Raw genomic sequence first — 230,686 nt, forward strand, 5'->3', positions numbered from 1 at the left:
CCGCTCTTTTTTTCTTCGCTTTCTACTTCCAGCTCTTCACCGGATTCGCCAATTTTTTCATCCTCAATTTTTTCTGCTTTGAGTTTGTCCATGATGCTTTTGCCTCGCCGTGAATGTCCTTTAAGCGTAGCGGTTTTGGGAAAACCAACGGCCATTTCCCGACAATTCGGAATCTTTTTGATCTGGCAGGTATCATTACTCCTTTTGGGGTAGCATTTCTGCCGTCTGGCATTTAAGGCCTGCAATCACTCTGTGTTATGATTCCTTGCCATTTCAGAAGGAGCTGTCTGGATGCTCGACGTCCTCAATCTCTCATGTATTCGTGATGAACGCGTTTTGTTTCGCGGGCTGTCATTTTCCCTGAATCCGGGTGAAATATTTCAAATCGCTGGCGTCAACGGCGCGGGGAAAACCTCGCTGTTACGCATACTTAGCGGCCTCGCTACCCCGGAAGAGGGTGAGGTGAAATGGCAGGGCGAACTGATCAAACGGGCGCGCGACAGTTTCCATCAACAGTTGCTGTGGTTGGGGCATCAGCCGGGTATCAAAGCGGTGCTAACGGCGGATGAAAACCTGCGCTTTTTCCATGCGGATTCGGCGATGAAAGCCCGCTGGGAGGCGCTCGCCGCCATTGGCCTTCTGGGGTATGAAGATGTCGCGGTAGGCCAGCTTTCCGCCGGGCAACAGCGCCGGGTAGCGCTGGCGCGGCTGTGGCTGAGCGCCGCAAAATTGTGGATCCTGGACGAACCGTTTACCGCGCTGGACCCGGCGGGTATTGAAAAACTCACCTGCCGCCTCGAAGCCCATGCCGCACAGGGCGGCAGCGTCTTGCTGACCACCCACCAGCCGCTGCGCCCGGTGAATTGCGCATTTCGCAAGCTGACGCTGCCGCAAGGGGTAGTGTCATGATGTGGCAAGTATTCACCCGCGAAATACATCTGGCCCTGAGAAAAGGGGCGGAGATCGTCAACCCGCTGTGGTTTTTCCTGATTGTTATCACGCTATTCCCGCTGGGCATTGGCCCTGAACCGCAACTGCTGGCGCGTATCGCCCCCGGCGTGGTGTGGGTGGCAGCGCTGCTGGCAGCATTATTAGGCATGGAACGGCTGTTCCGCGATGACTGGCAGGACGGCTCCCTCGAACAATTAATGTTGTTACCGCTGCCTTTGCCCGCCGTGGTGCTGGCGAAAGTGACCGCTCACTGGGTGGTGACTGGCCTGCCGCTGATCGTGCTTTCTCCGCTGGCAGCGATGCTGTTAGGGCTTGATGTACGGACCTGGTGGGTGATGGCCCTGACGCTGATGTTAGGCACGCCGACCCTGAGTTTTCTCGGCGCGGTGGGCGTTGGCCTGACCGTGGGATTACGTCGCGGAGGGGTGTTGCTGAGCCTGCTGGTGCTGCCGCTCACCATCCCGCTATTAATTTTCGCCACGGCGGCGATGGACGCCGCGTCAATGGCGTTACCGGTTGAAGGATACATGGCGATTCTGGGCGCGTTCCTGGCGGCGAGCGCCACGCTGTGCCCGTTCGCTACCGCAGCGGCGCTGCGGATCAGTATTCAATAATTGCCCGCAAAAGTGGGCGCTAACTTAGCTTTGTGAGCCAATAACTATGTGGAAATTTTTGCATCAGCTTGCGAAACCAGAGCGACTTTACCACCTCTGCGGGCGTCTGGTTCCTCTGTTTGCCGTGGTCAGCATCGTGATGCTGTTAGTCGGCGTGATTTGGGGGTTTGTCTGGGCCCCGGCGGATTATCAACAGGGGCAAAGTTATCGAATCATGTATATCCACGTCCCGGCGGCCATCTGGTCGATGGGCATTTATGCCTGGATGGCGATTGCCGCATTTATCGGCCTGGTGTGGCAGATCAAAATGTCCGACCTGGCGGTGGCGGCGATGGCCCCGGTGGGTGCGGTGTTTACCTTTATCGCGCTGGTGACCGGTTCCGCCTGGGGCAAGCCGATGTGGGGCACCTGGTGGATTTGGGATGCCCGCTTAACCTCCGAACTGGTGCTGCTGTTCCTGTACGTTGGGGTCATCGCGCTGTATAACGCCTTCGACGACCGCCGCCTGGCCGGGCGCGCCGCGGGCATTCTGGTGCTGGTCGGCGTGGTCAACCTGCCGATCATTCACTTCTCCGTGGAGTGGTGGAATACCCTGCATCAGGGGTCAACCAACATGCAAAAATCCATCGATCCTTCGATGCGTATTCCGCTGCGCTGGTCAATTTTCGGGTTCCTCGGCCTGTTCGTCACCCTGGCCTTAATGCGCCTGCGCACCCTTATCCTGATGCAGGATCGCCGTCGTCCCTGGGTTGAAGAGATTGCTAATAAAGGAAGGAGCCTGTGATGAACGTCGCCTTTGGTAGCCTGAGTGAGTTTTTCGCCATGGGCGGTTACGCCTTCTACGTCTGGCTGGCCGTGGCCTTTACCTTTATCCCGCTGGCGTTGCTGGTGGCGCATACCCTGTGGCAGCGTAAAGCGCTGCTGGCGGACGTGCGCCGTCAACAGGGCAGGGAGCGCCGGATTAAAAATGCCCAACATCCCACACAGGAGGTGACCGGATGAATCCGCGTCGTAAAAATCGACTCTGGCTGGCCGTGATGGTGTTAATGGGTATTGGCATCACGATTACACTCACGCTGTATGCGCTGCGCGCCAATATCGACCTGTTCTACACGCCGGGCGAAATCATCAACGGCAAAAACGAAACGCAGATCAAGCCGGAGCCGGGCCAGCGCCTGCGCGTTGGCGGCATGGTAATGCCGGGCAGCGTCAAGCGTGATAACCAGACGCTGAAAGTGAGCTTTAAGATTTATGATGCGCGCGGCGTGGTGGATGTCAGCTACGAAGGCATTCTGCCCGATCTGTTCCGCGAGGGGCAGGGCGTGGTAGCCCAGGGCGTGCTGGAGTCTGGCAATCTGATTGTCGCCAAAGAAGTGTTGGCTAAACACGACGAAAACTACACGCCGCCGGAAGTGAAAGCGGCAATGGAAGAGAATCATCACCGTCCGGCAGAAGCCTATAAGGATAACCGCTCATGATGCCGGAATTGGGTAATTTCCTGCTGTGCCTTGCGTTAGGGATTTCATTATTACTCAGCGTCTACCCGCAATGGGGCGCGGTCCGTCAGGATGTGCGATTAATGGCGCTGGGGCGGCCGCTTTCATGGGCGCTGTTTATTAGCGTTACCGCGGCGTTTTTGATTCTGGTTTACGCCTTTGTGGTGAACGACTTCACCATTATGTATGTCGCCAGTAACTCCAATGCCGAGTTGCCGGTGTGGTATCGCGTCGCCGCGACCTGGGGCGCGCACGAAGGCTCGCTGCTGCTGTGGGTGCTGTTGATGAGCGCCTGGACCTTCGCGGTGGCGGTGCTGAGCCGGGGGATGCCGCTGGACTCCGTGGCGCGGGTACTTTCCGTGATGGGCATGGTCAACTTCGGTTTCCTGCTGTTTATCCTGCTGACCTCCGATCCCTTTACCCGTACGCTGCCGGAATATCCTATCGATGGGCGCGATCTTAATCCGCTGTTGCAGGATGTCGGGCTGATTTTCCACCCGCCGCTGCTGTATATGGGCTATGTGGGTTTCTCCGTTGCGTTTGCGTTTGCTATCGCGTCGCTGATGGCGGGGCGTCTGGATACCGCGTGGGCGCGCTGGTCGCGTCCGTGGACTCAGGCCGCGTGGATTTTCCTGACTCTCGGCATCGTGCTCGGCTCCGCCTGGGCCTATTACGAGCTGGGCTGGGGCGGCTGGTGGTTCTGGGACCCGGTGGAGAATGCCTCCCTGATGCCGTGGCTGGCGGGCACTGCGCTGATGCACTCCCTGGCGGTCACCGAAAAACGCGGCAGCTTTAAAGCCTGGACGGTGTTGCTGGCGATTGCGGCATTTTCATTGTGCCTGTTGGGCACGTTCCTGGTGCGCTCCGGCGTACTGGTATCGGTGCACTCCTTCGCGTCGGACCCGGCGCGCGGCATGTTTATCCTCGCGCTGTTAGTGATCGCCATCGGCGGTTCGCTGCTGCTGTACGCGGTAAAAGGCAACAAAGTGCGTGCCAGAGTGAAAAACGATCTCTGGTCGCGGGAAACGTTCCTGCTCGGCAACAACATTTTGCTGATGGCCGCCATGTTGGTGGTGCTGCTCGGTACGCTACTGCCGCTGGTGCATAAACAGCTGGGCCTCGGCAGCATTTCTATCGGCGAGCCGTTCTTTAATATGATGTTCACCGCCATGATGATGCCGTTTGCACTACTGCTGGGCATTGGGCCGCTGGTGCGCTGGCGTCGCGATGAGCCGGGCAACGTGCTCAAGCGCCTGGGCGTCGCCGTGGTCATTACGCTGGCGGGGGCGCTGCTGCTGCCGTGGCTGATGCAGGATCGTATTGAAGCCATGACGGTGGTCGGGCTGATGATGGCGATTTGGGTCTTTGTGCTGGCGCTGATGGAACTGCACGAGCGCGCTACCCACCGGCATTCGTTCCTGAAAGGGCTAACTAAAATCTCCCGCAGCCAGTGGGGCATGGTATTCGGCCACGTTGGCCTGGCGGTGACTGTCGTAGGGATTGCGTTTAGCCAGAGCTACAGCGTGGAGCGCGACGTGCGTATGAAAGCGGGCGATAGCGTCGATATCCACCAGTACCAGTTTATTTTCAAAGAAGTGCGCGAGGTCAGCGGGCCGAACTGGCGCGGGGGCGTGGGCGTGATCGACGTACTGCGCAACGGCAAGCCAGAAGCCACCCTTCATGCCGAGAAGCGCTTCTATAACAGTAACATGATGATGATGACCGAAGCGGCTATCGATGGCGGCGTCACCCGCGACCTGTATGCGGCGCTGGGCGAAGAGCTGGACGACGGCAGTTGGGCGGTACGGCTTTATTACAAACCCTTTGTTCGCTGGATTTGGTATGGCGGGGCATTAATGGCGCTGGGCGGTTTGCTGAGTATGCTTGATCCTCGCTATCGCCTGCGTAAAGCATTGCAGGAGGCATAATGAAACGTAATGTGTTGTTTATTCCATTAATCCTTTTTTTACTGCTGGCCGCCGCGTTGCTCTGGCAACTGGTGCGCAACGCCAACGGCGACGATCCCACCACGCTGGAATCGGCGTTAATCGGCAAACCGGTGCCGGTGTTTAAGCTCGAGTCGCTGGATGAGCCGGGTAAAACCTACGACCAGGCGGCGCTGACCAGCGGTAAACCGGTGCTGCTGAACGTCTGGGCGACCTGGTGCCCGACCTGCCGCGCCGAGCATCAGTACCTCAACCGCCTGTCCGCCCAGGGCGTGCGGGTGGTAGGGATGAACTATAAAGACGATCGTCAGAAAGCCATCACCTGGCTGAACGAGCTGGGCAACCCCTACGCCATGAGCCTGTTCGACGGCAATGGGATGCTGGGCCTCGACCTGGGCGTTTACGGCGCGCCGGAAACCTTCCTGATCGACGGCAAGGGCATTATCCGCTACCGCCACGCTGGCGATTTAAACGAACAGGTCTGGCAGAGCGAAATCAAACCGTTGTGGGATAAATACAATCAGGAGGCGGGAGCATGACGCGTATCCTGACGCTGCTCGCCGCGCTGTTGGTGTCGTTTTCGGTGTTTGCCGCTATCGACACTTATCAGTTTAAAGACGAAGCCCAGGAGCAGCAGTTTCGCGAGCTGACGGCGCAGTTGCGCTGCCCGAAATGCCAGAACAACAGCATCGCCGATTCCAATGCCATGATTGCCTCGGATATGCGCCAGAAGGTGTATGAACTCCAGCAGCAGGGGCAAAGCCAGAAGCAGATCATCGACTATATGGTGGCTCGCTACGGCAACTTCGTCACCTATGAGCCGCCGATCACGCCGGGCACCGTGGTGCTGTGGCTGCTGCCGGCGCTGTTTATCCTCGGTGGGATTATCGTGGTGGTGCGCCGCGCCAGAAGAGGGCAGCAGGCTGCCACCCAACCGCTAAACGATCTGGAACAGCAACGCCTGAAGCAGTTGCTAAGCGAGAAGAAAAAATGACGTTAACGCTGCTGATTAGCGCCATGGTGGCGTTGCTGATTATCACCGCTGGCCTGTTGTTTGTTCCCTGGTCTGGCAACCGCAGCGTATCGCGCGATGTGCTGAACCGGGCGTTTTACCAGTCGCGGCTGCGCGAGCTGGAGCGCGAAAACAGCGCCGAGCGTGAGGAGATGGTGGCTGAACTCCAGCACAATCTGCTCGATGATATTCCTCAACAAAGCGAAAGCGCCCAAAAAACGCTGAGCCGCTGGGTTTTAGCGCCCGGCGTGGCGGCGTTAGTGATTGTCAGCGTCGGGGTGTTCTGGAAAACCGTCGATCTGAAAAAAGTGCTCGAATGGCAGGAAGTCACCCGCCAGACGCCGGAACTGTTAAACCGCGTGATGGACCCGAACGCGCCCGCGCTGAGTATGGAAGAGATGGCGCGTCTTGGCCTGGGGTTGCGCACCCGCTTGCAGGACGAGCCGAATAATATTGAAGGCTGGATGATGCTCGGTCGTATTGGCATGGCGCTGAATAACGCCACCACCGCCACCGATGCGTTTGAACACGCCTGGAAGCTCGCCCCGGACAATATTGACGCCAAACTCGACTATGCTGAAGTATTGATTCGTTCATCCGATCAGAATGATAACCAGCTTGGCGACAAATTACTGCGTGAAGCGGTGGCGGCATCGCATACCAATATTCGCGCCCTAAGCCTACTGGCGTTCAGTTCCTTTGAACAACAGCGGTTTAGCGATGCGGTGGCGGCGTGGCAGATGATGCTGCGTATCTTGCCGCAAAACGATAAGCGTCGGGCGGTGATTGAGCGTAGTATCGCTCAGGCCGAAGCCCAGACCGGCGTAGACAATGCGCCGCTGGCTGTTAAAATCACGCTTTCGCCGGAAGCTCAGCAAAGTGTGGCTGCCAACGGCACCGTCTTTGTTACCGTGGTGAGTGAATCCTCGCCGGTTCCCGTGGCGGTGAAAAAGTTGCCGGTTGGCCAGTTTCCGATGACACTCAATATAGATGACTCAAATACCATGATGCCGGGAGGTTCACTCTCTTCACTGCATCAGGGGTGGATTAAAGTGCATATCTCACAGGATGGCACACCTGCTGTGCAGTCAGGGGACTGGGTTGGTCAAAGCGCGCTAATTAAATTTGACCCGGCCCATCCGACGGAGGTGACGATTTCATCTCGTCAGCCCTGACAGCAGATATCAATAACAGGGAGACAGAGATGAATTTTCGCCTGACCGGCATTGCGCTGGCGACAACCTTACTGGTGGGGTGCGCCAGCTCGGGAGAACAACAGGGACGCTCGGACCCGTTCGAAGGGTTCAACCGTAGCATGTACAACTTCAACTTTAACGTACTGGATCCTTATGTTGTTCGTCCGGTCGCCGTTGTCTGGCGCGATTACGTGCCGCAACCGGCGCGTAACGGGATCAGCAACTTCACCAGCAACCTTGAAGAGCCCGCCATTATGGTGAACTACTTCCTTCAGGGCGACCCGTACCAGGGGATGGTGCACTTTACGCGCTTCTTCCTTAACACCCTGCTGGGGATGGGCGGCTTTATTGATGTTGCCGGGCTGTCGAACCCGAAACTACAGCGCGTTGAGCCGCATCGTTTCGGCAGCACGCTTGGGCACTACGGCGTGGGTTACGGTCCGTACCTGCAACTGCCGTTCTATGGCAGCTTTACGCTGCGTGAAGAGGGCGGCGATGCGGCGGATACGCTCTATCCGGTGCTTTCCTGGCTGACCTGGCCGATGTCGATCGGCAAATGGGCGATTGAAGGCGTTGAAACCCGCGCGCAACTGCTCGATTCCGATGGCCTGCTGCGCCAGTCTTCCGACCCGTATATTCTGGTGCGCGAAGCTTACTTCCAGCGTAACGACTTTATCGCCAACGGCGGCCAGTTGAAGCCAGAAGAAAACCCGAACGCCCAGGCGATTCAGGACGATTTGAAAGACATCGATTCAGAATAACGCCGCTGAACAGCGGCAATAAAAAAGGTGAGCCGCGGCTCACCTTTTTGCGTTTTGAGGAGAAGATTAGAACGCGTAGTTGAAGTTCGCGCCATACAGCCAGGCTTTACCTTCAGAACGGAAGGTGTACGGGCCTTCGGTGAACTCAACGTGCTGACCGTGCATATAGGACACGCCCACGTCCACGGAAGCGTCTTTGTTAAACGCATAGGTCGCACCGGTGCTCAGCCACAGGCGGTCCTGATCCGGGATGGAGATGGAGCGGTGGTCGGCAGGGACTGGGCTGTCATCAAAGGCGATACCGGCACGCAGCGTCCAGTTGTCATCCATAAAGTAGGTGGTCCCTAACGCGATGCGGTAAGAATCGCGGAAGCTCTCATCTTTATAGAACAGGGTCTGGCCATTGTTGCTGGTTGCTTTCAGCTCCTGGAACTGGCTCCAGCTGGTGTACGCCAGGCTATAGTGGATGGCCCACTGCGGTGCCACCTTGTTATAACCAGACAGTTCCCACATTTCCGGCAGGTTCAGCGTCAGGTTGCCGCCGATGGTGCTGCCGCCGGTGCCGTAAGGCAGGCCCTGGCTGGACAGCGCGGCGTTGATGGCCGGGCTGCTGCTCAGGTCGCTCTTATAATCGCCTTCGAAATCGATTTTGACTTCTGAACGATAGGTCAGGGAGTAACGGTTGTCCTGGTCAACTTCATACATGATCCCGGCGTTCCAGCCGTAGCCCCACTCGTCGCCTTTCAGGCGCGCGATTTGGGTATTGCTGTCCAGCGAGTTGGCATACTGAGCCAGACCACGCAGTTGCGCGCCCTGCGGGGTATTGGTGGTAAATGCAGGGTTACGGCTAAGCTGGGCTGCGGTCAACTGACCGAGGTCGCCAGCGTAACGCTCCAGTTTGGCTTTTGCATAAACGGCGTTAAAGCCCAGACCGAAGCTGAAGTGGTTATTCAGACGGTAAGCGCCGCTCAGGTTGAGGTTAAGGGTTTCCAGGTCGGTTTTACCGCCCATAGAACCTGCTGCATAGTCATCATTAAATTCGGTCGCCAGACCGTAGTTGGAGGTCACGGACGCGCCCCAACCAAATTGTTCATTAATCGGCGCAACAAAATGCAGGTTCGGCACCCACGCCGTCGGCGCGATGTTATCTGCATCCAGGCTGCGGCCTGAAGGCGAACGACCAGACACGTTAACATCCGGGTCAACGAAGATGGCACCGCCGGAGAACGTCGGGCGATCAAACATCATGATCGCCGCCGGGTTACGGCTGGCAGAGCCAGCGTTATCGGCAATAGCGCCTTCCCCTGAATAGGCACGGCCAAGGCCAGAGGAAGAAAACTCGTTTAATTGAAAACCTGCGGACCAGGCTTGAGAAGAGACGATTGCCACTGCGACTGCGAGAAGAGACTTGGTAAACAGGGTTTTCTGGCTCATGACCATAACCTCATCCATTTATTTTTATTTAAATAATGTTACTTACCGTAACAGGAGCGCGAAGTGTAGGGTCTGAGTTACGGCATACAAATCAGACCAGTGGCGAGAGTATAGGTCCGACCAGAGTGAATGTTGCAAGTTTGTTTATTAAAAATTTATAAATTGATCATCGAAACGAGATCGCCGTGGCAAAATTGGGGCCGATGTCTCTCGGCGAACAGGGTGATTTTTGTTTCAGATCATTTTTATCGCTGATTTCTAAATCTGTCGGGATTTGACGAAAATCTCGGGTGGAGCAGGTTTCAATCGGGGCGTAAAATAGCCGGATTGCTAACTGCACCCCAGGTGCGATGTACAGAGGAAATCACAATGAGTAAATGCAGTGCTGATGAAACCCCGGTTTGCTGCTGTATTGATGTTGGAACCATTATGGACAACACCGATTGCACCGCGTCCTACAGCCGCGTTTTCCCGGACCGCGCACAAGCCGAAGAAACCCTGGCAGCTCTGAGCGCCAAAGCCCGTGAAGTTGAATCCGAGCCGTGCCAGATCAACGCTAACTTCACGGAAGAAAGCGACGGCGTACGCCTGGATATCGATTTCGTTTTTGCCTGCCAGGCAGAAACCATGATTTTCCAGCTAGGCCTGCGTTAATCCCTTCGACGCCTTCCCGTTCCGGGAAGGCGTTCTCTCTGCGTAAATTCGTGTAACTCCTCGCACTTTTTCATTTCCCCGGTTGGCTAATTGTAAAAATTTGGTTAAGACTGTCGTCAGGTCCGACCACTTTTACGTTGTGTGTCCATTTTTACAGGGGAGTGTTATGAGTCAGGCGTTACCGCGTCTTGCCCGTCCGGGCGATCGTATTGCCATCATCAGCGGGTTGCGAACCCCATTCGCTCGCCAGGCGACCGCCTTTCACGGCATTCCGGCGGTGGATCTCGGCAAAATGGTGGTCAGCGAACTGCTGGCGCGCAGCGAAATCCCACCCGACGTCATCGAACAGTTGGTCTTCGGCCAGGTGGTGCAGATGCCCGAAGCGCCTAATATTGCCCGTGAAATCGTGCTTGGCACCGGCATGAATGTGCACACCGATGCTTATAGCGTCAGCCGCGCCTGCGCCACCAGCTTCCAGGCGGTGGCGAACGTGGCGGAAAGCCTGATGGCCGGGACGATCCGCGCCGGTATCGCCGGTGGCGCAGACTCCTCGTCCGTGCTGCCGATTGGCGTCAGCAAAAAGCTGGCCCGCGTGCTGGTGGACGTCAATAAAGCCCGTACCACCGGCCAGCGCCTGAAATTGTTCTCCCGCCTGCGCCTGCGCGACCTGATGCCCGTGCCGCCTGCCGTGGCGGAGTATTCTACCGGTTTACGTATGGGTGATACCGCCGAGCAGATGGCCAAAACCCATGCCATCACCCGCGAACAGCAGGACGCGCTGGCGCACCGCTCTCATGTGCGGGCCGCGCAGGCCTGGCAGGAAGGCAAATTTGCCGATGAAGTGATGACGGCCTATGTGCCGCCGTATCGTGAACCTTTCAGCGAAGATAACAATATTCGCAAAAACAGTTCCCAGGCTGATTACGCCAAACTGCGCCCGGCGTTTGATCGCAAACACGGCACCGTGACGGCGGCAAACAGTACGCCGCTCACCGACGGTGCCGCCGCGCTGATCATGATGACCGAATCACGCGCTAAAGAACTGGGCCTGACGCCGCTCGGCTATCTGCGCAGCTACGCTTTTACCGCCGTCGACGTCTGGCAGGACATGCTGTTAGGGCCAGCCTGGGCCACGCCGCTGGCGCTGGATCGCGCCGGGATCACCCTCGCGGATTTGACTCTGTTTGATATGCATGAAGCCTTCGCCGCCCAGACGCTGGCGAATCTGAAAATGCTTTCCAGTGAGCGTTTCGCCCGCGAGGTGCTGGGCCGCGCCCATGCCACTGGCGACGTTGACGACGCTATCTTTAACGTGATGGGCGGCTCTATCGCCTACGGTCATCCGTTTGCCGCTACTGGCGCGCGCATGATCGTCCAGACCCTGAATGAACTGCGCCGCCGTGGCGGCGGTTTCGGTCTGGTAACGGCCTGTGCGGCAGGTGGATTAGGGGCGGCAATGGTACTGGAGGCTGAATAATGGAAGGGCAATCCGCATTTCACATGCACGTTCGTCTGGATAACATCGCCATCGTCACCATCGATGTTCCCAACGAAAAGATGAACACCCTGAAGGCTGAGTTTGGCGGCGAAGTGCGCGCCATCCTCAAACAAATTCACGAAAACAAGCAGCTACAGGGCGTGGTGTTTATCTCCGGTAAACCGGACAATTTTATCGCGGGCGCGGATATCAATATGATCGCCAGCTGCCAGACCGCGCAGCAGGCCGAGGCGCTGGCGAAGCAGGGCCAGCAGATCATGGCCGATATTCAGGCGCTCTCCATTTCGGTGGTGGCGGCGATCCACGGACCCTGCCTCGGTGGCGGTCTTGAACTGGCGCTGGCCTGCCATCGCCGGGTCTGTACCGATGACGGTAAAACGGTGCTCGGACTGCCGGAAGTGCAACTCGGGCTGTTGCCCGGCTCCGGCGGCACCCAGCGCCTGCCGCGCCTGATTGGCGTCAGCACCGCGCTGGAAATGATGCTGGCGGGTAAACAGTTACGTCCGCGCCAGGCGCTGAAAGTTGGCCTGGTGGATGACGTGGTGCCGAAGTCGATTCTGCTGGACGCGGCGGTGGAACTGGCGAAGCAGGGCCGTCCTGCCTCGCGCCGCCTGCCGGTGCGTGAACGTGTACTGGCCGGGCCGCTGGGCCGTTCGATCCTGTTCCGCATGGTCACGAAGCAAACCCTGCAAAAAACCCACGGTAACTACCCGGCGGCCACGCGGATTATCGACGTGGTGCGTATTGGGTTAGAGCAGGGCAGCGCCAGCGGCTATGAGGCAGAAGCGAAAGCTTTTGGCGAACTCGCCATGACGCCGCAATCCGCCGCGCTGCGTAATATTTTTTTCGCCAGCACTGAACTGAAAAAGGATCAGGGCAGCGAAGTGCCGCCAAAACCGCTGCGCGCCGTGGGTATACTCGGCGGCGGGCTGATGGGCGGCGGGATTGCCTATGTCACCGCCACCAAAGGCAAACTACCGGTGCGCCTGAAGGATATTAACGATAAGGGCATTAACCATGCGCTGAAATACAGCTGGGATCTGCTCAATAAAAAAGTACGCCGCCGCCATTTAAAAGCGGTGGAGCGTGACAGCCAGATGGCGCTGATTAGCGGCTCCACCGATTATCGCGGCTTTCACCAGCGGGATATCGTGGTGGAAGCGGTATTTGAGGATCTGGAGCTGAAGCGCCAGATGGTCGCCGAAGTGGAACAGTACGCCGGGCCGGAAACGGTTTTCGCCTCTAACACCTCCTCGTTGCCGATTAGCGATATCGCGCAAAACGCCGCGCACCCGGAGCGGGTAGTAGGCCTTCACTATTTCAGCCCGGTCGACAAAATGCCATTGGTGGAAGTCATTCCCCATGCGGAAACCAGCGCGCAAACCATTTCCACCACCGTGGCGCTGGCGAAGAAGCAGGGCAAAACGCCGATAGTGGTGGCGGACAGCGCGGGCTTTTACGTTAACCGCATTCTTGCGCCCTATATCAATGAAGCCATGCGCTGCCTGCTTGAAGGTGAACCGATTGAGCATATTGATAACGCGCTGGTGAAGTTTGGGTTCCCGGTAGGGCCGATCCAACTTTTGGATGAGGTTGGAATAGACGTAGGTACTAAAATTATCCCCGTGCTGGAGCGGGCGTTCGGGGCGCGTTTCAGCGCGCCGAATGATGCCGTTGCAGCAATATTGAAGGACGATCGCAAAGGCAGAAAAAACGGTCGCGGTTTCTATCTTTATCCGGCAAAAGGGCGTAAAAGCAAGAAACAGGTCGACCCTGCGATTTATACGCTTATTGGCGTGAAGCCTGAGCAAAAAATGGCGGCGGAGGCGCTTGCGGAACGCAGTGTGATGATGATGCTGAACGAGGCAGCGCGAACGCTGGAGGAAGGCGTGGTGCGTTCGGTCAGGGATGGCGATATCGGCGCGGTATTCGGCATCGGTTTCCCGCCTTTCCTCGGCGGACCGTTTCGCTACATGGACAGCCTGGGCGCGGCAGAGGTGGTCGCCCGGCTGCAACGTCTGGAAAGCCGTTATGGCGAGCGGTTTGCTCCCTGCGAGCGGCTGCTGGCAATGGCGCAAACCCAGCAAAAATTCTGGCAAAGCCAGGCTGACACTGAGCCTGCAACGGTGACCGCTGATTAACCGGTTTTTTACCGGTGTGTCGGGGGTTGGTTAAATTGTAAACGGCGATTGACTATACTTACGCCATTAAGGTAAAACACAGCGTTTCATTCAACGTCGGGATAAGGCACAATGCCCGGCCGCGATGATCTCCCCACAGGCTTCGGGCCTGTTGGGGAACGTGGCGATTCTGGTTAACAAAAGCGGTGCACTATGCAAGTTTTCATTATGCGTCACGGCGACGCAGCTCTTGATGCCGCCAGTGATGCGGTTCGTCCCTTAACCCTCTGCGGGTGCGACGAATCCCGTCAAATGGCGACCTGGTTAAAAGGTCAAAAGGTGGACATCGAGCGTGTTCTTGTCAGCCCCTATCTGCGTGCCGGGCAGACGCTGGATGTGGTTCGGGAAGTGTTCACACTGCCGGAAAACGTCGATGTCCTGCCGGAGCTGACGCCCTGCGGCGATGTGCGAATGGTCGGTGCCGACCTTCAGACGCTGGCAGACGATGGCGTCAAATCGGTGCTGGTGATCTCTCACCTCCCGTTAGTCGGCTACCTGGTTTCTGAACTTTGCCCGGAAGAAACGCCGCCAATGTTCTCAACCTCAGCCATTGCCAGCGTAACGCTCGATCCACAAACCGATAAGGGCGTGTTTAACTGGCAGATGAGTCCCTGCAACCTGAAAATGGCGAAAGCCAGCAATGGGTAAACGTCCAAAAGCCGCGTAAAGCGGCTTTTTTGTATTTAAGGCAGTTCAGGCGGCCTGAACTCCTCCACCTCAATCAGCACCAGCAAAGCGGCATCGCCGCCGTACTCTTTCGATGCCTGATGAAAAGCCACTACGTGCGGATGCTGCGCCAGCCACAGCGGGGTTTGCTGCTTCAGAATATGTTTACCGTGGCCGTGCATCACGCAGGCGCAAAACACGTGTTCGCGCCGACAGGCGGCAATCAGCGCGCCTAATTCCTGTTTGGCCTGAAGCTGTGTCAGGCCGTGCAAATCCAGAAACAGTTCCGGCGAATAGTCGCCGCGGCGTAATTTCTTCAATTCAAAATGGCTGGTGCCTTCGCGCACGTAGCGCACCGGGCCTTCCGCCGCCAACAGCGGCTGGAACTCATCGGAAAAATAGTGGCTGGCGTCCACCTGTTCCTGAATCAGGCGTTTTACCGGCACTTCATTCGCTTTTTTACGCTGCGGGCGGTGGACAATGGTGTCCTGCTTAATTTTACGGGTGCCGCGCATCAGTTCCCGGAACAGCGTCTGGTCCTCCTCATTAAGCGAATTTTTCTTTTTCATTCTCTTCTCCGTCATTCTTATCGCAGGCAGTGTACCTGACTCCTTCGCCAGTGCTAAATAAAACGCGTTTTCACGCTGGCGGAGAAGGGTGGATGCTGATTTATCGCTGCCATCGTGGCAAACTAGCCGCCGTGTTTAACGCGTCGCGCGCGCCGGAGGAATAGTGGATAAAATTTTCGTCGATGAAGCAGTCAATGAACTGCATACCATTCAGGATATGCTGCGCTGGTCAGTCAGCCGTTTTAGCGCGGCGGGCATCTGGTATGGTCATGGCACCGATAACCCGTGGGATGAGGCGGTACAACTGGTGCTTCCATCGCTTTATCTGCCGCTGGATATTCCTGAAGATATGCGCACCGCGCGCTTAACTTCCAGCGAACGCCACCGCATTGTCGAGCGTGTGATCCGCCGGGTGAACGAACGTATTCCGGTGGCCTATCTGACCAATAAAGCCTGGTTCTGCGGCCACGAGTTTTACGTTGATGAGCGCGTGTTGGTGCCGCGTTCGCCGATTGGCGAGCTGATCAACAACCGTTTCGCCGGGCTGTTCGACGGCCAGCCTGAACATATTCTGGATATGTGCACCGGCAGCGGCTGCATCGCCATTGCCTGCGCTTATGCCTTCCCTGAAGCTGAAGTCGACGCGGTAGATATTTCTGCCGATGCGCTGGCGGTGACCGAGCACAACATTGAAGAGCACGGCCTGATCCATCACGTTACCCCGATTCGCTCCGACCTGTTCCGCGACCTGCCGAAAGTGCAGTACGACATCATCGTGACCAACCCGCCGTATGTGGACGAGGACGATATGTCCGACCTGCCGAACGAGTACCGCCATGAGCCGGAACTGGGGCTGGCGGCGGGCAGCGATGGCCTGAAGCTGGCGCGCCGCATTCTGGCCTGCTCGCCGGACTACCTGTCCGACCAGGGGATTCTGATTTGTGAAGTGGGTAACAGCATGGTACATCTGATGGAGCAATATCCGGATGTGCCGTTCACCTGGCTGGAGTTTGATAACGGCGGTGACGGCGTCTTCATGCTGACCAAAGCGCAGCTGATCGCGGCGCGCGAGCACTTCAGCATTTATAAAGATTAATCCAACGGGCTGCGGCCCGTTTCACATCGCTCAAAAACACAACAACGACAACGGAGCCGTGATGGCAGGAAACAGTATTGGACAATTCTTCCGTGTGACCACCTTCGGGGAATCGCACGGCGTGGCGCTGGGTTGCATCGTCGACGGCGTACCGCCCGGTATCCCGCTGACCGAAGCCGATCTCCAGCACGATCTCGACCGCCGCCGTCCCGGCACATCGCGCTACACCACCCAGCGCCGCGAGCCGGACCAGGTAAAAATTCTCTCTGGCGTGTTTGAAGGCGTCACCACCGGCACCAGTATTGGCCTGCTGATTGAAAATACCGATCAGCGCTCCCAGGATTACAGCGCCATCAAAGACGTGTTCCGTCCGGGACACGCGGATTACACCTACGAGCAAAAATATGGCCTGCGTGACTATCGCGGCGGCGGGCGTTCATCCGCCCGTGAAACCGCCATGCGCGTCGCGGCGGGCGCTATCGCTAAAAAATATCTGGCGCAGAAATTCGGCGTGGTGATTCGCGGCTGCCTGACCCAGATGGGCGACATCCCGCTGGAAATCAAGGACTGGGATAAGGTGGAACAGAACCCGTTCTTCTGCCCGGACCCGGATAAAATCGAGGCGCTGGACGAACTGATGCGCGCCCTGAAAAAAGAGGGCGACTCCATCGGCGCGAAAGTTACCGTGGTGGCTGACGGCGTTCCCGCCGGGCTTGGCGAGCCGGTATTTGACCGCCTGGACGCCGATATCGCCCACGCATTGATGAGCATTAACGCCGTGAAAGGCGTGGAAATTGGCGACGGTTTTGGTGTGGTGCAACTGCGCGGTAGCCAGAACCGCGATGAAATCACCCACGCCGGTTTTCAGAGCAACCACGCGGGCGGCGTGCTGGGTGGCATCAGCAGCGGCCAGCAAATCGTCGCGCACATGGCGCTGAAACCCACCTCCAGCATTATGGTGCCGGGGCGCACGGTAAACCGTTTCGGCGAAGAAGTAGAAATGATCACCCGTGGGCGTCACGATCCCTGTGTCGGGATCCGCGCCGTGCCGATCGCCGAAGCGATGCTGGCGATTGTCTTAATGGATCATCTGCTGCGTCAGCGCGCGCAAAACGCCGACGTCAGCACGTCGGTCCCCCGTTGGTAAACAGTATGAAACATTCCCTTATCGCCCTGGCGGCGCTGCTGGCGAGTTCCGTCACGCTGGCCGCTACGCCCTGGCAGAAAGTGCCTAATCCGATCCCCGGCGCGCCGCAGTCTATTGGCGCATTTTCCAATGGCTGCATCGTGGGGGCGCAGGCGCTGCCGCTAGCCTCCGATCACTATCAGGTGATGCGAACCGATCAGCGCCGCTATTTCGGCCATCCGGAACTGGTGAATTTCATCCAGCGTTTTAGTTCCCAGGTGAACGATCTCGGCATGGGAACGGTGCTGGTGGGGGACATGGGAATGGCCGCAGGCGGGCGCTTTGCTACTGGCCACGCCAGCCATCAAACCGGGCTGGACGTCGATATCTTCCTGCAACTGCCGAAAACCCGCTGGACCTCGGCGCAATTGCTGCGCCCACAGGCGCTTGATCTGGTGTCTGCCAACGGCAAATCGGTGGTAGCCAGCCGCTGGACCCCGCAGTTGTATAACATGATCAAGCTGGCGGCGCTGGATGACGAAGTGACGCGTATTTTCGTTAACCCGGCGATTAAACAACAATTATGCCTGGATGCGGGCACCAACCGCGACTGGCTGAATAAAGTGCGCCCGTGGTTTGCCCATCGCGCTCATATGCATGTGCGCCTGCGCTGCCCCGCTGACAGTCTTGAATGCGTAGAGCAAGCGCCGCCGCCGCCGGGAGATGGCTGTGGCGAAGAGTTGCAAAGCTGGTTCAAACCGGCGAAACCGGGTAGTCAGTCAACAGAGAAGAAAACGCCTCCGCCACCACCGCCTTCCTGTCAGGCTCTGCTGGATGAACACGTACTTTAAGGATTAATTCGTGGATCTGTTTATGCTTTCCCCGCTGGTGATGGTCGGTTTGTTTTTTATCGCCATGCTCGCGGGGTTTATCGATGCGCTGGCGGGTGGGGGCGGATTGCTCACTATCCCGGCGCTGCTGGCGACGGGGATGTCGCCTGCCCAGGCGTTAGCCACCAATAAACTTCAGGCCTGCGGTGGTTCACTCTCCGCTTCTATCTACTTTATCCGCCGTAAAGTGGTCAGCCTGAAGGATCAAAAGCTCAATATCCTGATGACCTTTATCGGCTCCACCAGCGGCGCGCTGCTGGTGCAGTTCGTGAACTCGGACATTCTGCGCCAAATCCTGCCGATCCTGGTGATCGGCATTGGCCTTTACTTTCTGTTAATGCCTAAGCTGGGCGAAGAAGACCGGCAACGCCGTCTTTACGGCCTGCCGTTTGCCCTGGTGGCGGGCGGCTGCGTCGGGTTCTATGACGGTTTCTTCGGCCCTGGCGCAGGCTCGTTTTACGCGCTGGCGTTTGTCACGCTGTGCGGGTTTAATCTGGCGAAATCCACCGCTCATGCCAAAGTGCTTAACGCCACGTCTAACGTCGGCGGCCTGCTACTGTTTATTATTGGCGGAAAAGTGGTGTGGGCCACCGGGTTTCTGATGATGGCCGGCCAGTTTATAGGGGCGCGGTTAGGTTCACGTCTGGTGCTCAGCAAAGGCCAGCAGCTTATCCGTCCGATGATTGTGATTGTTTCCGCTGTGATGAGCGCCAAACTGCTGTTCGACAGCCACGGCGCGGCGCTCCTTCAGTGGCTTGGGATACATTAATGAGCACTACACACCATTATCAGCAGCTGGTCGATATTTTCGAAGGCTGCTTTTTTAACGATTTTAATACCCGTCTGATTAAAGGCGACGACGAACCGATCTATCTTCCGGCTGACGCTGACGCGCCGTATCACCGGATTGTGTTCGCCCACGGCTTTTACGCCAGCGCGCTGCATGAAATTTCCCACTGGTGCATCGCCGGGAAAGCGCGCCGCGAGCAGGTAGACTTCGGCTACTGGTATTGCCCGGACGGGCGCGACGCCCAGACCCAGTGCCAGTTTGAGGACGTGGAAATCAAACCTCAGGCGCTGGACTGGTTGTTTTGTGAAGCGGCGGGTTTTCCGTTTAACGTTAGCTGCGACAACCTGGAAGGGGACTTCGAGCCGGATCGCATCAAGTTTCAGCGCCGGGTTCACGCCCAGGTGATGACGTGGCTGGAAGAGGGCATCCCGGCGCGTCCGGCCCGGTTTATCGCCGCGCTTCAGGACTATTATCAAACGCCGCCGCTGACGGCGGACCGTTTTCCGTGGCCAGAAGACCTGTCCTGAGCCATGCTTTTTGCAGTTGAACCCCATAATATGACGGGTAATTGAGGAAAGACGATGATCGCAGCATTCGAAGCACGCATTCTGGCGTTGATTGATGACATGGTTGAACACGCCAGTGATGACGAGCTGTTCGCCAGCGGCTACCTGCGCGGGCACCTGACGCTTGCCGTGGCGGAACTGGAAGGGGGTGACGATCACTCTGCCGACGCCCTGCACCAGAAAGTGACGGAAAGCCTGCAAAAAGCCATTGGTGCAGGCGAACTGACCCCGCGCGACCAGGCGCTGGTGTCCGGTATGTGGCAAACGCTGTTCGAGAAAGCCAAAGCCAGTTAATGCCCTGGCTTCATGCCCTCTTTTCAGCAGATGGCATGAAGCCTCCCGCCTTTTTCCCTTGTGTTTTATCCGCTTAGCGCTGCGCTGCCCATTAGCGTGACGTCACCGAGACCCTGCCGAAAAGGTTGCAACAGGTTTGCCTTGTTAAGGTGATCTTGTTAACAAACTGAAACAAAGAGTGATTGCAGGGCTGGTTTTCCCCGGTAGTGAGGTTGTTAAATCCTGCGGTTTGTTCTAGAAACAAATTGTAATGTATTGGTCGCTCCTCATACCTCTTAGAGACCCTGATTAGTTTGCGTTTCGCCGCCGCGTGCAGGCAACCCGAGCTATGACGGACAAAAAATGGAAAACATGATGAATAACTCAGGGAAATACCTCCTCTGGGCAGTGCTCTCCTTAGTGGGCGCATTTGCTTTGGGATACATCGCTCTGAACCGGGGAGAGCAGATTAACGCGCTGTGGATTGTGGTTGCCGCAGTCTGTGTCTATCTGATCGCTTACCGCTTCTACGGCCTGTTTATTGCTAAACGGGTGCTGGTCGTGGACTCAACGCGTATGACGCCTGCGGTGCGCCATAACGACGGTCTCGACTACGTGCCAACCGATAAAAAAGTGCTGTTTGGCCACCACTTTGCGGCAATCGCCGGGGCGGGTCCGCTGGTCGGGCCGGTGCTGGCTGCGCAAATGGGCTATTTGCCGGGCATGCTGTGGATCCTCGCGGGCGTGGTTATTGCAGGCGCCGTGCAGGACTTTATGGTGCTGTTTGTCTCTACCCGCCGCGATGGTCGTTCCCTTGGCGAGCTGGTAAAAGAGGAAATGGGCAACACCGCCGGGGTGATCGCGCTGGTCGCCTGTTTCATGATCATGGTGATTATCCTCGCGGTACTGGCGATGATCGTGGTGAAAGCGCTGACCCACAGCCCGTGGGGCACCTACACCGTGGCCTTCACCATTCCGCTGGCGCTGTTTATGGGCGTCTACATTCGCTATCTGCGTCCTGGGCGCATCGGCGAGGTGTCGGTTATTGGTCTGGTGCTGCTGATTTTCGCGATTATTTCCGGCGGTTGGGTGGCAGAAAGCCCGACATGGGCTCCGTACTTCGACTTTACCGGCGTACAGTTGACCTGGATGCTGGTGGGCTACGGCTTTGTGGCGGCGGTACTGCCGGTCTGGCTGCTGCTCGCGCCGCGTGACTACCTGTCGACCTTTTTGAAAATCGGCACCATTGTTGGGCTGGCAATCGGCATCCTGATTATGCGTCCGACCCTGACCATGCCGTCGATTACCAAGTTTATCGACGGGACCGGTCCGGTCTGGTCCGGCGACATGTTCCCGTTCCTGTTTATCACCATCGCCTGTGGCGCGGTGTCAGGTTTCCACGCGTTAATTTCCTCCGGCACCACGCCGAAAATGCTGGCTAACGAAAATCAGGCCTGCCTGATTGGCTACGGCGGCATGCTGATGGAATCCTTCGTGGCGATCATGGCGCTGGTGGCGGCATGCGTTATCGACCCGGGCGTGTACTTCGCCATGAACAGCCCAATGGCGGTGCTGGTTCCGGCGGGTGCCACTGATGCGGTGGCCTCTGCGGCACAGGTGGTGAGCAGTTGGGGCTTCCAGATCACCCCGGAAACCCTGACGCAAATCGCTAACGAAGTGGGCGAGCAGTCGATCATCTCCCGTGCGGGCGGTGCACCGACCCTGGCGGTAGGGATGGCGTACATTCTGCACGGCGCGCTGGGCGGCCTGATGGATGTCTCCTTCTGGTATCACTTCGCGATCCTGTTCGAAGCACTGTTTATCCTGACGGCGGTGGATGCCGGTACCCGTGCCGCGCGCTTTATGTTGCAGGACCTGCTGGGCGTGATCTCTCCGGGCCTGAAACGTACTGATTCGCTGCCTGCCAACATTCTGGCGACGGCGCTGTGCGTACTGGCGTGGGGTTACTTCCTGCACCAGGGCGTGGTTGACCCGCTGGGCGGCATCAACACCCTGTGGCCGCTGTTTGGTATCGCCAACCAGATGCTGGCAGGCATGGCGCTGATGCTTTGCGCAGTGGTGCTGTTCAAGATGAAACGCCAACGCTACGCATGGGTTGCGCTGGTTCCTACCGCATGGCTGCTGATTTGCACCATGACGGCGGGCTGGCAGAAAGCGTTTAGCCCGGATGCTAAAGTGGGCTTCCTGGCTATCGCCAACAAATTCCAGGCGATGATCGACAGCGGCAACATTCCGGCGCAATACACCCAGGCGCAGCTGGCGCGACTGGTGTTTAACAACCGTCTGGATGCGGGCCTGACCATCTTCTTTATGGTGGTGGTGGTGGTGATTGCGCTGTTCTCAATCAAGACCGCGCTGGCGGCATTGAAAGTCGATAAGCCCACCGCGAAAGAGGTGCCTTACGAGCCGATGCCGGAAAACTATCAGGATATCGTGACCCAGGCGAAAAGCGCCCACTAATGATTTCACTGAAAGTGAAGTAATCCACTCCCCGGCTTAACGGCTGGGGAGTTTTTGGCTTTATAGACAGAAGGAGACGGTATGTTTGATACCTTAGCCAAAGCCGGTAAATATCTGGGCCAGGCGGCGAAATTAATGGTCGGCGTACCGGATTACGATAACTATGTTCAGCACATCCGGCTTAATCATCCCGATCAAACGCCGATGACCTATGAAGAATTTTTCCGTGAACGCCAGGACGCACGTTACGGCGGGAAAGGCGGAGCCCGCTGCTGTTAAGGAAATGAGATGAACAATGCTGTTGCAGTCACCCTGTTAACCGGGTTTTTGGGGTCCGGTAAAACCACGCTGATTAACCATTTTCTCACCCACCACGCCGACGCATCGGTGGCGATTCTGGAAAACGAATTCGGCGCGGTGAATATTGACGGCGCGCTGCTGCGCGGCGGCGATAACGTTAACGTTGTCGAACTGTCCAACGGCTGCGTGTGTTGCAGCGTGCGCGGCGAATTTACCGCCGCCCTCACCGAACTGCTGGCCCAGCGCCAGCGCGGCGAATTAACCTTCGATCGCCTGATTGTTGAAACCACCGGCCTCGCCGACCCGGCCCCGATTATCCAGACCTTTTTTGTTGAAGAGGCGCTGCGTGAAGCGCTGCGGCTGGATGCGGTGATTACGCTGGCGGATTGTCACCATATTTCCCGCCAGTTGGATGAGCATCCGGTTGCCGCCTCACAGCTCGGTTTCGCCGATCGCATTTTGTTGACCAAAGCGGATACCTGCGATGAACATCAGCATAATGAGGCGCTGGCGCGCATCCATCAGATCAACAACAAAGCCGAGATCTACCAGATCGAAAACGGCGTCTGCCCGGCGGATCTGTGGCTCGACATCAACGCGTTTGAGTTGAGCGACGGCAATGGCCTGACCAAAGGCTTCCACGCGATCCGCCCAGCCGATCAATCTTCACCGCGCTTTACGCCATTTAAAGAAACCAAACGCTCCTGGGACGACGCCATTCAGGCGCACGTTTTTGAAGCGGGCTGGATGGATTTGCATAAGGCCGGGGCGTTTATGGAGCAGTGCGTAGAGCGCTACGGTAATGACATGTTGCGCTACAAAGGGGTGCTGGCGATTGCCGGAAATCCCCAGCGCCTGATTGTCCAGGGTGTGCATAAAGTGGTGGGCTTTGATTACGGCTCACCCTGGAATGAAAGCGAAACGCCCCAGTCGCGGCTGGTGATAATCGGGCGCTATCTGCCCGTTGATGAACTGAGAGCGGCTTTCGCTCAGGCGACCGCGTAAACACCGGCGGATGCGCTAAACCGCGTCCGCCGCTACCTTTATTTTACCGCTTTTCCCTTCAACAATTTTCGCACCCATAGTCGGTTTGGATTGAGCGCCGCCAGCGTTGGGCCGTCCATCGGTATCGGTTCACCGCACATCTGCGCGGCGAGGATCTCTGCGGCCAGCGGGGCGCTGCACAAACCACGCGAGCCTAACGCGCCCAGCATAAACAGATTCGGGTGAACCGGCGCAGCAGGCACATTTTCCGGTGTGGCGCTGTGCCGGGATAATGACGCGTACTGTTCCAGCAGGGCCGGGTAGTCGGCAACGTTGCCCACCATCGGCATATGATCGCGCGTGGCGCAGCGTACGCCAACCCGCGCGTCGCCTGCACTGACGTCCACCTCGTGGGGCCACGATTGATCGGGGAAACAGTCAATCAGCCGCTTGCGGTTATGCTGCTGATCCTCTTCGCTGTACCGCGCGTTTTCCATGCCACGATGATAGCTGGCGCCAATGCAGTGATGCTGGTTTTGCGGATTCACCGGCGTCAGATAGCCGTCATAACACAGCACCTGGCGCAGCGCCGACAGCGGCGGCGAGGTGGGAATGTGGCTCACCTGGCCCGCCACCGCGTATACCGGTTGCATCGCGGTTTGCTCAAACTGGCTCAGCTTGCTGCCGTTGGCGAATACCACCGCGTCATGTTCAGCCTGCTGCCCGTCGGCAAAGGCCAATTGCCAGCGCCCATCGTGATGAAGTTGCTTTACCGAATGCCGGTAATGCACCGTTAATCCCTGCTGCCTGGCCAGGACAATCGCCTCCGCCGTAAGCTGCGCCGGGCACAGCCAGCCACCGAGCGGGTATTCAATGCCACCGCAGCCGGTCTCAACGCCGCTGTGGATGAACACGTCTTGCGCGTCTACTGCGCGCGCTACATCAGCCGGCAAATCCAGCGCCAGCATTTCACGGATCTTCCCGGCGCTTTTTTCATCCCAGCCCAACTGCGTAACGCCGCACCAGTCATGGTCAAACTCAACGGGTAACGCATCATACAGGCGACGGGCGAAGGTAAACGCGGCCGGGAAAAAGCGCGTCAGCGCCGGATTGCTGTGGCTGATAAGCGGGTACAGCGCCCCCTGGCGGTTGCCGGATGCGCCCTGCGCCGGAGCCTCATCCTCGCAATACAGCGTTACGCGCTTGCCGCGCCGCAGCAGCGCTAATGCCAGCAGCGCGCTGGCGACGCCGCCACCGACAATCGCCACATCATCACCCTGCGCCGCCTGGCGCTGATACCAGGGCGTCAGCGAACGCGCGGGTAGGGGATGTTCCAGCACACCGGTGAGCATTTCACGCTTGCGGCCAAAGCCTTTGCTTTTTTGCATAGTAAACCCGGCGTCCTGCAACCCACGGCGTACAAAACCGGCGGAGGTAAAGGTTGCCAGCGTCGCGCCGGGCCGCGCCTGCCGCGCCATAGCGTTAAACAGTTGCGGCGTCCACATATCCGGGTTTTTGGCCGGGGCAAAGCCGTCAAGGAACCACGCATCCACCTGGCCCTGTAATGCGTCATCTAATTCGGGGATCAGTTCATTGACGTCGCCCAGCCATAAATCCAGCGTCACGCGTCCGTTATCAAATAACAGCCGCTGGCAGCCTGCCAGCAGTGGCGGCCACTGGCGATGCAGTTTTTCTGCCCAGGGTGCCAGCTCTGGCCACGCGGCGTGGGCGCGTGTTAAATCCCCGGCCTGAAGCGGGAATTTTTCGAAGCTGACGAAATGCAGCCGGTTCAGCGCCGCGTCGGGATGCGCGGCGCAAAATGCGTCAAACGCCTGCCAGAGCGTAAGAAAATTGAGCCCGGTGCCAAAGCCGGTTTCCGCCACGGTAAACAGTGTGCGCGGGTGCTGGGTAAAGCGCGCCGGTAGCTGATTACCCCCCAAAAAGACGTAGCGGGTCTCTTCCAGACCGTTGTCATTGGAAAAGTAAACGTCGTCAAAATCTCGGGAAACAGGTGTACCCTCATTATTGAAGTCAAGGGTGGCTGGTTTGATGGTGGAATGTTTCACGTAAGTTACTCGTCTGACAGGCAGTGGCACGATCTTAGCGATGTGGGCCGGGCGGCGCAAATTTACCGGCAAATCGTCTGATCGGACTTGTTCGGCGTACAACTGTACGCTATTGTGCCACTCGACTCTTATTATTAGCGCGACTGACAGAGGTATTAAATGAAACGTGCAGTGATTACTGGCCTGGGTATCGTATCCAGCATCGGTAATAACCAGCAGGAAGTCCTGGCATCCCTTCGTGAAGGGCGCTCAGGTATTACTTTCTCTCAAGAGCTAAAAGATTCCGGTATGCGTAGCCACGTTTGGGGCAACGTAAAACTGGACACCACCGGTCTGATCGACCGTAAAGTGGTGCGCTTTATGAGCGATGCGTCGATTTATGCATACCTCTCGATGGAGCAGGCAATTAAAGATGCGGGTCTTTCTGACGACGCTTACCAGAACAACCCGCGCGTTGGCCTGATCGCCGGTTCTGGCGGCGGCTCCCCGCGCTACCAGGTGTTCGGCGCTGATGCGATGCGCAGCCCGCGCGGCCTGAAAGCGGTCGGCCCGTATGTGGTGACTAAGTCTATGGCATCCGGCGTGTCTGCTTGCCTGGCGACCCCGTTCAAAATTCACGGCGTGAACTACTCCATCAGCTCCGCCTGTGCCACTTCTGCACACTGTATCGGTAACGCGGTTGAGCAAATCCAGCTCGGCAAACAGGACATCGTGTTTGCTGGCGGCGGCGAAGAGCTGTGCTGGGAAATGGCCTGTGAGTTTGACGCGATGGGCGCATTGTCGACCAAATACAACGAGACCCCGGACCAGGCGTCCCGTACCTATGACGCGGACCGTGACGGTTTCGTGATCGCAGGCGGCGGCGGTATGGTGGTGGTCGAAGAGCTGGAACACGCTCTGGCGCGTGGCGCGCACATCTACGCGGAAATCGTCGGTTACGGCGCGACCTCCGATGGCGCAGACATGGTGGCACCGTCTGGCGAAGGGGCAGTGCGCTGCATGCAGATGGCGATGCACGGCGTTGACACCCCAATCGACTACCTGAACACCCACGGGACTTCCACGCCGGTTGGCGATGTGAAAGAACTGGGCGCTATCCGCGAAGTGTTCGGCGATAAATCCCCGGCGCTGTCCGCGACCAAAGCCATGACCGGTCACTCTCTGGGGGCGGCAGGCGTGCAGGAAGCCATTTACTCCCTGCTGATGCTGGAGCACAGCTTTATCGCGCCGAGCATCAACATTGAGAATCTGGACCCGCAGGCGGAAGGGCTGAACGTCATTACCGAAACCACCGAGCGTGAACTCACTACCGTGATGTCCAACAGCTTCGGCTTCGGCGGCACCAATGCCACCCTGGTGATGCGTAAATACCAGGCGTAAGCAACGCTGAATAAAAAGGGCCTTCAGGGCCCTTTTTGCGTTTCTGAACGGCGGTTAAAGCACTATCAACACCACCACAATCGCCACCACCAGCGCGAACAGTACCAGGCCCGGACGGGCGGAAAGCTGGCGCAGCGGCTCTATTAACGACGGGATCAGCGGGCTGTAAATCGGCTGGATATCGCGGGTCTCGATCGGCGACGCGTGACTGTTAACGCGCAGCGCAAACACCTGGTTTAACACATCCTGAACTTGCGCCGTGGTCAGCACCGTCTGGGGCGTGGCCTGCCAGCGCTGCTGTGTGTAATCAACAATCTCCTGCCATTCGTGCGACGCCATCGGCTGGCGCAGGGCGGTTTGCAGGGAAATTAGCGTCGGCGCTGCCTGCTGAACTAACGTCTGGCGCGCCTGTAGCCAGGTATTCAGCGAGGCGAAATGTTTAGCCGGGATCAACTCGCCGGTTTTCACGCCCGCCAGTTCCAGCATCGACTGCCAGATAAGCTTTGGCGATTCGCCGGTGGCGGCGGCTAGTTTAATCACCTGCTGGTTGAGCGTATTGTGCTCGGCGGGCAGTAGCGGACGCTCCGTCGCCGGGCGCTGCTGCGGCTGCGGGATCGCCATCTGGCCGTTTTGTAGCAGTACCAGCACGCTTTTCAACTGCTCGGGCGACAGCTGGCTCAGCGCGGTCTGGCCGAACTGCTGGCGAATATAATCGCTCGCCGCCTTGCGGTTATTGCCAACGTTCAGCAACTCCGTCAGTTGCGACAGCAGTTGCCTGCTGGAATGGGTACTTTCCGCGCTGGTCAGACGCTGGTTAAGATTTTGCTCGGCGGCGGGAAAATGGCGTGACTGCAACGGCATTTCCTGTTTCAGCCCCAGATCGTGGCGCAGGGTGGCCCACACTTCACTGCTCTGCTGCTGCGTCAGCGCGATGATGCGGGTAATCAGCCGCTCAAGCTGGGTGCGCTGCTGAGAAGAGAGCGGGAGTTCACCGGCTGTTGTCTGCGGGGAGGGAGGTTCTCCCGGAGGGCGGGCGGGTGCGCCCTGGACTGGTTGCATCATAGTAAATCCTGACTTCGCCTTCGGTCTCGTGTATGACTAAGGGCGAGATTATGGCACACTTAGCGCCCATCTCCCGCACATTAACAGGTACTGTAACGTGAAAATTCTCGTTGATGAAAATATGCCTTATGCCCGCGAACTGTTTGCCCGTCTGGGTGACGTAAAAGCGGTGCCTGGGCGGCCGATTCCGGTGGCCGAACTGGATGATGCCGATGCGTTGATGGTGCGTTCGGTGACCAAAGTCAACGGTAAGTTGCTGGATGGCAAAGGCGTCCGCTTCGTTGGCACCGCGACGGCAGGCACCGATCACGTGGATCAGGACTATTTACACCAGGCGGGGATCGCGTTTTCTGCGGCACCCGGCTGTAATGCCATTGCCGTCGTGGAATACGTGTTTTCCGCGCTGCTGATGCTGGCGGAACGCGACGGATTCGACCTGACCGACCGCACCGTGGGTATTGTCGGCGTCGGTAACGTCGGCGGGCGCTTGCAGAAGCGCCTGGAAGCGCTGGGCGTGCGCACGCTGCTGTGCGATCCGCCGCGCGCCGATAACGGCGAGCCGGGCGATTTCCAGCCGCTGGATAAGCTGGTCGACGAAGCCGATATCCTCACCTTCCATACGCCGTTGTTTAAAGACGGCCCGTACAAAACCTGGCATCTGGCGGATGAAGCGCTGATTTCACGTCTCAAGCCGGGCGCGATTTTAATCAACGCCTGCCGTGGCGCGGTGGTAGATAACGCCGCCTTACTGAAATGCCTCGACGCCGGGCAGAAACTCAGCACCGTGCTGGACGTGTGGGAGCCGGAGCCGGATCTCAACGTGGCGCTGCTGGATAAAGTCGACATTGGCACCGCGCATATCGCCGGTTACACCCTTGAAGGCAAAGCGCGCGGCACCACCCAGGTGTTTGAAGCCTATAGCGCGTTTATCGGCAAACCTCAGCAAATCGCCCTGGACTCGCTGCTGCCCGCGCCGGAATTTGGCCGCATCACCCTGCATGGCCCGTTGGATCAGCCCACGCTGAAAAGACTGGTGCATCTGGTGTATGATGTGCGCCGCGATGACGCGCCACTGCGTAAAGTGGCTGGCGTAGCGGGTGAGTTCGATAAGCTGCGTAAGCATTATCTGGAGCGTCGCGAATGGTCATCCCTGTTTATTCAGTGTGATGACGCGGCGGCGGCAAAGCTGCTCTCTGCGCTGGGATTTAACGCCGTACACCATTCGGCGCGTTAATCATCTTCTTTTACGTTCCCTGCCTTTTGGGGCAGGGACGCTGTTCTATTTTCTGGAGTAAACCACCATGTCTGAAGGCTGGAACATTGCCGTACTGGGCGCGACGGGCGCTGTGGGCGAAGCCCTGCTTGAGCAACTTGCGGAACGTCAATTCCCGGTGGGAGAACTGTATGCCCTGGCGCGCAGTGAAAGCGCGGGCGAATCTCTGCGTTTCGCAGGTAAAACGGTGCGGGTGCAGGACGCCGCCGAATTTGACTGGACCCAGGCGCAGCTCGCATTTTTTGTGGCCGGTCCGGACGCCACCGCGCAGTACGCGGACGATGCCGCTAACGCGGGCTGCCTGGTGATCGACACCAGCGGTCTGTTCGCACTGGAGCCGGATGTCCCGTTAGTGGTGCCGGAAGTGAACCCCTTTGTGCTGGCGGATTACCGTAACCGTAATCTGGTCGCCATCCCCGATAGCCTGACCAGCCAACTGCTGGTGGCATTAAAACCGCTGATCGACGAAGGCGGCCTGGCGCGTATTCAGGTGACCAGCCTGCTGTCTGCGTCGGCGAAGGGCAAAGTGGCGGTAGACGCCCTGGCGGGCCAGAGCGCCAAACTGCTCAACGGCATCCCGGTTGATGAAGACGATTTCTTCGGCCGCCAACTGGCGTTCAACGTTCTGCCGCTCCTGCCGGATAGCCAGGGCAGCGTGCGCGAAGAGCGCCGCATCGTCGATGAAGTGCGCAAAATCCTACAGGACGAAATGCTGATGATCTCCGCGACCTGCGTCCAGTCGCCGGTATTTTACGGCCATGCCCAGATGGTGAATTTTGAAGCCATGCGCCCGCTGTCATTTGAAGAAGCGCGCGATGCCTTCGATCGCGGTGAAGAAGTGATACTGTCGCCCGCGAATGAATTCCCGACCCAGGTTGGCGATGCGTCCGGCAACGCCCAATTGTCTGTCGGCTGCGTGCGTAACGATTACGGGATGCCGGAGCAGATCCAGTTCTGGTCAGTGGCGGACAACTTGCGCTTCGGCGGCGCGCTGATGGCGGTGAAAGTGGCGGAGAAATTAGTGCAGGAGTATTTGTACTAATGTCTGAGCTTCAGGATGTGCCGCTGCGCAAAATCGCGCTCGGCATTGAGTACGACGGCAGTAAATATTACGGCTGGCAGCGCCAGAACGAAGTCCGCAGCGTGCAGGAAAAACTCGAAAAGGCGTTAACCCAGGTGGCGAATGCGCCGGTTAACGTGTTTTGCGCCGGGCGGACCGATGCGGGCGTTCATGCCACCGGCCAGGTGGTGCATTTCGAAACCCAGGCGATCCGCAAAGATGCCGCCTGGACGCTGGGTGTAAATGCGAATTTACCTGGTGACATCGCGGTGCGCTGGGTTAAAGATGTGCCGGACGATTTTCATGCCCGATTTAGCGCAACGGCTCGCCGTTACCGCTATGTCATCTACAATCATCGTCTGCGTCCTGCGGTTTTGCAGCAGGGCGTCACCCATTATCACCAACCGCTGGATGCTGAACGTATGCACCGTGCGGCCCAGTGCTTAATCGGTGAAAATGATTTTACCTCGTTTCGCGCCGTGCAATGTCAGTCGCGCACCCCGTGGCGTAATCTGATGCACATCAACGTCGCGCGATTCGGGGCGTATGTGGTGGTCGATATCAAAGCGAATGCCTTTGTACATCATATGGTCAGGAATATTGTTGGCAGCCTGATGGAAGTAGGGTGCGGCAACCAGCCGGAGAGCTGGATTGAGGAGTTGCTGGCGGTGAGGGATCGTACGCTTGCGGCAGCGACGGCGAAAGCGGAGGGGCTTTATCTGGTCAGCGTGGATTATCCTGACCGTTTCGAGCTGCCGAAGACGCCGATGGGCCCACTTTTTTTAGCTGACTAAAGGCTGTTGAGGATGTAACGCAGTATGGACATTATTCGCTTTGTGATCGATTTCATCCTGCACATTGACGTGCATCTGGCGGAACTGGTCGCCGATTATGGGGTTTGGGTTTACGCCATCCTGTTTTTGATTCTGTTTTGTGAAACCGGGCTGGTGGTAACGCCCTTCCTGCCGGGCGATTCGCTGCTGTTTGTCGCCGGGGCGATTTCCGCGCTGCCGACCAACGATCTCAATGTCCATCTGATGGTGGCGTTAATGATTGTGGCGGCGATTATCGGCGATGCGGTGAATTACACCATTGGCAGGCTGTTCGGCGAAAAGCTGTTCAGTAATCCCAACTCGAAGATTTTCCGCCGCAGCTATCTGGACAAAACCCACGCGTTTTACGAGCGCCACGGTGGCAAAACCATTATCCTCGCGCGCTTCGTACCGATTGTGCGCACCTTCGCGCCGTTTGTCGCCGGAATGGGGCATATGTCCTATCGTCATTTTGCGGCCTATAACGTGATCGGCGCGCTGCTGTGGGTATTACTGTTTACCTATGCGGGTTATCTGTTTGGCGATTTGCCGATCGTTCAGGAAAACTTAAAGCTACTGATAGTGGCGATCATCATCCTGTCGGTATTGCCGGGCGTGGTGGAAATTATCCGCCACAAGCGAGCTGCGGCACGAAACGGAAGATAACCATCACGTTCATGAAACAAGAGCAGGATCGCGCGGTTTGACCACTTTTTTATCCCAACTCGCGGTCTGTTATGTTTTAATGAGCACCATTTATGGTCTGTCGGCGGTCAGAATTTATTCGCTACCGACAGAAAAACTGGCATCGACCAGGTTCAGGCAGAAAGGTCATCAATGAGCTGGATTGAACGAATTCTCAATAAGAGCAATATCACCCCTTCCCGTAAGGCGAGCATCCCTGAAGGGGTGTGGACCAAGTGCGACAGCTGCGGTCAGGTTCTCTACCGCGCCGAGCTGGAGCGTAACCTGGGGGTTTGCCCGAAGTGCGATCATCATATGCGTATGGCGGCGCGTGACCGCCTGCACAGCCTGTTAGACGAAGGCTCAATGGTGGAACTGGGCAGCGAACTTGAGCCGAAAGACGTGCTGAAGTTCAAAGACTCCAAAAAGTATAAAGATCGTCTGGCAAGCGCCCAGAAAGAAACTGGCGAGAAAGACGCGCTGGTGGTGATGAAAGGCACTCTGCACGATATGCCAGTGGTTGCGGCGGCGTTTGAGTTCTCCTTTATGGGCGGCTCAATGGGCTCCGTGGTGGGTGCGCGCTTTGTGCGTGCCGTTGAGCAGGCGCTGGAAGACAACTGCCCGATGATCTGCTTCTCCGCATCCGGTGGCGCACGTATGCAGGAAGCGCTGATGTCGCTGATGCAGATGGCGAAAACCAGCGCAGCGCTGGCGAAAATGCAGGAGCGCGGCTTGCCGTATATCTCTGTGCTGACCGACCCGACCATGGGCGGCGTTTCCGCCAGCTTCGCGATGCTGGGCGATCTGAACATCGCCGAGCCGAAAGCGCTGATTGGCTTTGCCGGCCCGCGCGTTATCGAACAGACCGTGCGTGAGAAATTGCCTGCCGGTTTCCAGCGCAGCGAGTTCTTAATCGAGAAAGGGGCGATCGATATGATTATTCGTCGTCCTGAACTGCGCCTGAAGCTTGCCAGCCTGCTGGCGAAAATGATGAATCTCCCGGCACCAGGGCCGGATGCGCCGCTGGAAACCATTGTGGTTCCGCCAGCGCCAGACCAGGAACAAGAGGCCTGATCGTCATGAAGGGCAGGGCCATAACGGCGCTGCCCTTTTTGTTTATCCATCGCTAACACGTACAGGCATCATGGAAAAAGATCGTATTCCCCACGCCACGTCGCCCCTGGCTACGTGGCTTTCTTATCTGGAAAACCTGCACAGTAAAACCATCGACATGGGGCTGGAGCGCGTATCGCGCGTGGCGGCGACCCTTGACATTCAAAAGCCCGCGCCGTTTGTGTTTACGGTTGCCGGCACCAACGGCAAAGGCACCACCTGCCGCACGCTGGAAGCTATTCTGATGGCGGCTGGGCTGCGGGTTGGCGTCTACAGTTCGCCACATCTGGTGCGCTATACCGAGCGGGTGCGCATTCAGGGCGCGGAGCTTTCGGAATCCGACCATACCGCGTCGTTCAGCGCCATTGAGACTGCGCGTGGCGAGACCTCGCTGACCTATTTCGAGTACGGCACGCTGTCGGCGCTGTGGTTGTTTAAACAGTCGGCGCTGGATGTGGTGATTCTGGAAGTGGGCCTCGGCGGGCGTCTGGATGCCACCAACCTCGTGGATTGCGATGTGGCGGTCATCACCAGTATCGCCCTCGACCATACTGACTGGCTGGGGCCGGATCGCGAAAGCATTGGCCGTGAGAAAGCGGGCGTGTTCCGCGCCGGTAAACCGGCCATCGTCGGCGAGCCGGATATGCCGACCTCCATCGCGGCGGTTGCCCTGGAGAAAGGCGCGCTGCTGGCGCGGCACGGCGTAGACTGGGATTACCAGGCAAGCGAGACCGGCTGGCATTTCCAGGATGCGCAGGGTGAATTGCGCAACCTGCCGCTGCCCTTCGTCCCGCAGCCGAACGCCGCCACGGCGCTGGCAGCGATCCGCGCCAGCCAGCTGGCGGTGAGCGAAGCCGCCATCCGCCAGGGCATCGAACAGGCGCTGCTGCCGGGGCGTTTTCAGTGCGTCAGCGAGTCGCCGCGCGTCATTTTGGATGTGGCGCACAATCCCCATGCGGCAGCGTATCTGGCAAGCCAGATGCAGCGCCTGCCTGCGGGCGGGAAAGTGCTTGCGGTCATCGGGATGCTGCACGATAAAGATATTGCGGGCACGCTGGCCTGTCTGGAGCCGGTGGTGGATAGCTGGTATTGTGCCCCACTGGAGGGCCCGCGCGGTGCCACGGCTGAGCAACTGCTGGAACACCTGAAGCAGGGTGAACGCTATCAGAGCGTGGTGCAGGCCTGGGATGCTGCTATGGCGCAGGCTCAACCGCAAGATACCGTACTGGTGTGCGGTTCGTTTCATACCGTAGCGCATGTAATGGAAGCGATGGACGCGAGGAGGCGAGGTGGCGAGTAAATTTCAAAACCGATTAGTGGGCACGATCGTGCTGGTCGCGCTGGGCGTAATTTTGCTGCCAGGGCTGCTGGACGGCCAGAAAAAACATTACCAGGACGAGTTTGCGGCAATCCCGCTGGTGCCGAAACCAGGGGATACTGACGAGCCGGATATGCTGCCTGCCGCCACGCAGGCGCTGCCCGCACAGCCGCCGGAAGGCGCGGCGGAAGAGGTGAGGGCGGCGAACGCGGCGGCCTCGGCGATCGATACCGGGCGTCTGGCGAATAACGCCAATAATCTCGATCCGCTGCCGGAACCGGAGCCTGTCCCGCCGGGCAAACCGAAAGCGCAGGACACGCCGAAAAAACCGCAGACCAAACCGCAAAAAGATAAAACCGACGAACAACTGGCGATGCTGAGTGAAGAGGCACCGCCGAAGAAAGCCGAACCGGCTAAACCGGATACGCCGCCGACCGGCAAAGCTTATGTGGTGCAGTTGGGCGCGCTCAAAAATGCCGACAAAGTCAATGAAATTGTTGGTAAACTGCGCGGCGCGGGGTACCGGGTTTATACGTCGCCGTCAACGCCGGTACAGGGTAAAATCACCCGCATTCTGGTTGGGCCGGACGCCTCACGCGATAAGTTAAAAGGATCGCTTAGCGAGCTCAACCAGCTTTCCGGGCTGAACGGGGTAGTGATGAATTATTCCGTAAACTGATGGTCGGGGATGAGCAGACTTATCTGTTGATAAATAACAGATAAGACAAGAAGCTCTCCCTGAAACGCAGCGGGAACCGGGGAAAAAAGCACGGCGTTGAAGATTTTTTCAACGCCTTTTTTTATTGAGCAAGGGAAAGGAAATCCCTACGCAAACGTTTTCTTTTTCTGTTAGAATGCGCCCCGAACTGGACGTCAGGGCGATTTATCACAGGACACATTCATGGTCTGGATAGATTACGCCATCATCGCGGTTATCGGCTTTTCCTGTTTGGTAAGCGTTATCCGCGGGTTTGTGCGTGAAGCGTTATCGCTGGTTACCTGGGGCTGTGCCTTCTTTGTCGCCAGCCACTACTACACTTACCTGGCGGTTTGGTTCACTGGCTTTGAAGACGAACTGGTACGTAATGGGATAGCGATCGCAGTGCTGTTTGTTGCGACGCTGATTGTCGGCGCGATCGTCAACTATGTGATTGGCGCGCTGGTGGAGAAAACCGGCCTGTCGGGTACAGACAGGGTGTTGGGGATCTGTTTTGGCGCGCTGCGCGGTGCGCTTATCGTCTCCGCCATTCTGTTCTTTCTTGATACCTTTACCGGCTTTTCCAAAAGCGACGACTGGCAAAAATCGCAGCTTATCCCGCAATTCAGTTTCATCATCAGATGGTTTTTTGACTATCTGCAAAGCTCGTCAAGTTTCTTACCCCGGTAATTGTGCCGGGGGCAGTCTCTTAATGAGGAAAAGACAACATGTGCGGTATTGTCGGTATCGCCGGTGTTATGCCGGTAAACCAGTCTATTTATGACGCGTTAACGGTGCTTCAGCACCGTGGGCAGGATGCCGCAGGCATCATCACCATTGATGCAAACAACGGCTTTCGCCTGCGCAAAGCCAACGGCCTGGTGAGTGATGTATTCGAAGCCCGCCATATGCAGCGTCTGCAAGGCAATATGGGTATCGGCCATGTGCGTTATCCGACAGCAGGCAGCTCCAGCGCCTCCGAAGCACAACCCTTTTACGTGAACTCCCCGTACGGGATCACTCTGGCGCACAACGGCAACCTGACCAACGCGCACGAACTGCGCCGGATGCTGTTTGAAGAGAAGCGCCGCCATATCAACACCACCTCGGATTCCGAAGTTCTGCTGAACGTATTCGCCAGCGAACTGGATAACTTCCGCCACTACCCGCTGGAAGCGGATAACATTTTTGCCGCCATTGCTGCTACCAACCGCCTGATCCGCGGCGCATATGCCTGCGTGGCGATGATTATCGGCCATGGCATGGTGGCCTTCCGCGATCCGAACGGTATTCGTCCGCTGGTGCTGGGTAAGCGCGATATCGGCGATGGCCGCACCGAGTATATGGTGGCCTCCGAGAGCGTGGCGCTGGATACCCTGGGCTTCGAATTCTTACGCGACGTCGCGCCCGGCGAGGCGATTTACATCACCGAGAAGGGCCAGCTGTTTACCCGCCAGTGCGCCGATAACCCGGCCAGCAATCCGTGCCTGTTTGAGTATGTCTACTTTGCGCGCCCTGACTCGTTTATCGACAAGATTTCCGTGTACAGCGCCCGCGTCGGCATGGGTAAAAAGCTCGGCGAGAAAATTGCCCGTGAATGGGAAGATCTCGATATCGACGTGGTCATCCCCATCCCGGAAACCTCTTGCGATATCGCGCTGGAGATTGCCCACATCCTGAATAAGCCGTACCGCCAGGGTTTTGTGAAAAACCGCTACGTGGGCCGCACCTTTATCATGCCGGGCCAGCATCTGCGCCGTAAATCGGTGCGCCGCAAGCTCAATGCCAACCGCGCAGAATTCCGCGATAAGAACGTATTGCTGGTGGATGACTCTATCGTTCGCGGCACCACCTCTGAGCAGATTATCGAGATGGCGCGTGAAGCGGGGGCGAAGAAGGTTTATCTGGCCTCTGCTGCGCCGGAAATTCGTTTCCCGAACGTCTACGGCATTGATATGCCGAGCGCTAACGAGCTGATTGCCCACGGGCGCGAAGTGGATGAAATTCGCCAGATCATCGGCGCAGACGGGCTGATTTTCCAGGACCTGGACGATCTGATTGAAGCGGTACGCGCCGAGAACCCAGATATTCAGCAGTTTGAATGCTCGGTGTTTAACGGCGTTTACGTCACGAAAGACGTCGACCAGCAATATCTGGAGTATCTTGAATCCCTGCGTAATGACGACGCCAAAGCGGTGCTGCGCCAGAACGAAGTGGAGAATTTAGAGATGCATAACGAAGGGTAAAACGTCGATCCCTTCCGGACCACCGGGAGGGATTTTTCATTCCGTCTCTCTGCATTTCCCTTCAACGCCTGGCTAACTTGCATATCCCTCGCTGTTGCGGCAAAGTTTGCCCACGTATTTTCCGTTCAGGCAAAAACTAATGAAACGACTCATTGTGGGCATTTCCGGGGCAAGCGGAGCGATTTATGGGGTTCGGTTGTTGCAGGTGCTGCAATCGGTGCCTGAGGTCGAAACCCATCTGATCATGAGCCAGGCCGCACGCCAGACGCTGGCGCTGGAAACCTCGCTGTCGCTGCGCGATGTGCAGGCGCTGGCCGATGTGGTCCACGATGCGCGGGATATCGCCGCCAGCATTTCATCCGGGTCGTTTCGTACATCGGGGATGGTGATCCTGCCATGCTCCATCAAAACGCTCTCCGGCATTGTGCACAGTTATACCGATGGGTTGCTGACCCGCGCCGCAGACGTCGTGTTGAAAGAGCGCCGTCCGTTAATTCTTTGCGTGCGGGAAACGCCGCTGCACGTTGGGCATTTGCGCCTGATGACCCAGGCTGCGGAGTTAGGCGCGGTAATAATGCCGCCGATGCCTGCGTTTTATCACCAGCCCGCCACACTCAATGACGTGATTAACCAGACGGTGAACCGGGTACTCGACCAGTTGGATATCGAACTGCCGGAAGATCTTTTCCATCGCTGGCAGGGAGCCTGACGCATCTGTTCGGTGCGTCGAAATCTGAGCGCCTCATTTTGGGGCATTTTTGTAACCGCGATCAAATCCTGAAAATATAATCCCCGTTCACGCATTTCCGCTAAAGACATTCCCCTTCGTAATGCTATCTTTCACTACATCTACTTTATTGTAACTTTTACTTAACATCTGCCGGGGCTCGCCCGTTCCGCGAAAACTGGCACAGGAAGTGCAATGCAAAGTAGCAACACAACAATATAAACAACACAAAGAAAACCACTTGAGGGTAACGTATGAAGAAGAAGGCTATTGCACTGTCATTGCTGCTGGGGCTCTCCGTGGCGTCCAGCGCGTTCGCCGCGCTGCCGCAGACGGTTCGTATTGGGACGGACGCCACCTACGCACCATTCTCTTCTAAAGACGCCAAAGGCGATTTCGTGGGTTTCGATATCGATCTCGGTAATGAGATGTGCAAGCGCATGGCGGTGAAATGTACCTGGGTGGGCAGCGATTTCGACTCGCTGATCCCGTCTCTGAAAGCCAAAAAAATCGACGCGATTATCTCTTCGCTGTCGATTACTGAAAAACGCCAGCAGGAAATCGCCTTCTCAGAAAAACTGTACGCGGCGGATTCCCGCCTGATTGCCGCCAAAGGCTCGCCGATCCAGCCGACCATCGAGTCGCTGAAAGGCAAGCACGTCGGCGTTCTCCAGGGTTCTACCCAGGAAGGTTTCGCCAACGACAACTGGCGTAACAAAGGCGTCGATGTGGTGGCGTACCAGAACCAGGATCTGATCTATTCCGACCTGGCGGCAGGCCGTCTTGATGCCGCGTTCCAGGATGAAGTCGCCGCCAGCGAAGGCTTCCTGAAGCAGCCAGCGGGTAAAGAGTTCGCGTTTGCCGGCCCGTCAGTGAAAGATAAAAAATACTTTGGCGATGGCACCGGTATCGGCCTGCGCCAGAGCGACACCGAGCTGAAAGCAGCCTTTGATAAAGCCTTTGATGAACTGCGTAAAGACGGCACTTACGACAAAATAGCGAAGAAATACTTCGACTTTAACGTCTACGGTGACTAATACGGACGCGCCCGGTTCGCCCGGGCGCGGCTTTGGGTAACGGCCATTCCATAGCGTCTCACTTTTTTGGTGCAATTTACCGACGATGTTGCGTTATGGTGCATGGATCGCACTGTTTTAGCGCGTCGAGTGAATAATTAAGCATCGTAAGCGAAAAAAATCCGCGTGGGCGGGCATAATCTTTTGCCTAAATGCGCATAACAGTGGCACGATACGTGCTGTCTCGATGTTTAGAGCACTACAACACAAAAAGACAACTCACCGAGGATTGCTATGAAAAAGTTGGTGTTATCCCTTTCTCTGGTACTGGCGTTTTCCAGTGTTTCCACCGCGTTCGCCGCGATTCCAAAAAATCTCCGTATCGGCACCGATCCCACTTATGCACCCTTCGAATCGAAGAATGCGCAGGGGGAATTAGTCGGTTTTGATATCGATTTGGCGAAAGAGCTGTGTAAACGCATCCAGACACAATGTACCTTCGTTGAAAACCCGCTGGATGCGCTGATCCCGTCTTTGAAAGCGAAAAAAATCGACGCCATTATGTCGTCGCTTTCCATCACCGAAAAACGTCAGCAGGAAATCGCATTCACCGACAAACTCTACGCGGCGGATTCTCGCCTGGTAGTGGCAAAAGATTCTGATATTGAACCGAATCTTGAGAAGCTGAAAGGCAAACGTGTCGGCGTATTGCAGGGCACCACCCAGGAAACTTACGGCAATGTGCACTGGGCGCCAAAAGGCGTAGAAATCGTTTCCTATCAGGGCCAGGACAACATCTATTCTGACCTGACCGCAGGCCGTATCCAGGCCGCGTTCCAGGATGAAGTCGCCGCCAGCGAAGGCTTCCTGAAACAGCCTATCGGTAAAGATTACAAGTTCGGCGGCCCGTCCATCAAAGACGAGAAGCTGTTCGGCGTCGGCACCGGCATGGGTATTCGTAAAGAAGACAACGAACTGCGTGAAGCGCTGAACAAAGCCTTTGCTGAAATGCGTGCCGATGGCACCTACGAAAAACTGGCTAAGAAATACTTCGACTTTGACGTATACGGCGGTTAATCGTCACATAGAGTTGCCGCGCCCCGGCTAGCCGGGGCGTTATAAGGGTTAACCCGTCAGGCGCTCATTTAAGACAGATATTGATCACAGGATAAGCACCATGCTGTATGGGTTTTCACAAGTCATCTTACAAGGGGCTATCGTCACGCTTGAACTGGCGCTGAGCTCCGTTATCCTGGCGGTTCTCATTGGCCTGGTGGGCGCGGCGGGAAAGCTGTCACGCAACCGCGCGCTGGGGCTGCTGTTTGAAGCCTATACCACGCTGATCCGCGGCGTTCCCGATCTCGTTTTGATGTTGCTCATTTTCTACGGGCTGCAAATTGCCCTGAATACCGTGACCGACGCGCTGGGCCTGGCGCAGTTTGATATCGATCCGATGGTCGCGGGTATCATCACGCTGGGATTTATCTACGGCGCTTACTTCACCGAAACCTTTCGCGGCGCGTTTATGGCGGTGCCGAAAGGGCATATCGAAGCCGCTACCGCCTTTGGATTCACCAATGTGCAAACCTTCCGCCGCGTTCTGTTCCCCGCGATGATGCGCTTTGCGCTACCGGGGATCGGCAACAACTGGCAGGTTATCCTCAAAGCCACCGCGCTGGTCTCGCTGCTGGGACTGGAAGATGTGGTCAAGGCTACGCAGCTCGCCGGTAAAAGCACCTGGGAGCCGTTCTACTTTGCCGTGGTCTGCGGTGTGATTTATTTAGTGTTTACCACCGTTTCCAACGGCGTACTGTTGCTGCTGGAGCGCCGTTATACGGTGGGTGTGAAGAGGGCCGACCTGTGATTGAAATTATTCAGGAATACTGGAAATCCCTGCTGTGGACCGACGGTTACCGTTTTACCGGGGTGGCGATCACCCTGTGGTTGTTAATTTCTTCGGTAGTGATGGGCGGCATCCTGGCGGTGTTTCTCGCTATTGGTCGCGTCTCCAGCAATAAATTTATCCAGTTTCCCATCTGGCTGTTTACCTATATCTTCCGCGGTACGCCGCTGTATGTGCAGTTGCTGGTATTTTACTCCGGCATGTACACCCTGGAAGTGGTTAAAGGCACCGAACTGCTGAACGCCTTTTTCCGCAGCGGCCTGAACTGTACCGTGCTGGCATTGACGCTCAATACCTGCGCCTACACCACCGAGATTTTCGCCGGGGCGATTCGTTCAGTACCCCATGGCGAAATCGAAGCGGCGCGCGCCTATGGCTTTTCGCGCTTTAAAATGTACCGCTGCATTATTCTGCCTTCGGCGCTGCGTATCGCGCTGCCGGCCTACAGCAATGAAGTGATTTTAATGCTGCACTCCACGGCGCTGGCGTTTACCGCCACCGTGCCGGATCTGCTGAAAATCGCCCGTGATATTAACTCGGCGACCTATCAGCCGTTTACCGCCTTCGGTATTGCGGCGGTGCTTTATCTCATGATTTCTTATGTCCTGATAAGCCTGTTCCGCCGCGCGGAGAGACGCTGGTTAGGGCATGTTAAACCTGCTTCAACGCACTGAGTGGCCCACGAATGTCTGACAATAAATTAAACGTTACCGACCTGCACAAACGCTACGGCGAACATGAAGTGCTTAAAGGGGTCTCGCTTAAGGCCAATGCCGGAGATGTGATTAGCATCATCGGCTCCTCAGGCTCGGGGAAAAGTACCTTTTTACGCTGCATCAACTTCCTCGAAAAACCGAGCGAAGGCACCATTGTGGTGAATAACCAGAATATCGGCCTGGTGCGCGATAAAGACGGCCAGTTAAAGGTGGCGGATAAAAACCAGTTACGCCTGTTGCGTACCCGTCTGACCATGGTATTCCAGCACTTCAACCTGTGGAGCCATATGACGGTACTGGAAAACGTCATGGAAGCCCCGGTGCAGGTGCTGGGGTTAAGCAAGCAGGAAGCCCGGGATCGCGCGGTAAAATACCTTGAGAAAGTGGGCATCGACGCCCGTGCCCAGGGGAAATACCCAGTGCACCTTTCCGGTGGCCAGCAGCAGCGCGTTTCCATCGCCCGTGCGTTAGCCATGGAGCCGGAAGTGCTGCTGTTTGATGAGCCAACCTCGGCACTGGACCCGGAGCTGGTGGGCGAAGTGCTGCGCATCATGCAGAAGCTGGCGGAAGAGGGCAAAACCATGGTGGTGGTTACCCACGAAATGGAGTTTGCCCGCCACGTCTCCAGTCATGTGATTTTCCTGCATCAGGGGAAAATCGAAGAAGAGGGCGCGCCGGACGAGCTGTTTAACAACCCGCGAAGCCCGCGTTTGCAGCAGTTCCTGAAAGGATCGCTGAAGTAACTCTGGTCACTCAACGGGAAAGGCCGCATCTGGCGCTTTCCCGTTCACACGTTATTCGTCCAACAGCCTGAGCGCGCTGGCTTCGTCGGTCACTAACCCGGAAACCCAGCCGCCGCGCAGCGCCGCCCGGATGGCGGGATATTTCTTTTCCCCACCCGCAAAGCCAATGATCGGACGCGTGGTATGGCTTTCCAGCGGCACGCTGGTCAATAGTTCATCCAGTTCGCCGATGATGCGCTCGCCATTGTAATCGAAAAAATGGCCCAGCATTTCGCCCGCCACGCCGCGTTTTTCCAGACTGTGTACCTGCTCGTCGGTGATAAATCCTTCCGCATTCAGCGGGCAGCCGACGGAGACGTCACCGATGCCGAGAAACGCGACGTGGGCATCCAGCGCCCGTGCGGCGACGCGCTGATAAACCTGATGTTGGCACCACATTTTTTTATCCTCCGGGTTATCCGCATACAGCGGCGCGGGGATGAAAAAATATTTGCCTTGCATCTTTTCCGCCATGCGCAGCGGGACGTCATAGCGGGTGCCGGAGTCGTCGCGCGCGATGGCCCCAATCATCGAAACGCAGTGATGCTGTGGCCGTTCGCTCCAGGGCAGGGCGTCAATGATCGCCCGCAGCGTTTTGCCGGAACCGACGCCAAACACCTGCGGCTGCTCGTCAGCGATATATTGCGACATCACCTCCGCGCCTTCGACCGCCAGCATCTGCTGAATAGCCTCGTTATCCAGCGAGGCGGACGGCACTACCCTGCACAGCGACAGGCCGTATTTTTCCTGTAGCGCCGCCGCCAGCTTCAGGCAGTGCGTGACGGGATGGGCGATTTTCACGCTCACCATGCCCTGTTCGCGCGCCGAGGAGATCAGGCGTTGCGCCACCTGCCGTGATAATCCCAGGGTTTTGGCAATCTCCTGCTGAGTCAGCCCTGCCACGTAATACATCCATGCAGCCCGCGCAGCCTGTTCCTGTTTTTTCTCTTCTCTGCTCATAGCGTAATCCCTGATTCAACTGTGTGTAGTGTATCGCGCCCGCGCAAATATCAAAAATGGGCAATTGCCATTTAATTGGGCAAAAGCTTTATTTTGTGACACGACTCCCGGAATGGATCGCGTAATGGCGACTACCCTACTTAAAACGGGCAAATGCTCATTAAGTTGGCAAATACTCATTCTGAGGTGTGTATGAATAATCAAAGCGTGTGGATGCATATTGGTGCCGGTTCTTTTCATCGGGCTCATCAGGCATGGTACTTACACAAACTGCGCGAGCAGGGTGACGACAGTTGGCGTATTGCGCTGGGAAATATTCGCGATGACGCCAACGCCTTGCTGACGCAACTGGACAAGCAGCAGGGCGCTTATGTGCTGGAAACCGTTTCGCCTGAGGGCGAACGCCATTACGAACACATTTCCTCCATTAAGACGGTGTTGCCGTGGGATGCGCAAATCAGCGCGCTGGTGGAACAGGGGGCAAATCCACACACCCGCGTTATCGCGTTTACCGTCACCGAAAGCGGCTATTACCTGACGCCGGAACACGAACTGGATCTGACTCAGGCGGACGTGAAGGCGGATTTAGTGGAGGGTATTCGCACCCTTTACGGCGCGCTCACCCGCATCCTGAAACGCCGCGTTGAGATGGGCGGCGCGCCAGTCACCTTACTGAACTGCGATAACTTGCGTCATAACGGTGAGCGCTTTCGCCACGGTTTTCTCTCGTTCCTGAAAGCGAAGCAGGAAACGGCGCTGTATAACTGGGTGAGCGCCAATACCACCTCGCCGAATACCATGGTTGACCGCATCACACCGCGCCCGACGCCGGACGTCGCAGAACGCGTCAAAGTGGCAACGGGGATTCAGGACGCCGTGCCGGTGATGGGCGAGTCGTTTATTCAGTGGGTGATTGAAGATGATTTCATCGCCGGGCGTCCGGCGCTGGAAAAGGTCGGCGTGGAGCTGGTGGATTCTGTGCTGCCCTGGGAAGAGGCCAAGATCCGCATTCTTAACGCCACTCACAGCTGCATTGCCTGGGCGGGAACGCTGATTGGGCTTTCTTACATCGACGACAGTACCCGTCATCCGGTGATCCGCCAGCTGGCCTGGGAATACGTGTCTCAGGACGTGATCCCGTCTCTGACCCCGAGTCCGCTTGATTTAGGCGACTATCGCGATGTGGTGCTGGCGCGCTTTAGCAATCCGCATATCAAAGATACCAACCAGCGCGTCGCCGCCGACGGGTTATCAAAAATCCCCGGCATGGTGACGCCGACCTTAATTCAGTGCTACGCGCGCGGCTGCGAGCCGCAGGCCAGCGCGGTACTCCCGGCGCTGTTTTACCTGTTCCTACAGCGCTGGGCGCAGGGGGAACTGCCGTATGAATATCAGGATGGCGTCATGCAGCCTGACACTATCCGCGCGCTGTTTGCCGGTTCCGATCCGCTGAAAGCCTTTACCTCGGATGAGGCGTTATTTGCGGAGCTGGCGGGTAACGACGCGTTTCATGCGCTGATGGTGCGCACCGTCGCCCGGATGCAAGCCTGGGTGAACGAAACCACCGCACAACCGCTGACTGCGTAACGGGGGCGCTATGTATCTGGGAATCGATATCGGCACATCAGAACTGAAAGCACTGGTGATTAATGAGCAGGGTGAGATTGTCGCTGCGCAACATGTCGCTCTGAACGTGCAGCGCCCCCATCCCCTCTGGGCGGAACAGGACCCGCAGGCCTGGTGGCAGGCCACCTGTCAGGTTGTGGCGGCGCTGCGCCAGCAGATGCCGGAAGCCTGGGCGGCGATCCGCGCCATTGGTCTGTCCGGCCAGATGCACGGCGCGGTGCTGCTGGACAAACAGGGCGAGGTACTGCGCCCCTGCATCCTGTGGAACGACACGCGAAGCCACCGGGAGTGCGACGACCTGCGTGAGCGCCATCCAGAAATCATGACCCTCAGCGCCAATATGATCATGCCGGGTTTTACTGCGCCGAAGCTGGCCTGGGTGGCGCGTCATGAACCGAAGATTTTTCAACAGATCGATAAAGTGCTGCTGCCGAAAGATTATCTGCGCTGGCGCTTAACCGGCGAGTTTGTAAGCGATCCCTCCGATGCGGCAGGCACGCTGTGGCTTGACGTGGCAAAACGCGACTGGTCTGACGCTTTGCTGGCGGCCACGGATTTATGCCGTGAGCAGATGCCGCGCCTGGTGGAAGGCAGCGAAGTTAGCGCCACGCTGGATGCGGCGCTGGCAACCGAATGGGGCTTAAGCGCAGACGTGGTGGTTGCCGGTGGCGGCGGCGACAACGCCACCTCGGCGGTGGGCGTTGGCGCGGTAAATCCCGGCGATGCGCTGATCTCGCTCGGCACTTCCGGGGTGATATTTGTGGTCAATGACGCGCTCCAGGCCGATCCGTCCTCCGGCGTGCACGCTTTCTGCCACGCGCTGCCTGGACGCTGGCATCAAATGAGCGTGATGCTCAGCGCCGCCAGTTGCCTGCGCTGGGTATGTAATCTGCTCGGGGTAACGGAAGGCCAGCTCATGGAAGAGATGGCGCTGTTAACCGACGAGGAAAAACAGCGCGCGCCGCTGTTCTTACCGTACCTGAGCGGCGAGCGGACGCCGCACAATGATCCCGAGGCCAGCGGCAGTTTCTTCAACCTGCGCCATGAAACTCGCCGCGCCCTGCTGGGCTATGCGGTGATTGAAGGCGTGGCATTCGGCCTTGCGGACGGCATGGATGTGCTGGGCGACGCCCGGCAGACCATCACCCGTTGCAGTCTGACCGGCGGCGGCGCGCGCAGCACGCTGTGGGCGCAGTTGATCGCCGACGTGCTCGACGTCACCGTTGTCACCCATCCGGCCAGCTCCTCGGGGGCGTTAGGCGCGGCGCGGTTAGCCTGGCTTGCCTGCGGTGCTGATGAGCAAACGGTTTGCCGTAAACCGCCCGTTCAGCACACGTTCGAACCCGCCCGCGCGCGTCAGGGCTGGCTGGAAAAACGCCTGGCGCTGTTCCGTCTGCTGTATCAGCAACAGCGGCAGGCTCGCGCGCTCTTACCCTGATTGATGATGATAAATGCCAGGCGCGGACACCGACGCCTGGCCCCCTGTACCCTGTGAAGAGGAAGATTGTGATGCAATCGCAACAATACTGGTTTGGGTTACCCAAACATCTGCTGTGGGGTTTTATCGCTATCGCCATTTTTATGAGCGGCGATGGTTTCGAGATGGCGTTCCTGTCAAAACACATTACCGACATGGGATTCAGCCCGGCGCAGTCGGCGATGGTATTTGCCGTTTACGGTTTTGCCGCCGCGCTGGCGGCCTGGGCCTCTGGCGTCGTGGCGGAACTGATCACCCCGCAAAAAGCCATGGTAATCGGCTTTGTGCTGTGGTGCGTGATGCACGCGCTGTTTATGGCGCTGGGGCTCGGGATGCGCAATTATCCGCTGATGCTGCTGTTTTACGGGATTCGCGGCCTGGCTTATCCGCTGTTTATTTACTCGTTCATGATGATGCTGGTGCAGGTGTTGCCGCGTGAGAAACTGGCGGCGGCGACCGGCTGGTTCTGGGCAATGTACTCTGTGGGCATCGGCGTAGTCGGCAGTTATCTGCCGAGCTTTACCATTCCGATGATGGGCGAAACCGGCACGCTGTGGATGGCGATTGGCTGGGTGGCCGTGGGCGGCGTGACTGCGCTGATCAGCCTGCGCAACGTGCCGGTGGATCGCTCGCGGGTGAATCTGCCGATGAAAGAGAAAATGACCGAGCTTTCCCGGGCGGTGACGATCCTGTTTACCAACCGGGACGTGTTCTACGCATGTCTTATCCGTATTATCAACACGCTGTCGCTGTTCGGTTTCGCGATTGTTATGCCGCTGCTGTTTGTCGATCGTCTCGGTTTTACCATTTCGGAATGGCTGCAAATCTGGGCGGTGTTCTTCTTCGTCACCATCTTCACCAATATCTTTTGGGGAATTATGGGCGAGTATATCGGCTGGATCCGCCAGGTACGCTGGTTCGGCTGTCTGGGCATGGCGATCGCCAGCCTGTCGTTTTACTATCTGCCGATGTGGGCGGGCCATAATTTTGCGATAGCGCTGATCCCGGCGGTGCTGCTGGGGATTTTCGTCGCCGCCTTTGTGCCGATGACGGCGGTGTTTCCTACGCTTGAGCCGCATCATAAAGGCGCGGCGGTTTCAATTTATAACCTGTCGGCTGGCATGAGTAACTTTGTCGCACCCGCCATTGCATCGCTGATCCTACCGTTTTTCGATATTGTCGGCGTGGTGTGGGCGTACACCGGTTTGTATCTCTTCGCTGGCGTGTTGACCTTTATCATCAAGGTGCCGCAGCCCAAACGGGCCGCGAAAGCGGTGGATGCCTCAGACGGCTATTCACAACAGCGTATTTAACATTAAGGGCCGCAATAGCGGCCCTTGTTATTTACCGCACCACGTCATGCAGCGCTTCTTCTAAATCGAACCAGCGGAAGCCAAACCCGGACTCTTCCAGCCGCTTCGGCAATGCCCGTTGCCCGCCGAGCACCAGTACGGCGGATTCCCCCATCATCAATTTAATGGCAGTGGCAGGGGCGCGGATAAACGCCGGACGACTCATCACATGCCCCAGGGTATGCGCGAACTGCTCGTTGCGTACCGGATACGGCGACACCATATTGAACGGCCCGCGCAGGTCGTTATTCAGCAGCCAGAGAATGCCGTTCACCATATCATCGACGTGGATCCAGGCCAGATACTGACGCCCGTTGCCCATCGGCCCCCCCAAACCGGTGCGGAACAGCGGCACAATTTTCCCCAGCATCCCGCCCTCCGGGGCGAACACCGCGCCGGTGCGCAGCAGGCAGACGCGAGTTTTATCGCTTTGCGCCTGGCTGGCGATTTGCTCCCATTTGGCGCACAGCTTGTGGGTAAATTCGTTATGCGGCGGTTCATCTTCCGTCACCACCACTTCGCCGAGATCGCCGTAATAGCCGGTGGCTGACCCGGAAATCAGTACCGAGGGTGGGTTATCGCTGGCTTTGATCAACGTAACCAGGCGCTGGGTAATTTGCCAGCGGCTCTGGCACAGCCGCTGTTTCTGCGCCGCCGTCCAGCGCTTATCGGCAATGGGCTCGCCCGCCAGGTTAATTACGGCGTCGAACTCATCCAAATCCTGCGCGTCGGACAGCCCTTTCCAGACGTTGACCCGCTGATCGAGCCGGGAGCGCGCTTTATCCGGGTCGCGCGTCACTACCGTCACGTTATGCCCCAGCACCAACAGCCGTGGCACCAGATGGCGGCCAATCAGGCCAGTGCCGCCGGTAACCAGAATATTCATGCAACCTCCCGGTTGCGCTTAGCGCCGCCAGCTCATGGTCATCGACACCGAGTCGGCATAGCGTAGCGCGTGAAGTTTATCGATCTCCACTTCAGCATAGGTGACCCAGTGGTGTTCCCGTACGATATCGAGCACATCCTGAGTTAATTTTTCGAGCAAAGAGAACCGGTTATTCTCGACGTGCTGAATGATGGCTTTGGTAATAGTGCGATAATTTAATGCGTCCTGAATGTCTTCGCTGGTCCGCGCCCGATCGGCGGGGTAGTGGATCGCCGCATTGATAACAATATCCTGCCGGTTGGCGATCTCTTCTTCCTTGATGCCAATAAAAGCGCGCAGGCGTAAATTTTTGATGCGGATGATGGCGTCCGGCTGTGACATGTCACTCTCTCCATAAGGGTTCTGCCTCGCTATCATACCTTGCCGCGACCGTCTCGCCCACGCGCGCTGCGCCAGACTTAGACCACCTCCGCTTTTTTCCACGCCGCCAGGGTTGCGGGCCGGTTGCGAATGCGCTCGAACCAGTTGCTCACCGCCGGATAGTTCTCCAGCGGGATGCGCTGGCGCTCATGCGACGCTACCCACGGATAGGTCGCGATATCGGCAATGCTGTAATGGCTGCCGCCCAGCCAGGGGGATTTTTCCAGCCGTTTGTTCAGCACGCCGTACAGACGTTGCGTTTCGACCTGGTAGCGCTCAATAGCGTAGGGCACCGGCTGCGGTGCGAAATGGTTGAAGTGGTGATTCTGGCCGAGCATCGGACCAAACCCTGCTACTTGCCAGAATAGCCACTGTAGCGTGGCTTCCCGCTCGCGCAGCTCACCACTCAGGAACTTGCCGGTTTTCTCGGCGAGGTACAGCAAAATCGCCCCGGATTCGAACAGGCTCAGCGGCGCGCCGCCGTCCACGGGATCGTGGTCGACAATGGCGGGGATTTTATTGTTAGGCGAAATCGCCAGAAACTCCGGGCGAAACTGCTCGCCCTTGCCGATATCCACGCGATGAAGCCGGTATTCCAGGCCCGCTTCCTCCAGAAAAAGGGTGATTTTGTGGCCGTTTGGCGTTGGGGCATAAAACAGATCGATCATAACCGCTCCCGAAATGACGTCATGAATGGCTCAACTAAAAAGTATAGTGAGTACAGACATTTTCATCAGATGACAGACAGGGATTTCCAGGATAGTTTTTTGTTAAACGTCCAGAAGATGCGAGGAATTATGAGCCAGCCCGTGATAACACTTTGGTCCGATGCAAATTATTTCAGCCCGTACGTCATGTCTGTTTATGTCGCCCTGAAGGAAAAAGGGCTGAACTTCACCCTGAAAACCGTCGATCTGGATAGCGGACAACACCAACAGGCCGACTGGCAGGGCTTCAACCTGACCCGCCGGGTGCCGTTGCTGGAGATTGACGGCTTTCTGCTTAGCGAGTCTTCCGCCATTGATGAGTATCTCGACGAGCGTTTTGCGCCGCCGGTATGGGAGCGTATTTATCCGCACGACCGGGAAAAACGCGCCCAGGCGCGCCAGGTGCAGGCCTGGCTACGTAGCGATCTGATGCCGATCCGCGAAGAGCGCCCTACCGAGGTGGTGTTTGCGGGCGCTAAGCGCCCTCCGCTCACCCCGGCAGGGCAGCAGGCGGCGCAAAAACTGTTCGCCATCGCCGGTTCCCTGCTGCGCGACGGGCAGCAAAACCTGTTTGGCGAGTGGTGCATTGCCGACACGGATTTGGCGCTGATGCTCAACCGACTGGTGCTGAACGGTGACGCGGTGCCGGAAGCGCTGGCGGATTACGCGACATTCCAGTGGCAGCGGGCATCGGTTCAGCGCTATGTGGCACTCTCTGCTAAGCGCGCAGGCTGATAAGCGTGGCGGGATCGGCTATTATCCTGTAACTGAATTTTGCTTAAGAGGTGAATGATGAAACTGATGTTCGCATCAGATATTCATGGTTCTCTGGCCGCCACGGAACGAGTGCTGGCGCTGTTTGAACAGAGCGGCGCGCAGTGGTTGATTTTACTGGGCGACCTGCTGAATCACGGCCCGCGCAATGCGTTGCCCGAAGGTTACGCGCCAGCGCAGGTCGCAGAAAAACTCAACGCTTATGCATCGCAACTTATCGCGGTGCGCGGCAACTGCGACAGCGAAGTGGACCAGATGCTGCTTAACTTCCCCATCACCGCACCCTGGCAACAGGTGTTATTGGCGGAACAGCGGCTTTTTTTAACTCACGGCCACCTCTGGCAGCCGGAGAATCTGCCACCCTTAAGTGAACGAGATGTGTTTGTTTATGGTCATACTCATATCCCTGTGGCGCAACAAGGCGAAAGCTGCCTGCTGTTCAACCCGGGTTCGGTAAGCATACCCAAAGGGGGCTTTGCCCCGAGTTATGGCATGCTGGATGATGGCGTTCTGAGCATTCAGACGCTGGATGATTGCCGGGTTATTGCGCAGATGGCAATTACCCCGTAATTTACCCACTTACTAAATATGCGCCGTGAGAGCGCTTCTCTAAAAGGTTTTCTAATGGTTGAGCAGAATCATTTGGCGGGGACGGAATGGGTCGATATTGTCAGTGAAGACAATGAAGTTATCGCCCAGTGCAGTCGTGAGCAGATGCGTGCTGAACGCCTGAGACATCGTGCGACCTATATCGTGGTGCATGACGGTATGGGCAAAATTCTGGTGCAGCGCCGTACCGAAAACAAAGATTTCCTGCCCGGCATGCTGGATGCCACCGCAGGCGGCGTTGTGCAGTCAGAGGAAACGATGCTGGATTCTGCACGTCGCGAAGCCGAAGAGGAGTTGGGCATTGCAGGCGTGCCGTTTGCCGAGCACGGCATGTTCTATTTCGAGGATGAACATTGCCGGGTGTGGGGCGGTTTGTTTAGCTGCGTATCCCACGGGCCGTTTGCGCTTCAGGAAGAAGAAGTGAGCGAAGTAAGCTGGATGGAACCGGAAGAGATCACCGCGCGCTGCGATGAATTTACCCCGGACTCCCTGAAAGCGCTGGCGTTGTGGATGACCCGTAACGCCAAAAATGAATCGGCTAAAAAAGAGAAGCAGGAAGAGACGGAATAATTACCGCATCTGATGCCCTCGCCAGCTCTGGCGAGGGCAATCCCCGATTTAATGGTAGCCCATCAGCTGTGCGCCAATCACCACCACGCTGGACATGATAAACAGCAGTCCCAACAGCGTTGCCCCCACCTTAATCCAGTTGCGGAAATCCACCCGGCAAACGCCGAGCGTGGCCATCAGCGAAGCCGACGTGGGGTAGATAATATGGCTGAACCCGTCGCCAAACTGGAACGCCAGCACCGTGACCTGACGGTTTACGCCCACCAAATCGCCCAGCGGCGCCAGCAATGGCATGGTTAATGCCGCCTGGCCGGAACCCGAAGTCACAAAGAAATTAAACACCGCCTGAAACAGCAGCATAAACCAGGCGGCCACGGCGTTATCCAGCCCGCTGATGCCGTTGGCGATGCTGTTGAGTAGCGTATTCAGCACGCTGGCTTCCCCGGCTTCGCCGCTGCCCACCAGCAGCAGTATCCCTTTAGCGAAGCCGACCAGCAGGGCAGGGGCGATCATCATCTTCGCGCCCTCGGTAAACGAGGAGGCCATGACGTTTATCGTCATGCCGTTGAGGCGGAATACCACCGCAATCAGGCCAATCACCAGGCCCATAGTGAAAAACTGGCTGGCAATCTCGGGAATAAACCACGCGTTGACGATAACGCCCCAGACCACCCAAATCATCACGCCGGTGAGCACCAGCAGAACCAGCCAGTCGCCCAGGGTAAAAGGCCGCTTGATGACGTCATCCTGCTGTTCGCGGAAAAAACGATCTGATTCATAAACCCGCGACAGGTGCGGGTTTTTCTTCACCCGTGCGGCATAGGCCAGCGTGAACAGCAGGCCAATCAGTGTGGAAACTATCCATACCACGATCCGCAACCCTGACCCCGAGAGCACCGGTAAACCCGCGATACCCTGGGCCACAACCACGCAAAACGGGTTCATCCATGAACTGGCAAAGCCAATTTGGGTGGCGATGTAGGTGACAAGCACCGTGGTGATGCTGTCATATCCCAGGCGCACCATCAGCGGCGCGATAATGATAGCGAACGCCACCGCCTCCTCGCCCATGCCAAAGACCGCGCCACCGAGCGAAAACAGGATAAACAGCACCGGGATAAACAGCGCTTCATTGCCTCGGGTGTGGCGGATCAGTGCCAGGATACCGTTATCGATGGTGCCGGTACGCATTACGATGCCAAACGCGCCGCCGATCACCAGCATAAACATGATGATCCCAACGGCAGTGCCGAATTTAGAACCGGAGGTTAATCCTTCAAACGGGAAGTTCATCAGGCCTGGTCGTTCATCGCCGGTGCTGAAAAATTGCACCCGGTGGTACTGTTCTTCCCCTGCATCGTTAGTCAGGATGCGAAACGAGTGAGGGTCAACGACTTTACGGGTTTTGCTTTGACCGTCGACCTGGTATTGCACTTCCTGGCTATCAAATACCCCTACCGGGACCACCCAGGTGGCAAGACTGGTCAGTATGGCGACAAAAAAGATGATGACCAGCGTATCGGGCATCGCCCATTTTTTGGCTGGCTTAGATGGAGACTCGGTGATTGCAGACATAACACACTATCCCTGTTGCATGGCAAAACGATAATTATGCAAACAGGCGAATAGCTATTCATTGATGACACGCAGAGAAATGAACAAATCCGATTTTTACTCTGCGCTGATTTTTAAGATAAAAAAAAAGCCGGAAACAGGGCGCTGTTTCCGGCTTTCGGATGCACAGCGCAGTGGCTGTGCATGGGCATCGCAGATTACTGCTGCTGAGCGGACTGGATCGCGGTCAGTGCGATGGTGTAAACGATATCGTCTACCAGCGCGCCACGAGACAGGTCGTTAACCGGTTTGCGCATACCCTGCAGCATCGGCCCGATGGAGATCAGGTCGGCAGAACGCTGTACCGCTTTGTACGTGGTGTTACCGGTGTTCAGATCCGGGAAGATGAACACGGTAGCACGACCAGCAACCGGCGAGTTCGGCGCTTTAGATTTGGCTACATCAGCCATTACTGCGGCGTCATACTGTAGCGGACCGTCGATGACCAGATCCGGGCGTTTTTCCTGAGCGATGCGGGTCGCTTCACGGACTTTCTCTACATCGCTGCCCGCGCCAGAGGTGCCGGTGGAGTAGGAGAGCATGGCAACGCGCGGGTCGATGCCGAACGCGGCAGCGGAGTCTGCGGACTGGATAGCGATCTCAGCCAGCTGTTCAGCGGTCGGGTCCGGGTTGATGGCGCAGTCGCCATAAACGTAAACCTGCTCCGGCAGCAGCATAAAGAACACAGAAGAAACCAGGGAGCTGCCCGGTGCGGTTTTGATCAGCTGCAACGGCGGACGGATGGTGTTGGCAGTGGTGTGAACCGCGCCGGATACCAGACCGTCAACTTCATCCTGCTCAAGCATCAGGGTGCCCAGCACGACGTTATCTTCCAACTGCTCGCGGGCAACCGCTTCGGTCATGCCCTTGCTCTTACGCAGTTCAACCAGACGGGCGACATAGCTTTCGCGAACCACTTCCGGGTCGACGATTTCAATGCCGGTGCCCAGTTCCACGCCCTGTGCTGCCGCAACGCGGGTGATTTCATCCGGGTTGCCTAACAGCACGCAGGTCGCGATGCCGCGTTCAGCGCAGATAGCCGCTGCTTTAACGGTACGCGGCTCGTCGCCTTCCGGCAGAACCACGCGTTTACCGGCTTTACGCGCCAGCTCGGTTAGCTGATAACGGAATGCAGGCGGAGACAGACGGCGGCTGCGCTCGGAGCTGGCGGTCAGGGATTCGATCCAGTCAGCATTGATGTGGCTGGCCACGTATTCCTGCACTTTCTCGATACGCTCATGGTCATCAACCGGAACTTCCAGGTTGAAGCTCTGTAGGCTCAGGGAAGTCTGCCAGGTGTTGGTGTTCACCATGAACAGCGGCAGGCCGGTGGCGAAAGCGCGCTCGCACAGTTTGCTGATGCGGGCGTCCATTTCGTAACCGCCGGTCAGCAGAACAGCGCCGATTTCCACGCCGTTCATGGCGGCCAGACATGCGGCAACCAGCACGTCAGGACGGTCAGCGGACGTCACCAGCAGAGAACCTGCGCGGAAATGTTCCAGCATATGCGGGATGCTGCGCGCACAGAAGGTCACGGATTTCACGCGGCGGGTTTTGATATCGCCTTCGTTGATCACGGTGGCTTTCAGGTGACGCGCCATGTCGATAGCACGTGTCGCGATCAGATCGAAGCTCCACGGCACCGCGCCCAGCACCGGCAGCGGGCTAACCGCTTGCAGTTGTTGCGCGTCGATGTTGATCACTTTGGCTTTGTTGGAATCGTCAAAGATTTCAGACAGGTCAGGGCGGGTGCGGCCTTGCTCGTCAACCGGGGCGTTCAGCTTGTTGATGATAACGCCGGTGATGTTGGTGTTTTTCACGCCGCCGAAGCTGCTGCGGGTCAGTTCGATACGCTCTTTCAACTGCTCCGGGGTATCGGTGCCCTGAGACATCACGAACACGATTTCCGCGTTCAGGGTCTTGGCGATTTCGAAGTTCAGCGACTGCGCGAACTGGTGTTTGCGGGTCGGCACCAGGCCTTCAACCAGCACCACTTCTGCCTCTTTGGTGTTCTCGTGGTAGCGCGCGATGATCTCTTCCATCAGCACATCTTTCTGATTGCTGGAAAGCAGAGACTCAACGTGGCTCATCTTCAGCGGCTCAGCGGCCGGAAGATTAGAATTGGTGCGCACGATCGTGGTGGTCTGGTCCGGCGCATCGCCGCCAGCGCGCGGCTGCGCGATCGGTTTAAAGACGCTCAAACGAACGCCTTTACGTTCCATAGCACGGATCACGCCGAGGCTGACGCTGGTCAGGCCGACGCTGGTTCCGGTAGGGATAAGCATAATTGTACGGGACACGGTTTATCCTCTTATACACGGCGGCCAGAAATTCTCTGGCACAGAAAACAACACCGCCAGCAGAGGCTGGCGGCGAGGGATTAAGCGGTCAGGCGGCTCGCATCCTGAGCGATCACCAGTTCTTCGTTGGTCGGGATGACCATCGCAGCGCGGGTGCCTTCTTTGTTGATGAAGCCGGATTTGCCGAAACGGGCAGCCAGGTTACGTTCGTGATCGACTTCGAAGCCCAGTACGCCCAGTTTGCCCAGAGACAGTTCGCGAACCATCGCCGCGTTTTCACCGATACCGCCGGTGAACACCACGCCATCCAGACGACCGTCCATCAGCGCAGTGTAAGAGCCGATGTATTTCGCCAGGCGGTGGCAGTAAACGTCCATTGCACGCTTAGCGTCTTCTTTGGATTCGTAGTTGTCTTCAACATAGCGGCAGTCGCTGGTGACTTCGGTCAGGCCCAGCAGGCCGGACTCTTTGGTCAGCATCTTGTTGATCTGGTCAACGCTCATGCCCAGGTTGTCGTGCAGGAAGAAAATGATCGCCGGGTCGATGTCACCGGTACGGGTGCCCATCACCAGGCCTTCCAGCGGGGTCAGACCCATAGAGGTGTCCACGCACTCGCCGTTGCGAATTGCAGAAACGGAACCGCCGTTGCCCAGGTGGCAAGTGATAATGTTCACTTCTTCCACCGGCTTGTTCAGCATTTTCGCGGCTTCCTGAGTCACATAGTAGTGGCTGGTACCGTGGAAACCGTAACGACGAACGCCGTGCTCTTTGTACAGATTGTACGGCAGGGCATACAGGTAAGATTCTTCCGGCATGGTCTGATGGAACGCGGTGTCGAACACGGCAACGTTCTTGTCTTTCAACTGCGGGAAGGATTTCAGCGCTTCTGCGATACCGATCAGGTGAGCCGGGTTATGCAGCGGTGCGAAAGAGGCAGAATCTTTGATGCCCTGGATGACGGATTCGTCGATAACCACAGAGCTGGTGTACTTCTCGCCGCCGTGTACGATACGATGACCAATCGCGGTCAGTTGTGCGGACAGCTCTGGTTTTTGTGCCAGAATAGTATTAACGATATAGTTCAGTGCTTCGCTGTGAGCGGCACCTGCACCTAAAGCCGCTTCTTGTTTACCGCCATCCATTTTCCATTTGATACGGGCTTCAGGAAGATGGAAACATTCGGCTAAACCAGAGAGGTACTCTTCACCATTTGCCGCGTCGATGATCGCGAATTTCAGTGAGGAGCTACCGCAGTTCAGAACCAGTACTAACTTACTCGACATGGAAGTACCTATATTGATACGTGGCTAAAAAAACGTCAGTGAGTCTATCAGCGTAGCGCATGATGACGCTGACATTTATGATTAACGTCATGGCAGGGATAAAATTCGCCATCACGAAGGAAATTCTTAGCATTATCGCCTGGTTGACGGCCTGAAGCCAAAGCGAGGCGATTCAATGTTGACAGGGTGTACCCTAAGGTCTACGCCATCAAAAGCTGGCACAGGATACCTGATAGCACGGCTTTTTGAAAAAGATTTTGAATGGTGATATGCACTGTTGTTATCTTGCACGAAATTTTGATTATTTATATGTGAAGTTGAGGTAAAGCCATGTCCACTCCCGAGAATTCCCCCATTAGCTTTTTTAGCTTATTTCGCCGGGGACAGCACTATGCCAAGACGTGGCCTATGGAAAAACGCCTCGCCCCGATGTTTGTGGAAAACCGCGTGATCCGCGCCACCCGCTTTGCCATTCGCTTTATGCCGCCAATTGCGGTGTTTACGTTAACCTGGCAAATCGCGCTCGGCGGGCAGCTCGGCCCGGCGGTCGCCACTGCGCTGTTCGCCATCAGCCTGCCGATGCAGGGCCTGTGGTGGCTGGGCAAACGCTCGGTTACGCCGTTGCCGCCTTCTATTCTGCACTGGTTTTATGAGGTGCGTTCCAAACTGGAAGAGGCGGGCCAGTCCCTCGCGCCGGTGCAGGGCAAGCCCGATTACCAGGCACTAGCTGATACGTTAAAGCGGGCGTTTCGCCAGTTAGACAAAACTTTCCTGGATGATTTGTAATTTGCCCCCTGTTGCGCATATAAATGAGGGCATCTGAGTTGCTTAACGCGCCTATGCGTAACAGGAGTCAAAAATGGAAATGACCAACGCTCAACGTCTGATTCTCTCGAATCAGTACAAAATGATGACCATGCTCGACCCGGATAACGCCGAGCGCTATCGTCGCCTGCAAACTATTATCGAACGCGGCTACGGCCTGCAAATGCGCGAACTGGACCGTGAGTTCGGCGAGCTAAAAGAAGAAACCTGCCGCACCATCATCGACGTGATGGAGATGTACCACGCGTTGAGCGTCTCCTGGACCAACCTGAAAGACAATCCTGGCATTGATGAGCGCCGCGTCACTTTCCTGGGCTTTGATGCCGCCACGGAAGCGCGCTACCTCGGTTATGTGCGCTTTATGGTTAATATCGAAGGCCGCTATACCCATTTCGATGCTGGCACCCACGGCTTTAACGCCCAGACCCCGATGTGGGAAAAATACCAGCGGATGCTGAAAGTGTGGCATTCCTGCCCGCGCCAGTATCACCTGAGCCCGAACGAAATCACCCAGATCGTAAACGCCTGACGGGAGCCTGCTGTGATCAAAGGTTTTTTGTTCGATCTTGACGGAACGCTGGTGGATTCATTGCCGGTAGTGGAACGCGCCTGGTGCGGCTGGGCCGATCGTTTCGACATTGCCCATGATGAGGTGTTGAATTTTATCCACGGCAAACAGGCGATTACCTCGCTGCGCCATTTTATGGCGGGCCGCAGTGAAGCGGAGATCCAGGCGGAGTTCCTGCGCCTGGAACAGATTGAAGCCACCGATACTGACGGCGTCACCGCGCTGCCTGGCGCGGTAGCGCTGCTGAACCATCTCAATGAACAGGGCATTCCCTGGGCGATCGTGACTTCCGGTTCGATACCCGTCGCCTCAGCGCGCCGGGCGACGGCGGGTTTGCCAGAGCCGAAAGTTTTCGTCACGGCGGAGCGCGTGGCGCGCGGTAAACCGGAGCCGGATGCCTATCTGCTTGGCGCGCAGTTGCTGGGGCTGAAGCCTGAAGAGTGCGTGGTGGTAGAAGATGCCCCTGCGGGCATTCTTTCCGGGCTGGCGGCAGGCAGCGAGGTTATCGCAGTGAATGCGCCGGACTCGACGCCGCGTCTTGATGAGGTCAATTTGCGTCTTGATACGCTCACCGCATTGACCGTGGAAAAACAGCCCGACGGCGCGATCCGCTACGCAAAACGCGCACTTTCATGATGTCATCCCGCCACGCTTTACTCAAAAAGCGTTAGTATGTTCCCACTTCATTATTGACGAAGCATTTCAGGTGCTTCGTCAATTTTTGCACCCCCTACCCGAGGCCCGCGTCAACTAACAAGGAAAGCGAGTGAACAGCGAACTGATATGGGTTCTGATTTTATTGGCTGTGGCGGTACTCCTGTTTGCCACCGGTAAAGTCCGCATGGATGCGGTCGCGTTAATGGTCATCGTGGCCTTTGTATTAAGCGGTACCCTTACCTTAAGCGAAGCTTTTTCCGGCTTTAGCGATCCCAATGTGATTTTGATTGCCGCCCTGTTTGTGATTGGCGACGGGCTGGTGCGTACCGGCGTCGCCACCAAAATGGGGTCATGGCTGGTGGACATGTCGGGCAGCAGCGAAACGCGCATGTTGGTGCTGCTGATGCTGACTGTCGCGGGTCTCGGCGCGTTTATGAGCTCAACTGGCGTGGTGGCGATTTTTATACCGGTAGTGCTCAGCGTATCGATGCGCATGAAAACCTCGCCGTCACGCCTGATGATGCCGCTCAGTTTCGCTGGCCTGATCAGCGGCATGATGACGCTGGTGGCGACGCCGCCCAACCTGGTGATCAACAGCGAGCTGTTGCGCGAGGGGCTGGCCGGGTTTCACTTTTTTAGCGTTACCCCGCTGGGGCTGGTGATTTTGCTGCTTGGCATCGTCTATATGCTGGTGATGCGCGGCGCACTTACCGGCAGTAGCAAAGATGAGGGCGCGGACACCTGGCGGCGGCGCACTTTCCGCGAGCTGATTAAAGAGTACCGGCTGGCGGGCAGGGCGCGGCGTCTGGCAATCCGTCCGGGGTCGCCAATGATTGGTCAACGGCTTGATGATTTGAAACTACGCGAGCGCTATGGCGCGAACGTCATTGGGGTAGAGCGCTGGCGGCGTTTTCGCCGGGTGATCGTTAACGTTCATGGCGTCACCGAGTTCCGCGCCAGGGATGTGCTGCTGATCGATATGTCGGCGTCTGACGTCGATCTCCGTCAGTTTTGCAGCGAGCAACTGCTGGAACCGATGATATTGCGTGGTGAGTACTTCTCCGATCAGGCGCTGGACGTGGGGATGGCGGAAGTGTCGCTGATCCCGGATTCGGAAATCGTCGGCAAAACGGTGCGGGAAATCGGCTTTCGTACCCGCTACGGCTTAAACGTGGTGGGCCTGCGCCGCAATGGCGACGCGCTGGAAGAGAGCATCGTCAACGAACCGTTGGAGCTGGGGGATATTTTGCTGGTAGTGGGCGACTGGAAGCTCATCGCCCAGCTCAGCCAGAAAAAGCGCGACTTTCTGGTGCTGAACCTGCCGGTGGAGGAGGGGGATGCGTCTCCGGCGCACAGCCAGGCACCTCACGCGATTTTCTGCCTGGCGCTGATGGTGGCGCTGATGTTGACCGATGAAATCCCCAACCCCATCGCTGCGATTATCGCCTGCCTGCTGATGGGTAAATTTCGCTGTATCGATGCGGAAAGCGCCTGGAAAGCCATTCACTGGCCAAGCATTATTTTGATCGTCGGGATGATGCCGTTTGCGCTGGCGTTACAAAAAACCGGTGGCGTGGAGCTAATCGTCCAGGGATTGATGCAGGTGGGCGGCGGCTACGGCCCGTACCTGATGCTGATTTGCCTGTTTGTGATGTGTGCGACCATCGGGCTGTTTATCTCTAACACCGCGACGGCGGTATTGATGGCACCGATTGCCCTGGCGGCGGCCAAGTCTATGGGCGTCTCGCCGTATCCTTTTGCCATGATGGTAGCGATGGCGGCGTCGGCGGCGTTTATGACACCGGTTTCATCGCCGGTAAACACCCTGGTGCTGGGCCCAGGGAATTACCGGTTTAGTGACTTCGTAAAGATCGGGGTACCGTTTACGCTGATTGTGATGGTGGTGTGCGTAATTTTGATTCCACTGCTGTTCCCGTTTTAAGGCTACAGCGATGAATCCTGGCTAATTTCGTCCAGCGAGAGATGGAAACTCGGGACAAACATCTGCACAAAATAGTCCATTTCCTGGCTCCGCCGCGCCTCAAGCGTTTTTTCGAGACGCGATTTCGCCAGCAAAAACTCGTTGTTGCCCGCAGACAGCTCCTCCAGGCATTTCAGATAGGCGCACAGCGCGTCAGCCTGCTTAACGATGGCGCGCTCCTCGTCGCTGCTGTAGTGCTCATCAATCAGCGGCATAAAGATGTCGCGCAGCTCATCCGGCACCATATCCACCAGCTTTTGCTGGGCGATCTTCTCAATCGCTTTGTATTCATGGGCGATTTGGTTGTTGAAGTACTTTACCGGCGTCGGTAAATCCCCGGTCAACACTTCGCTGGCGTCGTGATACATCGCCAACAGGGCGATGCGCTCGGCATTCAGTTCCCCGCCGAACTTACGGTTTTTAATCGCCGCCAGAGCGTGGGCGACCATCGCTACCTGCAAACTGTGCTCGGAGACGTTTTCGGTACGCACGTTGCGCATCAGGGGCCAGCGGTTAATCAGCTTCAGACGGGAAAGATAGGCGAAGAAGTGGCTTTGATTCATTTCAGGCGGTCTCTTGCTACGACAGAGTGCCATTGTGCGAGGTGTTGGGGGAAGATGCAAACCTTCCCCCACAGGCTTTTACTGGTGGTAGTGCGACAGGAAACGGCCGAAACGGTTAATCGCCATTTCTAAATCGTCGAGACGCGGCAGTGTCACGATACGCACATGGTCCGGCCACGGCCAGTTAAAAGCCGTACCCTGCACCAGCAGCACTTTTTCCTGCAACAGGAAATCCAGCACCATTTTCTGGTCGTCGAGGATATTGAAGCGTTTACTGTCGATTTTCGGGAACATATACAGCGCGCCCTGCGGCTTCACGCAACTGACGCCCGGAATATCGTTAATTAATTCCCACGCCCGGTTGCGCTGTTCGTAGAGACGGCCACCGGGGGTAATAAACTCGCTGATGCTCTGGTAACCGCCCAGCGCGGTCTGGATAGCATGCTGCGCCGGAACGTTGGCGCAAAGACGCATCGAGGCCAGCATTTCCAGCCCTTCAATGTAGCCTTTAGCATGTTTTTTCGGCCCGTTAAGCACCATCCAGCCCTGACGGAAACCCGCTACGCGGTAGGTTTTGGACAGGCCGTTAAAGGTCACAGTCAGCAGATCCGGAGCCAGCGCGGCAATAGAGTGATGCTGCGCTTCGTCATACAGGATTTTGTCGTAAATCTCGTCGGCGAAAATAATCAGGTTGTGCTGACGGGCGATCTCGACAATCTCCAGCAGCAGCTCTTTTGAGTACACCGCGCCGGTGGGGTTGTTGGGGTTAATCACCACAATACCGCGGGTGCGCGGGGTGATTTTAGCGCGGATATCATCAAGGTCCGGGAACCAGCCAGCGGATTCGTCGCACAGATAATGCACCGCTTTGCCGCTGGACAACGATACCGCCGCGGTCCATAACGGGTAATCCGGCGCAGGCACCAGCATTTCGTCGCCGCTATTAAGCAATGCCTGCATCGCCTGCACGATCAGTTCCGAGACGCCGTTGCCGATATAGATATCTTCAACCGTGACATCACGCATATCGCGCGCCTGGTAGTGCTGCATGATTGCTTTGCGGGCGGAGTAAAGTCCTTTGGAATCGCAGTAGCCTTGCGCAGTCGGGAGGTTGCGGATCACATCAACCAGGATCTCGTCCGGCGCATCGAAGCCAAACGGGGCAGGGTTGCCGATGTTTAATTTGAGTACTTTGTTCCCTTCTTCTTCAAGGCGTTTTGCTTCTTTAAGAACGGGGCCACGGATGTCGTAACAGACATTATCGAGCTTGCTGGATTTTTCGATGGGGGACATGCATCAAACCTTTTTGTGAGCCTTGCTTCCTGCCGTGGAAGCGGATGCGCACAATGTACTCCTCTGGTGAAAGGTTTTGAAGGCATGGGCAAACAGGCGTAATGAAATATTCGCCGAGCATTCATGGGGTTTGTGATTGTTTTGCGATATTAAAATCTAAAAATAAAACATTGATCAGGTTTTAACCCAAGTTTAAAGTGCTTCGCTGCGGGCTTTATGCTTTTTATGTGAAATATTTGCTGCATAAAGTGAGCATTTAACAAATAACACGTCACAAATACTCAGAAAAAATGAATGTTTAATTCTACGAGTAGTGGTGTTACATCGTCTTTTCAATGCCGTTTTCACGGTGCCTATGATGTTAAAGATAAACAAAATCTTATTTGTAATTATTAAGGAAAGTTAATTATTAGTCGAAAATGAGACGACTTAAACAGATTCTCTGAACAATCTTAATTATGGCTTATAAACATTTTTCCGTTGAGATTAATCGCATCGAGACTTAAAAAAATTCTCGATTTAGGATATTATCGTCTGGTTACACCTGAGTCTTAGCGGGGTTACATCGTTTTTCCCGTGTTATTAAGCCGGTTTGTTGAATTTAACTTATTGTTTATATTGTCTCTTTTATTTTGAAATAAAAAGCATATTCTTACAATGATTAGCACTGCAAACCGTTATGACTGCTTTTCTCGTTGCGCTTAACTGAAACGAATAAAAAATTATTACCCTCGGCCAATTTTGGCTACTGGCTATTTTTTTTTAGGATTTGTATGTTATATCAGTAGATATTTTCCGGCGTACTCAAGTCAGCTATATGTATGACTTAAGTCACTAATTGAAAAATGATAACGCTGGAAATCTTTTCCAGTAGTTTTTTACTGAAAGGATGCATGCTTCAAATGGAATTGCTGGCGCTTCGATAACACATAGCAACAGATCCGGGGCAGCTCCCTATGAGCAACCTGATAGTGAATAACAATATGATAAATGCAAATCGTCCGATCCTTAACCTCGACCTCGATCTGCTGAGAACGTTTGTCGCCGTTGCCGATTTGAACACCTTTGCGGCGGCGGCGGCGGCAGTTTGCAGAACCCAATCAGCCGTAAGCCAGCAGATGCAGCGGCTGGAGCAGCTCGTCGGTAAAGAGCTGTTCGCTCGTCATGGTCGTAATAAACTGCTTACCGAGCATGGCATCCAACTGCTGGGCTATGCCCGTAAGATCCTTCGTTTCAATGATGAAGCATGTACGTCGCTAATGTTTAGTAGCCTACAGGGCTCACTGACCATCGGCGCGTCCGATGAGTCGGCAGATACCATCCTGCCCTTTATTCTCAATCGTATTAGTTCGGTTTATCCGAAGATTTCGCTGGATGTGAGGGTAAAACGCAACCCTTACATGATCGAGATGCTGATGCAGCATGAAGTCGATCTGGTTGTCACCACCACGCAACCCGATAACGCGGAATGTATGGTACTGAGAACCTCTCCGACATTATGGTATTGCGCCGCAGATTTTATCCTGCCGAAAGGAGAGCCCGTGCCGCTGGTGGTGTTGGATGAACCCAGCCCCTATCGTGATGTGATTATTTCGCACCTGAATAGCGAAAATATCCCCTGGCGGATTTCCTATATGGCCTCAACGCTTGCCGCGGTGCGCGCAGCGGTGAAAGCCGGCCTGGGCGTAACCGCCCGCCCGGTAGAAATGATGAGCCCGGAGTTGCGCGTACTGGGGATTAGCGAAGGGCTGCCGATGCTGCCAGAAACGGAATACTTGCTGTGCCGTAATCCGCAGAGCGGCAACGAACTGACGCAGGTTATCTTCCAGGCGATGCAGACCCACTATAATCCGTGGGGTTACGAGATGGCCTCGCCGCAAGGAAACAGTGTGCTAATCGAAGACCAGCTGGATTAGCCTCCTCCCAAAGGATAATTGTTAGAAACAAGCCCCTGATGCTTATAATGGCATCGGGGGCTTATTTTTTGCACATAACCTGGGCGTGAAAGCGGCAAAAACTTGCTGATTTTCATCCGGCTATCGACGGGCAAAGGCCGAGCCAGAAGCAAAACAGCCTTTCAAAATGATTGGAACGGCACTTAATGTTAAAAATTCAGCGTTTTTGTTGTTTTTTTTTCCTGTCAATTAACAGAACCGTGTCTCAGATCAAGAAAATACCCATGCCAGGGGGGATGAATAGTTGAGAATTCCTGCCAAAATAAAGGGGCGTTTTTACACGGCTCACATAACGGACACGATTCAACAACATGAAAAGTAAGATCTGCAGTCAAAAGAAAGCAGGTTAAAAGCATTAAATGTTAATGATGTGCTGCTGGTGTAAATTAATGTGAGGATACTTTTGTTAAAGTTGACAAAAGGTTATAGAAAGGAGTAAAAATGCCCATCAATTCGCTGCTTGAGCCCTGTTTTGGTAGTGGTTGTACGGTTTTTTTATTCCTCCCCATGAATCAATGTGACGTTCATCTGCCAGTAAGAGCAGAGAGTAACATCGTCACCATTAGAGTTAAGCAATGAGTATGTCTACATCCACTGAAGTCATCGCTCATCATTGGGCATTCGCTATCTTTCTAATCATCGCCATCGGTCTGTGTTGCCTGATGTTGGCGGGCGCTTTCTTTCTAGGTGGTCGCGCGCGCGGTCGTCAGAAAAACACGCCTTTCGAATCAGGGATCGACTCCGTCGGCACCGCTCGTCTGCGTCTTTCCGCTAAGTTTTATCTGGTGGCGATGTTTTTCGTCATCTTCGACGTGGAAGCCCTGTATCTCTTTGCATGGTCGACGTCTATCCGTGAAAGCGGGTGGGTCGGTTTTGTAGAGGCCGCAATTTTCATTTTAGTGTTACTGGCTGGTCTGGTTTATCTGGCACGCATTGGTGCGCTGGACTGGACGCCCGCTCGCTCGCGTCGTAGCCAAATTAACCCTGAACCTGGCAGTCACACTAATCGTCATCCGCAGTAACAGCGAGGCATTAAGATGGATTATACGCTCACCCGCATCGATCCTGACGGTGAGAATGACCGTTACCCCCTGCAGAAACAGGAGATCGTGACCGATCCCCTGGAGCAGCACGTTCATCGTAGTGTGTACATGGGCAAACTCGAGAATGCCGTACACGACATGGTGAACTGGGGTCGTAAAAACTCAATCTGGCCTTATAACTTTGGCCTTTCCTGCTGCTACGTGGAAATGGTGACGTCGTTTACCGCAGTCCATGACGTAGCGCGTTTCGGTGCAGAAGTATTGCGTGCGTCCCCGCGTCAGGCTGACCTGATGGTGGTGGCGGGCACCTGCTTTACCAAAATGGCACCGGTTATTCAGCGTCTGTATGACCAGATGCTTGAGCCAAAATGGGTTATCTCCATGGGTGCTTGCGCAAACTCTGGCGGCATGTACGACATCTACTCCGTGGTTCAGGGCGTGGATAAGTTCATACCGGTGGACGTGTACATTCCTGGCTGCCCGCCGCGTCCAGAGGCTTACATGCAGGCGTTGATGCTGCTGCAAGAGTCCATTGGCAAAGAGCGTCGTCCTTTGTCCTGGGTGGTTGGCGATCAGGGCGTCTACCGCGCCAATATGCAGTCAGAACGCGACCGTAAACGTGGCGAACGCATTGCTGTAACCAACTTGCGTACACCAGACGAGATTTAATTTGCGCCTGTTGGACGTGGAACAGCCTTCGCATATCAATAAACAATAGCGCGAAGCCACTTCCGGCAGTCACCAAAGAACCATTTGCAATGGTGAAAAATATGACCGATTTAACCGCGCAAGACGCCGTACTGCCAGCATGGCAAACCCGCGATCATCTCGATGATCCGGTTATCGGTGAACTGCGTAACCGTTTTGGGCCGGATGCCTTTACTGTTCAGGCAACCCGCACCGGCGTACCGGTGGTATGGGTAAAGCGTGAACAATTACTGGAAGTAGTGGATTTCCTCAAACGGCTCCCTAAGCCCTACGTCATGCTGTTCGATTTGCATGGCATGGATGAGCGTCTCCGCACCCACCGCGACGGTTTACCGGCCGCGGATTTTTCCGTTTTCTACCACCTGATTTCTATCGATCGCAACCGCGACATCATGCTGAAGGTGGCATTTTTAGAAAACGATCTTAACGTGCCGACGCTCACCAACCTGTTCCCGAACGCCAACTGGTATGAGCGTGAGACTTGGGAGATGTTCGGTATTACCTTTACCGGGCACCCGCACCTGACGCGCATCATGATGCCGAACACCTGGGAAGGCCACCCGCTGCGTAAAGATTACCCTGCACGTGCGACCGAATTCGACCCGTTCGAACTCACTAAGCAGAAGCAGGATCTGGAAATGGAGGCGTTGACCTTCAAACCGGAAGAGTGGGGCATGAAACGCGGTACCGAGCATGAAGACTTCATGTTCCTGAACCTCGGGCCAAACCACCCGTCAGCGCACGGTGCGTTCCGCATCATCCTGCAGTTAGACGGTGAAGAGATTGTCGACTGCGTACCGGATATCGGCTATCACCACCGTGGCGCTGAGAAGATGGGCGAGCGCCAGTCCTGGCACAGCTACATCCCGTATACCGACCGCGTTGAGTATCTCGGCGGTTGCGTTAACGAAATGCCCTACGTGCTGGCGGTAGAAAAACTCGCGGGGATCACCGTGCCGGATCGCGTTAACGTGATCCGCGTGATGCTTTCCGAACTGTTCCGCATCAACAGCCATCTGCTTTATATTTCGACGTTTATTCAGGACGTTGGCGCGATGACGCCGGTGTTCTTTGCCTTTACTGACCGCCAGAAAATTTATGATTTAGTCGAAGCCATTACCGGCTTCCGTATGCACCCGGCCTGGTTCCGCATTGGCGGCGTTGCCCACGATCTGCCGAAAGGCTGGGAACGTCTACTGCGTGAATTCCTTGACTGGATGCCGAAGCGTCTCGATTCCTATGAGAAAGCGGCGCTGCGTAACACCATCCTGAAAGGCCGTTCCCAGGGTGTTGCCGCTTACGGTGCGAAAGAAGCACTGGAGTGGGGCACCACGGGTGCGGCGCTACGCGCAACCGGCATTGACTTCGACGTGCGTAAAGCGCGCCCGTACTCCGGTTATGAGAACTTTGACTTTGAAATCCCGGTGGGCGGTGGCGTCAGCGACTGCTACACCCGCGTGATGCTTAAAGTTGAAGAGCTGCGCCAGAGCTTGCGTATTCTTGAGCAGTGCTACAAGAACATGCCGGAAGGCCCGTTCAAAGCGGATCACCCGCTGACCACGCCGCCGCCGAAAGAGCGCACGCTGCAACATATCGAAACCCTGATAACTCACTTCCTGCAGGTTTCCTGGGGTCCGGTGATGCCGGCCAACGAATCCTTCCAGATGATTGAGGCAACCAAGGGTATTAACAGTTACTACCTGACCAGCGACGGCAGCACGATGAGCTACCGCACGCGTATTCGTACCCCAAGCTTCCCGCACCTGCAGCAGATCCCGTCTGCCATTCGCGGCAGCCTGGTGTCCGACCTGATTGTCTATCTGGGTAGTATCGATTTTGTTATGTCTGATGTGGATCGCTAATTATGCACGAGAATCAACAACCACAGACCGAGGCTTTTGAGCTGAGTGCGGCAGAGCGTGAGGCAATTGAGCACGAAAAGCACCACTACGAAGACCCGCGTGCGGCGTCCATTGAAGCGCTGAAAATTGTTCAGAAACAGCGTGGCTGGGTGCCGGACGGCGCAATCTACGCTATCGCCGATGTGCTGGGTATCCCGGCCAGCGACGTTGAAGGCGTGGCCACGTTCTATAGCCAGATTTTCCGCCAGCCGGTTGGCCGCCACGTGATTCGCTATTGCGACAGCGTGGTTTGCCATATCACCGGTTACCAGGGCATTCAGTCGGCGATTGAAAAGCATTTGCAGATCAAGCCGGGCCAGACGACCTTTGATGGCCGTTTCACCCTGCTGCCGACCTGCTGCCTGGGCAACTGCGACAAAGGGCCGAGCATGATGATCGATGAAGATACGCATGCTTACCTGACGCCGGAGAAAATCCCTGACCTGCTGGAGCAGTACAAATGAAAACCGTCATTCGCACTCCAGAAACCCATCCGCTGACCTGGCGTCTGCGCGATGACGAACAGCCAGTATGGCTTGACGAATACCGCAGCAAAAACGGTTATGAGGGCGCGCGTAAGGCCCTGACCGGTTTGTCGCCGGACGAAATCGTCAACCAGGTGAAAGATTCGGGTCTGAAAGGCCGCGGCGGCGCGGGCTTCTCCACCGGTTTGAAGTGGAGCCTGATGCCGAAAGACGAATCCATGAACATCCGTTACCTGCTGTGTAACGCCGATGAAATGGAGCCGGGCACCTATAAAGACCGTCTGCTGATGGAACAGCTGCCGCACCTGCTGGTAGAAGGCATGCTGATTTCCGCGTTCGCGCTGAAAGCCTACCGTGGCTACATTTTCCTGCGTGGCGAATACATCGAAGCAGCGGATCGCCTGCGTCGCGCCATCGCCGAAGCCACCGAAGCGGGCCTGTTGGGTAAAAACATCCTCGGTTCCGGCTTTGATTTCGAACTGTTTGTGCACACCGGTGCGGGCCGTTATATCTGCGGGGAGGAAACCGCGCTGATTAACTCGCTGGAAGGTCGCCGCGCCAACCCGCGTTCCAAGCCACCGTTCCCGGCAAGCTCCGGCGTATGGGGTAAACCGACCTGTGTGAACAACGTCGAAACCCTGTGCAACGTGCCGGCTATCCTCGCCAACGGCGTGGAGTGGTATCAGAACATCTCTAAAAGCAAAGATGCTGGCACCAAGCTGATGGGGTTCTCAGGCCGCGTGAAAAACCCGGGCCTGTGGGAACTGCCGTTCGGCACCACCGCACGTGAAATTCTGGAAGACTACGCGGGCGGCATGCGCGATGGCCTGAAGTTTAAAGCCTGGCAGCCTGGCGGCGCGGGGACTGATTTCCTGACCGAAGCGCATCTCGATCTGCCGATGGAATTCGAAAGCATTGGTAAAGCGGGTAGCCGTCTCGGCACCGCGCTGGCGATGGCCGTCGATCACGAAATCGGCATGGTCTCGCTGGTACGCAACCTTGAAGAGTTTTTCGCACGTGAATCCTGCGGATGGTGTACGCCATGCCGTGACGGTTTGCCGTGGAGCGTGAAAATTCTGCGCGCATTGGAGCGCGGAGAAGGGCAGCCAGGGGATATCGAAACCCTGGAGCAACTGTGCCGCTTCCTGGGCCCAGGCAAAACCTTCTGCGCCCATGCGCCAGGTGCGGTCGAGCCGCTTCAGAGTGCGATTAAATATTTCCGCGACGAATTCGAAGCCGGGATCAAACAGCCGTTCAGCAATACCCATTTGATTAATGGGATTCAGCCGAACCTTTTAAAAGCACGCTGGTGATCCTGCCGTCTTTAGAGCAAAAGACGCGACGGTCGTATAAAGAATTTTGATTAACGCTCGGCTTTAAGCTGAGATAACTGGAAGCATGCTGACTATGGCTACGATTCATGTAGACGGCAAAGAATACGAGGTCAATGGAGCGGACAACCTGCTGGAAGCTTGTCTCTCTATGGGTCTCGATATTCCTTATTTTTGCTGGCATCCAGCGCTGGGGAGCGTTGGAGCTTGCCGCCAGTGTGCGGTGAAGCAATATCAAAACGCGGAAGATACCCGCGGTCGCCTGGTGATGTCCTGTATGACACCGGCAACCGATGGCACTTTTATTTCTATCGATGACGAAGAAGCGAAGCAGTTCCGCGAAAGCGTTGTGGAATGGTTAATGACTAACCACCCGCACGACTGTCCGGTCTGTGAAGAGGGCGGCAACTGCCACCTTCAGGATATGACGGTAATGACCGGTCATAGCTTCCGCCGCTATCGTTTTACCAAACGTACCCACCGCAATCAGGATCTCGGTCCGTTTATCTCCCATGAGATGAACCGCTGTATCGCCTGCTACCGCTGTGTGCGTTACTACAAAGACTATGCCGACGGCGAAGATCTGGGCGTCTATGGCGCGCATGACAACGTCTACTTCGGTCGCCCGGAAGACGGCACGCTGGAAAGCGAGTTCTCCGGCAACCTGGTGGAGATCTGTCCGACCGGCGTGTTCACCGATAAAACCCACTCTGAACGCTATAACCGTAAATGGGATATGCAGTTCGCGCCGAGCATCTGCCAGCAGTGCTCGCTGGGTTGTAACACCAGCCCGGGTGAACGCTATGGCGAACTGCGCCGTATCGAAAACCGTTACAACGGCACCGTAAACCACTACTTCCTGTGCGACCGTGGCCGTTTCGGCTATGGCTACGTCAACCTGAAAGACCGTCCGCGCCAGCCGCTTCAGCGCCGTGGCGATGACTGGATCACCCTCAACGCCGAACAGGCGATGCAAGGGGCCGCGGATATTCTGCGCCAGTCGAAGAAAGTGATCGGTATCGGTTCCCCGCGCGCCAGCGTGGAGAGCAACTTCGCGCTGCGCGAACTGGTGGGAGCGGAAAACTTCTATACCGGCATCGCAGCGGGCGAACAACAGCGCCTGCAACTGATGCTGGACGTACTGCGTAACAGCGGCGTCCACACCCCGGCGCTGCGTGAAATCGAATCTTACGACGCGGTATTAATCCTGGGCGAAGACCTGACTCAGACCGGCGCACGCGCTGCGCTGGCGGTGCGTCAGGCGGTGAAAGGTAAAGCACGCGAAATGGCGGCGGCGCAGAAAGTGGCCGACTGGCAGATTGCCGCGATCCTCAACATCGGCCAGCGCGCTAAACACCCGCTGTTCGTGACTAACGTCGATAACACCCGTCTGGATGATATCGCCGCGTGGACCTACCGCGCGCCGGTTGAAGATCAGGCGCGTTTAGGTTTCGCCATCGCCCACGGCCTGGATAACAGCGCCCCGGCGGTTGACGGTATCGATCGCGATTTGCAAAACAAGATCGACGTGATCGTACAGGCGCTGGCCGGTGCGAAAAAACCGTTAATCATCTCCGGTACTAACGCCGGCAGTGCTGATGTGATCCACGCAGCGGCTAACGTGGCGAAAGCCCTGAAAGGCCGTGGCGCGGATGTCGGCATCACCATGATCGCCCGTGCGGTGAACAGCGTGGGCCTCGGCATGATTGGCGGCGGTTCGCTTGACGACGCGCTGACCGAGCTGGAAACGGGTGCTGCCGATGCGGTTGTGGTACTGGAAAACGATCTGCACCGCCACGCTTCTGCCGCACGCGTTGACGCCGCGCTCAGCAAAGCGCCGCTGGTGATGGTTATCGACCATCAGCGCACCGCGATCATGGACAAAGCCCATCTGGTCCTGTCCACCGCGAGCTTCGCCGAGAGCGACGGTACGGTTATCAATAACGAAGGCCGCGCACAGCGTTTCTTCCAGGTCTACGAACCGTCTTATTACGACAGCAGCATCACCATGCTGGAAAGCTGGCGCTGGCTACACTCGTTGCACAGCACCGTGAAGAGCCGTGAAGTGGACTGGACGCAGCTTGACCATGTCATCGACGCGGTGGTTGAACAGTTGCCGCAACTCGCGGGCATTAAAAATGCCGCGCCGGATGCCTCTTTCCGCATTCGCGGTCAGAAACTGGCCCGTGAACCGCACCGCTACAGTGGCCGTACTGCGATGCGCGCCAACATCAGCGTGCACGAACCGCGCCAGCCGCAGGATAAAGACACCATGTTCGCCTTCTCGATGGAAGGGAACAACCATCCGGACGCGCCGCGTTCTCAGGTGCCGTTTGCCTGGGCTCCGGGCTGGAACTCCCCGCAGGCCTGGAACAAATTCCAGGACGAAGTGGGGGGGAAACTGCGTCACGGCGATCCGGGCGTGCGTCTGATTGAAGCGTCGGAAACCGGTCTGGATTACTTCCGCGACGTACCGGCAGGCTTCACTGCGCAAGACGGGGAATGGCGTATCGCGCCGTATTACCACCTGTTCGGCAGCGATGAAATGTCCCAGCGTTCGCCGGTGTTCCAGCAACGTATGCCGCAGCCGTACATCAAGCTCAACCCGGCAGATGCCGCGAAGCTTGGCGTTAACGCGGGCGCGAAGGTTTCCTTCAATTACGACGGCCAAACCGTGACCTTACCGCTGGTTATCTCCGAAGGGCTGACGGCAGGGCAGGTCGGCTTACCGATGGGCATGCCGGGTATCGCGCCAGTACTGGCCGGTGCGCGTCTTGAGGATCTGCAGGAGGCTCAACAATGAGTTGGTTAACACCGGATGTTATTGAGATTCTGCTGACCATCCTCAAAGCGGTTGCCATTCTGCTGGTGGTCGTAACCTGCGGGGCGTTCATGAGCTTCGGCGAACGCCGCCTTCTGGGCCTGTTCCAGAACCGCTATGGACCGAACCGCGTAGGCTGGGGCGGTTCGCTCCAGCTGGTTGCGGACATGATCAAGATGTTCTTTAAAGAAGACTGGGTCCCGCGCTTTACCGACCGCGTCATCTTTACGCTGGCACCAATGATAGCCTTTACCTCGCTGCTGCTGGCTTTTGCGATTGTGCCGGTCAGCCCGAGCTGGGTGGTTGCCGATCTGAACATCGGGATCCTGTTCTTCCTGATGATGGCGGGCCTCGCGGTATACGCGGTGCTGTTCGCCGGCTGGTCGAGCAACAACAAATACTCCCTGCTGGGGGCGATGCGTGCGTCTGCGCAAACCCTGAGCTATGAAGTGTTTTTAGGCCTTTCCCTGATGGGCGTGGTGGCACAGGCCGGTTCATTCAACATGACCGACATCGTCAACAACCAGGCGGACATCTGGAACGTCATTCCGCAGTTCTTTGGTTTTGTGACCTTTGCGATTGCCGGCGTGGCGGTGTGCCACCGCCACCCGTTTGACCAACCGGAAGCCGAGCAGGAACTGGCGGATGGTTACCATATCGAATATTCCGGTATGAAATTCGGTCTGTTCTTTGTGGGTGAATACATCGGTATCGTTACCGTGTCGGCGCTGATGGTTACGCTGTTCTTCGGTGGCTGGCATGGCCCATGGTTGCCTCCTTTCATCTGGTTCGCGCTGAAAACCGCGTTCTTCATGATGATGTTTATTTTGATTCGCGCCTCATTACCGCGTCCGCGTTATGACCAGGTAATGTCCTTCGGCTGGAAAGTGTGCCTGCCGTTGACGCTTATCAACTTGTTGGCAACGGCGGCTGTCATTTTGTGGCAGGCGCAATAAGGGGTGAAAAAACCATGACATTGAAAGACATAGTGGTGGGTTTCGGCACCCAGGTCCGTAGTATCTGGATGATTGGCTTGCACGCCTTTGCCAAACGCGAAACCCGCATGTATCCGGAAGAGCCGGTTTATCTGCCGCCGCGCTACCGTGGCCGTATCGTACTGACGCGCGACCCGGACGGTTCCGAGCGCTGCGTTGCCTGTAACCTGTGTGCGGTAGCCTGCCCGGTAGGCTGTATCTCGCTGCAAAAAGCAGAAACCGTGGATGGCCGCTGGTATCCGGAATTTTTCCGCATCAACTTCTCACGCTGCATTTTCTGCGGCATGTGTGAAGAGGCCTGCCCAACCACCGCAATCCAACTGACGCCGGATTTCGAAATGGGCGAGTTTAAACGTCAGGATCTGGTGTACGAGAAAGAGGATCTGCTGATTTCCGGTCCGGGCAAATACCCGGAATATAACTTCTACCGGATGGCAGGAATGGCAATCGACGGAAAAGACAAAGGCGAAGCAGAGAACGAAGCCAAGCCTATCGACGTCAAGAGCCTGTTACCGTAAGGAGAGTGGCAATGGAATTCGCGTTTTACATATGTGCCCTTGTGGCAATACTCGCCACCTTACGGGTTATCACGCACACCAATCCGGTACACGCGCTGCTGTATCTGATCATTTCGCTGCTGGCGATTTCGGGCGTGTTTTTTTCGCTGGGCGCTTACTTTGCCGGTGCGCTGGAAATCATCGTTTACGCGGGCGCCATCATGGTGCTGTTCGTGTTCGTGGTGATGATGCTCAACCTTGGCGGCTCCGAGATCGAACAGGAACGCCAGTGGCTGAAACCGCAGGTGTGGATTGGTCCGGGCCTGCTGTCCGCCGTACTGCTGGCGGTGCTGGTTTACGCCATCACGAGCGTTAACGATCAGGGTATCGACGGTACGCCGGTGTTTGCCAAAGCAGTGGGGATTACGCTGTTTGGTCCTTACGTTCTGGCGGTTGAGCTGGCCTCTATGCTGCTGTTGGCGGGCCTGGTTGTCGCCTTCCACGTTGGGCGCGAAGATCGTCCTGGCGAAGTGCTGAGCAACCGTCCTGAAGACCGGGCGAAAAGAAAATCGGAGGAGCACGCATGATCCCCTTACAACACGGGCTGATCCTCGCGGCCATATTGTTTGTGCTTGGGCTGACGGGCCTGGTCATCCGTCGCAATCTGCTGTTTATGCTGATTGGACTGGAAATCATGATCAATGCTGCTGCGCTGGCGTTTGTCGTCGCGGGAAGCTATTGGGGGCAGACGGACGGGCAGGTGATGTACATCCTGGCTATCAGCCTGGCTGCCGCAGAAGCCAGTATTGGCCTGGCGCTGTTGCTACAGCTCCATCGTCGCCGCCAGAATCTGAATATCGATTCAGTAAGTGAGATGCGTGGATGAACCTCCTTTGGTTAACCATTTTTCTGCCATTGATTGGCTATGTACTGCTGGCGTTCTCGCGCGGACGCTGGTCTGAGAATTTATCTGCCACCATCGGCATGGGCTCTGTGGGCCTGGCCGCGCTGGTCACGGCGTATGCAGGTATCGATTTCCTGAACAGCGGCCGCGAGCCGTTCGTTCAGCCGCTCTGGACCTGGATGGCGGTCGGTGATTTCAACATCGGCTTTAATCTGGTGCTGGACGGGCTGTCACTGACCATGCTGTCTGTGGTGACCGGCGTCGGTTTCCTGATCCACATGTTCGCGTCGTGGTACATGCGCGGTGAAGAGGGCTATTCGCGCTTCTTTGCGTACACCAATCTGTTTATCGCCAGCATGGTTATTTTGGTGCTGGCCGATAACCTGCTGTTGATGTACCTCGGCTGGGAAGGCGTGGGCCTGTGCTCCTACCTGCTGATCGGCTTCTACTACACCGATCCGAAAAACGGCGCGGCGGCGATGAAAGCCTTCGTGGTAACCCGTGTCGGTGACGTATTCCTCGCGTTTGCGCTGTTCATCCTCTACAACGAGCTGGGCACCCTGAACTTCCGCGAGATGGTAGAGCTGGCTCCGCAGCACTTCGCTGACGGCAACACCATGATCCAGTGGGCGACGCTAATGCTACTGGGCGGCGCGGTGGGTAAATCGGCGCAGCTGCCGTTGCAGACCTGGCTTGCGGACGCGATGGCTGGCCCGACGCCGGTCTCCGCGCTGATCCACGCCGCGACCATGGTAACCGCAGGCGTCTACCTGATCGCCCGTACTCATGGCCTGTTCCTGCTGACCCCGGAAGTGCTGCATCTGGTGGGTATCGTGGGTGCGGTAACCCTGGTGCTGGCTGGTTTTGCAGCGCTGGTGCAGACCGACATCAAACGCGTACTCGCTTACTCTACCATGAGCCAGATTGGCTACATGTTCCTGGCGCTGGGCGTACAGGCGTGGGATGCGGCGATTTTCCACCTGATGACGCACGCGTTCTTCAAAGCGTTGCTTTTCCTGTCATCCGGTTCGGTGATCCTGGCCTGCCACCACGAACAGAACATCTTCAAAATGGGGGGGCTGCGTAAGTCGATACCGCTGGTTTATGCCTGCTTCCTGGTAGGCGGCGCGGCGCTGGCGGCTCTGCCGATGATTACCGCAGGCTTCTTCAGTAAGGACGAAATTCTGGCGGGTGCCATGGCTAACGGTCATATCAATCTGATGATCGCCGGTCTGGCGGGGGCGTTTATGACCTCGCTGTATACCTTCCGTATGATTTTCATCGTGTTCCACGGCAAAGAGCAAATTCACGCTCACGCAGGGAAGGGGATTACCCATCATCTGCCGCTGATCGTACTGCTGGTTCTGTCGACCTTCATCGGTGCGCTGATTGTGCCGCCGCTACAGGGCGTACTGCCGGATACCACCGAGCTTGAACATGGCCGCATGCTGACCCTGGAAATTGCTTCCGGCGTGGTCGCTATTGCGGGCATCGTGATTGCCGCGTGGCTGTGGCTGGGCAAACGCACGCTGGTGACGTCCATCGCCAACAGCGCGCCAGGCCGTCTGCTGGGTACCTGGTGGTATAACGCCTGGGGCTTTGACTGGCTGTACGACATGATCTTCGTAAAACCGTTCCTCGGTATCGCCTGGCTGATTAAGCGCGATCCGCTGAACGCGTTGATGAACACGCCGGCGGTGCTGTCGCGCTTTGCAGGTAAAGGCCTGCTGTTTAGCGAGAACGGTTACCTGCGCTGGTATGTAGCGTCAATGAGCATTGGTGCGGTCGTGGTTCTCGGCCTGCTGATGGTGTTGCGTTGAGTTTGTTGGCTGTGTGAATATGCCCGGCGTCATGCCGGGCCTGTGAACTAAGAATAAATTAAGATTACTTTCCTGAAGTACAGGCTTTATCGGCAGGTCAGATAGCCTGAGCAGGAGTAAAAATAAGGGACATACTTAGCTATGTTATTGCCTTGGTTGATATTAATTCCCTTTATCGGCGGCTTTCTGTGCTGGCAGACCGAACGCTTCGGCGTGAAGGTGCCGCGCTGGATTGCGCTGATCACTATGGGATTGACGCTGGCGCTCTCTTTGCAACTGTGGTTGCAGGGGGGTTACGGATTAACGCAAGCAGCAGGCCTGCCGCAGTGGCAGTCTGAGTTTGTGATGCAGTGGATCCCCCGCTTCGGGATCACCATTCACCTGGCGATTGACGGTCTCTCACTGCTGATGGTGGTGCTGACCGGTCTGCTGGGCGTGCTGGCTGTGCTCTGTTCCTGGAATGAAATCGAGAAATATCAGGGCTTCTTCCACCTTAACCTGATGTGGATCCTGGGCGGCGTCATCGGTGTGTTCCTTGCCATCGATATGTTCCTGTTCTTCTTCTTCTGGGAAATGATGCTGGTGCCGATGTACTTCCTGATCGCGCTGTGGGGGCATAAAGCCTCTGACGGTAAAACGCGTATCACGGCGGCCACCAAATTCTTTATCTACACCCAGGCAAGCGGCCTGGTGATGCTGATCGCCATCCTGGCGCTGGTGTTTGTGCACTACAACGCGACCGACGTCTGGACCTTCAACTACGAGCAACTGCTGAACACGCCGATGTCTCATAACGTTGAATGGCTGCTGATGCTTGGCTTCTTCATCGCCTTCGCGGTGAAAATGCCGGTGGTGCCGCTCCACGGCTGGTTGCCGGATGCGCACTCCCAGGCACCGACGGCCGGTTCTGTCGACCTGGCGGGGATTTTGCTGAAAACCGCGGCCTATGGTCTGCTGCGCTTCTCGCTGCCGCTGTTCCCGAACGCGTCTGCGGAGTTTGCGCCTATCGCCATGTGGCTGGGCGTGATCGGCATTTTCTACGGCGCGTGGATGGCCTTTACCCAGTACGACATCAAACGCCTGATCGCTTACACCTCCGTTTCCCATATGGGTTTCGTGCTGATTGCCATCTATACCGGCAGCCAGCTTGCTTACCAGGGCGCGGTGATCCAGATGATCGCCCACGGTCTGTCGGCGGCGGGTCTGTTTATTCTCTGCGGCCAACTGTACGAACGCCTGCACACCCGTGATATGCGGATGATGGGCGGTCTGTGGAGCAAAATTAAATGGCTGCCTGCGCTGTCGATGTTCTTCGCGGTCGCCACTCTGGGTATGCCGGGTACCGGTAACTTCGTCGGTGAATTCATGATCCTGTTCGGCAGCTTCCAGGTCGTGCCGGTGATCACCGTGATTTCCACCTTCGGTCTGGTGTTTGCGTCGGTTTACTCGCTGGCGATGCTGCATCGCGCTTACTTCGGTAAAGCGAAAAGCCAGTTGAGCAACCAGGATCTCCCAGGGATGTCACTGCGCGAGCTGTTTATTATTCTGTTGCTGGTGGCGCTGTTAGTGCTGCTTGGCTTCTATCCGCAGCCGATTCTGGATACCTCGCACGCTGCTATGGGCAATATCCAGCAGTGGTTTGTTAATTCTGCTTCTACTACAAGGCCGTAATTCGCCATGACAATAACTCCACAACAACTGATCGCGCTGCTACCGCTGCTCGTCGTGGGCTTTACGGTAGTGGTGGTGATGCTCTCCATTGCGTGGCGACGCAACCACTTTGTGAATGCCACCATTTCGGTGATTGGCCTGAACGCCGCGTTAATCTCTCTCTGGTTTGTCGGCCAGGCGGGGGCGATGGACGTCACGCCGCTGATGCGCGTTGACGGCTACGCCATGTTCTACACCGGCCTGGTGCTGCTGGCGAGCCTCGCCACCTGTACCTTCGCCTACCCGTGGTTAGAGGGCTATTACGACAACAAAGAAGAGTTTTATCTTCTGGTGTTGATTGCGGCGCTGGGCGGGATTCTGCTGGCTAACGCCAATCACCTGGCCTCGCTGTTCCTGGGTATCGAGTTAATCTCTCTGCCGCTGTTTGGCCTGATTGGCTATGCATATCGCCAGAAACGTTCGCTGGAAGCGAGCATCAAGTACACCATTCTGTCGGCGGCGGCCTCGTCGTTCCTGCTGTTCGGTATGGCGCTGGTGTATGCGGAATCCGGCAGCCTGTCGTTTGTTAGCCTCGGTAAGAGCCTGGCGGACAACATGCTGCACGAGCCGCTGCTGCTGGCGGGCCTGGGGATGATGATCGTCGGTCTGGGCTTCAAACTGTCTCTGGTGCCGTTCCACCTGTGGACGCCGGATGTGTACCAGGGCGCGCCTGCGCCGGTCTCCACTTTCCTGGCGACCGCCAGCAAAATCGCCATCTTCAGCGTGGTGATGCGTCTGTTCCTGTACGCGCCGGTAGGCGACAGCGAAGCGATTCGCGTGGTGCTGGGCATTATCGCGTTCGTATCGATTATCTTCGGTAACCTGATGGCGCTCAGCCAGACCAACATCAAACGTCTGTTGGGCTACTCTTCTATCTCCCATCTGGGCTATCTGCTGGTGGCGCTGATTGCGCTGCAAAGCGGCCAGATGTCGATGGAAACCGTGGGCGTGTATCTGGCCGGTTACCTGTTCAGCAGCCTCGGCGCATTCGGCGTGGTGAGCCTGATGTCCAGCCCGTACCGTGGCCCGGATGCCGACTCGCTGTTCTCCTACCGTGGCCTGTTCTGGCATCGTCCGATTCTTTCGGCAGTAATGACGGTGATGATGCTGTCGCTGGCGGGTATCCCGATGACGCTGGGCTTTATCGGTAAGTTCTACGTGCTGGCGGTGGGCGTGCAGGACAGCCTGTGGTGGCTGGTTGCCGCCGTGGTTGTCGGCTCGGCAATCGGTCTCTACTACTACCTGCGCGTAGCGGTGAGCCTGTACCTTAACGCGCCGCAGCAGCTGAACCGCGATGCACCGTCTAACTGGCAGTACAGCGCGGGCGGTATCGTGGTGCTGATCTCCGCCTTGCTGGTGCTGGTACTCGGCGTATGGCCGCAGCCGCTGATTAGCCTGGTGCAGTTAGCGGAACCGCTGATGTAACAGCCAACGTTGTGAACAAAACCGCCACTTGTTGGCGGTTTTTTTATGGGAGTAACTTTTTTCAGATTTAGCATCGTAGGGAATTCTGATGCATGGCGGTATGTTTCATCGTCAATTAACAAAGGAGTGTTTATGTTTAGCAAAGCAGCGAAATGGTCAATGGTGATGGGAATGCTGGTGACAGGATGCAGTAACCCCTATGTTGCTCATTCACCTCAATATGAAATGCAAGGGAGGATGGTGAGCCAGGCTGTCCCCGCGCCGAGGGCAAATACCGCGCGCTATGAGCACTACGACGACAACCCGGTAAAGCAGGTTAGCCAACAGCCGCTGGCGACGTTTAGTCTGGATGTGGATACCGGCAGCTATGCTAATGTGCGCCGTTTCCTGAATGAAGGTATTTACCCGCCGGCGGATGCGGTACGCGTGGAAGAGATGATGAATTATTTCCCCGCAGACGCGAAACCCGTTTACGTTGCAATCCCTGCCAGCCAGCCCTTTGCGGTTGACTATGAACTCGCCCCTGCGCCCTGGAACAGTGAACGCACGCTGCTGCGGGTCAACATTCAGGCGAAAGACATCAAAACCGCCGAACTGCCGCCCGCCAATTTAGTGTTCCTGGTGGATGTGTCCGGGTCGATGGATGAACCGGCCAAACTGCCGCTGATAAAATCCTCATTAAAACTGCTGGTAGATGAATTGCGCGACCAGGATCGCGTGGCGATTGTCACCTATTCCGGTGAAGAGCGTGTGGCGCTGCCTTCTACCTCCGGCAGTGACAAATCCACCCTTCGCCACGCAATTGAGGGGCTGGATGCCAGCGGCGCGACCAGCGGCGAGGCGGGTATTCGCCTGGCCTATCAGCAGGCGGAAAAAGGCTTTATTAAAGGCGGCGTGAACCGCATTCTGCTGGCCACCGACGGGGATTTTAACGTCGGGATCAGCGATAACAAGCAGCTCGAAACCCTGATTAAACAGAAGCGCGACACCGGGATTACACTCTCCACGCTTGGCGTAGGTAGCGATAATTTCAACGAAGCCATGATGGTCAACGTCGCCGACGTGGGTAACGGCAACTACAGCTATCTCGATTCGCTGTCTGAAGCGAAAAAGGTGCTTAATGATGAAATGCACCAGACGCTGATTACCGTCGCGAAAGATGCCAAAGCGCAAATTGAATTCAATCCACAGCGTGTCGTCGAGTATCGTCAGATAGGTTATGAAAAACGCCAGTTGCGGGATGAGGATTTCAATAACGACGCGGTGGACGCCGGGGATATCGGCGCAGGTAAGCGGGTTACGGTCCTGTTTGAGCTGACGTTATCCGGGCAGAAACCGTCAGTTAACCCGCTGCGTTACGGAAAGCAAAAACCGGTGGAAGGGAAATCTGATGAGTTGGCGTTTATCAATCTGCGCTGGAAAGCGCCGGAAGGCGGCGACAGCCGGTTAATGAGCGAACCGGTGACCCCGGCAAAGCTTAACGCCTCGTTTGATTCCGCCTCGCAGGAGATGCGCTTCCAGACTGCTGTGGCTGCCTGGGGGCAAAAACTACGCGGCTCCAGCTACCTTGCCGCCACTTCCTGGGAGCAAATCGCCCAATGGGCAAGCGCGGCGCGCGGCGAAGACAGCAATGGCTACCGGGCTGAATTTATCCAGTTGGTTAAGCTGTCCGGGAAACTGGCAAAATAACGTTGATAACCTAAACCGCCACTCGTGGCGGTTTTTTATATCTGCACCGTCATAAAATCTTCAGCGGCGAGGGTGTTCGGGAAAATTTCCCGGCACTCGCGCAGCAGCGCTTCACAGCCCACTTCATCATAGCGCGAGCTGAAATGGGTAATCACTAACCGCCCGACGCCAGCGGCTCTGGCGACCTCGGCGGCCTGCACCGTGGTGGAATGGCCCCGGCTGTTGGCTTTTTCCGCCATGGCGGCTTCCAGGGTAGTTTCATGCACCATCAAATCCACACCCTGCGCCAGCGCGACGGCATCTGATGCGGGTCCGGTATCGCCGAAAATCGCCAGGGTTTTGCCTTTTTGCGCCGGGCCTAAATACGCCTCACCGTTGATGACCCTGCCATCGGCCAGCGTAACGGTTTCCCCGCGTTTTAAACGCTGAAACAATGGGCCGGGCGCAATGCCTTCCGCCTTCAGTCGCGCGGCGTCAAGCGCGCCGGGTTTGTCATGCTGTTCAAGGCGATAGCCGTAGCATTCCATCGGATGGGTGAGGGGATACGCCGTCACGCGAAATTCACTATCGCAAAACACTTCACCCGCCGTAATCTCGACGATCTCCAGCGGAAACCCGGTCCAGGAGCCGCTAAGCTGCAACGCCATCTCAATAAACTGCCGTAAACCTTTTGGCCCATACACCGTTAGCGGGCTTTCGTTACCCGCCATTGAACGGCTGCACAACAGCCCCGGCAGGCCAAAAATATGATCGCCATGCAGATGGGTGATAAAGATCTTACTGAGCTTGCCGGGATTAAAGGCGGTGTGCAGCATCTGATGTTGAGTGCCTTCGCCGCAGTCAAATAGCCAGTAATGCGGCTGGTTATTCATCGGGTTAAACACCATTGCCGTCACATTGCGGGTTTTGCACGGTACCCCGGCGGAGGTACCTAAAAATGTCAATTCCATCCCGCGTTTCCCTTATGAATGATTTAGTATGAGAACGACCATTATGCACCATTCAGGAGCGCACCATGATTCACTGGCAGGATCTTCACCATTCAGAATTTGATGTCCCGACGCTGTACGCGGTACTGCAACTGCGTTGCGCGGTGTTTGTGGTTGAGCAAACCTGCCCTTATCAGGATGTTGATGGTGACGATCTGGTGGGAGAGAACCGCCATATCCTCGGCTGGCGCAACGGCAGGCTGGTGGCTTATGCGAGGATTCTGAAAAGCGACAATGATTTTGAGCCGGTGGTGATTGGCCGGGTCATTGTCGATGCCCGCCTGCGCGGCGAAAAACTCGGTCAGCAGTTGATGAGCCAAACCCTCGCTTCATGCCACCAGCACTGGCCTGGCAAGGCGTTGTACCTTGGCGCGCAGGCACATTTGCAGGCTTTTTATCAGCGCTTTGGTTTTGCGCCCGTCACTGGCGTCTACGATGAAGACGGCATTCCGCATATTGGGATGGCCAGAGAATAAGCGGCAAAAAGCGCTTCCCTTGTCTATATTTAGCTGACGTGTGTTAAATCCTGATGGAGAGAAGCGATGACTCAGAATAACGAACAGTTCAATACCCGGATTGATGATGATTTGTCACTGCTTAGCGAAACGCTAGAGGAAGTGCTGCGTTCGTCGGGCGATCCGGCGGATCAGAAATACATCGAACTAAAAGCACGTGCCGAACAGGCGCTTCATGATGTAAAAGCACGCGTATCCAACGCGTCCGACAACTATTATTTCCGTGCCAAAAAAGCGGTTTACCGCGCGGATGACTACGTTCACGAGCAGCCGTGGAAAGGTATCGGCATCGGCGCCGCCGCCGGTCTGGTGCTGGGTATTCTGCTGGCTCGCCGCTAAACGTCGTTTCCTCACCCCTGAGATCAGGGGTGAGGCTATATCCCCCATCTAGTGTAATTTTGTTTACCCACCAGACCACGTATAATGCGGGGTTTTTCAGGGAAACGAGGTACACGTGCATTCCATTTCCACCGCGTTGCAGCAAATCGCGCAACAATTGCGCGCAGAATTTCCTGTCTCTCCCGGTGTGCGGCGTTTCGCTGTACCGGTATCCCTGAACCAAACCGACCCGCTTGCGTGGCTTGCCAGCCAGCAGACGTATCCGCAGTTTTACTGGCAACAGCGTAATGGCGATGAAGAAGTTGCCGCGTTAGGGGCCAGCCATCATTTTTCTACCTTTGATGCCGCCCAGGCGTTTCTGGCAAACCAGCGCGATGCCGCGCTGCGCATCTGGGGATTAAACGCTTTTGATACCGAACGCAGCGCGCTGTTTCTGCCGCGTCTTGAATGGCGGCGTCACGGTGGCGGGGTGACCCTGGCGCTGACGTTGTGCAGCGACCACTCGCTGGCCGACGACGCCCGCGCCGCGCTGGCGTTCATTGAGTCGCTTACCCCCGGTGAACCGCTGCCTGATGCGCCGCTTGATTGCGTGGGCGAGCGCCATTTCCCCGAACGCGCGGGCTGGAACCGGCTCATCACCCAGGCGACAGACGCCATCGCGGCGGGGCAGTTCGAAAAAGTGGTCATGGCCCGCGCCAGCGATCTGCAATTTTCATCCCCGGTGAGTGCGGCGGCGTTTATGGCCGCCAGCCGCCGCGTTAATCTTAATTGCTACCACTACTTTATGGCCTTTGCGCCGGACGACGCGTTTTTAGGCTCCAGCCCTGAGCGCCTGTGGCGGCGCATCGACAGTGCCCTGCGTACCGAAGCGCTGGCTGGCACCGTGGCAAATCATCCCGATGAAGCGAAAGCCCAGGCGCTGGGTGAATGGCTGATGAAAGACGATAAAAACCAGCGTGAAAACATGTTGGTGGTGGAAGATATTTGCCAGCGCCTGCAAAACGCCGTCAGCTCGCTGGATGTCCTGCCGCCGCAAATCGTCAGGCTGCGCAAAGTGCAGCATCTGCGCCGCTGCATCTGGACCGAACTCCACCAGCCCGACGATAGCCTTTGCCTGCACCAGCTCCAGCCTACGGCGGCGGTGGCGGGCCTGCCGCGCGAACCGGCGCGCCAGTTTATCGCTGCCCACGAGTCTTTCGTGCGCGAATGGTACGCCGGTTCCGCAGGCTATCTCTCGCTAAAACAGACTGAATTCTGTGTGGCCCTGCGCTGCGCCCGGGTGGCTCAACAGACCGTGCGGCTGTATGCGGGCGCGGGTATTGTCGCGGGTTCGCAGCCTGACGAAGAGTGGCAGGAAATCATCAATAAAGCGGCGGGATTGCGCACTTTACTGGTGAGCTAACGCCAGAATCCCGACCCATATCAAAACAGTGAATGTCGCGCGCTTTATAATAAAGCGGCAAAATTGATACCGGACAACTTATGTCGACTAGTACTTTCAACCGCCGCTGGGCGACGGTGATCCTCGAAGCCTTAACCCGCCACGGCGTTCGCCATATTTGTATTGCGCCTGGCTCGCGTTCGACGCCGTTGACGCTGGCGGCAGCGGATAATCGCAACCTGACTCACCACACCCATTTTGACGAGCGTGGATTAGGGCACCTGGCCCTGGGGCTTGCCAAAGCCAGCGGCGAGCCGGTCGCCGTGATTGTCACGTCCGGCACGGCGGTGGCAAACCTGTATCCAGCGGTAATTGAAGCCGGGTTGACCGGCGAAAAGCTGATCCTGCTCACCGCCGACCGGCCGCCGGAGCTGATTGACTGCGGCGCCAACCAGGCGATCCGCCAGCAAGGTATCTTTTCTTCCCATCCCACCGCCGCGCTGGATTTACCCAAGCCCAGCCCGGAAACGCCAGCCAAATGGCTGGTGTCGTCGATTGATTTGCTGTTAGGCCAGCAGCGCGGCGGAGCATTACATATCAACTGTCCGTTTGCCGAGCCGCTGTACGGCGAGCTGGACGACACCGGTCTCGCCTGGCAGGAGTCGCTGGGCGACTGGTGGCAGGACGATAAACCCTGGCTGCTGGCAGCGGAAGATCACCACGCAACGCTGCAACACGACTGGGGTGCATGGCGGCGTAAAAAAGGCGTCATCATTGCCGGACGGATGTCGCCGCAAGAGGGCAAACAGCTGGCAAGCTGGGCGCAAACCCTGGGCTGGCCGCTGATTAGCGATGTCCTGTCGCAAACCGGGCAGCCGCTGCCCTGCGCCGATCTATGGCTGGCGAATCCGCACGCCCAGGCGTTACTGGCGCAAGCGCAGATTGTTATCCAGTTCGGCAGCAGCCTGACCGGTAAACGTTTACTGCAATGGCAGGCCAACTGCCAGCCGCAGGAGTTCTGGCTGGTGGATCACCTGATTGGGCGGCTCGATCCGGCCCATCACCGGGGGCGTCGGTTAACCGCGCGCATCAGCGAGTGGCTGGAGCTGCACCCCGCCGAGCACCGTGCGCCCTGGGCCGGGGATATCACCGCGCTGTCGCAAACCGCGTGGGAACTTACCGAAGCCGCCACCCAGCTATTCGGCGAAGCGCAACTGGCGCATCGGCTACCGCAACTGCTGCCGGAACACGGCCAGGTCTTCGTCGGTAACAGCCTGGTGGTGCGTCTGGTGGACGCGCTGGCGCAGATGCCGCAGAGCTATCCGGTGCTGAGCAATCGTGGGGCCAGCGGCATTGATGGGCTGATATCCACCACCGCCGGGGTACAGCGCGCCACCGCGCGCCCGACGCTGGCCATCGTGGGTGATTTATCCGCGCTGTACGATTTAAACGCCCTGGCGCTGCTGCGCCACGTTTCTGCGCCGCTGGTGCTGATTGTGGTGAACAACAACGGCGGGCAAATCTTCTCGTTATTGCCAACCCCGGTGAGCGAACGTGAGCGCTTTTACTGTATGCCGCAGAACGTGTCGTTTAAGCACGGCGCGGCGATGTTTGGCCTTGACTATCGCAACCCAACGACCTGGGAAGAACTTCAGGCCGCCGTGAGCGAAGGCTGGCAGCGGCCTCACACCACCGTGGTGGAAATTAACGTGCCCTCTACCGACGGCACGCACACTCTGCAAAACCTGCTGGCGGCGGTAAGCCAGGCATGATCCTGAATGCGACCGCGCGTCCCGGTAAAACCGCCTCGCAGCCCTGGCTTGTCTGGCTGCACGGTTTTCTGGGCAGCCAGCAGGAGTGGCAGCAGGTGGCCGCTGAGTTCAGCGAACCTGGCCACCTGTTTATCGATTTGCCCGGCCACGGCGGCAGTGCGGATGTGCGCGTTGCCAGCTTTGATGAGACCTGCATACTGCTCGACGCCACCCTGGCGCATCACGCCATTAGCCAGTACTGGCTGATTGGCTATTCGCTGGGCGGGCGCATCGCCATGCACTACGCCTGCGGCAAACCGCGCCCCGGTTTGCAGGGGCTGATTGTCGAAGGCAGCCATCCAGGATTAACGGACCCCCAGGAACGCGACGCGCGTATCGCGTCGGACAGCCGCTGGGCGAGCCAATTTCGTGAAGCGCCCCTCGAACAGGTGCTGAATGCCTGGTATCAACAGCCGGTTTTTGCCACCCTCAGCGCAGCGGCACGTGAAGAACTGGTTGCGCTACGCAGACACAACAATCCGCACGCGTTGGCCGATATGCTGGAGGCTACCTCGCTGGGCCGCCAGGCGGATTTACGCGGGCAACTCAGCCAGTTGCCGCACCCCTTTATCTATTTTTGCGGTGAGCAGGACAGCAAGTTTCGTGGCATCGCCACAACGCTTAACGTGCCCTGTCACCTGATTACGGCTGCGGGCCACAATGCCCATCGCGAAGCGCCGCTGGCCTTCGCGCAAAGCCTGTCACCACTTTTGCCTCAACCAGACTAAGGAATCACCATGCTCCATCTCGATGAACAGATGCTGAACGCCCCGATTGAATGGCAGGACTGCTCCGAAGGCTACACTGATATTCGCTATCACAAGTCGCCGGAAGGGATCGCCAAAATCACCATCAACCGCCCGCAGGTGCGTAATGCATTCCGTCCGATTACCGTGAAGGAGATGATCCAGGCGCTGGCGGATGCCCGTTATGACGACAGCGTTGGCGTGATCATTCTGACCGGCGAAGGCGATAAAGCGTTCTGCTCCGGCGGCGACCAGAAAGTGCGCGGCGACTACGGCGGATACCAGGACGACTCCGGCGTTCACCACCTCAACGTGCTGGACTTCCAGCGCCAGATCCGCACCTGCCCGAAACCGGTAGTGGCGATGGTGGCGGGTTACTCTATTGGCGGCGGCCACGTGCTGCACATGATGTGCGATCTGACCATCGCGGCAGAAAACGCCATCTTCGGCCAAACCGGCCCGAAAGTCGGCTCGTTCGACGGCGGCTGGGGCGCGTCCTATATGGCACGCATTGTCGGCCAGAAAAAAGCGCGTGAAATCTGGTTCCTGTGCCGTCAGTACAATGCCCAGGAAGCGCTGGATATGGGCCTGGTCAACACCGTGGTGCCGGTTGCCGAGCTGGAAAAAGAGACCGTGCGCTGGTGCCGTGAAATGCTGCAAAACAGCCCGATGGCGCTGCGCTGCCTGAAAGCCGCGCTCAATGCCGACTGCGACGGCCAGGCGGGCCTACAGGAGCTGGCGGGTAACGCCACCATGCTGTTCTATATGACCGAAGAAGGGCAGGAAGGGCGTAACGCGTTTAACGAGAAACGTCACCCGGACTTCAGCAAATTCAAACGGAACCCGTAATGCGACAGGCACAACTCTGGCGGTATCAGGTACCGATGGATGCAGGCGTTGTGCTTCGCGACCGTCGCCTGAAAACCCGCGACGGTTTACTGGTGCGCCTGGAAGAGAATGGCGTGCAGGGATGGGGCGAAATCGCCCCGTTACCCGGCTTTAGCGTTGAATCTCTCGAACAGGCGACGGATGCCGCGCTGGCCTGGCTAAACGCCTGGCGGCAGGGCGGGGACGCCGCGCTGCCGGAACTGCCCTCCGTGGCGTTTGGCCTGAGCTGCGCGCGGGCGGAACTCACCGGCGCGCTGCCGGATGCCGCCGATTACCGTGCCGCACCGCTGTGTACCGGCGACCCGGACGAGCTGTTCGCGTTACTCAGCGCCATGCCGGGCGAGAAAGTCGCCAAGATCAAGGTTGGCTTGTATGAAGCGGTACGCGACGGCATGGTGGTCAATCTGCTGCTGGAAGCGATCCCGGATTTGTCGTTGCGTCTCGACGCCAACCGGGGATGGACGCCGCTCAAAGCGCAGCAGTTTGCCAAATACGTGAATCCCGAGTACCGGGCGCGCATCGCGTTTCTCGAAGAACCCTGTAAAACCCGCGAGCAATCACGGGCCTTTGCGGCAGAAACCGGCATCGCCATCGCCTGGGATGAAAGCCTGCGCGAAGCAGATTTTGTGATGCAGGCGGAGCCGGGCTTAAGTGCGGTGGTGATCAAGCCCACGCTCACCGGCAGCCTGGATTGCGTACGCGCGCAGGTGGCGGTGGCCCATGCCCAGGGATTAACGGCTGTCATCAGCTCCTCGATTGAATCCAGCCTCGGGTTAACCCAGCTGGCGCGCATCGCAGCGTGGCTGACGCCCAACACTATCCCCGGTCTCGACACCCTGTCGCTGATGCAGGCGCAGTTGGTGCGGTCCTGGCCGGACAGCGCGCTGCCGGTCTGGTCCACGGACGCGCTGGAACCGCTGTTGTGATCTTCACGCAGTGGCCCTGGCAGCACTGGGCGCAGCGGCGCGGTGAGGCGATTGCGCTGGCGCTCAATGACCAGACGCTCACCTGGCGGCAGCTTTGCCAACAGGTGAATGCGCTGGCAGCGGGCCTGGCGCAGCAGGGCATTAGCGACGGTGCGGGTGTGGCATTACGTGGGCGCAACAGCCCGCAACTGGTGCTGGCCTGGCTGGCGCTGATGCAGTGCGGGGCGCGGGTATTACCGCTCAATCCGCAGCTTCCGTCGGCGTTGCTTGAGGAACTGCTGCCCACGCTGAATATCGATTATGCGCTGGAACTGGGATGCGATGCGCTACTCAACAACCTTCCCGCGCTGGCGCTTACGCCGGGTGAAGACGCGGTGACCTGTGACTGGCAGCCGAACCGGATAGCGTCGATGACGTTGACCTCCGGCTCTACCGGCTTGCCGAAAGCGGCGGTGCATAGCGCCCAGGCGCATCTGGCCTCGGCGCAGGGCGTACTGGCCGCCATCCCGTTCTCGCCTGAGGACTGCTGGCTGCTGTCGCTGCCGCTGTTTCATGTCTCCGGGCAGGGGATTGTTTGGCGCTGGTTGCTGGCAGGCGGGCAACTGGCGGTGCGCGAATCTGTTCCGTTGCATGAAGCGCTACGCGGCTGCACCCACGCCTCGCTGGTGCCGACGCAATTGTGGCGCTTGCTCAATGATAATCAGCCGCTGACTCTCAACGCGGTGTTATTAGGCGGCGCGGCGATCCCGGTGGCGTTAACCGATGCCGCGACCGAGCGCGGCATTGCCTGCTGGTGCGGCTACGGGTTAACCGAAGCGGCGTCCACCGTGTGCGCCAAACGGGCAGACGGCCTGCCGGACGTCGGCGCGGCGCTGCCGGAACGCGAAGTGAAAATCGTCGATGGCGAAGTGTGGCTGCGCTCCGCCAGCCTCGCCAGCGGCTACTGGTGTAATGGAACCCTCGTCCCACTACTGAATCAGGACGGCTGGTTCGCGACCCGCGATCGCGGTGAAATTCGTGAAGGGCGGTTAACCGTGCTGGGCCGAATCGATAATCTGTTTTTCAGCGCGGGCGAGGGCATTCAGCCGGAAGAGGTGGAACGGGTTATCGCCACGCATCCGCAGGTCAGCCAGGTGTTTGTGGTGCCGCTGGCAGACAGCGAATTTGGGCATCGCCCGGTAGCGATAGTGGAAGGCGAGGCCGATTTGGATCTCAACAGCCTTGCGGTATGGGTCAGCGACAAGCTGGCACGTTTCCAGCAGCCGGTGCGCTGGCTGGCACTGCCGCCGCGCTTTAAAAACGGCGGGATTAAAATCTCGCGCCGGGCGTTGCAGCAGTGGGTGAATAGCGATGCCGGTTGAATCAGAGCAACCCTTTCTTACTCAGCGTGGCGCGGGTCGCCACGTTTAAATCATAATTCGGGAAATCTTCCGGCTTCACCCAGGCATGATCCTGAAACTCCTCGTTCAGTACGATATCCCGGTTAGCCGCCACGCAGTCAAAAATCAGGTAAATCATGTAGATCTCTTCCTGGCTGCCGTCGGCGTAGGTTTTCATCCGCACGTCGTCGCTGAACGTCCAGGGCGTCACGCGGGAAATAACCAACTGCTCGCCCAGCTCTTCGGCGATTTCGCGGCGCAGCGCCTGCTCCATGGTTTCGCCGGGCTCCATGCCGCCGCCGGAAAGCGCCCACTGGCCGGGGAACACCCCACGGTTATCGGCCATTTTACACAGTAGATACTCACCCTGATTTTCAATGAGCGGGCAGACAATAGTCCGTTGACGCATGATCATTTCCTTATTCGTAAGAAGGGGATGAGTGTAACGCGATGAAAGAAAAAGCGGGAGCCTCAACTCCCGCCTGACGGTTATTTTGCGGCTTTGATGGCGGCCAGCGCGGCGGCGACGCCCGCGCCGTATTCCGGGTGGACTTCGCTGAACAGGCCAATCTGGCGCTGCTGGATAAACTCCGGCACGTCTTTCATGTCGCCCGCGATGCGCTGGAACATGCGCTGATGCTCCTCGTCGCTCAGTAGCTCAAACAGCTTACGCGGCTGGCTGAAGTAGTCGGTATCTTCGCGATGGTTCCAGTGGTCCGCTGCGCCTTCAAGCGTTAACGGCGGCTCGCTGAAGTCCGGCTGTTCCTGGAAGACGCCAAAGCTGTTCGGCTCATAGGTTGGGCCGTTGCCGCTGTTGCCGTCTACGCGCATCGCGCCATCACGATGATAGTTGTGGAACGGGCAGCGCGGCTTGTTCACCGGGATCTGGTGATGATTAACACCTAAACGGTAGCGGTGGGCATCGCCATAGGAGAACAGGCGGCCCTGCAACATGCGGTCCGGCGAGAAACCAATGCCGGGCACCACGTTAGCCGGAGACATCGCCACCTGCTCAACTTCAGCAAAATAGTTCTCCGGGTTGCGGTTCAGCTCCAGCTCGCCCACTTCAATCAGCGGATAATCGCCGTGCGGCCAGACTTTAGTCAGGTCGAACGGGTTATACGGCGTTTGCGAGGCTTCGGCTTCCGGCATCACCTGCACGTACAGCTTCCAGCGCGGGAAATCGCCTTTTTCAATATGATCGAACAGGTCGCGCTGCGAACTTTCACGATCTTCCGCCACCAGACGTTTGGCGTCGTCGTCCATCAGGTTGGCGATACCCTGCTGAGATTTCAGGTGGAATTTCACCCAGAAGCGCTCGTTGTTGTCGTTGATAAAGCTAAAGGTGTGGCTGCCAAAACCGTGCATGGTGCGATAGGAGAACGGCAGGCCGCGATCGCTAAAATCGATAGTTAACTGATGCAGCGATTCTGGTTGCAGGGAGAAGAAATCCCACTTGTAGGTGTTGTTCCGCAGGTTAGTGCGCGGATCGCGTTTTACCACGTGGTTGAGATCCGGGAACTTCAGCGGATCGCGCAGATAGAACACCGGCGTGTTGTTGCCGACCAGATCCCAGTTGCCTTCTTCGGTATAGAACTTGATCGAGAACCCACGGATATCGCGCTCGGCATCGGCTGCGCCGCGTTCGCCAGCCACAGTGGAGAAACGAATAAACAGGTCAGTTTTTTTACCGATTTGCGAAAAGAGTTTGGCGCGGGTAAAGGCGGTAATGTCATGGGTGACGGTGAAGGTGCCGTAAGCGCCCGAACCTTTCGCATGCATACGGCGCTCGGGGATCACTTCACGGTCGAAATGGGCTAATTTCTCAAGGAACCAGACATCCTGTAGCAGCATCGGACCTCGTGGGCCTGCGGTCGCTACGTTATTGTTATGGGCAACCGGTGCGCCTGAGGCGGTGGTTAATCCTTTTTTAGTCATCTTATATCTCCTGAATGAATATAACCGTTAGTTCCATGTGGATACTCGATATCAACATGGCGCTAATTTTTAAAACGCGCCTTGATCAACAACAATATGTGTTCCCCTATCGCAAATATCGGCTCGGGCATTTCTCTTAAAATGATGTTTATTTTCAATTAATTACACTTAACCTATTAATGAAATAGATGGATACATTGCTTAGCCCGGGGATAACGGTACAATGCGCCGTTTTCCGTATTTTTGCGGAGTTAGTTGGGGCGAAAGGAATGAAAAAATTACTTCTAGCCGGCGCAGCCGGATTCATGTTGGTTTCTCTCTCTGCCAGCGCGATTAGCATCAGCGGTCAGGCGGGTGAAAAATATACCAACCTTGCAGTGGGCATGGGTACAGATTCAAGCGGACTGGCGCTGAGCGGCAACTGGGCGCATAACGACGATCATGGCGATATTGCCGGATTAGGGCTGGGTCTGAATCTGCCGCTGGGGCCGTTTATGGCGACAGTGGGCGGTAAAGGCATTTATCTGAACCCGAACGCGGGTGATGAAGGCTATGCGTTAGCGGCAGGTGGCGGCCTGAGCTGGAAACTCAGCGACAGTTTCAGCGTATTCGGTGACTACTATTATTCGCCGGATTCGCTCTCCAGCGGCGTGAATGACTATCAGGAAGCCAGCGCGGGCGCGCGTTTCACCATTATGCGTCCGATTAGCGTTGAGGCGGGCTACCGTTACATCAATATGAAGGGCAAAGATAACGAGGCTGACAGCAAAGTCGCCGACGGCCCGTACGTTGGCGTAAGCGCGCACTTCTAAGCCATCCTGACGCGGCATCTCTGCCGCGTCATCTCCTGCAAATTCTCCGCTCGCTTGCGCTATAGTAAGGCGTTCCCCTCTCGCGGAGAAAATAATGTTAAAAGTAGAAATGCTGTCAACGGGCGACGAAGTGCTGCACGGTCAAATCGTTGATACCAATGCCGCCTGGCTCGCTGATTATTTTTTTAACCAGGGTGTCCCGCTTTCCCGCCGCAATACCGTTGGCGACAAACTCGAAGATTTAGTGGCCGTGCTGCTTGAACGCAGCCAGCGTGCCGATATTCTCATCGTCAACGGCGGCCTCGGCCCAACCAGCGACGACCTGAGCGCCGAAGCCGCCGCGCAGGCGCTGGGCGAAGAGCTGGTGCTGCATGAGGAATGGCTGGAGCATATGGCGCAGTTCTTTTCCGAACGTGGCCGCGTGATGGCGCCCAGCAACCGCAAACAGGCGCTGATCCCCGCCAGCAGTGAAATGATTGATAACCCGGTGGGCACCGCCTGCGGCTTTGCCATCACCCTCAACCGCTGCCGCATTTTCTTCACGCCGGGCGTCCCTTCTGAATTCAAACAGATGGTGCAGCAGGAAATCCTGCCGCGCCTGCAAAAAAGCGTTGCGCTGCCGTCCGCGCCGGTGTGCCTGCGCTTAACGACGTTTGGCCGTTCGGAAAGCGATCTGGCCCAAAGCCTTGACGGGCTCAGCCTGCCGCCAGAGGTGGTGATTGGCTATCGTTCATCAATGCCCATTATTGAACTCAAGCTGACTGGCCCTGGCGAACAGCGCGCCGCGATGGAAGCCCTGTGGCCGGAAATCCGCAAGGTAGCGGGGGAGAGCGTCATTTTTGAAGGCACCGAAGGCTTACCAGCACAAATCGCCCGCTGCCTTAACGAGCGCCAGCTGAGCCTGACCCTGAGCGAGCAGTTCACCGGCGGCCTGCTGGCACTCCAGCTTTCCCGCGAGAGCGCGCCGTTGCTGGCGAGCGAAGTCGTGCCCGCCCAGCCGGAGACCCTGACCCAGACTGCTCACTGGACCGCAGAGCGGCGGATTAACCATTTCGCCGGGCTGGCGCTGGCGGTCTCAGGACTCGAAGAAGATCACCTTAATTTTGCGCTGTCGACCCCGGAAGGCACCCACGCGCTGCGCGTGAAGTTCAACACCACCCGCCATAGCTTGCAGACCCGCCAGGAAGTGTGCGCCATGATGGCGTTAAACATTCTGCGCCGCTGGCTGAATGGCAAGGATATCGCCAGCGATCACGGCTGGATCAACGTGGTGGAATCGGTGTTTATTGAGTAACGGCGTCGCCGGGCGTTATGCCCGGCGCATGTCAGGCCAGCGCCTGCGCCAGCAGGGTAATCGGATGTTCACAACGTTTGCTGGTGGACATCTCGATTTGCCATTTGCAGGTTTCGCAGTCGGTGATCACCAGATCCACGCCGCTCTCTTCAATCTGCTTAAACAGCGGTTCGCCGATGGCCTGCGAGGTCGGGTAGTTCTCGGATTTAAAACCGTAGGTCCCGGCAATTCCGCAGCAGCGCGAATCCAGCACCAGCACCTCCACGCCGGGAATGCGTTTCAGCAATTCCAGGGTGTAGATCGCCCAGCCCATTTTTTCCATATGGCAGGGGGTGTGATAGGCCACGCGCAGCGGCGTCGGCTTGAGATTCAGCGTTGCGCCGTCTTCCAGTCTGCGCCACAGAAAGCGCGTTGCCAGTTCAATGCTGTCGCGCAGCGGGGTGGTATCCACGTTCAGCACGTGCGGGTATTCATCGCGCAGGGTGAAGGTGCAGGTCGACGAGGTGGCGATCACCGGCAGATGGCGTTCAACAATCGCTTCTTCCAGCGAACGGGCATTCACCCGCGCCTGTTTACGGGCTTTATCGACAAACCCGTTGGCGATCAGCGGTACGCCGCAGCACTTTTCTTTGCTCAGCAGCTCCACACCGATGTTCATGGCGTTAAACACTGTGACCAGGTCTTTGCCGAGAGTGGAATTGTTGTAATTGACGTAGCAGCCGTGGAAAAACGCCACTTTATCGGCGAACTGCGCCTGGGCCGCCGCCTGTTTGCGATACCACTGGCGGAAGGTGCCGAACGCGTATTTCGGCAGGCTGCGGCGATGGTCGATTTTCAACGCCTTATCCAATAGCTCGCGCACCGGTTTCATGCCGGTGGCGGCATTGACCAGCGGCGCAAACGGCGTGGAGAGCGAGCCCATGATGTCGGTATGGCTGAGCAGCGCATCGCGCAGCGACGGGTTATGCGGCGCATATTCCGCTCTGGCGCGCTGAATGATGTCGCCGATTTTGACGTCCGACGGGCAGGCCACTTCGCAGCGCTTGCAGTTGGTGCAGTATTTAAGCGCCTCGTCGTACAGCGTCGGGTCTTTAAGACGCAGCCGTGCGCCGTCCGGCCCGGCCTGTTTCGGTCCGGGATAGTGCGGGTTGGCGCGGCTTACCGGGCAGGCGGTAGTGCAAACGGTGCATTTAATGCAGCTTTCGAAACCGGTCTCCCTCAGGCTCATAATCTGCTCCCTGTATGAATAATCTGTTGGGCGGCGTGCAGGGCGGTAATGGCGCACACGCCGCCGCCGCAGCCCTGGGTGATGGGATCGAACCCGCCGAGAACGGTGCCGATGGCGTACACGCCGTCCAGGGTTTCACCGTTACGCGACGGCTGGAGACGATCGTTGGTTTTTACGCCGATGGACTGCCAGGGCTGGGCGTGGAAAAAGTCCGGGTGGCTCCAGTCGCCGTTAGCGGCGTAATCATGCAGATCCAGATCGAAAATCGCTTCGCGAACCCGCTGGCGCTCGGCCACCAGTCCATTGCTGAAGAAGCTGCCGCTGGCGAGCACCACGTGCCGTGCCTTGAGGGCGATATCGCCATGATTGCGGGTCCACACCTGGTGTAACCCCGCTTCGTTGCGCGTGACGCGGTTTACCGCGTCGCCTTCCATAATAATGCCGCCGGTCTGACGGAAATAACGCGCCAGCGCGTTATGCATCCGCATCCCCGGCACCGACGGCGGCAGGGTAGGGATAAAATTCAGCGCGCAGGGCAGGGCGTGCTGTAACTGCGCGGGCAGGTCCGGCTGCTCCAGGCCTACCACGGCGGGCAGCAGCAGCGCGTCATAGCCTGGCGCGAGGGCGGTCAGCTCGTTGAGCAGTTCCGGCGTGTAGCGCGCATCGTCGAGCATCCGGGCAATGTTCACCGAGCGGAATTCACTGGGGTTCTGGCGCAACACGTCCAGCACCGGCAGCGCCAGCTCGGCGGTATCGGCCTCGATACCCTGCTGTTTCAATTGCTCGGCCACCATCAGCGGTTCGAAGTCGAGAAAACCTGCGATGCCCACCACGCGAATGCGTTTTCCGGACAGCGGTGCACAGGGCGCATCCTGCTGGCTCAGCCATGCGGTGCGCCACTGGCCGAGCGGCGTCAGCCGTGAATGGGCGTAGCGCCAGTGGCCCTGTAATGTCAGCCCTGCGCGGGCTAACAGGGCTTCGGCATGGTCAGCATAATCCAGCACCGCCGCCGCGCCCGGATGGGCATACGGATGCTGTGGGGACTGGTTGATTAACTCGCACAGGCCAGTTTCGATATCGCTAACCGGCGTGCCGTCGGCAAGATGGCTGAGTAAATCCAGCGAGCCGGATGAGAAGTGCAGAGCGCTCTGGCCCCGGCTGACAATCGCGCAGCGCAGACCCGCTTCGCCGAGCGTGATCCCGCACAGCAATCCTGCGAGGCCGCCGCCGATAATCACGCTATCAAATTTCATGGCGTTGTTCCTTTTCCAGTCCGCATAATCCCTGGTAAACCCAACGGGTAAATTCCGCCTCGCGTAACGCATCCCCATACGCGACGGGGGCGATGCCTTTCCAGCGCTCGTTAAGGAACTGCGACAGTTCGCGGCAGGATTGCACCCCGCTCATCACCCCGAAGCGCTGCAATAATCCGGCGGCGCGGCAGGCGCACAACTCGCCCTGGCAGGTGCCCATGCCGATGCGGGTGCGGCGGCGTAAGTCCACCAGTTTGGTGACCGCTAATGATTCCACGGCGTAGCGCACTTCGCTGGCAGTGACCGCCTCGCATTCGCACACCAGGCTTTGGTTAAGCCGCGCGTCGTTCAGCCACTCGGCGGCGCGTTCGCCGTGGCGATACACGGCGGAACCGCGCAGCATGGTCGGCAGGGAGATCACTTTGCGCAGCGTGGTCTCCGGTTCTTCGCGCGAGCCGGGCAGCGGCGCGCTGGCGGTGGTGCAGGGCGTGGTGTTGCCCAGCTTGCGGCATACCGCGTCAGTGGCCCATTCCGCCATCAGCCGGTAGGTCATCAGTTTGCCGCCGGTGATGGTGATAAACCCGTCCAGCCCGTCGCGCTCAGCGTGATCCAGCAGCACAATGCCGCGGCTGACGTTGCGACCGCTGGGATCGTCATCAGTAGCTACCAGCGGGCGGACGCCGGAGTAGGCGCGCAGAATGCGGGTTTGCGCCATACGCGGCGCCAGTTTTGCCCCTTCGCGTAGCAGGATGTCCACTTCGCTGGCGGTGACGCGGGTATTGTCGATTTGGTCGTAGTCAACGCGGCTGGAGGTGGTGCCAATCAGTGAAATGGTGTCGCCGGGCACCAGAATATCGGCGTCGGCGGGTTTGCGGCAGCGGTTAATCACATGTTGATTTATGCGATGGCCGAGTATCAGTAACGCGCCTTTGGCAGGCAGCATCCGGATGCGCAAATCGGCGTACTCAGCGATATGCGCCCCCCAGATCCCGGCGGCATTCACCACCACGTCGGCGTAGATTTCGCGCGTTTCGCCGTGCTGATGGTCGAAAACGCGCACGCCGCGGATCTGCTCATTGTGGCGGATCAGCCCGGTCACTTCATGCCACGTATACAGCAGCGCGCCGTGTTCACGCGCATCCAGCATATTGGCGGTGGTCAGCCGGAACGGATCGACGGTGCCATCGGGCACTCGCACGCAGCCCACCAGCGCCGGGTTGACGCTGGGTTCAATCTTCAGCGCTTCCTGCGGGGTGAGTAATTCGGTGTCGATATCCGCCTGCTGGCAGGCATCGATAAACTGGCGCTGCCATTCAAACGAGTCTTCGGGCAGGGTGATAAACAGCCCGCCGGTGGGTTCTATACAGTGGCGGGCCACGCTTTTCAAAATGCGGTTTTCCGCAATGCATTCTCTTGCCGATTCTGGATCATTGACCGCATAGCGCGCGCCGCTGTGTAGTAACCCGTGGTTGCGCCCGGTCGCGCCGGTGGCAAAGTCGTGGCGCTCCAGTAAGATGGCCCTGAGGCCGCGTCGCGCGCAGTCTCTGGCAATACCCGCGCCGGTCGCGCCGCCGCCGATTATCACCACATCCGCTTGTTCTGGTCTCATCGCCTCGTCCTCTCAACACTCTGCTGTGTTAACCATTTAGCCACATTACTGGTGTGGTTTGTTTGATAACGAGCAAATTCGAACGAAAAACGAAAATATATTCCATCGTAATGCGCTTTTTTGTTCGATTGTAATAAAAGTGAAACAATATGTGCGATGTTTCACAGCATTTGCATTTAATTTTGACTACTATCACGCTCGGAAAAGAAAGTTTCCGTTGTCTTTTGTTTTCGTTGAGTACTTATCTGGGCCTGGAGAGAGCAATGCTAAGTATCTTTAAACCTGCAGCACATTCGGCAAGATTGCCTGCAGAAAAGATCGATCCCGTTTACCGCCGGTTACGCTGGCAGATTTTCATGGGGATATTTTTTGGGTACGCGGCCTATTATCTGGTGCGAAAAAACTTCGCGCTGGCAATGCCGTATTTGATTGAACAAGGATTTTCACGCGGGGACCTGGGTTTTGCGCTGTCGGGCATTTCCATTGCTTACGGCTTCTCGAAGTTCATCATGGGGTCGGTTTCTGACCGCTCCAACCCGCGCGTGTTTCTGCCTGCCGGTTTGATTCTGGCGGCGGCGGTAATGTTGTTTATGGGTTTCGTGCCCTGGGCGACATCGAGCATTGCGATTATGTTCGTACTGCTGTTCCTGTGCGGCTGGTTCCAGGGCATGGGGTGGCCGCCGTGTGGCCGTACTATGGTGCACTGGTGGTCGCAGAAAGAGCGCGGCGGGATTGTCTCGGTATGGAACTGCGCCCATAACGTGGGCGGCGGGCTTCCTCCGCTGCTGTTCCTGCTCGGTATGGCGTGGTTTAACGACTGGAAAGCGGCGCTGTATATGCCGGCATTCGGGGCCATCATCGTGGCGCTGATTGCCTTTGCGCTGATGCGTGATACCCCGCAATCCTGCGGTCTGCCGCCGATTGAAGAGTACAAAAACGACTACCCGGATGATTACAGCGATAAGCACGAAGAAGAGCTGACCGCGAAGCAGATTTTTATGCAGTACATACTGCCTAATAAACTGCTGTGGTATATCGCTATCGCTAACGTGTTTGTCTACCTGCTGCGTTACGGCATCCTCGACTGGTCACCGACCTATCTGCGTGAAGTGAAGCATTTCGCGCTGGATAAATCCTCCTGGGCCTACTTCCTGTATGAGTATGCGGGAATACCAGGCACGCTGCTGTGCGGCTGGATGTCGGACAAAGTGTTCCGGGGCAACCGTGGCGCAACCGGCGTGTTCTTTATGACGCTGGTGACCATCGCGACCATCGTTTACTGGCTCAACCCGGCGGGCAACCCGCACGTGGATATGGCCTGTATGATCATTATCGGCTTCCTGATTTATGGTCCGGTGATGCTGATTGGTCTGCATGCGCTGGAGCTGGCACCGAAAAAAGCGGCGGGTACGGCGGCAGGCTTCACCGGTCTGTTTGGTTATCTCGGCGGTTCGGTTGCCGCGAGCGCCATTGTCGGTTACACCGTGGACTTCTTCGGCTGGGACGGCGGCTTTATGGTGATGATCGGCGGCAGCATTTTAGCGGTGCTGTTGTTGATCGTGGTAATGATTGGTGAGCGTAAGCATCACCAGGAAGTGCTCGCGAAACGCGGGTAATAAAAAAGGCTGAGCTTACGGGCTCAGCCTTTTTCCTTTCTACAGTTCGATTTCAATATCGCCCTGCGCCCGGCAACAGCAGGGGAGAATGTCCCCCGGCTCGATAAACGCCAGCGGCTCAATCAGCCAGGTTACTTCACCTGCATGTAAACGGGTACGGCACGAACCGCAATACCCTTCACGACACTGATATTCCACCGCAATTTTATGCGACTCCAGCGCCGCCAGCAGGGAAGGGTGCTCATCCTGGCACAGCAGCTGTGCGCCAGAGAGGCGAAGCGTAATACGACCCATCTTAAAGCTGGAAATTGCTCAGGTCGTCGGTATCGACTTCCGAGTCAATCTGGCCGACCAGGTAAGAGCTTACTTCCACTTCCTGCGGCGCAACCTGCACGTTATCCGACACCAGCCAGGTGTTAATCCACGGAATCGGGTTGGAGCGGGTTTTGAACGGCAGATCGAGCCCAACCGCCTGCATGCGGATGTTGGTGATGTATTCCACGTACTGGCACAGAATGTCTTTGTTCAGGCCGATCATTGAGCCGTCGCGGAACAGGTAATCCGCCCACTCTTTTTCCTGCTGCGCCGCCAGTACGAACAGATCGTAAGATTCCTGTTTGCACTCTTCGGCGATTTCCGCCATTTCCGGGTCATCCGCGCCGGAACGCATCAGGTTCAGCATGTGCTGGGTGCCGGTCAGGTGCAGCGCTTCGTCGCGGGCGATCAGGCGAATGATTTTGGCGTTGCCTTCCATCAGTTCGCGCTCGGCGAAGGCGAAGGAACAGGCAAAGCTGACGTAGAAGCGAATCGCTTCCAGCGCGTTCACGCTCATCAGGCACAGGTATAACTGCTTTTTCAGGCTACGCAGGTTAACGGTCACGGTTTTGCCGTTCACCGTGTGGGTGCCTTCGCCCAGCAGATGCCAGTAGCTGGTCATCTCGATCAGGTCGTCGTAATAGCCGGAGATATCTTTGGCGCGCTTTAAGATTTCGTCGTTGGTGACGATATCGTCAAACACAATCGCCGGATCGTTGACGATGTTGCGGATGATATGGGTATAAGAGCGTGAGTGGATGGTCTCGGAGAACGCCCAGGTTTCTACCCAGGTTTCCAGCTCGGGAATAGAAATCAGCGGCAGCAGCGCGACGTTCGGGCTACGGCCCTGGATAGAGTCCAGCAGCGTCTGGTATTTCAGGTTGCTGATGAAGATGTGTTTTTCGTGATCCGGCAACGCCTGATAATCGATACGGTCGCGGGAAACGTCCACTTCTTCAGGACGCCAGAAGAAGGAGAGTTGCTTTTCGATCAGCTTTTCGAAGATGTCATATTTTTGCTGATCGTAGCGGGCCACGTTAACCGACTGGCCAAAAAACATCGGCTCCAGCAACTGGTCGTTTTTGGTCTGTGAAAAGGTGGTGTATGCCATGAATAAGAGTCCTGTCTTACGGAATAAAGGCGGGGAAATCCCCGCCCTGATTTTTTAGATTTTGCACGCGCCGCTTTCGCAGCCGTCGTCCTGAATCGACGGGGCCAGATCGTCCTGCGCATCTTCCGCACCGTCGCGGGTGTTTTGATAGTACAGGGTTTTCACGCCGAATTTATAGGCGGTGAGCAAGTCTTTCAGCAGTTGCTGCATCGGCACTTTACCTGACGGGAAGCGGGTCGGGTCATAGTTGGTGTTCGCCGAAATCGACTGGTCGATAAACTTCTGCATGATGCCAACCAGTTGCAGGTAACCGTCGTTGCCCGGCATTTCCCACAGCAGCTCGTAGTTGTTTTTCAGCAGCTCATAGTCCGGCACCACTTGACGCAGAATGCCGTCTTTGGAGGCTTTAATGCTCACGTGGCCGCGCGGCGGCTCAATACCGTTGGTGGCGTTGGAGATCTGCGATGAGGTCTCGGACGGCATCAGCGCGGAGAGCGTGGAGTTACGCAGGCCGTGGGTTTTGATTGACTCACGCAGGGCTTCCCAGTCCAGATGCAGTTTCTCGCTGGTAATGCCGTCGAGATCCTTTTTATAGGTATCGATCGGCAGAACGCCCTGGCTGTAAGTGGTTTCGTTGAACCACGGGCACGCGCCTTGCTCTTTCGCCAGCTCGTTAGAGGCTTTCAGCAGGTAGTACTGAATGGCTTCAAACGTTTTGTGCGTCAGGTTGTTGGCGCTGCCGTCGGAATAACGCACGCCGTGCTTCGCCAGGTAGTAAGCAAAGTTAATCACGCCGATACCCAGGGTACGACGGCCCATCGCACCGCGTTTGGCCGCCAGAATCGGGTAGTCCTGGTAATCCAGCAGGGCATCGAGCGCGCGCACCGCCAGGGTCGCCAGCTCTTCGAGATCGTCCAGAGAGTCGATCGCGCCGAGGTTGAACGCCGACAGGGTACACAGGGCGATTTCGCCGTTTTCATCGTTAACGTCTTCCAGCGGTTTGGTCGGCAGGGCGATTTCCAGGCACAGGTTGGACTGGCGCACTGGCGCGACAACCGGGTCGAACGGGCTGTGGGTGTTGCAGTGGTCGACGTTCTGGATGTAGATACGGCCAGTAGAGGCGCGTTCCTGCATCATCAGCGAGAATAGCTCTACCGCTTTAATGCGCTGCTTACGGATGCTGTCGTCTTTTTCATATTTAGTGTACAGGCGTTCGAACTCGTCCTGATCGGCGAAGAACGCGTCATACAGGCCCGGGACGTCGGACGGACTGAACAGGGTGATCTCTTCACCCTTCAGCAGACGGGTGTACATCAGCTTGTTGATCTGCACGCCGTAGTCCATGTGACGCACGCGGTTGCCTTCCACGCCACGGTTGTTTTTCAGCACCAGCAGGCTTTCGACTTCCAGATGCCACATTGGATAGAACAGCGTTGCCGCACCGCCGCGCACGCCGCCCTGGGAGCAGGATTTCACCGCCGTCTGGAAGTGCTTATAGAACGGGATACAGCCGGTGTGGAACGCTTCGCCGCCGCGGATCGGGCTGCCCAGCGCACGGATACGGCCCGCGTTGATGCCGATACCGGCGCGCTGGGAAACGTATTTCACAATGGCGCTGGAGGTGGCGTTGATAGAGTCCAGGCTGTCGCCGCACTCGATCAGCACACAGGAGCTGAACTGGCGGGTTGGGGTGCGCACACCGGACATGATCGGCGTCGGCAGCGAAATTTTGAACAGCGATACCGCGTCATAGAAACGCTTCACGTAGTCCAGACGGGTTTCACGCGGGTAGTTGGAGAACAGGCAGGCTGCCACCAGGATATACAGGAACTGGGCGCTCTCGTAGATTTCACCGGTAACGCGGTTCTGCACCAGGTATTTGCCTTCCAGCTGCTTCACGGCGGCGTAAGAGAAGTTCATATCGCGCCAGTGATCGATAAAACCGTCCATCTGCTGGAACTCTTCTTCCGTGTAGTCTTCCAGCAGATGACTGTCGTATTTGCCGAGTTCAATCATCTTCACAACGTGGTCGTAAAGTTTCGGCGGCTCGAACTGGCCGTAAGCTTTTTTACGCAGGTGGAAAATCGCCAGGCGGGCAGCCAGATACTGGTAGTCCGGCGCGTCGCGGGAGATCAGATCCGCTGCCGCTTTGATAATGGTTTCATGGATATCGGAAGTCTTGATGCCGTCATAAAACTGAATATGGGAGCGTAACTCAACCTGCGAGACCGACACGTTGCTTAACCCTTCCGCAGCCCAGTCGAGGACGCGATGGATTTTATCCAGATTGATACGCTCCTGACCGCCGTCGCGTTTTGTAACCAGCAGACTCTGATTCATGTTTACCTGTCCGTGAATGTCCGTGAAAAAAGAAATATCCCCCCGTTTATCCACAATCTGGCTTTTGTGGCTAAGCCTGTGGATAAATACTATATATGGGGGCTATGAGATAAGTGAGACGCTATATGGTGAGTATTCTAGTAGGGAATCTTTTCAGAACAAGGGTTGATTTTGATGTTAATTTGCGGTTACGAAACGCAGTTTTTGGCTAAGTGCAGGTGTCATAAGGCCTAAGGGTTCTGTCAATAACTTAGAAAAAAAATTCAAAATTTGATCGAGTGCCGATTTCCTGGTCGCTAAAGTGAATTGCGCAACGGGATGCTGCGCAATCATGGGAACAAAAAGCGATTACTGATTCTGATTTTTCGCCTGGGTGTGCAACATATAATTCACATCTACCCCTGGGCCAAGGCTAAAACGGTTGGTCAACGGGTTAAAATGTAACCCGGTCATGTGGCGTTCCTGAAGCGGTGTGTTATCCACCCAGTTCAGCAGTTCGGCAGGCTTGATAAATTTCTTAATATCGTGGGTGCCTTTGGGCACCATGCGCAGAATGTATTCAGCGCCAACCACCGCCATCAGCCAGGACTTGCCGTTGCGGTTGAGCGTGGAAAAGAACACGTGGCCGCCGGGCTTCACTAACTGGGCGCAGGCGTGGACCACCGAAGCCGGGTCCGGCACGTGCTCCAGCATCTCCATGCAGGTCACCACGTCATATTTTTGTGGGTGCTTTGCCGCATGATCTTCCACGGTTTCCTGAACGTAATCCACCGCCACGCCGCTTTCCAGCGCATGTAAACGCGCCACCTGTAGCGGCTCTGCGCCCATATCCAGCCCGGTCACGGTCGCGCCCTGGCGCGACATGCTCTCGCTCAGGATACCGCCGCCGCAGCCGACGTCCAGTACGGTTTTGCCAAACAGGCCGCCTGCGCGCTCGGTGATATAGCCCAGGCGCAGCGGGTTAATGCGGTGCAGGGGCTTGAACTCGCCTTCGGTGTCCCACCACTGGGAGGCCACGGCTTCAAATTTGGCGATTTCGCCCCGATCGACGTTATGTGCAACCGGCGGTTTTTCGGCATTCATCAGCGCTACTACTCCTTTGTTCTCAATTAGGTCGAGTATAACAGGCGAAGGCGGCTAATAAACCCTTCGCGCCGGTCATTCGACTTACCGGAATCAGGCGTACTGTGTTATAATTTCCGACCTTTGATTCCGGGACACAGTAGAGGGATAACGGTCAGATGAGCGACCTTGCCAGAGAAATTACACCGGTCAACATTGAGGAAGAGCTGAAGAGCTCGTATCTGGATTACGCGATGTCGGTTATTGTCGGCCGCGCGCTTCCGGATGTCCGAGATGGCCTGAAGCCGGTACACCGTCGCGTACTTTACGCCATGAACGTTTTAGGCAATGACTGGAATAAAGCCTACAAAAAATCCGCGCGTGTCGTGGGTGACGTCATCGGTAAATACCACCCCCATGGTGACTCCGCGGTTTATGACACTATCGTTCGTATGGCGCAGCCGTTTTCCCTGCGTTATATGCTGGTCGACGGCCAGGGTAACTTCGGCTCCGTGGACGGCGACTCCGCCGCAGCGATGCGTTACACCGAAATCCGCATGTCGAAAATCGCCCATGAATTAATGGCCGATCTCGACAAGGAAACCGTTGATTTCGTCGATAACTATGACGGCACGGAAAAAATCCCTGACGTCATGCCGACCAAAATTCCGAATTTGTTGGTTAACGGCTCCTCCGGTATCGCGGTAGGCATGGCGACTAACATTCCGCCGCACAACCTCACCGAGGTGATCAACGGCTGCCTGGCCTATATCGACGATGAAGACATCAGCGTTGAAGGCCTGATGGAACACATTCCGGGCCCTGATTTCCCGACCGCCGCCATCATCAATGGCCGGCGCGGTATTGAAGAGGCGTACCGCACCGGTCGCGGCAAGATTTATATTCGCGCCCGCGCTGAAGTCGAAGCGGATGCGAAAACTGGCCGTGAAACCATCATCGTGCATGAAATTCCGTACCAGGTGAACAAAGCGCGCCTGATTGAGAAGATTGCCGAGCTGGTGAAGGACAAACGCGTTGAGGGCATCAGCGCGCTGCGTGACGAGTCTGATAAAGACGGGATGCGCATCGTGATTGAAATCAAACGCGACTCGGTGGGCGAGGTTGTCCTGAACAACCTGTATTCCCAGACTCAGCTTCAGGTCTCCTTCGGCATCAACATGGTGGCATTGCACCATGGTCAGCCGAAGATCATGACCCTGAAAGAGATCCTGTCGGCGTTTGTGCGTCACCGCCGTGAAGTGGTGACCCGCCGTACCATTTTTGAACTGCGTAAAGCCCGCGACCGTGCGCACATCTTAGAAGCACTGGCGATTGCGCTGGCAAACATCGACCCGATTATCGAGCTGATTCGCCGTGCGCCGACCCCGGCGGAAGCGAAAGCAGGCCTGATTGCCCAGCCGTGGGATTTGGGCAACGTGAAAGCGATGCTGGAAGGCGCGGGCGATGATGCCGCGCGTCCGGAGTGGCTGGAGCCGGAATACGGTATACGCGATGGCAAATACTGGCTGACCGAGCAACAGGCCCAGGCGATCCTCGACCTGCGTCTGCAAAAACTCACCGGCCTTGAGCATGAAAAACTGCTCGACGAGTACAAAGAGCTGCTGACCCAGATCGCCGAGCTGCTGCACATTTTGGGCAGCGCCGACCGTCTGATGGAAGTGATCCGCGAAGAGCTGGAGCTGGTGCGCGATCAGTTCGGCGACAAACGCCGTACCGAAATCACCGCCAACACCGCTGATATCAACATTGAAGATCTGATCAGCCAGGAAGACGTGGTAGTCACCCTGTCGCATCAGGGCTATGTGAAGTATCAGCCGCTGACCGATTACGAGGCGCAGCGCCGTGGCGGTAAAGGCAAGTCTGCCGCACGTATTAAAGAAGAAGACTTTATCGACCGCCTGCTGGTGGCCAACACCCACGACACCATCCTGTGCTTCTCAAGCCGGGGCCGTCTGTACTGGATGAAGGTTTACCAACTGCCGGAAGCGAGCCGTGGTGCGCGTGGCCGCCCGATCGTCAACTTGCTGCCGCTGGAAGCCAACGAACGTATCACCGCGATCCTGCCGGTGCGCGAGTATGCCGAAGGCGTCAACGTGTTTATGGCGACCGCCAGCGGCACCGTGAAGAAAACCGCGCTTAAAGAATTCAGCCGTCCGCGTACTGCGGGCATCATCGCCGTCAATCTTAATGAAGGCGATGAGCTGATCGGTGTGGATCTGACCTCCGGTAGCGATGAAGTGATGCTGTTCTCCGCGCAGGGCAAAGTGGTGCGCTTCAAAGACGACGCGGTGCGTCCGATGGGCCGTACCGCCACCGGCGTACGCGGTATCCGTCTGATGGACGGCGACAGCGTGGTATCGCTGATCGTGCCGCGCGGTGAAGGTGCCATCCTGACCGTGACGCAAAACGGCTATGGTAAACGCACGGCGGCGGATGAGTATCCGACCAAGTCGCGCGCCACCAAAGGCGTTATCTCAATTAAAGTCACCGAGCGTAATGGTCCGGTGGTCGGCGCAGTTCAGGTCGATGATTGCGACCAGATCATGATGATCACCGATGCCGGTACTTTAGTACGTACCCGCGTATCGGAAATCAGCGTGGTGGGCCGTAACACCCAGGGCGTGATCCTGATCCGTACCGCGGAAGATGAAAACGTGGTGGGCCTGCAACGTGTTGCCGAGCCGGTGGATGACGAAGAGCTGGACAGCATCGACGGTAGCGTCGCAGAAGGCGATGATGAAATCGCGCCGGAAGCGGACAACGACGATGATGCGGCTGACGACGCTGAAGAGTAATCATTAGCAGCCAAAAGCAACAAGGGCCGGATATTCCGGCCCTTTTTTATTAGTTCATCCTTTCAACAATCATCGCAATGCCTTGCCCGCCTCCGATGCACAGTGTCGCCAGTCCGAGAGTCTTATCCCGCGCCGCCAGGGCGTGGAGCAGGGTGACCAGAATCCGCGCGCCGCTGGCTCCGATGGGGTGGCCCAGGGCAATCGCCCCGCCGTTGACGTTCACCTTCTCCCTATCAAAATCCAGCAATTGGCCAACCGCAAGGAACTGCGCGGCAAAGGCTTCGTTGGCTTCGATTAAATCGATATCCGCCAGCGTTAACCCGGTTTGCTGCAACACGTTTTGCGTCGCAGGCACCGGACCGAGGCCCATCATCGACGGCGCAACGCCGCCACTGGCAAAGCCACGAATACGCGCTAACGGCGTTAAGCCCGCCGCGCGCGCGGCGTCTTCGTCCATCACCACCAGCGCCGCCGCGCCGTCGTTTATTCCCGAGGCGTTTCCGGCTGTCACGGTGCCATTTTTATCGAATGCCGGGCGTAGCGACGACAGCCCGTCCAGCGTGGTGCCCGCTTTAGGGAACTCATCGACGGCGAACTGGCTTTCCGCTTTACGGCTTTTCACCGTCACCGGCACGATTTCCCTGGCGAATGCGCCAGATTCAATCGCGGCCTGCGCTTTTTGTTGAGAATGCAGCGCGGCTTGATCCTGCATCGCGCGCGTGATGCCGTGGGCTTTCGCGACGTTTTCCGCCGTGATGCCCATATGGTAGCCTTCTGTGGCGCACATCAGGCCATCACGCAGGATCACATCCGAAAGTTCACCGTCGCCCAACCGGTAGCCCCAGCGCGCTTTCGCGTTCAGCAGATAGGGCGCCAGGCTCATGTTTTCCATCCCGCCGGCTACCAGCGCCTTCGCCTGGCCTGCCTGAATCGCCAGCGCCGCCAGCGCCACGCTTTTCAGCCCCGACCCGCACACTTTATTCACTGTAAAACCGCAGACCGATTCCGGTAAACCCGCTTTCAGCAGCGCCTGACGCGCCGGGTTTTGCCCCAGTCCGGCCTGTAATACGTTACCCATGATGGCTTCGTCAATCGGCTGCCCGTCCAGCCCGGCGCGGTGTAGCGCTTCCCGAATGACGGTTGCCCCTAAATCTACCGCGCTGACGCCTGCCAGTGCACCATTGAAGCTGCCCATCGCCGTACGTACGGCGCTGACAATAACGGCATTTTTCATGTTCGATTCCTTTTTAAAGTGACGTTAAAACAGCGTCAGCCCGATGACGAAGATGACACCAGAGAACAGCAGGGCGGTGATGCAGTAACCCATGATGTCGCGCACCCCGAGGCCCGCAATAGCCAGTGCCGGTAAGGCCCAGAACGGCTGCGCCATGTTCATCCACTGCTCGCCGTAGGCGATAGCCATCACGGATTTACCCAGGTCGGCACCCAGCGCCTGGGCGGCAGGCATCACAAACGGTCCCTGGATCACCCAGTGACCGCCGCCTGACGGCACGGCAAAGTTGATCAGCGCGGAGCTGAAGAAAGTCATTACCGGGAAGGTGTCTTTATTAGCGACGTTGATGAAGAACTCGGTAATCAGACCGCCGAGGCCGGAGTGTTCCATCATCAACTGGATCCCGGCATAGAACGGGAACTGCACCAGAATGCCTGCGGTGCTGCGGGCGGCTGCGACAATGGCGCGCATATAGGCCATCGGGGTTTTGTGCAGCAGTAGACCGACAATCATAAACATCATGTTGACGGTGTTGATGGTGATGTTGAACCCTTTCTCAGCGAAGTAGAAACCGAGGTAAACAATCCCCAACGCACCGATAATCAGCGCCAGAATGCGGCTCTCTTCCAGGCGTTCCGACGGCGGCGCGTCTTTCGGCAGCACTTTCTGGAAATCCGGCTCTTCCATCAGCAGTTTCGGATCGACAGACATCACATCGCCCGCTTTCGGCATCATCAGGCGGGTAACGAACGGCATCACCGCAATCAGGCCCAGGGTGATGAAAATATTGAAGCCTGCAAACAGCGTCTGGCCAACCGGCACCAGCCCGGCGATATGCTCAACCGGGTTGCCCGGCGTGGCGGCGAGTAAGGGCATCGAACCCGAAAAACCGCCACCCCAGGTCAGAAAGCCGATATAGGCGCAGGCGATTAACAGCGGATAGTCTGAACCCGGTACGCGGCGGGCCACTTCCCGGGCGAACATCGCGCCGACCACCAGGCCAAAGCCCCAGTTAATCACGCAGGCGACGGAGCCAAAAAAGGTCACCAGCATCACGCCCTGCACCGGTGTACGGGCCGCTGACGCGGCGGTACGCAGGATTTTTTTCACCGGGCCGGAGCTGGCCAGCGCGTGGCCGGTTACGATAATCAGCGCCATCTGCATGCCGAAGGCCAGCAGATTCCAGAAGCCGTCGCCCCACATTTTCACCATATCGAGCGGGGTGTGCGGCGTCAGCCACAGGGCGATGCCAAAGGTGATTAACGTCAGCAGCATGGCGAAAATCAGCGGGTCCGGGAGATAGCGGCTGACCAGGCGTGTCATCAGGCGGGAAATGCGGCCAATCATGACGCACCTCGCTCAGCCATGGTTTTCAGGCCGCTGGTTACAGAGAACTCCGCTTCGGTGCGGGCGCGAACGGTGTCGACATCCACGCCTGGCGCGGTTTCGATAAGCCACATTTTGCCATCGATAAACTCAAATACCGCCAGTTCGGTAACCAGCATATTGACCGCATGTTGCGCGGTAAGCGGCATGGTGCAGTGACGCAGGATTTTTGCCGAGCCGTCTTTGGCGCAGTGCTCCATGGCGATAATCACTTTGCGCGCGCCGGTCACCAGATCCATCGCGCCGCCCATACCAGGCACCATTTTCCCCGGCACGACCCAGTTCGCCAGATTGGCGTCCTGATCGACCTGTAATCCGCCCAGTACGCAGGCATCCACATGGCCGCCGCGGATCAGGGCAAAGGACATGGCGCTGTCGAATATCGCCGCGCCAGGCAGAATGCCGCACGGCTGCCCGCCCGCATTCACCAGGTCCGGGTGTTGTTCGGTCACCGGGCCGAGGCCAAGAAAACCGTTTTCAGATTGCAGCGTGATATGCACATCGCCAGGTAAAAAGTTCGCGACCAGCGTGGGTAAACCAATCCCCAGGTTAACGATGTCGCCATCGTTGAGTTCCAGCGCCACGCGGCGCGCAATACGTTGTTTAGCATCCATGATTAGGCTTCCTGGGAAATGATGTGGTCGATAACCGCGCCTGGCGTGACGACGTGGTCGGGGGCGATAGCGCCAACCGGCACAATCTCGTCGGCTTCTACCAGGGTGATGTCCGCCGCGAGGGCGATAAGCGGGTTGAAGTTGCGTGCGCTAAGTTGATAGGTCAGATTGCCGAGGGCATCGGCCTGATGGGCGCGGATCAGCGCCAGGTCGGCGCGCAGGGCGCGTTCCAGTAAATATTTTTTGCCATCGAGGGTGAGGATGTGTTTGCCTTCTTCCACCACGGTGCCGACGCCAGTTGGGGTCAGTACGCCGCCCAGGCCTGCGCCGCCGCAGCGGATCTGTTCGATCAGCGTGCCCTGAGGCACCAGTTGAACCTCCATTTCTCCCGCGATCATCCGCCGTCCGGTTTCCGGGTTAGTGCCGATATGGGAGGCGATGACTTTCTTAACCCGGCCATTAACAATCAACGGGCCGATGCCGACATCCACAAAGGCGGTGTCGTTAGCGATAAGCGTTAAATCGCGCACGCCGGAGGCCAGCAGCGCATCCACCAGACGGGGCGGGGTGCCTACCCCCATAAAACCGCCGACCATAATTGTCATGCCATCGCGGAAGAAGCGACTGGCCTGCTGTAGCGTGAGGTGTTTCTCTTTCATGTGACTTCCCTATGATGACTCCGTAATGGGTACGTAGCGGTAATAGCAAGGGGAGTGCCAGAGAGGAGAGTGGATTCAAATTAATTACAACATGCTGTTATTAAAGGGTTTTTATCAGGCGTTGGCGGGCCGTAAGCCGGAAGGGACCAGGCAAGAAATTGCACAGTGTGCAAATAATTGCCTGGCAAAAAACGGTGACTGGCGGGGTTAGTCGATGCCGTATTCCTGCAATTTGTACATCAGCGCGCGGCGGCTGATACCCAGCTCCAGGGCGGTATGGGTGCGGTTTCCGTCGTGCCTTGCCAGCGCGCTTAGCAGAAGCTGTTTTTCATAGGCTTTCACGGCTTCTTTCAGGCTGCCCTGCATGGCGGCGGGGATCGGGGCACCTTCCTGCACCGTCGAGCCACGCTGAAATTCCAGCGGCAGGTCTTCTGCAAATATCACCACGCCGGTACTCATGATCACCGCGCGTTCCATGATGTTGGCCAGTTCCCGGACGTTGCCGGGCCACGGCCAGGCGTTCAGCAGCGCCAGCGCCAGCGGGTCGATTTCGATGATGTCGCGCTGGTTTTCCGACGCGAACTTTTGCACAAAATGATTGGCGAGCAGGGGAACATCGCCTGGCCGCTGGCGCAGCGGGGGAATTTCCAGATGAATCACGTTGAGCCGGTAAAACAGATCCTCACGGAACTGGCCCTGCGCCACGCTCTCCGCCAGATTACGGTTGGTTGCAGCCAGAATGCGGATATCGACTTTAATCGTCTGGTTGCCGCCAACCCGCTCAAACTCCCGCTCCTGCAATACGCGTAGCAGTTTAACCTGTAAATTAAGCGGCATTTCGCCAATTTCATCCAGCAGCAGCGTGCCGTGATGGGCGCGTTCAAACAGACCCTGACGCAGCCCCTGCGCGCCGGTAAACGCGCCTTTTTCATGGCCGAACAGCTCGCTTTCCAGCAGTGAATCGGGCAGGGCGGCGCAGTTAATTTTGATAAACGGCCCGCTGGCGCGGCGGCTGTGGTAGTGAATGGCGCGGGCAATCAGCTCTTTGCCTGTGCCGCTCTCCCCGGAAATCAGCACGTTGGCGTTGCTCAGCGCAATTTTCGCGGTATCCCGGCAGATTTCCATCATGCACGGCGTATTGGTGAGAATATGTCCCCACTGCCAGCTTTCGCTCAACGCCTGGTGCAGTTCGCGGATCTCCTCTTTCATCGACTGGAGCTGGAGCGCACGGTTAATCACCATATTCAGCTCTTCGAGATCGAAGGGTTTGATCACGTAATCAAACGCGCCCTTACGCAGCGCTTCAACCGCCGTTTCTACGGCGGCATAGGCGGTCATCAACACCACCGGGATTTTCGGGTTGATGGCATGCATTTGCTGAAGGGCCTCAAGGCCGTTTAATTCCGGCATGCGGATATCCATCAACACCACGTCCGGCTGGCTGTCGCGAAACAGTTGCAGCGCTTCGACGCCGTTTCGGGCGCACAGGGTGTGATGACCGGACAGCGTAAAAGCGGTGTTGAGCATCAGACGCACGTTTTCTTCGTCGTCGACAATCAGAATGCGATACATCGGTTTCATAACGGTTGCGTTCCCTGAAAGTGAAGCGGCAAAATTAAAGTAAAGGTCGCGCCATGACCGGGCTCGCTCACCAGTTGGATATCGCCGTGATGGGCATTGATGATCCGCTGGCTAAGCGCCAGTCCAAGCCCGGTTCCCGAGGCTTTGGTCGTGAAAAAGGGATCGAAGATTTTTTTCTGGTGCTCCGGGGCGATGCCGCAACCGTCATCCTGAATCTCAATGGCCTGATGACCGTCATCCCAGCGCAGGGTGCGGATCGTGATGTTGCCGCGGGCGCTGATGGCCTGGACGGCGTTAATCAGAATATTCAGCAGCACCTGTTTAAGCAGTTCGCCGTCAGCGTCAATGGCATCCAGCGACGTGTCGTAGTGGGTAGAGAAATGAATCCGCGCCTCCAGACCGGAGGTTTGAATCAGCACCAGGCATTCGTCAAGCAGCTGATTGAGCCGGACCGGCTGCCAGTGCCCGTGGCGCGGGCGGGCGAAATCGAGTAGCTGCTGAATCACCCGGTTAATCGAGTCGATCTCTTTGAGGATCACCGCCAGATACTGCTGATGCTCCACCTGCAAATCATGCTGTTTCAGGATTTGCGCGTAGCCTTTAATCGCGGTCAGCGGGTTGCGCACCTCATGGGCGACGCCCGCCATCAGCTCGCCCAGGGTGGCCAGGCGTTCAGTCTGGGCCAGCCGCCGCTGGGTCTCTTTACGCGCCGTTAAGTCAGAAAATATCACCAGCGCACCGATGAGTTCGCCCTGAGCATTATGGATTTGGCTAGTGGTCACGCTGATTTCAATAGTGCGTTCCCGCGCCGGAAAGCTGATTTCCAGCGCCACATGGCCGGTGCCTTGTTGCAGCGTTTCCAGCACCGGGCTGTCAAAGCCGGTATCTATAAAAATACTGGAATAGGGTTTGCCGAGCAGCTCCTGTAAGGTGTAGCCGGTAATGTGCTCGGCGGCCGGGTTCATGGTGGTGACCCGTCCCTGTTTATCCACCGCGATCACCCCGTCGGCGGCGTTTTCGATAATCAGATCGTTCAGGGTCTGGGTTTCGCGCAGCGTCTGGGCCAGCATATTGACGCTGTGGCTGATTTTGCCCATCTCGCCAGGCAATTCCGGCAGGCGGGTAGAGTGATCCTGGGCAAGGTTATCCAGGCCGTGGGTAATCACATCAATACTGGCGCTGAAGCGCCGCGATGCCAGCACGATTAACAGCAGGCTTAACAGCAAGCCGACCGACAACACCACCACAATATTCCAGTCCAGGCGTTCCGCCTGGAGGCTGATATCCTCCGAAAGCTCGTTGGCCCAGATGTAGCCCTGTACCTCGCCGTGGCGAACGATGGGGATCATGGCGTTGAGGATATGGCCGCGCACCTGTTTGCCGGAATAAACGCGCGGCTCGCGGTTCGCCATCACCGCCCGGCCCGGATGGTCCGGCGCGATAGTGACGCCGACGTTGCCTTTATACTGGGCTTGCGGCGCATAGGTGATAATGACATCCAGTTGGCGATGGTAAAATCCCGCGCCGATGCCGGGAAACGCCTGGGCGATGTGTTCGGTTTTCTCGCTGAGCTGCTGATTTAACGCCGCAATTTGCTGCGCGCGGGGCAGCGTCAACGGCTGGCTGAAGGTATCACCCAGCGCGGCATCCAGCAGGCGGGTTACCGCCATCAGCTTCTTCTCTTTTTCGGCAATCAACGCCGCCCGGCCTTCGTTATCCACCACGTAGCCCATGGTCAGCACCGGGATGGTGACCATGAAAATGGCCATCACGATAAGCTGGTTGCGGAGTTTACGGGGGATGAGCGGCTTGAGAATCTTCCGTAAGTGTGAAAAGCGCACGGCTAAAAATCCCTGTCCCTGAGATACAAAAAACGATTATCGCCGGAATTGCCCGCCGTTTCCCGGCTGGCGTTCAAAATACAGACAAACACTGAAGATTGCGGCTCTGACGTTTTACGGCTACCTTAACGGCATTATTTCTTTTACTACCTGCCACAGCGACCGGAACCACTTTGAAATACTTCGTCTCCTTTCGCACCACGCTGAAAGTTTCTCGCTATCTTTTTCGCGCCCTGGCGTTATTGCTATGGCTGCTGATCATGCTGTTTTCGGTTTTTTATATTGTCAGTGCCCTGCATGACAAAGAGTCGGAAATCCGCCAGGAATTTAACCTCAGCTTCGATCAGGCGCAGCGCTATATTCAGCGCACTTCGGATGTGATGAAGGAGCTGAAGTACATTGCTGAAAACCGCCTCAACACCCCGGACGGCGCGATATTAAGCGCGGGCAAGCGGGACAACAGCGCCGAAATCCCGGCGTTTATGCCGCTGTGGTCGGATTCCGATTGCAACGCGATGAGCAACGCCTGGCGCGGCTCACTGCAATCTATGTCCTGGTTCTTACGCTACTGGCGGGATAATTTTTCTGCGGCCTATGATTTAAACCGCGTGTTCCTGGTGGGGACCGAGGACATGTGCCTGGCGAACTTCGGCCTGCGCGACCGCCCGGTAGAGCGTGACAGCATTCTGAAGTCGTTCCATGACCGGATCGTGAAATACCGTAACCAGCCACAGGAAGAGCGCACCAACGGGCTGTACTGGATAGGGCAGGGGCCGCGCCCTGGCGTGGGCAATTTCTACGCCATTACCCCGGTTTACCTGGCTAATCGCTTACAGGCGCTGTTAGGCACCGAGCAGACCATTCGCGTGGAGAACTTTTTTACCCCCGGCAGCCTGCCGATGGGCGTGACGATCCTTGATGAAAACAGCCATCCGCTGATTTCACTGACCGGTCCGGAAACCCGTATCGTTCCCGATCCGCGCTGGGTACAGGATCGCGCCTGGTTTGGCTACACCGCCGGTTTTAAAGAGCTGATCCTGAAAAAGAACCTGCCGCCGTCCTCCCTGAGCATCGTTTATTCGGTGCCGGTGGATATGGTGCTGGAACGTATTCGGATGCTGATTTTAAACGCCGTGCTGCTGAACGTGCTGGTGGGGATTGTGCTGTTCACCCTGGCGCGGATGTACGAGCGGCGGATTTTTATTCCGGCGGAAGTGGATGCCCAGCGGCTGGAAGAGCATGAGCAGTTCAACCGTAAAATCGTTGCCTCCGCGCCGGTGGGGATTTGCATTCTGCGCACCCAGGACGGCTCGAATATCCTCAGTAACGAGCTGGCGCATAACTATCTCAATATGCTGACTCACGAGGACCGCCAGCGGCTGACGCAAATTATCTGCGGCCAGCAGGTTAACTTCGTCGACGTGTTAACCAGCAACAATACCAATTTGCAGATTAGCTTTGTGCATTCCCGCTACCGTAATGAAAACGTGGCGATCTGCGTGCTGGTGGACGTGTCGGCGCGCGTCAAAATGGAAGAGTCATTGCAGGATATGGCCCAGGCCGCAGAGCAGGCCAGCCAGTCGAAATCGATGTTCCTCGCCACCGTCAGCCATGAATTGCGTACCCCGCTGTACGGCATTATCGGCAACCTGGATTTGCTCCAGACCAAAGCCCTGCCGAAAGGCGTGGACCGGCTGGTGACGGCGATGAACAACTCCTCCAGCCTGCTGCTAAAAATCATCAGCGATATTCTCGATTTCTCGAAAATCGAATCCGAGCAGCTCAAGATCGAACCGCGCGAGTTCTCGCCGCGTGAATTAATGAGCCACGTCACCGCCAACTATCTGCCGCTGGTGGTGCGCAAGCAGCTCGGCCTGTACTGCTTTATCGAGCCCGATGTGCCGCTGGCGTTGCAGGGCGATCCGATCCGCATCCAGCAGGTGATTTCCAACCTGCTGAGCAATGCCATCAAATTTACCGATGTCGGCTGCATTATATTGCATGTCGATCAGGCGGACGGTTATCTGCGCTTCAGGGTGCGGGATACCGGCGTCGGCATTCCAGCCAAAGAGGTGGTCAAACTGTTCGACCCGTTCTTCCAGGTGGGGACCGGGGTGCAGCGTAACTTCCAGGGCACCGGGTTGGGCCTCGCGATTTGTGAAAAACTGACCACCATGATGGACGGCGATATCGCCATTGATACCGAACCGGGTCTCGGCAGCCAGTTTACGGTGCGTATTCCGCTGTATAAAGCGCAGGCTATGCCGGTTGATGGCGTCGAGGGGCTAACCGATAAGCGCTGTTTGCTGGCGGTACGCAATGCCTCTTTGCAAACCTATCTGGAATCGTTGCTTGAGCATAGCGGTATCCGCGCGCAGCGTTACGACGGGCAGCGAGCTGATGTCGACGATGTACTCATTACCGACGATGTGCTCGACGACGAATGGGAAGGGCGGGCGACCATTGTCTTCAGCCGTCGCCATATTGGCGTACCGTTTGAGCAAAGCCCCGGCGTGTGGCTGCAAAGCGTGGCTGCGCCGCACGACCTGATTGCGCTACTGGGCCGTATTTACAGTATTGATATCGGCGCGACGGGGATTAATGGCGCGTTGCCCGCCCCAACCGGCGTTAACGAGCAGAACGATGACATGATGATCCTGGTGGTGGACGATCATCCGATCAACCGACGCTTACTGGCCGATCAACTGGGTTCGTTAGGCTATCAGTGCAAAACCGCCAACGACGGCGTGGACGCGCTCAGCGTGCTGGCGAAAAACCATATCGATATCGTATTAAGCGACGTCAACATGCCGAATATGGACGGTTATCGTCTGACGCAGCGTATTCGCCAGCTCGGGTTGACCCTGCCGGTGGTGGGCGTCACGGCAAACGCATTGGCAGAAGAGAAGCAGCGTTGTATTGAATCCGGGATGGACAGCTGTCTGTCAAAACCGGTAACGCTGGATGTGCTGAAGCAGACGCTGGCGTTGTATGCGGATCGGGTTCGTAAAGCACGTAAATAAAAAAAATGCCCTCCATCGGGAGGGCATTTGAGGACTTACTCTTTATCCGATGGCGCGAGCGTCACCGAAGAGAGGTAGTTCAGCAGGGCGATATCGTTATCCACGCCCAGTTTCATCATCGCCGACTTCTTCTGGCTACTGATGGTTTTAATACTGCGGTTAAGCTTTTTAGCAATCTCTGTCACCAGGAAGCCTTCAGCAAAGAGACGCAGTACTTCGCTCTCTTTCGGTGACAAGCGTTTGTCGCCGTAACCGCTGGCGCTGATTTTCTCCAGCAGGCGAGACACGCTTTCCGGGGTAAATTTCTTGCCTTTTTGCAGCGCGGCCAGGGCCTTCGGCAGGTCCGTTGGCGCGCCTTGCTTCAGCACAATCCCTTCAATGTCCAGCTCCAGCACGGCGCTTAAAATCGCCGGGTTGTTATTCATCGTCAGCACGATGATGGACAGATTCGGGAAATGGCGTTTGATGTACTTAATCAGCGTAATGCCGTCACCGTATTTATCTCCCGGCATCGAGAGATCGGTGATGAGCACGTGCGCGTCGAGCTTAGGCAAATTGTTAATCAGTGCTGTGGAGTCTTCAAACTCGCCGACAACATTCACCCATTCGATTTGTTCCAGAGATTTACGAATACCGAACAGTACAATCGGATGATCATCGGCAATAATTACGTTCATATTGTTCATGTAATAGGCTACCTTGCTACAGCAAGCGATTGACGTAGGCGTCAATGTCACTGATATCTTTTTCAATACCTGGAGCATCCTTCTCACGAATATTATGCTCCAGCGTTTCACATAACTGCTTGCCGGGGACAAGATTGAGCATGGCGAACACACCTTTCAGGCGGTGCGCCGTCTGAGCCAGCGCAGCAAAATCGCTTGTCGCTGCCTCAGTATACAATCTCTTCACATCGTCCGGTACTGTGTCGACAAACAGGGCGTAATAGCCGCTGGCGTGAAGTTGAGCATTTTCATCACCGCCCAGAGGAGATTCCGGGCTGGCTTCCTGCGCCAGTTGCTCTTCTATTAGTTGTAGCACCGCTTCCTGCAAAGCTGCGCTGATATTAAAGTTAACGCGCAGTTTACCCGGTGCTAACTGTTGTACGCGGTCCTCATCATCGCTTAAAAGCAGGCCGGTTGCTGTAAGATTTGACGGATTATCAGTTAAGAAAATATCAAACTCTTGACTTATCAACCGTTCGTCAGGGGTGATGCAACTCGCCCCCCAGCTTTCCAGCAGGCGTACCACCACCGCGCGTACTTCATTAGATGTAACATCCACCATCGCGACGACATCATCCAGCAAACGCTCTTCGTCTTCTTCTTGCTTCGATTCCACCGCCATATTGAGATGCAGCGAATAGCGCGTCCCCAGCTCATTACGCGATTTAATATTCAGATAACCACCTAGCTGTTTCGCCAGTTGATTACACAGGTAAAAGGTGAGCCCATTGGCTTTACCGAAGCGGTCGGCAGAGGTGTCGTTGAGGAACGGGAAATGAAGGTTATCGATTTCCTGCGCGGTCAGCCCCTGGCCGGTATTCAGAATACGCAACGTCAGGCGCTCGTTCGCCGACTCTTCCTGGCTGACTTCGAGGGTGATTTTGCCGATATCGGTGGTGGTCACCGCGTACTGCAACAGCATCAGCAGGATTTTTTTCAGCGCACCGCGATCCCCGTAACGGCTCTCATTGGCGGCCAGCTGGTTCTTGACCAGCAGTTGCAGACCTTTGCGCTTGGCGGCGGGCAGGACCTGCGGCACGACCTCGTCGATCACTTCCTGGATCGAGAACTCGCTCTGCATGGTTTTCCAACTTTCGGTTTCCAGCAGGTTTAACAACTGAATTTCATCCACCAGCCGCACGATTTCATCGGCGTGATTGACCAGTGCGCGGTGGTCAGAACTGGCAGCCAGCCCCGCCTGTTCCGCCAGCTTCATAACCGGTGTTTTTAACGCTTCGCCAATATGTTGCATAAACGCCGCGCGGCCCTGCTGGTTTTTCTCATACAGGCGCTGCGCCTGTTTGAGTTTCTTATTCACCAGGATTTCCCGATCCTGCTCGCGGATCACGAAAATTTGCGTGCGGGGCACCACCTGGCTGCGGAACTGGCGGATCTCATACAGTTCATTATTGATGGTCGCCTGAATCACGCCCTGGTGCTGATCGGCCATTGCGGTAATGTTTTGCAGGTTTAAATGCGGCAACAGATGATCGGCGATACCGTTGCTGATCAGCGTGCGGTTTGACTCCAGATCGTGCACCAGCAGGCCAAGCGGCAACAGCGTAACGATCTCTTCATTCAGCGCGCGCAGCTTTTTCATCTCTCCCTGCCAGGCGTTCGGCACATTGTTTTCAACCCGGTGCGTCGGCTGGTTGCGGAACGTGGTGTAGCCGAACAGCGCCAGCGCCAGCAGGCCAATATTCAGCAGCAGCGGCAACAGGATATTTTGCAGCGTTTCTATCAACAGCGTGCCGAAGGGGACTTCCCACACCAGCTTCAGATGGGTGGAATTCAGCGGCGAGGTGATCTCAATGCGTGAGCTGTTGAAATTAATGGTGACGCTGTCGGGATCTTCCCGGTCATTGCCCGCCTGGACGCTTTGGGTGTTGTCCTGGTCGAGACGGAAACTGTCCAGCGCCATGCCCGGCGGGATCAAATCGTTAATCGGTAAGTCAAACGCCACCACCGTCGCCAGATGGCCCGGCTGGTTAAACGTGGTGCGCAGGGTAAAGTAGTGGCCGTTTTGCCAGGCGAGGCGGCGCAGGGCGGAGAAACTTTCACGCTCGTCCAACGCGTTAGCCTGTTGCAGCATCTCCGCACGGCGTGAATCAACGACGTTGCTGATCGACCCCTCTTTAAAGCCGGTGGATAAATCTTTTAGCGGCAGGGTAGAGACCAGAATCATGCTGTTATCCTGGCCATTCAGATAATACATCGACCAGGGCACGTTCTCAGCGCCCCACAGGGTGTCCAGGTAATTTGAGATCCGCTGGGTCATCTCCAGCGTTGAGTTGTCGTGAGAGCCAAAAATCAGCGCCTCGGTTTTGCGGCGCGGTTTTTCGAGGTAGTAAACGTCCTGACGCAGACGGGTTTCCTGTAACCCCTCATTCGCCGGCGAAGTGGAAGGCGCGATGTTGTCGTAAATTTGCCATGTGGCGTAGCGGTAGGTATCGATGCGCTTGTGCAGCGCATGGGTGATATCGACGATTTGATAGCTTTTATCTTTAAGCCAGGTATTGACGGCGCTCTGAGTAATCACCCCCATGGTGACCAGCAAGACCACGATAAGCAGAAGAAAAAAACGCGTGATGCTGCCCGGCATCAAAGAAAACTTGTTGGGGATCATTGTGTCTGACTGACTCATTATCGTGTGTTGTCCGCTGGCTAAGGGCGTAATAAAAAGCGTATAGCGTCGGTTCCGTGACGCGATCGCGGTAGCAAGCGGCAGGCGCGCGCAAAGATACCGACACCGCAGTATAAAGCGAACAGCGTGATTTTCCAGACCAGTCGTGCTAAAGCGGGTGCGCTGAGCGGATCCGCAGCGAGTAAAATAAAAGCAGAATAAAAGAAATAACGTACTGGAATTAATACTTAAAAGACAAACGCAAACGTAGCGGTAATAGCACAAATAATCAAAGCGAGGCGGTGGAATAAATTAAGAGACCGCATAATTACGCAGCAAACTTATCCATAGACGCGGTGGGGCGTAGCACAGATTTATTCAGTTAACGTAAAGAAGCGTAAAAAAAACCGGATGCGAGCATCCGGTTGAAATAGGGGTGAAACTGACATTCAGGATCGAATGACGGTAATAAATAAAGTTAATGATGATAGCGATATCTATTTTAGTGATGAATAGAGAAAAGGTTTTATCATTCAGTGCGGTAAAAAAGCTTTTTCTTTAAGCTATTGTTATTGTTGAAATATCACTATTTTTTGATTATCAGTGCGATATTTTTTAGCTTTTCGTGCTAAAAAAAGTTCCCTGATTTTTACATATTGTTACACCTATAATGCTAAATGAAACACCTTAAAAGTTTTAGTATCATATTCGCATTGGATTAATCTGGATTTGTTTTGGACAATGGGTTTGCCGACTGATTAGAGGATTAATCAGTAAGCAGTGGTAATAAAAAAAGGCATATATAAAGGCATATAACAGAGGGTTAATAACATGAAAGTTAAAGTCCTGTCCTTATTGGTACCGGCGCTGTTAGTCGCGGGTGCTGCAAATGCGGCTGAAATTTATAACAAAGACGGCAACAAACTGGACCTGTACGGTAAAGTAGACGGTCTGCACTATTTCTCTGATGACGATGGTTCTGACGGCGATCAGACTTACATTCGTCTCGGCTTCAAAGGCGAAACCCAGGTTAACGACCAGGTCACCGGTTATGGCCAGTGGGAATACCAGGTCAACGGTAATACTTCAGAAAGCGAAAACAACGCCTGGACTCGTCTGGCGTTCGCGGGTCTGAAAGTGGGCGACGCAGGTTCTTTCGACTACGGTCGTAATTACGGCGTTGTTTACGACGTGACTTCCTGGACCGACGTTCTGCCGGAATTCGGCGGCGACACTTACGGTTCTGACAACTTCCTGCAATCCCGTGCTAACGGCGTTGCCACCTACCGTAACACCGACTTCTTTGGTCTGGTTGACGGCCTGAACTTTGCTCTGCAATACCAGGGTAAAAACGGCAGCGTGAGCGGCGAAGACTTCGGTGGTCGTGGCGTGCTGAAACAGAACGGCGACGCGTACGGTGCATCCGTAACTTACGATCTGGGCGCAGGCTTCGGTATCGGTGGTGCGATGTCCTCTTCCAAACGTACTGCTGACCAGAACAACCTGGCGGGCATCTACGGTAACGGCGACCACGCAGAAACCTATTCTGGCGGCCTGAAATATGACGCCAACAACCTGTACCTGGCTGCACAGTACACCCAGACTTACAACGCAACCCGTTTCGGTGGCGACTCCAGCGCTGCTGCTTACGGTTTTGCTGACAAAGCGCAGAACTTCGAAGTGGTTGCTCAGTACCAGTTCGACTTCGGTCTGCGTCCGTCCGTGGCTTACCTGCAGTCTAAAGGTAAAGACATCTCCAACGGCGTAGCCAACTACGGCGATCAGGATCTGCTGAAATATGTTGATGTAGGCGCGACTTACTACTTCAACAAAAACATGTCCACCTATGTTGATTACAAAATCAACCTGCTGGATGAAAACCAATTCACCCGTGATGCACGTATCGCGACCGACGATATCGTAGCGCTGGGCCTGGTTTACCAGTTCTAATCCTGACCAGTCTGTATCAAGGGAGCCTGCGGGCTCCCTTTTTTTATCCCGCTTCCCGACAATTTTCGAATTTTGTTGTACCCTGCGGGCCTCAACAAAGGGGTAGCAATGAATGAGACGTTTATCAGGGCTTTGCATGGGATGGGTGGCCGCCGTTCTTGTGCTTTCAGGATGCGATAATTCGCAGCAATCGACTGCACCTGCCCAGCGAGCCGTGGTGCTGGAAGGTAAAACCATGGGGACATTCTGGCGGGTGAGCCTCGCGGGCGTGGAACCCTCACGCGAAGCGGCGCTACGCGAAAAGATTCAGGCCCAGCTCGACGGCGACGATCGGCTGCTCTCTACCTGGAAAAATGATTCGGCGCTGATGCAGTTTAACCATTCCGCCCGCACCGATCCGTGGCCGGTGAGTGAAGCCATGAGTGATATCGTCACGCTGGCGCTGCGCATCGGCCATAAAACCCAGGGCGCGATGGACATTACCGTGGGGCCGCTGGTGAATTTGTGGGGCTTCGGCCCGGACAAACAGCCGGTGAAAACCCCGTCAGACGCCGATATCGAGCAGGCAAAAAACCGCGTCGGCATTGAGCATCTGAAAGTGATTCAGTCGGCAGGCGCGCAGTATCTGCAAAAAGATCTTCCCGATCTGTTCGTCGACCTCTCTACCGTGGGTGAAGGCTATGCCGCCGATCATCTGGCGCGCCTGATGGAACAAGAAGGCATTAGCCGTTATCTGGTCTCGGTGGGCGGGGCGCTGGTCAGCCGGGGCACCAATCCCGAAGGCCGTTCGTGGCGGGTCGCCATCCAGCAGCCGACGGACCGGGAAAACGCCGTGGCGGCGGTGGTGGATATTAACGGCCACGGCATCAGCACTGCCGGGAGCTATCGCAACTATTACGAACTGGACGGCAAGCGCCTGTCGCACGTGATCGATCCTGCTACCGGGTATCCGATCCAGCATACGCTGGTGTCCGCCACGGTGATCGCCCCTACGGCGCTGGAAGCCGACGGCTGGGACACCGGGCTGATGGTGCTGGGGCCGGAAAAAGCGAAAGCGCTGGCGCTGGAGCAAAAACTGGCGGTATATCTGATCGTGAAAGAGCCGAAGGGTTTCTCTACCTGGATGTCGCCGCAGTTCGAAACCTTCCTGCTGTCGCAGAAAAATTAAAAAGCAAGAAACTGAGTTTTTTGGCGCAGCCTTACTGCCAGAGTAGGGCTACCTTTAAAGAGGAGCGAGCCATGAAACAATCTGTCTACCACACCGACGATGCGCGCTGGCAGGCGGTGGAAACCCGCGATGCCCGTGCCGATGAGCAGTTCGTGTTCGGGGTTATCACTACCGGCATTTTCTGCCGTCCGTCCTGCCGGGCGCGCCATCCCCTGCGCCAGAATGTGCGTTTCTGGCATGATGCCGACGCCGCGCAGGCCGCCGGGTTTCGGCCCTGCAAACGCTGCCAGCCGGAAAAAGCGCCGCTGCGCCAGCAGCGCATCGCGCTGATCCGTAAAGCCTGCGAATTGCTGGATGCCAGCGAAGAAGCCCTCACGCTTGACGCCCTGGCGCAGGAGATGGCCATGAGCCCGTACCATTTTCATCGCCTGTTCAAATCGGTTACCGGATTAACGCCCAAAGCCTGGCAAACTGCCCGGCGCAATCAGCGGCTGCGCGATGCCTTAACCCACGGCGAGGCGGTGACGCCCGCGCTGTATCAGGCGGGTTTTGGTTCTGGGAGTAATTTTTATCGCGGCGCCGACGCCACGCTGGGCATGACGGCGAAACAATTCCGCAGCGGCGGCAAACAACTGAGCCTGCGCTACGCTCTGGTGGATTGCCATGTCGGGCGCTGTCTGGTGGCGCAAAGCGCGCGCGGGATCTGCGCGGTACTGTTAGGGGATGACGACGCGCAGCTTGAGGCGGAACTGGCCGGGCTGTTTCCGCTGGCTGAGCGCCATCTGGCACAGAACGATTTTAGCGATATTCTCGAAAAGGTCGTCGCCTGCATTCATGCGCCAGAAAACCGCCTCGACCTGCCGTTAGATTTCCAGGGCACGCTGTTCCAGCAACAGGTCTGGGAGGCGTTGCGCGCTATTCCGGCGGGGGAAACCGTCAGTTATCAAACGCTGGCGGCGCAGGTGGGTAAACCCAATGCAGTGCGTGCCGTGGCCAGCGCCTGTGGCGCGAACCGGCTGGCGATTATCGTGCCCTGTCACCGGGTGATCCGCCAGGACGGGCAGCTTTCGGGCTACCGCTGGGGCGTAGCGCGTAAAGCGGCGCTGCTGCAACATGAAGCCAAAAAGGAGACCTGATGCTCGATCTGTTTGCTGAAGATGAACCCTGGCAGGAGCCGCTGGCACCCGGCGCGGTGATCCTGCGCCGCTTCGCCCGCCAGGACAGCGCCCAACTGATGGCGTCGATTAACCACGTTGCCGCGCAGTCGCCGTTTCGCCATATGGTGACGCCCGGCGGCTATACCATGTCGGTGGCGATGACCAACTGCGGCGCATTAGGCTGGACCACCGACCGGCGCGGCTATTTGTATGCGCCCGTCGATCCGCAAACCGGCAACCCGTGGCCCGCCATGCCGGAAAGCTTTCAGCGCCTGTGCGACGCGGCATCCCAGGCGGCGGGTTATCCTGACTTCGCGCCAGACGCCTGCCTGATCAACCGCTATCAACCGGGGGCAAAACTGTCGCTACATCAGGATAAAGACGAACCCAACCTGGCCGCGCCGATTGTCTCGGTGTCACTGGGATTACCGGCGGTATTCCAGTTTGGCGGCCTGACGCGCAGCGCGCCGCTGCAACGGGTGATGCTGGAGCACGGCGACGTGGTGGTGTGGGGCGGCCCATCGCGCCTGTTTTACCACGGGATCCAACCGCTAAAAGAGGGGGAACATCCCCTGGCTGGCGGCTACCGTTACAACTTAACCTTCCGCGCCGCAGGGCATTACGAATAAAAATAAGAATTATTCTTGCCGTCGCTCGCCAGCCGTTTACACTGCATGCCTGATTGATTTTCTGCTGTGGATTGCTGCTATTTATGGAACTCCTGCTGGTCGTCTGGCGTCAGTATCGCTGGCCTTTTTTGATGGTGATGGCGCTGAGCCTTGCCAGTGCCGCATTAGGCATTGGGCTTATCGCGTTCATCAACCAACGCTTAATCGAAAACGTCGATATCTCCCTGGCGGTATTGCCTGAATTCCTCGGTCTGCTGCTGCTGTTAATGGCGGTGACGCTGGCCTCGCAGTTAGCGCTGACCACCCTCGGCCACCATTTTGTCTACCGCCTGCGCGGTGAGTTTATCAAACGTATTCTCGATACCCCGGTTGAGCGGGTGGAGCAACTCGGCAGCGCCTCGCTGCTGGCGGGGCTGACCAGTGATATCCGCAATATCACCATCGCTTTTGTGCGTTTGCCGGAACTGGTGCAGGGCATCATCCTGGCAATTGGCTGCGCCTGGTATCTGGCGGTACTGTCGCCGAAAATGCTGGTGATCACGACTATCTGGGTGGCGATCACCATTTGGGGCGGATTTATGCTGGTGGCGCGGGTTTACCGCCATTTGGCGATCCTGCGTGAAACCGAAGACAAACTGTATAACAACTACCAGACCGTGCTGGAAGGGCGTAAAGAGCTGGCGCTTAACCGCGAGCGGGCTGAACATATCTTCGATAAGGTTTACCAGCCTGATGCCAAAGAGTATCGCCACCACATCGTGCGCGCCGACACCTTCCACCTCAGCGCGGTGAACTGGTCGAACATTATGATGCTGGGGGCGATTGGCCTGGTGTTCTGGATGGCGAACAGCCTCGGCTGGGCGGATACCAACGTGGCGGCGACCTTTTCGCTGACGCTGCTGTTTCTGCGTACTCCGCTGCTGTCGGCGGTGGGCGCGCTGCCAACCTTGCTGACCGCCCAGGTGGCGTTCAATAAGCTGAATAAATTCCATCTCGCGCCGTACAAGCCGGAGTTTGCCCATCCGCAGCCGCGCGCGCCGTGGCAAACCCTGGAGCTGCGCAATGTGGAATTCCGCTACGGCGATAATTCATTTGCCGTGGGGCCGATTAACCTGACCCTCCATCGCGGCGAGCTGCTGTTCCTGATCGGCGGCAACGGCAGCGGTAAGTCCACCCTGGCGATGCTGCTGACCGGGCTGTACCAGCCGGTAGCCGGTGAGATTTTGCTGGATGGCCAGGTGATTAGCGCCAACAACATGGACGAGTACCGCAAACATTTCTCGGCGGTGTTTACCGATGTCTGGCTGTTCGACCAGTTACTTGGCCCACAGGGCCAGGCCGCCCGGCCCGAGCTGGTGGATCAGTGGCTGCAACGCCTGCAAATGTCGTCGAAGCTGGAGCTGGATAACGGCAAGATCCTCAATCTTAAGCTGTCGAAAGGGCAGAAAAAGCGTGTGGCGCTGCTGCTGGCGCTGGCGGAAGAGCGCGACATCATTCTGCTGGACGAGTGGGCCGCCGACCAGGACCCGCACTTCCGCCGTGATTTTTACCAGGTTCTGCTGCCGTTAATGCAGCAAATGGGCAAAACCATTTTCGCCATCAGCCATGACGATCACTACTTTATCCACGCTGACCGGCTGCTGGAAATGCGCAACGGTCACTTAAGCGAGCTGACCGGCGACGAGCGCGACAGCGCCAGCCGTGACGCGGTCGCCCGCACCGGCAGTTAAGCCGCGCGTTCACGAAAAAACCAGCATTCGCGACCGATGCTGGTTTTTTTTTATCCGCTTGTCCTCGCCGTTTAGTAAAATTTACAAAGCGCCCGCTATGCTTAACGGATCGTAAACAGACGAAGGGGCGGGATAGCCCTGCTGAATTTTCTTTTCATGGAATGCGCGACTTATGGTCTCTACAACCCCGTATAACGTAAAACAGCGCGCCGAAGACCGGCTGCAAATCCTCAAATTGCTGGCGGCGGATAAAGCGGTCACTCAGGGCATACTCGGCAAACTCGCGCCGGGGCATCACGATGCCGAGCAGGTGCTGGAAGCGATCGATAACATCGCCTTACGGGTGCAGCGCCTGCCTGCACCGGATCTCGCTGATACCCTGGAATCTCTCCCGTCGGAAGAGCGTCACGCCATCTGGCGATTGGTGGGCGATGAAAAGCGCGGCCACGTTCTGCTCGAAGCCTCGGATAACGTCTGGGACGATCTGATCGACGAGATGAGCGACCAGGCATTGATTGACGCTATCAGCACCCTGGATATCGACGAACAGATTTATATCGCCCAACACCTGCCGCGCAATTTGATCGGCCGCCTGCTGACCTCACTCCCGGCCCGCGAGCGCGCCCGGGCGCGCCAGATGCTGATGTACGATAAAAACAGCGTCGGCGCGATCATGGAATTTGAGGTGATCACCGTACGCCCGGAGATCACCCTGGCGACGGTACAGCGCTACCTCCGTCGGTTGGGTAAAATGCCGCACAACACCGACAAACTGTTTGTGGTCAATCGCGATAACACCCTGATTGGCGAACTGGAGTTAACCACTATTTTACTCAACCGCCAGCAGGCGGTGGTGTGCGACGTGATGGATGCCAACCCGGTGATCCTGACGCCGGAAGTTCGCGACGAGGATGCGGCGCGTATTTTCGAACGCGATAACCTGGTGAGCGCTGCCGTGGTGAACGAGCGGGGCAGACTAATTGGCCGTCTGACCATCGATGAGATCGTAGATGTGGTATACGAAGAAACCGATAACGATCTGCGCCGAATGGGGGGCTTAAGCACCGAAGAAGACGTGTTCGCGCCGGTAGCCAAAGCGGTAAAAACCCGCTGGGCGTGGCTGGCGATTAACCTTTGCACCGCGTTTATCGCCTCGCGGGTCATCGATGGATTTGAACATACCATCGCGCAACTGGTGGCGCTGGCGTCATTAATGCCTATTGTGGCGGGGATTGGCGGCAATACCGGCAATCAGACCATTACCATGATTGTGCGCGCTCTGGCGCTGGGGCAAATCCAGCCGGGCAATATTCACTTCCTGATGCTGCGCGAAATCGGCGTGGCGCTGATTAATGGCCTGGTGTGGGGAGGCATTATGGGCGGCGTCACCTGGTGGCTGTACGACGACCGGGCGCTGGGCGGGGTCATGACGCTGGCGATGATGCTCAATTTATTGGTGGCAGCAATCATGGGCGTGCTGATCCCGATGATCATGACCCGCTTAGGGCGCGACCCGGCGATTGGCTCCAGCGTGATGATCACCGCGATCACCGATACCGGTGGGTTCTTTATTTTCCTCGGGCTGGCAACGCTGTTCCTGCTGTAAAAAAGGGCCGCATTTGCGGCCCCGTTGCTTATTCGGCTAAAGAAGGGACTGCCTGTTGCGCGAGCTTCGCGGCAAGCATGGCTTCCAGTTTGTCCTGATCTTCAGCGAACAGGCGGATCCCTTCCGCCAGCTTATCTACCGCCATAGCATCCTGATGATGCTGCCAGTAGAACTCGGCTTCGCTAATCGGCGATGGACGGTTTTCCACCGCCACATCGGCGCTCAGTTTCGCCTCAACGCTGCCTTCCCGTGCGTCCAGTTCGCTTAACAGAGCAGGGGAAATGGTCAGGCGATCGCAACCGGCTAACGCCAGTACCTGCTCCGTTTTACGGAAACTGGCACCCATGATCACCGTCGGATAACGATGCGCTTTGTAGTAACGGTAGATATCCCGCACCGACACCACGCCAGGGTCGCTTTCCGCTTGGTAAGTTTCCTGCGGCTGATGCTGTTGATACCAGTCGTATATCCGCCCGACGAACGGCGAAATCAAATACACCCCTGCTTCGGCGCAGGCGCGGGCCTGGGCGAAAGAGAACAGCAGCGTCAGGTTGCAATTAATCCCTTCGTTTTCCAGTTCTTCGGCGGCGCGAATGCCTTGCCAGGTAGCGGCAAGCTTAATCAGAATGCGCGATTTATCGACGCCCTGTTGCTGATACAGGCGGACAAGCTTACGCGCTTTGGCGACACACAGTCCGCGATCGAACGAAAGGCGTGCATCCACTTCAGTTGAAACGCGCCCCGGCACGTGCTTAAGCAGTTCCAGTCCAATATTCACCGCCAGCTTGTCGCTGGCGTTGATGATCTGCGTTTCACGGTTGCCGCCCTGTTGAACGGCGAACTGGATCGCGTCGTCGATGAGCGGTTGATAGTGAGGGATGGCCGCCGCCTTGAGGATCAGCGACGGATTAGTGGTAGCGTCCTGCGGTTTGAAACGGCGAACGGCCTCGATATCGCCGCTGTCCGCCACCACGGTAGTGATACGTTTGAGTGCATCTAACTGACTCATGATCAAGATCCTTTCAGAGCTCAGAGGTTAAGCGGCAGCCGGAGATTACGCAGACTTGCCCAGATTCTCGTAATACGTGATTTTTTCGACTTTCGGCGCGGAGCGTCCGCCTTCGAATTCCGACGCCAGCCACACGTCAACGATATTCTTCGCCAGTTCCGGGCCGATCACGCGTGCGCCCAGGGTCATTACCTGCGCGTCATTGCTTTTACGGGCGCGTTCGGCGGAATACGTGTCGTGACACTGGGCCGCGCGCACGCCGGGGACTTTGTTAGCGACAATCGCCATCCCGATGCCGGTACCACACAGCAAAATGCCGCGCGGGTAGGTGCCGTCGCCGATGGCGCTGGCGAGGTTAAAGGCGATATCCGGGTAAATTAACGGGTTGTCGCCGACGTCATGGCTGAAATCGACGACTTCAATACCTTTTGACTGCAAATGGGACTTCACCAGATTCTTCAGCTCCGTCGCTGCATCATCAGCACCAATCGCAATTGTTAACATAGTGGTTTCCTCACATCAGGGTACAGGGGAAGTTTGGCTGTTCATCTGAACGGGTTCTATTCATGTGAACAATCTCTGGCTGGATAAAAAGTAGCTTTTAATAAACATAAGTTCAACACATTTTCATATGAACAGTTAAAAATGACCATCACTACCTCTTTTTAGGGTTGGAATCCCCGCGTATCGCTCAAAATAGACATTTTGAGGACGATCACAATTTCATGGGATACTCATTTGCACAAATCTTATGAACTGTTAATGTTCATTTGTCATGTAGCGAAAATGTGAATAGGAAACGCCAATAGATATGGAACGGGGCTTATCCATAATCGCGATTTATAGACAACACCCATTTTCCTCTGATCCCACCGGTAACCCGATTTACCCGGAAGGAGAGACACTGTGACCAGCACTCATCAAAACGTAGCGACTGACGTAGAAAAGTCAGCCATTCGTAAGATCTCAATTCGTCTTGTGCCATTTGTTGCTCTGATGTTCTTTATTAACTTCCTCGACAGGACGGCCATCTCGTTTGCTGGCCCTAACGGCATGATGGATGACCTGGGTATTCAGGTCGCACAGTTCGGCCTGGCCTCCGGGATTTTCTTTATCGGCTATATTCTGCTGGAAGTGCCCAGCAACCTGGCGCTGCACCGCTACGGCGCGCGTCGCTGGCTGGCGCGTATCATGGTTTCCTGGGGTATCGTTTCGCTGTTATTCACTTGGGTGAGTAATGTCGAAGGGCTGTATATCCTGCGGTTGCTGCTCGGTGTGGCGGAAGCGGGCTTCTTCCCTGGCGCGATCTTCTTCTTAAGCGCCTGGGTTCCGGCGCGTCACCGCAGCAAAATTCTGGCGCTGTTCTATCTGGCGCAGCCGCTGACCGTGGTATTCGGCGCGCCGCTGGCGGCCTGGTTTATCAATCAACATGGCTTGTTCGGGCTGGAAGGCTGGCGCGTGATGTTCCTCGGGGTGTCGGTGCCGGCTATCGTGGTAGGTATCATCGCCTGGTTCTATCTGATCGATAAGCCGAACGACGCCAAATGGCTGACGTCGCAGGAGAAAGAGTGGCTTAACAACGAGCTGGCGCGTGAAGACGCTCAGAAATCCAGCGCCGCTAACCACAGCCTGCGCTCGGCGATGTCCAACGCCCGCGTCTGGGTGCTGTGCCTGATCTACTTCGGCTTCGTGTACGGCCTGTATGCGCTGGCGTTCTTCCTGCCGACCATCATCGGCGGCTTCCAGAGCCAGTTCAACGTTACCTTTGGCGTGATGCAGAAAGGGCTGATCACCGGCGCGCCGTATCTGGTTGCGGCCATCGTGATGTACTTCTGGTCGCGTGATGTCTCCCGTCGCGGCTGCAAAACCTGGCATATCGCCATTCCAGCCCTGGTCGGCGCGATCACCGTGCCCACCGCGCTGTATATGGAAACGCCGTTTGCCACCATGGTGGTGATCTCGTTAACCGCCAGCGCCATCTTTGCGGCACTGCCAAACTTCTGGACCTTACCTACCCAGTTCCTGTCGGGCGCCTCTGCGGCGGCGGCGGTAGCGTTAATCAATACCCTCGGCAACGTGGCCGGTTTCTCGGCGGGCTACATCACCGGCGCGCTGCATGACGCCACGCACAGTTATCTGGTGCCGATGATGGTGGTAGGCGGATTTATGCTGCTGTCAGCGATTATGATGCTGGTGTTAAGCCGCATTCCCCACACAAAGCCCGCCGCTGATGTGAAGATGAAACGAGCAGGAGAGCACTAATATGACATGGCTATTTAATAATCCCTCCGAATTTGCCAAAGAGATGGTGGCTGGTTTTGTCAGCGCCAACGCTGAAATCGTGCGGCAGGTGCCGGGCGGGGTTATTCGTAATACCCAAAGTCAGCCAGGGACGGTGGCGATTGTCATCGGCGGCGGCTCGGGCCACTACCCGGCGTTCGCCGGGCTGGTGGGGCAGGGACTGGCGCACGGCGCGGCGATGGGCAACCTGTTTGCCTCGCCGTCGGCCCAGCAAATTTGTTCGGTGGCGAAAGCCGCCAATAACGGCGCAGGCGTGCTATTAGCGTTCGGCAACTACGCGGGCGACGTGCTGCACTTTGGTCTGGCCCGTGAACGGTTGATTGCCGAAGGCATTCCCTGCGAATTGATCGCCGTGACCGATGACATCACCAGCGCATCGCAAAATGAAATTGAAAAACGCCGCGGCGTGGCGGGGGATCTGGTGGTGTTTAAAGCCGCCGCCGCCGCCGCCGAAAAGGGCGCGTCGTTGCAGGAGGTGCTCGCCATCGCCCAACACGCCAACGACCGCACCCGTACCATCGGCGTGGCGTTTTCCGGCTGTACTCTGCCCGGCGCTGAACATCCACTGTTTACCGTGCCGGAAGGGCAAATGGGCTTTGGGATGGGCATCCACGGCGAGCCGGGCATCCGCGAAATGGCGGTGCCGGGGGCCGGTGAGCTGGCCGATATGCTGGTGGAACATTTGCTCAACGAATTACCGCCAGGCGTCAGCGCCAGGGGCGCGCGGGTTGGGGCGATCCTCAACGGCCTCGGCTCGGTGAAATATGAAGAACTGTTCGTGGTGTGGCACGGCGTTCAGCAGCGCCTGATTGAGCAGGGCGTGGTGCTTGCCGATGTGCAGGTGGGCGAATTCGTTACCAGCTTCGATATGGCAGGGCTGTCGCTGACTCTCGCCTGGTTTACCGACGAGCTGGAAGCGCTGTGGCTGGCGCCAGCCTATAGCCCGGCTTTTAAACGCGGCTCGGTGCTGAGCGCGCAGCCGCTCCAGGCCAGCGACAGCGGCGAATGCCAGCAGGACACGGTACCGGACGCCTCTGACGCCTCGCGTGACGCCGCCGTTCGCGTCGTCGCGATGGTGGATGCGCTGGCCGACGTGGTGATTCAAAACGTTGAAGAGTTAGGCCGTATTGATGCTATCGCGGGCGACGGCGACCACGGTATCGGTATGGAGCGCGGAGTACGCGCGGCACGGGACAGCGCGCATCGCTGCCTGGCGCTGGGTGCAGGGGCGGGGACGGTATTACAGCAGGCCGCCGACGCCTGGGCCGACCAGGCAGGCGGCACCTCTGGCGCAATCTGGGGTGTGATTTTAAACACTATCGGCACCGGGATCGGCAATCAACAGCGCCCGGATGCCCGCGTAGTGGCCCAGGCGGTCAACGATGCCGCCCACGGCGTGATGCATTTCGGCAAAGCCAAACCCGGCGATAAAACCCTGGTGGATGTGCTGCTGCCGTTTAGCGACGCGCTGATCGCGGAAGTGAATAACGGTTTACCGCTGGCCCAGGCCTGGAACAACGCCGCCCGCCACGCTGAGCAATGTGCCAAAGAGACCGCGCAACTGCTGCCGAAAATGGGCCGCGCCCGTCCGCTGGCGGAACGCAGCCTGGGCACGCCCGACGCCGGTGCGGTTTCGCTGGCGATGATCGTCACGGCGGTGGGCAACTGCTTTAATTCCGTCCCGGACAGCGCAAAAGAGGGGGCGGTATGTCAGTGAAACTGACGCTCGGCGTGAGCCTGAAGATGTATTTCGGCTATCAGCAAACGCTGGAATGGAGCCAGCAGGTCGCGGAAATCCTCCGCCAGCACCCGCTACTGAGCGCCTGCCCGCACGCCACGCTGTTTACCTTTCCGTCGGCACCGGCGATCGAGGGTACGCTGCGTACATTTAACGGCACCGCCATGCAGGTCGGCGTGCAAAACATCGCGCCCGCTGAACCTGGCGCGTGGACCGGAGAAACCAGCGCGGCGATGGTTAGCGAGATGGGCGGGAAGTTTGTTGAAATCGGCCACGCCGAACGTCGCCGTCATTTTCATGAGGACGAGGCGGTGATTTGCCGCAAAGTCCAGTTAGCGCTGGAGAATGGCTTAACGCCGGTGATCTGCATCGGCGAGCCGGAAAAAATGAGCCTCGACAGCGCCACCGCTTTCGCTATCCAGGAAGCGGATGTGATTATCCATTTTCTGCAACAGCACGCCCTCACCGGGGACTTAATTTTTGCCTGGGAGCCGCAGTGGGCCATCGGCGCGCCGCAACCGGCTTCCCCCGTCTACATTCAGACCGTGTGCGCAGGGTTGCGGGCGCATCTCTCGGCGCAGCCGGGCGATCACCGCGTCATTTATGGCGGCAGTGCCGGGCCGGGATTGCTGACCCAGCTGTGGCCGCACGTCGACGGGCTGTTTCTGGGCCGCTTCGCCCATCAGCCCGCTGCGATGCGGTCCATCCTTGATGAAGCCCACACCCTGCTAACGCATGCCGAAAATCAGGAGAGCGCATGAAACTCGGACTCAGTACTTACGCTTATTTCTGGCAACTGTCAGATAAAGCGCCTAAACCGATGAGCCTGTTTGAGGCTATCGACGACAGCGCGCGTCTTGGCGCGACGGTGTTCCAGATTTGTGATTACCCGCAAATTACCGGCTGGTCATCCAGCGAACGGGCGCGCCTGGCGCAGCATGCCGCGCGGGCCGGCATTACCCTTGAGCTTGGCACCAAAGGCGTGATGCCTGCGCACCTGCAACGCTACCTGGCGATTGCTGGCGAGCTGGATTGCGCCCTGCTGCGCACCATGATCAACAGCCCGGAACATCGTCCAACGCTTAGCGAAGCCCAGCGCAGCGTGGAAAGCGTGCTGCCGTCGTTTGAAAACCAGGGCGTGGCGATCTGTCTGGAAACCTATGAACAGGTGCCTACCGACGACAATATCGCGCTGGTGAAAGCGATTAAGTCAGGGCTGGTCGGTATCTGCCTCGACCCGGCCAACTGCGTCGCCAGCCTGGAGTCGCCAATGGACGTGGTGGCGAAAACTGCACCTTACGTCCTCAACTGGCACGTCAAAGATTTCGCCTTCTCACGCCGCGACGGCTGGGTGGGCTTTACCCTTGCGGGCGCGAAGCTCGGCGAAGGGTTGCTGCGTTACGATGAGATCTACCAGCAAATCGAGCCGCAAACCCGCGGTATTAACCAGATTATTGAGCACTGGTTGCCCTGGCAGGGCGACGGTGAACGTTCCTGCCGCGTCGAAGCGGCCTGGACTGAACACAACATGAAGTATCTGCTTGATAAACAAACCTCCAATCATTCCTCAACGATATCCAGGGAGTCACATCATGTCTGCTGAATTGAAAACTATTACCGTAATCGGTGCGGGCGGCAAAATGGGGATGCGTATTTCGGCGAATTTCCAGAACAGCGATTATCAGGTGTTTTACTGCGAAAACTCGCCCGCTGCGCAGCAACAGGTTACCGGTCAGGGCCGTGAGCTTTCCGACGCGCAGTCCGTGGTGCCGGTGAGCGACGTGGTGATTCTGGCGGTGCCGGATATCGTGCTGGGCAAAGTGTCTGAAGCCGTGGTGCCGCAGATGAAACCGGGCGCAGTCTTGCTGACCCTGGACCCGGCAGCGGCCTACGCGAACCTGATCGCCCAGCGCGACGGCATTGAATACGCGGTAGCGCACCCGTGCCATCCGTCGGTGTTCCTCCAGCGCTACACCAAAGAAGAACATGCCGATGCCTTTGGCGGCGTGGCGGCGGTGCAGCACGTGGCGGCCTCTTATGAAACCGGCAGCGACGCGCAAAAAGCCGAGCTGAGCAAAGTGATCAGCTGCATGTACGGCCCGGTCGAGCAGGTGCACTGGGTGACGGTGAAGCAACTGGCGTATCTGGAGCCGACGCTGGTAGAAACCGTGGCCTGTATGGTCGGCGCATTTATGAAAGAAGCGCTGGATGAAACCGTCAAACACAGCGGCGTGCCGGAAGAAGCGGCGAAAGCGATGCTGTACGGCCATATTCAGATTGCTCTGGCCGTGGCGTTCCGCGCCACCAACCCGTTCTCCGACGCCTGCATGATCGCCATGGAATACGGCCGCGAGAAAATTGTGAAGCCGGACTGGAAAGTGATTTTTGAAGAGCAGGAACTGGATAAAGTCATTGCCCGGATGCTGAAAATCGATAGCATTAAGCGTTAAGCCACAGGCTCTGCCGCGATCCGCGCGGCAGAGCATTGTTTCATTAAATTAATGTTTCTCTGATATAATTTTCTGCACCTTACAGGTCTTTTCTTTCCCGTCAATGGAGAACGCGCCTCGCATGGATAAATCCAGCCAGAGTCAGGATTTTGAACTACTCACCGAGATCGCTATTGCGTACTACTGCGATGAGGTGACTCAGGAAGAGATCGCGAATCGTTTTGGTTTTTCCCGCATTAAAGTTGGCCGCCTGCTTAAGCGCGCCAAAGAAGAGGGCATTGTCGAAATCAATGTCCGCTACCATCCGGTATTCAGCACCCAGCTTGAAAAGCAGATGCAGGAGCGTTTCCCGATTAGCCGCGCGTTAATCGCCCTCGACCATAACGACGAAGACGAACAGCGCCGCCAGGTGGCTGCGTTAGTCTCGGGTTATCTCGCCAACAACCTGCGCGACAATATGGTGGTAACCGTCGGCCAGGGCCGCAACGTGGCGGCGGTGGCGGAATACACCAGCCCCATTCAGGCGAAAGATTGCCGCTTTATTTGCGGAATTGGCGGCACGCACCGCACCGGCGACGTGATTAACGCCGACCACATCAGCCGTCTGCTGGCGAAAAAATTTGGCGGCAGCAGCGAGTCGCTGTATGCGCCTGCCTATGTGGAAAACCCGGAATTAAAAGCCGCGTTGATGCGCAATGGCACCATCAAAGAGACCCTCGATCGCGCTCGCAAGGCGGATATCGCGCTGGTGGGCATCGGCGATATGAACGAGAACAGCTATATGGTCAAGCTGGGCTGGTTTACCCCGCAGGAAATTAACGACGCCAGCCTGAATCAGGGCGTCACCGGGGATATCGCGGGTTATGATTTCTTTAACGCCCAGGGCAAGCACGTTAATACCGTGATGGATGACCGGGTTATCGGGCTGAGCGTGGAAGAGCTGCGCCAGATCCCGTGTGTGATTGCCATCGCCTCGGAGAACACGAAAGCAATGTCGATTATGGGCGCGTTGCGCACCGGGGCGATTGATGTTATCGCCACCAGCGCGCGCAACATCCGCACGATTTTGAGTATGACGCAGTAAGCGTTGCGGTTAGAAAAGGGGAGCCTTTCGGCTCCCTTCTGTTTTTAGAACAGTACCGAGTAATTCACCCCAAACGTACGCCCGCGACCTTTATAGGTATACAGATCGGCGGCACCGTAAGTGGGGCTGTACAACCCTGGCGCGCGCTGCCCCCAGGTGGTGGTGTAATCTTCATCCAACAGGTTTTCCACGCTGAAGCTCACTTTACCCATCGGCAGGTTATAGCTGCTCAGCACATCAATGGTGTTATAACCCTCGATTTTCTTGCCGGCACTGTCGGTTAAGTCAACGGTTTGCTGGGTCTGCACGCGCAGGCTCCAGTCGCCGGGTGCCCAGCCAACATACGCGGTGGCTTTAGACGGACTGGCGGCATCGACGGTCAGTTTTTCCCATTTCCCTTCCTGTTTGGTTTCCGATTTGATCACGTTAAAGGTCGCGCCGGTGCTCCAGTCGCTGTCGGCAAAGAAGTAATCCACCGCGCCCTCAAGCCCGTAAATTCGGCGTTCGTCATCATCCAGATTGATGGTCATGTCGGTTTTGTTAATGGAAATGGTTTTGTCCGACAGGGAATAGTACGCCGCCAGTTGGGTACGCAGATTATCCCCGGTATAGCGCCAGCCGAGCTCATATGCGTTCACTTTGATGCCGTCCAGCGTGGAGTCGTTAACGTTGACGCTATTCAGCAACTGGTAATGACCATTATTCAGGCGGTAAGTGCCGGAGCCGTAATACTTCGCCAGATCCGGGATTTCAAAGCCCTGAGAGAAGTTAAACCAGGTTTGCTGGCGTTCAGTCAGGTGCGCCAGCAGACCGGCGTTAAACAGGAAGTTGTTGTAGTCGGTTTTGCCGCCGGGCACCGCGTCCGCGGAAGTCGCTGCCCCGGTAGCGATGGCCTGCTGCTGGGCGTAGCCGATGAAATCATTCACTTTGTTTTCAGTGTGCTGGTAACGCACGCCGCCGCTCAGGGTAAAGATGTCGTTAATGTCATAGCTGGTCTGGAGGAACGGCGCGAGGTTAGTGATGCTGTAGCTCGGGTAGCGCCCCACGTTATAGCTATTTTCCAGCGTCATCCCGCCGGACTGCTGGGCTTTCGCCAGATCGAAGAATTGCTGGTTGGCGTCGAAAGTTTCATGTTCAGCGTCCACGCCGTAAGTCAAATTCAGGCTGTCGAATAAGGTACTGTTAAGCGTTAGCTTGCCGCCGTAAAAATCGGTTTGCTGCTGGGAGGCACCAATACTGGTGACGCCGGTGCGGCCCAGAGTGGGGAACGGATAAAACGTCAGGGACTCATCGCGATAATAAATCTGCGCCACCATATCCTGGCCCCAGAAATCGGTGTTGGAATATTGCAGATTGATTAAGTGACGCTCGGTTGCCGGAATACGGTCAGAATCGAGATTGCTGGCGTTATAGGCTTTGCCCTGGCCGGTAACGGCGGAGAAGTTACGGCCCAGATACAGGCCGTGATCGCCATCCGCCTGGCTTTTATAGTACTGGGTGGTGAGCTGGAGCTGCTGGGTATCATTAATATTAATCGTCCCGGTGCCCATCACGTCCAGACGGTCGGAATACTGTAAGCCAGTCTGGGTATTATCGATGATAACTTCATCACCGTTGCCGTCATACCAGCCGCCAAATCGTTGGTAGGAAACGGACATGCGGCCCGATGCGTTATCGTTGCCACCGCTCACCGCCGCCGCGACGTTTTCATCGTGATCGTTATGGCTGTTGAAGCCGCTTTTCCCGCCCAGTTGCAGCTCTACTTCCTGCTCCGGCTGGCCTTTTTTGGTCACGATATTAATCAACCCACCAGTGCTACCGCCGCCATACAGCGATGTCGCGCCGGAAATGACTTCGATGCGCTCGATGTTAAACGGATCGATGGCATCCAACTGGCGGCTGTCGGTACGCGACGAGTTCAGGCGCACGCCGTCAACCATCACCATCATCGAACGGCCGCGCATATTCATGCCGTAGTTGGTGCGGCCCTGGCTGCTGACGTCCATCCCTGGGATCAACTGAGCGAGGATCTCTTTGATCTCTTTCCCGCCCTGCATCTGTTGTGCGATTTCCTGCTTTTCGATCACCCAGGTGGTTTGCGCCATATCGGTGGCGCTGCGATGCGCGCGGTTGGCAGAGACCACCAGAGTATCTTCTTTGGTATCAGCAGCGAAAGCGGGCGCGGAGAGCATGGCGAGCAGCACAGGGTTCAGCACCCAGCGGGTACGGCGATTGGCTATCATCAGTTGTTATTCCATTAAGTTAAGTGCCTTGCCCCGATAAAAAGCGCAGCACAAGCAGTTGCAGAAGCATTTATTTGAATTGGTAATTATTCTCATAATGATATTTATTACATTTACAAAGACAAGCGTTTTTGCAATATTTGCTTGCAAATCTCCATTAATATTTCCTTATTTATTGAGAGGTTATCCAACTCGCCGGACCTCTAAGGACTCATCGCTATGGCCGCCAGCTATCGACTCTTCAACCTCACGCTGAAATCACGGCATCACATCACGCCTTCACTGCTGCGCTGCGTATTTACCGGCGATGATGTGGCGCAGATGAAGCATGACGCGCCGGATCAGCGCATCAAACTGTTGTTCAGTGAAAACGGTGAGTTTCCGCCGGGATTAGGGAAGGGGGAGAACTGGTACCAGGATTATCTGGCGTTGACGAAAGAGATACGTCCCGTGATGCGGACCTATACACTCCGAGCCTTGCGCCGCGATGCACGGGAAATGGACGTCGAGTTCGTACTGCATGGGGAAAAGGGTCCGGCATCGCGCTGGGCCACGCACGCATGCCCTGGCGAGCGGCTGTTGGTGGTTGCACCGGATGCGGCATTTGATGGCGACAGCGGCGGCTACGAGTGGCTGCCGCCTGTGCAGGTAAACCAGGCGTTGCTGATTGCCGATGAAACCGCGCTGCCTGCCGTCCTGGGCATTCTTGAACAGCTGGCGAAATCCGCGCATCCGCCTGAGGTTCAGGCGTTTATAGAAGTGCCGCATAAAGAAGATATTCATGACGTAAGCGCGTTTAGTTTTGCCCGCGTGCGCTGGATTGCGCGAGAGTCCGATCGCTTTGGCGAAGCGCTGCTGGATGCGGTTAAAGCGAACGTGGATATTCCTGACTGGGCGCAGTGCCAGGCGCAGTCGCTGGTCTCCAGCAGCTTACTGGAAGATGACATCTGGGAGCGCGCCGAAGGCAAAAAACCGTTTTATGCCTGGGTAGCCGGCGAGTCGTCGACCGTGAAAAACCTGCGTCGCTATCTGACCGGCGATCGCAACCTTGACCGGGCCTGCGTGAACTTTATGGCCTACTGGAGCAACAAATAACGTTACGCCTCCAGCGGTGCAATCAACTCCGCCCCCTGATTTCTGATATTCCCGACGCTGCGTGTTACCGGATGCCAGGTAAAATCCCCCGCCGGAACTGCGCCTGTTTTGACTATCTCTTCCGCTTCTTTTCCGCCGATATCCTGGCTCATCCACGCCAGTGCGGCTTCCGGCGTCAGGACCAGAGGGCGTCGGTCGTGAATATCAATCAGCCCCTTATCTGCGGCTGCGGTAACAATCAGAAAGCCTTCGTTTTCATCGCCGCGCTCAAACGGCGTACTGCCGATGGCAGCGAAAAACAGCGGTTTCCCATCCTGACGATAGATAAAATACGGCTGCTTTTTATCGCCTTCTTTTTTCCATTCAAACCATCCGTCGGCGAAAACAATCGCCCGCCCATGCTGCCACAGCGGCTTGAACATGCGACTGGTTGCAGCGGTTTCGACTCGCGCGTTGATCAACGGCGCTTTGTTCCACCAGCCCGGCGCGTAGCCCCAGTGGACGGGAGCGAGATGCAACTGCTCATCGCGCTCGTTTAACAGCAGCACTCTGGTGCCTGGCGCAACGTTGTAGCGGCCAATGGGTTCAGGATCGTAAGGGATATCGCGTTCGAGTTGTTCAGCCAACTGGCTGAGATAGGCTTCACGCGTTTGCGCCTGGGCGAAACGTCCGCACATAGTGACCTCCCGTGTTTAAGGGAAGTATAGGTAAGACAGAGGGAAAGGATTCCACAAGATACTCATGTGGCTGAATATATAATTGCAATTTACAAGGAGGGGAGGGGGCAAGCCCCCTATTAGGTATTATGGCAATGTTGTGAAAAATTTTGACATTGCGTCTCGCTCAACAACAGTGACAAAAACATAATCGACATTATATTTTTTTACCAGTGATTTGACTTGCTCTGGTGTTACCTCATTGTAATGCACCATGATGACATCTTTAAACATACGCATCATATAGGGAGACATAGCGCTACCAAATGAATCACGTAGCCATAATACTTTTGAATTCTGGTAATGATTAACTGCGCTAACCCAGACCGGAGATGAAGGAGATGGCACCTGCAAATAGTTACCCAGCATTTTGATGGCACCAGATTTTTCATCTAAAACAAAAGTATAGTTATTTGTGATGTTAATATTATTAATATCGGAACGAATATCTGTGTTATACGAACCGATACGTAAAAACCTTGCAAGGTCGCCGCCAATGGATGGGTTAAAACTAAAGCTTGATGCATCGATACGGGAGACTACTGCATTTATTTGCGGATTTTTTAGGGAGGCCATTAAAGTTGTAAACCCGACCCATGCCCCGTAACTGTTCCAGTGAGTATCAGTTTTATAGTAAAGCAAGTGTTGGTCGGATTTTTTTTGCAAAAGAGAACCATAGATATCCACGTAGATATCAGGTTGCTTCTGCTGAATGACGTCACGGAACTGAACATTATAATGCTTATCCCATGAAGGGAGTTCCTCACTGTATATAGAGTCCTTATCAGGACTAATCATAATTTTGAAGTTCTGAACGCCGTTATCTTTAAACCAGGAGTCCCAGGCAACGATGGTCTTATCTATTGCTTCTACAACAGGCATATCGGACTCTTTTATCCCTTCAATTTTATACTGAAGGGAACGGGAAAAATTGTTTCCCATAAACAACCATCCGTTGCGGCCAACCATCACTTCGCCAGGGTCGGTTGATAAGCCAAGCCTGTAGCCCGCAAATCCAATCAGCGTCAATACAGAATCAACGTTGAATAGACGTTCTTTTTTAAGGGACAATGATTTTTCTTGAACCATGGTTATAATATTAACTATAGGGAGTACCGCTAACAGGATGAGAATGATCGCGATGAAGCGAAAAAGTTTCTTTTTCATTTTTGAAACATCCCTTAAAAATTAAAATATAAAAATACGGTACTGGTACTTCTTAAAGCAAAGTACACGGCAATGACTGTTAAACATGCTATAGAAATCATGCACTTATAGGTTGTTTTTGTTTGAAGAACTATTTCTATTGAGTTTTTTTGCGTCATTATAATAAATGATACAATAATCATGAAGAATTGGCCTGCATATCCTGCTATTCCAGCAGGCAACAGACTATAAAGAGTATCAAAAAGTACACCAAGCATTGAGAGATTATTAATTGGCACATTTGCAACATCCATGGCTTTAAATGAGTCAATATTAAACATTGAACTAATTATTTGGGTCGCATCCTCTACTGAATGGGCTCGGAAAAAAATCCATGCGATGTTAACAAACATAAATGTAATGAACCATGCAACTGGTTTTGGCAGAGACCATCCAGTCTTAGACCAAAATCGATGTATGACCAGCGCTGCACCATGCATGGCACCCCAGATTATGAACATCCAGCTCGCGCCATGCCATAACCCACCAATCACAAATGTCAGAGCTAAGTTGAAATAGGTTCGGAGTTCTCCGGCGCGATTTCCGCCCAGTGGAATGTAAATATAATCACGCAGATAGCGCCCCAGGGTAATATGCCATCTGCGCCAAAAATCCTGAATATCTAACGACTTATACGGTGAGAAAAGGTTAACAGGATGTAAGATATTAAACAGTAAGGCGGCACCGATAGCCATGTCGCAATATCCACTAAAATCAAAGTATAACTGAAACGTATACGATAAGCTCGTGACCCATGCGCTATAGAAATTATGGATATAGCCGGGTAAAAAACCCAGATTTGCCCATTCTGCGAACATATCTGCCAGGACAACTTTCTTAAAAAGTCCAATCCCAAAAATCATTAAGCCTAACAGGATATTTTTATACTTAATGGTTAAATTCCATTTTGAGGCAAACTGACCCATCATTTCCTTATGATGAAGTATCGGCCCGGCAATTAGATGAGGAAAGAACGTAACAAATAACGTGTAATTGACAAAATCATACTCAGTAGCTTTGCCTTTGTAACTATCCACTAAAAATGCGATTTGCGTAAAGGTGTAAAAACTAATGCCCAAAGGCAGAATAATTTCTGCTAGCTGAAAGTGAGTGCCTACGAACTGATTTAAATTATCAATAAAAAAATTAGAATACTTGTAATGGCCTAACACTAAAATATTAACAATTATTCCAAATGTAAGGATGATTTTTCGCTTTTTTGTACTGTGTTTGGTTTTTAATGAACATTCGGATCCAATAATGTAGTTAAATATTATTGAGCCTAACATTAATGGTATGTATGCAACACTCCAATAACCATAAAAGAAAAAACTGGCTAAAACCAGCCAAAATTTCCCAGCTTTAAATAATCGTTGCTTGTTGAGTAAAAAATAAACAATGAAGACGATGGGCAAAAAAGCAAACATGAATATAGGTGAACTGAATACCATTTCAGAACTCTCGTCAGCGTTACATAAAATTACGTGAGGAAGATCACTTTCGACATCGAATGTATCGAACGCATTCTAGCGGTAATTTAAGTTTTAAGGCGAGCTATTTTGGGGCGCTTTTATAAGATTTTTTTATGGTGTTTTTAAGTTAATAATTGCGATCGTAGGTGTATTAAAGAATTATTAGCATTATAAATCGTTACTTCATCTAAATTTGAAACAAAATAACGGGGGCAATAGTAATTTGCAATATTTTTTCCTTTCTGAAAAGGTGATTTGTTACCACTAAATCGCAGGCATAAAAAAACCAACCGCAATGGGTTGGTTTTTTAGGGAATTTTGGTCGGCACGAGAGGATTTGAACCTCCGACCCCTGACACCCCATGACAGTGCGCTACCAGGCTGCGCTACGTGCCGATTTGTGGTCGCTAATACTACCTGTTTCCACGCTGATTGCAAGGGCGCGCTTACCGAGTGATTTATAATTAATCAATCAGTTAGCGATAAACCGTTTTTCGTCAGTCAGCACCTGCAACAGCAAACCTAGCTGCGGTTTGGTTTCCTTCACTTTTTCACCGGCTGGATTATAAATCTGGTATTTGCCGCTGTTTTCCAGCACGACCGTCTGTTCCGGCGTGGTAATCGCCAGCGTCAAGGCATCCGCGCTGACCACCCAGTTGTTCTTACGCGTCGGTGCAAACAGGTCTTCGCCCTGGGAATATTCATTGGCGCTGGTGCGTACGTGCAGCAGGCGCTGCATCAGCGTGGTCATCACGTCCTGGTGATCGGTCAGTTTACCCACGCGCTGTGCAGGCGTGCCCGGCCAGTGAACCACCAGCGGCACTTGCAGATGCGAGCGCGACCAGTCAAAGCTATCGCGTTGTTCGCCCAGCGGCACGCCGTGGCCCGCCGTGACAATCACCACGGTATTTTCCAGTTTGCCTTTGCTTTGCAGCGACGCCAGAATCCGCTGAATTTGGTTATCCACATCGCTGACGGCGCGGCCATAACGGCGAGCGAAGTCTTTTTGCTGGGTATCCTCAGGCAGGTTAGTGCCGTTCAGCGCCACCCAGGAGAACCAGCGGTTATCTTCAGATGCATACTGATTCAGCCAGTTGACCCAGCGTGAGGCCGTCTGTTCATCGGACTGGTTCTGCGCCGCAGGCAGCGAGAAATCAGACAGCAGCGCCTGGCGGTACAGCGAACTGTTAAAGCCGTCAGAGGCGAACAGGCCCAGTTGATAACCCTGTTGGTTCAGCGCGGTAATTAGCGCAGCCGGAATACGCGCCGACAGTACGCCATCCATATACGCAGGCGAGATACCATAGAACAGGCCGAAAATGCCGTTATCAGTGGCATTGCCGGAGCTCATATGCTGGGTAAAGTTAACGTTCTGTGCGGCGAATTGCGCCAGAGCAGGCATCTGCTGTTCGAAGCGCGAATAATTAAGCCCGTCAACGGTAATCAACAGCACGTTGTAGCCCGCGCCTAAATCACGATAGCGCAGTTCGCTCAGCGGATACTGCACCGACACCGCTTCCGGATTACCTTGCTCCACCAGACGGCGCTGGTACTCCGCCGCATCCAGCAGGCCATGTTTCTCAAGAAAGCGCCGCGCGGTCATCGGATAGGAGAGCGGCAGGTTAGCGCGCTGCATGGTAATCGGACGATAGAAATTGGCGTCGGCCCAGATATAAGCCACGTGGGTGACGATAAACGACACGAAAAAGAAAATCGCCACCGGGCGCGCATAATGCCGACGACGCGAGAGGCTGCGCAATTTCTGCCAGCTCCAGGTCGCAAACAGCATTTCAATCAGTAAAATCACCGGCACGCTGATAAACATCAGCTGCCAGTCGCGGGCCATTTCGCTCTGATCGGGGTTGATTACCAGCTCCCATACCACCGGGTTGAGGTGTAAGTGGAAGCGGGTAAACACTTCGCTGTCAATCAGCAGCAGCGTCAGGCCAGTGGTGGCCAGAATGGCGGATAAAAAGCGCATCAACCGCTGCGACATCACAATGAAGGTCAGCGGGAACAGGATCAGCAGGTAGCCGGCGAACACCAGAAAGCTAAAGTGCCCGGCCAGGCTGATATACGAATAGACGCGCCCCACCAGGGTAGTGGGCCAGTCGGCGACAAACAGATAGCGGCTACCGACGGCCATAGCCATCAGAATATTAAACAGGGCGAACCAGTGCCCCCAACTGATCATCTGGGAGACTTTTTCACGGTAGCGCTGACGGTTAGTCACCATAACGTATTAACTGTGTTCCTTAGTGCGCGTCGTCTTCACGAACCGAAGACTTTAGCGCCTCGGCAAACGAGTGAGCAAGCGCCTGGCGCTGGGACGGACTGATACTGGTATTGATAAGGTTGGTCACCATATTGCCGAGCACCATCAAAGACAGGTCGGTCGGCGCCTTATGCTTTTCCAGCACGTTTACCATTTCTGTAAGCAGCGCTTCAACGCGTTCATCACTATAGCGGGAGAGTTGTGGCATAAATCTACGTCAGTTAAGTTCGAGAAAGTCCGATATATTACCGTAGCAACGGTAATATTTCCCCATTTTTATCAGCAGTTGCAGCGGACGTCGGTCAGTGGTTGAATACCGCCCGGCCTAAAAGGAGAGTTTATCATGAGTCTGGATATCGACCAGATTGCAATACACCAGTTAATTAAGCGCGATGAGCAGAATCTGGAGCTGGTGCTCCGCGATTCGCTGCTGGAGCCGAATGCCGCCGTGGAAGAGATGATGGCGGAGCTGCATCGCGTTTATAGTGCGAAAAACAAAGCCTATGGCTTGTTTAATGAAGAGAGTGAGCTGGCGCAGTCGCTGCGTTTGTGCCGTCAGGGCGAAGACGATTTCCTGGCCTTTAGCCGCGCCGCCACCGGGCGTCTGCGCGATGAACTGGCGAAATACCCGTTTGCCGACGGCGGCATCGTGCTGTTTTGCCACTACCGTTATCTGGCGGTGGAATACCTGCTGGTGGCGGTGCTGAATAACCTCAGCAGTATGCGGGTTAATGAAAATCTGGATATTAGCTCAACCCATTATCTGGATATCAATCATGCGGACATCGTGGCACGTATCGATCTCACTGAGTGGGAAACCAACCCGGAATCGACCCGTTATCTGACTTTTCTGAAAGGACGGGTAGGGCGCAAGGTCGCCGATTTCTTTATGGACTTCCTCGGTGCCAGCGAAGGCCTGAACGCCAAAGCACAAAACCGCGGTTTGCTACAGGCGGTGGATGACTACACGGCGGAAGCGCAGTTGGATAAAGCCGAGCGCCAGAACGTGCGTCAGCAGGTTTACAGCTACTGCAACGAACAATTGCAGTCGGGCGAAGAAATCGAACTGGCATCGCTGTCGAAAGAGCTTTCTGGCGTTAGCGAAGTGAGTTTTGAGGCGTTTACCGCCGAGCAGGGCTATGAACTGGAAGAGAGTTTCCCGGCGGATCGCAGTACGCTGCGCCAGTTAACCAAATATGCCGGTAGCGGCGGCGGGCTGACGATTAATTTCGACGCCATGCTGCTGGGCGAGCGTATTTTCTGGGACCCGGCCACCGACACGCTGACCATTAAGGGCACTCCGCCAAATCTGCGCGACCAGCTTCAGCGCCGCACGTCTGGCAAATAAAGGCCAAAAAAAACGCCGCATTACGCGGCGTTTCTTCAGACCAGCCCGGCAATTACGCGCGAACGAAGTCGATGTGTTGCAGTTTCGGCTTGTAAGCGTGACGCTGTACGGCCTGAACTTTAACTTTTACTTCTTTACCATCAACAGCGATAGTCAGAACTTCGCTGTAGAACTCAGGCTTAGCCTGCATGTTCATAACCTGGTCGTGGTCCAGTTCGATGGCAATTGCAGCGTCTTCTCCGCCATAAATGATGGCCGGGAATTTGTTCGCTGTGCGCAGGCGGCGGCTCGCACCCTTACCCTGCTCTTTACGTACTTCTGCGTTGATAGTAAACATTAACTTTTCTCTTCTTTAATTCCTGTCGCAGGCGACCCAGCGACAGGCAGATTATCTGCTTTGCGGATGCAAAAGCGGGCGGGATTATAGCCATAACCGCCCCTGGCTTCAATGAAAACCACCGCTAACCGCGTAATTCGTTGGCGCGGCGGTAGCGGCCCTGATAGTCGAACACCTTTTCCCGCACCTGCCAGAAGCGATCTTTCATCCGTGCCACCACAAAGTCTGGGTGGCGCAGCAGCGCGTGTTGCGCCGCGATATCCGCCGCCGTGATCCAGCGTAGCGGTATGCCAGGCGTGCGGGTATGAGGGCGCAAAAACAGATGTTCAAAGGCGGTGCGCTGTGCGGGCGTGTGCAGACGGAAGCGCTCACTGACATCCGCGCCGTCTTCATCGTAATAGGTGGCTTTAAGCCACTCGCCCTTCGCATCGCTGCCGCTTTGTAACTGCATCCCGCTACAGCGCAGCACCAGCGCGTCTTTCAGCTTCAGCGCTGCTTTTAACATATCGTCGGGGTCAACCAGAATGGTATCGCACTGGTGGCAACGGCGGGCGGCGATATCGTTTTCCGCATTGCATTGCGGGCAGTTTTTGAAACGAAAGCGATAGTCGCACTGTTCGCGATTGCCGTCGTCATCCTCCAGCACGCCCTGGCAGCGCCGCCCGAAATGCTCAATCAGCGTACCGTCTGCGGTGGTTTTTCCCCAGAATGTGTTGGCGAAGCCGCAGCCTGGGCAGAACACCTGCACCGGCACATTGTCCGAGCCTTTTTTTGCCGCGCCGACTTCCGGGGTAAACAGATCGTGCGGGTTACCTGCGTAATCAAGGATTAAACAGTCGGTTTTGCCCTCAAACAGCCGCAGCCCACGCCCGACGATTTGCTGATACAAACTGACCGACTCGGTCGGGCGCAGAATCGCAATCACGTCGACATGGGGCGCATCGAAACCGGTCGTCAGTACCGACACATTCACCAGATAGCGAAAGCGGCGTGCTTTGAAATCATTAATCAGCAGGTCGCGCTCCGGGCCGGGCGTTTCGCCGGTGATCAGCGCCGCTTCTCCGGCAGGCAGCAGGCCAGTGATTTCCCTGGCGTGTTCGACCGTGGCGGCGAAAATCATCACCCCCATGCGGGTCGCGGCGAAATCGACGATCTGGCAGATGATATGCGGCGTAATGCGCCGCTGTTTTTTCAGCTCCAGATTGAGATCTGCCTCGCTGAAAATCCCGTTCCACTGCGGCTGAAGGCGGCTGAAGTCGTACTGCACCACCGGCATATCCAGCCGTTCCGGCGGTGTGAGGTACCCGTGTTTGATCATGTAGCGCAGCGGCAGTTCATAGATGCAGTCGCGGAACAGGGCATTCTGGTCGCCGCGCACCATGCCGTGATAGTGGTACTGATAAATCCAGCCTTTACCGAGCCGGAACGGTGTGGCGGTTAACCCCAGCAGGCACAGCCGTGGATTGCTCTGGCGCAGATGGCGCAAAATCTGCTGGTACTGGCTGTCGTCATCGTCGCTGATGCGGTGGCACTCATCGACAATCAGCAGCGAGAACTCGCCCTGAAACTCATCGAGATTGCGCGCCACCGACTGCACGCTGCCGAACACCACTTTGGCCTGGCTCTGCTTGCGCTTCAGCCCGGCGGAGTAGATATCCGCCTCCAGCCCGAGGGCGCAATATTTGGCGTGGTTTTGCTCCACCAGCTCTTTGACGTGCGCCAGTACCAGCACGCGCCCGCGCGCAACCCGCGCCAGTTCGGCGATAACAATGCTTTTCCCCGCGCCGGTCGGCAGGACAATCACAGCGGGTTCAGCGGATTTTCGAAAGTGGGCGAGGGTGGCGTCTACCGCCTCGCGCTGATAGGGTCGTAGCGTTAACATTGCGTGCTTTTCAAATTCATTAGCGTGCGAAACATCATTTTAATCTTGAGCGAGTCCGTTAGCCCGCTATACTGACCGGTCTTGATGATTTCTTTCATTACCAGCCCATGCTGGACCGCGTTTAACAGGCAAAAAACTTCAATGCGACTTGATAAATTTATCGCCCAGCAGCTCGGCATCAGCCGCGCTATTGCCGGGCGTGAGATTCGCGCCAGCCGGGTAACCGTTGATGGCGAACCCGTAAAAGATACCGCGTTCAAACTGAAACCCGAACATGATGTGGCCTACGAGGGCAACTCCCTGGTGCAGCAGACCGGCCCGCGCTATTTTATGCTGAACAAGCCCCAGGGCTACGTCTGCTCCACCGACGATCCGGATCATCCCACCATTCTTTATTTCCTGGATGAACCGCTGGCGCACAAACTGCATGCCGCCGGGCGTCTGGATATCGATACCACCGGTCTGGTGTTGCTGACCGATGACGGCCAGTGGTCCCATCGTATCACGTCGCCGCGCCATCACTGCGAGAAAACTTATCGCGTAACGCTGGAATCGCCGGTGGCCGATGATACCGCCGAACGGTTCGCGAAAGGCGTTCAGTTGCATAACGAAAAAGATCTCACCAAACCGGCCGTGCTTGAAGTGATGACCCCGACGGATGTGCGTCTGACCATCAGCGAAGGCCGTTACCACCAGGTGAAGCGCATGTTTGCCGCGGTAGGGAATCACGTGGTGGAACTGCACCGCGAGCGTATCGGCGCAATTGAACTGGATGAAGATTTAGCGCCGGGCGAATACCGCCCGCTGACCGAAGACGAAATAGCCAGCATTGGCTTGCCGTCACGTTAATTTCAGGAGAGTGGAGTGACCACCCGACAAAATTCTTCGATGGGGATCGTCGTCATTCTTGGCCTGTTAGCCATGCTGATGCCGCTGTCTATCGATATGTATCTGCCGGCACTGCCGGTGATTTCCCAGCAGTTCGGCGTGCCCGCAGGCAGTGCCCAGATGACGCTCAGCACCTATATTCTGGGTTTCGCGGTGGGGCAGCTGTTTTATGGCCCGATGGCGGACAGCCTGGGCCGTAAGCCGGTGATCCTCGGCGGTACGCTGGTGTTTGCCGTGGCGGCGATTGCCTGCGCGTTATCCCAGACTATCGATCAGCTGATCGCTATGCGCTTTCTCCACGGCCTGGCGGCGGCGGCGGCAAGCGTGGTGATTAACGCCCTGATGCGCGATATCTATCCCAAAGAGGAGTTCTCGCGCATGATGTCGTTTGTCATGCTGGTCACGACCATTGCCCCGCTGGTGGCCCCGATGGTGGGCGGTGCGGTGCTGGTGTGGTTCAGCTGGCACACCATTTTCTGGATCCTTGCGGTGGCGGCGCTGATTGCTTCAGCAATGATCTTCTTCCTGATTTCGGAAACGCTTCCAGCAGAGCGGCGGCAGAAATTCCATTTCCGTACCACGATAGGCAACTTTGCCTCGCTGTTTCGCCATAAGCGCGTGCTCAGCTATATGCTTGCCAGCGGCTTCAGTTTCGCCGGGATGTTCTCATTTCTGAGCGCCGGTCCGTTTGTCTATATCGAAATCAACCACGTCTCGCCGCAGGATTTCGGCTATTACTTTGCGTTGAATATCGTGTTCCTGTTTGTGATGACGATATTTAACAGCCGCTTTGTGCGCCGCATCGGGGCGCTGCGTATGTTTCGCACCGGGCTGTTTATTCAGTTTGCGATGGCGGTGTGGATGGTGGTCAGCGCGCAGTTTAACTTCGGCTTCTGGGCACTGGTGCTGGGTGTGGCGGCATTTGTCGGCTGTATATCTATGGTGGCGTCTAACGCGATGGCGGTGATTCTGGATGAGTTCCCGCATATGGCGGGCACGGCATCGTCGCTGGCGGGGACGTTCCGTTTCGGCATTGGCGCGATTACCGGCGCGCTGCTCTCGATGTTCACCTTCAATTCCGCCTGGCCGATGATCGGCTCTATCGCGTTTTGCGCGACCTGCTCAATTCTTTTCTACCTCTATGCCAGTCGTCCCAAAAGACACCGTTAACTGCCACTCAAGGGGTACGAAAACTACCCCTTTCTTAATCCATATCAACGAATAAATTCCCCGTCTCCGTACAATTTGTTTCGTGAATGTAAATGTAAAGGTCTTAAAAAGTCATTTTTTTGTAGTCAAAAAAGGTTGAGTTAGATCGCGTTACAGGTTACATATAGCGCCGAAATGAGATGTACCGCACAAAAATAAAGGGTTACCGATGAACGAGTAACCGAAATTTTTACAACAGTGTAACCGTTTTCTATGTTGATCATGTTACGTTTAATCAACATTGTGTTAACCTGTATGTAAAGTGATTGTGATTTTTTGCTCTTGCTGGGGAAGTATTATGAATACGTTACAACTTTCCATCGTCCATCGCTTGCCCAATAGCTATCGTTGGTTGACGGGCTTCGCAGGTTCAAAAGTTGAACCGATTCCGCAGTGCGCGCAAAGCGAAGACGATTGCCTGGTCGGCCTGAAATTGCTCAGCCCGGTAGATAACGCGTGGCAGGTAATGAATAAATTAAGCCAGGCGTTAACCGATATCGAAGTGGATTGTGCCGTGCTGGAATGTGAAGGCGAGCCATGCCTGTTCGTGGACCGGCAGGATGAATTCGCGGCGACCTGCCGTCTGAAAAACTTTGGCGTTGCGATTGCCGAAACCTTTTCTGGCCAGAATCCTTTCTGAGGATCAGCGCAGCGTAAGTAGCTGGCGGGTATACTCTGCCGCCGGCGAGGCAAACACCTGCCCGCACGGTCCCTGCTCAACCACTTCTCCCTGCTTCAAGACCACCACCTGATGACACAGCGAACGCACCACGTCCAGATCGTGGCTGATGAACAGCCAGGCCAGGCGGTGCTTCGCCTGGAGTGATTTCAGCAACGCCAGAATTTGCGCCTGAACGGTTCTGTCGAGGGACGAGGTCGGTTCATCCAGCACCATCAAATCTGGCTTCAGGATCAGCGCGCGGGCAATGGCGATGCGCTGGCGCTGGCCGCCGGAAAACTCCGCCGGGTAGCGATGACGCGTTTCCGGGTCGAGCCCCACTTCCTGCATCACTTCCATCACCTGGGCTTCGCGCTGCTGGGCGGTCAATTCAGGATGATGCACCCGCAAGCCCTCTTCAATAATTTGCAGCACATCCAGACGGGGATTGAGCGAAGAGTTCGGGTCCTGAAACACCACCTGGATGCGATGGCGCACCGGCAGCATCTGCTTGCGGTTCCACTGATGCAGCGGCTGCCCGTCGAACCAGATTTCGCCCTGGGAAGGGATGAGCCGTAACAGCGCCAGGCCGGTGGTGCTTTTGCCTGAACCGGATTCGCCCACCAGACCCAGGCTTTCACCGGCCCGCAATTCAAAACTCAGATTACGCAGTGCGTAGTGATGCCCCACGGTGCGGCGGAAAATCCCGCGCCGCAATGGAAACGCGACCTGTAAATCCGTTATCCGCAGCAGCACAGGGCTGTCGGCGGGGAGGGCGACCGGATCGCCCTCGGGCTCAGACGCCAGCAGCTTTTGGGTATAAGGGTGGCGCGGCTGGCTGAACAGCGGGCGGGTCGCATTCTGTTCGACGCACTGGCCGTTTTGCATTACCGCCACGTTATCCGCCAGCTTTTTCACGATATTCAGGTTATGAGTAATAAACAGCAGGCCCATATTCAGCTCGCGTTTCAGCTCATCCAGCAGTTGCAGGATTTGTGCCTGCACCGTGACGTCCAGCGCCGTGGTGGGTTCGTCGGCGATCAGCAACTGTGGCCGGGTCAACAGCGCCATCGCAATCATCACGCGCTGACGTTCGCCGCCGGAAAGCTGATGCGGGTAATCATTCAGGCGGCTGGCGGGCTGGCGAATGCCTACGCGCTCCAGACAGGTGAGTATTTCTGCCCGCGCCGGATCACGGCGCATTCCATGGTGCAGCGAAAGCACCTCATAAAGCTGCTTTTCGATGTTATGTAGCGGGTTAAGCGACACCATCGGTTCCTGGAAAATCATGGCGATTTTATTACCGCGCACCTTACGCAACTGCGCTTCGCTGGCGTGCAGCAGGCTTTGCCCCTGAAACTGAATATTGCCCTGCGGATAAACCGCAGGCGGCGATGGCAGCAGGCGCAGAATCGACAGCGCGGTCACGCTTTTACCGGAGCCGGATTCGCCTACCAGCGCCAGGGTTTCGCCCGCGTTGATGCTGAGCGACAAATTGTCCACCACCCGGCGTTCAACGTTATTCTGACGAAACGCGATAGAGAGCCCGTCGATGGAAAGCAGGGGAGCCGTCATATTACGCCACCTTACTGGGGTCGAAGGCGTCGCGCACCGCTTCGCCGATAAAAATAAGCAGTGACAGCAAAATTGCCAGTGAGAAAAAGGCGGTGATGCCAAGCCACGGGGCCTGTAGGTTATTCTTGCCCTGTAACAGCAGTTCGCCAAGCGACGGCGAGCCCAGCGGCAGGCCGAAGCCGAGGAAATCCAGCGAGGTCAGCGTGGTGATCGAGCCGCAGAGAATAAACGGTAAAAAGGTCAGGGTCGCTACCATAGCGTTAGGCAGCATATGCCGCCACATAATGGCGCGATCGCTAACGCCCAGCGCCTGAGCCGCGCGAATATAATCAAAATTACGGGTGCGCAGAAATTCCGCCCGCACTACGCCCACCAGGCTCATCCAACCAAAAATCACGGTGATTGCCAGCAGCCACCAGAAATTGGGCTGCACCACGCTGGACAGCAAAATGATTAAAAACAGCGTCGGCATTCCCGACCACACTTCGATAAACCGCTGCCCCCACAAATCGACTTTACCGCCGTAGTAGCCCTGGATCGCGCCCGCCGTTACGCCAATCACGCTGGAGCACAGCGTCAGCATCAGCCCGAATAAAATCGAGATGCGGGTGCCGTAGAGAATGCGCGCCAGCACATCGCCGCCGTTAGCATCGGTGCCCAGCCAGTTTTGGCTGGATGGGGGCGAAGGGAAGGGCAGATCGGTGGCGTAATTGATCGCGTTTGCCCCGAAGCGAATCGGTGCCCACAGCACCCAGCCTTGCTGTTCAATGCGCTGCGCCAGCCACGGGTCTTGATAGTTCGCCCGGGTCGCCAGCGGGCCGCCAAAATCGCTTTCGCTGTAGTTAACCAGCGCCGGAAAAAACCAGCGATCCTGGTAGTGCACGACTAACGGGCGGTCATTCGCGATAAGTTCAGACGCCAGGCTTAAAACGAAAATCACCATGAAAATCCACAGCGACCAGAAACCCCGGCGGTTGCGGCGGAATCGCACCCAGCGCGCCTGGTTTACGAGGCTGAAGTGACTCATCCGCGTCCCTCGAAGTCAATACGCGGATCGACCAGCGTATAGGTGATATCGCTGAGAATATTCAGCAGCAGGCCGATCAGCGTAAAAATATACAGTGTGCCGAACATCACCGGGTAATCCCGCGACACGGTGGCTTCATAACCTAACAGCCCCAGCCCGTTGAGTGAGAACATCACTTCAATCAATAACGAGCCGGTAAAGAACATGCTGATAAATGCCGCCGGAAAACCGGCGATCACCAGCAGCATGGCGTTGCGAAACACGTGGCCGCGCAGGATCTGTTTCTCGCCCAAGCCTTTGGCGCGGGCCGTGACCACATACTGCTTGCGGATCTCATCGAGAAACGAGTTTTTGGTCAGCATGGTTAACGCCGCAAAGCCGCCAATCACCGTTGCCAGCACCGGCAGCGTGATATGCCAGAGATAATCGGTGATCTGCTTATACCAGGGCAGGCTGTCGAAGTTGGCTGACACCAGGCCGCGCAGCGGGAACAGATCGAACCAGGTGCCGCCCGCGAACAACACAATCAGCAATATGGCGAACAGAAACGCGGGAATGGCGTAGCCGACAATAATCAGCGCGCTGCTCCAGACGTCAAACGCGCTGCCGTTACGCACCGCCTTGCGAATGCCCAGCGGGATAGAGACCAGGTAGATAATCATTGTGCTCCACAGCCCTAGCGTGATCGACACCGGCAGGCTGTCGCGGATCAGCTCCAGCACCGAGGCGCTGCGAAACAGGCTGTTGCCAAAATCGAAGCGCACATAGTCTTTCAGCATCGTGAAATAGCGCTGATGCAGCGGTTTATCAAAGCCGTAGCGTTTGGTGATCTCTTCGATAATCTCCGGATCTAACCCACGCGCGCCGCGATACTGGCTGTCGCCGGGATTGCGTACGCCCGCCTGGGCATGGCTGAGGCCAGTCCCTTCGCCGCTCACGCCCGGTATCCCGCCGCCACGGCCAAACTGAATAGCGGAAATCGCCTGGTCCACCGGGCCGCCTGGCGCAATCTGGACGATGAAAAAGTTAATGGTGATGATCGCCCACAGGGTCGGGATAATCAGCAGCAGACGACGAATCAAGTAAGCGCCCATCGTCGCTCCTTAGCGCCGCGCGGCGGGCAGTTTTTCCGCCCGGTTAACGTCATACCACCAGGTATCGAAACCCAGGGAATAGACGGGCGCTACCGCTGGATGGGAAAACTTATCCCAGTACGCGTAACGGTCGGAGGACATATACCACATGGGCAGCATATAGAAATTCCAGGTCAGCACGCGATCCAGCGCCCGGCCCAGCGGCAACAGCTTCTCTTTATCGCCCTGGTTCGCCATGATCTGGGCGATCAGCTTATCCACCACCGGGCTTTTCACGCCGGGGGCATTATAAGTGGAATCAATATATTCCGAGGCCCAGGAAATTTGCAGGTCGGAACTCGGCCAGGGCATGGCGCGCCACAGCGACGGCATCATGTCGTAATCCCGGGTGCGCAGCCGGTTGGTGATTTGCGAATTATCCACCTGACGAATGTTCAGCGTAATCCCAAGCCGTTCAAGATTGTGCTGGAACGGCAACACCCACTGGTTATTGCCGCCAGAGGAGAGCAGCAGTTCAAAGCTGAACGGCTGGCCGGTTTTCACATTGACCAGCTTTTGATTTTTCAGCTCCCAGCCCGCCTGTTTCAGCAAGTCGATGGCTTTCAGCAGATTGTCCCGGTCGAAGCCGTCGCCTTTGGACACCGGCGGCTGATACACGGAGGTAAAGACCTCTGGCGGCAGGTCGGCCTTCATGGGTGCCAGCAGCACCAGCTCATCGGCTTTGGGGTAATCGCGCGCGGCGTAGTCGGTATTCTGGAAATAACTGTTGGCGCGGCTGTAAGCGTTGTAAAACAGCGCTTTGTTCATCCATTCAAAATCAAACGCCAGGGTAATGGCTTCCCGCACCCGGCGGTCGGTGAACTGGGGGCGCTGGATATTAAACGCCAGCCAGCGGGTATCAGTGGCTGCCTCGCTTTTCTTTTCTTCTTTTACGATGTATTTGCTGTCGAAATTTTTTCCGAGATAGCGGGTCGCCCAGTTTTTGGCGCTGACCTCGCTGCGAAAATCAAACGCGCCCGCCTTGAAAGCTTCAAACGCCACGTTATCGTCGAGGTAGTAATCGTAGCGGATAGTGTCGAAGTTCCAGCGTCCACGGTTTACCGGGAGATTCGCGCCCCAGTAATCTTTCACTCGCGAATAAACCACATACTGGCCCATTTTCCAGGCGGTAATTTTATACGGGCCACTCGCCAGCGGTGGGGTAGAGAGCGGATCGCTCAGCTTATGATCCTTCCAGAACGCTTTCGGCATTACCGGCAGGGAAAACAACCCCAGCAGGTTTTCTTTACCCGGCGTGGCAAGTTCAATGCGCACCGTCAGTGGCGCAATCGCTTTGACCGTGGTGCCTTTATAGTAGATACGGAACTGGGGGACGCCTTCGGTCATAAACTTTGAGAAGGTGAAGGCGACATCCTCGGCGGTAATCGGGCTGCCATCGTGAAAGCGGGCGCGGGGGTTCATTTCTACTTCCGCCCAGGCATAGTTGTCTGGGTAGCGAACCCGCTCGGCAATCAGCGGATAATAGCTGGCCGGTTCGTCGTCGGAAGTGGTAAACAAGGCGTCGTAAAGGTTTTCGGTGCGCACCGCCGCATTGCCGCGCAGAGCGAAGCGGTTGAAGTTATCAAACGTACCGATGTTGGAAAGCGTGATATTGCCGCCCTTAGGCGCGGCAGGATCGACATAGTCGAAGTGGGTGAAATCCACAGCGTATTTAGGTTCGCCCAGTACCGCCAGCGAATAGCTTTCTTTAATGTCCTGTGTGTATCCCACGGTGCTTATCAGACTAAGCAGTAAAACCAGTGCGCGCGCAAACATACGATGGCGTGATCCTGTTGTTATCCCGGCGGGCCGCCGGGCTACGCTTTGTCTGTGAATAATAAGTGACGGTCGCGGGATTGTGAAATAAATGTCCCGACAATCTCCCCGAATCGGTTAATGCCCCGATCGCTGGCGCTGCCAGTCGATAAGCTGGGCGACACGCACCGGGCGTGAAAAGAAAAAGCCTTGCAGATAATTTACACCGCGGTCGCGCAGCCATTTGGTTTGTTCCCATGTCTCCACGCCTTCGGCGACGGTGGTCATATTTAACCGGCGGGCGAGGGTGATCACCGCATCCAGCACGGGCGAGGTCACCGTTTCGGTGCCAATGGCGTTAACGAAACCACGGTCAATTTTCAGGTAATCCATTGTGAAGCGCTCCAGATAAATCAGCGCGCTGTGCCCGGTGCCGAAATCATCTACGGCAATCTCAAAACCCTGCTGGTGCAGCCATTCAAACAGCGATACCGCCTCCTTCTCCTGAATCATATCCCGTTCGGTGATTTCAAAGACGATCTGGAAATAGTTGTCGGGCAGCGAGGCGGCAAACTGGCGAATATCCTCTTTGAAGTCCGGAGAATGTAGGTGCCCCGGCGCGATATTAACGCCGATTTTAGCGCCCTGCGGCAGGATATCCATCAACAGCGGGACTTCTTTGGCGATCAGCTTAAACAGATGGCGGGTCAGCGGGACGATAAGCTGCTGGGCTTCAGCAAAATTGATAAAGGCGTCTGGCGGGATGGCACCCGCCGAGGGGTGCTCCCAGCGCATCAGCACCTCTGCGCCGGTCATGGTCAGGTTATTCGCTTCCACCACCGGCTGCCAGACTATATAAAACTGATTGCGGCGAATGCCCTGCATGATCTCTTTACCGGAGCGCTGGCGAATATACAGCAGGTATCCGCACAGGCATCCACCAAGGGTGCCAGCGAAAATGCCGGTCAGGGCCGACAGCGCGACATCTTCTCTGGACCAGGTTCTGCCGTAAATAAAGAGTTTGATGGGGTAATCGGGCAACGTGGCGATGCGCAATGGCGGCGACGCCAGGCTGGCGACATTTTGCACGCCGGGCGACGCCGTGGTTATGGCTTTGTCACCGACCACCAGCGCCACGCTTGCCGCATCGCGATGGCGCGAAGTGAACAGCAAATAAGGCGTCAGATTGACATTCAGGGTTGTGAAAATCCCGCGCTGTGCGTTAGCAGGATTCTGATACCAGATAGCGAGAGTCGGTTTACCAGGCATCATCGGCGTACCGGGCATAATTTCTAAATCGACTTTTTGATGCGTATCGATTGCCGGAGCCAGTTTCGCCATGGGTTCCGACATACTGCCTGTCGCTGAAGAACAGTACGCCGTGTCGTTATTCACCAGCACAAATGCCCGGACATTAATATTAAACGCCGCGCGGGACGTAAGGTCAGCGGAGACGTGGTTGCACCCTGCCAGGGTGAGCGGCTGTAACGTATCGGTAACCGCTTCGAGATCGTTAAAGTAATCGCGCACGTAGCGTTCAACGCCTTGTGCCAGTATGTCATAGCCCTGTTCCCGCTTGTGGTGTAGCGACAAGGCGTAAAGGGCGGAAGTGCTAATCGCCATGACGACGCCGATCATGATGCTCGTCATAATCATTTTCCGTGGCGTCGTCAGATAGCGCGCAAAGATATTGGCTGCTCTCATCCCGGGAGGCTCTCTGTTATCTGTGTAAGTGGGTAGGGTTCCCAGAAAATATAACGTAGTTAATGAAGGGTGTGATCGTTCTGTTTGCGGCAAACAAAAACGCTGCCGAAGCAGCGTTTTGTTGAATAACATCTTTTGGAACAGCCAAGGGAAGCTGACAACAAGATTAACTGCGGGTCAGGACGCGCCGCGCTTCATTGTAGCGCTTGTTCCAGTAGGGCTCATCCATGCTGGAAATCACGACGCCGCTGCTGGTTGACGCATGAACGAACTGGTTGTTGCCAATATAGATACCGACATGGCGTCCCGTTGAACCTGCGCGGAACAGCACTAAATCGCCGGTGCGTAAACCGTTACGGGAAATGTGTTTACCCATTTCCTGCTGTTCGTAGGTCGAACGCGGCAGTTCTAAACCAAATTGTTCACGGAAGGTACGCTGCACAAAACTAGAGCAATCGATCCCGCTACGGCTGCTGCCGCCAAGGCGATAGCGCACGCCTTTCCAGCTCGCGTACTGGTCCATTAAGCGCGATTTGATATCGACTGAACGAACCATTTGTTCAAATTCATCCTGAGAGGCTTGCAGTAAAAAACTATCGTTACTGCCAACTGCATGCGTCTCAGAATGCACGTTCTTTGCGGTGTTGGTGGAGCTACAAGCTGAAAGCAGTACCGCAACTGCAATCGCAGGGATTACCCGCAAGAAATATCTCACAATCGGTTGAGATGTGACCATGTTGTTTATTTTCCCTTGAAGTCCTTAACGACAAAAATCGTTATAAAAAATGCCAAACGTGACGAGACTAATTAGCGAGGCGGGATGAGACAATTCTGGATGTGCAAAAATGTGGATTAACGCACACTATGATTACTCATGAGCCACTATTTAACCGTTTGCCAACAAAGCGAAACCGAGATTACCCGATCGAAACTCGCATGGCGAGCGCTTTTATCTGATTTTTTATAAGAAATTGTGATGTTAAAAAACAAAAATTATATTTAAACAATTATGTAACATCTGTGCGGGTGAAATAAGCAAGTATTTCATTTCGATGACAATTTTTGCGTTTATTATTTAAGCTAAATTTCCCTGCGCAATAAAAAAACCGCCACTTATCGATGACAAAAGTGGCGGTTTATTTTATGTACAATTTATTGAATATTCGGACTCTGTTTATTCTTCCCGGGCAAATAATAGTTCAGTTGCGTGATTATTTTATCGCTTAGCGGCGTTAATAGCACCCAGGGAAGCCCTACTAAAATCACGGATAACGAGCCCACGAATATATCGGTGAACCAGTGCGCGCCGATCATCATTCGCGGCAGGGAAAAAACCACAAAAATAACCAGAGAAATAGCAAAGGCCCGTGCGCCGAAATAGCGCAGCATAAATCCGCAAAAGATCATCAGCATCATCCCATGATCGCCGGGGAAGCTGTCTTTTGAGGCATCTTTGGTCGGAATATTGAGTAATTCGCTGACGCGATGAATATCGGTGAAAAACAGCGTCGGGCTGTGACGCTGCACCGGCAGCTGTTGGCCGATTTGGTTCAGCACCACCGCCGTCAGCAACATCACCACGCCCATAATGACAATCTGGCGGCGGCCATACGCTGTCTGCCTGATCCAGTACGACAAGATCAGCAATCCCATCGCCACCAGTGAAAACCCGTCAAAGGCACGGTTATTAGTGATCGCCACCAGCCATAAAAACGCGCGATTCTCTACCAGCAGGTTATTGAAGTAGTGGAATATCCCGGAATCCACAGGGAACCAGAATCCGTGGTTTACCGGAATCATCCACGAAAAAAACAGGGCAATACCGACGATATTCAATAACACAATAAGAGGGAGACGCGTTTTCATGATCTTCATCACAGTCTGAGATTACACCCAGGCAACGTTAGTCGGACTAACTTAAACGAATCTTCAACAAACTTGATTGCAGCGCATTCCAGTCGGCCTGATCGTTATGAATAAGCTCGATGCGGCTGTCCGGCGGCGCGACGTTTTGGGTTTCGATATGCAAGTCCAGCCCCTGGCGGTTGATTCGCACCAGCCCCTCAGGAATACGCATCACGCCTTTTACCCGATCCACCGGGGCCAGACGCGCCCATTCCAGCAGGCCGATGGTGTCGAATACGGTTTCGCTGTCAAAAATCCATCCGCAGGCGTGATAGCCCTGGCCCTGATTCAGATTGCGCCGCCAGCGCTGGTGGTTGGCTAAATTCAGCGCCGCTAAACCGCGTGATGACGGATGCGCGTGGCTGTGTTCCGGGCTGGAAGGCAGCTCGCGGGTATTATGGCGCGGCGCGTCCAGCAGGGCGTTATCGATGTGCCCCTGGGTAGCGACCACGATCTGGCGGTTATCGCCGTGTGTTTCCTGCCATTGTTCCAGCGCCTTGAGCGCGGCGTCGTCGGCGCGGTCCTGCTTGTTGGCGATAATAATGTCGGCGGAGGCCAGCTGATCGCGGAAATTATCATTACTGGCGTATTGCGGCTCCAGCAGTTGCCGGGCGTCCAGCAGGCATAACGTGGCGCGCAGGTCGATCCACGGTTCGTAAACTGGCGCAGTCAGGATATCGAGGATCTGTTTAGGGTGCCCCAGCCCGGTGGGTTCAATCAACAGCCGATCGGGTTTGCCCTGGCGCAGCAGCGTATTCAGGCCAACCTGCATCGGCAACCCATTTACACAACACATGCAGCCACCGGGGATCTCTTTCAGCAATGCGCCGCTATCGGCCAGCAGCGCACCGTCAATGCCCACTTCGCCAAATTCATTCACCAGCACCGCCCATTTCTCGGCGGGGTCTTTATTGGCTAACAGATGAAGAATAGTGGTGGTTTTACCGCTGCCGAGAAAGCCGGTAATAAGGTTGGTTTTGGTCACGCAGGACTCCTGGCGAATTTCTATCGCAAAAAAGCGATAACAAAGTGTAGCCGGTCATCCTGGCGAAAAAAGACGGCAAAGAGAAGAGGGGGAGCAGATTTGCTCCCCGGAGGAACGGCAATTAACGACGCGCCAGGCGCGCTACCGCGTCGCGCGCGCCGGTGCGGCACAGGCTTTGCCAGGCCGCTTTCAGGGTATGGATAAATAGCGGATTAGCGGGAAGATCCTGACCGAAAATCTCTTTCAGGCTCAACAGCGCTTCCACGCGTTCGTCCTCGCTGCTTTTCTCAACCTGAGCACGAATTTTTTCGACCAGCGGGTCGCGGATATCAATCGGCTCGCCGCTGTCATCCACGCCGCTGACGTAGCGCATCCAGCCCGCCACGCCCAGCGCCAGTAATGACCAGTCGCCGCCGTTAGCCAGATGCCAGCGAATGCCGTCGAGCATACGCTGCGGCAGTTTCTGGCTACCGTCCATCGCAATCTGCCAGGTCTGGTGTTTCAGCGCCGGATTGCTGAAGCGTTCGATCAGGCTATCGGCATAGGCGGTTAAATCCACGCCGGTAATACGCAGTGTTGGGGCTTGTTCGTCCAACATCAATTTGCGGGCAGCGGTTTTAAAGTTCTCGTCTTTCATGCAGTCGGAGATGTGTTTGTAGCCCGCCAGATAGCCCAGCCACGCCAGGAACGAGTGGCTGCCGTTCAGCATCCGCAGCTTCATTTGTTCCCAGGGGAGTACGTCGTCCACCAGTTGAACACCTACCGCCTCCCATTCGGGGCGGCCCGCGACGAAATTATCTTCCACCACCCACTGGATAAACGGCTCGGCGCTGATGGCGCACGGGTCGTCGACGCCCAGAATCGCGCTGATTTCCTGCAAGGATTCCGGGGTGGCGGCGGGGACAATGCGGTCCACCATGGTAGCCGGGAAAGAAACGTGTTCCGCTATCCATTCCACCAGCGCTGGCGAGCGCTTTTGCGCCATGCCGATCACCGCCTGGCGCACCACGTGGCCGTTTTCGGGAATGTTATCGCATGACAGCACGGTAAACGGGTTTAGCCCACGCGCCTGGCGTCGCGCCAGCGCTTCCACCAGCAAACCGGGTGCGGAGTGCGGCGTGTGCGGGTTTTCCAGATCGTGGATAATGCGTTCATTGGTTGCATCAAGCTGTCCGCTGGCCGGATCGATGCAGTAGCCTTTTTCGGTAATGGTCAGGGAAACAATCGCCACTTGCGGTTCGCAAAACTTCTCAATAATGGCCTCGAGACCATCCAGCTTTGCATTCAGGCATTCGTTGACCGCGCCAACCACAATCGCGGTATTTCCTTCTGCGCCTTTCTCCAGCACGGTAAACAGATGATCCTGCTCGCGCAGCGCGCTCATCAGCTTATCGCCGCTGAACAGGCTGATTTCGCAGATCCCCCAGCCGCCACCGTTTTTGCGCAGCACCCGGTCAGTCAGTAATGCCTGGTGCGCACGGTGAAACGCGCCGAAACCGAGATGCACGATGCGGCTTTTCAGCGCGCTGCGGTCGTAAACCGGCGTTTGTACGTCGGGCGGAAGAGTAGCGGTGGCGAGGTTTTTCATTATCTGCTTTACCTGATTAACCATTAATTAACATCATCAGTGTAAAGTTATACGACAGCAATGTGAATTGGTGTGCCGGGATAATCTGTAGAGTGTGAAGGGGATCATGCAACCGCAACAAACACGGTGAGATTCAGAGAAAAAGAGCGGTGTAATGAAAGTGTAATTGGTATGACAACTTTTAACGAGAACTCGCAGGCTAAATCGATTTAATAACCTGCTAATAACAAGCAGGGGCATCGCTGCCCCTGATTAATCAATTAATCGGCGCGGCCCATGTAGCGGCGTTCCGGGATGTGAATACGGATTTTATCGCCGTTGCTCAGGTACTCCGGCACCTGAATGACCAGGCCGGTTGACAGGGTCGCAGGCTTGGTGCGGGCGCTGGCGGATGCGCCTTTAATGCCTGGGGAGGTTTCCACGATTTCCAGGTCTACGGTTTGCGGCAGTTCCAGCGCCAGCAACTGTTCGTCCCAGGTCAGTACCTGCATATCCGGCATACCGCCTTCCGGGATAAACAGCAGTTCGTCTTCAATCTGCTCTTTGTTGAAGATAAACGGCGTGTAGTCTTCCGCGTCCATAAACACGTATTCGTTGCCGTCAACGTAGGAGAAATTGACGAAACGGCGGGTCAGCGTAACGGTATCCACGATATCGTCGCCTTTGAAGCGTTCTTCAACTTTCAGACCAGTGCGCACATCGGAAAAGCGCATTTTATACAGCGTGGCCGCGCCACGGGCGCTTGGCGCCTGGATATCAATATCTTTCACCAACAGCAACTTGCCGTTGTAATTGAGAACCATACCTTTCTTTATTTCATTCGCTCTTGGCATTGGGAAAATCCTGTTAATAGGGTCTTATAAAAGATCGCGTCAAACTACTCGTGGCTTGCGGTTGTGGCAAGCGGATTTGTATTTGCTGTAAAAGTCATAGTGCCAGGCGCGGCCGCCTGTTAAAGTCGCCGCTCAATACTTCCCCGGAGCCCAGAATGGAATGCCGTCCAGATTGCGGCGCATGCTGTACCGCGCCCTCTATCTCCACCCCCATTCCGGGTATGCCGCAGGGCAAGCCCGCCAATACGCCCTGTGTGCAGCTTGATGAACATCAGCGCTGCAAAATCTTTATGTCGCCGCTGCGCCCGGCGGTGTGCGCAGGGTTGAAGCCGTCACGAGAAATGTGTGGCGAGTCACGTCCCCAGGCGATGCAGTACCTTATCTGGCTGGAGGCGCAGACTGCGCCTTAGACGTCTTTAATTTGCAGCAGGCACCACAGCGTCAGCACGATCATCGCCAGCCCGACGTAAAACACGCTATGGAAATTCCAGATTTCGGCAATGATCCCGGCCATCGACCCGGCAATAATCCAGCCTACGCGGGTGGTATTAGTATAAAGCGTGGTGGCGGAACCCGCCTGACCCGGCATTAAATCCTGAAAGTAGAGCATGCCGATACCCGCCAGAATCCCAATATAGATGGCGTTCAGCAGTTGCAAGCCCAACAGGACGACAGGGTGGTGGAAGGTCAGCATGCCGATATAGAACAGCAGCCCGCCGACGGTCGCGATGCGCATCAGGAAGCGCTTGCCGCAGCGTTTGGCGTAGTAACCGGCAATCAGCATGGTCGGGATCTCCAGCCCGGCAGCCGTGCCCATCATGATCCCCGCCAGTTTTTCCGGGTAATGCAGTTCATTAATGATATAGAGCGGCATATTGATGATGTAGAGGCTGTTGGTACCCCACATCAGCGTACAGGCAGCGAACAGCAGCAGGGCATCCCGGCGGTTACTGCGCGGCGCTTCGAGTTTGGCGCTCACCGGGACCGGCGTTTTGCGCATTGAGGGCAGTAAAAACCAGACAATCGCTCCGCACAGCACATAGGCGAATGCCGCGCTGATGTACATCACGTCAAAGCCAAATCCCATCGCCAGCGCGTAAGCAATCGGCGGGCCAATGACCCACGCCAGCGACACCTGGGCTCGCAGAATCGAGCTGAACATCACCGCTTCACGACCGGTTTTATCGGCGTGCTCCCGGGCAAGGGCGAACATTTGCGGGTTGGCCGTTGAGCCAAAGCTGCTCAGAAAAACCCCGACAAACAGCAGCACGAAATAGTTGCGGTTCCAGGCGAACAGCAGGCTGGCAAGCGCGCCCAGCAGGCAGCAGGCAAAGATCAGCGTTTTGCGGTCGCCTTTTTTATCTGAACGCCCCGCCAGAAACTGGCTCACCATAATGCCGATGATGGCGCTGCCGCTAAAGAAGAACCCAACCATCGCCGGACGGGCGTGAACTTCGGTGGTCAGAAACAGGCTCAGCGTCGGTGTTTGCAATGCGCCAGCAATTCCGGTCAAAAAGGCCACAATTAAGAATGACGCGGACGTGATATCGAACGTGCGTGGGGGGAGTGCGGTGGTGTTGTTAGACATGTTGGAAGTTCAGATTTTAGCAAGGTGCGCAGTTTACGCGCAGCGGCGGCAAATAAACAGGGTGTCAGGTCAATTCCCTGCTTTTTTGAACCGCAGTTTCAGTGCTGAACAGGAGCTGACGGCTGGCTGAAATGCCCAAAATAATTTCAGCTAAGTTCAGTGCCGGGCCGCTGAAGTGTGCGGAAACTCAAAAATCTGACATCCCGTTAACAACAAAACTTGCCAGTTTCGCCAGATGCCTACACACTCGCGAAACGTTTCAGCGTCGTCTTTTTGGCTTGCCACATTGAGAGGGCGCATTTTTTCTCATGATGGCTGAAACGATTCAATTTCAGCGAGCGAGGAGAGTTATGTTCCAGTTATCTGTGCAAGATATTCACCCAGGCGCCAGCGCCGGGAGTAAAGACGAGGCGATCCGGCAGGTTGCGGCTGCGCTGGCGCAGGCCGGCAACGTGGCTGACGGCTACGTCAACGGTATGTTGGCCCGCGAGCTGCAAACGTCCACCTATTTAGGCAATGGTATCGCCATCCCTCACGGCACCACCGACACGCGCGATCAAGTGCTGAAAACGGGCGTCAAAGTTTTTCAGTTCCCGCAGGGTATTGCGTGGGGCGAAGGGCAGACCGCGTACGTGGCTATCGGTATCGCCGCCAGTTCCGATGAACACCTCGGTTTATTGCGTCAGCTTACCCACGTATTAAGCGATGACGACGTAGCCGAACAGCTAAAAAACGCCTCCAGCGCAGAAGAACTGCGCGCCTTGCTGATGGGCGAAAAACAGCAGGCGTCTTTGAAACTGGATAACGACACCGTACAGCTTGATGTCGCCGCCGCTGATTTAACCACGCTACAGGCGCTGAACGCGGGCCGCCTGAAAGCGGTTGGCGCAGTAGACAGCCGCTTTGTCAGCAATGTCATCAACGACACCCCGCTTAATCTCGGCCACGGTATCTGGCTGAACGACAGCGCGGAAGGCAACCTGGCGAGCGCCATCGCCGTCAGCCGCAGCGCGACGCCGTTTGACGTTGACGGGCAGAGCGTGGCGATGCTGTTAACCGTCGCCATGGCCGACAGCCAGCCGGTCACGGTGCTGAAGCGTGTAAGCGATTTGATTATCAACCAGAAAGCAGACCGCCTGGTAAACGCCGATGGGGCAACCCTGCTGGCGCTGCTGACCAGCGATGACGCGCCGCTGGAAGATGTGTTGAGCGCGGAATTCGTGGTGCGTAACGAACACGGGTTGCATGCCCGTCCGGGCACCGTGCTGGTAAACACCGTTAAGCAATTCAACAGCGACATTACCGTCACCAACCTCGACGGCAGCGGTAAACCGGCTAACGGCCGCAGCCTGATGAAAGTGGTCGCGCTGGGCGTGAAGCAGGGCCACCGCCTGCGTTTCACCGCGCAGGGTGAAGATGCTGAACAGGCGCTGAAAGCGATTGGCGAAGCCATCGCCGCCGGTCTTGGGGAGGGCGCAGCATGAGCAGACGTGTCGCTACCATTACCCTCAATCCGGCCTATGACCTGGTCGGTTACTGCGCAGACATTGAGCGCGGCGAAGTGAACCTCGTGCGCACCACCGGCCTGCACGCGGCGGGTAAAGGCATTAACGTGGCCAAAGTGCTCAAAGATTTGGGTATCGACGTCACCGTGGGCGGGTTCCTCGGCAAAGACAACCAGGACGGCTTTCAGCAACTGTTCAGCGAACTCGGTATCGCCAACCGTTTCCAGGTGGTTCAGGGCCGTACCCGTATCAACGTAAAACTCACCGAAAAAGACGGCGAAGTCACCGATTTCAATTTCTCGGGTTTCGAAGTGACGCCAGCCGACTGGGAACGTTTCGTGAATGATTCCCTGAGCTGGCTGGGCCAGTTCGACATGGTTTGCGTCAGCGGCAGTTTGCCGTCCGGCGTCAGCCCGGAAGCGTTCACCGACTGGATGACTAAACTGCGCAGCCAGTGCCCGTGCATTATTTTCGACAGCAGCCGCGAAGCGCTGGTGGCCGGCCTGAAAGCCTCGCCGTGGCTGGTAAAACCCAACCGCCGCGAGTTGGAAATCTGGGCCGGTAAAAAGCTGCCAGAACTGAAAGATGTGATCGAAGCTGCTCACGCGCTGCGCGAGCAGGGCATCGCCCACGTGGTGATTTCTCTGGGTGCGGAAGGGGCGCTGTGGGTTAACGCCTCTGGCGAATGGATCGCCAGGCCGCCGTCCTGTGAAGTGGTCAGCACGGTAGGCGCGGGGGATTCGATGGTCGGTGGCCTGATTTACGGGCTGCTGATGCGTGAATCCAGCGAACACACATTACGTCTGGCGACCGCTGTCGCGGCGCTGGCCGTTAGCCAGAGCAACGTCGGTATCACCGACAGACCCCAGTTGGCCGCAATGATGGCGCGCGTCGACCTCCAACCCTTTAACTGACAGCAGGAGAGACATAATGAAAACGCTGCTGATAATTGATCCGAGCCTCGGGCAGGCCCGTGCATACATGGCGAAAACCCTGCTAGGCACGGCGGCTCACAAAGCGCACCTGGAAATTATCGATAACCCGAACGACGCAGAACTGGCCATTGTGGTCGGCACCGCGATCCCTGCTGATACCGCGCTGAACGGTAAAAAGGTGTATCTGGGCGACATCGATCGCGCCGTGCTGCACCCCGAACTGTTTCTGAGCGAAGCCAAAGGTAAAGCCGCGCCGTACAGCGCGCCGGTGGCTGCCCCTGCGGCAGCCGCCCCCCTTGCCAAAGGCCCGAAACGTATCGTTGCCGTCACCGCCTGCCCAACTGGCGTGGCGCACACCTTTATGGCGGCTGAAGCCATTGAAACCGAAGCCAAAAAACGCGGCTGGTGGGTGAAGGTAGAAACCCGCGGCTCCGTTGGCGCGGGCAATGCTATCACCCCGGAAGAGATCGCTCAGGCAGATCTGGTGATTGTGGCGGCGGATATCGAAGTGGATCTGGCGAAATTCGCCGGGCTGCCGATGTACCGCACTTCAACCGGTCTGGCGCTGAAGAAAACCGCCCAGGAGCTGGATAAAGCGGTAGCAGAAGCCAAACCGTACGAAGCCCAACAGGCGGCGTCATCGTCTTCTCAGGAAGGCAAAAAACAGAGCGCGGGCGCTTATCGCCATCTGTTGACCGGCGTCTCTTACATGCTGCCGATGGTTGTCGCGGGTGGTTTGTGTATTGCGCTCTCCTTCGCGTTTGGTATCGAGGCCTTTAAAACCCCGGATACGCTGGCGGCGGCGCTGATGCAGATCGGCGGTGGTTCAGCCTTTGCGCTGATGGTGCCGGTCCTGGCGGGTTATATCGCGTTTTCCATCGCGGATCGTCCGGGCCTGACGCCGGGCCTGATTGGCGGCATGTTGGCAGTAAGCACTGGCTCCGGTTTTATCGGCGGTATTCTGGCCGGTTTCCTGGCGGGCTATGTGGCGAAAGCCATCAGCACGAAGCTTAAGCTGCCGCCGAGCATGGAAGCGCTGAAACCGATCCTGATCATTCCGCTGCTCTCCAGCCTGGTGGTCGGTCTGGCGATGATCTACCTGATCGGCAAACCGGTCGCGGGCATCCTCGCGGGCCTGACTCACTGGCTGCAAACTATGGGCACCGCCAACGCGGTCCTGCTGGGCGCTATCCTCGGCGGTATGATGTGTACCGACATGGGCGGGCCGGTGAACAAAGCGGCCTATGCGTTCGGCGTTGGCTTGCTGAGTACCCAAACCTATGCGCCGATGGCGGCGATTATGGCGGCCGGTATGGTGCCACCGCTGGCGATGGGCCTGGCGACGCTGGTTGCCCGTCGTAAATTCGACAAAGGCCAGCAGGAAGGCGGCAAAGCGGCGCTGGTGCTGGGCCTGTGCTTTATCTCCGAAGGGGCGATTCCGTTCGCAGCACGTGACCCGATGCGCGTTCTGCCCTGCTGTATCGTCGGCGGTGCGGTAACGGGCGCTATCTCAATGGCAATTGGCGCGAAACTGATGGCACCGCACGGCGGTCTGTTCGTGCTGCTGATCCCTGGTGCGATTACGCCGGTATTGGGTTATCTGTTCGCTATCGTTGCCGGTACGCTGCTGGCGGGTTTGTCATATGCCTTCCTGAAGCGTCCGGAAGCGGAGCTGAACACCAAAACCGCGTAATTTACGCATAAAGAAAAGGGCAGGTGAGATCCTGCCCTTTTTGCATTTAAAGATGGCTCAGACAGCCATGGCTTCATGCTGCTGCGCCCGCAGCCAGGCGATTTCCTCTGCCCAGATGTCCGGGTTAATGGTTTCCAGAATCAGCGGAATACCGTCGAAGCGCGCATCGCGCATTAGCCAGCTAAACGGCGTATGGCCGATGTTGCCTTCGCCGAGGCTGTTATGGCGGTCCACCCGGCTGGCAAAGGCGCTTTTGGCGTCATTCAGGTGCATGCCGCGCAGGTATTGAAACCCGACGATGCGCTCGAATTCAGCAAAGGTCTTTTCGCAATCTTCTTCGGTACGCAAATCGTAGCCCGCCGCGAAGGCGTGACAAGTATCGATGCACACCCCAACGCGCGTTTTATCTTCCACGCCGTCAATAATTGCCGCCAGATGCTCGAAGCGGAAACCCAGGTTGCTGCCCTGGCCAGCGGTATTCTCAATCACCGCCGTCACGCCTTCGGTTTTCGCCAGCGCGATATTAATGGATTCGGCAATACGCGCCAGGCAGGCGTCTTCGCTGATCTGCTTCAGATGGCTACCGGGATGGAAGTTAAGCAGCGACAGACCCAACTGCTGACAACGCGCCATTTCGTCGATAAACGCGTCACGGGATTTCTCCAGCGCTTCATCCACCGGATGGCCGAGGTTTATCAGGTAGCTGTCGTGGGGCAGGATTTGCCCCGGCTTAAAATTATGCTGCTCGCAGGCAGCGTTAAAATTATCAATAGTTTCTCCGCTGAGCGGTGCCGCGCGCCACTGGCGCTGGTTCTTGGTAAACAGGGCGAAAGCGTTCGCGCCAATCTCTACCGCGCGGGTCACGGCCTGCTCCACGCCGCCGGATGCGCTGACATGTGCGCCAATATATTTCATTTCATTCTCCTGTCTGACCTGCAAAGCACGCTTTTTATCATAGCCGCTGCGGTGTGGAAAGCGCCGCGCCGGTTACAGCAGGTGATGTACCGCCAGATTAATCGCGCCGCCGCCGATAATCAGCCAGCCAAACAGCATCAGCGCCATCACCAGCGGTTTAGCTCCGGCTTTTTTCAGGGCGTTGATATGGGTGGTAAGCCCCAGCGCCGCCATCGCCATCGCCAGCAGTACCGTATCCAGGATGATTAACGCCTGCACCAGGGCGACAGGCAGCAGGTGGAACGAGTTAAAAATCGCCACCAGAATAAACAGCACCGCAAACCACGGAATGGTGATTTTACCGGTTTGGGCGCTGCCAGCCGGAGTCAGCTGTTTTACCCGCGCCGCCAGGAAAATCAAAAACGGTGCCAGCATCATCACGCGCAGCATCTTGGCGATCACCGCGCTGTTTTCCGCATCCGGGCTGATGGCGTGCCCGGCGGCCACGACCTGGGCGACTTCATGCATCGTCGAGCCAATAAAAATGCCGTAATTCTCCGGGCTGAACCAGTGGGCCAGCAGCGGGTACATCAGCGGGTAGATAAAAATCGCCAGGGTACCGAAAATCACCACCGTCGCGACCGCAACCGTCACTTTACTGGGCTCGGCTTTGATCACCGGTTCGGTCGCCAGAATCGCTGCCGCGCCGCAAATGCTGCTGCCTGCGCCAATCAGCCAGCTGGTCTGCCGATCCAGCCCAAAAATTTTCTGCCCTAAAAAGCAGGCCAGTAAAAAGGTACTGCTCAGGGTCAGGATATCAATCACGATCCCGCTGACGCCCACTTCAGCAATTTGCGAAAACGTCAGACGGAAGCCATAAAGAATAATGCCTAAACGCAACAGATGCTGTTTCGCGAACAATACGCCGCCGTCGCACTGCTGCCAGATTTTTGGATATAGCGTGTTGCCGATAACCATCCCGGCGAGGATCGCCAGCGTCAGGGCGCTGAAGCCCGCGCCTGCAACGGCGGGAATAGCGCCCGCCCACAGGGCCAGGCCGGTGAGAGCCGCGCACAGCGCCAGGCCGGGAATAAAATGCCATACCGTATGGCGATGAGTCTGTAAGGTAATTTCTGCCATAACCTTCTCCTTTGTCCGGGAAAAGCTTACGGCGCGGTAGCTTAAAAATAAAATTGATTATATATTTATAATTAATCTTTATAAGTGGTAAGCAGGCGTACTGCTGCCGAAAAGGAAACATTATGCATATCACGCTGCGTCAGTTAGAAGTCTTTGCTGAAGTGCTGAAAAGCGGTTCAACAACGCAGGCCTCGCAAATGCTGGCGCTGTCGCAATCCGCCGTCAGCGCGGCGCTCACCGATCTGGAAGGCCAGCTTGGCGTGCAGTTTTTTGACCGCGTCGGTAAACGGCTGGTGGTCAATGAGCATGGCCGCCTGCTGTATCCGCGTGTGGTGGCGCTGCTGGAACAGGCAGGGGAAATCGAACAGCTGTTCCGCAACGATAACGGCGCGATTCGGGTGTACGCCAGCAGCACCATCGGTAACTACATTCTGCCGGAAATTATTGCCCGCTATCGCCGCGATTTCCCCGATTTGCCGCTAGAATTGAGCGTGGGTAACACCCAGGACGTGGTGAACGCGATTATCGATTTTCGCGCCGACGTCGGGTTTATCGAAGGCCCGTGCCATATGGCGGAAATCGTCACCGAACCCTGGCTGGATGATGAACTGGTGGTCTTCGCCGCACCGGATAATGCGCTGGTTAACGGGCCCGTTACCCTGGAAAGCCTGGCCGCCGCGCCCTGGATCCTGCGCGAGCGCGGTTCCGGCACCCGGGAAATCGTCGACTATTTACTGCTATCCCATCTGCCGCGCTTCCATCTTTCAATGGAGCTGGGCAATTCCGAAGCCATTAAACACGCGGTTCGCCACGGTCTTGGCATCAGCTGCCTGTCGCGCCGGGTGATTGCTGAACAACTGGCGGCGGGTACGCTGGTGGAGCTGGAACTGCCGCTGTCCCGCCCGGTGCGCACGCTGTACCGTATTCATCACCGGCAAAAGCACCTGTCCCGGGCGTTGCAGCGCTTTATCGGCTATTGCGGGCCATAGCGTGAAAAAGCCGTCTTGCACATCCCCAAAGACGGCTTTACTTATAATCTTCCCCCGATCATGAAGGTCTCTTATAACCGCGATTTTCTGCCACGATATCCGGAAACGCTCTGCTACAATCGCGCCTCATTTTATGGATGGGCATTATTTTTATATGGTTAGCGAAACGAAAACCACACAAGCGCCTGGCTTACGCCGTGAATTAAAGGCGAGACATCTGACCATGATCGCCATTGGCGGCTCTATTGGCACCGGGCTTTTTGTCGCCTCTGGCGCGACCATTTCCCAGGCGGGCCCCGGCGGCGCGCTGCTTTCTTACATTCTGATCGGCCTGATGGTGTATTTCCTGATGACCAGCCTCGGCGAACTGGCGGCGTATATGCCGGTTTCCGGTTCGTTCGCTACTTATGGCCAGAAATATGTGGAAGAGGGCTTCGGCTTCGCGCTGGGCTGGAACTACTGGTACAACTGGGCAGTGACCATCGCCGTTGATCTGGTGGCCGCACAACTGGTGATGACGTACTGGTTCCCGGACACCCCCGGCTGGATCTGGAGCGCCCTGTTCCTCGCCATTATGTTCCTGATTAACTACATTTCGGTGCGCGGTTTCGGTGAGACCGAATACTGGTTCTCGCTGATCAAAGTGACCACGGTGATTGTATTTATCATCGTCGGCATCCTGATGATCCTGGGCATCTTCCAGGGTTCGCAACCGGCGGGCTGGAGCAACTGGACAATGGGCGAAGCGCCATTCGCTGGCGGATTTGCCGCGATGATCGGCGTGGCGATGATCGTCGGCTTCTCTTTCCAGGGCACCGAGCTTATCGGCATTGCGGCGGGCGAATCCGAGGACCCGGAAAAGAACATTCCGCGCGCGGTGCGTCAGGTGTTCTGGCGTATCCTGCTGTTCTATGTGTTCGCTATTCTTATCATCAGCCTGATTATTCCTTACACCGATCCGAGCCTGCTGCGTAACGATGTCAAAGACATCAGCGTCAGCCCGTTCACCCTGGTGTTTGAGCACGCGGGCCTGCTCTCTGCGGCGGCCATCATGAACGCGGTGATCCTGACGGCGGTGCTGTCGGCGGGTAACTCCGGCATGTATGCCTCAACCCGTATGTTGTACACCCTGGCCTGTGATGGCAAAGCGCCGCGTATCTTCGCCAAACTGTCCCGTGGCGGCGTACCGCGTAACGCGCTGTATGCCACTACCGTGGTTGCCGGCCTGTGCTTCCTGACCTCGATGTTCGGCAACCAGACTGTGTACCTGTGGCTACTGAATACCTCGGGGATGACCGGCTTTATCGCCTGGCTGGGTATCGCTATTAGCCACTACCGTTTCCGTCGCGGCTATGTGATGCAGGGCCGTGATATTAACGATCTGCCGTACCGTTCCGGGTTCTTCCCGCTGGGGCCAATCTTCGCCTTCGTCCTGTGCCTGATTATTACCCTCGGCCAGAATTATGAAGCCTTCCTGTCGGATACTATCGACTGGGGCGGCGTGGCGGCGACCTATATCGGCATCCCGCTGTTCCTGATTATTTGGTTCGGCTACAAGCTGACGAAGGGATCGCACTTTGTGAAGTACAACGAAATGGAATTCCCGGATCGCATTAAAAAATAACAGCTTAAAGGCGCGGATCTCGCGCCTTTTTCCTTTCCCCCGCGCGACTCTGCCTACCCTTTCTCCTCAATTTATCCTTTTAACAACAAATTTTAACAATTTAATTGATAAGCATTCTCGTTTGATTTATGGTTAGCCGCGTAAAAAGCCACCCGCCTCGATGCGGGGGCGCAGCAGTGTGAGCGATGAGTTGAATGTGTTGTTTTTCACCTCATGGAGATAAGGAATGTTTAGGTTGAATCCTTTGGTTAGGGGAGGACTGTGCGCGTCCGCATTGACTCTGACCTTGCCCGTTATGGCTGCTGACAATTCAGAAGAGACGATGGTTGTCACCGCATCGTCTACCGAACAAAACCTGAAAGATGCGCCTGCCAGTATCAGTGTGATCACCCAGCAAGATTTGCAGCGTAAACCGGTCCAGAACCTGAAAGAAGTGCTGAAAGAAGTGCCGGGCGTGCAGCTGACTAACGAAGGCGATAACCGCCAGGGCGTCAGTATTCGCGGCCTGAGCAGCAGCTACACGCTGATTCTGGTAGACGGCAAGCGGGTGAACTCGCGTAACGCAGTGTTCCGCCATAACGATTTCGACCTGAACTGGATCCCGGTAGACGCCATCGAACGTATCGAAGTGGTACGCGGCCCGATGTCCTCGCTGTACGGCTCCGACGCCCTGGGCGGCGTGGTGAACATCATTACCCGTAAAGTTGGCAAAAGCTGGCACGGGTCTGTTACCGCAGATACCACCATCCAGGAACACCGCGATCGTGGTGATACTTACAACGGCCAGTTCTTCACTAGCGGCCCACTGATTGACGATGTGCTGGGTGTGAAAGTGTATGGCAGCCTGTCAAAGCGCGAAAAAGACGATCAGCAACCGACCAGCACCGGCGAAACCCCGCGTATCGAAGGCTTCACCAGCCGCGACGCCAATGTGGAATTCAACTGGACCCCGAACCAGGACCACGACATCGACTTTTCCTATGGCCGCGACCGCCAGGACCGTGATTCTGATTCTCTCGCCAAAGACCGCCTCGAGCGCGAAACTTACGCTATCGGCCACAACGGACGCTGGGATTTAGGCAACAGCGAGCTGCGCTTCTACGGTGAAAAACTCGATAATAAAGATCCTGCCAGCACCGGCACCATTACCTCCGAAAGTAATACCCTCGACGGGAAATACGTGCTGCCAATTGGCGCGATCAACCAGTTATTGACCTTCGGCGGCGAATACCGCCATGACAAACTCAACGATCCGGTCAACCTGACGGGCGGCAACAGTAGCGAAACCTCTGCTAACCAGTACGCGCTGTTCCTGGAAGACGAATGGCGGATTATCGATCCGCTGGCGCTGACCGCGGGTCTGCGTATGGACGATCACGAAACCTATGGCGACCACTGGAGCCCGCGTGCGTATCTGGTCTACAACGCCACCGACACCCTGACGGTGAAGGGCGGCTGGTCCACCGCGTTCAAAGCGCCTTCGCTGCTGCAACTGAGCCCGGACTGGACTACCGGTTCCTGCCGTGGCGCGTGCGAAATCGTCGGTAGCCCGGATCTGAAGCCGGAAACCAGCGAAAGCTACGAGCTCGGCCTGTACTACGCCGGGGAAGAAGGGTGGCTGGAGGGCGTAACCGCCAGCGTCACCACCTTCCAGAACGACATTGACGATATGATCAACATCGACCGTACGCAAAGCCGCACGCTGGCGCCGAGCTACAGCAACTTTGTAGGGTTCAACAGTGATGGCGAGCCGATCTTCCGCTATTACAACGTTAACAAAGCCCGGATTCGCGGCGTAGAAACCGAGCTGAAAGTGCCGTTCAACGACCAGTGGAAACTGACCCTGAATTACACCTATAACGACGGGCGTGACCTGAGCGCGGGCGGCAACAAACCGCTGTCATCGCTGCCGTTCCATACCGCCAACGGCACCGTAGACTGGACGCCGCTGGAAGACTGGTCGTTCTACGTGTCGGGCAACTATACCGGCGAACAGCGCGCCACCACGGCAGCCACCACTGCCACCGGCGGCTACGTGATCTGGAACGCAGGCGCGGCCTGGCAGGCCACGAAGAATGTCAAACTGCGTACCGGCGTAATGAACCTCGGCGATAAAGACCTGAGCCGTGAAGATTACAGTTATAACGAAGACGGCCGTCGTTACTTTGTCGCGATGGATTACCGCTTCTGATGGGGCGCTGAGAAGTGAGAAGGGTATTCCTGGTGGGATACCCTTTTTTTATTATGCCTCAGCAAAAAGATGTTCAGCATGAAAACGCAGATGATCTTCAATAAACGAGGCAATAAAGAAGTAGCTGTGATCGTAGCCCGGCTGGATGCGCAGGGTTAGCGGCCAGCCGGTCTGACGCGCCACTTCCGCCAGTTGCGCAGGCTGGAGCTGATCCGCCAAAAACTGATCGTTATCGCCCTGATCCACCAGCGTGGGGATCTGATGTTCGGCTTGCGCCTGCGCCATTAGCGCGCAACTGTCCCACGCGGCCCATTGGCTTTGATCCTCTCCCAGATAAGCGCTAAACGCTTTCTGGCCCCAGGGTACGCGCACCGGGTTCACAATGGGCGCAAACGCGGAAACCGAGGTAAAGCGGCCCGGATTTTTCAACGCCATGATTAACGCCCCGTGGCCGCCCATCGAGTGACCGCTGATAGCGCAACGATCGCTGACGTTAAAGTGTTCCTGAACCAGCGCCGGGAGTTCATCGCGCACATAATCGTACATCCGGTAATGCGCCGCCCACGGTGCCTGGGTTGCATTCAGGTAAAAACCCGCGCCCTTGCCCAGGTCGTAGCCGTCGGCATCCGCCACATCATCGCCGCGCGGGCTGGTATCCGGCATCACCAGCACGATCCCCAGTTCCGCCGCAACGCGCTGGGCGTTGGCTTTGGTAGTGAAGTTTTCATCATTGCAGGTCAGGCCCGAAAGCCAGTACAGCACCGGCGGTGGATTAGCGGAAACCGGCGGCGGCAAAAATACGCTCAGGGTCATGGTGCAGTTGAGCACCTCTGAATGGTGACGCCAGCGCTGTTGCCAACCTTCAAAACAGCGGTGCTCTTCAATCATCTCCATAATGGCTCCTTGGGGTATCGAAAGGGGACGCAAGTTATTCATTTAAGCAGCATACGCAGGTTGTTCATTTTACGGTGAAAAAAATTCAGTTCAGCTTTATTGCGCTATCCTGCATCATTGATATAACCGCATTGTAACAAATGGAGTGACCGTGGCGCTGCGAATTGCGATAACGGGTTTTCTGGTTTTGGTTGTGGCAATGGGCATTGGTCGTTTTGCTTTTACGCCACAGGTGCCGTTAATGATAGCCGAAGGGCAGCTAACCCTGACCAGCGCCGCGCTGGTGGCGGCGATTAACTATCTTGGTTATCTGGTGGGGGCGTGGGACGCGATGCGCGCGCACCGCCACGTGGAGTGCCGGTTGCATCTCGGTGTCTGGGGCGCGGTGGGGCTGACGTTGCTCTCTGCCCTGGCCCCGGAAGCCTGGAGCCACGCCGTTATTCGTTTTGTGATTGGCTGTATGAGCGGCTGGGCGATGGTGCTGATCGCCGCCTGGACCAACGAACAGTTGGCGCATTTCGGCAAACCGGGGTTAAGCGCGGCGGTGTTCGCCGGGCCGGGCGCGGGCATCGCCATTAGCGGGTTGTTGGCTGTTGGCATCCAGGCAGGAGATTTGCACGCGTATCAGGGCTGGCTGGTTTACGGGGTATTGGCGCTGATCCTGATTAGCCTTATCGCGCGTAATTTGCCGCGTAAAGGGCAGTTGCACCGCCCGGAGAGCCAGCCGCAACCTTTGACGCTCACGCCCGGCCTGAAGCGCCTGGTCTGGAGCTACAGCCTCGCCGGTTTCGGCTACATTTTGCCCGCCACGTTTTTATCGCAAATGGCGGCAGCGCGCTTTCCCGGCAGCTTTATGGCGCAGTTCGTCTGGCCGGTGTTTGGCATCGCGGCGGTGTGCGGTATCGCGTTGAGTATCGCCCTGCGCCACGTAGGGTCCAGCAACCAGCGGCTGGCGGTGGTGCTGTTATTACAGGGCATCGGCGTACTGGGCGCCGCGTTATTGCCAGCAATGGCGGGGCTGGTGGTCGGCGCGTTACTGGTGGGCGGCGGTTTTTTATGCGCGGTGCAGCTTTCTCTGCTCTACGGGCGCGAGCTGGCGCCGCAGCATACCCGTTATATGGCCGGGCTATTAACCACTGGCTATGCTGTTGGGCAATTGGGTGGGCCAATGACCTCGGCGCTCTCCACGGCCTTTACCGGCAGGCTGGAGCCCGCGTTGTGGATTGCCGGTGTGGCGCTGTTTATCGCCGCCGGGCTGGTCTGGAAGCGTGAGGCTGAAAGGCCAGACCAATTTCAATAATTATCATGGTGAATACTGGATTATGTGCACCGGCTCACGCACAATGAATGCGCACTTTGCCCCGGTGAGGGCAGAGGTACGCCACACCTGCAGGAGAAAAATAAATGTCATCACTCAGTAAAGAAGCCGCTCTGGTTCATGAGGCGCTGGTCGCCCGCGGTCTGGAGACGCCGTTGCGTCCGCCGTTGCGCGAACTGGATAACGAAACCCGCAAGCGCCTCATTTCCGATCATATGAGCGAAATCATGCAACTGCTCAATCTGGATCTGAGCGATGACAGTTTAATGGAAACGCCGCATCGCATCGCCAAAATGTATGTCGATGAGATTTTCTCCGGGCTGGATTACGCCAACTTCCCGAAAATCACCGTCATTGAAAACAAAATGAAGGTCGATGAAATGGTGACCGTGCGGGACATTACCCTGACCAGCACCTGCGAACACCACTTTGTGACCATCGACGGGAAAGCCACCGTGGCCTATATTCCCAAAGAGTCGGTGATCGGCCTGTCGAAAATTAACCGCATCGTGCAGTTCTTCGCCCAGCGCCCTCAGGTGCAGGAGCGTTTAACCCAGCAGATCCTGGTCGCCCTGCAAACCCTGCTTGGCACCAACAATGTGGCGGTGTCTATTGATGCGGTGCATTACTGCGTGAAAGCGCGCGGCATTCGCGATGCGACCAGCGCGACGACCACGACCTCGCTCGGCGGGCTGTTCAAGTCCAGCCAGAATACGCGTCAGGAATTTTTGCGCGCGGTGCGTCACCACAGCTAACAGAAGGCCGGATGCATGGAACGAAATGTCACGCTTGACGCGGTTCGTGGCGTTGCCATTCTTGGCATCCTGCTGTTGAATATTATGGCTTTCGGCCTGCCGAAAGCCGCCTATCTCAATCCCGCCTGGTACGGCGATATCACCTCCCGCGACGCCTGGACCTGGGCGCTGCTCGACCTGTTTGCCCAGGTGAAGTTCCTGACCCTGTTTGCGCTGTTGTTCGGTGCGGGCCTGCAAATGCTGCTGGTGCGCGGCAAGCGCTGGATACAGTCACGCCTGACGCTATTAGTCTTGCTCGGTTTTTGCCACGGTCTGCTGCTGTGGGATGGCGATATTCTGCTGGCTTACGGGCTGGTGGGGCTGATCAGCTGGCGATTAATCCGCGACGCTCCCAGCGTGAAGTCGTTATTCAATACCGGCCTGATGCTGTTTCTGGTGGGGCTGGGGGTATTAATTTTGCTGGGCCTGATTTCCGGCGATCAGCTTAATCGCGCCTGGATACCTGATGAGTCTGCCCTGCAACTGGAGCAGTTCCGGCGAACCGAAGGGGGAATGGAGGCTATTCGCTACCGCGCGGATTTGCTTTCCTCTATGTTGCTGGCGCTGGGCGCGCAGTATGGCTGGCAACTGGCGGGCCTGATGCTGATCGGCGCGGCGCTGATGCGCAGCGGCTGGCTGAAAGGGCAGTTTAGCCCAGGGCACTACCGGCGCATGGGCGCTGTTCTGATACTGATTGGCGTGGCGATTAACCTGCCGTCAATCCTCCTGCAATGGCACCTCAACTGGGCATACCGCTGGTGCGGCTTTCTGTTACAGGCCCCGCGCGAGCTGGGTGCGCCGTTTCAGGTGCTGGGCTATACCGCGCTGATTTACGGTTTCTGGCCGCAGCTTTCCCGCTGGCGCATTACCGGCGCAGTGGTGTGCGTGGGGCGCATGGCGCTCAGTAATTACCTGCTACAAACCCTTATCTGCACCACGCTGTTCAATCGCTTTGGTCTGTTTATGAAATTCGACCGCCTGCAACTGCTGGCCTTTGTTCCGGCGGTATGGGGCGTTAACCTGCTGCTCTCCGTCTGGTGGTTGCGTTATTTCCGCCAGGGACCGGTGGAATGGCTGTGGCGGCAATTAACCGCACGGGCATCAGGGGTTAGCCTTTCCCGCACAGACAGATAACGATCCAGATCACAATCATTAACATTTTGCATGTAACCGTTTTCAGCGGTGTGATGCGCTTCACGCAGCATCTATTCACGCGCTGACAGAATATCCTGAGCTTAACACAGGGGGTATTCGTGAGTTGCTGCCAAAATAAACAGGATGATGGTTATGATCACCATTCGTGATGTCGCACGTCAGGCGGGCGTATCCGTCGCCACCGTTTCCCGGGTTTTGAACAACAGCGCGCTGGTGAGCCCAGAGACGCGCGAGATGGTCCTGCAAGCCGTGAACCAGCTGGGATATCGCCCCAACGCCAATGCCCAGGCGCTGGCCACCCAGGTCAGCGATACCATCGGCGTGGTGGTGATGGACGTCTCCGATCCCTTCTTCGGCGCGCTGGTAAAAGCGGTAGATACCGTTGCCCAGCAGCATCAAAAATATGTCCTCATTGGCAACAGTTACCATGAAGCAGAAAAAGAGCGCCATGCCATTGAGGTGTTGATTCGCCATCGCTGTAACGCGTTGATTGTTCATGCGAAGGAGCTGGGCGATGACGAGCTGGCGCAGTTTATGGATCAGATCCCCGGCATGGTGCTGATTAACCGTATCGTCCCCGGCTATGAACACCGCTGCGTGGGCCTGGATAACATCACCGGCGCGATGATGGCAACGCGGATGCTGCAAAGCAATGGCCACCAGCGCATCGGTTATCTGGCCTCAAGCCACGCCATTGAAGATAACGATCACCGCCGTGAAGGCTGGCAGCGTGCGCTGGCGGAGCAGGGGATTGTCGTGCCTGAAAGCTGGGTCGGCACCGGTTCGCCGGATATGCAAGGGGGTGAGGCGGCTATGGTGGAGCTGCTGGGTCGTAATCTCCAGCTAACCGCTGTGTTTGCTTATAACGATGGCATGGCGGCAGGCGCGCTAACGGCATTGAAAGATAACGGTATTGCCGTGCCGCAGCATTTGTCATTGATTGGTTTTGATGACATCCCGATGGCGCGTTACACCGACCCGCAATTGACCACAGTGCGTTACCCCATTGTTTCAATGGCGCGGCTGGCGACAGAGCTGGCGTTACAGGGCTCGCAGGGGCTGCTCGATAATGCAGCAAGCCACTGTTTTATGCCGACTTTAGTGCGTCGCCACTCAGTCACAGGCCGCCAAATTGTGGCTCCGATCACTAGTTTATAAATCTGAGTGATGTAACCGCTTTCAATCTGTGAGTAAATTCACAGTATCTTAACAAGGCGCTGACTATGATGTCAGCGTTTTAGGGGCTGAAACACTATGTAACGATAACCATAGACGACAAGCCTGAAAGCGCAAATAACACGCAGTACGGGAGCGTTACCTGTCACGGAAGAATTTTTTCATAAATGAACTTAGGCAGTCAGTAACGTGAATTCCACGCTGTCCTGCCGTCCATTATTCATAAGAACTACCCTGCAAATACCGGAGATACCATGAATAAGAAGGTGTTGACTCTGTCCGCTGTGATGTCTTGCATGCTGTTTGGTACCGCTGCTCAGGCAGCCGATCGTATCGGTGTGACCATTTATAAGTATGACGATAACTTCATGTCTGTTGTGCGTAAGGCGATTGAGAAGGAAGCTACCGCCTCTCCGGATGTTCAACTGCTGATGAATGACTCGCAGAACGACCAGTCCAAACAGAACGACCAAATCGACGTACTGCTGGCGAAAGGCGTGAAGTCTCTGGCAATCAACCTGGTTGACCCGGCAGCGGCGGGCACGGTGATTGAAAAAGCGCGCGGCCAGAACGTTCCTATCGTGTTCTTCAACAAAGAGCCGTCCCGTAAAGCGCTGGATAGCTATGACAAAGCGTACTACGTAGGAACTGACTCCAAAGAATCCGGCATCATTCAGGGCGACCTGATTGCTAAACACTGGGCTGCAAACCAGGGTTGGGATCTGAACAAAGACGGCCAGATTCAGTTCGTACTGCTGAAAGGCGAGCCGGGACACCCGGATGCAGAAGCGCGTACCACTTACGTGATCAAAGAGCTGAATGACAAGGGCATCAAAACCCAGCAGTTGCAGCTTGATACCGCAATGTGGGATACCGCAATGGCGAAAGACAAGATGGACGCATGGCTGTCTGGTCCGAACGCAAACAAAATTGAAGTGGTTATCGCTAACAATGACGCCATGGCAATGGGCGCGGTTGAAGCGCTGAAAGCCCATAACAAATCATCCATTCCGGTGTTCGGCGTTGACGCCCTGCCGGAAGCCCTGGCGCTGGTTAAATCTGGCGCTCTGGCCGGTACCGTATTGAACGACGCCAACAACCAGGCGAAAGCAACCTTCGATCTGGCGAAAAACCTGGCGGAAGGCAAAGGTGCCGCTGACGGTACTAACTGGAAAATCGACAATAAAGTTGTACGTATTCCTTACGTCGGTGTTGATAAAGCCAACCTGGCTGAGTTCACCAACAAATAATAAGCCGTATTTTAAGGGCGCGAGCTGCGCCCTTTTTTAAACTCGTCATACCCGTCAACCTATACGCCACCAGGTATAACTATGGTCAGCACGAATACGCAATCCTCAGGCGAATACTTGTTAGAAATGAGTGGTATCGACAAGTCATTCCCGGGCGTTAAGGCACTGGATAATGTTAATTTGAAAGTTCGCCCGCATTCTATCCATGCATTAATGGGGGAAAACGGGGCGGGCAAATCGACATTATTAAAATGCCTTTTTGGGATCTATAAAAAAGATTCCGGCAGCATTCTTTTCCAGGGGAAAGAGATCGATTTCCAGTCTACCAAGGAAGCACTGGAAAATGGCATCTCAATGGTTCACCAGGAATTAAACTTAGTATTACAACGCTCCGTGATGGACAACATGTGGCTGGGCCGTTATCCCACCAAAGGCGTGTTTGTCGATCAGGACAAAATGTACCGCGATACCAAAGCGATTTTTGATGAGCTGGATATTGATATCGATCCGCGTGCTCGCGTAGGTACGCTTTCTGTATCGCAGATGCAGATGATCGAAATCGCCAAAGCGTTTTCTTATGACGCTAAGATCGTCATTATGGATGAGCCGACGTCTTCCTTAACGGAAAAAGAGGTCAATCATCTGTTCAAAATTATTCGTAAATTGAAAGAGCGCGGCTGCGGCATCGTGTATATCTCCCATAAAATGGAAGAGATCTTTCAGTTGTGCGATGAAATAACCATTCTTCGTGATGGTCAGTGGATTGCCACCCAGCCGCTGGAAGGGCTGGATATGGATAAGATCATCGCCATGATGGTTGGCCGTTCCCTGAACCAGCGCTTCCCGGATAAAGAAAACGTGCCGGGCGAAGTGATCCTCGAAGTGAAAAACCTGACCTCGTTGCGTCAGCCGTCAATTCGCGACGTCAGCTTCGATCTGCATAAAGGCGAGATTTTAGGTATTGCCGGGCTGGTGGGTGCAAAGCGTACCGATATTGTGGAAACCTTATTCGGTATTCGCGAAAAATCCGCCGGGACCATTAAGCTGCATGGGAAACAAATTAATAACCATAACGCTAATGAGGCCATTAACCACGGTTTTGCTCTGGTGACCGAGGAACGTCGCTCAACGGGTATCTATGCCTATCTGGATATCGGCTTTAACTCGCTTATTTCCAACATTCGCAAATACAAAAACAAAGTCGGGCTGCTGGATAATTCCCGCATGAAGAGCGACACCCAATGGGTGATTGATGCCATGCGCGTAAAAACGCCGGGCCATCGCACCCAGATTGGTTCGCTTTCCGGTGGTAACCAGCAGAAGGTCATTATCGGGCGCTGGCTGTTAACCCAGCCGGAAATATTAATGCTCGATGAACCGACCCGTGGTATTGACGTCGGCGCGAAGTTTGAAATTTATCAGCTGATTGCTGAACTGGCGAAAAAAGGCAAAGGGATCATTATCATCTCCTCTGAAATGCCAGAGCTGTTAGGAATAACCGACCGTATCCTGGTGATGAGCAATGGTCTCGTTTCCGGAATTGTTGACACCAAAACGACGTCGCAGAATGAAATTTTGCGTCTTGCGTCTTTGCACCTTTAATATCAGGGGCTCCTCATGAGTGCGTTAAATAAGAAAAGTTTTCTCACTTATCTGAAAGAAGGCGGTATTTACGTCGTCCTTTTAGTTTTGCTGGCCATTATTATTTTCCAGGATCCAACTTTTTTAAGCCTGTTGAACTTAAGTAACATCCTGACCCAGTCTTCGGTCCGTATTATCATCGCGCTGGGCGTGGCGGGGCTTATCGTCACCCAGGGTACTGACCTGTCTGCCGGTCGCCAGGTTGGCCTGGCGGCGGTGGTCGCAGCAACCCTGTTGCAGTCGATGGAAAACGCCAACAAAGTGTTCCCGGAAATGGCCACCATGCCGATTCCGGTGGTGATCCTGATTGTCTGCGCTATCGGCGCGATTATCGGCCTGATCAACGGCATCGTTATCGCTTACCTTAACGTAACGCCGTTTATCACCACCCTGGGCACCATGATTATCGTTTACGGTATTAACTCCCTGTATTACGACTTTGTGGGCGCATCGCCGATTTCCGGTTTCGACAGCGGCTTCTCAACCTTTACCCAGGGCTTTGTGGCGCTGGGCAGTTTCCGGCTCTCCTACATCACCTTCTATGCGCTGATTGCGGTGGCGTTCGTCTGGATCCTGTGGAATAAAACCCGCTTCGGTAAAAACATTTTCGCTATCGGCGGCAACCCGGAAGCGGCGAAAGTGTCTGGCGTTAACGTGGCCCTGAACCTGCTGATGATTTATGCGCTGTCCGGCGTGTTCTATGCCTTCGGCGGTATGCTGGAAGCGGGCCGTATCGGCTCTGCCACCAACAACCTCGGCTTTATGTATGAACTGGATGCGATTGCCGCGTGCGTAGTTGGCGGCGTGTCGTTCAGCGGCGGCGTGGGTACAGTGATTGGTGTGGTAACCGGTGTGATCATCTTTACGGTTATCAACTACGGCCTGACCTATATCGGCGTGAACCCGTACTGGCAGTACATCATCAAAGGCGCAATCATCATCTTCGCGGTTGCCCTGGATTCCCTGAAATACGCCCGTAAGAAGTAATATTGACTTGTTTCGTCCAGCCCCCGACATTCGGGGGCTTTTTTTGTATTAGCGCTTAGGCGGGGTAATCTCCTGCTGGGCAGGCACTTTCGATTCATCGCCATTCAGCCGCCGTTTCTCCTGGTCAGCCTGATAGAAATAGTTCCAGCAGGTGACAAACAGCGCCGCGACCATCGGGCCAATCACAAAGCCGTTGATGCCGTAAATGCTTAGCCCGCCCAGGGTCGTGATCAGGATCAGCCAGTCCGGCATGCGGATGTCTTTACCTACCAGCAGTGGACGCAGAATATTGTCCGACAGGCCAACCACCACCACAAACCACAGCGTCAGTAACAAGCCTTTTATAATCAAACCCGTGGCGAACAGGTATATCGCCGCCGGGATCCACACCAATGCCGTCCCCACCGCGGGGATCAGCGACAGGAACGCCATCAGCGCGCCCCACAGCAGGCTGGCTTCAATGCCCGCAAAGTAAAACGCGATGCCCCCTAACGCGCCCTGAACCACTGCGACCACCACGGTGCCTTTTACCGTGGCGCGTGCCACGGCGGCAAAGCGGGCGAACAGGCGGTATTTCATGTTGTTTTCCAGCGGGATTGCTTTAAACGCCAGTTCCACCAGCCGCGCGCCGTCTTTCAGGAAGAAGAACAGCAGGTACAGCATCACGCCGAATCCTACCGCCAGGCTAAAGGTGTTTTTACTGATCAGCAAAACGCTGCCAGCGGCATACTGGCTACCCTTCATGGCAACGTCGGACAGTTTGCTGCGGATATCGGTAAGGTTATCGAGCTGGTATTCCGCCAGCAGGCCACGCGCCCAGTCAGGCAGATAGCCGAGATATTCGTAAAACAGCCTGGCGATATTGGCGTTGTCGCTTTGCAGGTTCTGATAGACGGTATTAAATTCCCGCGCCAGCGACGAGGCGATAATCGCTAACGGCGTGAAAACAATTAAGCAGATCACCACCAGTGTCAGCAGCGCCGCCAGGCCATTGCGGCCCCCGGTAGCACGGCTCAACCAAATTTTCATTTTGTAAAAAATGACGGCGAGAATAGCGGCCCAAAGTAACGAGGAGAACCAGGGGCGTAAAATGCTCCAGAGTGCCAGCGTGACCAGCGCCAGTATCAGCGCGAAAAGTATTTTTGAGGTTTTTCCCATCAGCATAGTTATTCCCTTTTGACGGCGTGTGACACACGCGTTGCGCATAAGTCAGTGTAGACGCTGTATAAATGAGGACAGTTTCCGGGATAACCGGAAATGAATAATTCAGAATGGAGGAGAACGATACGGTCAACAAAACGCCGTTATTTCGCCTTTTGCAGTTCGAGTAGCTGTTCCGCCGTCACTGCCGGGTAGCCCTGCGCATCGTCCGGCACATCGTGCAGCGCCGGGATCGGCACCAGCGGCCCTAAAAAGCGCGGTTCGCGTTTGAAAATATACAGATCGGCAAGTGCGCCAAGCCGCGCGCCAAATTCCCGGACCCGCACCGTCAGCATATCTTTCGGCGAAGGCACCGCGTAACACTGGGCCTGAATCCCCATGTGCAGGGCGATAAACAGCGCCCGCTCGCAATGGAAACGTTGGGTGATGATAATGAAGTCGTTAGTGTCGAACACTTTGCGGGTGCGAACGATAGAGTCCAGGGTACGGAACCCGGCGTAATCCAGCACGATGTCTGCCGGATCGACCCCAGCGGCGATCAGATCCTTACGCATGGTCATCGGTTCGTTGTAGCTTTGCAGCGCATTATCGCCGCTCAGTAGCAGGTAATTCACTTTGCCACTGTTATAGGCGTTGATCGCACCCTGGATGCGGTAGCGGTAGTACTGGTTAATGACACCGGTGCGGTAATACTTGGCGGTGCCCAGCACCACGCCCACCTGGCGGTAGGGTAGGTCCTGCAATTCGTCATAGACGTAAGGGGAGGTTTTCCAGCTTATCCAGCGATCGAGAAGCAGCGCCGCTAACAGCAGTAAGCCGATAAACACAACCAGGCTGTACAACAGGCGCTTCAACATTCAGGTGGCTCGGAACAGGAAAATTGCCATCAAGGCTACTTTACCCGCCAGGCGAGCGCAACCGCTCACCGTGCGGGTGGATTAAAATTAAGCATTCCGCACGGTGTGGCGTTACGCGTCAGGCCAGCAGCACCCGATCGACATTGTGGCAGCCCAGACCGTTAAGAGTTGAAACCGTCGGTGCCCACTGGCTGATATTGCCATTCGGCAGTTCAGCGAGAATGGCGCGCTGGATATCCGCAAAGCCATAACCCTTGAGGATCACCAGGTTCAGCGCGGCCTGTAACGGCGGCAGGGAAGGATTGAATGCCGCGTTTTCAGCGTAGCTGCCGGTGAGGAGAGTGCCGTCGCGCAATTCCATCGCCAGGCCACAGGGCGACTGGGTGTAGGGCGCGTGGCTGCGGTTGGCCGCTTTAATCGCCTGTTGGCTCAACGCATCGCCTTCTACCGCAAAGCCGTGGTCTTCCGCGTCGAAAATGGTGGTTTTGATATCCAGATCGCGCGGGCCGAAAGCGTCTGGCAAATAGTCTTTCAGCCTGGCGGCGGCGCGACCAGGTAAATGGATATGCAAATCGAGGCCGCTGTTCAGTTCATTCATAAACTGGCGGCAGTGCCCGCACGGGGTGTAGTTAACGGTAATCGCCCGCAGACCGGTTTCGCCGCTCATCCAGGCGTGAGTAATGGCGCTTTGTTCGGCGTGGATAGTCTGTTGCAGCGCGATGCCCGGGTATTCCATGTTCGCACCAAACCATAAATTTCCGCTAACGCCGCGTGCGATAGCCCCAACGTTAAAATGGGAGATGGGGGTTTCGGCATACGCTGCCGCGAGCGGCAGTAAAGCGAACGCCAGTTCGTCTTCGTTGAGCCCGCACTGGCGTTGGATCTGCTGAGACTGCCCGGCAGTCAGCATCGCTGGAAAATGTTCGTCATCCAGCAGGGGAGCAAGCGCGGTTTGCAGAGGCTGAGAAAGCCCGGCAAAGGCAGTATGAAATCGTGAATGCATGGCAAGGCCTCTTTATATCGGTTACTGGATCCGTAGTTTACGGAGCCAGAGAGGCTTGATATGTGACGTGCATCTCGTTATTTATGCAACAAAAATTCTTTCATACAAATTTGCGCGACATCTCGCAAATTTTACGACCAGAACGCCAGGATCACCGGGAATAAAAACGGGGCAATGAGTGAAGTGATAATCCCGCAAATCACCAGCGCCAACGAACTAAACGCGCCTTCCTGATAGTCCAGCTCCGCGCAGCGGGCGGTACCCAGGGCGTGCGAGGCGGTGCCCATCGCCAGGCCGCGCGCCGATTTGGTGCGAATGCGCATGATATTCAGCAGGCTATGGCCAAAGACCGCGCCCAAAATCCCGACGAAAATCACGCACACCGCGCTGATAGCTGGAATGCCACCGAGGCTGCCGCCCACCGCCATCGCAATCGGCGTGGTGACGGATTTTGGCAACACTGATGCGGCGATTTCCGGGGATGCGCCCATCAGCAGCGCCACGGAGGTGCCGGTTAACATCGCTACCATACTGCCAATAAAGCAAATGGTGATGATCGATTTCCAGCGCGCGCGGATCTGGTGAAGTTGCTCATACAGTGGAAACGCCAGCGCCACCACGGCGGGTTGCAGCAAATCATTGAGGATTTTGCTGCCCTGGAAATAGTGATCGTAAGGCGTATGGGTGAACACCAACAGCGGGATAATTACCACCATCGATACCAGTAACGGGTTCAGCAGCGGAGTTTTTAATTTTGCCGCCAGCTTACGGGCCGCGAAAAATACCACCAGGGTTAACGGCAGCGACCACCAGATATGCTCAATCATTGTTTAGGCTCCTGCTGGCCGATGACTTTGCGCTGGCCGTGCACCAGATGCGAACTCCAGCTCACCACCAAAAAGACCACCAGGGTACTGATAAAGCATGACACCACCACCGGGCCGAACTGTGCTTTCAGCACATCGACATACTGCATTACGCCAATCCCTACCGGCACAAACAACAGCGCCATATAGCGAATCAGCACGTTACAGCCGGGTTTTACCCATTTCGACGGGAGGATCTGGAGCGACAGCAGGAGAAACATAATCAGCATGCCGATAATGCTGCCGGGAATGGTGATAGGCAGCAGTGCCGCCAGGGCGATACCCGCATACAAACAGGCATAAATCAGGATAAACGCACGGACAAAGTGCCAGATTGTGGTCAGCATAGTGCTCATATCAATAACCTTGTTGGAATGCATTCATCATACAATTAAAGAAAATTGTGTGCTACAGATCACATCATGATTTTATGGCATCAAAAGTATGCCTGGCGAGCACAGTTGCAAGCCTTGTCAGGTATTATCCCCGTCATTCTTCACGTTGCAGATGCGTTGGCTTGACTCGCTCACCCCAGTCACTTACTGATGTAAGCGCCTGGGGATTCGCTACGTCGCCGCGTGACTCAGCCTTCGGCTTCGCCCCTTCGGGGCCAGCGCAAGCGCTGTTCAAAGCCCTTTAGGCTTTGTCCTGCAACTTGAATTATTTAGGGGGTAAAAGAGGGAGGTGCAGGTGCAGCATTTTTATATTTTTTGCCAGCATACCCGGCGTAGCGGGCGGGCTCAATGGCATCGCGTAAAATGCATTTCCCTTCTTGCCGCCAGGCGCTACCATAGCGCCTCTTTTTTACTGAGGTCGGCTATGCGTGTATTACTGGCGCCAATGGAAGGCGTACTGGATTCCCTGGTACGTGAACTGTTAACGGACGTGAACGATTACGATCTGTGCGTCACGGAATTCCTGCGCGTGGTGGATAGCCTGCTGCCAGCAAAATCCTTCTATAAACTCTGCCCGGAACTGCATCACCAGAGCCGCACCCCGTCGGGCACGTTAGTGCGCATTCAACTTTTAGGCCAGCACCCGCAGTGGCTGGCGGAAAACGCCGCCCGCGCGGTGGAGCTGGGCTCCTGGGGTGTGGACCTTAACTGCGGCTGTCCCTCAAAGCTGGTTAACGGCAGCGGCGGCGGGGCGACATTGCTCAAAGATCCCGATCTGATTTATCGCGGCGCGAAGGCGATGCGTGAAGCGGTCCCGGCAAACTTACCGGTGACGGTGAAAGTACGCCTCGGCTGGGACAGCGACGCCCGTCAGTTCGACATCGCCGATGCGGTGCAGCAGGCGGGCGCTACCGAACTGGTGGTGCATGGCCGCACCAAAGAGGATGGTTATAAAGCCGAGCGCATCAACTGGGCGGCAATTGGTGAAATTCGCCAACGCCTGTCGATTCCGGTGATCGCCAATGGCGAAATCTGGGACTGGGAGAGCGGCCAGGCGTGTTTGCAGGCCACGGGTTGTGACGCGGTTATGGTCGGGCGCGGCGCGCTGAATGTGCCAAATTTAAGCCGGGTCGTAAAATACAACGAAGCGCCGATGGCCTGGCCGGAGGTGGTTGAATTACTGCAAAAATACACTCAGCTTGAGAAGCAGGGTGACACCGGCATGTACCATGTGGCGCGCATTAAGCAGTGGTTGGGTTATTTACGAAAAGCCTATCCGCAGGCGGCTGAACTGTTTACCACTATCCGTACCTTAACGGATTCGCCGTCGATTGCTACGGCGATTGACGGGTACGCCCGGCAGGCGTACCCCGTGGATAGCATCACGATTTAGAAAATCGCCTTAAACACACCCGTAACCACCAACAGCCCAATCAAAAAGATAATCAAAACCGCCCATAGAATAATTTTCATCGCTTTCCCTCTGTTTGTTAACCAGTACATCCGTAACTGAGTATAGGAAAGATTGAGAAAGTGGCGAGGCGGTTCCCGCTTCGCCGATGAGAAACCGGGCTTTACCCTTGCTTACGCTGCTCTCCTGTTCCTTTTCTATACTTATCCTTTCTTCGCATCCAGAGAGGACGACCCATGACCCAACGAGTTGCAATAGTGACCGCTTCCGATTCCGGCATCGGCAAGAAATGCGCGGAATTACTGGCACAGCAAGGTTTCGACATCGGTATTACCTGGCATAGCGACGACAAGGGCGCCAAAGAGACCGCCGAACAGGTGCGATCGTTTGGCCGCAATGTGGAAATGGTCCAGCTTGATTTAAGCCATTTGCCTGACGGCGCTAACGCCATTCAGGAACTGATCGACCGTTTCGGGCGCATTGACGTGCTGGTGAACAATGCGGGGGCGATGTCAAAAGCAGCATTTCTGGATATGCCGTTTGAAGACTGGCGCAACGTGTTTACCGTGGACGTGGATGGCGCGTTTTTGTGTTCGCAAATCGCCGCGCGTGCGATGGTGAAACAGGGGGAGGGCGGGCGCATCGTCAATATCACGTCGGTTCATGAGCATACGCCGTTGCCCGAAGCCAGCGCGTACACGGCTGCCAAGCATGCCCTCGGCGGCCTGACGAAATCAATGGCGCTGGAACTGGTGAGCCACGGCATTCTGGTGAATTCCGTCGCGCCTGGCGCCATCGCCACGCCGATGAATGATATGGATGAAGAAGACGTGAAACCCGGCTCGCTGCCGACGGTGCCGCTGGCGCGTCCGGGACGCACGGAAGAGATCGCAAGCCTGGTGGCCTGGCTGTGTTCAGAGCAGGCGGCTTATGCCACCGGCCAGTCGTTTATCGTTGACGGTGGTTTTATGCTCGCCAACCCGCAGTTTAAACCTCAGGAGTGAGGCTTTTTACGCTGGCGGCGTTTAAAGCCGTAGCGCAGTAGCGCCACGCATCCCACGGCCAGCGCCAGCCAAATCCAGTGTTTCAGGTGCTGGTCGAGGGAGTGTAGCCACGGCGCAATCACTTCGCCCCCCACATAGCCCAGGGTGGTAAACAGCGCCGCCCAGACCAGCGCGCCGATAATATTCAGCGGCAGAAACACCTTTGGCGGCACGTGGCTGGCCCCGATCAGCAGCGGCCCAATTATGCGAAAACCGTACATAAACCGGCATCCGGGCACAAACAACAGCGGATGGCGGGCAATCAGCTTCTGCGCAGAGGCGATTTTATCCTGATGCTTATTAAAGCATTTGAGCAACTTCGCGCCATAGCGCCGTCCCAGTAAATAGAGCACCTGGTCGCCAATCATCCCGCCCAGCGCCACCACCAGCACCACCAGCGGAAACGCCAGTAAACCCTGATGCGCCGCCACGCCGCCCAACAGGGTGATGGTTTCTCCCTCCGCCATGCTGCCCACCAGCAACGCCGCATAGCCATATTGTGAAATGAGTGCTGAAACATCCATCGTGAGTGAGTTCACTCCATGTTATTCATTGTAGTAAGAATACACCCCGAGGCCGGGAACGCCTCGTCTGGCGGCGATTTTCACGGGCCTCGCTAAATCGTGCTGTTCAATAATTAATCACCTGACCTGCGTTATACTTATCTCATCCTTCCGGGAGCCAGCGTCACGGCTGGCGTGAGCGTGTTACCAAACAGGGGGCATTATGAACCATGTCTGGGGGCTTTTTTCCCATCCTTATCGTGAAATGCAGGTCATTAAGGGCGAAAACGAAACCGTTTCGCATCACTACACCCACCACGTGCTGATCATGGCGGCCGTTCCGGTGATTTGCGCGTTTATTGGCACCACTCAAATCGGCTGGGATTTTGACGACGGCAACGTGGTTAAACTGTCGCTGTTTACCGGCTTCGCGCTGGCAATCCTGTTTTATGGCCTGATGTTAGCGGGCGTGGCGGTGATGGGCCGCGTTATCTGGTGGATGGCGCGTAACTATCCGCAACGTCCGTCACTCAACAACTGTATGGTGTTTGCCGGCTATGTGGCGACCCCCCTATTTTTGAGTGGTATCGTCGCGCTGTATCCCATCGTCTGGCTGTGTGCGCTGGTGGGGACGATTGCGCTGTTTTATACCGGCTATCTGCTGTACATCGGCGTTCCGGCGTTCCTCAACATTAATCGCGAAGAGGGGCTGAGCTTCTCCAGTTCGACCCTGGCGATTGGTGTTTTAGTGCTGGAAGTCCTGCTGGCGTTGACTGTGGTCTTGTGGGGTTACGGATATCGTCTATTCTGATGAAGGTGCATTGCCGGTTAAAACTGGCGCAATGTACTCTTAAATCACGATTCTCCTGTAGCGATAAAGCTGGACGCCGGAGTATCATCCCGGCGCCAGCTTCCAAATATTCATTGAGCGTATGGAAGCGGTGTGCGTCACAACGTGCGTGAATAATTTTCTGAAGTAAAACCATGCCGACTACAATCCGTCATTCACTCCTGAGCCTTGCGCTCATGCTGGCTGTACCCTTTGCGCCTGTGGCCGTCGCGGCGAAAACGGCGGTGATCCAACCTGCCGCCCAACCGGAAATCGCTTCCGGCAGCGCCATGATCGTCGACCTGCAAACCAATAAGGTGCTATATTCCAGCCACCCTAATCTGGTGCGTCCCATTGCGTCCATTACCAAAGTGATGACGGCGATGGTGGTGTTAGACGCCCGTCTGCCGCTGGATGAGATCCTGAAAGTCGACATCAGCCAGACGCCGGAGATGAAAGGGATTTATTCACGCGTGCGGCTGAACAGTGAAATCAGCCGTAAAAATATGCTGCTGCTGGCGCTAATGTCATCGGAAAACCGTGCGGCGGCCAGCCTGGCGCACCATTACCCTGGTGGTTACAACGCATTTATCCGTGCAATGAACGCCAAAGCGAAATCCCTCGGCATGACCCATACCCGTTTCGTTGAGCCGACCGGCCTGTCGATTAAAAACGTCTCCACCGCCCAGGATCTGACCAAACTGCTGATCGCCACTAAACAGTATCCGCTGATTGGGCAGCTTAGCACCACCCGCGAGGATATGGCGACGTTCTCTAAACCGGCTTATACCCTGCCGTTTCGTAATACCAACCATCTGGTGTATCGCGATAACTGGAATATTCAGCTGACCAAAACCGGCTTTACCAATGCGGCGGGCCACTGCCTGGTGATGCGCACCGTGATCAATAACCGTCCGGTGGCGCTGGTCGTGATGGATGCATTCGGCAAATATACCCATTTTGCCGACGCCAGCCGCCTGCGTAGCTGGATGGAAACCGGTAAAGTGACCCCGGTTCCGGCCTCTGCGCTGAGCTATAAACGGCAAAAAGCGGCGCAAATGGCCGCAAATAGTACTGCCAACGATGCACAAAACGACTGATTAGCCTGGCAGCGCCCAATCGCCCTGATTGAGCGGGCGCTGCATAATCAAGGTATCCCGCCAGTTTCCCAGCTTAAAGCCCACGCTACGTAGCTGACCGACCACTTCAAAGCCTAACTGCCGGTGAAGGCGCTGCGAGCCAGGATTATTTTCACCGTCGCCGATAATGGCGATCATCTGCCGCCACGGGCCTTGCTCGCAGCGGGCAATCAGCGTCTCCAGCAGTTCGCGGCCAACGCCACGCCCGGTCATGCTGGCGTCGACATAAATCGATTCTTCAATGGTGTAACGGTAAGCGGGGCGGGAACGGTAGGGCGCGGCGTAACAGTAACCCACCACAATACTGTGCCATTCTGCGACCAGCCACGGATAGCCCTGTTCAGTAAGGTGGGTAATACGCTGCGCCATTTCTTCGGCGTCAGGTGGAATTTCTTCAAATGAGGCGCGGCCATGCTGGACATGCCATGCATAAATGGCGGCGATAAGCGCGCTATCATCAGGCTGGACGTCACGGACAACTATCGCAGGGACAGGAACAACTTCGACTGCTGACATTTTCCATTCCTCAGGGCTGGTTCAGGCCAGCGCGATGCTGGCCTTGCCGCTACTCTAATCGGAATTTTCTTAGTCTAAAAGATGTTCGATATATTCTAACCAAAATCTCACAAGTTAGCCTGGTCAGGAACGCTTTCGCTAACCGGTTCCGCCCAATTTTTCAACTTCGTTGTTTTTCCAATGCCGGGGTTCATGCTGTTTGTCGGGTCATTTTGCTTATAAAAGCGTTTTAATTGCGTCGGCGCTTCATACAAATGGCCCACGTTATGCTCCGCAGGGTATTGCGCACCCCGCGCCCGCAGCAGTTCCAGCATCTCGTCTTTCAACGCATGGGCATCCACGCCTTTCTTCACGATGTAATCCTGGTGGAATACATAACAGAAGAAATGACCGTAATAGAGCTTATGCACCAGTTTACTGTCGATTTCCGCAGGCAGGGTTTCGAACCACTCGGTGTCGTTACGGCGCAGCGCGATATCCAGCGCCAGAATATCCTCTACCTCGTCGGAGTGAACCGCCTGATAGCGGATCGCCGCGCCTGCCGCCGCAAACCGGTGTAAAAAGGCTTTGCTGCCTTCCTCAGGGGTACAGGCAAAGAAGCCGCCTTCCGCGTCGTTAAAGAAGCTGGTCAGCCAGGCGCGTGCTTCTTCGATTCCGTCTCCCGCCATTTTCAGCAGCAGATGATGCTCGTATTTATCACGCCACTGCTTCATGCGCGGCGGCAAATGACCGGGGAAAATTTTGCCCAGTTTCTGCATGGCGCGGTCAGTAAAGTGCGGTTTAAACACGCTGACTTTATCCAGCAGCGCGTCGGTGCGGCCTTTGAGGGTAAAGAAGAACGGCATTTTGTCGGTGCCGAGTTTATCGATCATTAAAAACGTGTCTTTGCCGTAGCGCTCGGCGATGTCGTAGATATCGCGGTGCATATACTCGCCTGCGACCGGCAGGTTTTCAAAATTCGCCAGCATATGGCGGCGGATTTCCGTCAGTACCGCAGCATCGTTGGTGCCGATATAAAACACCTGCTGGTTCTTTTGCGCCGGGAAGGTATCAAGACGCACCGCGAACACGGCCAGTTTGCCTGCGCAACCGGACGCTTCAAACAGCCGGTCCGGGTCGGCGTTATAGCGCGCCGGGGAATCGGCGTTGATATCGCGCACCCGGCTGATGTAATTGCTGTCTGACGCATGGCGGCCATCGTGGCGCACATCTTCAGGTTTCAGGCGGTCATCATCCAGCTTGCCGAGGATCTGCTCCGGGGTATGCCCTAAATCAATGCCCAAATGGTTGACCAACGTCAGTTTGCCGTCCTCGTTGATCCGCGCGTACAGCGCCATCTCGGTATAGGCCGGGCCACGATGAATTAACGCGCCGCCGGAGTTATTGCAAATGCCGCCCACCACCGATGCGCCAATACATGATGAGCCAATCACCGAGTGCGGCTCACGGCCCAGCGGTTTCAGGGCTTTTTCCAGGGTGTACAGGGTGGTGCCGGGGAAGGCCAGCACCTGCTCGCCGTTATCAATCAGCTGTAATTTATCCAGGCGCAGGGTGCTGATAATCACGATCTGGCGGTCATAATCGTTGCCGTTCGGCGTGGACCCCTCTGTCAGGCCCGTGTTGGCAGCCTGCATTAAAATAATTTTATCGGCGTTCACACAGGCTTGCAGCACGCGCCACAGTTCAAGTAGCGAACCGGGAAACACCACGGCCAGCGCGTCGCCCTGGCCTGAGCGAAAGCCCTTGCGATAGCGGGCGGTTTTCGCGGGATCGGTCAGCAGGTGGCTTGCGCTCACCAGCCGGGTAAGTTCAGCGATAAAAGAAGCATTATCGTTATGCGAGGTGAGGGACATGCTCCACTCCTTGTGGTATGACAAATGTAGGCGGTTTTAATCATAGCCCTCCCTTTGCGAGAAAACTCGGAAAGTGCCTAAAAATCAGAGCGCAAACACATTGAGCCTCTTCTTACCGATTTCACCCTGTGGCACACTGCACACCAAATCTGCATGGGCGGCTATGCTTATTAGCCGCATGACTGAGAGAGTAAATGGCATGAAATGGCTTTGTTCTGTAGGGATGGCAGTCAGCCTCGCGCTGCAACCTGCTTATGCTTCATCGACGTTTGGCGAGCACCCGTTAACCCCTGAGGCGCGGGATGCGTTTGTCACCGATCTGCTTAAACAAATGACCGTGGATGAAAAGATTGGTCAGCTGCGGTTAATCAGCGTGGGGCCCGATAATCCGAAAGAAGCGATTCGCGACATGATCCAGAAGAGCCAGGTGGGGGCAATCTTCAACACCGTCACCCGTGAAGATATTCGCGCCATGCAGGATCAGGTAATGGAACTGAGCCGCCTGAAAATCCCGTTGTTCTTTGCCTATGATGTGTTGCACGGTCAGCGCACCGTGTTCCCCATCAGCCTGGGGCTGGCGTCCTCGTTCAATCTCGACGCGGTAAAAACCGTGGGTCGCATATCCGCGTATGAAGCGGCGGATGACGGGCTGAATATGACCTGGGCACCGATGGTGGATGTCTCGCGCGATCCGCGCTGGGGCCGTGTGTCCGAAGGTTTTGGCGAAGATACGTATTTAACCTCCATCATGGGTAAAACCATGGTAGAAGCGATGCAGGGCAAAAGCCCGGCGGATCGCTACTCGGTGATGACCAGCGTGAAACACTTCGCCGCCTATGGCGCAGTGGAGGGCGGGAAAGAGTACAACACCGTAGATATGAGCATGCAGCGCCTGTTCAACGATTACATGCCACCGTACAAAGCGGCGCTCGACGCGGGCAGCGGTGGGGTGATGGTGGCGCTAAACTCGCTGAACGGCACCCCGGCGTCCTCGGATAGCTGGCTGCTGAAAGATCTGCTACGCGATGAGTGGGGCTTTAAGGGCATCACTATTTCCGATCACGGGGCAATCAAAGAACTGATTAAACACGGTACGGCGTCGGACCCTAAAGACGCGGTACGCGTGGCGCTCAAGTCCGGCATCAACATGAGTATGAGCGACGAGTACTACAGTAAGTACCTGCCGGAGCTGGTAAAAAGCGGCGACGTCACTATGGAAGAGCTGGACGACGCCGCGCGCCATGTGCTGAACGTCAAATATGATATGGGGCTGTTCAACGACCCATACAGCCATTTAGGGGCTAAAGAAACCGACCCGCAGGATACTAACGCCGAAAGCCGTCTGCACCGCCAGGAGGCGCGCGAAGTGGCCCGTGAAAGTATGGTGCTGCTGAAAAACCGTCTGGATACGCTGCCGCTGAAAAAATCTGGGACTATCGCGCTTATTGGCCCGTTGGTAGACAGCCAGCGCGACGTGATGGGCAGTTGGTCGGCGGCGGGCGTGGTGAAACAGTCCGTGACCCTGATGAGCGGCATCAAGAGTGCAGTGGGTGACAACGCCAAAATCCTTTACGCCAAAGGGGCTAACCTCACTAACGATAAAGGCATTATCCAGTTCCTGAACCAGTACGAGCAGGGTGTGGCCGTTGATGAGCGCACTCCGCAGGCGATGATTGACGAAGCGGTGCAAACCGCTAATCAGGCCGACGTGGTGGTGCTGGCGGTTGGCGAGGCTCAGGGTATGGCCCATGAAGCGTCCAGCCGTACCGACCTGACCCTGCCGCAGAGCCAGCGCGACCTGATCGCCGCCCTGAAAGCCACCGGTAAACCGCTGGTGCTGGTGCTGATGAACGGGCGTCCGCTGGCGCTGGTGAAAGAAGATCAGCAGGCCGACGCGATTCTGGAAACCTGGTACGCAGGCACCGAAGGGGGCAACGCCATCGCCGATGTGCTGTTTGGTGATTACAACCCGTCGGGCAAACTGCCGATGTCTTTCCCACGTTCAGTCGGGCAGATCCCGGTGTACTACAGCCACCTGAACACGGGCCGTCCCTACAACCCGGAAAAACCAAACAAGTACACGTCACACTACTTTGATGAAGCCAACGGCCCGCTGTATCCCTTCGGTTATGGCCTGAGCTATACCACGTTTAGCGTATCGGACGTGAAGCTCTCTTCGCCGACGATGCCGCAAAACGGCAGCGTGACCGCCAGCGTGGAAGTGACCAACACCGGTAAACGTGAAGGTGCCACGGTGGTGCAGATTTATGTGCAGGACGTCACCGCCTCTTTGAGCCGCCCTGTGAAGGAGTTGAAAGGGTTTAACAAAGTGACCCTGAAACCGGGCGAGACTCAGACTGTCAGCTTCCCGATCGACATTAATGCGCTGAAATTCTGGAACCAGAAGCTGCAATACGTTGCTGAACCGGGCAAATTTAATGTGTTTATCGGCCTGGACTCCGCAAGAGTTAAGCAGGGCGAGTTTGAGTTGCAGTAATTATCGATAGATGTAAAAAGGCCGGGAAACCGGCCTTTTTTATTTCTGGCTAGCCTGGCTCAATCCACCAACCCATTATGCGAAGCGCCTGATTCTCAACTACGCTTTTCCCTTGAACCCCGCGTTTGGGTGTGATGAGGAAAATCAATGAAAACGAAAATCTGGAGTGCGGCAGGCTTACTTTTGTTGGCGACTGGGGCTCAGGCGGCGGAGCCGGTAAAAGTCGGTTCAAAAATCGACACCGAAGGCGCGCTGTTGGGCAATATCATTATTCAGGTGCTGGAAAGCCACGGCGTTAAAACGGTGAATAAAGTGCAGCTTGGCACCACGCCAGTGGTGCGCGCCGCGATTACATCCGGCGAGCTGGATATCTACCCGGAGTACACCGGCAACGGCGCGTTCTTCTTCAAAGATGAAAACGATCCCGCGTGGAAGAACGCCAAAGCGGGTTATGAGAAAGTCAAAAAGCTCGATGCTGAGCAAAATAAACTCACCTGGCTGGCACCTGCCTCGGCGAACAATACCTGGACCATCGCCGTACGTAAGGACCTGGCAGAAAAGAACAAGCTGACATCGCTTGCCGACCTCAGCCGCTATCTGAAGGAGAAAGGTGAGTTCAAACTGGCAGCCTCGGCAGAATTTATTGAACGCCCGGACGCGCTGCCCGCCTTTGAAAAAGCCTACGATTTCAAGCTTAACCAGCCGCAACTGCTGTCGCTGGCCGGGGGCGATACCGCCGTTACCATCAAAGCCGCGGCACAACAAACCTCCGGCGTAAATGCCGCGATGGCCTACGGCACCGATGGCCCGGTTGCCGCGCTGGGCCTGCAAACCCTGACCGATCCGAAAGGCGTACAGCCGGTCTATGCGCCCGCGCCGGTAGTGCGCGATGCCGTGCTGAAGGCGTACCCGCAGATGGGCGAGTGGCTCGACCCGGTATTCGCCTCGCTGGATGAGAAAACCCTGCAACAGCTGAATGCCTCGATTGCCGTTGAAGGCCTGGACGCGAAAAAAGTCGCTGCCGATTATCTGAAGCAAAAAGGATTTGTGAAGTAATCACGCCTGGAAAAGGGATGTCTTTTGACAATACGCTGTCATAACCGGGTGATGCTGCTGCTGGCGATACTGCTGGCAGCAGCGCTCCTGCTGCCGTTTATCAATTACGCGCCTAACCGTCTGGTTTCAGGCTCGCCGATGAGCGTGTCGGCGCTTTCCCCGCTGGCGCTGTATGGCCTGCTTGCTGCCGCGCTCATGCTAATTATCCTGTCACTTTTACCCGGACGCGCCGCGTTGATTGCCGGGCTGGTTAGCGCAGAAGGGCTGTTTATCGCGCTATTGCTGCTGGTGGGCTACGGGGCGACCCATCTGGCCCAGCAGGGCAGTAGCCTGGCGCGAACGTCGCCCGGCAGCGGAGCGTGGCTGATGGCGGCGCTGGCTCTGCTGTTAATGAGCGATACCATCAGTCGCCTGACGCAAAAGCCGTTATGGCGCTGGTTGTTGCTGGCGCAACTATGGATTGTGCCGCTGTGGCTGCTGCTTACCGGCTATTTCAATGATATTTCGCTGCTTAAAGAGTACGCCAACCGCCAGGACGTGTTTAACGACGCGTTCAGCCAGCATCTGGCATTGCTACTTGCGACCCTGTCCATTGCCTTATTTATCGGCATTCCGCTGGGATTACTGTGCCACCGTTACGCCCGTTCGCAGCCCGCTGTGTTTTCGATTCTTAATGTCATCCAGACGGTGCCGTCGATTGCCCTGTTCGGCCTGCTGATTGCGCCCCTTGCCGCGCTGGCAGTGCTGTTTCCCTGGCTGGGGCGGATGGGTGTTTCCGGCATCGGCACGGCGCCTGCATTAATCGCGCTGGTGCTTTACGCGCTATTGCCGCTGGTACGCGGCGTGGTGGCGGGGCTGGGACAGGTACCGGAAAACGTGCTGGAAAGCGCGCGCGGGATGGGGATGACTGACCGGCAGCGCTTTTTTAAAGCGGAAGTGCCTCTGGCGCTGCCGGTGCTGTTGCGCAGCCTGAAAGTGGTGGCGGTGCAGACCGTCGGCATGGCGGTGATTGCCGCGCTGATTGGCGCAGGCGGTTTCGGCGCGCTGGTATTCCAGGGGCTGCTAAGCAGCGCGCTGGATCTGGTGCTGTTGGGCGTTATCCCGGTGATCGCCATGGCGGTGGCGGTGGATGGACTCTTTAACCTGCTGATTGCGGCGCTGGAGGCGCAACGACATGATCGAATTTGATGGCGTGACCAAATATTACCAGGGACGCGCCGCCGTCGAGGATCTCAATCTGAACTTTCGAAAGGGCGCGTTTTCGGTATTGATTGGCACCTCCGGCTCCGGTAAGTCCACCACCTTAAAGATGATTAACCGGCTGGTGGAGCATGATGAAGGGCGCATTCGCTTTGCCGGAGAAGAGATCCGCAAGTTTTCGCCACAGGATTTACGGCGGCGTATGGGTTACGCCATTCAATCTATCGGGCTGTTCCCGCACTGGGACGTGGCGCAGAACATCGCCACCGTCCCGCAACTGCTGAAGTGGCCAAAAGCGCGGATTAACCAGCGGGTGGATGAGCTGCTGGCGCTGCTTGGCCTCGACCCGGCGCAGTTTCGCCGTCGTTATCCGCATCAACTCTCCGGCGGCCAGCAGCAGCGGGTCGGCGTGGCGCGGGCGCTGGCGGCAGACCCGGAAGTGTTGTTGATGGATGAACCCTTTGGCGCGCTCGATCCGGTGACCCGCGAGGCGTTGCAGCAGGAGATGATGCGTATCCATCAACTCCAGGGACGCACCATTATTCTGGTCACCCACGATGTGGATGAGGCGCTGCGCCTGGCCGATCATCTGGTCGTGATGGACGGCGGCAAAGTGGTGCAGCAGGGCGCGCCGCTGTCTTTGCTCAGCCAGCCAGAAAACGACTTTGTGCGCGATTTCTTTGGCCGCAGCGAGCTGGGCGTGCGGCTACTGTCGATGCGCCAGGTAAAAGATTACCTCACGCCGGGGCAGTGCGAAGGCCTGCCGGTGATGCGGGATATCTCGCTTCGTGAGGCGCTGTCGCAGTTCGTTGAGCGGCGCTGCGACGAACTGCCGGTGGTGGATGAACAGGGCAATCCGTGCGGTACTCTGCGCTTTAACACTCTGCTGGAGGGCGACCGTGCGTCTGCTTCGTGATCCGCTGTTGTGGCTGATTTTGCTCTACGCTGCGCTGCTGGCGGGCCTGCCGCACAGCGCGGGTTTGTTTAGCTGGCTGTTTCCGCAGTTGCCGCGCCCGCTGTATCAGCAGGAGAGTTTCTGGGCGCTGACCGTGGCGCATTTTTATCTGGTGGGCATCTCCAGCCTGGTGGCGATCGCGCTCGGTATCGGATTAGGGATTGTCGTGACGCGCCCGTTCGGGCTGGAATTCCGCGCGCTGGTGGAAACCATCGCCGCAGTGGGCCAGACCTTTCCCCCGGTAGCGGTGCTGGCGGTGGCGGTACCGGTCATCGGCTTTGGCAAAGAGCCAGCGATTATCGCGCTGATTTTGTACGGCTGGCTACCGGTGTTGCAGGGCACGCTGGCGGGTATTGGCGCGGTGCCGGATAGCGTTAAAGAGGTGGCGCGCGGCGTCGGGATGAGCGGCTGGCAAACATTGTGGAAAGTAGAGATGCCACTGGCTGGGCCAGTGATCCTGGCGGGGGTGCGCACGTCGGTGATTATTAATATCGGGACGGCGGCAATCGCCTCGACGGTTGGCGCGAACACGCTCGGTACACCGGTGATTATCGGCCTGAGCGGCTTTAACACCGCGTATGTGATCCAGGGGGCGGTTCTGGTGGCGCTGGCGGCGATTATCGTCGACCGCGCCTTTGAACGCTTACAGCAACTTATGACCCGGCATGCAGGATAACCGTATAACCGGCCAGCATTACGCCACCGATCCCGCCAATCGCCATCAGTAACATGCCGGTGACGATCGCTATTCTGGTTAATTTCATGGACTGCTCCTTTGGTTAACCAGAAGATTATACCCGTCTGCGCTCAGGTTGCACCTTTGTTATTTTTGTTGCGCCGTTTAGAGCGCTTCCGGCGTGTTTAAATCAATGATCGCGCGGCCATCCTCGCGCCACTGCGCCAGCTGTGTGCGCTGCTGAGACGTGGGGTTATCACCACACCACACCAGCAGTGTCTGGCCTTCGAAAATCTCCGGGCGCAGTTGCGTGACCGGATGCGCCAGAATACTCACCCGCCAGCCGCGTTGCGTCGCGCTCCAGCCCGCCAGCCACAGGCGAGTGGTATCAGTAATATTCCAGCCGATCACCAGCGCGTCTTTGCCGCTTTTTTTGCGCGCCGACGACAGGCACAGGGCGATGTAATTGATGAGCACGCCATCAAGGATGCTCAGGAGCGTAGCGAGGGCGGCCTGCTGGCTGAGCAGACGATGACGAAGAGGAATAAACAGCTTGTCGACCAGCGTTTGGGCGGGGTAATCGCGGCCGGTTTCGCTCACCCAGTTGCGCACCCGGTTAATATTCCCGGCGCGCAGCAGCCGCAATAACGTCTCCTGCATTTGATACCACTGGGAGCCGGGGTCCTGCGCGTCCGTCAGCAGCAGCGATTTTACCTTGCTGACCTGGACGCCGTTATCTACCCACTGTTTGATCTCGCGGATCCGGTCAATGTCAGATTCGTTGAATAAGCGGTGCCCGCCATCGGTGCGCTGCGGCTTAACCAGCCCGTACCGCCGCTGCCATGCCCTGAGTGTGACAGGATTAATATCACACAACTCCGCCACCTCACCGATGGTGTAAAGCGCCATACCACCCTCTCTCTGAGCTAAAAATCCCCACTTAACTGTAGTAGGTAGCAGGCTAACCAGGCAAAATGTATTGTGTATTTTTGCACGGCTATTCGAAAGACGGATTGACCCAAACGAAAATATGCAGGCCAAAAAAATGCCCTCGCAAGGAGGGCATCATGTTTATTTGACCTGTTGGCCGGGCTTAGCGCCGTCGTCAGGGCTTAACAGGAAGATATCTTTCCCGCCAGGGCCCGCCGCCATCACCATGCCTTCGGAGACGCCAAAGCGCATTTTGCGCGGCGCCAGGTTGGCGACCATCACCGTCAGGCGGCCAATCAGCAGCTGCGGGTCAGGGTACGCAGAGCGGATGCCGGAGAACACGTTGCGTTTCTCGCCGTCCAGATCCAGCGTCAGGCGCAGCAGCTTGTCAGAGCCTTCGACAAATTCGGCGTTTTCAATCAGCGCCACGCGCAAATCGACTTTCGCGAATTCATCAAAGCTGATGGTTTCCTGGATAGGGTTATCCGCCAGTTCGCCGGTTGCCGGTGCGGCTGCCGCTTTCACTTCCTCTTTTGACGCCTCAACCAGCGCTTCAACCTGTTTCATCTCGATACGGTTGTACAGTGCTTTAAAGGTGTTCACTTTATGGCCGAGCAGCGGCTGCTGGATGGCGTCCCAGGTCAGTTCGGTGTTCAGAAACGCTTCGGCGCGCTCGCTCAGTTGCGGGAGTACCGGCTTCAGCCAGGTCATCAGTACGCGGAACAGGTTGATGCCCATAGAGCAAATCGCTTGTAAGTCGGCATCGCGGCCTTCCTGCTTTGCCACTACCCACGGTGCCTGCTCGTCAACGTAGCGGTTGGCTACGTCGGCCATCGCCATGATTTCCCGGACAGCTTTACCGAACTCACGGCTTTCCCAGGCTTCGCCGATGCTTTGCGCCGCGTCGGTAAAGGTTTTGTACAGCGCAGGGTCAGCCAGTTCCGCCGCCAGCACGCCGTCAAAACGTTTGGCGATAAAGCCGGCGTTACGGGACGCCAGGTTAACCACTTTGTTGACGATATCGGCATTCACGCGCTGGACGAAATCTTCCAGATTGAGGTCGATATCATCGATACGCGAGGAGAGCTTGGCGGTGTAGTAGTAGCGCAGGCTGTCGGCGTCGAAATGGTTCAGCCAGGTGCTGGCTTTGATGAAGGTGCCGCGCGATTTAGACATTTTCGCGCCGTTCACCGTCACATAGCCGTGGACGAACAGGTTGGTTGGCTTGCGGTAGCCGCTGCCTTCCAGCATCGCCGGCCAGAACAGGCTGTGGAAGTACACGATGTCTTTACCGATAAAGTGATACAGCTCGGCGTCGGAGTCTTTTTTCCACCAGTCGTCAAAGTTGAGATCGCTGCGCTTGTCGCACAGGTTTTTGAACGAGCCCATATAGCCGATCGGCGCATCCAGCCAGACGTAAAAGTATTTGCCCGGCGCGTTGGGAATTTCGAAACCGAAATACGGCGCATCGCGGGAGATATCCCACTGCTGTAAGCCGGATTCGAACCACTCCTGCATTTTGTTGGCGACCTGCTCCTGCAACGCACCGCTGCGGGTCCATGCCTGTAGCATTTCGCTAAACGACGGCAGATCGAAGAAGAAGTGCTCGGATTCACGCATTACCGGCGTCGCGCCGGAGACCACGGATTTCGGTTCGATCAGCTCGGTCGGGCTGTAGGTCGCACCGCACACTTCGCAGTTATCGCCGTATTGATCCGGAGACTTACATTTCGGGCAGGTGCCTTTAACGAAACGGTCCGGCAGGAACATGCCTTTTTCCGGGTCGAACAGTTGGGAAATGGTGCGGTTTTTGATGAAACCGTTCTCTTTCAGACGGGTGTAGATCAGCTCCGACAGCGCGCGGTTCTCGTCGCTGTGCGTGGAATGATAATTATCGTAGCTGATGTTGAAGCCAGCGAAATCGGTCTGATGTTCCTGACTCATCTCGCCAATCATCTGCTCCGGGGTAATGCCAAGCTGTTGGGCTTTGAGCATAATCGGCGTGCCGTGGGCATCGTCGGCGCAGATGAAGTTGACGTTGTGGCCGCGCATTCGCTGGTAACGAACCCAGACATCAGCCTGGATATGCTCCAGCATGTGGCCGAGGTGGATCGAGCCGTTCGCATAGGGAAGGGCACAGGTTACCAGTATTTTTTTCGCGACTTGAGTCATAGTGAGAATTACATCATCCAGGTAAAAAGGGGGTTTGATATTACCAAATGGGTAATTATTTGGTAACCCAAAAGCGAAGGCTGGGGGAATTATTCCCTTTTTGGTATGCTTAACGCTTCGAACCCTTATCAAAACACAATTACAAAGGAGTCGGGATGAGTCCTCAATCCCAGGCCAAATCCCCGGAAGCTTTGCGAGCCATCGTTGCCGGGACGCTGGCGAATTTCCAGCACCCCACCCTGAAACATAATCTCACCGCCCTGAAGGCGCTGCACCACGTGGCGTGGATGGATGACGTCATTCATATCGAACTGCAAATGCCGTTCGCCTGGCAGAGCGCGTTCGAAGAGCTGAAAGAGACGGCGAGCGCGGATCTGCTGCGCATTACCGGCGCAAAAGCCATCGACTGGAAACTGACCCATCAGATTGCCACCCTGAAGCGCGTGAAAAACCAGGCGGGCATCAACGGCGTGAAAAACATTATCGCCGTGAGCTCCGGCAAGGGCGGGGTAGGGAAATCTTCCACCTCGGTCAACCTGGCGCTGGCGCTGGCCGCCGAAGGGGCGAAAGTGGGCATTCTTGATGCCGACATTTATGGGCCGTCAATCCCGACCATGCTGGGCACCGAACACCAGCGCCCGACTTCGCCGGACGGCACCCATATGGCCCCGATTGTCGCTTACGGGCTTGCCAGCAACTCAATCGGCTATCTGGTGACTGACGATAACGCCATGGTGTGGCGCGGCCCGATGGCCAGCAAAGCGCTGATGCAGATGCTGTCTGAAACGTTATGGCCGGAACTGGATTACCTGGTGCTGGATATGCCCCCGGGCACCGGTGACATCCAGCTCACGCTGGCGCAGAACGTGCCGGTGACCGGCGCGGTGGTGGTGACCACGCCGCAGGACATCGCGCTAATCGACGCCAAAAAAGGCATCGTGATGTTCGAGAAAGTGGACGTGCCGGTGCTGGGCATTGTCGAAAACATGAGCATGCACGTGTGCAGCCAGTGCGGCCACCACGAGCCGATTTTCGGCACCGGCGGCGCGGAGAAACTGGCGGCGCAGTACAATACTTCGCTGCTCGGCCAACTGCCGCTGCACATCACGCTGCGTGAAGACCTCGACCGCGGTCAGCCGACGGTGGTGAGCCGCCCGGACAGCGAATTCACCCAGATTTACCGCCAACTGGCAGGGCGCGTTGCGGCGCAGCTCTACTGGCAGGGCGAAGTGATCCCGAGCGAAATCGCTTTCCGCGCGGTGTAACTGTATTAAGGCAGACGCGAGTCTGCCTTTTTTTGTTTCCAGTGCATCAGGTAATACTCACCTTCCGGGCTGTCGCCTGTTGATTCAATCTCCCACCCGTGACGCTGATAAAACGCCACCGCAGGCTCATTTTTCACCAGGCATTTCAACGCTCCGGTGCTGGTAAAATCTTCCTGCACCTTACGTAACAGCGCGCTGCCCGCGCCTGACCCCTGATACTGCGGGTCGATAAACAGGTTATGCAGAAAATTGTCATTCTCCAGCACCGAGGCAAAACCAACGCGGTGCCCGTCCTGTTCCGCTACCCAGATGGTTTCGCCGAGCGTGGCGGCGTCAAAATCTTCCAGTCGCCACTGGCTGGCATCCAGCCACGGCCAGGCCTCGCGCCGGGCGTGCAGGTAGAGGGTGCGTAAAAACGGTCGATCGGTCTCTTGCCACGGGCGGATTGTCAGGTCTGATTCAGAATTCGTCACTTTTTTGTGCATCTTCATAGAAAGTCTTTTGCGTGCCGGGTATCTTACGCGCTTTCAATCGAAAGCCCGGTGTGTGGAGTATGTACGAGTTTAACCTGGTGTTGTTGTTGCTCCAGCAAATGTGCGTTTTTTTGGTCATCGCGTGGTTGATGAGCAAGACGCGGTTGTTTATCCCATTGATGCAGGTCACCGTACGTCTGCCGCATAAGCTGCTGTGCTACGTCACATTCTCGATTTTCTGCATTCTCGGCACCTATTTCGGTTTACATATTGAAGACTCCATCGCCAATACCCGGGCGATTGGCGCGGTGATGGGCGGTTTATTGGGCGGGCCGGTGGTGGGCGGCCTGGTGGGCCTGACCGGCGGGTTGCACCGTTACTCCATGGGCGGCATGACGGCCTGGAGCTGCATGATTTCCACCATCGTCGAAGGGCTGCTGGGCGGGCTGGTGCACAGCGTGTTAATCCGCCGGGGCCGCAGCGATAAACTGTTCAGCCCGCTTACCGCCGGGGCAGTCACCTTTGTCGCCGAACTGGTGCAGATGATGATTATCCTGCTGATTGCCCGGCCTTATCACGATGCCCTCAAGCTGGTGGAAAGCATCGCCGCGCCGATGATCGTGACTAACACCGTAGGCGCAGCGCTGTTTATGCGTATCCTGCTGGATAAGCGCGCCATGTTCGAGAAATACACCTCGGCATTTTCCGCCACGGCGCTCAAGGTGGCGGCGTCCACCGAGGGGATATTGCGCCTCGGATTTAACGAAGAGAACAGCGCCAAAGTGGCCCACGTTATCTGGAAAGAACTGGATATCGGCGCGGTGGCCATCACCGACCGTGAAAAGCTGCTCGCCTTTACCGGCATCGGTGACGATCACCATCTGCCCGGTCGGCCTATTTCTTCTTCTTATACCTGGCGAGCGATTGAGTCCGGCGAGGTGGTCTATGCCGATGGCAACGAAGTGCCGTACCGCTGTTCGCTGCATCCGCACTGCAAGCTAGGCTCGACGCTGGTGATCCCGCTGTACGGCGAAAATCACCGGGTGATCGGCACGATCAAACTCTACGAAGCCAAAAACCGCCTGTTCAGCTCCATTAACCGCACCCTGGGGGAGGGGATTGCGCAGCTACTGTCGGCGCAAATTCTGGCGGGCCAGTACGAGCGGCAAAAAGCGCTGCTGACCCAGTCGGAAATCAAGCTGCTGCACGCCCAGGTGAACCCGCACTTTCTGTTTAACGCCCTGAACACCCTGATGGCGGTGATCCGCCGCGACAGCGAGCAGGCCGGGCAACTGGTGCAATATCTGTCGACCTTTTTCCGCAAAAACCTGAAGCGCCCTTCAGAGATCGTCACCCTTGCCGATGAGATTGAGCACGTTAACGCCTATCTGCAAATCGAAAAGGCGCGTTTCCAGGCGCATTTGCAGGTCACTTTGACGCTGCCTGCCGAGCTGGCACACGTCAGCTTACCGGCGTTTACCCTGCAACCCATCGTTGAGAATGCCATCAAACACGGCACGTCTCAGATGATGGACACTGGAAAAATTCAGCTCAGCGTCCGTCAACAGGGCGACTGGCTGGTAGTGGAAATTGAAGACAACGCCGGGCTGTATCAACCAAAACCGCATGCGAACGGTTTGGGGATGAGCCTGGTGGAAAAACGGCTGCGCGCCCGGTTTGGCGATGAGTGTTCCATGACCGTGAGCTGCGAGCCGGACCATTTTACCCGTATAACCCTACAACTACCGATGGTGGGATCCCCATGTTAAAGGTGCTTCTGGTTGATGATGAACCGCTGGCGCGCGAGAACTTGCGTTTTTTGCTCCAGGAACACAGCGATATCGACATTGTCGGCGAATGCGCCAACGCGGTAGAAGGCATCAGCGCGGTACACCGGCTGCGCCCCGACGTGCTGTTTCTTGATATCCAGATGCCGCGCATTTCCGGGTTGGAGATGGTGGGTATGCTCGACCCAAGCCACCGCCCCGGCATCGTGTTTCTCACCGCCTACGATGAGTACGCGGTAAAAGCCTTTGAAGAGCACGCCTTTGATTACCTGCTAAAACCCATTGAAGCCGGGCGGCTGGCGAAAACCCTCGACCGCCTGCGCCAGGAGCGCGCGCCGCAGGATGTGTCGCTGCTCAGCGCCAGCCAGCAGCACCTCAAATACATTCCCTGCACCGGGCACAGCCGCATCTGGCTATTACAGATGGAGGACGTGGCGTTTGTCAGCAGCCGGATGAGCGGGGTGTACGTCACCAGCGCCCAGGGACAGGAGGGCTTTACCGAGCTGACGCTACGCACCCTGGAAAGCCGCACGCCGCTGCTGCGCTGCCACCGGCAATATCTGGTGAATATGGCGCACCTGAAAGAAATCCGTCTTGAGGAGAACGGCCAGGCGGAGTTACTGCTACGCGACGGGCAAACCGTGCCGGTCAGCCGCCGCTATCTGAAATCCCTTAAAGAAGCGCTGGGGCTGTAGCGCGTTTTTATCGTCAGTGGGCCAGTGGAAAATGGTACACTGGTCTTTTCCCGCCGTATTAATGAGAACACGCCAGTGCTGAATAACGATATTTTACGTAGCCTTCGCTACACCCTGAAAATGAACAATAACGACATCATCTCCACCCTGGCGCTGGCGGATGTAGAAGTCAGCGCCGCGCAGGTGGTGCAGTACGTGAAAAAAGAGGAAGACGAAGGCTTTGCGCGCTGCCCGGATCTGATCCTCTCTTCGTTTTTAAACGGCCTGATTTACCTGCGTCGCGGCAAAGATGAGAGCCAGCCGCCGCTGAAAGCCGACCGTAAAATCACCAATAACATTATTCTCAAAAAGTTGCGCATTGCCTTTGAGCTGAAAACTGACGATATTCTGGCGATCCTCACCGAGCAGAAATTCCGCGTCTCGATGCCGGAAATCACCGCCATGATGCGTGCCCCGGAACATAAAAACTATCGCGAATGCGGCGATCAGTTTCTGCGTAATTTCCTCAAGGGACTGGCGAACCGCTTTAACCCCTCCGCCGCTCAGTAGCGGTTTCTGACCGCTTAGATTGCAATACGACCGCTGGAGCAAATCCCGCCTTATTGTGTGACATCGCCATGCCAGGATAACGCTGAATATTTTCTTATCCCTGGAGTTGGCTATGTCACACGCACTGACGTTTGTTATTGCGACCCTGTGTATCCTTGCCATTTGCTACCGTCTGTACGGCGTATTTTTTGTCCGTAAGGTACTGAACGCAGATGACAGCGAGGTTACCCCTTCGCATGTTTATGAGGACGGCAAAGACTACGTCCCGACTAAAAAATGGGTGAACTTCGGCAGCCACTTTGCCGCTATCGCCGCCGCAGGCCCGCTGGTAGGGCCGGTGCTGGCTGCCCAGTACGGTTATTTCCCTGGGTTCCTGTGGCTGCTGGTGGGCTGCGTGGTGGGCGGCGCGGTACACGATACCGTGGTGCTGTTCGCCTCCATGAAGCATCAGGGCAAATCCCTGTCTGAAGTGGCGAAATCCGAGCTTGGCCCGGTTGCGGGCTGGTGTACGGGCCTGGCGATGCTGTTTATCATCACCATCACGATGGCGGGGCTCTCCATGGTGGTGGTTCATGCTCTGGAGCGTAACCCGTGGGGCACCTTCGCGGTGTTTATGACTATCCCTGTCGCGATTGGTGTTGGCCTGTGGGAGCGTTTCACCGGTAGCATGCGTGGCGCGACCTGGGTCGGTATTCTGGTGATTTTCGGCTGTGTGATCGCCGGGCCGTACATCCAGGCTTCTGCGTTTGGCGAATGGCTGAGCCTGAAAGCCTCAACCGTCAGCCTGGTGCTGCCGTTCTACGCCTTCTTCGCCACCGCATTGCCGGTCTGGATGCTGTTAACCCCGCGCGGTTACCTGTCCAGCTTTATGAAAATCGGCGTGTTTGGCGCGCTGGTGATTGGCGTGGTGTTTATTAACCCGGAAATCCAGTTCCCGGCGGTGACGCAGTTCATCCACGGTAACGGTCCGGTGCTGGCCGGTCCGGTCTGGCCGTTTATCTCCATCACCATCGCCTGTGGCGCGATCTCTGGTTTCCATGCGTTTATCGGTTCCGGCACCACGCCGAAACAGATCGACAAATGGAATGATATCCTGCCGGTCGCGTTCGGTGCCATGTGCGCTGAATGCGTGGTGGGCGTCATGGCCCTGATCGCCGCTACCGCGCTGCATCCGGCGGACTACTTCGCCATCAACTCCGCGCCGCAGGTGTTTGCCGGTCTGGGTATGGATGTGGTTAACCTGCCGAAACTGAGCGAAGAAATTGGTCTGGATTTATACGGGCGTACCGGCGGGGCAGTAACCCTGGCGGTAGGCATGGCGGACATTTTTACCCGCATTCCGTGGTTCAGCAATCTGGCGTCTTACTTCTTCCAGTTTGTGGTGATGTTCGAAGCGGTATTTATCCTCACGGCGGTTGACTCCGGTACCCGCGTGGCGCGCTATTTGCTGCAAGATTTCTTCGGCGACCTGTGGGCTCCGCTGAAACGCACCAACTGGATGCCTGGCGCGATTGGTTGCAGCATCGTTGCCTGCTTACTGTGGGGCTACCTACTGAATTCCGGCGATATCAACTCCGTCTGGGCGCTGTTTGGCGTCTCTAACCAGCTGATGGCGTCGATTGGCCTGATGATTGGCGCGACCATCATCATGCGGATGTCGAAAAAACGCTGGTATGCGCTGACCTGCCTGGTACCGCTCTCCTACCTGTACATCACCGTAAACTACGCGGCGTACTGGATGGTGAAAAACGTCTATTTCAACTCTGCGGCCAAAGGCTTCAACATCTTCAACGGCACGATTTCCATCATTATGGTGGTGCTGGGGCTGGTGATTATGATTTCCTCTATCCAACGCTGGATTGTGCTGTGGCGCGCCCGCGCGCAGCCGGAGCCGGTTGAAGCGCTGTCCTGATTACTATGAAAACGAAAAGCCAGGGGAAACTCTGGCTTTTTCTTTTGCCGCTCACGCCCCGTCCGCGCAAGGCTTGCTTTTGAAAAGGCGCTTCCTTATCCTTCATGCGTAACTTGACTCGGGGTGCCCTTCTTTGTGAAGGCTGAGAAATACCCGTACCACCTGATCTGGATAATGCCAGCGTAGGGAAGTCAGATACCTGCCGGGTATCCCTTCTTCACAGCCTGGCAGGAGCGAAACATGCAACCTGACCTGCTTTCCCCCGCGCATACCGCGCACGTCGCCAGCCTGCTGGCCGCACATTCGCCACTCGTTCACTGTCTTACCAATCAAGTCGTGCAGTCTTTTACTGCCAACGTGCTGCTCGCCGTAGGCGCGTCCCCCGCTATGGTGGTGGATCACGAAGAAGCGCTGGCGTTTAGCGCCATTGCCGATGCGCTGCTGATCAATATCGGCACGCTGACCCGGGAACAGGCGCTGGCGATGCGGGCGGCGATTGACGGCGCTAACCGCGCGGGCAAACCCTGGACGCTCGACCCGGTTGCCGTAGGCCCGCTGGCGTTTCGCAGCCGCTTTGCCCGGGAGATCCTCGCTCAGAAACCTGCGGCTATCCGCGGTAACGCTTCGGAAATCCTCGCGCTGGCGGGTAATGGCGCAGGCGGGCGCGGCGTGGATACCACCCAGGGTGCGCAGGAAGCGTTAAGCGCGGCCTGCGAACTGGCCCGGCAAACCGGGGCGATAGTGGCGGTGACCGGCGAGGTGGATTACGTCACTGATGGCGAGCGTACCCTGGCGGTTACCGGCGGCGACCCGCTGATGACGCGAGTGGTAGGCACCGGCTGCGCCTTATCGGCGGTGGTCGCCACAGCCTGCGCCTTGCCGGGTTCGCGGCTGGACAACGTCGCGGCGTCCTGCGGAATTTTCGCCCAGGCCGGCAAGCGGGCGGCTACGCAATGCCAGGGGCCGGGCAGCTTTCCGGCCGCTTTTCTCGACGCGCTGTCTCTCCTGCACAAGGAGGCGGCACGATGAAACGCATTAACGCATTGACCATTGCCGGTACCGATCCCAGCGGCGGCGCGGGTATCCAGGCAGATTTAAAAACCTTTTCCGCGCTGGGCGCTTATGGCGCGACGGTGATCACCGCGCTGGTGGCGCAAAACACCTGCGGCGTGCAGTCGGTTTGTCGCATTGAGCCGCATTTCGTGGCGGCGCAGCTTGATTCCGTGTTCAGCGATTTACGTATTGATACCGTGAAAATCGGCATGCTGGCGGAAACGGATATCGTCGATGCCGTGGCCGAACGGCTGACGCATTATCGGGTTGCCAATGTGGTGCTGGACACGGTGATGCTGGCGAAGAGCGGGGATCCGCTGCTGTCGCCATCGGCGGTGGCGACCCTGCGTGAGCGGCTATTGCCCCACGTCGCGCTGATCACGCCAAACTTACCCGAAGCCGCCGCGCTGCTGGATACGCCCCATGCCCGCAACGAGCAGGAGATGCACCATCAGGGTGAAGCGCTGCTGGCACTCGGCTGTGAAGCGGTGCTGATGAAAGGCGGTCATCTCGACGACCCGGAAAGCCCCGACTGGCTGTTTACCCGCGATAGTGCAACACGCTTTACCGCGCCGCGCATCGCCACTAAAAACACCCACGGCACCGGCTGTACGTTGTCGGCGGCGCTGGCGGCGTTGCGCCCGCGCCATCAAAACTGGGCGGATACGGTGGTGGAAGCCAAAGCCTGGCTGTCGGCGGCGCTGGCGGCGGCGGACTCGCTGGAAGTGGGACAGGGCATCGGCCCGGTTCATCATTTTCACGCCTGGTGGTAATGCGCTTCATCTAAGTGATTGCCGTTAAGGTAGTTTTTCATTCTGTGAGCTGAAAGGATACAGGCGAAAACTGCGCCAGATGGTGGAAAATTACCCGTTTGCGTATCAGACTTAGTGCTGCCCGCGCCCTTGCGGGCATGGAACTTCTCACCTCACAGAGGACCTTACGGGAGCGTATTATGACTGATATTGCGCAGTTGCTTGGCAAAGAGGCCGATAGCCTGTTACAGCATCGTTGTATGACCATTCCGGCAGACAATCTTTACCTGCCCGGTGCGGATTATGTCGACCGAGTGATGGTTGACAACAACCGCCCGCCTGCGGTGCTGCGAAACATGCAAACCCTCTACAACACCGGGCGGCTGGCAGGGACGGGTTACCTGTCTATTCTGCCGGTTGACCAGGGCGTAGAGCATTCGGCAGGCGCCTCGTTTGCTGCCAACCCGCTCTATTTCGATCCGAAGAACATCGTTGAACTGGCGATTGAAGCGGGCTGTAACTGTGTTGCGTCAACCTATGGCGTGCTGGCCTCGGTGTCGCGCCGCTATGCCCACCGCATTCCGTTTTTGGTGAAGCTTAACCACAACGAAACCCTGAGCTACCCGAATACCTATGACCAGACGCTGTACGCCAGCGTCGAACAGGCTTTTAATCTCGGCGCGGTTGCCGTCGGCGCAACCATCTATTTTGGCTCTGAAGCGTCGCGTCGCCAGATTGAAGAAATTTCGGCGGCGTTTGAACGTGCTCATGAACTGGGTATGGTGACGGTGCTGTGGGCCTATCTGCGTAACGCCGGCTTCAAGAAAGACGGCGTTGATTACCACGTCAGCGCCGATTTAACCGGTCAGGCCAACCATCTGGCGGCCACCATCGGCGCGGATATCGTGAAGCAGAAGATGGCGGAAAATAACGGCGGCTATAAAGCGGTGAATTATGGTTATACCGACGAGCGCGTCTACAGCAAATTAACCAGCGACAACCCTATCGACCTGGTGCGTTATCAGTTGGCGAACTGCTATATGGGACGTGCCGGATTAATAAATTCCGGCGGCGCGTCGGGCGGCGAAGCCGATTTAACGGATGCGGTGAAAACGGCGGTGATTAATAAGCGTGCCGGAGGCATGGGATTAATTCTGGGGCGTAAAGCCTTTAAGAAATCCATGGCAGACGGCGTGAAGTTAATTAACGCCGTTCAGGATGTATATCTGGATGGTAAAGTGACCATCGCCTGATAAAGGGTATCAACCGGGCGGCGTTCATTATCCGCCCGGTTATCTATCATTATTAAATCCCCGCTACTCTCCATCAAATAGTGATGTTTTATTCTTAAATGAGCCGTTTAAGGAAAATAATTTTTACTATGCTTGCCATCATGGAAGCGCCTGTTAAAGATTAAGTGTCAGTTAAATCAAGTGGTTAACCATGAGTGAATTACTGTATCAGACGGTTATTCTTAATTAAACTCTGCCATAAATAGCCTTAATAAAATAAAGGTTTAAATCCGTAAGAAAATTCCTATTATAAAGCCAGCACCAGGGGAAGTTAATATTAACAGAAACGCCAGGTTTTAATTATCTGCATTTTAACGGTGCTGTCGATCAATGGCGCTGCATATCACTCATCAATAAGCAGAGCCGCTATTTATATACAAGGAATACCAATGAAAAACATGAATGTTTTAAAAAAAGGGTTCGCGCTGACGGGCGTGATGAGTTTATTCGCAGCTTGTTCAGTCATGGCTGATTCAGCAAACACCATTACTTTTCGGGGTGAAGTAACAGAGCAAACCTGTTCCGTTACCGTTAATGGTTCAGCCGCGCGTCCGGTGGTCCTGCTGCCGACGGTAAATAAAAGCGAACTGAGCGATCCGGCGGATACCGCAGGGCTGACGACGTTCACCATGGGCGTGAGCGGTTGCACGACGGGCCCCTCAGATATGCAACTTAAAACGCTGTTTATCGGCACCAACGTCACAGCCAGCGGCAACTTAGCGAATACCGGCGACGCGCAAAATGTTGAACTGCAACTGATGACAGACAGTACTGCCTCTATGGCAATCGATCTCCGTGCCATGCAGGCCGTTGACGGCATTGTCCTGCGCGCGGGTGAGACCGCTGGCGAGCACGATTTTGCGGTTCAGTACTTCACGCCAACCGGCAGCGCCACGGCAGGTACGGTGGTGAGCGCGGTGCAGTACGCCATCTCTTATCTTTAAGACGTAAGCAAGGAGCAGGGTGATGAATCCAGGGAGAGGTCTGCTGTTATGGGGGCTGTTGCTGACCAGCTTTACCAGTTTAGCGAGCGTGGTAATGACCGGAAACCGGGTGATTTACCCGTCATCGGCACGTGAAGTCAGCGTCCAGCTAACCAATCAGGATGCCTTTCCCAATGTCGTTCAGGCGTGGGTGGATGAAGGGAATGAATCCTCCACGCCCCAATCGGCGCGTGCGCCCTTTATGCTCACGCCGCCGATGTTTCGCCTTGCTCCGCACAGTGGGCACACGCTACGGCTGCGCTATACCGGCACGGCGGGCGCGACCGATCGCGAATCGCTTTACTGGCTGAATATTCTCCAAATCCCCCCGAGCGAGACGAATCAAACTAAAAACCAGTTGCTGGTGGTGCTGAAAACCCGCGTTAAGGTGCTGGTTCGCCCCGCATCGCTCAAGGGGAATCCGGCAAAAATGGAGGCCAGCACCCGCATCTGGCTGGAAGACCAGGGCCAGAAACGCTTTCTGAATTTACACAACGACAGCGGCTATTACCTGGCGCTCTCAAGCCTGAATCTGGCGGGGCCTGCCAGCAAAGCACAGCTCGTTTCACGGACCGTAGCGCCTTTCGAAACGCTACGCGTACCGGTCACGCTCAACCGTATCGCGCCTGACGCCACCATGACGTGGATTAACGATCAGGGCGCGGTAGTGACGCGCCCGGTGACGGCTGCCCGTCAGGCCGATTAATCATGAAGCTGGCAAAAATCGCCGCCTGCGTACTGCTGGGCGTGATGAATAACGCGTATGCAAAAGCCGCCGCCGGGCAGGATCAGGGTTTTACTTTCGACGCATCGCTGTTTTTAGGCAGCGGTTATGGTGAAGGTATTGAACGCTTTAACCAGGAAAACACCGTAGCGGCGGGCCGTTACAGCGTAGATATCTGGCTGAATAATCACTTTATCCGGCAGGATGAGATCCCATTTCAAACGCTGCCGTCCGGCGATGTGGTCCCGTGCCTTAGCGCGGCATTCTGGGAAAGCCAGGGGGTTACCGTTAAGCAGGATAGCGATATGAATTGCCTGTATCCGCAGGCAGTGGTGGATGGCGCGCGCTGGGATCTGGCGCTCGCGGAACTCAAGTTATCGCTGTTTGTGCCGCAGGCTGCGCTGCGTAAAGGCCCGGCGGATGCGGTGCCCGTTGCGCAATGGAATGCCGGGGAAAGCGTGTTGTTCACCAACTATAACGCTAATTATTACAGCAGCAGCGGCCACGGCAACCGCAGCGATTACGGCTGGCTGGGGCTGAACTCCGGCATCAATCTGGGCTTATGGCAGTTCCGCCAGCAGTCCTCGGCCAGCATCAGCCGCTATAACGATCGGCAAACTCAGAAATGGGACAACCTGCAAACCTGGGTGCAGCGCCCGATTGCCGCGTTGGGCAGTACATTAACCCTGGGCGAAAGCTATACCGCCGGGAATTTGCTGGGCAGCGTGGCCTTTACCGGCGTCAAACTCCAGACCGATGAGCGGATGCAGCCACTATCGCGGCGCGGCTACGCCCCGGAAATCCGCGGCACCGCAGGAAGCCCGGCGCGCGTCGTGGTCAGCCAAAATGGCCGCAAGATCTATGAAACCAGCGTGCCGGAAGGGCCGTTCCTGATCGATAACCTGGCGAATACCGCCTGGGAAGGCGATTTACAGGTCGATGTGATTGAAGCGCAAGGCAAGCGCAGCCAGTTCACCGTGCCGTTTGCTTCGGTGCCGCTTTCGATGCGCCCCGGCACGTGGCGTTACAGCAGTGTACTGGGGGTAGCGCGAGACTATCCGCATGTGAATAACCGTTTTGCAGATTTTACGCTGGAACACGGCTGGTCAAACACCCTGACGCTCAACGCCGCCGCCCGGACGGGAGACGATTACCAGGCGCTGGTGGTGGGGGGCGTGGTGGCGACCCGTTTTGGGGCTTTCGGCAGCGACGTCACCGCGTCTCGCGCCAAAATCGCCGGTCAAACCGAACAGGGATGGCGCTGGCAAACCCACTGGAGCCGCACCTTTGCGCCAACCGGCACCCACGTGGCGCTGGCGGGATATCGCTATTCCACCTCAGGCTATCGCGATTTCAGCGATGTGTTGGCGCAACGCCGCTGGCAGCATGACGCGAGCTGGCGCTCCGATTCCCTGAATCAGCGTAACCAGTTTACCGCCACGCTCAACCAGTCACTGGGCGATCTCGGCAACCTGTGGTTTTCTGGCTCGATGATGGATTACTACGATGACCGGGGCCGCTCGACGCAGTTGCAGATGGGCTACTCCACACAAATTGGCCGGGCGAACCTGAATTTCACCGTCAGCCGCCAGCAATCCTGGTGGATGACGCGCAGTGGCGACACCCGCGAGCGGTTGCGCGACGGGCAGAAGGAAAATCTGTTTACCCTGACGCTCTCATTGCCGCTCAATTTTGGCGAGCGCGACCATTATGTTTCCTGGTCTGCCAGCCGGTCCCGGCAGGCCGGGGCATCCAGCCAGGTATCGTTAACCGGCCCGCTGGATGAGAAAGAGACGCTCAGTTATGCCGTATCTGCGGGCTGGCAACAGGGGAAAGACGGCAACGCCGCCCAGAATAACTGGAGCGCAACGCTACAAAAGATGAGCAATTTCGGCACCCTGAACGGCAGCTATGCCCGGGCGTCGAATTATCAGCAGTGGTCCGGCGGCGTGCGCGGCGCGGCGGTGCTCCACGGCGGCGGGCTGACGACCGGACCGTGGCTCGGCGAAACCTTTGCTTTAATCGAGGCCGATGGCGCACAGGGCGCGCGCGTTGCCAGCACCCAGAATGCGGTCGTCGACAGTCATGGCTATGCGCTGGTGCCCTCTCTGACGCCGTATCGCTACAACACCATTAGCCTGGATAGCCGGGCGCTGGATAACCAGACCGAATTGCAGGAAAGCCAGCAGCGCATCGCGCCCTGGGCCGGGGCGGCCGTGAAGCTGAAGTTTGCCACCCTACAGGGCCATGCGCTGATCGTGTCCCTGAAGCCGGAAAGCGCGCAGGGCGTGGTTCTGGGCGCGGATGTCAAAGACAGCCAGGGCGCGATCGTTGGCATGGTGGGACAGGGGCTCCAGGCCTATGCGCGCGTTGCACAACCGCAAGGGCGCGTCACTATCTGGCGTGACGGCGGTAAGGCGTGCGTGGTGGCTTATCGCCTTACGCCAGCGCAAGTAAACCAACCGCTTATTTCATTAACCGGAGCCTGTGAATCGCCATGAAAAAATTGTTAACCGGCACGCTGTTGATGGTGGTATCCGGAGCCGCGACGGGTGCCTGCGAATACATTATCTACCCCTACAGCGCCAGCGCATCCGGGGCCATCGGCACTCACCGGCTGAGCAGCCCCAGCGACGGTATCGGCAGCAACTGGCGCGGGACGGCGGCGAATGATGCCCAGAATGGCCTGCTGCCTGGACTGTCGACATCAATCGACATCTCCAGCAACCACACTTTCCAGCCGCCTGGCACGATTTTGTCATCGGCAGGGGGCATTCCCTATACCGTTTTCGCCCATCGGGGCGGCTACGATCCTGAGCAGGTCTTTTTCCGCTGTACACCCGACACCGTCGGGCAACTGTTCGAAGCCTGGTCCACCAATGGCGATGACGCTTACGGCGGTATGTATGAAGCCACCGATGTACCCAACGCTTACCTGACGCTGGCGAAAAACGTGGCGCTGCGCCTGACGCATGAAGAAACCGGTTTACCTTTTCGCAGCGAATGGCAACAACGGGCAATGACTAATCTGGATACCGATGCCAATGGCAACTTCCTGATTAAAGCCAAAAACTTCTCGCCGATCCGCGCAGAACTGATTAAAACGGCGGACGAGCGCTATTACGCCAATACCGCCGCCAGCTTTAATTATAACGCCGTGGTAACGCCGACCGGCTATCAGGTGTTTCGCGGACCGGGCACGTTAAGCTGGAGCATTAAGATTGGTGAAAAGCACTATGGCGGCAACTGGTCCGGCTGGCCCAACGACTGGCCAGGTATCGTTTCGCTGTACAGCAATGGCATTGTGGTGCGGCGTTCGGCAATCTGCCAGATCCAGGATTTTACGCCGCTGGTGCTGTTCACCAAAATCACCGTTGCGGAACTGAACGCAGGCGCTTCACGCAGCACCAACTTTACGCTTAACTTCGCCTGCGAATCCGCCGTTGTCTCCGGCGTGGCGACCAATAAAAACAACGTTGCGCTGGGCTTTTTAGCCCCCGCCAGTAGCGTAGCGGCCGCCCGCGGTTTCAACCTGGTTAGCGGCAGCGCGGTCACCTGGTTGTTGGATGAAAACTACGGCGAGGCGGGACACGCGAAAGGCGTTGGCGTGCGGATTTACCGCAACGGTAGCCCGATGAATTTCCTGACCACCGATACCTCGGGTACGGGCAGCGCGGGCGGCTGGACCCCCGTTTTCGCCGGGGCGCCGTCCCTGACCAGCAGCCAGAATGGCGTGAATTACTATCAAGAAACGTTTGAGGCGCGGCTGGGGAGTTTTGGTGCCGATGCCCTGAGTGCCGGAACCTATCAATCTCATGCTCAAATTCTGTTACGTCTTCAGTAGCCTGATGGCGCTGTGCCTGCTGGTTAACGCAACCGGACACAGTGCGGTAAACGTCAACGCCTCGCGGGTGATTTTCAACCAGGGGGCGGCGCAAGCGGCGGTGGATCTGATCAACGACGGCGATTACCCGGTGGTGGTGCAGGCCTGGGTGGACGACGGCGATCCGCGTAACACCCCGGATAGCGCAAAAGCGCCGTTTGTGGTGTTACCGCCGGTGTTTCGGTTGAATATCGGGGAAAGCAAGTCGCTGCGTATATTGACCCACGGCAGCGGACTGCCTGCCGATCGTGAGTCGTTATTCTGGCTGAATCTTTATCAAATCCCCCCGGAAAGCCGCACAGAACCGGCTGGGGAAAAGCTGCGGCTGGCATTACGTACCCAGTTGAAAGTCATGTGGCGGCCTAAAGGCGTCGGCCCGCTTGATCGGAAAACAGTCGAAAAGCTGGCGTTTTATCGCCAGTCTGGTTCTATAGTCGCCATCAATGAATCATCATGGAACATTTCTCTTATGGATGTTCGGTATTCAAAATATTCATCACCTGGAATGGTGATTCCACCGTTCTCGCGAGCCGTAATAATGACAGCCATGTCTCCTGAGCCGTCGCAAAATAAGATAAACTTCTCGGTAATTAACGATGACGGCAATACGTGGGATTTTACGGCTCCCGTAAAGTGATCCCGCGTCTGGCGCTATTGTGATAGAAAACGATTTGCTAATCAGGGATTAAGATGACACAGGTCTATTTACTTAATGGAACCGTGGCCTTCTGGCCGCAAAAACATAAACTCGTCTCACAGGTAGAGGAGGGGAAAACGCTTGCCCTCAGTAATCCTGCCAGCCGCTGCCTGGATTTACTAATACGCCATCATGGCGAAGTCATATTACGCGACATTTTTTTTCAGCAGGTATGGATCAATAATGGCGCGCAAGTCACCAACAATACGTTCTACCAAAATATCTCATTGTTACGCCGGGCTTTTAAGGAATTTGGCTTAAATGAAGAATGGATTGTTACCGTCCCAAAGGTCGGTATCAAACTGGAATCCCAACTGCAAATTGATACGTGTGAAGAAGAAGATGAGCCGGTCCCGCCAGCTGCCGAGCTCGCGCGCAGTATACCCACCACGGCGGAAGTCACAAAACCTCCGGGGCTGTGGGGTAAAGTTTTCGCCGCATTGGTTGCTGTAGCCGTCTGCGCTGGAGTGGGGTTCTTTACCTGGCGGAGTACCCTCGATCTGCGTTTTCAGCACTATATCCTGCTGGAGAATCTTAACGGCTGCCATTTTTTTGGTAATCCAGATACCGTCGATTATAAAAAACATCAGCAATTTTCCCGCAATTTTATGCAGGATTGCCGTACCCGGCCCTGGGTATATTTATCTGCCTATAACAATTTTTCACGAATGTCGGTATTAAGCTGCCGCAACGCTTTTCATCTGTGGGGAAAAAATCAGTGCGTCATGCGCTATATATTTACGAGTACTAAAAATGACAATGCGTAATATTTTTATTTCATTGAGTGGCCTAATTTTTCTGGCAATCGTTACGGCGGGAGCGGTCTATGGTTGGCAATACTGGCAGCGCGAACATTTTAATTGTCTTGGCGAAACGCTTATTGAGCGACCGCCGATGAAAGCCAGTATGGCGGTGAAATATATATTTAACGGCGACACCGGTGTGGCGGTATTGCGCGGTGAAATTCAGCCAGAGAACGCGCCGGCCATAGCGGTGAACCATAATGTGTTTTTTAATTTTACCCGTAAAGGGAATGATTATTTTCTGATCTCAAAGGAAGTCACTTCATCAACGGGCAGCAGTACCGACGGAGCGGTGTTGGAAGCGACGCTGCCGCAGTTTTATCTTCATCCTGGGGTGACGTTTTATCTGAATATCACCAAAGTCAGTCACGACGGCTGGATGTTCTTTACCAGCCGTACGCCGTCTTTGTATTGTCGGGGTTAGCGTAACAGCGGGCAATCCGGCGGCAGCCGACACAGCAGCGCGCCGGGCTTCACTTCCAGGCGGAACTGCTGGCCGCTGAGGGGTTCGCCGTCCAGGTTAAAAGTCATTTCGTGCGGCGAGGTGATTTCAAACCACGAAGAAATGCCGTCCACAATATTCGGGCTATCGTCCGGGCGGGTAAGGGTGGTGAACAGCGCGGGCAGCAGCTCGTCGCCGGTAAAAATCCGCACCCGCAGTTGCCCGTCATTAATCAGGGCATCCGGGCAAAGCTGTTGGCCGCCCCCCGCCTGACGCCCGTTGCCGAAGCCAATAACCAACGCATCGCCCTGCCACTGGAAATTTTCGCCGCGAATTTCACAGCGGTCCGGTTGCAGGGTATCCATGCGCAACAGGCCATGCAGCAAATAGGAGACGCTACCCAGCGCGGCTTTTAACCTTTCCGGCGTTTCGGTGGTGATGCGGGTGCCGAAGCCGCCCGTCGCCATATTGATAAACGCCGCTTCGCTGTTTACCTCAACCAGATCGATGGGTGTTGCTTTACCGGCAATGGCGAGTTTTAGCGCTTTATCCAGCTCATCCGGTATGCCGGTGCTGGTGGCGAAATCATTGGCCGTGCCAAGCGGCACGATACCGAGTGCCGGACGTATGGCCGTATCGATACGTGAAAGCGCAGTTGCCACTTCATTAATGGTGCCGTCGCCGCCGCCTGCGATCACCGTTTCCACACCCAGCGCCACCGCTTCATTGACGAAGCGTTCAGCATCGCCTTTTTCCCACGTCACGCGAACATGCAGGGTAATGCCTTCTTCACGCAGCAGTTTAACTGCGCTTCGCAACAGGTCATTGCCTGCGCCTTTACCATTAAGAACCATCAGTGAAGCGGGGATGCTGTCCATGGGGTGTCCTGAAGTGAGTCAATCTTCAGGAAGTGTATCCTGGATAATAAAATTGCGTGTCAGAACGCACCGAAAGAGGAAGAAAAAAATAAGCCTGCGTAAGGGAGATTACGCAGGCTAAGGAGGTGGTTCCTGGTACAACTAGCATTTATGGGTTATGTTTTTCAGCGAAACGAATCATACCCGGATCGTTGGTAGCGGTATGTGATCTCTTTCTAAGATTCATCCTATGAGAAAAAATAACCTAAATGAATTACTTACCGTGAGGATTACGGGTGCTCTGACCGGTGAAATTGCGCATCAGCAGCGCAAATTCCAGCGCTAAATCCTGAGGAACCGGCATCCAGACGGTATAACCATCTCCCGGCGCCACGTCCATTTTTTCGCCTTTGGCGTTTTCCAGATGCTCAAGGGTGAAGTTGATGTTGCCCTGCGGGGTCATCAATTCCAGGCTGTCGCCAACCGAGAATTTGTTTTTCACCTTTACTTCCGCCAGATCACCGCGACGCTCACCGGTAAATTCACCGACAAACTGCTGGCGATCGGATACCGAGAAGCCGTATTCGTAGTTCTGGTAATCGTCATGGGTATGACGGCGCAGGAACCCTTCGGTATAGCCGCGATGCGCCAGGCCTTCCAGCGTCTCCAGCAGGGTAGGGTCGAACGGTTTACCCGCTGCGGCGTCATCAATGGCGCGGCGGTACACCTGGGCGGTACGGGCGCAGTAGTAGAACGATTTGGTGCGGCCTTCGATTTTCAGCGAATGCACGCCCATTTTGGTCAGGCGTTCCACATGCTGAATAGCGCGCAGATCTTTCGAGTTCATAATATAGGTGCCGTGTTCATCTTCGAACGCGGTCATGTATTCACCAGGGCGCTGGGCTTCTTCCACCATAAACACTTTGTCGGTCGGCGCACCGATACCCAGCGTTGGCTCGATGGTCTGCACCGGGATCGGCTCGTGGACGTGCACGATATTACCCACATCATCCTCTTTGCCTTCTTTGACGTTATATTCCCAGCGGCAGGCATTCGTGCAGGTGCCCTGATTCGGGTCGCGCTTATTGATATAGCCGGACAACAGGCAGCGGCCAGAGTAGGCCATGCACAGCGCGCCGTGAACGAAGATTTCAATCTCCATATCCGGCACCTGTTCGCGGATTTCGGCGATCTCTTCCAGCGACAGTTCGCGGGATAAAATCACTCGCGTCAGGCCCATTTGTTTCCAGAATTTCACCGTTGCCCAGTTAACGGCGTTGGCCTGCACCGACAAATGAATATCCATTTCCGGGAAGGCTTCGCGCACCATCATGATCAGGCCTGGATCGGACATAATCAGCGCATCCGGCCCCATGTCGATCACCGGTTTCAGGTCGCGGATAAAGGTTTTCAGCTTGGCGTTATGCGGCGCGATATTCACCACCACGTAGAATTTTTTGCCCAGCGCATGGGCCTCGTTGATGCCGAGCTGTAAGTTCTCGTGATTGAATTCGTTATTGCGCACCCGCAGGCTGTAACGAGGCTGGCCGGCATACACGGCGTCCGCGCCATAGGCGAAAGCGTAACGCATGTTTTTCAGCGTTCCCGCCGGGGAAAGAAGTTCGGGTTTAAACATGGTGTTCTCGTTCTGATGTCAGGTCAGAACCGCCTCACCGGGTGGGGCGGCTTGGGGGAAGGTTATCCCCACATTGAAGGCGGGAATTGTAGCGTCGGGAGGCGCTGAGGTAAAGCGCGGCGCGGGAGCGGGAGACTTAACGTTACGCTTAATAAATAACAAAAGCCCTGGCATTAACGGCAAGGGCTTTATTTTATACACATACCTTAAAATTCTCTGGATAGCGTAATATACCCGTTAAACCTTATTGAGCATTCATCTTTATTCATAAGGCTGGTTGCTATAAAAACAGCTTTCTTTTTGTCTTTGTTAAAGTAGGTGTATTGGGCGGTGATAGACTTGACTTCATTCTCATACAAACTGGAAAAGAAAATTCTGTTATAGGTATCCTCTGTTTTATCTTTTTCAGGATATTTATTGAAATCAATCCTTGCCAGATATTCAGCATATGTCTTAGATATTGGAGTGATGTCTAATACTTTTACTTGTGTTTTTTCGCGTGCAATAGTTGATGTGTCTATTTTTAATTGCTTTGATAATGCATCAAAAAGAGATATTTCCATTGAGGCACCGGCAGTCGCACATCCGTAATTTTTAGCATATGACAACATTGGTAAAAAAGTTACCAGGATAATCAACGATTTTTTCATGTTAATCCTCTACTACCAGTATTTTGTCTGTACTATCATTAATAATTTTACGTTCGGATAAATTTAAGATTATGCATCCATCAGAAGCATCTAAGGGGTGTGCAAGGCTATTCCCATGGATCATGAAACCATCGCGACCACACATCTGATTTTCGATAAAAGGTGTAAGCCTCATTGTGTAGGCTTTTGTTTTATGATGATAGAAAGCCGCCCCAATGGTATAAGTACCGCGCGGTATTGGACCTTTATTGCTGATACATTCATTAGCGGAATCATTCATGAATTCCGGCCTGCCTGAATATTCGGCATTAAACTTATATACACCATTCAGGTAGAAAGTATGTGCACTCACCTTATATACCCACGGCATTATGCAGCCTCCTTATTATTCCATGAGTCAGAGTGCATTATGTTTCCATCAAGATAATGCCATGTAATCCGCTCATAAGATAAATAAAACGCTTCAAGGTGGTTATGCTTTTCATAGGCAGGATTTTTAATATCCAGCATAAAAGGTTCAATTTCGTTCACCCTAACGTTTTCCATGGTCACTCGAAAATACTCTTCCTCCTGACCGTTATGGTTAATGCGATAAAATTT

206 protein-coding genes, 1 tRNA gene and 1 riboswitch (2 of these 208 only partly in view) are annotated in these 230,686 nt (G+C 56.2%); of the genes, 132 read left to right on the forward strand and 75 right to left on the reverse strand.

Going from position 1 to position 230,686, the window contains the following annotated elements:
- On the reverse strand, positions 1 to 92 hold the beginning of the coding sequence (locus RT120_RS00300; protein WP_312978171.1) for a formate/nitrite transporter family protein. It extends 868 nt beyond the left edge of the window; the window shows 92 of its 960 coding nt (coding positions 1-92); the start codon lies at positions 90 to 92; its stop codon lies off the left edge, out of view.
- 199 nt (positions 93 to 291) lie between these two features.
- Between RT120_RS00300 and ccmA the strand changes: the two genes are divergently transcribed.
- Genes ccmA through mlaA form a run of 10 tightly spaced genes read left to right on the forward strand, consistent with a single transcriptional unit; the run spans position 292 to position 7,976 of the window.
- The gene (gene ccmA, locus RT120_RS00305; RefSeq protein WP_312978173.1) at positions 292 to 909 is read left to right on the forward strand and encodes a cytochrome c biogenesis heme-transporting ATPase CcmA; all 618 of its coding nucleotides are present in this window, start codon (positions 292 to 294) and stop codon (positions 907 to 909) included.
- Positions 906 to 1,565 carry a heme exporter protein CcmB gene (gene ccmB, locus RT120_RS00310; RefSeq protein ID WP_312978175.1) on the forward strand — a complete coding sequence of 220 codons (660 nt, stop codon included), beginning with the start codon at positions 906 to 908 and terminating at the stop codon, positions 1,563 to 1,565. The genes ccmA and ccmB overlap by 4 nt, the downstream gene beginning before the upstream one ends.
- Before the next feature lie 46 nt (positions 1,566 to 1,611).
- Positions 1,612 to 2,349, forward strand: a complete 738-nt coding sequence (locus tag RT120_RS00315; protein ID WP_312978177.1) for a heme ABC transporter permease — start codon at positions 1,612 to 1,614, stop codon at positions 2,347 to 2,349.
- On the forward strand, positions 2,349 to 2,567 hold the full coding sequence (gene ccmD / locus RT120_RS00320) for a heme exporter protein CcmD (RefSeq protein WP_125291485.1): 219 nt from the start codon (positions 2,349 to 2,351) through the stop codon (positions 2,565 to 2,567). Before RT120_RS00315 ends, ccmD begins: the two co-directional genes overlap by 1 nt.
- On the forward strand, positions 2,564 to 3,043 hold the full coding sequence (gene ccmE, locus RT120_RS00325; RefSeq protein WP_312978179.1) for a cytochrome c maturation protein CcmE: 480 nt from the start codon (positions 2,564 to 2,566) through the stop codon (positions 3,041 to 3,043). Before ccmD ends, ccmE begins: the two co-directional genes overlap by 4 nt.
- Positions 3,040 to 4,989 carry a heme lyase CcmF/NrfE family subunit gene (locus tag RT120_RS00330; RefSeq protein WP_312978184.1) on the forward strand — a complete coding sequence of 650 codons (1,950 nt, stop codon included), beginning with the start codon at positions 3,040 to 3,042 and terminating at the stop codon, positions 4,987 to 4,989. The genes ccmE and RT120_RS00330 overlap by 4 nt, the downstream gene beginning before the upstream one ends.
- On the forward strand, positions 4,989 to 5,546 hold the full coding sequence (gene dsbE, locus RT120_RS00335) for a thiol:disulfide interchange protein DsbE (RefSeq protein ID WP_312978186.1): 558 nt from the start codon (positions 4,989 to 4,991) through the stop codon (positions 5,544 to 5,546). Before RT120_RS00330 ends, dsbE begins: the two co-directional genes overlap by 1 nt.
- Positions 5,543 to 6,001: a cytochrome c-type biogenesis protein gene (locus RT120_RS00340; protein ID WP_312978188.1), complete on the forward strand. Its 459-nt coding sequence runs from the start codon at positions 5,543 to 5,545 to the stop codon at positions 5,999 to 6,001. Before dsbE ends, RT120_RS00340 begins: the two co-directional genes overlap by 4 nt.
- Complete coding sequence (gene ccmI, locus RT120_RS00345) at positions 5,998 to 7,194, forward strand: c-type cytochrome biogenesis protein CcmI (RefSeq protein WP_312978190.1); 1,197 nt, start codon at positions 5,998 to 6,000, stop codon at positions 7,192 to 7,194. Before RT120_RS00340 ends, ccmI begins: the two co-directional genes overlap by 4 nt.
- Before the next feature lie 29 nt (positions 7,195 to 7,223).
- Positions 7,224 to 7,976, forward strand: coding sequence for a phospholipid-binding lipoprotein MlaA (mlaA, locus tag RT120_RS00350; protein WP_312978192.1), 753 nt, complete (start codon positions 7,224 to 7,226; stop codon positions 7,974 to 7,976).
- A gap of 66 nt (positions 7,977 to 8,042) precedes the next feature.
- Here the strand turns inward: mlaA and fadL are convergent, their stop codons facing one another.
- Positions 8,043 to 9,410 (reverse strand): long-chain fatty acid transporter FadL, encoded by a 1,368-nt coding sequence (gene fadL, locus RT120_RS00355; RefSeq protein WP_312978193.1) that lies wholly within the window; start codon positions 9,408 to 9,410, stop codon positions 8,043 to 8,045.
- A gap of 369 nt (positions 9,411 to 9,779) precedes the next feature.
- Here fadL and RT120_RS00360 point away from each other — a divergent pair, with 369 nt between their 5' ends.
- The 4 genes from RT120_RS00360 to sixA all read left to right on the forward strand — a co-directional run bounded on the left by RT120_RS00360 (position 9,780) and on the right by sixA (position 14,390).
- The gene (locus RT120_RS00360) at positions 9,780 to 10,064 is read left to right on the forward strand and encodes a YfcZ/YiiS family protein (RefSeq protein WP_125291493.1); all 285 of its coding nucleotides are present in this window, start codon (positions 9,780 to 9,782) and stop codon (positions 10,062 to 10,064) included.
- 166 nt (positions 10,065 to 10,230) lie between these two features.
- Positions 10,231 to 11,541, forward strand: a complete 1,311-nt coding sequence (gene fadI / locus RT120_RS00365; RefSeq protein ID WP_312978194.1) for an acetyl-CoA C-acyltransferase FadI — start codon at positions 10,231 to 10,233, stop codon at positions 11,539 to 11,541.
- Positions 11,541 to 13,703 carry a fatty acid oxidation complex subunit alpha FadJ gene (gene fadJ / locus RT120_RS00370; RefSeq protein ID WP_312978196.1) on the forward strand — a complete coding sequence of 721 codons (2,163 nt, stop codon included), beginning with the start codon at positions 11,541 to 11,543 and terminating at the stop codon, positions 13,701 to 13,703. The genes fadI and fadJ overlap by 1 nt, the downstream gene beginning before the upstream one ends.
- A 192-nt stretch (positions 13,704 to 13,895) precedes the next feature.
- On the forward strand, positions 13,896 to 14,390 hold the full coding sequence (gene sixA, locus RT120_RS00375) for a phosphohistidine phosphatase SixA (protein WP_312978197.1): 495 nt from the start codon (positions 13,896 to 13,898) through the stop codon (positions 14,388 to 14,390).
- Between the two features lie 35 nt (positions 14,391 to 14,425).
- On the opposite strand, the gene smrB is transcribed toward sixA, so the two are convergent.
- A complete protein-coding gene (gene smrB / locus RT120_RS00380) occupies positions 14,426 to 14,977 on the reverse strand; it encodes an endonuclease SmrB (protein WP_125291497.1) in 552 nt (183 codons plus the stop codon).
- Positions 14,978 to 15,140: 163 nt separating this feature from the next.
- On the opposite strand from smrB, the gene prmB reads away from it, so the two are divergent.
- The 9 genes from prmB (at position 15,141) to RT120_RS00425 (ending at position 23,504) form a co-directional block, all read left to right on the forward strand.
- The gene (prmB, locus tag RT120_RS00385; RefSeq protein ID WP_312978200.1) at positions 15,141 to 16,073 is read left to right on the forward strand and encodes a 50S ribosomal protein L3 N(5)-glutamine methyltransferase; all 933 of its coding nucleotides are present in this window, start codon (positions 15,141 to 15,143) and stop codon (positions 16,071 to 16,073) included.
- A 61-nt stretch (positions 16,074 to 16,134) separates the two neighbouring features.
- Positions 16,135 to 17,220 carry a chorismate synthase gene (gene aroC / locus RT120_RS00390; RefSeq protein WP_312978202.1) on the forward strand — a complete coding sequence of 362 codons (1,086 nt, stop codon included), beginning with the start codon at positions 16,135 to 16,137 and terminating at the stop codon, positions 17,218 to 17,220.
- Positions 17,221 to 17,225: 5 nt separating this feature from the next.
- The gene (mepA, locus tag RT120_RS00395) at positions 17,226 to 18,050 is read left to right on the forward strand and encodes a penicillin-insensitive murein endopeptidase (RefSeq protein WP_312978204.1); all 825 of its coding nucleotides are present in this window, start codon (positions 17,226 to 17,228) and stop codon (positions 18,048 to 18,050) included.
- A gap of 22 nt (positions 18,051 to 18,072) precedes the next feature.
- The gene (locus tag RT120_RS00400; RefSeq protein ID WP_312978801.1) at positions 18,073 to 18,858 is read left to right on the forward strand and encodes a sulfite exporter TauE/SafE family protein; all 786 of its coding nucleotides are present in this window, start codon (positions 18,073 to 18,075) and stop codon (positions 18,856 to 18,858) included.
- Complete coding sequence (locus tag RT120_RS00405) at positions 18,858 to 19,406, forward strand: elongation factor P hydroxylase (protein WP_312978206.1); 549 nt, start codon at positions 18,858 to 18,860, stop codon at positions 19,404 to 19,406. Before RT120_RS00400 ends, RT120_RS00405 begins: the two co-directional genes overlap by 1 nt.
- A 54-nt stretch (positions 19,407 to 19,460) precedes the next feature.
- Positions 19,461 to 19,739, forward strand: a complete 279-nt coding sequence (locus RT120_RS00410; protein ID WP_312978208.1) for a YfcL family protein — start codon at positions 19,461 to 19,463, stop codon at positions 19,737 to 19,739.
- Positions 19,740 to 20,093: 354 nt separating this feature from the next.
- On the forward strand, positions 20,094 to 22,199 hold the full coding sequence (gene cstA / locus RT120_RS00415) for a pyruvate/proton symporter CstA (protein WP_312978804.1): 2,106 nt from the start codon (positions 20,094 to 20,096) through the stop codon (positions 22,197 to 22,199).
- An 81-nt stretch (positions 22,200 to 22,280) separates the two neighbouring features.
- Positions 22,281 to 22,478 carry a YbdD/YjiX family protein gene (locus RT120_RS00420; protein WP_002463504.1) on the forward strand — a complete coding sequence of 66 codons (198 nt, stop codon included), beginning with the start codon at positions 22,281 to 22,283 and terminating at the stop codon, positions 22,476 to 22,478.
- Positions 22,479 to 22,487: 9 nt separating this feature from the next.
- A complete protein-coding gene (locus RT120_RS00425) occupies positions 22,488 to 23,504 on the forward strand; it encodes a GTP-binding protein (RefSeq protein WP_312978210.1) in 1,017 nt (338 codons plus the stop codon).
- 38 nt (positions 23,505 to 23,542) lie between these two features.
- On the opposite strand, the gene mnmC is transcribed toward RT120_RS00425, so the two are convergent.
- Positions 23,543 to 25,549 carry a bifunctional tRNA (5-methylaminomethyl-2-thiouridine)(34)-methyltransferase MnmD/FAD-dependent 5-carboxymethylaminomethyl-2-thiouridine(34) oxidoreductase MnmC gene (mnmC, locus tag RT120_RS00430; protein WP_312978211.1) on the reverse strand — a complete coding sequence of 669 codons (2,007 nt, stop codon included), beginning with the start codon at positions 25,547 to 25,549 and terminating at the stop codon, positions 23,543 to 23,545.
- A gap of 159 nt (positions 25,550 to 25,708) precedes the next feature.
- Between mnmC and fabB the strand changes: the two genes are divergently transcribed.
- Entirely contained in the window at positions 25,709 to 26,929 is a 1,221-nt protein-coding gene (fabB, locus tag RT120_RS00435) for a beta-ketoacyl-ACP synthase I (RefSeq protein WP_312978212.1), read from the forward strand.
- 54 nt (positions 26,930 to 26,983) lie between these two features.
- On the opposite strand, the gene flk is transcribed toward fabB, so the two are convergent.
- Complete coding sequence (gene flk, locus RT120_RS00440) at positions 26,984 to 27,988, reverse strand: flagella biosynthesis regulator Flk (RefSeq protein WP_312978807.1); 1,005 nt, start codon at positions 27,986 to 27,988, stop codon at positions 26,984 to 26,986.
- Positions 27,989 to 28,088: 100 nt separating this feature from the next.
- On the opposite strand from flk, the gene pdxB reads away from it, so the two are divergent.
- The 15 genes from pdxB to hisP all read left to right on the forward strand — a co-directional run bounded on the left by pdxB (position 28,089) and on the right by hisP (position 42,299).
- Positions 28,089 to 29,225 (forward strand): 4-phosphoerythronate dehydrogenase PdxB, encoded by a 1,137-nt coding sequence (gene pdxB, locus RT120_RS00445; RefSeq protein WP_312978214.1) that lies wholly within the window; start codon positions 28,089 to 28,091, stop codon positions 29,223 to 29,225.
- Positions 29,226 to 29,292: 67 nt separating this feature from the next.
- The gene (locus RT120_RS00450) at positions 29,293 to 30,306 is read left to right on the forward strand and encodes an aspartate-semialdehyde dehydrogenase (RefSeq protein WP_312978216.1); all 1,014 of its coding nucleotides are present in this window, start codon (positions 29,293 to 29,295) and stop codon (positions 30,304 to 30,306) included.
- Positions 30,306 to 31,118, forward strand: a complete 813-nt coding sequence (gene truA / locus RT120_RS00455; RefSeq protein ID WP_312978218.1) for a tRNA pseudouridine(38-40) synthase TruA — start codon at positions 30,306 to 30,308, stop codon at positions 31,116 to 31,118. Before RT120_RS00450 ends, truA begins: the two co-directional genes overlap by 1 nt.
- Before the next feature lie 24 nt (positions 31,119 to 31,142).
- Complete coding sequence (locus RT120_RS00460) at positions 31,143 to 31,802, forward strand: DedA family protein (protein ID WP_312978220.1); 660 nt, start codon at positions 31,143 to 31,145, stop codon at positions 31,800 to 31,802.
- Positions 31,803 to 31,973: 171 nt separating this feature from the next.
- Positions 31,974 to 32,894: an acetyl-CoA carboxylase, carboxyltransferase subunit beta gene (accD, locus tag RT120_RS00465; RefSeq protein WP_312978222.1), complete on the forward strand. Its 921-nt coding sequence runs from the start codon at positions 31,974 to 31,976 to the stop codon at positions 32,892 to 32,894.
- A 70-nt stretch (positions 32,895 to 32,964) separates the two neighbouring features.
- On the forward strand, positions 32,965 to 34,233 hold the full coding sequence (gene folC / locus RT120_RS00470; protein WP_312978224.1) for a bifunctional tetrahydrofolate synthase/dihydrofolate synthase: 1,269 nt from the start codon (positions 32,965 to 32,967) through the stop codon (positions 34,231 to 34,233).
- Entirely contained in the window at positions 34,223 to 34,930 is a 708-nt protein-coding gene (gene dedD, locus RT120_RS00475; protein ID WP_312978226.1) for a cell division protein DedD, read from the forward strand. Before folC ends, dedD begins: the two co-directional genes overlap by 11 nt.
- Positions 34,931 to 35,152: 222 nt before the next feature.
- Entirely contained in the window at positions 35,153 to 35,638 is a 486-nt protein-coding gene (gene cvpA / locus RT120_RS00480; protein WP_144130246.1) for a colicin V production protein, read from the forward strand.
- Between the two features lie 38 nt (positions 35,639 to 35,676).
- Positions 35,677 to 37,194, forward strand: coding sequence for an amidophosphoribosyltransferase (gene purF / locus RT120_RS00485; RefSeq protein ID WP_312978228.1), 1,518 nt, complete (start codon positions 35,677 to 35,679; stop codon positions 37,192 to 37,194).
- Positions 37,195 to 37,333: 139 nt separating this feature from the next.
- On the forward strand, positions 37,334 to 37,903 hold the full coding sequence (locus tag RT120_RS00490; RefSeq protein WP_312978230.1) for a UbiX family flavin prenyltransferase: 570 nt from the start codon (positions 37,334 to 37,336) through the stop codon (positions 37,901 to 37,903).
- A gap of 272 nt (positions 37,904 to 38,175) precedes the next feature.
- Complete coding sequence (gene argT, locus RT120_RS00495; RefSeq protein ID WP_312978232.1) at positions 38,176 to 38,958, forward strand: lysine/arginine/ornithine ABC transporter substrate-binding protein ArgT; 783 nt, start codon at positions 38,176 to 38,178, stop codon at positions 38,956 to 38,958.
- 273 nt (positions 38,959 to 39,231) lie between these two features.
- The gene (gene hisJ / locus RT120_RS00500) at positions 39,232 to 40,014 is read left to right on the forward strand and encodes a histidine ABC transporter substrate-binding protein HisJ (RefSeq protein ID WP_312978234.1); all 783 of its coding nucleotides are present in this window, start codon (positions 39,232 to 39,234) and stop codon (positions 40,012 to 40,014) included.
- Between the two features lie 100 nt (positions 40,015 to 40,114).
- Positions 40,115 to 40,801 carry a histidine ABC transporter permease HisQ gene (locus RT120_RS00505; protein ID WP_312978236.1) on the forward strand — a complete coding sequence of 229 codons (687 nt, stop codon included), beginning with the start codon at positions 40,115 to 40,117 and terminating at the stop codon, positions 40,799 to 40,801.
- Positions 40,798 to 41,514 (forward strand): histidine ABC transporter permease HisM, encoded by a 717-nt coding sequence (gene hisM, locus RT120_RS00510; protein WP_312978238.1) that lies wholly within the window; start codon positions 40,798 to 40,800, stop codon positions 41,512 to 41,514. Before RT120_RS00505 ends, hisM begins: the two co-directional genes overlap by 4 nt.
- 11 nt (positions 41,515 to 41,525) lie before the next feature.
- Complete coding sequence (gene hisP / locus RT120_RS00515; protein ID WP_312978240.1) at positions 41,526 to 42,299, forward strand: histidine ABC transporter ATP-binding protein HisP; 774 nt, start codon at positions 41,526 to 41,528, stop codon at positions 42,297 to 42,299.
- Positions 42,300 to 42,350: 51 nt separating this feature from the next.
- Here hisP and RT120_RS00520 read toward each other — a convergent pair whose 3' ends face one another.
- A complete protein-coding gene (locus tag RT120_RS00520) occupies positions 42,351 to 43,298 on the reverse strand; it encodes a sugar-binding transcriptional regulator (RefSeq protein WP_312978242.1) in 948 nt (315 codons plus the stop codon).
- Between the two features lie 192 nt (positions 43,299 to 43,490).
- Here RT120_RS00520 and dalD point away from each other — a divergent pair, with 192 nt between their 5' ends.
- The 3 genes from dalD (at position 43,491) to RT120_RS00535 (ending at position 47,714) form a co-directional block, all read left to right on the forward strand.
- Entirely contained in the window at positions 43,491 to 44,885 is a 1,395-nt protein-coding gene (gene dalD / locus RT120_RS00525; protein ID WP_312978243.1) for a D-arabinitol 4-dehydrogenase, read from the forward strand.
- A gap of 10 nt (positions 44,886 to 44,895) precedes the next feature.
- Positions 44,896 to 46,362, forward strand: a complete 1,467-nt coding sequence (xylB, locus tag RT120_RS00530) for a xylulokinase (RefSeq protein WP_312978246.1) — start codon at positions 44,896 to 44,898, stop codon at positions 46,360 to 46,362.
- A gap of 71 nt (positions 46,363 to 46,433) precedes the next feature.
- On the forward strand, positions 46,434 to 47,714 hold the full coding sequence (locus tag RT120_RS00535) for an MFS transporter (protein WP_312978248.1): 1,281 nt from the start codon (positions 46,434 to 46,436) through the stop codon (positions 47,712 to 47,714).
- 31 nt (positions 47,715 to 47,745) lie between these two features.
- On the opposite strand, the gene RT120_RS00540 is transcribed toward RT120_RS00535, so the two are convergent.
- The 3 genes from RT120_RS00540 to yfcG form a co-directional block, all read right to left on the reverse strand.
- Positions 47,746 to 48,639 carry a TIGR01777 family oxidoreductase gene (locus RT120_RS00540; RefSeq protein WP_312978250.1) on the reverse strand — a complete coding sequence of 298 codons (894 nt, stop codon included), beginning with the start codon at positions 48,637 to 48,639 and terminating at the stop codon, positions 47,746 to 47,748.
- An 18-nt stretch (positions 48,640 to 48,657) separates the two neighbouring features.
- A complete protein-coding gene (folX, locus tag RT120_RS00545; protein ID WP_312978252.1) occupies positions 48,658 to 49,020 on the reverse strand; it encodes a dihydroneopterin triphosphate 2'-epimerase in 363 nt (120 codons plus the stop codon).
- A 77-nt stretch (positions 49,021 to 49,097) separates the two neighbouring features.
- The gene (gene yfcG, locus RT120_RS00550; RefSeq protein WP_312978254.1) at positions 49,098 to 49,727 is read right to left on the reverse strand and encodes a GSH-dependent disulfide bond oxidoreductase; all 630 of its coding nucleotides are present in this window, start codon (positions 49,725 to 49,727) and stop codon (positions 49,098 to 49,100) included.
- A gap of 129 nt (positions 49,728 to 49,856) precedes the next feature.
- Here yfcG and yfcF point away from each other — a divergent pair, with 129 nt between their 5' ends.
- Genes yfcF through yfcD form a run of 3 tightly spaced genes read left to right on the forward strand, consistent with a single transcriptional unit; the run spans position 49,857 to position 51,719 of the window.
- On the forward strand, positions 49,857 to 50,501 hold the full coding sequence (gene yfcF, locus RT120_RS00555) for a glutathione transferase (protein ID WP_312978255.1): 645 nt from the start codon (positions 49,857 to 49,859) through the stop codon (positions 50,499 to 50,501).
- Between the two features lie 57 nt (positions 50,502 to 50,558).
- Positions 50,559 to 51,110 (forward strand): phosphodiesterase, encoded by a 552-nt coding sequence (yfcE, locus tag RT120_RS00560; protein ID WP_312978256.1) that lies wholly within the window; start codon positions 50,559 to 50,561, stop codon positions 51,108 to 51,110.
- Positions 51,111 to 51,164: 54 nt separating this feature from the next.
- Positions 51,165 to 51,719, forward strand: coding sequence for an NUDIX hydrolase YfcD (yfcD, locus tag RT120_RS00565; RefSeq protein ID WP_312978258.1), 555 nt, complete (start codon positions 51,165 to 51,167; stop codon positions 51,717 to 51,719).
- Positions 51,720 to 51,767: 48 nt separating this feature from the next.
- Here the strand turns inward: yfcD and yfcC are convergent, their stop codons facing one another.
- The 3 genes from yfcC to ackA form a co-directional block, all read right to left on the reverse strand.
- Complete coding sequence (yfcC, locus tag RT120_RS00570) at positions 51,768 to 53,294, reverse strand: putative basic amino acid antiporter YfcC (RefSeq protein ID WP_312978260.1); 1,527 nt, start codon at positions 53,292 to 53,294, stop codon at positions 51,768 to 51,770.
- Between the two features lie 197 nt (positions 53,295 to 53,491).
- Positions 53,492 to 55,633 (reverse strand): phosphate acetyltransferase, encoded by a 2,142-nt coding sequence (gene pta / locus RT120_RS00575; protein WP_312978262.1) that lies wholly within the window; start codon positions 55,631 to 55,633, stop codon positions 53,492 to 53,494.
- An 80-nt stretch (positions 55,634 to 55,713) separates the two neighbouring features.
- Positions 55,714 to 56,916, reverse strand: a complete 1,203-nt coding sequence (gene ackA, locus RT120_RS00580) for an acetate kinase (RefSeq protein ID WP_312978264.1) — start codon at positions 56,914 to 56,916, stop codon at positions 55,714 to 55,716.
- A 330-nt stretch (positions 56,917 to 57,246) separates the two neighbouring features.
- Between ackA and yfbV the strand changes: the two genes are divergently transcribed.
- The 4 genes from yfbV (at position 57,247) to RT120_RS00600 (ending at position 60,908) form a co-directional block, all read left to right on the forward strand.
- Positions 57,247 to 57,702, forward strand: coding sequence for a terminus macrodomain insulation protein YfbV (yfbV, locus tag RT120_RS00585; protein WP_312978266.1), 456 nt, complete (start codon positions 57,247 to 57,249; stop codon positions 57,700 to 57,702).
- Between the two features lie 73 nt (positions 57,703 to 57,775).
- A complete protein-coding gene (locus RT120_RS00590; RefSeq protein ID WP_312978268.1) occupies positions 57,776 to 58,270 on the forward strand; it encodes a YfbU family protein in 495 nt (164 codons plus the stop codon).
- Between the two features lie 12 nt (positions 58,271 to 58,282).
- Complete coding sequence (locus RT120_RS00595) at positions 58,283 to 58,945, forward strand: sugar phosphatase (RefSeq protein ID WP_312978270.1); 663 nt, start codon at positions 58,283 to 58,285, stop codon at positions 58,943 to 58,945.
- A 130-nt stretch (positions 58,946 to 59,075) separates the two neighbouring features.
- Entirely contained in the window at positions 59,076 to 60,908 is a 1,833-nt protein-coding gene (locus RT120_RS00600; RefSeq protein WP_312978272.1) for an SLC13 family permease, read from the forward strand.
- 2 nt (positions 60,909 to 60,910) lie between these two features.
- Here RT120_RS00600 and yfbR read toward each other — a convergent pair whose 3' ends face one another.
- Both yfbR and alaA read right to left on the reverse strand, forming a co-directional pair.
- Positions 60,911 to 61,510: a 5'-deoxynucleotidase gene (gene yfbR, locus RT120_RS00605; RefSeq protein WP_312978274.1), complete on the reverse strand. Its 600-nt coding sequence runs from the start codon at positions 61,508 to 61,510 to the stop codon at positions 60,911 to 60,913.
- A 78-nt stretch (positions 61,511 to 61,588) separates the two neighbouring features.
- Positions 61,589 to 62,803, reverse strand: coding sequence for an alanine transaminase AlaA (gene alaA / locus RT120_RS00610; protein WP_312978276.1), 1,215 nt, complete (start codon positions 62,801 to 62,803; stop codon positions 61,589 to 61,591).
- A 983-nt stretch (positions 62,804 to 63,786) separates the two neighbouring features.
- On the opposite strand from alaA, the gene lrhA reads away from it, so the two are divergent.
- The 15 genes from lrhA to RT120_RS00685 all read left to right on the forward strand — a co-directional run bounded on the left by lrhA (position 63,787) and on the right by RT120_RS00685 (position 82,087).
- Positions 63,787 to 64,719: a transcriptional regulator LrhA gene (gene lrhA, locus RT120_RS00615; RefSeq protein ID WP_312978809.1), complete on the forward strand. Its 933-nt coding sequence runs from the start codon at positions 63,787 to 63,789 to the stop codon at positions 64,717 to 64,719.
- A gap of 614 nt (positions 64,720 to 65,333) precedes the next feature.
- Positions 65,334 to 65,780, forward strand: coding sequence for an NADH-quinone oxidoreductase subunit NuoA (nuoA, locus tag RT120_RS00620; protein ID WP_125291540.1), 447 nt, complete (start codon positions 65,334 to 65,336; stop codon positions 65,778 to 65,780).
- Positions 65,781 to 65,795: 15 nt separating this feature from the next.
- A complete protein-coding gene (gene nuoB, locus RT120_RS00625) occupies positions 65,796 to 66,470 on the forward strand; it encodes an NADH-quinone oxidoreductase subunit NuoB (RefSeq protein WP_002463453.1) in 675 nt (224 codons plus the stop codon).
- Between the two features lie 89 nt (positions 66,471 to 66,559).
- On the forward strand, positions 66,560 to 68,371 hold the full coding sequence (nuoC, locus tag RT120_RS00630; RefSeq protein ID WP_312978279.1) for an NADH-quinone oxidoreductase subunit C/D: 1,812 nt from the start codon (positions 66,560 to 66,562) through the stop codon (positions 68,369 to 68,371).
- A 2-nt stretch (positions 68,372 to 68,373) separates the two neighbouring features.
- The gene (gene nuoE / locus RT120_RS00635) at positions 68,374 to 68,874 is read left to right on the forward strand and encodes an NADH-quinone oxidoreductase subunit NuoE (RefSeq protein WP_165459982.1); all 501 of its coding nucleotides are present in this window, start codon (positions 68,374 to 68,376) and stop codon (positions 68,872 to 68,874) included.
- Entirely contained in the window at positions 68,871 to 70,208 is a 1,338-nt protein-coding gene (gene nuoF / locus RT120_RS00640) for an NADH-quinone oxidoreductase subunit NuoF (RefSeq protein ID WP_125291542.1), read from the forward strand. Before nuoE ends, nuoF begins: the two co-directional genes overlap by 4 nt.
- Before the next feature lie 94 nt (positions 70,209 to 70,302).
- Complete coding sequence (gene nuoG / locus RT120_RS00645) at positions 70,303 to 73,029, forward strand: NADH-quinone oxidoreductase subunit NuoG (RefSeq protein ID WP_312978281.1); 2,727 nt, start codon at positions 70,303 to 70,305, stop codon at positions 73,027 to 73,029.
- Positions 73,026 to 74,003, forward strand: coding sequence for an NADH-quinone oxidoreductase subunit NuoH (nuoH, locus tag RT120_RS00650; RefSeq protein WP_312978283.1), 978 nt, complete (start codon positions 73,026 to 73,028; stop codon positions 74,001 to 74,003). The genes nuoG and nuoH overlap by 4 nt, the downstream gene beginning before the upstream one ends.
- A 14-nt stretch (positions 74,004 to 74,017) precedes the next feature.
- On the forward strand, positions 74,018 to 74,560 hold the full coding sequence (gene nuoI / locus RT120_RS00655) for an NADH-quinone oxidoreductase subunit NuoI (protein WP_125291545.1): 543 nt from the start codon (positions 74,018 to 74,020) through the stop codon (positions 74,558 to 74,560).
- A gap of 11 nt (positions 74,561 to 74,571) precedes the next feature.
- Positions 74,572 to 75,126, forward strand: coding sequence for an NADH-quinone oxidoreductase subunit J (nuoJ, locus tag RT120_RS00660; protein WP_312978285.1), 555 nt, complete (start codon positions 74,572 to 74,574; stop codon positions 75,124 to 75,126).
- Positions 75,123 to 75,425 (forward strand): NADH-quinone oxidoreductase subunit NuoK, encoded by a 303-nt coding sequence (nuoK, locus tag RT120_RS00665; RefSeq protein WP_002463445.1) that lies wholly within the window; start codon positions 75,123 to 75,125, stop codon positions 75,423 to 75,425. Before nuoJ ends, nuoK begins: the two co-directional genes overlap by 4 nt.
- The gene (gene nuoL / locus RT120_RS00670; RefSeq protein WP_312816028.1) at positions 75,422 to 77,263 is read left to right on the forward strand and encodes an NADH-quinone oxidoreductase subunit L; all 1,842 of its coding nucleotides are present in this window, start codon (positions 75,422 to 75,424) and stop codon (positions 77,261 to 77,263) included. The genes nuoK and nuoL overlap by 4 nt, the downstream gene beginning before the upstream one ends.
- Positions 77,264 to 77,404: 141 nt before the next feature.
- Positions 77,405 to 78,934 (forward strand): NADH-quinone oxidoreductase subunit M, encoded by a 1,530-nt coding sequence (nuoM, locus tag RT120_RS00675; RefSeq protein WP_312978288.1) that lies wholly within the window; start codon positions 77,405 to 77,407, stop codon positions 78,932 to 78,934.
- 6 nt (positions 78,935 to 78,940) lie between these two features.
- Positions 78,941 to 80,398 carry an NADH-quinone oxidoreductase subunit NuoN gene (gene nuoN / locus RT120_RS00680; RefSeq protein ID WP_312978290.1) on the forward strand — a complete coding sequence of 486 codons (1,458 nt, stop codon included), beginning with the start codon at positions 78,941 to 78,943 and terminating at the stop codon, positions 80,396 to 80,398.
- A gap of 159 nt (positions 80,399 to 80,557) precedes the next feature.
- On the forward strand, positions 80,558 to 82,087 hold the full coding sequence (locus RT120_RS00685; protein ID WP_409515013.1) for a vWA domain-containing protein: 1,530 nt from the start codon (positions 80,558 to 80,560) through the stop codon (positions 82,085 to 82,087).
- Between the two features lie 35 nt (positions 82,088 to 82,122).
- Here the strand turns inward: RT120_RS00685 and rnz are convergent, their stop codons facing one another.
- Positions 82,123 to 83,037, reverse strand: coding sequence for a ribonuclease Z (gene rnz / locus RT120_RS00690; protein WP_312978291.1), 915 nt, complete (start codon positions 83,035 to 83,037; stop codon positions 82,123 to 82,125).
- Positions 83,038 to 83,102: 65 nt separating this feature from the next.
- Here rnz and RT120_RS00695 point away from each other — a divergent pair, with 65 nt between their 5' ends.
- From RT120_RS00695 to menE, 8 genes are all read left to right on the forward strand, one after another.
- Positions 83,103 to 83,552, forward strand: coding sequence for a GNAT family N-acetyltransferase (locus tag RT120_RS00695; RefSeq protein ID WP_312978292.1), 450 nt, complete (start codon positions 83,103 to 83,105; stop codon positions 83,550 to 83,552).
- Positions 83,553 to 83,618: 66 nt separating this feature from the next.
- Positions 83,619 to 83,930, forward strand: coding sequence for a stress response protein ElaB (gene elaB, locus RT120_RS00700; RefSeq protein ID WP_312978294.1), 312 nt, complete (start codon positions 83,619 to 83,621; stop codon positions 83,928 to 83,930).
- A 115-nt stretch (positions 83,931 to 84,045) separates the two neighbouring features.
- Positions 84,046 to 85,332, forward strand: a complete 1,287-nt coding sequence (gene menF / locus RT120_RS00705) for an isochorismate synthase MenF (protein ID WP_312978296.1) — start codon at positions 84,046 to 84,048, stop codon at positions 85,330 to 85,332.
- Between the two features lie 80 nt (positions 85,333 to 85,412).
- The gene (gene menD, locus RT120_RS00710; RefSeq protein WP_312978298.1) at positions 85,413 to 87,083 is read left to right on the forward strand and encodes a 2-succinyl-5-enolpyruvyl-6-hydroxy-3-cyclohexene-1-carboxylic-acid synthase; all 1,671 of its coding nucleotides are present in this window, start codon (positions 85,413 to 85,415) and stop codon (positions 87,081 to 87,083) included.
- Complete coding sequence (gene menH / locus RT120_RS00715; RefSeq protein WP_312978299.1) at positions 87,080 to 87,850, forward strand: 2-succinyl-6-hydroxy-2,4-cyclohexadiene-1-carboxylate synthase; 771 nt, start codon at positions 87,080 to 87,082, stop codon at positions 87,848 to 87,850. The genes menD and menH overlap by 4 nt, the downstream gene beginning before the upstream one ends.
- Positions 87,851 to 87,859: 9 nt before the next feature.
- Positions 87,860 to 88,717, forward strand: coding sequence for a 1,4-dihydroxy-2-naphthoyl-CoA synthase (gene menB, locus RT120_RS00720; protein ID WP_312978300.1), 858 nt, complete (start codon positions 87,860 to 87,862; stop codon positions 88,715 to 88,717).
- Positions 88,717 to 89,682, forward strand: a complete 966-nt coding sequence (menC, locus tag RT120_RS00725) for an o-succinylbenzoate synthase (RefSeq protein ID WP_312978302.1) — start codon at positions 88,717 to 88,719, stop codon at positions 89,680 to 89,682. Before menB ends, menC begins: the two co-directional genes overlap by 1 nt.
- On the forward strand, positions 89,679 to 91,043 hold the full coding sequence (menE, locus tag RT120_RS00730; RefSeq protein WP_312978304.1) for an o-succinylbenzoate--CoA ligase: 1,365 nt from the start codon (positions 89,679 to 89,681) through the stop codon (positions 91,041 to 91,043). The genes menC and menE overlap by 4 nt, the downstream gene beginning before the upstream one ends.
- 1 nt (position 91,044) lies before the next feature.
- Here menE and nudI read toward each other — a convergent pair whose 3' ends face one another.
- Positions 91,045 to 91,470, reverse strand: coding sequence for a nucleoside triphosphatase NudI (nudI, locus tag RT120_RS00735; protein ID WP_151603992.1), 426 nt, complete (start codon positions 91,468 to 91,470; stop codon positions 91,045 to 91,047).
- Between the two features lie 80 nt (positions 91,471 to 91,550).
- The gene (gene katA, locus RT120_RS00740) at positions 91,551 to 92,999 is read right to left on the reverse strand and encodes a catalase KatA (RefSeq protein WP_312978305.1); all 1,449 of its coding nucleotides are present in this window, start codon (positions 92,997 to 92,999) and stop codon (positions 91,551 to 91,553) included.
- Between the two features lie 269 nt (positions 93,000 to 93,268).
- Here katA and RT120_RS00745 point away from each other — a divergent pair, with 269 nt between their 5' ends.
- Together RT120_RS00745 and RT120_RS00750 are read left to right on the forward strand one after the other, a co-directional pair.
- Positions 93,269 to 93,811, forward strand: a complete 543-nt coding sequence (locus tag RT120_RS00745) for a YfaZ family outer membrane protein (protein WP_312978307.1) — start codon at positions 93,269 to 93,271, stop codon at positions 93,809 to 93,811.
- A 94-nt stretch (positions 93,812 to 93,905) separates the two neighbouring features.
- Positions 93,906 to 95,105: a nicotinamide mononucleotide deamidase-related protein YfaY gene (locus RT120_RS00750; protein ID WP_312978309.1), complete on the forward strand. Its 1,200-nt coding sequence runs from the start codon at positions 93,906 to 93,908 to the stop codon at positions 95,103 to 95,105.
- Positions 95,106 to 95,136: 31 nt separating this feature from the next.
- Here RT120_RS00750 and glpC read toward each other — a convergent pair whose 3' ends face one another.
- From glpC to glpA, 3 genes are read right to left on the reverse strand one after another with little or no spacing between them, the layout of a single operon-like run.
- Entirely contained in the window at positions 95,137 to 96,333 is a 1,197-nt protein-coding gene (gene glpC, locus RT120_RS00755) for an anaerobic glycerol-3-phosphate dehydrogenase subunit GlpC (protein WP_312978311.1), read from the reverse strand.
- Positions 96,330 to 97,586, reverse strand: a complete 1,257-nt coding sequence (gene glpB / locus RT120_RS00760; protein ID WP_312978312.1) for a glycerol-3-phosphate dehydrogenase subunit GlpB — start codon at positions 97,584 to 97,586, stop codon at positions 96,330 to 96,332. The genes glpC and glpB overlap by 4 nt, the downstream gene beginning before the upstream one ends.
- On the reverse strand, positions 97,576 to 99,195 hold the full coding sequence (gene glpA, locus RT120_RS00765; protein ID WP_312978314.1) for an anaerobic glycerol-3-phosphate dehydrogenase subunit A: 1,620 nt from the start codon (positions 99,193 to 99,195) through the stop codon (positions 97,576 to 97,578). Before glpA ends, glpB begins: the two co-directional genes overlap by 11 nt.
- A gap of 263 nt (positions 99,196 to 99,458) precedes the next feature.
- Between glpA and glpT the strand changes: the two genes are divergently transcribed.
- Positions 99,459 to 100,811, forward strand: coding sequence for a glycerol-3-phosphate transporter (gene glpT / locus RT120_RS00770; protein WP_312978317.1), 1,353 nt, complete (start codon positions 99,459 to 99,461; stop codon positions 100,809 to 100,811).
- A 39-nt stretch (positions 100,812 to 100,850) separates the two neighbouring features.
- On the opposite strand, the gene yfaE is transcribed toward glpT, so the two are convergent.
- The 4 genes from yfaE to ubiG all read right to left on the reverse strand — a co-directional run bounded on the left by yfaE (position 100,851) and on the right by ubiG (position 105,660).
- The gene (gene yfaE, locus RT120_RS00775) at positions 100,851 to 101,105 is read right to left on the reverse strand and encodes a class I ribonucleotide reductase maintenance protein YfaE (RefSeq protein WP_144130302.1); all 255 of its coding nucleotides are present in this window, start codon (positions 101,103 to 101,105) and stop codon (positions 100,851 to 100,853) included.
- 1 nt (position 101,106) lies between these two features.
- The gene (nrdB, locus tag RT120_RS00780; protein WP_165459955.1) at positions 101,107 to 102,237 is read right to left on the reverse strand and encodes a class Ia ribonucleoside-diphosphate reductase subunit beta; all 1,131 of its coding nucleotides are present in this window, start codon (positions 102,235 to 102,237) and stop codon (positions 101,107 to 101,109) included.
- 54 nt (positions 102,238 to 102,291) lie between these two features.
- Complete coding sequence (nrdA, locus tag RT120_RS00785) at positions 102,292 to 104,577, reverse strand: class 1a ribonucleoside-diphosphate reductase subunit alpha (RefSeq protein WP_312978320.1); 2,286 nt, start codon at positions 104,575 to 104,577, stop codon at positions 102,292 to 102,294.
- 348 nt (positions 104,578 to 104,925) lie between these two features.
- Positions 104,926 to 105,660: a bifunctional 2-polyprenyl-6-hydroxyphenol methylase/3-demethylubiquinol 3-O-methyltransferase UbiG gene (gene ubiG / locus RT120_RS00790; protein WP_312978322.1), complete on the reverse strand. Its 735-nt coding sequence runs from the start codon at positions 105,658 to 105,660 to the stop codon at positions 104,926 to 104,928.
- A 158-nt stretch (positions 105,661 to 105,818) separates the two neighbouring features.
- Here ubiG and gyrA point away from each other — a divergent pair, with 158 nt between their 5' ends.
- Entirely contained in the window at positions 105,819 to 108,455 is a 2,637-nt protein-coding gene (gene gyrA, locus RT120_RS00795) for a DNA topoisomerase (ATP-hydrolyzing) subunit A (RefSeq protein ID WP_312978324.1), read from the forward strand.
- 49 nt (positions 108,456 to 108,504) lie between these two features.
- On the opposite strand, the gene RT120_RS00800 is transcribed toward gyrA, so the two are convergent.
- The 6 genes from RT120_RS00800 to atoS all read right to left on the reverse strand — a co-directional run bounded on the left by RT120_RS00800 (position 108,505) and on the right by atoS (position 115,770).
- Complete coding sequence (locus tag RT120_RS00800) at positions 108,505 to 109,689, reverse strand: acetyl-CoA C-acetyltransferase (RefSeq protein ID WP_312978326.1); 1,185 nt, start codon at positions 109,687 to 109,689, stop codon at positions 108,505 to 108,507.
- A 24-nt stretch (positions 109,690 to 109,713) separates the two neighbouring features.
- Positions 109,714 to 111,036, reverse strand: coding sequence for a TIGR00366 family protein (locus RT120_RS00805; RefSeq protein ID WP_312978327.1), 1,323 nt, complete (start codon positions 111,034 to 111,036; stop codon positions 109,714 to 109,716).
- Positions 111,033 to 111,689 (reverse strand): 3-oxoacid CoA-transferase subunit B, encoded by a 657-nt coding sequence (locus RT120_RS00810; protein WP_312978329.1) that lies wholly within the window; start codon positions 111,687 to 111,689, stop codon positions 111,033 to 111,035. Before RT120_RS00810 ends, RT120_RS00805 begins: the two co-directional genes overlap by 4 nt.
- 2 nt (positions 111,690 to 111,691) lie before the next feature.
- Complete coding sequence (atoD, locus tag RT120_RS00815; RefSeq protein ID WP_312978331.1) at positions 111,692 to 112,348, reverse strand: acetate CoA-transferase subunit alpha; 657 nt, start codon at positions 112,346 to 112,348, stop codon at positions 111,692 to 111,694.
- A 207-nt stretch (positions 112,349 to 112,555) separates the two neighbouring features.
- Positions 112,556 to 113,929: an acetoacetate metabolism transcriptional regulator AtoC gene (gene atoC / locus RT120_RS00820; protein ID WP_312978333.1), complete on the reverse strand. Its 1,374-nt coding sequence runs from the start codon at positions 113,927 to 113,929 to the stop codon at positions 112,556 to 112,558.
- Positions 113,926 to 115,770, reverse strand: a complete 1,845-nt coding sequence (gene atoS, locus RT120_RS00825) for a two-component system sensor histidine kinase AtoS (protein WP_409515010.1) — start codon at positions 115,768 to 115,770, stop codon at positions 113,926 to 113,928. The genes atoC and atoS overlap by 4 nt, the downstream gene beginning before the upstream one ends.
- 173 nt (positions 115,771 to 115,943) lie before the next feature.
- Here atoS and rcsC point away from each other — a divergent pair, with 173 nt between their 5' ends.
- Entirely contained in the window at positions 115,944 to 118,793 is a 2,850-nt protein-coding gene (rcsC, locus tag RT120_RS00830) for a two-component system sensor histidine kinase RcsC (RefSeq protein ID WP_312978335.1), read from the forward strand.
- 35 nt (positions 118,794 to 118,828) lie between these two features.
- Here the strand turns inward: rcsC and rcsB are convergent, their stop codons facing one another.
- Together rcsB and rcsD are read right to left on the reverse strand one after the other, a co-directional pair.
- Positions 118,829 to 119,479, reverse strand: coding sequence for a response regulator transcription factor RcsB (gene rcsB, locus RT120_RS00835; RefSeq protein WP_125291583.1), 651 nt, complete (start codon positions 119,477 to 119,479; stop codon positions 118,829 to 118,831).
- Between the two features lie 16 nt (positions 119,480 to 119,495).
- Positions 119,496 to 122,162: a phosphotransferase RcsD gene (gene rcsD / locus RT120_RS00840; RefSeq protein WP_312978338.1), complete on the reverse strand. Its 2,667-nt coding sequence runs from the start codon at positions 122,160 to 122,162 to the stop codon at positions 119,496 to 119,498.
- A gap of 810 nt (positions 122,163 to 122,972) precedes the next feature.
- On the opposite strand from rcsD, the gene RT120_RS00845 reads away from it, so the two are divergent.
- The 6 genes from RT120_RS00845 to mgtE all read left to right on the forward strand — a co-directional run bounded on the left by RT120_RS00845 (position 122,973) and on the right by mgtE (position 130,381).
- Positions 122,973 to 124,091, forward strand: coding sequence for a porin OmpC (locus tag RT120_RS00845; protein ID WP_312978340.1), 1,119 nt, complete (start codon positions 122,973 to 122,975; stop codon positions 124,089 to 124,091).
- A 136-nt stretch (positions 124,092 to 124,227) separates the two neighbouring features.
- Positions 124,228 to 125,259 carry an FAD:protein FMN transferase ApbE gene (gene apbE / locus RT120_RS00850; protein WP_312978814.1) on the forward strand — a complete coding sequence of 344 codons (1,032 nt, stop codon included), beginning with the start codon at positions 124,228 to 124,230 and terminating at the stop codon, positions 125,257 to 125,259.
- Between the two features lie 71 nt (positions 125,260 to 125,330).
- Positions 125,331 to 126,395 (forward strand): bifunctional DNA-binding transcriptional regulator/O6-methylguanine-DNA methyltransferase Ada, encoded by a 1,065-nt coding sequence (gene ada / locus RT120_RS00855; RefSeq protein WP_312978342.1) that lies wholly within the window; start codon positions 125,331 to 125,333, stop codon positions 126,393 to 126,395.
- The gene (gene alkB / locus RT120_RS00860) at positions 126,395 to 127,045 is read left to right on the forward strand and encodes a DNA oxidative demethylase AlkB (RefSeq protein WP_312978344.1); all 651 of its coding nucleotides are present in this window, start codon (positions 126,395 to 126,397) and stop codon (positions 127,043 to 127,045) included. The genes ada and alkB overlap by 1 nt, the downstream gene beginning before the upstream one ends.
- 83 nt (positions 127,046 to 127,128) lie before the next feature.
- The gene (locus RT120_RS00865; RefSeq protein ID WP_312978346.1) at positions 127,129 to 128,775 is read left to right on the forward strand and encodes a multidrug ABC transporter permease/ATP-binding protein; all 1,647 of its coding nucleotides are present in this window, start codon (positions 127,129 to 127,131) and stop codon (positions 128,773 to 128,775) included.
- Between the two features lie 172 nt (positions 128,776 to 128,947).
- A complete protein-coding gene (mgtE, locus tag RT120_RS00870) occupies positions 128,948 to 130,381 on the forward strand; it encodes a magnesium transporter (RefSeq protein ID WP_312978348.1) in 1,434 nt (477 codons plus the stop codon).
- Positions 130,382 to 130,409: 28 nt separating this feature from the next.
- On the opposite strand, the gene tal is transcribed toward mgtE, so the two are convergent.
- Positions 130,410 to 131,390, reverse strand: a complete 981-nt coding sequence (gene tal / locus RT120_RS00875; RefSeq protein WP_312978350.1) for a transaldolase — start codon at positions 131,388 to 131,390, stop codon at positions 130,410 to 130,412.
- A gap of 45 nt (positions 131,391 to 131,435) precedes the next feature.
- Positions 131,436 to 131,894: a ribose 5-phosphate isomerase B gene (gene rpiB / locus RT120_RS00880; RefSeq protein WP_312978352.1), complete on the reverse strand. Its 459-nt coding sequence runs from the start codon at positions 131,892 to 131,894 to the stop codon at positions 131,436 to 131,438.
- Positions 131,895 to 132,296: 402 nt separating this feature from the next.
- Here rpiB and RT120_RS00885 point away from each other — a divergent pair, with 402 nt between their 5' ends.
- From RT120_RS00885 to RT120_RS00910, 6 genes are all read left to right on the forward strand, one after another.
- Positions 132,297 to 133,652 (forward strand): MFS transporter, encoded by a 1,356-nt coding sequence (locus RT120_RS00885; RefSeq protein ID WP_312978354.1) that lies wholly within the window; start codon positions 132,297 to 132,299, stop codon positions 133,650 to 133,652.
- A gap of 1 nt (position 133,653) precedes the next feature.
- Positions 133,654 to 135,408: a dihydroxyacetone kinase family protein gene (locus RT120_RS00890; RefSeq protein WP_312978356.1), complete on the forward strand. Its 1,755-nt coding sequence runs from the start codon at positions 133,654 to 133,656 to the stop codon at positions 135,406 to 135,408.
- On the forward strand, positions 135,399 to 136,190 hold the full coding sequence (locus RT120_RS00895; RefSeq protein WP_312978358.1) for a triose-phosphate isomerase family protein: 792 nt from the start codon (positions 135,399 to 135,401) through the stop codon (positions 136,188 to 136,190). The genes RT120_RS00890 and RT120_RS00895 overlap by 10 nt, the downstream gene beginning before the upstream one ends.
- A complete protein-coding gene (locus RT120_RS00900; protein WP_312978360.1) occupies positions 136,187 to 137,032 on the forward strand; it encodes a sugar phosphate isomerase/epimerase family protein in 846 nt (281 codons plus the stop codon). The genes RT120_RS00895 and RT120_RS00900 overlap by 4 nt, the downstream gene beginning before the upstream one ends.
- Positions 137,022 to 137,879: a phosphogluconate dehydrogenase C-terminal domain-containing protein gene (locus RT120_RS00905; protein ID WP_312978362.1), complete on the forward strand. Its 858-nt coding sequence runs from the start codon at positions 137,022 to 137,024 to the stop codon at positions 137,877 to 137,879. Before RT120_RS00900 ends, RT120_RS00905 begins: the two co-directional genes overlap by 11 nt.
- Before the next feature lie 121 nt (positions 137,880 to 138,000).
- Positions 138,001 to 138,963 carry a sugar-binding transcriptional regulator gene (locus tag RT120_RS00910; protein ID WP_312978364.1) on the forward strand — a complete coding sequence of 321 codons (963 nt, stop codon included), beginning with the start codon at positions 138,001 to 138,003 and terminating at the stop codon, positions 138,961 to 138,963.
- Positions 138,964 to 139,007: 44 nt separating this feature from the next.
- Here RT120_RS00910 and RT120_RS00915 read toward each other — a convergent pair whose 3' ends face one another.
- Positions 139,008 to 141,206 (reverse strand): TonB-dependent siderophore receptor, encoded by a 2,199-nt coding sequence (locus RT120_RS00915; protein WP_312978366.1) that lies wholly within the window; start codon positions 141,204 to 141,206, stop codon positions 139,008 to 139,010.
- A 219-nt stretch (positions 141,207 to 141,425) separates the two neighbouring features.
- Here RT120_RS00915 and RT120_RS00920 point away from each other — a divergent pair, with 219 nt between their 5' ends.
- Positions 141,426 to 142,301, forward strand: coding sequence for a siderophore-interacting protein (locus tag RT120_RS00920; RefSeq protein ID WP_312978368.1), 876 nt, complete (start codon positions 141,426 to 141,428; stop codon positions 142,299 to 142,301).
- 2 nt (positions 142,302 to 142,303) lie between these two features.
- Here the strand turns inward: RT120_RS00920 and RT120_RS00925 are convergent, their stop codons facing one another.
- From RT120_RS00925 to RT120_RS00950, 6 genes are all read right to left on the reverse strand, one after another.
- Entirely contained in the window at positions 142,304 to 142,978 is a 675-nt protein-coding gene (locus tag RT120_RS00925) for an SOS response-associated peptidase (RefSeq protein WP_312978370.1), read from the reverse strand.
- Between the two features lie 126 nt (positions 142,979 to 143,104).
- The gene (locus RT120_RS00930) at positions 143,105 to 144,184 is read right to left on the reverse strand and encodes an alginate O-acetyltransferase AlgX-related protein (protein ID WP_312978371.1); all 1,080 of its coding nucleotides are present in this window, start codon (positions 144,182 to 144,184) and stop codon (positions 143,105 to 143,107) included.
- A 14-nt stretch (positions 144,185 to 144,198) separates the two neighbouring features.
- On the reverse strand, positions 144,199 to 145,674 hold the full coding sequence (locus RT120_RS00935; protein WP_312978373.1) for an MBOAT family protein: 1,476 nt from the start codon (positions 145,672 to 145,674) through the stop codon (positions 144,199 to 144,201).
- A gap of 340 nt (positions 145,675 to 146,014) precedes the next feature.
- Positions 146,015 to 146,091, reverse strand: a tRNA-Pro gene (locus RT120_RS00940).
- 76 nt (positions 146,092 to 146,167) lie between these two features.
- Positions 146,168 to 147,931, reverse strand: coding sequence for an LPS biosynthesis-modulating metalloenzyme YejM (gene yejM, locus RT120_RS00945; protein ID WP_312978375.1), 1,764 nt, complete (start codon positions 147,929 to 147,931; stop codon positions 146,168 to 146,170).
- 19 nt (positions 147,932 to 147,950) lie between these two features.
- Complete coding sequence (locus RT120_RS00950; protein WP_125291603.1) at positions 147,951 to 148,178, reverse strand: YejL family protein; 228 nt, start codon at positions 148,176 to 148,178, stop codon at positions 147,951 to 147,953.
- Between the two features lie 135 nt (positions 148,179 to 148,313).
- On the opposite strand from RT120_RS00950, the gene yejK reads away from it, so the two are divergent.
- Positions 148,314 to 149,318, forward strand: coding sequence for a nucleoid-associated protein YejK (gene yejK, locus RT120_RS00955; RefSeq protein WP_312978377.1), 1,005 nt, complete (start codon positions 148,314 to 148,316; stop codon positions 149,316 to 149,318).
- A 52-nt stretch (positions 149,319 to 149,370) separates the two neighbouring features.
- Here the strand turns inward: yejK and rplY are convergent, their stop codons facing one another.
- The gene (rplY, locus tag RT120_RS00960; protein WP_312978379.1) at positions 149,371 to 149,655 is read right to left on the reverse strand and encodes a 50S ribosomal protein L25; all 285 of its coding nucleotides are present in this window, start codon (positions 149,653 to 149,655) and stop codon (positions 149,371 to 149,373) included.
- Between the two features lie 124 nt (positions 149,656 to 149,779).
- Entirely contained in the window at positions 149,780 to 151,537 is a 1,758-nt protein-coding gene (locus RT120_RS00965) for a DEAD/DEAH box helicase (RefSeq protein WP_312978381.1), read from the reverse strand.
- A gap of 141 nt (positions 151,538 to 151,678) precedes the next feature.
- Here RT120_RS00965 and rsuA point away from each other — a divergent pair, with 141 nt between their 5' ends.
- From rsuA to RT120_RS00980, 3 genes are all read left to right on the forward strand, one after another.
- Positions 151,679 to 152,386 (forward strand): 16S rRNA pseudouridine(516) synthase RsuA, encoded by a 708-nt coding sequence (gene rsuA / locus RT120_RS00970; RefSeq protein ID WP_312978383.1) that lies wholly within the window; start codon positions 151,679 to 151,681, stop codon positions 152,384 to 152,386.
- Positions 152,387 to 152,401: 15 nt separating this feature from the next.
- Complete coding sequence (locus tag RT120_RS00975; protein ID WP_312978385.1) at positions 152,402 to 153,595, forward strand: Bcr/CflA family multidrug efflux MFS transporter; 1,194 nt, start codon at positions 152,402 to 152,404, stop codon at positions 153,593 to 153,595.
- 337 nt (positions 153,596 to 153,932) lie between these two features.
- Positions 153,933 to 154,274, forward strand: coding sequence for a YejG family protein (locus RT120_RS00980; RefSeq protein ID WP_125291609.1), 342 nt, complete (start codon positions 153,933 to 153,935; stop codon positions 154,272 to 154,274).
- Between the two features lie 3 nt (positions 154,275 to 154,277).
- On the opposite strand, the gene yejF is transcribed toward RT120_RS00980, so the two are convergent.
- The 10 genes from yejF to yeiP all read right to left on the reverse strand — a co-directional run bounded on the left by yejF (position 154,278) and on the right by yeiP (position 166,797).
- Positions 154,278 to 155,867, reverse strand: a complete 1,590-nt coding sequence (yejF, locus tag RT120_RS00985; protein ID WP_312978387.1) for a microcin C ABC transporter ATP-binding protein YejF — start codon at positions 155,865 to 155,867, stop codon at positions 154,278 to 154,280.
- A gap of 1 nt (position 155,868) precedes the next feature.
- The gene (locus RT120_RS00990; protein ID WP_312978389.1) at positions 155,869 to 156,894 is read right to left on the reverse strand and encodes a microcin C ABC transporter permease; all 1,026 of its coding nucleotides are present in this window, start codon (positions 156,892 to 156,894) and stop codon (positions 155,869 to 155,871) included.
- Entirely contained in the window at positions 156,891 to 157,988 is a 1,098-nt protein-coding gene (locus RT120_RS00995) for a microcin C ABC transporter permease YejB (RefSeq protein ID WP_312978391.1), read from the reverse strand. Before RT120_RS00995 ends, RT120_RS00990 begins: the two co-directional genes overlap by 4 nt.
- 9 nt (positions 157,989 to 157,997) lie before the next feature.
- Positions 157,998 to 159,803 carry an extracellular solute-binding protein gene (locus RT120_RS01000; RefSeq protein WP_312978393.1) on the reverse strand — a complete coding sequence of 602 codons (1,806 nt, stop codon included), beginning with the start codon at positions 159,801 to 159,803 and terminating at the stop codon, positions 157,998 to 158,000.
- 117 nt (positions 159,804 to 159,920) lie between these two features.
- On the reverse strand, positions 159,921 to 161,486 hold the full coding sequence (locus RT120_RS01005) for a cyclic di-GMP phosphodiesterase (protein ID WP_312978395.1): 1,566 nt from the start codon (positions 161,484 to 161,486) through the stop codon (positions 159,921 to 159,923).
- A gap of 166 nt (positions 161,487 to 161,652) precedes the next feature.
- Positions 161,653 to 162,222 carry a bifunctional murein DD-endopeptidase/murein LD-carboxypeptidase gene (mepS, locus tag RT120_RS01010; protein WP_312978397.1) on the reverse strand — a complete coding sequence of 190 codons (570 nt, stop codon included), beginning with the start codon at positions 162,220 to 162,222 and terminating at the stop codon, positions 161,653 to 161,655.
- Between the two features lie 416 nt (positions 162,223 to 162,638).
- Positions 162,639 to 163,352: a phosphatase PAP2 family protein gene (locus RT120_RS01015; protein ID WP_312978399.1), complete on the reverse strand. Its 714-nt coding sequence runs from the start codon at positions 163,350 to 163,352 to the stop codon at positions 162,639 to 162,641.
- Positions 163,353 to 163,398: 46 nt separating this feature from the next.
- Positions 163,399 to 164,376: a GTP-binding protein gene (locus RT120_RS01020; RefSeq protein WP_312978401.1), complete on the reverse strand. Its 978-nt coding sequence runs from the start codon at positions 164,374 to 164,376 to the stop codon at positions 163,399 to 163,401.
- 121 nt (positions 164,377 to 164,497) lie between these two features.
- Positions 164,498 to 165,964, reverse strand: coding sequence for a fructuronate reductase (locus RT120_RS01025; RefSeq protein ID WP_312978403.1), 1,467 nt, complete (start codon positions 165,962 to 165,964; stop codon positions 164,498 to 164,500).
- A 260-nt stretch (positions 165,965 to 166,224) separates the two neighbouring features.
- The gene (yeiP, locus tag RT120_RS01030; protein ID WP_312978405.1) at positions 166,225 to 166,797 is read right to left on the reverse strand and encodes an elongation factor P-like protein YeiP; all 573 of its coding nucleotides are present in this window, start codon (positions 166,795 to 166,797) and stop codon (positions 166,225 to 166,227) included.
- Between the two features lie 155 nt (positions 166,798 to 166,952).
- On the opposite strand from yeiP, the gene RT120_RS01035 reads away from it, so the two are divergent.
- The gene (locus RT120_RS01035) at positions 166,953 to 167,207 is read left to right on the forward strand and encodes a YkgJ family cysteine cluster protein (protein ID WP_312978407.1); all 255 of its coding nucleotides are present in this window, start codon (positions 166,953 to 166,955) and stop codon (positions 167,205 to 167,207) included.
- Here RT120_RS01035 and setB read toward each other — a convergent pair.
- The gene (setB, locus tag RT120_RS01040) at positions 167,204 to 168,385 is read right to left on the reverse strand and encodes a sugar efflux transporter SetB (RefSeq protein WP_312978409.1); all 1,182 of its coding nucleotides are present in this window, start codon (positions 168,383 to 168,385) and stop codon (positions 167,204 to 167,206) included. The genes RT120_RS01035 and setB overlap by 4 nt on opposite strands.
- Before the next feature lie 350 nt (positions 168,386 to 168,735).
- Here setB and fruB point away from each other — a divergent pair, with 350 nt between their 5' ends.
- The 3 genes from fruB to fruA are packed head-to-tail and all read left to right on the forward strand — an operon-like array spanning position 168,736 to position 172,518.
- Positions 168,736 to 169,869 carry a fused PTS fructose transporter subunit IIA/HPr protein gene (fruB, locus tag RT120_RS01045; RefSeq protein WP_312978411.1) on the forward strand — a complete coding sequence of 378 codons (1,134 nt, stop codon included), beginning with the start codon at positions 168,736 to 168,738 and terminating at the stop codon, positions 169,867 to 169,869.
- Positions 169,866 to 170,804 (forward strand): 1-phosphofructokinase, encoded by a 939-nt coding sequence (gene fruK, locus RT120_RS01050; RefSeq protein ID WP_125291623.1) that lies wholly within the window; start codon positions 169,866 to 169,868, stop codon positions 170,802 to 170,804. The genes fruB and fruK overlap by 4 nt, the downstream gene beginning before the upstream one ends.
- A gap of 16 nt (positions 170,805 to 170,820) precedes the next feature.
- Positions 170,821 to 172,518, forward strand: a complete 1,698-nt coding sequence (gene fruA, locus RT120_RS01055) for a PTS fructose transporter subunit IIBC (RefSeq protein WP_312978413.1) — start codon at positions 170,821 to 170,823, stop codon at positions 172,516 to 172,518.
- Between the two features lie 57 nt (positions 172,519 to 172,575).
- On the opposite strand, the gene nfo is transcribed toward fruA, so the two are convergent.
- Positions 172,576 to 173,433, reverse strand: a complete 858-nt coding sequence (nfo, locus tag RT120_RS01060) for a deoxyribonuclease IV (protein WP_312978415.1) — start codon at positions 173,431 to 173,433, stop codon at positions 172,576 to 172,578.
- Positions 173,434 to 173,505: 72 nt separating this feature from the next.
- Positions 173,506 to 174,552 (reverse strand): YeiH family protein, encoded by a 1,047-nt coding sequence (locus tag RT120_RS01065; protein WP_312978417.1) that lies wholly within the window; start codon positions 174,550 to 174,552, stop codon positions 173,506 to 173,508.
- Between the two features lie 122 nt (positions 174,553 to 174,674).
- Between RT120_RS01065 and yieE the strand changes: the two genes are divergently transcribed.
- From yieE to cirA, 3 genes are all read left to right on the forward strand, one after another.
- Positions 174,675 to 175,541 (forward strand): DNA-binding transcriptional regulator YeiE, encoded by an 867-nt coding sequence (gene yieE, locus RT120_RS01070; RefSeq protein WP_312978419.1) that lies wholly within the window; start codon positions 174,675 to 174,677, stop codon positions 175,539 to 175,541.
- Between the two features lie 154 nt (positions 175,542 to 175,695).
- Positions 175,696 to 177,165: an amino acid permease gene (locus tag RT120_RS01075; protein ID WP_312978420.1), complete on the forward strand. Its 1,470-nt coding sequence runs from the start codon at positions 175,696 to 175,698 to the stop codon at positions 177,163 to 177,165.
- Positions 177,166 to 177,391: 226 nt separating this feature from the next.
- A complete protein-coding gene (gene cirA / locus RT120_RS01080) occupies positions 177,392 to 179,356 on the forward strand; it encodes a catecholate siderophore receptor CirA (RefSeq protein WP_312978422.1) in 1,965 nt (654 codons plus the stop codon).
- Positions 179,357 to 179,407: 51 nt separating this feature from the next.
- On the opposite strand, the gene fghA is transcribed toward cirA, so the two are convergent.
- The gene (gene fghA, locus RT120_RS01085; protein ID WP_312978424.1) at positions 179,408 to 180,250 is read right to left on the reverse strand and encodes an S-formylglutathione hydrolase; all 843 of its coding nucleotides are present in this window, start codon (positions 180,248 to 180,250) and stop codon (positions 179,408 to 179,410) included.
- 151 nt (positions 180,251 to 180,401) lie between these two features.
- Between fghA and RT120_RS01090 the strand changes: the two genes are divergently transcribed.
- The 7 genes from RT120_RS01090 (at position 180,402) to mglC (ending at position 188,571) form a co-directional block, all read left to right on the forward strand.
- Complete coding sequence (locus RT120_RS01090) at positions 180,402 to 181,550, forward strand: YbfB/YjiJ family MFS transporter (RefSeq protein ID WP_312978426.1); 1,149 nt, start codon at positions 180,402 to 180,404, stop codon at positions 181,548 to 181,550.
- A gap of 104 nt (positions 181,551 to 181,654) precedes the next feature.
- Complete coding sequence (folE, locus tag RT120_RS01095; RefSeq protein ID WP_312978428.1) at positions 181,655 to 182,323, forward strand: GTP cyclohydrolase I FolE; 669 nt, start codon at positions 181,655 to 181,657, stop codon at positions 182,321 to 182,323.
- Between the two features lie 15 nt (positions 182,324 to 182,338).
- Positions 182,339 to 183,496, forward strand: coding sequence for a DUF418 domain-containing protein YeiB (yeiB, locus tag RT120_RS01100; protein WP_312978430.1), 1,158 nt, complete (start codon positions 182,339 to 182,341; stop codon positions 183,494 to 183,496).
- Positions 183,497 to 183,649: 153 nt separating this feature from the next.
- Positions 183,650 to 184,675 carry an HTH-type transcriptional regulator GalS gene (gene galS / locus RT120_RS01105; protein ID WP_312978432.1) on the forward strand — a complete coding sequence of 342 codons (1,026 nt, stop codon included), beginning with the start codon at positions 183,650 to 183,652 and terminating at the stop codon, positions 184,673 to 184,675.
- A gap of 272 nt (positions 184,676 to 184,947) precedes the next feature.
- Positions 184,948 to 185,943 (forward strand): galactose/glucose ABC transporter substrate-binding protein MglB, encoded by a 996-nt coding sequence (gene mglB / locus RT120_RS01110; RefSeq protein WP_312978434.1) that lies wholly within the window; start codon positions 184,948 to 184,950, stop codon positions 185,941 to 185,943.
- A gap of 81 nt (positions 185,944 to 186,024) precedes the next feature.
- Positions 186,025 to 187,545 (forward strand): galactose/methyl galactoside ABC transporter ATP-binding protein MglA, encoded by a 1,521-nt coding sequence (mglA, locus tag RT120_RS01115; protein WP_125291636.1) that lies wholly within the window; start codon positions 186,025 to 186,027, stop codon positions 187,543 to 187,545.
- A gap of 15 nt (positions 187,546 to 187,560) precedes the next feature.
- Positions 187,561 to 188,571 carry a galactose/methyl galactoside ABC transporter permease MglC gene (mglC, locus tag RT120_RS01120; protein ID WP_312978437.1) on the forward strand — a complete coding sequence of 337 codons (1,011 nt, stop codon included), beginning with the start codon at positions 187,561 to 187,563 and terminating at the stop codon, positions 188,569 to 188,571.
- A 48-nt stretch (positions 188,572 to 188,619) separates the two neighbouring features.
- On the opposite strand, the gene RT120_RS01125 is transcribed toward mglC, so the two are convergent.
- The 5 genes from RT120_RS01125 to RT120_RS01145 all read right to left on the reverse strand — a co-directional run bounded on the left by RT120_RS01125 (position 188,620) and on the right by RT120_RS01145 (position 192,814).
- On the reverse strand, positions 188,620 to 189,735 hold the full coding sequence (locus RT120_RS01125; RefSeq protein WP_312978439.1) for an AI-2E family transporter: 1,116 nt from the start codon (positions 189,733 to 189,735) through the stop codon (positions 188,620 to 188,622).
- Between the two features lie 140 nt (positions 189,736 to 189,875).
- Positions 189,876 to 190,589 carry an outer membrane permeability protein SanA gene (sanA, locus tag RT120_RS01130; RefSeq protein ID WP_161660401.1) on the reverse strand — a complete coding sequence of 238 codons (714 nt, stop codon included), beginning with the start codon at positions 190,587 to 190,589 and terminating at the stop codon, positions 189,876 to 189,878.
- 118 nt (positions 190,590 to 190,707) lie between these two features.
- Positions 190,708 to 191,592 (reverse strand): cytidine deaminase, encoded by an 885-nt coding sequence (gene cdd / locus RT120_RS01135; RefSeq protein ID WP_312978442.1) that lies wholly within the window; start codon positions 191,590 to 191,592, stop codon positions 190,708 to 190,710.
- A 131-nt stretch (positions 191,593 to 191,723) separates the two neighbouring features.
- Positions 191,724 to 192,419, reverse strand: a complete 696-nt coding sequence (locus tag RT120_RS01140) for a CidB/LrgB family autolysis modulator (RefSeq protein WP_312978444.1) — start codon at positions 192,417 to 192,419, stop codon at positions 191,724 to 191,726.
- The gene (locus RT120_RS01145) at positions 192,416 to 192,814 is read right to left on the reverse strand and encodes a CidA/LrgA family protein (RefSeq protein ID WP_312978446.1); all 399 of its coding nucleotides are present in this window, start codon (positions 192,812 to 192,814) and stop codon (positions 192,416 to 192,418) included. The genes RT120_RS01140 and RT120_RS01145 overlap by 4 nt, the downstream gene beginning before the upstream one ends.
- Before the next feature lie 463 nt (positions 192,815 to 193,277).
- Here RT120_RS01145 and dusC point away from each other — a divergent pair, with 463 nt between their 5' ends.
- Entirely contained in the window at positions 193,278 to 194,246 is a 969-nt protein-coding gene (gene dusC, locus RT120_RS01150) for a tRNA dihydrouridine(16) synthase DusC (protein WP_312978448.1), read from the forward strand.
- On the opposite strand, the gene yohP is transcribed toward dusC, so the two are convergent.
- Positions 194,243 to 194,356: a small membrane protein YohP gene (gene yohP / locus RT120_RS21735; protein ID WP_409515011.1), complete on the reverse strand. Its 114-nt coding sequence runs from the start codon at positions 194,354 to 194,356 to the stop codon at positions 194,243 to 194,245. The genes dusC and yohP overlap by 4 nt on opposite strands.
- Before the next feature lie 144 nt (positions 194,357 to 194,500).
- Here yohP and RT120_RS01155 point away from each other — a divergent pair, with 144 nt between their 5' ends.
- Positions 194,501 to 195,268 (forward strand): SDR family oxidoreductase, encoded by a 768-nt coding sequence (locus RT120_RS01155; RefSeq protein ID WP_312978450.1) that lies wholly within the window; start codon positions 194,501 to 194,503, stop codon positions 195,266 to 195,268.
- Here RT120_RS01155 and RT120_RS01160 read toward each other — a convergent pair.
- On the reverse strand, positions 195,259 to 195,831 hold the full coding sequence (locus RT120_RS01160; RefSeq protein ID WP_312978452.1) for a DedA family protein: 573 nt from the start codon (positions 195,829 to 195,831) through the stop codon (positions 195,259 to 195,261). The two genes, RT120_RS01155 and RT120_RS01160, sit on opposite strands and share 10 nt — an antisense overlap.
- A gap of 202 nt (positions 195,832 to 196,033) precedes the next feature.
- On the opposite strand from RT120_RS01160, the gene RT120_RS01165 reads away from it, so the two are divergent.
- Complete coding sequence (locus tag RT120_RS01165; protein WP_312978454.1) at positions 196,034 to 196,621, forward strand: Yip1 family protein; 588 nt, start codon at positions 196,034 to 196,036, stop codon at positions 196,619 to 196,621.
- A 173-nt stretch (positions 196,622 to 196,794) separates the two neighbouring features.
- Entirely contained in the window at positions 196,795 to 197,739 is a 945-nt protein-coding gene (gene pbpG / locus RT120_RS01170) for a D-alanyl-D-alanine endopeptidase (RefSeq protein ID WP_312978455.1), read from the forward strand.
- Here the strand turns inward: pbpG and RT120_RS01175 are convergent, their stop codons facing one another.
- Together RT120_RS01175 and dld are read right to left on the reverse strand one after the other, a co-directional pair.
- On the reverse strand, positions 197,740 to 198,294 hold the full coding sequence (locus RT120_RS01175) for an N-acetyltransferase family protein (RefSeq protein ID WP_312978457.1): 555 nt from the start codon (positions 198,292 to 198,294) through the stop codon (positions 197,740 to 197,742).
- A 107-nt stretch (positions 198,295 to 198,401) separates the two neighbouring features.
- Positions 198,402 to 200,147 carry a D-lactate dehydrogenase gene (gene dld / locus RT120_RS01180; protein WP_312978459.1) on the reverse strand — a complete coding sequence of 582 codons (1,746 nt, stop codon included), beginning with the start codon at positions 200,145 to 200,147 and terminating at the stop codon, positions 198,402 to 198,404.
- A gap of 199 nt (positions 200,148 to 200,346) precedes the next feature.
- Here dld and bglX point away from each other — a divergent pair, with 199 nt between their 5' ends.
- The 5 genes from bglX (at position 200,347) to RT120_RS01205 (ending at position 206,531) form a co-directional block, all read left to right on the forward strand.
- On the forward strand, positions 200,347 to 202,644 hold the full coding sequence (bglX, locus tag RT120_RS01185; protein WP_312978461.1) for a beta-glucosidase BglX: 2,298 nt from the start codon (positions 200,347 to 200,349) through the stop codon (positions 202,642 to 202,644).
- Between the two features lie 147 nt (positions 202,645 to 202,791).
- Complete coding sequence (locus tag RT120_RS01190) at positions 202,792 to 203,700, forward strand: ABC transporter substrate-binding protein (RefSeq protein ID WP_312978463.1); 909 nt, start codon at positions 202,792 to 202,794, stop codon at positions 203,698 to 203,700.
- A 24-nt stretch (positions 203,701 to 203,724) separates the two neighbouring features.
- Positions 203,725 to 204,888, forward strand: coding sequence for an ABC transporter permease (locus RT120_RS01195; protein WP_312978465.1), 1,164 nt, complete (start codon positions 203,725 to 203,727; stop codon positions 204,886 to 204,888).
- A complete protein-coding gene (locus tag RT120_RS01200) occupies positions 204,875 to 205,816 on the forward strand; it encodes an ABC transporter ATP-binding protein (RefSeq protein WP_312978467.1) in 942 nt (313 codons plus the stop codon). The genes RT120_RS01195 and RT120_RS01200 overlap by 14 nt, the downstream gene beginning before the upstream one ends.
- A complete protein-coding gene (locus tag RT120_RS01205) occupies positions 205,800 to 206,531 on the forward strand; it encodes an ABC transporter permease (RefSeq protein WP_312978468.1) in 732 nt (243 codons plus the stop codon). Before RT120_RS01200 ends, RT120_RS01205 begins: the two co-directional genes overlap by 17 nt.
- Here the strand turns inward: RT120_RS01205 and RT120_RS01210 are convergent.
- From RT120_RS01210 to metG, 3 genes are all read right to left on the reverse strand, one after another.
- Positions 206,509 to 206,619 carry a protein YohO gene (locus RT120_RS01210; protein ID WP_125291656.1) on the reverse strand — a complete coding sequence of 37 codons (111 nt, stop codon included), beginning with the start codon at positions 206,617 to 206,619 and terminating at the stop codon, positions 206,509 to 206,511. The genes RT120_RS01205 and RT120_RS01210 overlap by 23 nt on opposite strands.
- 77 nt (positions 206,620 to 206,696) lie before the next feature.
- On the reverse strand, positions 206,697 to 207,440 hold the full coding sequence (locus RT120_RS01215; protein ID WP_312978470.1) for a MerR family transcriptional regulator: 744 nt from the start codon (positions 207,438 to 207,440) through the stop codon (positions 206,697 to 206,699).
- 162 nt (positions 207,441 to 207,602) lie between these two features.
- Positions 207,603 to 209,633: a methionine--tRNA ligase gene (gene metG, locus RT120_RS01220; protein WP_312978471.1), complete on the reverse strand. Its 2,031-nt coding sequence runs from the start codon at positions 209,631 to 209,633 to the stop codon at positions 207,603 to 207,605.
- A gap of 155 nt (positions 209,634 to 209,788) precedes the next feature.
- Here metG and apbC point away from each other — a divergent pair, with 155 nt between their 5' ends.
- Complete coding sequence (gene apbC / locus RT120_RS01225; protein WP_312978472.1) at positions 209,789 to 210,898, forward strand: iron-sulfur cluster carrier protein ApbC; 1,110 nt, start codon at positions 209,789 to 209,791, stop codon at positions 210,896 to 210,898.
- Between the two features lie 5 nt (positions 210,899 to 210,903).
- On the opposite strand, the gene RT120_RS01230 is transcribed toward apbC, so the two are convergent.
- Positions 210,904 to 211,389, reverse strand: coding sequence for a GNAT family N-acetyltransferase (locus tag RT120_RS01230; RefSeq protein WP_312978473.1), 486 nt, complete (start codon positions 211,387 to 211,389; stop codon positions 210,904 to 210,906).
- Positions 211,390 to 211,451: 62 nt separating this feature from the next.
- Here RT120_RS01230 and RT120_RS01235 point away from each other — a divergent pair, with 62 nt between their 5' ends.
- The 14 genes from RT120_RS01235 (at position 211,452) to RT120_RS01300 (ending at position 226,925) form a co-directional block, all read left to right on the forward strand.
- Positions 211,452 to 213,140, forward strand: a complete 1,689-nt coding sequence (locus RT120_RS01235) for a sensor histidine kinase (RefSeq protein WP_312978475.1) — start codon at positions 211,452 to 211,454, stop codon at positions 213,138 to 213,140.
- Positions 213,134 to 213,853 carry a two-component system response regulator BtsR gene (btsR, locus tag RT120_RS01240; protein WP_312978477.1) on the forward strand — a complete coding sequence of 240 codons (720 nt, stop codon included), beginning with the start codon at positions 213,134 to 213,136 and terminating at the stop codon, positions 213,851 to 213,853. Before RT120_RS01235 ends, btsR begins: the two co-directional genes overlap by 7 nt.
- 75 nt (positions 213,854 to 213,928) lie before the next feature.
- Positions 213,929 to 214,402, forward strand: coding sequence for a DUF1456 family protein (locus RT120_RS01245; RefSeq protein ID WP_312978817.1), 474 nt, complete (start codon positions 213,929 to 213,931; stop codon positions 214,400 to 214,402).
- Between the two features lie 112 nt (positions 214,403 to 214,514).
- On the forward strand, positions 214,515 to 216,314 hold the full coding sequence (locus RT120_RS01250; RefSeq protein WP_312978479.1) for a carbon starvation protein A: 1,800 nt from the start codon (positions 214,515 to 214,517) through the stop codon (positions 216,312 to 216,314).
- Positions 216,315 to 216,423: 109 nt separating this feature from the next.
- Positions 216,424 to 216,520, forward strand: a riboswitch (TPP riboswitch).
- A 34-nt stretch (positions 216,521 to 216,554) separates the two neighbouring features.
- Complete coding sequence (thiM, locus tag RT120_RS01255; RefSeq protein ID WP_312978481.1) at positions 216,555 to 217,343, forward strand: hydroxyethylthiazole kinase; 789 nt, start codon at positions 216,555 to 216,557, stop codon at positions 217,341 to 217,343.
- Positions 217,340 to 218,140: a bifunctional hydroxymethylpyrimidine kinase/phosphomethylpyrimidine kinase gene (gene thiD, locus RT120_RS01260; RefSeq protein WP_312978483.1), complete on the forward strand. Its 801-nt coding sequence runs from the start codon at positions 217,340 to 217,342 to the stop codon at positions 218,138 to 218,140. Before thiM ends, thiD begins: the two co-directional genes overlap by 4 nt.
- A gap of 179 nt (positions 218,141 to 218,319) precedes the next feature.
- Positions 218,320 to 219,372 (forward strand): class I fructose-bisphosphate aldolase, encoded by a 1,053-nt coding sequence (gene fbaB / locus RT120_RS01265; protein WP_312978485.1) that lies wholly within the window; start codon positions 218,320 to 218,322, stop codon positions 219,370 to 219,372.
- Positions 219,373 to 219,809: 437 nt separating this feature from the next.
- The gene (locus RT120_RS01270; protein ID WP_409515014.1) at positions 219,810 to 220,355 is read left to right on the forward strand and encodes a fimbrial protein; all 546 of its coding nucleotides are present in this window, start codon (positions 219,810 to 219,812) and stop codon (positions 220,353 to 220,355) included.
- 22 nt (positions 220,356 to 220,377) lie between these two features.
- Complete coding sequence (locus tag RT120_RS01275) at positions 220,378 to 221,100, forward strand: molecular chaperone (protein WP_312978489.1); 723 nt, start codon at positions 220,378 to 220,380, stop codon at positions 221,098 to 221,100.
- Between the two features lie 2 nt (positions 221,101 to 221,102).
- A complete protein-coding gene (locus tag RT120_RS01280; RefSeq protein ID WP_312978491.1) occupies positions 221,103 to 223,619 on the forward strand; it encodes a fimbria/pilus outer membrane usher protein in 2,517 nt (838 codons plus the stop codon).
- Complete coding sequence (locus tag RT120_RS01285) at positions 223,616 to 224,962, forward strand: fimbrial protein (protein WP_312978493.1); 1,347 nt, start codon at positions 223,616 to 223,618, stop codon at positions 224,960 to 224,962. The genes RT120_RS01280 and RT120_RS01285 overlap by 4 nt, the downstream gene beginning before the upstream one ends.
- Complete coding sequence (locus RT120_RS01290; protein WP_312978495.1) at positions 224,934 to 225,638, forward strand: molecular chaperone; 705 nt, start codon at positions 224,934 to 224,936, stop codon at positions 225,636 to 225,638. The genes RT120_RS01285 and RT120_RS01290 overlap by 29 nt, the downstream gene beginning before the upstream one ends.
- Positions 225,639 to 225,691: 53 nt before the next feature.
- Positions 225,692 to 226,465 carry a transcriptional regulator gene (locus RT120_RS01295; protein ID WP_312978497.1) on the forward strand — a complete coding sequence of 258 codons (774 nt, stop codon included), beginning with the start codon at positions 225,692 to 225,694 and terminating at the stop codon, positions 226,463 to 226,465.
- Entirely contained in the window at positions 226,452 to 226,925 is a 474-nt protein-coding gene (locus RT120_RS01300; RefSeq protein ID WP_312978499.1) for a hypothetical protein, read from the forward strand. Before RT120_RS01295 ends, RT120_RS01300 begins: the two co-directional genes overlap by 14 nt.
- Here the strand turns inward: RT120_RS01300 and yegS are convergent.
- From yegS to RT120_RS01325, 5 genes are all read right to left on the reverse strand, one after another.
- Positions 226,922 to 227,821, reverse strand: coding sequence for a lipid kinase YegS (gene yegS / locus RT120_RS01305; RefSeq protein WP_312978501.1), 900 nt, complete (start codon positions 227,819 to 227,821; stop codon positions 226,922 to 226,924). The genes RT120_RS01300 and yegS overlap by 4 nt on opposite strands.
- Positions 227,822 to 228,074: 253 nt before the next feature.
- On the reverse strand, positions 228,075 to 229,436 hold the full coding sequence (gene yegQ / locus RT120_RS01310; RefSeq protein ID WP_312978503.1) for a tRNA 5-hydroxyuridine modification protein YegQ: 1,362 nt from the start codon (positions 229,434 to 229,436) through the stop codon (positions 228,075 to 228,077).
- Between the two features lie 206 nt (positions 229,437 to 229,642).
- Complete coding sequence (locus tag RT120_RS01315; protein ID WP_312978505.1) at positions 229,643 to 230,086, reverse strand: Shiga toxin A subunit; 444 nt, start codon at positions 230,084 to 230,086, stop codon at positions 229,643 to 229,645.
- Between the two features lies 1 nt (position 230,087).
- Positions 230,088 to 230,456: a tlde1 domain-containing protein gene (locus RT120_RS01320; protein WP_312978507.1), complete on the reverse strand. Its 369-nt coding sequence runs from the start codon at positions 230,454 to 230,456 to the stop codon at positions 230,088 to 230,090.
- Positions 230,456 to 230,686, reverse strand: partial view of a type VI secretion system tube protein TssD gene (locus tag RT120_RS01325; RefSeq protein WP_312978509.1) — the final stretch only. 261 nt of this gene lie beyond the right edge of the window; 231 of the gene's 492 nt are visible here — the last part of the coding sequence; its start codon lies off the right edge, out of view; the stop codon is at positions 230,456 to 230,458. The genes RT120_RS01320 and RT120_RS01325 overlap by 1 nt, the downstream gene beginning before the upstream one ends.

The organism is Atlantibacter sp., assembly GCF_032062175.1.
Taxonomy (GTDB): domain Bacteria; phylum Pseudomonadota; class Gammaproteobacteria; order Enterobacterales; family Enterobacteriaceae; genus Atlantibacter.

Excerpts from the sequence above, each read along its gene's own strand:
- RT120_RS00490 (WP_312978230.1), top strand. The coding sequence starts at position 37,334 with ATGAAACGACTCATTGTGGGCATTTCCGGGGCAAGCGGAGCGATTTAT.
- RT120_RS00930 (WP_312978371.1), bottom strand. The coding sequence starts at position 144,184 with ATGAAAAAGAAACTTTTTCGCTTCATCGCGATCATTCTCATCCTGTTA.
- dusC (WP_312978448.1), top strand. The coding sequence starts at position 193,278 with ATGCGTGTATTACTGGCGCCAATGGAAGGCGTACTGGATTCCCTGGTA.
- metG (WP_312978471.1), bottom strand. The coding sequence starts at position 209,633 with ATGACTCAAGTCGCGAAAAAAATACTGGTAACCTGTGCCCTTCCCTAT.
- RT120_RS00895 (WP_312978358.1), top strand. The coding sequence starts at position 135,399 with ATGTCAGTGAAACTGACGCTCGGCGTGAGCCTGAAGATGTATTTCGGC.
- RT120_RS00425 (WP_312978210.1), top strand. The coding sequence starts at position 22,488 with ATGAACAATGCTGTTGCAGTCACCCTGTTAACCGGGTTTTTGGGGTCC.
- RT120_RS01145 (WP_312978446.1), bottom strand. The coding sequence starts at position 192,814 with ATGAGCACTATGCTGACCACAATCTGGCACTTTGTCCGTGCGTTTATC.
- yegQ (WP_312978503.1), bottom strand. The coding sequence starts at position 229,436 with ATGTTTAAACCCGAACTTCTTTCCCCGGCGGGAACGCTGAAAAACATG.
- yfbV (WP_312978266.1), top strand. The coding sequence starts at position 57,247 with ATGTCCACTCCCGAGAATTCCCCCATTAGCTTTTTTAGCTTATTTCGC.
- cirA (WP_312978422.1), top strand. The coding sequence starts at position 177,392 with ATGTTTAGGTTGAATCCTTTGGTTAGGGGAGGACTGTGCGCGTCCGCA.
- RT120_RS00950 (WP_125291603.1), bottom strand. The coding sequence starts at position 148,178 with ATGCCACAACTCTCCCGCTATAGTGATGAACGCGTTGAAGCGCTGCTT.
- fruB (WP_312978411.1), top strand. The coding sequence starts at position 168,736 with ATGTTCCAGTTATCTGTGCAAGATATTCACCCAGGCGCCAGCGCCGGG.
- bglX (WP_312978461.1), top strand. The coding sequence starts at position 200,347 with ATGAAATGGCTTTGTTCTGTAGGGATGGCAGTCAGCCTCGCGCTGCAA.
- menD (WP_312978298.1), top strand. The coding sequence starts at position 85,413 with ATGTCGACTAGTACTTTCAACCGCCGCTGGGCGACGGTGATCCTCGAA.
- RT120_RS01005 (WP_312978395.1), bottom strand. The coding sequence starts at position 161,486 with ATGAGAGCAGCCAATATCTTTGCGCGCTATCTGACGACGCCACGGAAA.
- fadL (WP_312978193.1), bottom strand. The coding sequence starts at position 9,410 with ATGAGCCAGAAAACCCTGTTTACCAAGTCTCTTCTCGCAGTCGCAGTG.
- RT120_RS00935 (WP_312978373.1), bottom strand. The coding sequence starts at position 145,674 with ATGGTATTCAGTTCACCTATATTCATGTTTGCTTTTTTGCCCATCGTC.
- nudI (WP_151603992.1), bottom strand. The coding sequence starts at position 91,470 with ATGCGTCAACGGACTATTGTCTGCCCGCTCATTGAAAATCAGGGTGAG.
- RT120_RS01270 (WP_409515014.1), top strand. The coding sequence starts at position 219,810 with ATGAATGTTTTAAAAAAAGGGTTCGCGCTGACGGGCGTGATGAGTTTA.
- cvpA (WP_144130246.1), top strand. The coding sequence starts at position 35,153 with ATGGTCTGGATAGATTACGCCATCATCGCGGTTATCGGCTTTTCCTGT.
- nuoA (WP_125291540.1), top strand. The coding sequence starts at position 65,334 with ATGAGTATGTCTACATCCACTGAAGTCATCGCTCATCATTGGGCATTC.
- elaB (WP_312978294.1), top strand. The coding sequence starts at position 83,619 with ATGACTCAGAATAACGAACAGTTCAATACCCGGATTGATGATGATTTG.
- galS (WP_312978432.1), top strand. The coding sequence starts at position 183,650 with ATGATCACCATTCGTGATGTCGCACGTCAGGCGGGCGTATCCGTCGCC.
- RT120_RS00420 (WP_002463504.1), top strand. The coding sequence starts at position 22,281 with ATGTTTGATACCTTAGCCAAAGCCGGTAAATATCTGGGCCAGGCGGCG.
- atoC (WP_312978333.1), bottom strand. The coding sequence starts at position 113,929 with ATGAAACCGATGTATCGCATTCTGATTGTCGACGACGAAGAAAACGTG.
- RT120_RS00330 (WP_312978184.1), top strand. The coding sequence starts at position 3,040 with ATGATGCCGGAATTGGGTAATTTCCTGCTGTGCCTTGCGTTAGGGATT.
- RT120_RS01280 (WP_312978491.1), top strand. The coding sequence starts at position 221,103 with ATGAAGCTGGCAAAAATCGCCGCCTGCGTACTGCTGGGCGTGATGAAT.
- yfcF (WP_312978255.1), top strand. The coding sequence starts at position 49,857 with ATGAGCCAGCCCGTGATAACACTTTGGTCCGATGCAAATTATTTCAGC.
- RT120_RS01210 (WP_125291656.1), bottom strand. The coding sequence starts at position 206,619 with ATGAAATTAACCAGAATAGCGATCGTCACCGGCATGTTACTGATGGCG.
- RT120_RS00805 (WP_312978327.1), bottom strand. The coding sequence starts at position 111,036 with ATGATTGGCCGCATTTCCCGCCTGATGACACGCCTGGTCAGCCGCTAT.
- purF (WP_312978228.1), top strand. The coding sequence starts at position 35,677 with ATGTGCGGTATTGTCGGTATCGCCGGTGTTATGCCGGTAAACCAGTCT.
- ccmD (WP_125291485.1), top strand. The coding sequence starts at position 2,349 with ATGAACGTCGCCTTTGGTAGCCTGAGTGAGTTTTTCGCCATGGGCGGT.
- RT120_RS01230 (WP_312978473.1), bottom strand. The coding sequence starts at position 211,389 with ATGAAGATGCACAAAAAAGTGACGAATTCTGAATCAGACCTGACAATC.
- RT120_RS00800 (WP_312978326.1), bottom strand. The coding sequence starts at position 109,689 with ATGAAAAATGCCGTTATTGTCAGCGCCGTACGTACGGCGATGGGCAGC.
- RT120_RS01250 (WP_312978479.1), top strand. The coding sequence starts at position 214,515 with ATGTCACACGCACTGACGTTTGTTATTGCGACCCTGTGTATCCTTGCC.
- mepS (WP_312978397.1), bottom strand. The coding sequence starts at position 162,222 with ATGGTCACATCTCAACCGATTGTGAGATATTTCTTGCGGGTAATCCCT.
- glpT (WP_312978317.1), top strand. The coding sequence starts at position 99,459 with ATGCTAAGTATCTTTAAACCTGCAGCACATTCGGCAAGATTGCCTGCA.
- RT120_RS00865 (WP_312978346.1), top strand. The coding sequence starts at position 127,129 with ATGGAACTCCTGCTGGTCGTCTGGCGTCAGTATCGCTGGCCTTTTTTG.
- nuoH (WP_312978283.1), top strand. The coding sequence starts at position 73,026 with ATGAGTTGGTTAACACCGGATGTTATTGAGATTCTGCTGACCATCCTC.
- mglB (WP_312978434.1), top strand. The coding sequence starts at position 184,948 with ATGAATAAGAAGGTGTTGACTCTGTCCGCTGTGATGTCTTGCATGCTG.
- RT120_RS01035 (WP_312978407.1), top strand. The coding sequence starts at position 166,953 with ATGGAATGCCGTCCAGATTGCGGCGCATGCTGTACCGCGCCCTCTATC.
- ccmI (WP_312978190.1), top strand. The coding sequence starts at position 5,998 with ATGACGTTAACGCTGCTGATTAGCGCCATGGTGGCGTTGCTGATTATC.
- menC (WP_312978302.1), top strand. The coding sequence starts at position 88,717 with ATGCGACAGGCACAACTCTGGCGGTATCAGGTACCGATGGATGCAGGC.
- RT120_RS00925 (WP_312978370.1), bottom strand. The coding sequence starts at position 142,978 with ATGTGCGGACGTTTCGCCCAGGCGCAAACGCGTGAAGCCTATCTCAGC.
- yfcG (WP_312978254.1), bottom strand. The coding sequence starts at position 49,727 with ATGATCGATCTGTTTTATGCCCCAACGCCAAACGGCCACAAAATCACC.
- nuoJ (WP_312978285.1), top strand. The coding sequence starts at position 74,572 with ATGGAATTCGCGTTTTACATATGTGCCCTTGTGGCAATACTCGCCACC.
- yfcD (WP_312978258.1), top strand. The coding sequence starts at position 51,165 with ATGGTTGAGCAGAATCATTTGGCGGGGACGGAATGGGTCGATATTGTC.
- cstA (WP_312978804.1), top strand. The coding sequence starts at position 20,094 with ATGAATAACTCAGGGAAATACCTCCTCTGGGCAGTGCTCTCCTTAGTG.
- fadI (WP_312978194.1), top strand. The coding sequence starts at position 10,231 with ATGAGTCAGGCGTTACCGCGTCTTGCCCGTCCGGGCGATCGTATTGCC.
- RT120_RS01175 (WP_312978457.1), bottom strand. The coding sequence starts at position 198,294 with ATGTCAGCAGTCGAAGTTGTTCCTGTCCCTGCGATAGTTGTCCGTGAC.
- yejM (WP_312978375.1), bottom strand. The coding sequence starts at position 147,931 with ATGGTGACTAACCGTCAGCGCTACCGTGAAAAAGTCTCCCAGATGATC.
- ubiG (WP_312978322.1), bottom strand. The coding sequence starts at position 105,660 with ATGAATGCCGAAAAACCGCCGGTTGCACATAACGTCGATCGGGGCGAA.
- rcsB (WP_125291583.1), bottom strand. The coding sequence starts at position 119,479 with ATGAACAATATGAACGTAATTATTGCCGATGATCATCCGATTGTACTG.
- RT120_RS01190 (WP_312978463.1), top strand. The coding sequence starts at position 202,792 with ATGAAAACGAAAATCTGGAGTGCGGCAGGCTTACTTTTGTTGGCGACT.
- mlaA (WP_312978192.1), top strand. The coding sequence starts at position 7,224 with ATGAATTTTCGCCTGACCGGCATTGCGCTGGCGACAACCTTACTGGTG.
- menB (WP_312978300.1), top strand. The coding sequence starts at position 87,860 with ATGCTCCATCTCGATGAACAGATGCTGAACGCCCCGATTGAATGGCAG.
- RT120_RS01295 (WP_312978497.1), top strand. The coding sequence starts at position 225,692 with ATGACACAGGTCTATTTACTTAATGGAACCGTGGCCTTCTGGCCGCAA.
- atoD (WP_312978331.1), bottom strand. The coding sequence starts at position 112,348 with ATGAAAGAGAAACACCTCACGCTACAGCAGGCCAGTCGCTTCTTCCGC.
- RT120_RS00845 (WP_312978340.1), top strand. The coding sequence starts at position 122,973 with ATGAAAGTTAAAGTCCTGTCCTTATTGGTACCGGCGCTGTTAGTCGCG.
- hisJ (WP_312978234.1), top strand. The coding sequence starts at position 39,232 with ATGAAAAAGTTGGTGTTATCCCTTTCTCTGGTACTGGCGTTTTCCAGT.
- rcsD (WP_312978338.1), bottom strand. The coding sequence starts at position 122,162 with ATGAGTCAGTCAGACACAATGATCCCCAACAAGTTTTCTTTGATGCCG.
- nuoB (WP_002463453.1), top strand. The coding sequence starts at position 65,796 with ATGGATTATACGCTCACCCGCATCGATCCTGACGGTGAGAATGACCGT.
- rsuA (WP_312978383.1), top strand. The coding sequence starts at position 151,679 with ATGCGACTTGATAAATTTATCGCCCAGCAGCTCGGCATCAGCCGCGCT.
- yegS (WP_312978501.1), bottom strand. The coding sequence starts at position 227,821 with ATGGACAGCATCCCCGCTTCACTGATGGTTCTTAATGGTAAAGGCGCA.
- RT120_RS00980 (WP_125291609.1), top strand. The coding sequence starts at position 153,933 with ATGAATACGTTACAACTTTCCATCGTCCATCGCTTGCCCAATAGCTAT.
- sanA (WP_161660401.1), bottom strand. The coding sequence starts at position 190,589 with ATGTTGAAGCGCCTGTTGTACAGCCTGGTTGTGTTTATCGGCTTACTG.
- RT120_RS00695 (WP_312978292.1), top strand. The coding sequence starts at position 83,103 with ATGATTCACTGGCAGGATCTTCACCATTCAGAATTTGATGTCCCGACG.
- RT120_RS00540 (WP_312978250.1), bottom strand. The coding sequence starts at position 48,639 with ATGAATATTCTGGTTACCGGCGGCACTGGCCTGATTGGCCGCCATCTG.
- lrhA (WP_312978809.1), top strand. The coding sequence starts at position 63,787 with ATGATAAATGCAAATCGTCCGATCCTTAACCTCGACCTCGATCTGCTG.
- RT120_RS01160 (WP_312978452.1), bottom strand. The coding sequence starts at position 195,831 with ATGGATGTTTCAGCACTCATTTCACAATATGGCTATGCGGCGTTGCTG.
- RT120_RS00315 (WP_312978177.1), top strand. The coding sequence starts at position 1,612 with ATGTGGAAATTTTTGCATCAGCTTGCGAAACCAGAGCGACTTTACCAC.
- RT120_RS00995 (WP_312978391.1), bottom strand. The coding sequence starts at position 157,988 with ATGGGCGCTTACTTGATTCGTCGTCTGCTGCTGATTATCCCGACCCTG.
- RT120_RS01320 (WP_312978507.1), bottom strand. The coding sequence starts at position 230,456 with ATGCCGTGGGTATATAAGGTGAGTGCACATACTTTCTACCTGAATGGT.
- argT (WP_312978232.1), top strand. The coding sequence starts at position 38,176 with ATGAAGAAGAAGGCTATTGCACTGTCATTGCTGCTGGGGCTCTCCGTG.
- RT120_RS00405 (WP_312978206.1), top strand. The coding sequence starts at position 18,858 with ATGAGCACTACACACCATTATCAGCAGCTGGTCGATATTTTCGAAGGC.
- ccmA (WP_312978173.1), top strand. The coding sequence starts at position 292 with ATGCTCGACGTCCTCAATCTCTCATGTATTCGTGATGAACGCGTTTTG.
- mglC (WP_312978437.1), top strand. The coding sequence starts at position 187,561 with ATGAGTGCGTTAAATAAGAAAAGTTTTCTCACTTATCTGAAAGAAGGC.
- yfcE (WP_312978256.1), top strand. The coding sequence starts at position 50,559 with ATGAAACTGATGTTCGCATCAGATATTCATGGTTCTCTGGCCGCCACG.
- RT120_RS00590 (WP_312978268.1), top strand. The coding sequence starts at position 57,776 with ATGGAAATGACCAACGCTCAACGTCTGATTCTCTCGAATCAGTACAAA.
- smrB (WP_125291497.1), bottom strand. The coding sequence starts at position 14,977 with ATGAAAAAGAAAAATTCGCTTAATGAGGAGGACCAGACGCTGTTCCGG.
- yeiB (WP_312978430.1), top strand. The coding sequence starts at position 182,339 with ATGGAACGAAATGTCACGCTTGACGCGGTTCGTGGCGTTGCCATTCTT.
- fbaB (WP_312978485.1), top strand. The coding sequence starts at position 218,320 with ATGACTGATATTGCGCAGTTGCTTGGCAAAGAGGCCGATAGCCTGTTA.
- RT120_RS01140 (WP_312978444.1), bottom strand. The coding sequence starts at position 192,419 with ATGATTGAGCATATCTGGTGGTCGCTGCCGTTAACCCTGGTGGTATTT.
- nuoE (WP_165459982.1), top strand. The coding sequence starts at position 68,374 with ATGCACGAGAATCAACAACCACAGACCGAGGCTTTTGAGCTGAGTGCG.
- yfbR (WP_312978274.1), bottom strand. The coding sequence starts at position 61,510 with ATGAATCAAAGCCACTTCTTCGCCTATCTTTCCCGTCTGAAGCTGATT.
- RT120_RS01215 (WP_312978470.1), bottom strand. The coding sequence starts at position 207,440 with ATGGCGCTTTACACCATCGGTGAGGTGGCGGAGTTGTGTGATATTAAT.
- RT120_RS01235 (WP_312978475.1), top strand. The coding sequence starts at position 211,452 with ATGTACGAGTTTAACCTGGTGTTGTTGTTGCTCCAGCAAATGTGCGTT.
- fruA (WP_312978413.1), top strand. The coding sequence starts at position 170,821 with ATGAAAACGCTGCTGATAATTGATCCGAGCCTCGGGCAGGCCCGTGCA.
- aroC (WP_312978202.1), top strand. The coding sequence starts at position 16,135 with ATGGCAGGAAACAGTATTGGACAATTCTTCCGTGTGACCACCTTCGGG.
- RT120_RS00965 (WP_312978381.1), bottom strand. The coding sequence starts at position 151,537 with ATGTTAACGCTACGACCCTATCAGCGCGAGGCGGTAGACGCCACCCTC.
- yejK (WP_312978377.1), top strand. The coding sequence starts at position 148,314 with ATGAGTCTGGATATCGACCAGATTGCAATACACCAGTTAATTAAGCGC.
- thiM (WP_312978481.1), top strand. The coding sequence starts at position 216,555 with ATGCAACCTGACCTGCTTTCCCCCGCGCATACCGCGCACGTCGCCAGC.
- ccmE (WP_312978179.1), top strand. The coding sequence starts at position 2,564 with ATGAATCCGCGTCGTAAAAATCGACTCTGGCTGGCCGTGATGGTGTTA.
- RT120_RS00890 (WP_312978356.1), top strand. The coding sequence starts at position 133,654 with ATGACATGGCTATTTAATAATCCCTCCGAATTTGCCAAAGAGATGGTG.
- yfaE (WP_144130302.1), bottom strand. The coding sequence starts at position 101,105 with ATGGGTCGTATTACGCTTCGCCTCTCTGGCGCACAGCTGCTGTGCCAG.
- nfo (WP_312978415.1), bottom strand. The coding sequence starts at position 173,433 with ATGAAATATATTGGCGCACATGTCAGCGCATCCGGCGGCGTGGAGCAG.
- RT120_RS00905 (WP_312978362.1), top strand. The coding sequence starts at position 137,022 with ATGTCTGCTGAATTGAAAACTATTACCGTAATCGGTGCGGGCGGCAAA.
- RT120_RS01315 (WP_312978505.1), bottom strand. The coding sequence starts at position 230,086 with ATGAAAAAATCGTTGATTATCCTGGTAACTTTTTTACCAATGTTGTCA.
- RT120_RS01165 (WP_312978454.1), top strand. The coding sequence starts at position 196,034 with ATGAACCATGTCTGGGGGCTTTTTTCCCATCCTTATCGTGAAATGCAG.
- glpA (WP_312978314.1), bottom strand. The coding sequence starts at position 99,195 with ATGAGACCAGAACAAGCGGATGTGGTGATAATCGGCGGCGGCGCGACC.
- mepA (WP_312978204.1), top strand. The coding sequence starts at position 17,226 with ATGAAACATTCCCTTATCGCCCTGGCGGCGCTGCTGGCGAGTTCCGTC.
- katA (WP_312978305.1), bottom strand. The coding sequence starts at position 92,999 with ATGACTAAAAAAGGATTAACCACCGCCTCAGGCGCACCGGTTGCCCAT.
- RT120_RS01015 (WP_312978399.1), bottom strand. The coding sequence starts at position 163,352 with ATGAAAACGCGTCTCCCTCTTATTGTGTTATTGAATATCGTCGGTATT.
- glpC (WP_312978311.1), bottom strand. The coding sequence starts at position 96,333 with ATGAGCCTGAGGGAGACCGGTTTCGAAAGCTGCATTAAATGCACCGTT.
- RT120_RS01290 (WP_312978495.1), top strand. The coding sequence starts at position 224,934 with ATGCTCAAATTCTGTTACGTCTTCAGTAGCCTGATGGCGCTGTGCCTG.
- yfcC (WP_312978260.1), bottom strand. The coding sequence starts at position 53,294 with ATGTCTGCAATCACCGAGTCTCCATCTAAGCCAGCCAAAAAATGGGCG.
- mglA (WP_125291636.1), top strand. The coding sequence starts at position 186,025 with ATGGTCAGCACGAATACGCAATCCTCAGGCGAATACTTGTTAGAAATG.
- RT120_RS00810 (WP_312978329.1), bottom strand. The coding sequence starts at position 111,689 with ATGGATGCTAAACAACGTATTGCGCGCCGCGTGGCGCTGGAACTCAAC.
- yohP (WP_409515011.1), bottom strand. The coding sequence starts at position 194,356 with ATGTACTGGTTAACAAACAGAGGGAAAGCGATGAAAATTATTCTATGG.
- RT120_RS01275 (WP_312978489.1), top strand. The coding sequence starts at position 220,378 with ATGAATCCAGGGAGAGGTCTGCTGTTATGGGGGCTGTTGCTGACCAGC.
- fabB (WP_312978212.1), top strand. The coding sequence starts at position 25,709 with ATGAAACGTGCAGTGATTACTGGCCTGGGTATCGTATCCAGCATCGGT.
- setB (WP_312978409.1), bottom strand. The coding sequence starts at position 168,385 with ATGTCTAACAACACCACCGCACTCCCCCCACGCACGTTCGATATCACG.
- RT120_RS00410 (WP_312978208.1), top strand. The coding sequence starts at position 19,461 with ATGATCGCAGCATTCGAAGCACGCATTCTGGCGTTGATTGATGACATG.
- dsbE (WP_312978186.1), top strand. The coding sequence starts at position 4,989 with ATGAAACGTAATGTGTTGTTTATTCCATTAATCCTTTTTTTACTGCTG.
- gyrA (WP_312978324.1), top strand. The coding sequence starts at position 105,819 with ATGAGCGACCTTGCCAGAGAAATTACACCGGTCAACATTGAGGAAGAG.
- yieE (WP_312978419.1), top strand. The coding sequence starts at position 174,675 with ATGCATATCACGCTGCGTCAGTTAGAAGTCTTTGCTGAAGTGCTGAAA.
- ackA (WP_312978264.1), bottom strand. The coding sequence starts at position 56,916 with ATGTCGAGTAAGTTAGTACTGGTTCTGAACTGCGGTAGCTCCTCACTG.
- fghA (WP_312978424.1), bottom strand. The coding sequence starts at position 180,250 with ATGGAGATGATTGAAGAGCACCGCTGTTTTGAAGGTTGGCAACAGCGC.
- xylB (WP_312978246.1), top strand. The coding sequence starts at position 44,896 with ATGTATCTGGGAATCGATATCGGCACATCAGAACTGAAAGCACTGGTG.
- RT120_RS01075 (WP_312978420.1), top strand. The coding sequence starts at position 175,696 with ATGGTTAGCGAAACGAAAACCACACAAGCGCCTGGCTTACGCCGTGAA.
- RT120_RS00400 (WP_312978801.1), top strand. The coding sequence starts at position 18,073 with ATGCTTTCCCCGCTGGTGATGGTCGGTTTGTTTTTTATCGCCATGCTC.
- nuoF (WP_125291542.1), top strand. The coding sequence starts at position 68,871 with ATGAAAACCGTCATTCGCACTCCAGAAACCCATCCGCTGACCTGGCGT.
- RT120_RS00990 (WP_312978389.1), bottom strand. The coding sequence starts at position 156,894 with ATGAGTCACTTCAGCCTCGTAAACCAGGCGCGCTGGGTGCGATTCCGC.
- folC (WP_312978224.1), top strand. The coding sequence starts at position 32,965 with ATGGAAAAAGATCGTATTCCCCACGCCACGTCGCCCCTGGCTACGTGG.
- rpiB (WP_312978352.1), bottom strand. The coding sequence starts at position 131,894 with ATGTTAACAATTGCGATTGGTGCTGATGATGCAGCGACGGAGCTGAAG.
- RT120_RS00360 (WP_125291493.1), top strand. The coding sequence starts at position 9,780 with ATGAGTAAATGCAGTGCTGATGAAACCCCGGTTTGCTGCTGTATTGAT.
- RT120_RS00535 (WP_312978248.1), top strand. The coding sequence starts at position 46,434 with ATGCAATCGCAACAATACTGGTTTGGGTTACCCAAACATCTGCTGTGG.
- RT120_RS01285 (WP_312978493.1), top strand. The coding sequence starts at position 223,616 with ATGAAAAAATTGTTAACCGGCACGCTGTTGATGGTGGTATCCGGAGCC.
- fadJ (WP_312978196.1), top strand. The coding sequence starts at position 11,541 with ATGGAAGGGCAATCCGCATTTCACATGCACGTTCGTCTGGATAACATC.
- RT120_RS01025 (WP_312978403.1), bottom strand. The coding sequence starts at position 165,964 with ATGAAAAACCTCGCCACCGCTACTCTTCCGCCCGACGTACAAACGCCG.
- RT120_RS01300 (WP_312978499.1), top strand. The coding sequence starts at position 226,452 with ATGACAATGCGTAATATTTTTATTTCATTGAGTGGCCTAATTTTTCTG.
- RT120_RS00920 (WP_312978368.1), top strand. The coding sequence starts at position 141,426 with ATGGCCGCCAGCTATCGACTCTTCAACCTCACGCTGAAATCACGGCAT.
- nuoK (WP_002463445.1), top strand. The coding sequence starts at position 75,123 with ATGATCCCCTTACAACACGGGCTGATCCTCGCGGCCATATTGTTTGTG.
- RT120_RS01155 (WP_312978450.1), top strand. The coding sequence starts at position 194,501 with ATGACCCAACGAGTTGCAATAGTGACCGCTTCCGATTCCGGCATCGGC.
- nuoI (WP_125291545.1), top strand. The coding sequence starts at position 74,018 with ATGACATTGAAAGACATAGTGGTGGGTTTCGGCACCCAGGTCCGTAGT.
- nuoN (WP_312978290.1), top strand. The coding sequence starts at position 78,941 with ATGACAATAACTCCACAACAACTGATCGCGCTGCTACCGCTGCTCGTC.
- thiD (WP_312978483.1), top strand. The coding sequence starts at position 217,340 with ATGAAACGCATTAACGCATTGACCATTGCCGGTACCGATCCCAGCGGC.
- RT120_RS00750 (WP_312978309.1), top strand. The coding sequence starts at position 93,906 with ATGTTAAAAGTAGAAATGCTGTCAACGGGCGACGAAGTGCTGCACGGT.
- RT120_RS01200 (WP_312978467.1), top strand. The coding sequence starts at position 204,875 with ATGATCGAATTTGATGGCGTGACCAAATATTACCAGGGACGCGCCGCC.
- truA (WP_312978218.1), top strand. The coding sequence starts at position 30,306 with ATGTCTGAGCTTCAGGATGTGCCGCTGCGCAAAATCGCGCTCGGCATT.
- ada (WP_312978342.1), top strand. The coding sequence starts at position 125,331 with ATGAAACAATCTGTCTACCACACCGACGATGCGCGCTGGCAGGCGGTG.
- pbpG (WP_312978455.1), top strand. The coding sequence starts at position 196,795 with ATGCCGACTACAATCCGTCATTCACTCCTGAGCCTTGCGCTCATGCTG.
- RT120_RS00340 (WP_312978188.1), top strand. The coding sequence starts at position 5,543 with ATGACGCGTATCCTGACGCTGCTCGCCGCGCTGTTGGTGTCGTTTTCG.
- rnz (WP_312978291.1), bottom strand. The coding sequence starts at position 83,037 with ATGGAATTGACATTTTTAGGTACCTCCGCCGGGGTACCGTGCAAAACC.
- RT120_RS00915 (WP_312978366.1), bottom strand. The coding sequence starts at position 141,206 with ATGATAGCCAATCGCCGTACCCGCTGGGTGCTGAACCCTGTGCTGCTC.
- RT120_RS01000 (WP_312978393.1), bottom strand. The coding sequence starts at position 159,803 with ATGTTTGCGCGCGCACTGGTTTTACTGCTTAGTCTGATAAGCACCGTG.
- RT120_RS00450 (WP_312978216.1), top strand. The coding sequence starts at position 29,293 with ATGTCTGAAGGCTGGAACATTGCCGTACTGGGCGCGACGGGCGCTGTG.
- fruK (WP_125291623.1), top strand. The coding sequence starts at position 169,866 with ATGAGCAGACGTGTCGCTACCATTACCCTCAATCCGGCCTATGACCTG.
- RT120_RS00505 (WP_312978236.1), top strand. The coding sequence starts at position 40,115 with ATGCTGTATGGGTTTTCACAAGTCATCTTACAAGGGGCTATCGTCACG.
- nuoM (WP_312978288.1), top strand. The coding sequence starts at position 77,405 with ATGTTATTGCCTTGGTTGATATTAATTCCCTTTATCGGCGGCTTTCTG.
- ccmB (WP_312978175.1), top strand. The coding sequence starts at position 906 with ATGATGTGGCAAGTATTCACCCGCGAAATACATCTGGCCCTGAGAAAA.
- nuoL (WP_312816028.1), top strand. The coding sequence starts at position 75,422 with ATGAACCTCCTTTGGTTAACCATTTTTCTGCCATTGATTGGCTATGTA.
- yejF (WP_312978387.1), bottom strand. The coding sequence starts at position 155,867 with ATGACGGCTCCCCTGCTTTCCATCGACGGGCTCTCTATCGCGTTTCGT.
- nuoC (WP_312978279.1), top strand. The coding sequence starts at position 66,560 with ATGGTGAAAAATATGACCGATTTAACCGCGCAAGACGCCGTACTGCCA.
- apbE (WP_312978814.1), top strand. The coding sequence starts at position 124,228 with ATGGGATGGGTGGCCGCCGTTCTTGTGCTTTCAGGATGCGATAATTCG.
- btsR (WP_312978477.1), top strand. The coding sequence starts at position 213,134 with ATGTTAAAGGTGCTTCTGGTTGATGATGAACCGCTGGCGCGCGAGAAC.
- flk (WP_312978807.1), bottom strand. The coding sequence starts at position 27,988 with ATGCAACCAGTCCAGGGCGCACCCGCCCGCCCTCCGGGAGAACCTCCC.
- accD (WP_312978222.1), top strand. The coding sequence starts at position 31,974 with ATGAGCTGGATTGAACGAATTCTCAATAAGAGCAATATCACCCCTTCC.
- RT120_RS00910 (WP_312978364.1), top strand. The coding sequence starts at position 138,001 with ATGGATAAATCCAGCCAGAGTCAGGATTTTGAACTACTCACCGAGATC.
- folE (WP_312978428.1), top strand. The coding sequence starts at position 181,655 with ATGTCATCACTCAGTAAAGAAGCCGCTCTGGTTCATGAGGCGCTGGTC.
- mgtE (WP_312978348.1), top strand. The coding sequence starts at position 128,948 with ATGGTCTCTACAACCCCGTATAACGTAAAACAGCGCGCCGAAGACCGG.
- RT120_RS00520 (WP_312978242.1), bottom strand. The coding sequence starts at position 43,298 with ATGAGCAGAGAAGAGAAAAAACAGGAACAGGCTGCGCGGGCTGCATGG.
- dalD (WP_312978243.1), top strand. The coding sequence starts at position 43,491 with ATGAATAATCAAAGCGTGTGGATGCATATTGGTGCCGGTTCTTTTCAT.
- rplY (WP_312978379.1), bottom strand. The coding sequence starts at position 149,655 with ATGTTTACTATCAACGCAGAAGTACGTAAAGAGCAGGGTAAGGGTGCG.
- sixA (WP_312978197.1), top strand. The coding sequence starts at position 13,896 with ATGCAAGTTTTCATTATGCGTCACGGCGACGCAGCTCTTGATGCCGCC.
- menH (WP_312978299.1), top strand. The coding sequence starts at position 87,080 with ATGATCCTGAATGCGACCGCGCGTCCCGGTAAAACCGCCTCGCAGCCC.
- alkB (WP_312978344.1), top strand. The coding sequence starts at position 126,395 with ATGCTCGATCTGTTTGCTGAAGATGAACCCTGGCAGGAGCCGCTGGCA.
- dld (WP_312978459.1), bottom strand. The coding sequence starts at position 200,147 with ATGTCCCTCACCTCGCATAACGATAATGCTTCTTTTATCGCTGAACTT.
- alaA (WP_312978276.1), bottom strand. The coding sequence starts at position 62,803 with ATGTCCCCCATCGAAAAATCCAGCAAGCTCGATAATGTCTGTTACGAC.
- nuoG (WP_312978281.1), top strand. The coding sequence starts at position 70,303 with ATGGCTACGATTCATGTAGACGGCAAAGAATACGAGGTCAATGGAGCG.
- nrdA (WP_312978320.1), bottom strand. The coding sequence starts at position 104,577 with ATGAATCAGAGTCTGCTGGTTACAAAACGCGACGGCGGTCAGGAGCGT.
- RT120_RS00745 (WP_312978307.1), top strand. The coding sequence starts at position 93,269 with ATGAAAAAATTACTTCTAGCCGGCGCAGCCGGATTCATGTTGGTTTCT.
- tal (WP_312978350.1), bottom strand. The coding sequence starts at position 131,390 with ATGAGTCAGTTAGATGCACTCAAACGTATCACTACCGTGGTGGCGGAC.
- glpB (WP_312978312.1), bottom strand. The coding sequence starts at position 97,586 with ATGAAATTTGATAGCGTGATTATCGGCGGCGGCCTCGCAGGATTGCTG.
- RT120_RS00685 (WP_409515013.1), top strand. The coding sequence starts at position 80,558 with ATGGTGATGGGAATGCTGGTGACAGGATGCAGTAACCCCTATGTTGCT.
- folX (WP_312978252.1), bottom strand. The coding sequence starts at position 49,020 with ATGTCACAGCCGGACGCCATCATCCGCATCAAAAATTTACGCCTGCGC.
- apbC (WP_312978472.1), top strand. The coding sequence starts at position 209,789 with ATGAGTCCTCAATCCCAGGCCAAATCCCCGGAAGCTTTGCGAGCCATC.
- RT120_RS00900 (WP_312978360.1), top strand. The coding sequence starts at position 136,187 with ATGAAACTCGGACTCAGTACTTACGCTTATTTCTGGCAACTGTCAGAT.
- yeiP (WP_312978405.1), bottom strand. The coding sequence starts at position 166,797 with ATGCCAAGAGCGAATGAAATAAAGAAAGGTATGGTTCTCAATTACAAC.
- hisP (WP_312978240.1), top strand. The coding sequence starts at position 41,526 with ATGTCTGACAATAAATTAAACGTTACCGACCTGCACAAACGCTACGGC.
- nrdB (WP_165459955.1), bottom strand. The coding sequence starts at position 102,237 with ATGGCATACACCACCTTTTCACAGACCAAAAACGACCAGTTGCTGGAG.
- RT120_RS00460 (WP_312978220.1), top strand. The coding sequence starts at position 31,143 with ATGGACATTATTCGCTTTGTGATCGATTTCATCCTGCACATTGACGTG.
- RT120_RS01065 (WP_312978417.1), bottom strand. The coding sequence starts at position 174,552 with ATGGCAGAAATTACCTTACAGACTCATCGCCATACGGTATGGCATTTT.
- RT120_RS01125 (WP_312978439.1), bottom strand. The coding sequence starts at position 189,735 with ATGCTGATGGGAAAAACCTCAAAAATACTTTTCGCGCTGATACTGGCG.
- cdd (WP_312978442.1), bottom strand. The coding sequence starts at position 191,592 with ATGCATTCACGATTTCATACTGCCTTTGCCGGGCTTTCTCAGCCTCTG.